208 protein-coding genes, 1 tRNA gene, 1 pseudogene and 1 riboswitch (1 of these 211 only partly in view) are annotated in these 225,439 nt (G+C 63.2%); of the genes and pseudogenes, 108 read left to right on the top strand and 102 right to left on the bottom strand.

Annotation, left to right across the window (positions count from 1 at the left end):
- The first annotated feature begins 4 nt into the window (after positions 1-4).
- From ACFOJ9_RS36235 to ACFOJ9_RS36225, 3 genes are all read left to right on the top strand, one after another.
- Positions 5-334 (top strand): L-rhamnose mutarotase, encoded by a 330-nt coding sequence (locus ACFOJ9_RS36235; RefSeq protein WP_378986570.1) that lies wholly within the window; start codon positions 5-7, stop codon positions 332-334.
- Positions 335-572: 238 nt separating this feature from the next.
- Complete coding sequence (locus tag ACFOJ9_RS36230; RefSeq protein ID WP_378986568.1) at positions 573-2,084, top strand: UxaA family hydrolase; 1,512 nt, start codon at positions 573-575, stop codon at positions 2,082-2,084.
- A gap of 65 nt (positions 2,085-2,149) precedes the next feature.
- On the top strand, positions 2,150-2,896 hold the full coding sequence (locus tag ACFOJ9_RS36225) for an SDR family NAD(P)-dependent oxidoreductase (RefSeq protein WP_023811528.1): 747 nt from the start codon (positions 2,150-2,152) through the stop codon (positions 2,894-2,896).
- A gap of 35 nt (positions 2,897-2,931) precedes the next feature.
- On the opposite strand, the gene ACFOJ9_RS36220 is transcribed toward ACFOJ9_RS36225, so the two are convergent.
- The 5 genes from ACFOJ9_RS36220 to ACFOJ9_RS36200 all read right to left on the bottom strand — a co-directional run bounded on the left by ACFOJ9_RS36220 (position 2,932) and on the right by ACFOJ9_RS36200 (position 12,513).
- Positions 2,932-4,593 (bottom strand): amino acid adenylation domain-containing protein, encoded by a 1,662-nt coding sequence (locus ACFOJ9_RS36220; RefSeq protein WP_378986566.1) that lies wholly within the window; start codon positions 4,591-4,593, stop codon positions 2,932-2,934.
- Entirely contained in the window at positions 4,586-10,861 is a 6,276-nt protein-coding gene (locus ACFOJ9_RS36215; RefSeq protein ID WP_378986564.1) for an amino acid adenylation domain-containing protein, read from the bottom strand. Before ACFOJ9_RS36215 ends, ACFOJ9_RS36220 begins: the two co-directional genes overlap by 8 nt.
- 99 nt (positions 10,862-10,960) lie before the next feature.
- Positions 10,961-11,674 (bottom strand): 4'-phosphopantetheinyl transferase family protein, encoded by a 714-nt coding sequence (locus tag ACFOJ9_RS36210; protein ID WP_378986562.1) that lies wholly within the window; start codon positions 11,672-11,674, stop codon positions 10,961-10,963.
- A gap of 201 nt (positions 11,675-11,875) precedes the next feature.
- Positions 11,876-11,951 (bottom strand) — tRNA-Ala (locus ACFOJ9_RS36205).
- Between the two features lie 172 nt (positions 11,952-12,123).
- Positions 12,124-12,513 carry a TIGR02300 family protein gene (locus tag ACFOJ9_RS36200; RefSeq protein ID WP_109665797.1) on the bottom strand — a complete coding sequence of 130 codons (390 nt, stop codon included), beginning with the start codon at positions 12,511-12,513 and terminating at the stop codon, positions 12,124-12,126.
- A 206-nt stretch (positions 12,514-12,719) separates the two neighbouring features.
- Between ACFOJ9_RS36200 and aroA the strand changes: the two genes are divergently transcribed.
- From aroA to rpsA, 3 genes are all read left to right on the top strand, one after another.
- Positions 12,720-14,078, top strand: a complete 1,359-nt coding sequence (aroA, locus tag ACFOJ9_RS36195; RefSeq protein WP_378986560.1) for a 3-phosphoshikimate 1-carboxyvinyltransferase — start codon at positions 12,720-12,722, stop codon at positions 14,076-14,078.
- 238 nt (positions 14,079-14,316) lie between these two features.
- Positions 14,317-14,961: a (d)CMP kinase gene (cmk, locus tag ACFOJ9_RS36190; RefSeq protein WP_378986558.1), complete on the top strand. Its 645-nt coding sequence runs from the start codon at positions 14,317-14,319 to the stop codon at positions 14,959-14,961.
- Between the two features lie 207 nt (positions 14,962-15,168).
- Positions 15,169-16,866 (top strand): 30S ribosomal protein S1, encoded by a 1,698-nt coding sequence (gene rpsA / locus ACFOJ9_RS36185; RefSeq protein WP_378986556.1) that lies wholly within the window; start codon positions 15,169-15,171, stop codon positions 16,864-16,866.
- 83 nt (positions 16,867-16,949) lie between these two features.
- Here rpsA and ACFOJ9_RS36180 read toward each other — a convergent pair whose 3' ends face one another.
- The 3 genes from ACFOJ9_RS36180 to ACFOJ9_RS36170 all read right to left on the bottom strand — a co-directional run bounded on the left by ACFOJ9_RS36180 (position 16,950) and on the right by ACFOJ9_RS36170 (position 20,296).
- Positions 16,950-17,657 carry an SDR family NAD(P)-dependent oxidoreductase gene (locus ACFOJ9_RS36180; protein ID WP_378986554.1) on the bottom strand — a complete coding sequence of 236 codons (708 nt, stop codon included), beginning with the start codon at positions 17,655-17,657 and terminating at the stop codon, positions 16,950-16,952.
- 180 nt (positions 17,658-17,837) lie between these two features.
- The gene (locus tag ACFOJ9_RS36175) at positions 17,838-19,451 is read right to left on the bottom strand and encodes a 5-guanidino-2-oxopentanoate decarboxylase (RefSeq protein ID WP_378986552.1); all 1,614 of its coding nucleotides are present in this window, start codon (positions 19,449-19,451) and stop codon (positions 17,838-17,840) included.
- On the bottom strand, positions 19,448-20,296 hold the full coding sequence (locus ACFOJ9_RS36170; protein ID WP_378988293.1) for a dimethylarginine dimethylaminohydrolase family protein: 849 nt from the start codon (positions 20,294-20,296) through the stop codon (positions 19,448-19,450). Before ACFOJ9_RS36170 ends, ACFOJ9_RS36175 begins: the two co-directional genes overlap by 4 nt.
- 244 nt (positions 20,297-20,540) lie before the next feature.
- Between ACFOJ9_RS36170 and ACFOJ9_RS36165 the strand changes: the two genes are divergently transcribed.
- The 9 genes from ACFOJ9_RS36165 (at position 20,541) to ACFOJ9_RS36125 (ending at position 28,539) form a co-directional block, all read left to right on the top strand.
- On the top strand, positions 20,541-21,353 hold the full coding sequence (locus tag ACFOJ9_RS36165) for an ABC transporter ATP-binding protein (protein WP_378988290.1): 813 nt from the start codon (positions 20,541-20,543) through the stop codon (positions 21,351-21,353).
- A 54-nt stretch (positions 21,354-21,407) separates the two neighbouring features.
- Complete coding sequence (locus tag ACFOJ9_RS36160; RefSeq protein WP_378986550.1) at positions 21,408-22,202, top strand: transporter substrate-binding domain-containing protein; 795 nt, start codon at positions 21,408-21,410, stop codon at positions 22,200-22,202.
- A 142-nt stretch (positions 22,203-22,344) separates the two neighbouring features.
- Complete coding sequence (locus tag ACFOJ9_RS36155) at positions 22,345-23,058, top strand: ABC transporter permease (RefSeq protein WP_378988287.1); 714 nt, start codon at positions 22,345-22,347, stop codon at positions 23,056-23,058.
- Positions 23,058-23,867 (top strand): ABC transporter permease, encoded by an 810-nt coding sequence (locus ACFOJ9_RS36150; RefSeq protein WP_378986548.1) that lies wholly within the window; start codon positions 23,058-23,060, stop codon positions 23,865-23,867. Before ACFOJ9_RS36155 ends, ACFOJ9_RS36150 begins: the two co-directional genes overlap by 1 nt.
- 101 nt (positions 23,868-23,968) lie before the next feature.
- Positions 23,969-24,970: an Ldh family oxidoreductase gene (locus ACFOJ9_RS36145; protein ID WP_378986546.1), complete on the top strand. Its 1,002-nt coding sequence runs from the start codon at positions 23,969-23,971 to the stop codon at positions 24,968-24,970.
- Between the two features lie 243 nt (positions 24,971-25,213).
- Positions 25,214-25,495, top strand: a complete 282-nt coding sequence (locus tag ACFOJ9_RS36140; RefSeq protein WP_378986544.1) for a hypothetical protein — start codon at positions 25,214-25,216, stop codon at positions 25,493-25,495.
- Between the two features lie 195 nt (positions 25,496-25,690).
- A complete protein-coding gene (locus ACFOJ9_RS36135; RefSeq protein WP_378986542.1) occupies positions 25,691-26,143 on the top strand; it encodes a DoxX family protein in 453 nt (150 codons plus the stop codon).
- A 162-nt stretch (positions 26,144-26,305) separates the two neighbouring features.
- Complete coding sequence (locus ACFOJ9_RS36130; RefSeq protein WP_378986540.1) at positions 26,306-27,283, top strand: complex I NDUFA9 subunit family protein; 978 nt, start codon at positions 26,306-26,308, stop codon at positions 27,281-27,283.
- Positions 27,284-27,590: 307 nt separating this feature from the next.
- Positions 27,591-28,539, top strand: a protein-coding gene (locus ACFOJ9_RS36125; RefSeq protein WP_378986538.1) for an IS630 family transposase whose coding sequence is annotated in 2 segments (ribosomal slippage) — positions 27,591-27,926 and positions 27,928-28,539 — 948 coding nt in all. Because the reading frame shifts where the segments join, the coding sequence is not laid out codon by codon here.
- A 6-nt stretch (positions 28,540-28,545) separates the two neighbouring features.
- On the opposite strand, the gene ACFOJ9_RS36120 is transcribed toward ACFOJ9_RS36125, so the two are convergent.
- Positions 28,546-29,913 carry a cytochrome P450 gene (locus tag ACFOJ9_RS36120; protein WP_378986533.1) on the bottom strand — a complete coding sequence of 456 codons (1,368 nt, stop codon included), beginning with the start codon at positions 29,911-29,913 and terminating at the stop codon, positions 28,546-28,548.
- A 212-nt stretch (positions 29,914-30,125) separates the two neighbouring features.
- Here ACFOJ9_RS36120 and ACFOJ9_RS36115 point away from each other — a divergent pair, with 212 nt between their 5' ends.
- The 5 genes from ACFOJ9_RS36115 (at position 30,126) to ACFOJ9_RS36095 (ending at position 37,176) form a co-directional block, all read left to right on the top strand.
- Entirely contained in the window at positions 30,126-30,695 is a 570-nt protein-coding gene (locus ACFOJ9_RS36115; protein ID WP_378986531.1) for an NADPH-dependent FMN reductase, read from the top strand.
- A 91-nt stretch (positions 30,696-30,786) separates the two neighbouring features.
- Complete coding sequence (locus ACFOJ9_RS36110) at positions 30,787-30,915, top strand: hypothetical protein (protein WP_378986529.1); 129 nt, start codon at positions 30,787-30,789, stop codon at positions 30,913-30,915.
- 10 nt (positions 30,916-30,925) lie between these two features.
- Positions 30,926-33,403: a caspase family protein gene (locus ACFOJ9_RS36105; protein ID WP_378986527.1), complete on the top strand. Its 2,478-nt coding sequence runs from the start codon at positions 30,926-30,928 to the stop codon at positions 33,401-33,403.
- Positions 33,404-33,564: 161 nt separating this feature from the next.
- Positions 33,565-36,036: a DNA topoisomerase (ATP-hydrolyzing) subunit B gene (gene gyrB / locus ACFOJ9_RS36100; protein ID WP_378986525.1), complete on the top strand. Its 2,472-nt coding sequence runs from the start codon at positions 33,565-33,567 to the stop codon at positions 36,034-36,036.
- A 222-nt stretch (positions 36,037-36,258) separates the two neighbouring features.
- Complete coding sequence (locus ACFOJ9_RS36095) at positions 36,259-37,176, top strand: hypothetical protein (protein ID WP_378986523.1); 918 nt, start codon at positions 36,259-36,261, stop codon at positions 37,174-37,176.
- A 103-nt stretch (positions 37,177-37,279) separates the two neighbouring features.
- Here the strand turns inward: ACFOJ9_RS36095 and ACFOJ9_RS36090 are convergent, their stop codons facing one another.
- The 11 genes from ACFOJ9_RS36090 to ACFOJ9_RS36040 all read right to left on the bottom strand — a co-directional run bounded on the left by ACFOJ9_RS36090 (position 37,280) and on the right by ACFOJ9_RS36040 (position 51,066).
- Positions 37,280-38,764, bottom strand: a complete 1,485-nt coding sequence (locus ACFOJ9_RS36090; protein WP_378986521.1) for a hypothetical protein — start codon at positions 38,762-38,764, stop codon at positions 37,280-37,282.
- 149 nt (positions 38,765-38,913) lie between these two features.
- A complete protein-coding gene (locus ACFOJ9_RS36085; protein WP_378986519.1) occupies positions 38,914-40,311 on the bottom strand; it encodes an NAD(P)(+) transhydrogenase (Re/Si-specific) subunit beta in 1,398 nt (465 codons plus the stop codon).
- 6 nt (positions 40,312-40,317) lie between these two features.
- Positions 40,318-40,743, bottom strand: coding sequence for a proton-translocating transhydrogenase family protein (locus ACFOJ9_RS36080; RefSeq protein ID WP_378986517.1), 426 nt, complete (start codon positions 40,741-40,743; stop codon positions 40,318-40,320).
- Positions 40,743-42,026 carry a Re/Si-specific NAD(P)(+) transhydrogenase subunit alpha gene (locus ACFOJ9_RS36075; protein ID WP_378986515.1) on the bottom strand — a complete coding sequence of 428 codons (1,284 nt, stop codon included), beginning with the start codon at positions 42,024-42,026 and terminating at the stop codon, positions 40,743-40,745. The genes ACFOJ9_RS36080 and ACFOJ9_RS36075 overlap by 1 nt, the downstream gene beginning before the upstream one ends.
- 85 nt (positions 42,027-42,111) lie before the next feature.
- Complete coding sequence (locus ACFOJ9_RS36070; RefSeq protein ID WP_378986513.1) at positions 42,112-42,336, bottom strand: aa3-type cytochrome c oxidase subunit IV; 225 nt, start codon at positions 42,334-42,336, stop codon at positions 42,112-42,114.
- Positions 42,337-42,554: 218 nt separating this feature from the next.
- Positions 42,555-42,704, bottom strand: a complete 150-nt coding sequence (locus ACFOJ9_RS36065; RefSeq protein WP_013528205.1) for a DUF3096 domain-containing protein — start codon at positions 42,702-42,704, stop codon at positions 42,555-42,557.
- A 120-nt stretch (positions 42,705-42,824) separates the two neighbouring features.
- Positions 42,825-43,604, bottom strand: a complete 780-nt coding sequence (locus tag ACFOJ9_RS36060) for an N-acyl amino acid synthase FeeM domain-containing protein (RefSeq protein ID WP_378986511.1) — start codon at positions 43,602-43,604, stop codon at positions 42,825-42,827.
- A gap of 149 nt (positions 43,605-43,753) precedes the next feature.
- Positions 43,754-46,066, bottom strand: a complete 2,313-nt coding sequence (locus ACFOJ9_RS36055; protein WP_378986509.1) for a putative bifunctional diguanylate cyclase/phosphodiesterase — start codon at positions 46,064-46,066, stop codon at positions 43,754-43,756.
- 144 nt (positions 46,067-46,210) lie between these two features.
- Positions 46,211-49,705 carry an indolepyruvate ferredoxin oxidoreductase family protein gene (locus ACFOJ9_RS36050; protein WP_378986507.1) on the bottom strand — a complete coding sequence of 1,165 codons (3,495 nt, stop codon included), beginning with the start codon at positions 49,703-49,705 and terminating at the stop codon, positions 46,211-46,213.
- Between the two features lie 220 nt (positions 49,706-49,925).
- Entirely contained in the window at positions 49,926-50,462 is a 537-nt protein-coding gene (locus tag ACFOJ9_RS36045; RefSeq protein ID WP_378986505.1) for a hypothetical protein, read from the bottom strand.
- Positions 50,455-51,066, bottom strand: a complete 612-nt coding sequence (locus ACFOJ9_RS36040) for a CGNR zinc finger domain-containing protein (RefSeq protein ID WP_378986503.1) — start codon at positions 51,064-51,066, stop codon at positions 50,455-50,457. Before ACFOJ9_RS36040 ends, ACFOJ9_RS36045 begins: the two co-directional genes overlap by 8 nt.
- Positions 51,067-51,217: 151 nt before the next feature.
- On the opposite strand from ACFOJ9_RS36040, the gene ACFOJ9_RS36035 reads away from it, so the two are divergent.
- The 4 genes from ACFOJ9_RS36035 to ACFOJ9_RS36020 all read left to right on the top strand — a co-directional run bounded on the left by ACFOJ9_RS36035 (position 51,218) and on the right by ACFOJ9_RS36020 (position 55,733).
- Positions 51,218-52,123 carry a branched-chain amino acid ABC transporter permease gene (locus tag ACFOJ9_RS36035; RefSeq protein ID WP_378986501.1) on the top strand — a complete coding sequence of 302 codons (906 nt, stop codon included), beginning with the start codon at positions 51,218-51,220 and terminating at the stop codon, positions 52,121-52,123.
- Positions 52,124-52,311: 188 nt separating this feature from the next.
- On the top strand, positions 52,312-52,896 hold the full coding sequence (locus tag ACFOJ9_RS36030; protein ID WP_256749208.1) for a TRAP transporter small permease subunit: 585 nt from the start codon (positions 52,312-52,314) through the stop codon (positions 52,894-52,896).
- The gene (locus tag ACFOJ9_RS36025) at positions 52,893-54,686 is read left to right on the top strand and encodes a TRAP transporter large permease (protein ID WP_378986499.1); all 1,794 of its coding nucleotides are present in this window, start codon (positions 52,893-52,895) and stop codon (positions 54,684-54,686) included. Before ACFOJ9_RS36030 ends, ACFOJ9_RS36025 begins: the two co-directional genes overlap by 4 nt.
- Positions 54,687-54,704: 18 nt before the next feature.
- Positions 54,705-55,733, top strand: coding sequence for a zinc-dependent alcohol dehydrogenase family protein (locus ACFOJ9_RS36020; RefSeq protein ID WP_378988284.1), 1,029 nt, complete (start codon positions 54,705-54,707; stop codon positions 55,731-55,733).
- A gap of 85 nt (positions 55,734-55,818) precedes the next feature.
- Here the strand turns inward: ACFOJ9_RS36020 and ACFOJ9_RS36015 are convergent, their stop codons facing one another.
- On the bottom strand, positions 55,819-56,928 hold the full coding sequence (locus tag ACFOJ9_RS36015; protein ID WP_378986497.1) for a TRAP transporter substrate-binding protein: 1,110 nt from the start codon (positions 56,926-56,928) through the stop codon (positions 55,819-55,821).
- Positions 56,929-57,197: 269 nt separating this feature from the next.
- Between ACFOJ9_RS36015 and ACFOJ9_RS36010 the strand changes: the two genes are divergently transcribed.
- Positions 57,198-57,971 (top strand): gamma-glutamyl-gamma-aminobutyrate hydrolase family protein, encoded by a 774-nt coding sequence (locus tag ACFOJ9_RS36010; protein ID WP_378986495.1) that lies wholly within the window; start codon positions 57,198-57,200, stop codon positions 57,969-57,971.
- Here the strand turns inward: ACFOJ9_RS36010 and ACFOJ9_RS36005 are convergent, their stop codons facing one another.
- From ACFOJ9_RS36005 to ACFOJ9_RS35985, 5 genes are all read right to left on the bottom strand, one after another.
- On the bottom strand, positions 57,972-58,376 hold the full coding sequence (locus ACFOJ9_RS36005; RefSeq protein WP_378986493.1) for a hypothetical protein: 405 nt from the start codon (positions 58,374-58,376) through the stop codon (positions 57,972-57,974). It abuts the gene before it with no gap.
- Positions 58,377-58,527: 151 nt separating this feature from the next.
- Entirely contained in the window at positions 58,528-59,526 is a 999-nt protein-coding gene (locus tag ACFOJ9_RS36000) for a 2-hydroxyacid dehydrogenase (protein ID WP_378986491.1), read from the bottom strand.
- Positions 59,523-60,545: a LacI family DNA-binding transcriptional regulator gene (locus tag ACFOJ9_RS35995; protein ID WP_292180338.1), complete on the bottom strand. Its 1,023-nt coding sequence runs from the start codon at positions 60,543-60,545 to the stop codon at positions 59,523-59,525. The genes ACFOJ9_RS36000 and ACFOJ9_RS35995 overlap by 4 nt, the downstream gene beginning before the upstream one ends.
- Positions 60,546-60,622: 77 nt before the next feature.
- Positions 60,623-61,507 carry a DMT family transporter gene (locus tag ACFOJ9_RS35990; protein WP_378986489.1) on the bottom strand — a complete coding sequence of 295 codons (885 nt, stop codon included), beginning with the start codon at positions 61,505-61,507 and terminating at the stop codon, positions 60,623-60,625.
- Positions 61,508-61,849: 342 nt separating this feature from the next.
- Positions 61,850-62,257: a DUF2000 family protein gene (locus tag ACFOJ9_RS35985; RefSeq protein ID WP_378986487.1), complete on the bottom strand. Its 408-nt coding sequence runs from the start codon at positions 62,255-62,257 to the stop codon at positions 61,850-61,852.
- Between the two features lie 50 nt (positions 62,258-62,307).
- On the opposite strand from ACFOJ9_RS35985, the gene ACFOJ9_RS35980 reads away from it, so the two are divergent.
- Entirely contained in the window at positions 62,308-63,180 is an 873-nt protein-coding gene (locus ACFOJ9_RS35980) for an AraC family transcriptional regulator (protein ID WP_378986486.1), read from the top strand.
- Positions 63,181-63,205: 25 nt separating this feature from the next.
- Here ACFOJ9_RS35980 and ACFOJ9_RS35975 read toward each other — a convergent pair whose 3' ends face one another.
- Positions 63,206-63,676 carry a MarR family winged helix-turn-helix transcriptional regulator gene (locus tag ACFOJ9_RS35975; RefSeq protein ID WP_183445899.1) on the bottom strand — a complete coding sequence of 157 codons (471 nt, stop codon included), beginning with the start codon at positions 63,674-63,676 and terminating at the stop codon, positions 63,206-63,208.
- Positions 63,677-63,890: 214 nt separating this feature from the next.
- Positions 63,891-64,637, bottom strand: coding sequence for an intradiol ring-cleavage dioxygenase (locus ACFOJ9_RS35970; protein ID WP_378986484.1), 747 nt, complete (start codon positions 64,635-64,637; stop codon positions 63,891-63,893).
- Positions 64,638-64,836: 199 nt separating this feature from the next.
- Between ACFOJ9_RS35970 and ACFOJ9_RS35965 the strand changes: the two genes are divergently transcribed.
- The 4 genes from ACFOJ9_RS35965 (at position 64,837) to ACFOJ9_RS35950 (ending at position 67,862) form a co-directional block, all read left to right on the top strand.
- Positions 64,837-65,889 (top strand): CobW family GTP-binding protein, encoded by a 1,053-nt coding sequence (locus tag ACFOJ9_RS35965; protein ID WP_378986482.1) that lies wholly within the window; start codon positions 64,837-64,839, stop codon positions 65,887-65,889.
- A 90-nt stretch (positions 65,890-65,979) separates the two neighbouring features.
- The gene (locus ACFOJ9_RS35960) at positions 65,980-66,258 is read left to right on the top strand and encodes a type II toxin-antitoxin system TacA family antitoxin (protein ID WP_378986480.1); all 279 of its coding nucleotides are present in this window, start codon (positions 65,980-65,982) and stop codon (positions 66,256-66,258) included.
- Positions 66,255-66,782 carry a GNAT family N-acetyltransferase gene (locus tag ACFOJ9_RS35955; protein WP_378986478.1) on the top strand — a complete coding sequence of 176 codons (528 nt, stop codon included), beginning with the start codon at positions 66,255-66,257 and terminating at the stop codon, positions 66,780-66,782. Before ACFOJ9_RS35960 ends, ACFOJ9_RS35955 begins: the two co-directional genes overlap by 4 nt.
- 105 nt (positions 66,783-66,887) lie before the next feature.
- On the top strand, positions 66,888-67,862 hold the full coding sequence (locus ACFOJ9_RS35950) for a WD40 repeat domain-containing protein (protein ID WP_378986476.1): 975 nt from the start codon (positions 66,888-66,890) through the stop codon (positions 67,860-67,862).
- A gap of 6 nt (positions 67,863-67,868) precedes the next feature.
- On the opposite strand, the gene ACFOJ9_RS35945 is transcribed toward ACFOJ9_RS35950, so the two are convergent.
- On the bottom strand, positions 67,869-68,318 hold the full coding sequence (locus ACFOJ9_RS35945; protein WP_378986474.1) for a hypothetical protein: 450 nt from the start codon (positions 68,316-68,318) through the stop codon (positions 67,869-67,871).
- A gap of 157 nt (positions 68,319-68,475) precedes the next feature.
- On the opposite strand from ACFOJ9_RS35945, the gene ACFOJ9_RS35940 reads away from it, so the two are divergent.
- Positions 68,476-69,855, top strand: coding sequence for an aspartate aminotransferase family protein (locus tag ACFOJ9_RS35940; protein ID WP_378986472.1), 1,380 nt, complete (start codon positions 68,476-68,478; stop codon positions 69,853-69,855).
- A gap of 32 nt (positions 69,856-69,887) precedes the next feature.
- Positions 69,888-71,273: a glutamine synthetase family protein gene (locus ACFOJ9_RS35935; protein WP_378986470.1), complete on the top strand. Its 1,386-nt coding sequence runs from the start codon at positions 69,888-69,890 to the stop codon at positions 71,271-71,273.
- A gap of 18 nt (positions 71,274-71,291) precedes the next feature.
- On the opposite strand, the gene ACFOJ9_RS35930 is transcribed toward ACFOJ9_RS35935, so the two are convergent.
- From ACFOJ9_RS35930 to ACFOJ9_RS35915, 4 genes are all read right to left on the bottom strand, one after another.
- Complete coding sequence (locus tag ACFOJ9_RS35930; RefSeq protein WP_378986468.1) at positions 71,292-72,557, bottom strand: glycerate kinase type-2 family protein; 1,266 nt, start codon at positions 72,555-72,557, stop codon at positions 71,292-71,294.
- Positions 72,554-73,057 (bottom strand): heme-degrading domain-containing protein, encoded by a 504-nt coding sequence (locus ACFOJ9_RS35925; protein ID WP_378986466.1) that lies wholly within the window; start codon positions 73,055-73,057, stop codon positions 72,554-72,556. Before ACFOJ9_RS35925 ends, ACFOJ9_RS35930 begins: the two co-directional genes overlap by 4 nt.
- Positions 73,058-73,348: 291 nt before the next feature.
- The gene (gene guaD, locus ACFOJ9_RS35920) at positions 73,349-74,665 is read right to left on the bottom strand and encodes a guanine deaminase (protein WP_378986464.1); all 1,317 of its coding nucleotides are present in this window, start codon (positions 74,663-74,665) and stop codon (positions 73,349-73,351) included.
- A 1-nt stretch (position 74,666) separates the two neighbouring features.
- On the bottom strand, positions 74,667-75,884 hold the full coding sequence (locus ACFOJ9_RS35915; RefSeq protein WP_378986462.1) for a urate hydroxylase PuuD: 1,218 nt from the start codon (positions 75,882-75,884) through the stop codon (positions 74,667-74,669).
- 162 nt (positions 75,885-76,046) lie between these two features.
- Between ACFOJ9_RS35915 and ACFOJ9_RS35910 the strand changes: the two genes are divergently transcribed.
- From ACFOJ9_RS35910 to ACFOJ9_RS35900, 3 genes are all read left to right on the top strand, one after another.
- Positions 76,047-76,967 carry a LysR family transcriptional regulator gene (locus tag ACFOJ9_RS35910; RefSeq protein ID WP_128302775.1) on the top strand — a complete coding sequence of 307 codons (921 nt, stop codon included), beginning with the start codon at positions 76,047-76,049 and terminating at the stop codon, positions 76,965-76,967.
- A 121-nt stretch (positions 76,968-77,088) separates the two neighbouring features.
- On the top strand, positions 77,089-78,102 hold the full coding sequence (locus ACFOJ9_RS35905) for an LLM class flavin-dependent oxidoreductase (RefSeq protein WP_378986460.1): 1,014 nt from the start codon (positions 77,089-77,091) through the stop codon (positions 78,100-78,102).
- Positions 78,099-79,358: an LLM class flavin-dependent oxidoreductase gene (locus ACFOJ9_RS35900; protein ID WP_378986458.1), complete on the top strand. Its 1,260-nt coding sequence runs from the start codon at positions 78,099-78,101 to the stop codon at positions 79,356-79,358. The genes ACFOJ9_RS35905 and ACFOJ9_RS35900 overlap by 4 nt, the downstream gene beginning before the upstream one ends.
- A gap of 13 nt (positions 79,359-79,371) precedes the next feature.
- Here ACFOJ9_RS35900 and xdhC read toward each other — a convergent pair whose 3' ends face one another.
- The 4 genes from xdhC to uraH all read right to left on the bottom strand — a co-directional run bounded on the left by xdhC (position 79,372) and on the right by uraH (position 84,697).
- Entirely contained in the window at positions 79,372-80,424 is a 1,053-nt protein-coding gene (xdhC, locus tag ACFOJ9_RS35895; RefSeq protein ID WP_378988281.1) for a xanthine dehydrogenase accessory protein XdhC, read from the bottom strand.
- Between the two features lie 62 nt (positions 80,425-80,486).
- A complete protein-coding gene (gene xdhB / locus ACFOJ9_RS35890; protein WP_378986456.1) occupies positions 80,487-82,838 on the bottom strand; it encodes a xanthine dehydrogenase molybdopterin binding subunit in 2,352 nt (783 codons plus the stop codon).
- Complete coding sequence (gene xdhA, locus ACFOJ9_RS35885; RefSeq protein WP_378986454.1) at positions 82,838-84,319, bottom strand: xanthine dehydrogenase small subunit; 1,482 nt, start codon at positions 84,317-84,319, stop codon at positions 82,838-82,840. Before xdhA ends, xdhB begins: the two co-directional genes overlap by 1 nt.
- Positions 84,320-84,322: 3 nt before the next feature.
- The gene (gene uraH / locus ACFOJ9_RS35880; protein ID WP_378986452.1) at positions 84,323-84,697 is read right to left on the bottom strand and encodes a hydroxyisourate hydrolase; all 375 of its coding nucleotides are present in this window, start codon (positions 84,695-84,697) and stop codon (positions 84,323-84,325) included.
- Positions 84,698-84,901: 204 nt separating this feature from the next.
- Between uraH and puuE the strand changes: the two genes are divergently transcribed.
- The 16 genes from puuE to ACFOJ9_RS35800 all read left to right on the top strand — a co-directional run bounded on the left by puuE (position 84,902) and on the right by ACFOJ9_RS35800 (position 102,123).
- Positions 84,902-86,320 carry an allantoinase PuuE gene (puuE, locus tag ACFOJ9_RS35875; RefSeq protein ID WP_378986450.1) on the top strand — a complete coding sequence of 473 codons (1,419 nt, stop codon included), beginning with the start codon at positions 84,902-84,904 and terminating at the stop codon, positions 86,318-86,320.
- A 10-nt stretch (positions 86,321-86,330) separates the two neighbouring features.
- Positions 86,331-87,194, top strand: a complete 864-nt coding sequence (locus ACFOJ9_RS35870) for a bifunctional allantoicase/(S)-ureidoglycine aminohydrolase (protein ID WP_378986448.1) — start codon at positions 86,331-86,333, stop codon at positions 87,192-87,194.
- Positions 87,191-87,682 carry an ureidoglycolate lyase gene (locus ACFOJ9_RS35865; protein WP_378986446.1) on the top strand — a complete coding sequence of 164 codons (492 nt, stop codon included), beginning with the start codon at positions 87,191-87,193 and terminating at the stop codon, positions 87,680-87,682. Before ACFOJ9_RS35870 ends, ACFOJ9_RS35865 begins: the two co-directional genes overlap by 4 nt.
- 68 nt (positions 87,683-87,750) lie before the next feature.
- On the top strand, positions 87,751-88,344 hold the full coding sequence (locus ACFOJ9_RS35860; RefSeq protein WP_378986444.1) for a nucleoside deaminase: 594 nt from the start codon (positions 87,751-87,753) through the stop codon (positions 88,342-88,344).
- 59 nt (positions 88,345-88,403) lie between these two features.
- Entirely contained in the window at positions 88,404-88,709 is a 306-nt protein-coding gene (locus ACFOJ9_RS35855) for a type II toxin-antitoxin system MqsR family toxin (protein WP_378986442.1), read from the top strand.
- A complete protein-coding gene (locus tag ACFOJ9_RS35850) occupies positions 88,706-89,125 on the top strand; it encodes a type II toxin-antitoxin system MqsA family antitoxin (protein WP_378986440.1) in 420 nt (139 codons plus the stop codon). The genes ACFOJ9_RS35855 and ACFOJ9_RS35850 overlap by 4 nt, the downstream gene beginning before the upstream one ends.
- 79 nt (positions 89,126-89,204) lie before the next feature.
- A complete protein-coding gene (locus tag ACFOJ9_RS35845; RefSeq protein WP_378986438.1) occupies positions 89,205-91,190 on the top strand; it encodes a CocE/NonD family hydrolase in 1,986 nt (661 codons plus the stop codon).
- 154 nt (positions 91,191-91,344) lie between these two features.
- Positions 91,345-92,931: an ABC transporter substrate-binding protein gene (locus tag ACFOJ9_RS35840; protein WP_378986436.1), complete on the top strand. Its 1,587-nt coding sequence runs from the start codon at positions 91,345-91,347 to the stop codon at positions 92,929-92,931.
- Between the two features lie 15 nt (positions 92,932-92,946).
- Positions 92,947-93,906 carry an ABC transporter permease gene (locus ACFOJ9_RS35835; protein ID WP_378986434.1) on the top strand — a complete coding sequence of 320 codons (960 nt, stop codon included), beginning with the start codon at positions 92,947-92,949 and terminating at the stop codon, positions 93,904-93,906.
- A gap of 9 nt (positions 93,907-93,915) precedes the next feature.
- The gene (locus ACFOJ9_RS35830; protein ID WP_378986432.1) at positions 93,916-94,740 is read left to right on the top strand and encodes an ABC transporter permease; all 825 of its coding nucleotides are present in this window, start codon (positions 93,916-93,918) and stop codon (positions 94,738-94,740) included.
- The gene (locus tag ACFOJ9_RS35825; RefSeq protein WP_378986430.1) at positions 94,740-96,410 is read left to right on the top strand and encodes an ABC transporter ATP-binding protein; all 1,671 of its coding nucleotides are present in this window, start codon (positions 94,740-94,742) and stop codon (positions 96,408-96,410) included. The genes ACFOJ9_RS35830 and ACFOJ9_RS35825 overlap by 1 nt, the downstream gene beginning before the upstream one ends.
- Before the next feature lie 219 nt (positions 96,411-96,629).
- On the top strand, positions 96,630-98,219 hold the full coding sequence (locus ACFOJ9_RS35820) for an ABC transporter substrate-binding protein (RefSeq protein WP_378986428.1): 1,590 nt from the start codon (positions 96,630-96,632) through the stop codon (positions 98,217-98,219).
- 99 nt (positions 98,220-98,318) lie between these two features.
- Positions 98,319-99,158 carry an alkaline phosphatase family protein gene (locus ACFOJ9_RS35815; RefSeq protein WP_378986426.1) on the top strand — a complete coding sequence of 280 codons (840 nt, stop codon included), beginning with the start codon at positions 98,319-98,321 and terminating at the stop codon, positions 99,156-99,158.
- A gap of 304 nt (positions 99,159-99,462) precedes the next feature.
- Positions 99,463-100,029 (top strand): sigma-70 family RNA polymerase sigma factor, encoded by a 567-nt coding sequence (locus ACFOJ9_RS35810; RefSeq protein WP_378986424.1) that lies wholly within the window; start codon positions 99,463-99,465, stop codon positions 100,027-100,029.
- Entirely contained in the window at positions 100,026-100,694 is a 669-nt protein-coding gene (locus ACFOJ9_RS35805; protein WP_378986422.1) for an anti-sigma factor, read from the top strand. Before ACFOJ9_RS35810 ends, ACFOJ9_RS35805 begins: the two co-directional genes overlap by 4 nt.
- Complete coding sequence (locus ACFOJ9_RS35800; protein ID WP_378986420.1) at positions 100,684-102,123, top strand: S8 family serine peptidase; 1,440 nt, start codon at positions 100,684-100,686, stop codon at positions 102,121-102,123. Before ACFOJ9_RS35805 ends, ACFOJ9_RS35800 begins: the two co-directional genes overlap by 11 nt.
- 102 nt (positions 102,124-102,225) lie before the next feature.
- Here ACFOJ9_RS35800 and ACFOJ9_RS35795 read toward each other — a convergent pair.
- The 3 genes and pseudogenes from ACFOJ9_RS35795 to ACFOJ9_RS35785 form a co-directional block, all read right to left on the bottom strand.
- A pseudogene (locus tag ACFOJ9_RS35795) lies at positions 102,226-102,863 on the bottom strand (class I SAM-dependent methyltransferase).
- Positions 102,864-102,966: 103 nt separating this feature from the next.
- Positions 102,967-104,313: an NAD(P)/FAD-dependent oxidoreductase gene (locus ACFOJ9_RS35790; RefSeq protein WP_378986418.1), complete on the bottom strand. Its 1,347-nt coding sequence runs from the start codon at positions 104,311-104,313 to the stop codon at positions 102,967-102,969.
- Positions 104,314-104,486: 173 nt separating this feature from the next.
- Positions 104,487-105,509 (bottom strand): LacI family DNA-binding transcriptional regulator, encoded by a 1,023-nt coding sequence (locus ACFOJ9_RS35785; RefSeq protein ID WP_378986416.1) that lies wholly within the window; start codon positions 105,507-105,509, stop codon positions 104,487-104,489.
- A 363-nt stretch (positions 105,510-105,872) separates the two neighbouring features.
- On the opposite strand from ACFOJ9_RS35785, the gene ACFOJ9_RS35780 reads away from it, so the two are divergent.
- The 5 genes from ACFOJ9_RS35780 to ACFOJ9_RS35760 all read left to right on the top strand — a co-directional run bounded on the left by ACFOJ9_RS35780 (position 105,873) and on the right by ACFOJ9_RS35760 (position 112,480).
- Positions 105,873-107,228, top strand: a complete 1,356-nt coding sequence (locus ACFOJ9_RS35780; RefSeq protein ID WP_378986414.1) for an ABC transporter substrate-binding protein — start codon at positions 105,873-105,875, stop codon at positions 107,226-107,228.
- Between the two features lie 259 nt (positions 107,229-107,487).
- A complete protein-coding gene (locus ACFOJ9_RS35775; protein ID WP_183445972.1) occupies positions 107,488-108,501 on the top strand; it encodes a carbohydrate ABC transporter permease in 1,014 nt (337 codons plus the stop codon).
- Between the two features lies 1 nt (position 108,502).
- On the top strand, positions 108,503-109,657 hold the full coding sequence (locus ACFOJ9_RS35770) for a carbohydrate ABC transporter permease (RefSeq protein WP_378986412.1): 1,155 nt from the start codon (positions 108,503-108,505) through the stop codon (positions 109,655-109,657).
- Between the two features lie 4 nt (positions 109,658-109,661).
- Positions 109,662-111,326 carry a beta-galactosidase BglA gene (gene bglA / locus ACFOJ9_RS35765; RefSeq protein WP_378986410.1) on the top strand — a complete coding sequence of 555 codons (1,665 nt, stop codon included), beginning with the start codon at positions 109,662-109,664 and terminating at the stop codon, positions 111,324-111,326.
- A 41-nt stretch (positions 111,327-111,367) separates the two neighbouring features.
- Positions 111,368-112,480 (top strand): ABC transporter ATP-binding protein, encoded by a 1,113-nt coding sequence (locus ACFOJ9_RS35760; RefSeq protein ID WP_378986408.1) that lies wholly within the window; start codon positions 111,368-111,370, stop codon positions 112,478-112,480.
- Between the two features lie 78 nt (positions 112,481-112,558).
- Here ACFOJ9_RS35760 and ACFOJ9_RS35755 read toward each other — a convergent pair whose 3' ends face one another.
- From ACFOJ9_RS35755 to ACFOJ9_RS35740, 4 genes are all read right to left on the bottom strand, one after another.
- Entirely contained in the window at positions 112,559-112,795 is a 237-nt protein-coding gene (locus ACFOJ9_RS35755) for a DUF680 domain-containing protein (RefSeq protein ID WP_378986406.1), read from the bottom strand.
- A gap of 69 nt (positions 112,796-112,864) precedes the next feature.
- Positions 112,865-113,065 (bottom strand): DUF680 domain-containing protein, encoded by a 201-nt coding sequence (locus ACFOJ9_RS35750; RefSeq protein ID WP_378986404.1) that lies wholly within the window; start codon positions 113,063-113,065, stop codon positions 112,865-112,867.
- Between the two features lie 69 nt (positions 113,066-113,134).
- Complete coding sequence (locus tag ACFOJ9_RS35745; RefSeq protein ID WP_378986402.1) at positions 113,135-113,347, bottom strand: DUF680 domain-containing protein; 213 nt, start codon at positions 113,345-113,347, stop codon at positions 113,135-113,137.
- 71 nt (positions 113,348-113,418) lie between these two features.
- A complete protein-coding gene (locus ACFOJ9_RS35740; protein ID WP_056589476.1) occupies positions 113,419-113,619 on the bottom strand; it encodes a DUF680 domain-containing protein in 201 nt (66 codons plus the stop codon).
- A gap of 504 nt (positions 113,620-114,123) precedes the next feature.
- Positions 114,124-114,325: riboswitch (cobalamin riboswitch) on the top strand.
- Between the two features lie 114 nt (positions 114,326-114,439).
- Here ACFOJ9_RS35740 and ACFOJ9_RS35735 point away from each other — a divergent pair.
- Positions 114,440-115,687 carry an aromatic ring-hydroxylating oxygenase subunit alpha gene (locus tag ACFOJ9_RS35735; protein WP_378986400.1) on the top strand — a complete coding sequence of 416 codons (1,248 nt, stop codon included), beginning with the start codon at positions 114,440-114,442 and terminating at the stop codon, positions 115,685-115,687.
- Between the two features lie 32 nt (positions 115,688-115,719).
- Entirely contained in the window at positions 115,720-116,820 is a 1,101-nt protein-coding gene (locus ACFOJ9_RS35730) for a 2Fe-2S iron-sulfur cluster-binding protein (RefSeq protein ID WP_378986398.1), read from the top strand.
- A gap of 65 nt (positions 116,821-116,885) precedes the next feature.
- Here ACFOJ9_RS35730 and ACFOJ9_RS35725 read toward each other — a convergent pair whose 3' ends face one another.
- From ACFOJ9_RS35725 to ACFOJ9_RS35700, 6 genes are all read right to left on the bottom strand, one after another.
- Entirely contained in the window at positions 116,886-117,632 is a 747-nt protein-coding gene (locus tag ACFOJ9_RS35725) for a ferredoxin reductase (RefSeq protein ID WP_378986396.1), read from the bottom strand.
- The gene (locus ACFOJ9_RS35720) at positions 117,629-118,240 is read right to left on the bottom strand and encodes a molybdopterin-dependent oxidoreductase (protein WP_378986394.1); all 612 of its coding nucleotides are present in this window, start codon (positions 118,238-118,240) and stop codon (positions 117,629-117,631) included. The genes ACFOJ9_RS35725 and ACFOJ9_RS35720 overlap by 4 nt, the downstream gene beginning before the upstream one ends.
- A 149-nt stretch (positions 118,241-118,389) precedes the next feature.
- Complete coding sequence (locus ACFOJ9_RS35715) at positions 118,390-119,907, bottom strand: DegQ family serine endoprotease (RefSeq protein WP_378986392.1); 1,518 nt, start codon at positions 119,905-119,907, stop codon at positions 118,390-118,392.
- Positions 119,908-120,158: 251 nt separating this feature from the next.
- Positions 120,159-120,878 carry an MBL fold metallo-hydrolase gene (locus ACFOJ9_RS35710; RefSeq protein WP_378988278.1) on the bottom strand — a complete coding sequence of 240 codons (720 nt, stop codon included), beginning with the start codon at positions 120,876-120,878 and terminating at the stop codon, positions 120,159-120,161.
- A 35-nt stretch (positions 120,879-120,913) separates the two neighbouring features.
- Complete coding sequence (locus tag ACFOJ9_RS35705) at positions 120,914-122,080, bottom strand: diphosphate--fructose-6-phosphate 1-phosphotransferase (RefSeq protein WP_378986390.1); 1,167 nt, start codon at positions 122,078-122,080, stop codon at positions 120,914-120,916.
- A gap of 155 nt (positions 122,081-122,235) precedes the next feature.
- Positions 122,236-123,003, bottom strand: a complete 768-nt coding sequence (locus ACFOJ9_RS35700) for a L,D-transpeptidase (protein WP_378986388.1) — start codon at positions 123,001-123,003, stop codon at positions 122,236-122,238.
- A 238-nt stretch (positions 123,004-123,241) separates the two neighbouring features.
- On the opposite strand from ACFOJ9_RS35700, the gene ACFOJ9_RS35695 reads away from it, so the two are divergent.
- Complete coding sequence (locus ACFOJ9_RS35695; protein ID WP_378986386.1) at positions 123,242-123,364, top strand: hypothetical protein; 123 nt, start codon at positions 123,242-123,244, stop codon at positions 123,362-123,364.
- A gap of 96 nt (positions 123,365-123,460) precedes the next feature.
- A complete protein-coding gene (locus ACFOJ9_RS35690) occupies positions 123,461-124,084 on the top strand; it encodes a LysE family translocator (protein ID WP_378986384.1) in 624 nt (207 codons plus the stop codon).
- A gap of 52 nt (positions 124,085-124,136) precedes the next feature.
- Here the strand turns inward: ACFOJ9_RS35690 and ACFOJ9_RS35685 are convergent, their stop codons facing one another.
- Positions 124,137-126,929: an autotransporter family protein gene (locus ACFOJ9_RS35685; RefSeq protein ID WP_378986382.1), complete on the bottom strand. Its 2,793-nt coding sequence runs from the start codon at positions 126,927-126,929 to the stop codon at positions 124,137-124,139.
- Between the two features lie 216 nt (positions 126,930-127,145).
- On the opposite strand from ACFOJ9_RS35685, the gene ACFOJ9_RS35680 reads away from it, so the two are divergent.
- Together ACFOJ9_RS35680 and xylB are read left to right on the top strand one after the other, a co-directional pair.
- Positions 127,146-128,468: a tetratricopeptide repeat protein gene (locus ACFOJ9_RS35680; RefSeq protein ID WP_378986380.1), complete on the top strand. Its 1,323-nt coding sequence runs from the start codon at positions 127,146-127,148 to the stop codon at positions 128,466-128,468.
- A gap of 81 nt (positions 128,469-128,549) precedes the next feature.
- Positions 128,550-130,004 (top strand): xylulokinase, encoded by a 1,455-nt coding sequence (xylB, locus tag ACFOJ9_RS35675; RefSeq protein WP_378986378.1) that lies wholly within the window; start codon positions 128,550-128,552, stop codon positions 130,002-130,004.
- 227 nt (positions 130,005-130,231) lie between these two features.
- On the opposite strand, the gene ACFOJ9_RS35670 is transcribed toward xylB, so the two are convergent.
- Positions 130,232-130,594: a nuclear transport factor 2 family protein gene (locus ACFOJ9_RS35670; RefSeq protein ID WP_378986376.1), complete on the bottom strand. Its 363-nt coding sequence runs from the start codon at positions 130,592-130,594 to the stop codon at positions 130,232-130,234.
- A gap of 112 nt (positions 130,595-130,706) precedes the next feature.
- Here ACFOJ9_RS35670 and xylA point away from each other — a divergent pair, with 112 nt between their 5' ends.
- From xylA to ACFOJ9_RS35650, 4 genes are all read left to right on the top strand, one after another.
- Positions 130,707-132,032: a xylose isomerase gene (gene xylA / locus ACFOJ9_RS35665; RefSeq protein ID WP_378986374.1), complete on the top strand. Its 1,326-nt coding sequence runs from the start codon at positions 130,707-130,709 to the stop codon at positions 132,030-132,032.
- Positions 132,033-132,209: 177 nt separating this feature from the next.
- Positions 132,210-132,686: a GNAT family N-acetyltransferase gene (locus ACFOJ9_RS35660; RefSeq protein ID WP_378986372.1), complete on the top strand. Its 477-nt coding sequence runs from the start codon at positions 132,210-132,212 to the stop codon at positions 132,684-132,686.
- Between the two features lie 178 nt (positions 132,687-132,864).
- Positions 132,865-133,068, top strand: coding sequence for a hypothetical protein (locus tag ACFOJ9_RS35655; RefSeq protein ID WP_095083103.1), 204 nt, complete (start codon positions 132,865-132,867; stop codon positions 133,066-133,068).
- Positions 133,069-133,128: 60 nt separating this feature from the next.
- A complete protein-coding gene (locus tag ACFOJ9_RS35650; protein WP_378986370.1) occupies positions 133,129-133,893 on the top strand; it encodes a TIGR01458 family HAD-type hydrolase in 765 nt (254 codons plus the stop codon).
- Here the strand turns inward: ACFOJ9_RS35650 and ACFOJ9_RS35645 are convergent.
- Positions 133,871-134,854 (bottom strand): GlxA family transcriptional regulator, encoded by a 984-nt coding sequence (locus tag ACFOJ9_RS35645; protein ID WP_378986368.1) that lies wholly within the window; start codon positions 134,852-134,854, stop codon positions 133,871-133,873. The two genes, ACFOJ9_RS35650 and ACFOJ9_RS35645, sit on opposite strands and share 23 nt — an antisense overlap.
- 77 nt (positions 134,855-134,931) lie before the next feature.
- On the opposite strand from ACFOJ9_RS35645, the gene ACFOJ9_RS35640 reads away from it, so the two are divergent.
- From ACFOJ9_RS35640 to ACFOJ9_RS35610, 7 genes are all read left to right on the top strand, one after another.
- Positions 134,932-135,849, top strand: coding sequence for a BKACE family enzyme (locus tag ACFOJ9_RS35640; RefSeq protein WP_378986366.1), 918 nt, complete (start codon positions 134,932-134,934; stop codon positions 135,847-135,849).
- A 22-nt stretch (positions 135,850-135,871) separates the two neighbouring features.
- On the top strand, positions 135,872-136,501 hold the full coding sequence (locus ACFOJ9_RS35635) for an HD domain-containing protein (protein WP_378986364.1): 630 nt from the start codon (positions 135,872-135,874) through the stop codon (positions 136,499-136,501).
- The gene (locus ACFOJ9_RS35630; protein ID WP_378986362.1) at positions 136,498-137,592 is read left to right on the top strand and encodes a carnitine 3-dehydrogenase; all 1,095 of its coding nucleotides are present in this window, start codon (positions 136,498-136,500) and stop codon (positions 137,590-137,592) included. The genes ACFOJ9_RS35635 and ACFOJ9_RS35630 overlap by 4 nt, the downstream gene beginning before the upstream one ends.
- 4 nt (positions 137,593-137,596) lie before the next feature.
- Positions 137,597-138,760: an acyl-CoA dehydrogenase family protein gene (locus tag ACFOJ9_RS35625; protein ID WP_378986360.1), complete on the top strand. Its 1,164-nt coding sequence runs from the start codon at positions 137,597-137,599 to the stop codon at positions 138,758-138,760.
- 3 nt (positions 138,761-138,763) lie between these two features.
- On the top strand, positions 138,764-140,842 hold the full coding sequence (locus ACFOJ9_RS35620) for an acetate--CoA ligase family protein (RefSeq protein ID WP_378986358.1): 2,079 nt from the start codon (positions 138,764-138,766) through the stop codon (positions 140,840-140,842).
- Positions 140,835-141,617 carry a carnitinyl-CoA dehydratase gene (locus ACFOJ9_RS35615; protein WP_378986356.1) on the top strand — a complete coding sequence of 261 codons (783 nt, stop codon included), beginning with the start codon at positions 140,835-140,837 and terminating at the stop codon, positions 141,615-141,617. Before ACFOJ9_RS35620 ends, ACFOJ9_RS35615 begins: the two co-directional genes overlap by 8 nt.
- Positions 141,618-141,831: 214 nt before the next feature.
- Positions 141,832-142,770 carry an alpha/beta hydrolase gene (locus ACFOJ9_RS35610; protein WP_378986354.1) on the top strand — a complete coding sequence of 313 codons (939 nt, stop codon included), beginning with the start codon at positions 141,832-141,834 and terminating at the stop codon, positions 142,768-142,770.
- Between the two features lie 59 nt (positions 142,771-142,829).
- Here ACFOJ9_RS35610 and ACFOJ9_RS35605 read toward each other — a convergent pair whose 3' ends face one another.
- From ACFOJ9_RS35605 to ACFOJ9_RS35575, 7 genes are all read right to left on the bottom strand, one after another.
- Entirely contained in the window at positions 142,830-144,488 is a 1,659-nt protein-coding gene (locus tag ACFOJ9_RS35605) for an FAD-binding dehydrogenase (RefSeq protein WP_378986352.1), read from the bottom strand.
- Between the two features lie 84 nt (positions 144,489-144,572).
- The gene (locus ACFOJ9_RS35600; protein WP_378986350.1) at positions 144,573-145,559 is read right to left on the bottom strand and encodes a Gfo/Idh/MocA family protein; all 987 of its coding nucleotides are present in this window, start codon (positions 145,557-145,559) and stop codon (positions 144,573-144,575) included.
- 68 nt (positions 145,560-145,627) lie between these two features.
- The gene (locus ACFOJ9_RS35595) at positions 145,628-146,203 is read right to left on the bottom strand and encodes a YceI family protein (RefSeq protein ID WP_378986348.1); all 576 of its coding nucleotides are present in this window, start codon (positions 146,201-146,203) and stop codon (positions 145,628-145,630) included.
- Positions 146,204-146,272: 69 nt separating this feature from the next.
- Positions 146,273-146,845, bottom strand: a complete 573-nt coding sequence (locus tag ACFOJ9_RS35590; RefSeq protein ID WP_378986346.1) for a cytochrome b — start codon at positions 146,843-146,845, stop codon at positions 146,273-146,275.
- Positions 146,846-147,342: 497 nt separating this feature from the next.
- Positions 147,343-148,286 (bottom strand): IS630 family transposase gene (locus tag ACFOJ9_RS35585; protein ID WP_378977816.1). Its coding sequence is split into 2 segments (ribosomal slippage): positions 147,343-147,951 and positions 147,954-148,286, totalling 942 coding nucleotides; the frame shifts between segments, so codons are not numbered across the junction.
- An 85-nt stretch (positions 148,287-148,371) separates the two neighbouring features.
- Entirely contained in the window at positions 148,372-149,664 is a 1,293-nt protein-coding gene (locus tag ACFOJ9_RS35580) for an IS4 family transposase (RefSeq protein ID WP_378986344.1), read from the bottom strand.
- Between the two features lie 287 nt (positions 149,665-149,951).
- Positions 149,952-150,842, bottom strand: a complete 891-nt coding sequence (locus ACFOJ9_RS35575; protein ID WP_378986342.1) for a LysR family transcriptional regulator — start codon at positions 150,840-150,842, stop codon at positions 149,952-149,954.
- Positions 150,843-150,938: 96 nt separating this feature from the next.
- On the opposite strand from ACFOJ9_RS35575, the gene ACFOJ9_RS35570 reads away from it, so the two are divergent.
- Positions 150,939-151,934, top strand: coding sequence for an aldo/keto reductase (locus tag ACFOJ9_RS35570; protein ID WP_378986340.1), 996 nt, complete (start codon positions 150,939-150,941; stop codon positions 151,932-151,934).
- Positions 151,935-152,195: 261 nt separating this feature from the next.
- On the opposite strand, the gene ACFOJ9_RS35565 is transcribed toward ACFOJ9_RS35570, so the two are convergent.
- The 8 genes from ACFOJ9_RS35565 to infC all read right to left on the bottom strand — a co-directional run bounded on the left by ACFOJ9_RS35565 (position 152,196) and on the right by infC (position 159,249).
- Positions 152,196-152,798 carry a nucleotidyltransferase family protein gene (locus tag ACFOJ9_RS35565; protein WP_378986338.1) on the bottom strand — a complete coding sequence of 201 codons (603 nt, stop codon included), beginning with the start codon at positions 152,796-152,798 and terminating at the stop codon, positions 152,196-152,198.
- A 38-nt stretch (positions 152,799-152,836) separates the two neighbouring features.
- Positions 152,837-155,245 carry a phenylalanine--tRNA ligase subunit beta gene (gene pheT, locus ACFOJ9_RS35560; protein ID WP_378986336.1) on the bottom strand — a complete coding sequence of 803 codons (2,409 nt, stop codon included), beginning with the start codon at positions 155,243-155,245 and terminating at the stop codon, positions 152,837-152,839.
- Complete coding sequence (locus ACFOJ9_RS35555) at positions 155,242-155,664, bottom strand: GFA family protein (RefSeq protein WP_378986334.1); 423 nt, start codon at positions 155,662-155,664, stop codon at positions 155,242-155,244. The genes pheT and ACFOJ9_RS35555 overlap by 4 nt, the downstream gene beginning before the upstream one ends.
- Positions 155,661-156,758 carry a phenylalanine--tRNA ligase subunit alpha gene (gene pheS / locus ACFOJ9_RS35550; protein ID WP_378986332.1) on the bottom strand — a complete coding sequence of 366 codons (1,098 nt, stop codon included), beginning with the start codon at positions 156,756-156,758 and terminating at the stop codon, positions 155,661-155,663. The genes ACFOJ9_RS35555 and pheS overlap by 4 nt, the downstream gene beginning before the upstream one ends.
- 147 nt (positions 156,759-156,905) lie before the next feature.
- Complete coding sequence (gene rplT, locus ACFOJ9_RS35545) at positions 156,906-157,307, bottom strand: 50S ribosomal protein L20 (RefSeq protein WP_023672281.1); 402 nt, start codon at positions 157,305-157,307, stop codon at positions 156,906-156,908.
- 37 nt (positions 157,308-157,344) lie between these two features.
- On the bottom strand, positions 157,345-157,548 hold the full coding sequence (rpmI, locus tag ACFOJ9_RS35540) for a 50S ribosomal protein L35 (RefSeq protein ID WP_006201248.1): 204 nt from the start codon (positions 157,546-157,548) through the stop codon (positions 157,345-157,347).
- Between the two features lie 194 nt (positions 157,549-157,742).
- The gene (locus ACFOJ9_RS35535; RefSeq protein ID WP_378986330.1) at positions 157,743-158,369 is read right to left on the bottom strand and encodes a methyltransferase family protein; all 627 of its coding nucleotides are present in this window, start codon (positions 158,367-158,369) and stop codon (positions 157,743-157,745) included.
- Between the two features lie 343 nt (positions 158,370-158,712).
- The gene (infC, locus tag ACFOJ9_RS35530; RefSeq protein WP_013528312.1) at positions 158,713-159,249 is read right to left on the bottom strand and encodes a translation initiation factor IF-3; all 537 of its coding nucleotides are present in this window, start codon (positions 159,247-159,249) and stop codon (positions 158,713-158,715) included.
- A gap of 205 nt (positions 159,250-159,454) precedes the next feature.
- Here infC and ACFOJ9_RS35525 point away from each other — a divergent pair, with 205 nt between their 5' ends.
- Together ACFOJ9_RS35525 and ACFOJ9_RS35520 are read left to right on the top strand one after the other, a co-directional pair.
- Entirely contained in the window at positions 159,455-160,225 is a 771-nt protein-coding gene (locus tag ACFOJ9_RS35525; protein ID WP_378986328.1) for an alpha/beta hydrolase, read from the top strand.
- Positions 160,225-161,409 (top strand): benzoate/H(+) symporter BenE family transporter, encoded by a 1,185-nt coding sequence (locus ACFOJ9_RS35520; RefSeq protein WP_378986326.1) that lies wholly within the window; start codon positions 160,225-160,227, stop codon positions 161,407-161,409. Before ACFOJ9_RS35525 ends, ACFOJ9_RS35520 begins: the two co-directional genes overlap by 1 nt.
- A gap of 105 nt (positions 161,410-161,514) precedes the next feature.
- Here the strand turns inward: ACFOJ9_RS35520 and ACFOJ9_RS35515 are convergent, their stop codons facing one another.
- The gene (locus ACFOJ9_RS35515; RefSeq protein WP_378986324.1) at positions 161,515-162,528 is read right to left on the bottom strand and encodes a 1-aminocyclopropane-1-carboxylate deaminase; all 1,014 of its coding nucleotides are present in this window, start codon (positions 162,526-162,528) and stop codon (positions 161,515-161,517) included.
- 162 nt (positions 162,529-162,690) lie between these two features.
- Between ACFOJ9_RS35515 and ACFOJ9_RS35510 the strand changes: the two genes are divergently transcribed.
- The 4 genes from ACFOJ9_RS35510 to ACFOJ9_RS35495 all read left to right on the top strand — a co-directional run bounded on the left by ACFOJ9_RS35510 (position 162,691) and on the right by ACFOJ9_RS35495 (position 166,033).
- Positions 162,691-163,155 carry an Lrp/AsnC family transcriptional regulator gene (locus ACFOJ9_RS35510; protein ID WP_378986322.1) on the top strand — a complete coding sequence of 155 codons (465 nt, stop codon included), beginning with the start codon at positions 162,691-162,693 and terminating at the stop codon, positions 163,153-163,155.
- Between the two features lie 224 nt (positions 163,156-163,379).
- Positions 163,380-163,862, top strand: coding sequence for a DUF2852 domain-containing protein (locus ACFOJ9_RS35505; protein ID WP_378986320.1), 483 nt, complete (start codon positions 163,380-163,382; stop codon positions 163,860-163,862).
- Positions 163,863-163,962: 100 nt separating this feature from the next.
- Positions 163,963-164,721: a M48 family metallopeptidase gene (locus ACFOJ9_RS35500; protein ID WP_378986318.1), complete on the top strand. Its 759-nt coding sequence runs from the start codon at positions 163,963-163,965 to the stop codon at positions 164,719-164,721.
- A 229-nt stretch (positions 164,722-164,950) separates the two neighbouring features.
- On the top strand, positions 164,951-166,033 hold the full coding sequence (locus ACFOJ9_RS35495) for a transposase (protein ID WP_056580349.1): 1,083 nt from the start codon (positions 164,951-164,953) through the stop codon (positions 166,031-166,033).
- A gap of 256 nt (positions 166,034-166,289) precedes the next feature.
- Here ACFOJ9_RS35495 and ACFOJ9_RS35490 read toward each other — a convergent pair whose 3' ends face one another.
- Complete coding sequence (locus ACFOJ9_RS35490; protein ID WP_378986316.1) at positions 166,290-166,508, bottom strand: hypothetical protein; 219 nt, start codon at positions 166,506-166,508, stop codon at positions 166,290-166,292.
- 112 nt (positions 166,509-166,620) lie between these two features.
- Here ACFOJ9_RS35490 and ACFOJ9_RS35485 point away from each other — a divergent pair, with 112 nt between their 5' ends.
- The 5 genes from ACFOJ9_RS35485 (at position 166,621) to ACFOJ9_RS35465 (ending at position 171,769) form a co-directional block, all read left to right on the top strand.
- A complete protein-coding gene (locus ACFOJ9_RS35485) occupies positions 166,621-167,280 on the top strand; it encodes a phosphoribosylanthranilate isomerase (RefSeq protein WP_378986314.1) in 660 nt (219 codons plus the stop codon).
- Between the two features lie 33 nt (positions 167,281-167,313).
- Positions 167,314-168,564, top strand: coding sequence for a tryptophan synthase subunit beta (trpB, locus tag ACFOJ9_RS35480; protein WP_378986312.1), 1,251 nt, complete (start codon positions 167,314-167,316; stop codon positions 168,562-168,564).
- A gap of 2 nt (positions 168,565-168,566) precedes the next feature.
- Positions 168,567-169,406, top strand: coding sequence for a tryptophan synthase subunit alpha (gene trpA / locus ACFOJ9_RS35475; RefSeq protein ID WP_378986310.1), 840 nt, complete (start codon positions 168,567-168,569; stop codon positions 169,404-169,406).
- 48 nt (positions 169,407-169,454) lie between these two features.
- Positions 169,455-170,381: an acetyl-CoA carboxylase, carboxyltransferase subunit beta gene (gene accD, locus ACFOJ9_RS35470; RefSeq protein WP_127263183.1), complete on the top strand. Its 927-nt coding sequence runs from the start codon at positions 169,455-169,457 to the stop codon at positions 170,379-170,381.
- A gap of 62 nt (positions 170,382-170,443) precedes the next feature.
- Complete coding sequence (locus ACFOJ9_RS35465) at positions 170,444-171,769, top strand: bifunctional folylpolyglutamate synthase/dihydrofolate synthase (RefSeq protein WP_378986307.1); 1,326 nt, start codon at positions 170,444-170,446, stop codon at positions 171,767-171,769.
- A gap of 76 nt (positions 171,770-171,845) precedes the next feature.
- On the opposite strand, the gene ACFOJ9_RS35460 is transcribed toward ACFOJ9_RS35465, so the two are convergent.
- The 15 genes from ACFOJ9_RS35460 to ACFOJ9_RS35390 all read right to left on the bottom strand — a co-directional run bounded on the left by ACFOJ9_RS35460 (position 171,846) and on the right by ACFOJ9_RS35390 (position 190,700).
- Positions 171,846-172,259 (bottom strand): type II toxin-antitoxin system VapC family toxin, encoded by a 414-nt coding sequence (locus ACFOJ9_RS35460; protein ID WP_378986305.1) that lies wholly within the window; start codon positions 172,257-172,259, stop codon positions 171,846-171,848.
- Complete coding sequence (locus ACFOJ9_RS35455; RefSeq protein ID WP_378986303.1) at positions 172,256-172,504, bottom strand: type II toxin-antitoxin system VapB family antitoxin; 249 nt, start codon at positions 172,502-172,504, stop codon at positions 172,256-172,258. The genes ACFOJ9_RS35460 and ACFOJ9_RS35455 overlap by 4 nt, the downstream gene beginning before the upstream one ends.
- A gap of 118 nt (positions 172,505-172,622) precedes the next feature.
- Complete coding sequence (locus ACFOJ9_RS35450; RefSeq protein WP_378986301.1) at positions 172,623-172,904, bottom strand: cupin domain-containing protein; 282 nt, start codon at positions 172,902-172,904, stop codon at positions 172,623-172,625.
- A 132-nt stretch (positions 172,905-173,036) separates the two neighbouring features.
- Complete coding sequence (gene trxA, locus ACFOJ9_RS35445; RefSeq protein ID WP_127380281.1) at positions 173,037-173,360, bottom strand: thioredoxin; 324 nt, start codon at positions 173,358-173,360, stop codon at positions 173,037-173,039.
- 76 nt (positions 173,361-173,436) lie between these two features.
- Complete coding sequence (gene addA / locus ACFOJ9_RS35440; protein WP_378986298.1) at positions 173,437-176,949, bottom strand: double-strand break repair helicase AddA; 3,513 nt, start codon at positions 176,947-176,949, stop codon at positions 173,437-173,439.
- Positions 176,946-180,080: a double-strand break repair protein AddB gene (addB, locus tag ACFOJ9_RS35435; RefSeq protein ID WP_378986296.1), complete on the bottom strand. Its 3,135-nt coding sequence runs from the start codon at positions 180,078-180,080 to the stop codon at positions 176,946-176,948. The genes addA and addB overlap by 4 nt, the downstream gene beginning before the upstream one ends.
- Positions 180,077-180,805: a nucleotidyltransferase family protein gene (locus tag ACFOJ9_RS35430; RefSeq protein ID WP_378986294.1), complete on the bottom strand. Its 729-nt coding sequence runs from the start codon at positions 180,803-180,805 to the stop codon at positions 180,077-180,079. Before ACFOJ9_RS35430 ends, addB begins: the two co-directional genes overlap by 4 nt.
- Positions 180,802-182,313 carry a tRNA (adenosine(37)-N6)-threonylcarbamoyltransferase complex ATPase subunit type 1 TsaE gene (gene tsaE, locus ACFOJ9_RS35425; RefSeq protein WP_378986292.1) on the bottom strand — a complete coding sequence of 504 codons (1,512 nt, stop codon included), beginning with the start codon at positions 182,311-182,313 and terminating at the stop codon, positions 180,802-180,804. The genes ACFOJ9_RS35430 and tsaE overlap by 4 nt, the downstream gene beginning before the upstream one ends.
- Positions 182,314-182,321: 8 nt before the next feature.
- A complete protein-coding gene (locus ACFOJ9_RS35420) occupies positions 182,322-184,877 on the bottom strand; it encodes an ATP-binding protein (protein ID WP_378986290.1) in 2,556 nt (851 codons plus the stop codon).
- Between the two features lie 201 nt (positions 184,878-185,078).
- Positions 185,079-186,479 carry an adenosylhomocysteinase gene (gene ahcY, locus ACFOJ9_RS35415; protein WP_378986288.1) on the bottom strand — a complete coding sequence of 467 codons (1,401 nt, stop codon included), beginning with the start codon at positions 186,477-186,479 and terminating at the stop codon, positions 185,079-185,081.
- Between the two features lie 180 nt (positions 186,480-186,659).
- Positions 186,660-186,971, bottom strand: a complete 312-nt coding sequence (locus ACFOJ9_RS35410) for an HPr family phosphocarrier protein (protein WP_056589312.1) — start codon at positions 186,969-186,971, stop codon at positions 186,660-186,662.
- Positions 186,968-187,369 carry a PTS sugar transporter subunit IIA gene (locus ACFOJ9_RS35405; protein WP_023761135.1) on the bottom strand — a complete coding sequence of 134 codons (402 nt, stop codon included), beginning with the start codon at positions 187,367-187,369 and terminating at the stop codon, positions 186,968-186,970. Before ACFOJ9_RS35405 ends, ACFOJ9_RS35410 begins: the two co-directional genes overlap by 4 nt.
- Positions 187,370-187,533: 164 nt before the next feature.
- Positions 187,534-187,995: an HPr kinase/phosphorylase gene (locus ACFOJ9_RS35400; RefSeq protein WP_136616485.1), complete on the bottom strand. Its 462-nt coding sequence runs from the start codon at positions 187,993-187,995 to the stop codon at positions 187,534-187,536.
- A gap of 182 nt (positions 187,996-188,177) precedes the next feature.
- On the bottom strand, positions 188,178-189,962 hold the full coding sequence (locus tag ACFOJ9_RS35395; RefSeq protein ID WP_352554645.1) for a sensor histidine kinase: 1,785 nt from the start codon (positions 189,960-189,962) through the stop codon (positions 188,178-188,180).
- A 36-nt stretch (positions 189,963-189,998) separates the two neighbouring features.
- Positions 189,999-190,700 carry a response regulator transcription factor gene (locus tag ACFOJ9_RS35390; protein WP_013528337.1) on the bottom strand — a complete coding sequence of 234 codons (702 nt, stop codon included), beginning with the start codon at positions 190,698-190,700 and terminating at the stop codon, positions 189,999-190,001.
- A gap of 343 nt (positions 190,701-191,043) precedes the next feature.
- On the opposite strand from ACFOJ9_RS35390, the gene ACFOJ9_RS35385 reads away from it, so the two are divergent.
- The 4 genes from ACFOJ9_RS35385 (at position 191,044) to ACFOJ9_RS35370 (ending at position 194,542) form a co-directional block, all read left to right on the top strand.
- Complete coding sequence (locus ACFOJ9_RS35385) at positions 191,044-192,654, top strand: phosphoenolpyruvate carboxykinase (RefSeq protein WP_378986284.1); 1,611 nt, start codon at positions 191,044-191,046, stop codon at positions 192,652-192,654.
- Between the two features lie 85 nt (positions 192,655-192,739).
- Positions 192,740-193,177, top strand: a complete 438-nt coding sequence (gene arfB, locus ACFOJ9_RS35380) for an alternative ribosome rescue aminoacyl-tRNA hydrolase ArfB (protein ID WP_378986282.1) — start codon at positions 192,740-192,742, stop codon at positions 193,175-193,177.
- A 175-nt stretch (positions 193,178-193,352) separates the two neighbouring features.
- Entirely contained in the window at positions 193,353-193,826 is a 474-nt protein-coding gene (lysM, locus tag ACFOJ9_RS35375; RefSeq protein ID WP_378986280.1) for a peptidoglycan-binding protein LysM, read from the top strand.
- A 104-nt stretch (positions 193,827-193,930) separates the two neighbouring features.
- A complete protein-coding gene (locus ACFOJ9_RS35370; RefSeq protein WP_378986278.1) occupies positions 193,931-194,542 on the top strand; it encodes an alpha-ketoglutarate-dependent dioxygenase AlkB family protein in 612 nt (203 codons plus the stop codon).
- A gap of 3 nt (positions 194,543-194,545) precedes the next feature.
- Here ACFOJ9_RS35370 and ACFOJ9_RS35365 read toward each other — a convergent pair whose 3' ends face one another.
- The 10 genes from ACFOJ9_RS35365 to hisB all read right to left on the bottom strand — a co-directional run bounded on the left by ACFOJ9_RS35365 (position 194,546) and on the right by hisB (position 202,011).
- The gene (locus ACFOJ9_RS35365; protein ID WP_378986276.1) at positions 194,546-196,093 is read right to left on the bottom strand and encodes a hypothetical protein; all 1,548 of its coding nucleotides are present in this window, start codon (positions 196,091-196,093) and stop codon (positions 194,546-194,548) included.
- A gap of 132 nt (positions 196,094-196,225) precedes the next feature.
- Positions 196,226-197,185 (bottom strand): type I pantothenate kinase, encoded by a 960-nt coding sequence (gene coaA / locus ACFOJ9_RS35360; RefSeq protein ID WP_378986274.1) that lies wholly within the window; start codon positions 197,183-197,185, stop codon positions 196,226-196,228.
- A 23-nt stretch (positions 197,186-197,208) separates the two neighbouring features.
- Entirely contained in the window at positions 197,209-197,532 is a 324-nt protein-coding gene (locus ACFOJ9_RS35355) for a phosphoribosyl-ATP diphosphatase (RefSeq protein WP_378986272.1), read from the bottom strand.
- Positions 197,533-197,604: 72 nt separating this feature from the next.
- On the bottom strand, positions 197,605-198,399 hold the full coding sequence (gene hisF / locus ACFOJ9_RS35350) for an imidazole glycerol phosphate synthase subunit HisF (RefSeq protein WP_378988275.1): 795 nt from the start codon (positions 198,397-198,399) through the stop codon (positions 197,605-197,607).
- Positions 198,396-199,232, bottom strand: a complete 837-nt coding sequence (locus ACFOJ9_RS35345; RefSeq protein WP_378986270.1) for an arginase family protein — start codon at positions 199,230-199,232, stop codon at positions 198,396-198,398. The genes hisF and ACFOJ9_RS35345 overlap by 4 nt, the downstream gene beginning before the upstream one ends.
- Positions 199,229-199,978 (bottom strand): 1-(5-phosphoribosyl)-5-[(5-phosphoribosylamino)methylideneamino]imidazole-4-carboxamide isomerase, encoded by a 750-nt coding sequence (gene hisA, locus ACFOJ9_RS35340; protein ID WP_378986268.1) that lies wholly within the window; start codon positions 199,976-199,978, stop codon positions 199,229-199,231. The genes ACFOJ9_RS35345 and hisA overlap by 4 nt, the downstream gene beginning before the upstream one ends.
- A 4-nt stretch (positions 199,979-199,982) precedes the next feature.
- Positions 199,983-200,273 carry a DUF1330 domain-containing protein gene (locus ACFOJ9_RS35335; RefSeq protein ID WP_127414701.1) on the bottom strand — a complete coding sequence of 97 codons (291 nt, stop codon included), beginning with the start codon at positions 200,271-200,273 and terminating at the stop codon, positions 199,983-199,985.
- 5 nt (positions 200,274-200,278) lie between these two features.
- A complete protein-coding gene (gene hisH / locus ACFOJ9_RS35330; protein WP_378986266.1) occupies positions 200,279-200,929 on the bottom strand; it encodes an imidazole glycerol phosphate synthase subunit HisH in 651 nt (216 codons plus the stop codon).
- A gap of 1 nt (position 200,930) precedes the next feature.
- On the bottom strand, positions 200,931-201,407 hold the full coding sequence (locus ACFOJ9_RS35325; protein WP_378986264.1) for a DUF2628 domain-containing protein: 477 nt from the start codon (positions 201,405-201,407) through the stop codon (positions 200,931-200,933).
- Positions 201,408-201,411: 4 nt separating this feature from the next.
- A complete protein-coding gene (gene hisB / locus ACFOJ9_RS35320) occupies positions 201,412-202,011 on the bottom strand; it encodes an imidazoleglycerol-phosphate dehydratase HisB (protein ID WP_378988272.1) in 600 nt (199 codons plus the stop codon).
- A 213-nt stretch (positions 202,012-202,224) separates the two neighbouring features.
- Between hisB and hslV the strand changes: the two genes are divergently transcribed.
- The 6 genes from hslV (at position 202,225) to ACFOJ9_RS35290 (ending at position 207,657) form a co-directional block, all read left to right on the top strand.
- Positions 202,225-202,776 carry an ATP-dependent protease subunit HslV gene (gene hslV / locus ACFOJ9_RS35315; protein ID WP_378986262.1) on the top strand — a complete coding sequence of 184 codons (552 nt, stop codon included), beginning with the start codon at positions 202,225-202,227 and terminating at the stop codon, positions 202,774-202,776.
- 50 nt (positions 202,777-202,826) lie between these two features.
- Positions 202,827-203,339 carry a GNAT family N-acetyltransferase gene (locus ACFOJ9_RS35310; protein ID WP_378986260.1) on the top strand — a complete coding sequence of 171 codons (513 nt, stop codon included), beginning with the start codon at positions 202,827-202,829 and terminating at the stop codon, positions 203,337-203,339.
- The gene (locus ACFOJ9_RS35305; protein WP_378986258.1) at positions 203,336-204,496 is read left to right on the top strand and encodes a hypothetical protein; all 1,161 of its coding nucleotides are present in this window, start codon (positions 203,336-203,338) and stop codon (positions 204,494-204,496) included. The genes ACFOJ9_RS35310 and ACFOJ9_RS35305 overlap by 4 nt, the downstream gene beginning before the upstream one ends.
- 50 nt (positions 204,497-204,546) lie before the next feature.
- Positions 204,547-205,146 carry a DUF2585 domain-containing protein gene (locus tag ACFOJ9_RS35300; RefSeq protein WP_378986256.1) on the top strand — a complete coding sequence of 200 codons (600 nt, stop codon included), beginning with the start codon at positions 204,547-204,549 and terminating at the stop codon, positions 205,144-205,146.
- Between the two features lie 4 nt (positions 205,147-205,150).
- The gene (hslU, locus tag ACFOJ9_RS35295) at positions 205,151-206,464 is read left to right on the top strand and encodes an ATP-dependent protease ATPase subunit HslU (protein ID WP_378986254.1); all 1,314 of its coding nucleotides are present in this window, start codon (positions 205,151-205,153) and stop codon (positions 206,462-206,464) included.
- A gap of 233 nt (positions 206,465-206,697) precedes the next feature.
- A complete protein-coding gene (locus ACFOJ9_RS35290) occupies positions 206,698-207,657 on the top strand; it encodes a DUF1402 family protein (RefSeq protein ID WP_378986252.1) in 960 nt (319 codons plus the stop codon).
- Between the two features lie 61 nt (positions 207,658-207,718).
- Here the strand turns inward: ACFOJ9_RS35290 and ACFOJ9_RS35285 are convergent, their stop codons facing one another.
- The 3 genes from ACFOJ9_RS35285 to ACFOJ9_RS35275 are packed head-to-tail and all read right to left on the bottom strand — an operon-like array spanning position 207,719 to position 210,392.
- On the bottom strand, positions 207,719-208,957 hold the full coding sequence (locus tag ACFOJ9_RS35285) for an NAD(P)/FAD-dependent oxidoreductase (protein ID WP_378986250.1): 1,239 nt from the start codon (positions 208,955-208,957) through the stop codon (positions 207,719-207,721).
- Positions 208,954-209,268, bottom strand: coding sequence for a MocE family 2Fe-2S type ferredoxin (locus tag ACFOJ9_RS35280; protein ID WP_378986248.1), 315 nt, complete (start codon positions 209,266-209,268; stop codon positions 208,954-208,956). The genes ACFOJ9_RS35285 and ACFOJ9_RS35280 overlap by 4 nt, the downstream gene beginning before the upstream one ends.
- A gap of 32 nt (positions 209,269-209,300) precedes the next feature.
- The gene (locus ACFOJ9_RS35275; RefSeq protein WP_378986246.1) at positions 209,301-210,392 is read right to left on the bottom strand and encodes a fatty acid desaturase family protein; all 1,092 of its coding nucleotides are present in this window, start codon (positions 210,390-210,392) and stop codon (positions 209,301-209,303) included.
- A 167-nt stretch (positions 210,393-210,559) separates the two neighbouring features.
- Here ACFOJ9_RS35275 and ACFOJ9_RS35270 point away from each other — a divergent pair, with 167 nt between their 5' ends.
- The 6 genes from ACFOJ9_RS35270 to ACFOJ9_RS35245 all read left to right on the top strand — a co-directional run bounded on the left by ACFOJ9_RS35270 (position 210,560) and on the right by ACFOJ9_RS35245 (position 216,941).
- On the top strand, positions 210,560-211,591 hold the full coding sequence (locus ACFOJ9_RS35270; protein WP_378986244.1) for a LacI family DNA-binding transcriptional regulator: 1,032 nt from the start codon (positions 210,560-210,562) through the stop codon (positions 211,589-211,591).
- Between the two features lie 540 nt (positions 211,592-212,131).
- Complete coding sequence (locus ACFOJ9_RS35265; protein ID WP_378986242.1) at positions 212,132-213,073, top strand: sugar ABC transporter substrate-binding protein; 942 nt, start codon at positions 212,132-212,134, stop codon at positions 213,071-213,073.
- 98 nt (positions 213,074-213,171) lie between these two features.
- Positions 213,172-214,248, top strand: coding sequence for an ABC transporter permease (locus tag ACFOJ9_RS35260; RefSeq protein ID WP_378986240.1), 1,077 nt, complete (start codon positions 213,172-213,174; stop codon positions 214,246-214,248).
- A 2-nt stretch (positions 214,249-214,250) separates the two neighbouring features.
- Positions 214,251-215,018, top strand: a complete 768-nt coding sequence (locus tag ACFOJ9_RS35255) for an ATP-binding cassette domain-containing protein (RefSeq protein WP_378986238.1) — start codon at positions 214,251-214,253, stop codon at positions 215,016-215,018.
- A 112-nt stretch (positions 215,019-215,130) separates the two neighbouring features.
- On the top strand, positions 215,131-216,126 hold the full coding sequence (gene iolG, locus ACFOJ9_RS35250; RefSeq protein ID WP_378986236.1) for an inositol 2-dehydrogenase: 996 nt from the start codon (positions 215,131-215,133) through the stop codon (positions 216,124-216,126).
- Between the two features lie 20 nt (positions 216,127-216,146).
- Positions 216,147-216,941 (top strand): SDR family oxidoreductase, encoded by a 795-nt coding sequence (locus ACFOJ9_RS35245; protein WP_378986234.1) that lies wholly within the window; start codon positions 216,147-216,149, stop codon positions 216,939-216,941.
- Between the two features lie 94 nt (positions 216,942-217,035).
- Here ACFOJ9_RS35245 and ACFOJ9_RS35240 read toward each other — a convergent pair whose 3' ends face one another.
- Positions 217,036-217,320 (bottom strand): hypothetical protein, encoded by a 285-nt coding sequence (locus ACFOJ9_RS35240; RefSeq protein WP_378986232.1) that lies wholly within the window; start codon positions 217,318-217,320, stop codon positions 217,036-217,038.
- A 244-nt stretch (positions 217,321-217,564) separates the two neighbouring features.
- Here ACFOJ9_RS35240 and ACFOJ9_RS35235 point away from each other — a divergent pair, with 244 nt between their 5' ends.
- From ACFOJ9_RS35235 to ACFOJ9_RS35225, 3 genes are all read left to right on the top strand, one after another.
- Positions 217,565-217,831, top strand: a complete 267-nt coding sequence (locus tag ACFOJ9_RS35235; protein ID WP_292454106.1) for a type II toxin-antitoxin system prevent-host-death family antitoxin — start codon at positions 217,565-217,567, stop codon at positions 217,829-217,831.
- The gene (locus tag ACFOJ9_RS35230) at positions 217,828-218,250 is read left to right on the top strand and encodes a type II toxin-antitoxin system VapC family toxin (RefSeq protein WP_378986230.1); all 423 of its coding nucleotides are present in this window, start codon (positions 217,828-217,830) and stop codon (positions 218,248-218,250) included. The genes ACFOJ9_RS35235 and ACFOJ9_RS35230 overlap by 4 nt, the downstream gene beginning before the upstream one ends.
- A gap of 217 nt (positions 218,251-218,467) precedes the next feature.
- Positions 218,468-219,559 (top strand): 3-deoxy-7-phosphoheptulonate synthase, encoded by a 1,092-nt coding sequence (locus ACFOJ9_RS35225; RefSeq protein ID WP_378986228.1) that lies wholly within the window; start codon positions 218,468-218,470, stop codon positions 219,557-219,559.
- Between the two features lie 38 nt (positions 219,560-219,597).
- On the opposite strand, the gene ACFOJ9_RS35220 is transcribed toward ACFOJ9_RS35225, so the two are convergent.
- On the bottom strand, positions 219,598-220,233 hold the full coding sequence (locus ACFOJ9_RS35220) for a LysE family translocator (protein WP_378986226.1): 636 nt from the start codon (positions 220,231-220,233) through the stop codon (positions 219,598-219,600).
- A gap of 128 nt (positions 220,234-220,361) precedes the next feature.
- Between ACFOJ9_RS35220 and ACFOJ9_RS35215 the strand changes: the two genes are divergently transcribed.
- Complete coding sequence (locus tag ACFOJ9_RS35215) at positions 220,362-221,063, top strand: helix-turn-helix transcriptional regulator (protein WP_378986224.1); 702 nt, start codon at positions 220,362-220,364, stop codon at positions 221,061-221,063.
- Positions 221,064-221,096: 33 nt separating this feature from the next.
- Here ACFOJ9_RS35215 and ACFOJ9_RS35210 read toward each other — a convergent pair whose 3' ends face one another.
- Positions 221,097-222,206: a Gfo/Idh/MocA family protein gene (locus ACFOJ9_RS35210; RefSeq protein WP_378986222.1), complete on the bottom strand. Its 1,110-nt coding sequence runs from the start codon at positions 222,204-222,206 to the stop codon at positions 221,097-221,099.
- A gap of 154 nt (positions 222,207-222,360) precedes the next feature.
- Here ACFOJ9_RS35210 and ACFOJ9_RS35205 point away from each other — a divergent pair, with 154 nt between their 5' ends.
- On the top strand, positions 222,361-223,206 hold the full coding sequence (locus ACFOJ9_RS35205) for a MurR/RpiR family transcriptional regulator (RefSeq protein ID WP_378988268.1): 846 nt from the start codon (positions 222,361-222,363) through the stop codon (positions 223,204-223,206).
- Here ACFOJ9_RS35205 and ACFOJ9_RS35200 read toward each other — a convergent pair.
- Entirely contained in the window at positions 223,203-224,111 is a 909-nt protein-coding gene (locus ACFOJ9_RS35200; protein ID WP_378986220.1) for an AraC family transcriptional regulator, read from the bottom strand. The two genes, ACFOJ9_RS35205 and ACFOJ9_RS35200, sit on opposite strands and share 4 nt — an antisense overlap.
- Before the next feature lie 121 nt (positions 224,112-224,232).
- Here ACFOJ9_RS35200 and ACFOJ9_RS35195 point away from each other — a divergent pair, with 121 nt between their 5' ends.
- Together ACFOJ9_RS35195 and ACFOJ9_RS35190 are read left to right on the top strand one after the other, a co-directional pair.
- Positions 224,233-224,961, top strand: a complete 729-nt coding sequence (locus ACFOJ9_RS35195) for an SDR family oxidoreductase (protein WP_378986218.1) — start codon at positions 224,233-224,235, stop codon at positions 224,959-224,961.
- Positions 224,962-225,135: 174 nt separating this feature from the next.
- On the top strand, positions 225,136-225,439 hold the 5' end (the start) of the coding sequence (locus tag ACFOJ9_RS35190; RefSeq protein ID WP_378986216.1) for a bifunctional 5-dehydro-2-deoxygluconokinase/5-dehydro-2-deoxyphosphogluconate aldolase. 1,631 nt of this gene lie beyond the right edge of the window; 304 of the gene's 1,935 nt are visible here — the first part of the coding sequence; its start codon is at positions 225,136-225,138; its stop codon lies beyond the right edge, outside the window.

Raw genomic sequence — 225,439 nt, 5'->3', positions numbered from 1 at the left:
CGGCATGCAAAGAATGGGACTTTGTATCGGCGTGAAAGCCGAGGCGATCGCGGACTACAGGCGCGTCCACGCCGCTGTCTGGCCCGACGTGCTCGAGGTCATCGGCGGCGCCAACATCCGCAACTATTCGATCTTCCTGCGCGAACCGGAGAACCTTCTGTTCGCCTGCTGGGAATATCACGGCAACGACTTTGCCAGGGATGCGGCGCTGATGGGTGAATCCCCTGCCATGCGCAAATGGTGGGCGCTGTGCGACCCCATGCAGACGCCGCTGCCGACGCGCGCCGACGGCGAATGGTGGGCCGCGATGGAACAGGTCTTCCATCTCGATTGACCGTGTCCCGGCCGTGCGGCGATCCGTTGTTTCATCCAGGCGTTTGCCGCCTCAGACTGCGCCGCAAGGCGACACTCATTGCACGCACCACTCACCTAACCCATCCGCCGCAGCGCCCTGCAATCCAGGCGTTCGCAACCGCACCTTGACCACTGACATTCTATTATATTAGTATTCCAAATCACCTTTTGCCTCTCGACGCTCCCTTGTCGAGGAGAGCTTTTTCAGAGTTTGGGTCATGGCACGGTTCATCAAGCTGTCGGATACCGACAACATTCTTCTGGCGGTCGATCCGTTGAAGATCGGCGACAAAGCCGGGGACGTGGCGGCGAGGGCGCGCATACCACGCGGGCACAAGATGGCCTTGCGCGACATCGCCTCGGACGACCCGATCGTGAAATACGGCCAGACCATTGGTTTTGCGCGGGAGCTCATCGTCGCCGGCGACTGGGTTCACGAGCACAATGTGTATCTGCGCAATTTCGAGCGCGACTACGTCTTCGGCACAAATGCCAGGCAAACCGAGATCGTTGCCGAGGCCGAGCGGGCCACCTTCATGGGCTACCGCAGGCCGAGCGGCAAGGTCGGCACGCGCAACTTCATCGCTGTCCTGACTTCGGTGAATTGCTCGGCCAGCGTCGCCCGGTTCATCGCCGACGAAGTCAACCGGTCCGGCATCCTGCGCGACTATCCCAATGTCGATGGTGTCATTGCGCTCGTCCACGGCACCGGCTGCGGCATCGACACCAAGGGTCCCGCCTACGACCTTTTGAAACGGACGCAATGGGGCTTTGCCACGAACCCCAATGTCGGCGGCGTGCTGATGGTCGGGCTCGGCTGCGAAGCGTTCCAGATCCCACGCTGGATGCAATCCTACAACATCGAGGAGAGCACGACCTTCCGCACGATGACCATCCAGGAAATCGGCGGCACGCGAAAGACGGTCGAGGCCGGCGTCAAGGCGATCGTCGACATGCTGCCTACGGTGAACGCCGCCGAAAGGACGCCGCAGCCAGCCTCCGAACTCGTGCTTGCGCTGCAATGCGGCGGATCGGACGGCTATTCCGGCATCAGTGCCAATCCGGCACTTGGTGCGGCGGTGGACCTGCTTGTCGCGCAAGGCGGCACGGCCGTGCTTTCGGAGACGCCGGAGATCTATGGCGCCGAGCATCTCCTCACCCTGCGCGCCGAGAGCCGCGCAGTGGGTGAAAAGCTGATCGAGCGCATCCGTTGGTGGGAGGATTATACCGCCAGGCACGACATGGAGATGAACAACAACCCGTCGCCCGGCAACAAGCTGGGCGGGCTGACCACCATCCTGGAGAAATCGCTCGGCGCATCCGCCAAGGGCGGCACGACCAATCTGCGGGCGGTGCTGGAATATGCCGAGCCGATAAACGAGCGCGGCCTCGTCTTCATGGACACACCGGGCTACGACCCGGTCTCGGCCACCGGGCAGGTCGCCGGCGGCGCCAACATATTGTGCTTCACCACCGGCCGCGGTTCGGCCTTCGGCTGCAAGCCGACGCCCTCGATCAAGCTCGCCTCCAACACCTTCATCTTCGAGCAGATGCGCGAGGACATGGACATCAATTGCGGGGATATATTGGACGGCGTCCCGTTGGCCGACAAGGGCCGGGAAATCTTCGCCGAGATCCTGCGCGTGGCATCCGGTGGGCGCACCAGGTCGGAAGCGCTCGGCTATGGCGACAACGAGTTCGTGCCGTGGAGCCTTGGCGCGACCATGTAGCGATATCGCCCGCCTGCACGGGCCGGCGGGCGCCCACGAAAAAAAAACGGAAAGAACCGCTCGACATGAACAGCATCGATCTTGACGGCCAGCACGCTGTCGTCACCGGCGGCGCCCAGGGCCTCGGCTTCGCGATGGCCAGACGCTTCGTTGCCTCCGGGGCGACGGTCAGCTTGTGGGACCTCGATGAGGCACGCCTTGAGACCGCACGAGAAGAACTCGGCAGCGCCGCTTCGACAGAATTGGTGGACGTCGCCGACTGGGCGTCGGTGGATGCCGCGCGCGCCAGGACCGAAGAGCGCGCCGGCAAGATTTCCATTCTGGTCAATTCCGCCGGGATCGCGGGCCCAGCCGCCCCGCTCGACGTCTACGACATCGAGACGTGGAAGAAGGTCATCGACGTCAATGTGAACGGCACGTTCTACGTCAACCGGGCGGTGGTTCCCGGAATGAAGGAGCGCAATTACGGGCGCATCGTCAATATCGCCTCGGTGGCAGGCAAGGAGGGCAACCCCAACGCCTCTGCCTATTCGGCCTCCAAAGCGGCGGTCATCGGCCTGACCAAGTCGCTCGGCAAGGAGCTGGCGCAGTACGACATCGCGGTGAACTGCATCTCGCCGGCCACGGCGCAGACACGCATTCTCGAACAGCTGACGCCGGAGCACATCGAATACATGCGCTCGCGCATTCCGCGCGGCCGCCTGCTGGAGGTCGACGAGGCCGCCGCCATGGTCGCCTGGCTCGTCTCCAAAGAGAACAGTTTTACAACCGCCTCTACATTCGATCTGTCGGGCGGGCGGACGACCTACTGATCGCGCAGCTGCCGTTTAGCCCGGTCGCTCGCCGTTCACCGTTTGCCCGCTCGGGTAAAAAGCCGCTTCCACGTCCTGGCCCGTTTTGCGGCCGGCACCGCCATTGTCTCGTCGGGCGATTGCGCGGCCTGACCGTCTTCGACGGAGCCGTCACGTGCCTGCAGGACTTGCTGGAGACGTGGCCTGTCGATCTTGCCGGTTGGCGTCAGCGGCAACGAGTCGATCGCATGGATTCGGCCTGGAATTTTCCACGGCGGCAGGATCGGCCTCAGGCCGGCTCGTAGCGCATCAGACCGGAACAAGGTTCCCGGCTTCATCACGACGAAGGCCGCGAGGGAGTGCGCATCCTGGCGGAGCTCGGTGATGACGGCGGCTTCATCCACCATTGGAAGCTGCAGCAAAGCTTGCTCGATTTCCCGTATTTCGACGCGATAGCCGCGAATCTTGACCTGGTCGTCGCGGCGCCCGAGGAATTCAAGGCTGCCATCGCTCGACAGACGGCCGATGTCGCCGGTGTGAAACAGGCGCTGGTCGGGGAAACCGGGAGCGTCACGAAAATATTTCGCCGTTTCGGAAGGCTGGCGCCAATAGCCGTCGGCCAGAAAGGTACTGCGCACGACGAGTTCGCCGACGCCGCATGGTTCGACCGGTTGCCGGTCCTCGTCGACGACCAGGAGAAATTTGTCGGCAACGGGACGAGGCGACGGCACCGTGCCTGATGCAGGTGTCTCGCCCGGAGCCACCGATGCCACGGCGATGTGGCCGGCCTCGGTGGAAGAGAAACGATGACGCAAGCCGCAGGACGGGGCGAAGTGACGGCGCCATTGCTCGATATCGGAGGCAATGACCGTCTGGCCTGCCAGCGCCACCAGGCGGACCGAGGGATGCAGGCCGTTGCCGTCGATCATCTCCAGATATTTGCGAAACAGCATCACGGGCGGATGCAGCAGTGTGATGCGACGCTCATCGATCCACGCGCCGAGACCGCCGAGGCCGCGCGATGCGGCATCGTAGAGTTCCAGCGTGGCTCCATTCAGCAGCGCTCCGAAGACATCAGCCTCCGATGAGGCGAAACTGCAATAGGTCAGAAGAGACTGCCGGTCGGTGGGGGCCAACCCGTCATCGCCTGCACAAAGCCAGGCCCTGTGCAGCACGGTGCGATGGCTTTTGACCACACCCTTCGGCCGCCCGGTGCTTCCCGACGTGTAGAAGATCGCGGCCGGGTCGCGCGGGTCGACCGGAACCTGCAGCGCATCGGAGGAGTACCGCACGTCGATGTCTTCGAGCAGCAGAAGCCGGCTGTCATCGCCGACAAGGTCACGCGCTGCTGCTGCGTGGACCGCGTCGGTCAGCAGCAGGTCCGGGGCGGCATCGCCGATGATGTCACGTTGCGCCTCGAGCGGCATTGCCGGATGAACGCACAGGAATGCCTTCCCTGCCTTGAGCACGGCCAGCGCGCATATCACCATCTCAGGCGAATGGTCGACAAGATAGGCGACGCATCCGTGCCCTGGCTGCGTGCGTTCGAGGATCGCCCGGGCCAGTTGATTGGTCCGTCGGTCGACCTCGCCATAGGTCCATGGCCGGTCGCTGCTGCCGATCGCCACGTGCGAGGCAAGGCTGCGCACCACTTTGTCGAAACGCGCCGGGATGCTCCCGTCCAGCTCGCTGCGATCGAGCGTCAACAGCTCAGCCATGGCTTTCGGCAAACCGGTTTTCCCCGACGATCTCCAGTCCGGCCTCGAACCCAGCCTTGCGTGCGTAGGCGAGAAGTACCTTGTAGGTCGAGGACCTCAGCCGCACGCCTTCGGACAGGCTCTGTCGGCGGGTGCGCAATTCCATTTCGCCGGGGATGAGGATTTCAGTGGCGTTTTCGGCGTGTTCGCCATTCCTGGTCTGCTCGATGAGACGATCGACGCGCTCGGTGAAGTCCGCCACGGGCATGAACCGCTCGGGATCGAGCGCCATGAAGAAATGGCCGTAATCCGGCGTGTGGGAGCCCTCACGTAACCTGTCCTGATGGTGGTCGCTGCCAAAGCCGGCGCCTGTGAGCACGCCGGCAAGCACTTCCATCACCATGGCCAGACCATAACCCTTGTGTCCGCCGATCGGTACGCCGAGCCCGGCCGCGAGATCGCCGAGGTCTGTCGAAGGCCGCCCAAACCGGTCCAGAATCCAGCCCGCCGGCAACGGACTGCCTTCGGCAACCGACAGGCCGATCTTGCCGCGCGGCGCAACGCTCATGGCGACGTCGAGAAGGATGGGAAAATGCCGCCCTGCCGGAATGCCGACGCCGAGCGGGTTGTTGCCAAATGTCGCCGTGACGCCGCCGGTCGGCGCCAGGATCAGCGGTCCGTTGGTCGTGCACAGACCGATCAGCCCCTTCCGCGTCGCCTGCCAGACATAGTGGCCGGCGGCGCCGAAATGGTTGGAGCGGCGGACACCGACAATGCCGATGCCGTGCCTGCCCGCCTTTTCAATGGCAAGGTCCATCGCCACCGTGCTGACCCACTGGCCGGGGCCGTTGTCGCCATCGATGCGGGCGATGGTGGCGCTGTCATGCTCGATGCGGATTTGCGGATGCGGATTGATCTTGCCCGAGGCAATCCGGATGGCGTAGCGCGGAATGCTGACAATGTCGTGCGTCGGCTGTCCGCGCAGGCTTGCCTCGAGCTGCACTTCGGTGACGATCGCCGCCCCCTGCGCGCTCAGTCCGGCCCGTGTCAGCGCTTGGCGGCCATAGGCACGGAGGCTTTCGATCGTCACCAGAACTTTCGCCGCGTCCGCACCCACCGGTGTGGTCGCAACGGGTTGCCCAAGGCCCGCCCGGGAGGCAGCACGCGCCAGATCGGCGATCGTCTGGTGCTGGTAGAGCTGACGCAGATCGATGGCCAGGCCGGCTTTGCCTGCTTCGACGACGATGTTGATGCTGAGGAGGGAATTGCCGCCGAGGTCGAAGAAATTGTCGTGCAGGCCAACCTCCTCCAGCCTCAGGACCTTCTTCCAGACCGCCGCCAGGATCGTCTCGGCCTCCGTTCGCGGCACGCCATGCAACTCGACCTGGCTTAGGGGCGGTATGCCGGCAACTGGCCGCGTCGCCGCTTGCGGCTGGCTGGCAAGCAGAGCCCGCCGGTCGATCTTGCCATTTGGCGTGCGCGGCAAGCGATCCAGGACAACGATGCGTTGAGGCAGCATGTGTCGCGGCAGTTGCCGCCCCAGAAAATCGCGCAGCCGCTGAGACAGGGTAGGCGTTTGCGCGTCATGCGGCGCATTGACCGCAACGAAGGCGACCAGGCGTTTGCGATCGCCGATATCGTCATCTTCGATAGCATCCTCGACAATTCCGACGAGACATTCGCGCACCTCCGGGTGCGCGTGGAGCGCAGCCTCGATCTCACCCGGTTCGATGCGGAAGCCATGCATCTTGATCTGTTCGTCGGCACGCCCGACAATTTCGATCGCCCCGTCAGGCAGGTAGCGCGCCAGATCGCCGGTTCGCTGCAGCCGCTCGCCCGCGCTGAACGGGTTCGGCACGAGGTTGCCGGCCCCGGAGCGATTGATGTAGCCGCGGCCGACCCCAGCGCCGCCGACATACAGTTCGCCGCTGATGCCAACCGGAACCGGACGGCGGGACGTGTCCAAAACATAGGCCTGCGTGTTGGCGATCGGCCGGCCGATCGGGATCATCCCCGCCGTGCCGGCCTCGACCGGAATGGGACGGACGGTTGCGATTCCCGTCGTCTCGGTCTGGCCAAACATGTTGATGAATTTTGTCGCCGGCTTGCAGAGGCGCCGCCATTTTTCGACCAGGGAGCCCGGCAGGGGCTCGCTGGCCGACAGCATCAGCCGCACCCGATTGTCGAGCAGTCTTTCGCGCGCGGATGGATCGAGCGACATCAGCACATGCAGGCAGCCGGCTGAAAAGGATGGGACGAGATCCACCACCGACACGCGCTGGTGGCGCACCATCTCGAACAACACATGTGGGTCGCTGATTTCCTCGGCCGAGGCGATCGAAACCGCCGCACCGCACGACAAGGGGACGGCAAACTGGCGTATCGACGAGGAAAACGAAAACGACGCCGTATGCAGATAGGTGTCGTCCGGTTCAAGCCCGACGGCGCGGACCATCGCTTGCGCATAGTGACCGACATTCGCCTGCGTTATCATCGCGCCCTTGGGCCGGCCGGTGGAGCCCGACGTGTAGATGACGTAGGCGAGCGCATCGGGTACAGCGACGACACCCGGATTGCCGGGATCCTGCTCCGCAACGGACGGACGGCAGGCGTCGATGCAAATGGCCTGCCTGGCGGCAGGTGGGCCTGATGCCTGCGGCTGAAACGCGGCGCCGAATTTCGGCAACAGCGATGTCTCGGTGATGAGCAGTGCTGCACCCCCATCGGCCAGCATGAAGGCAATGCGATCGGGCGGGTAGTCGGGATCGAGCGGCAGGAACGCGCCGCCCGCCTTCCACACGCCGAGCAGCACCGCCAGCGCCTCGGCCGACCTTGGCAGGCAGACCGCCGTCAATGTTTCGCGGGCGACGCCGCAACTGCTGAAATAGCGCGCGAAGCGGTTGGCCCGTTCATTCAGCTCGCGGTAGGTGAACCGCCGATCCTGGTCCAGTACGGCGACAGAATCGGGTGCCCGCTCGACCTGCGCCTCAAACAGCTGGACATAGTCCTGCCCCAGCAATTCGCCGGCTTGCGTGCGGTTCCAGTCGATCTCGATCTGGCGACGATCAACCTCGGGCAACAGCGGCAATTGCGAAAGCGTTTGCGCGGGATCGCTTGCTATCCCTTCGAGCAAGGTCTGGAACTGCCGGGCCAGCCGATCGATGGCGGCAGGCTCATAGAGATCGGCATTGAATTGCCAGGTCGCAGCCATCCCGTCCGGGGTTTCCGACAGGTACAAAGTGAGGTCGAATTTCGCCATGGCCTTGTCGATGGGCAGCTTCTGTGCCGCAAGACCCTGCGCGAAATCGAAAGACGGTCCCGCCAGATGATCCGGGACGTTCTGGAATGCGAACATGACCTGGAACAGGGGCGTGTGGCCGGGATCGCGCGCGATCTTCAGCTGGTCAACGATGCGTTCGACGGCGACATCCTGATGCGCGTAGGCATCGAGCGCCGTCGAGCGGATGCGGCCGAGCAATTCGACGAAGGACGGGTCGCCGCCCAGCGTCGTGCGCAAAACCAGCGTGTTGGCGAAGAACCCGATGAGCGGCTCCAGTTCCTTCCTCGCGCGATTGGCGATCGGCACGCCGACGACGCAATCATCCTGCCCGTTGTAGCGGAAGAGCAATGTCTTGAAGGCCGCCAGAAAGACCATGAACATTGTCGCGTCCTGGCTTCGGCCGAGGACCTTCAGGCGATCCGCCGTTTGACGATCGATCTCGACCTGCAGCGTGCCACCGCGATGGGACTGGACCGCCGGGCGGGGCCGGTCCATGGGCAGCGTGCAGGTCGGCGGCAGGCCCTTGAGTTGCCGGACCCAGTATGCGGTCTGGCGTTCGATCTCCTCGGTCTCGATGCCGCGTTGCTGCCAGGTGGCGAAGTCGCCGAACTGCAGCGGCAGTTGTGCCAGCGGTGACGCCCGGTTGTCATGAAAGGCCTGGTATAGCTGCTTCAGCTCGGCATGCAGCACACCGATCGACCAGCCATCGCAGATGATGTGGTGCATTGTCAGCAGCAGGGCATGGTCCTGCTCGGCCAGCCGAACCAGACTGGCGCGAAACAACGGACCTTGCGCCAGGTCGAACGGTGCAGCACTTTCCTGCGTGGCGATGCGCATGGTCTCGGCGGTTCGCGCGTCCGTCGCATGACCGGTCAGGTCGATCGTTTCCAGAGTGGTTTCCTGAAATCTGGAAACGACCTGGACCGGGTCACCGTCGCGCAGGTGAAACGTCGTACGCAAGATGTCGTGGCGTTGGCTAATCTCATCGAGCGCCAGCGCCAGTGCACGCACATCAAGCGCGCCTCTCAGCCACAGCGAGGCCGACATGGTGTAAGCGCTGCCGGCGCCCATCCGGTCAAGAAAAAAGACGCGCTGCTGGGCTGAGGAAAGCGGCGCGGGCTCACCCGCCTGTCGGCGAGGAATGTGTGTCGTTGCCTGCCCGGACGTCGATCCCCGCTCCAGCCGCGCCAGGCCATCCGCGACGAGGTTGGCCATCTCTTCGCCGATACGCTGGGAAAGCCTTGCCACGGTCGGGCACTCAAACATGCAATCGACCGGCAATGTGACCTCGAATATGGCATGCAGCCGGACGAGAACCTGCATTGCGGTCAGCGAATGACCGCCAAGGTCGAAGAAGTCGTCATCGATGCCGGGTGGCTCGGTTCCCAGAACCTCGGCAAAGACCGCCGCTACCCGGCGCTCGATCGCGGTTCGCGCAACCACCTTGCCGGGTTGCCGCAGAACAGGTTGACCGTCCTGTTCTTGCAGGTTCAGCGCCAGATGCTTGCGATTGATCTTTCCGCCGGCATCGACCGGGATCTCATCCACCAGCACGATCCGCTGCGGCACTTTGGAGCGCGCCAGCCGCTCGGCGACAAAGCCACGGATCTGCTGCGTCGACAGTGCTTTCCCCGGCTTGAGAACGACCGCCGCGGCGATAGTCTCGCCAAGCACCGAATGGGGGATGCCGAAGACGACCGCCTGTTCGATGTCGGGATGGTCGAGCAGGACCTGCTCCACCAGCGCCGGCGCGATCTTTTCGCCGCCGCGATTGATGATGTCCGTCAGGCGGCCGGACACGAACAGATAGCCGTCGGCGTCGAGATGGCCCCTGTCTCCTGTCCGCAGCCAGCCATCGACGAACGCGGCCTCATTGGCAGCCGGGTCGCCATCGTAGCTGGGCATGACATTGGCGCCGCGAATGACAATTTCTCCGCTCTCGTTCGGCATCAGGAGACGTCCGGCTTCATCCATGATGGCGATCCGCGGACCCGCGGACCTGCCGACGGAGCCGCGCTTGCATTCGAACGGCGGCAGGCCGTTGCTGGCAATTTGCGGCGCTGCCTCGGTCATCCCATAGGCCTCGACGAACGGGGTGCCGAACACACCTTCGATATCCGCGATCCATTGGGGTGGCATTGGCGCCGAAGCCGAACGGATGAAGCGCAGCCCGGCCCCGCGCGCGTCTCCCCGATAAAGACGTATCTGGTCGAGGATCGTGCGATGAATGGCCGGCGAGGCCGAATACCAGGTCGGTCTGAATTCTTCGAGGCCGCCGAAAAAGCGGTCGGCGGAAAAGCCCGCCAAGCTGACGTAGCAACTGCCTGAAACCAGGGACGCCAAAAGGCTGCTGATGCCATGGATATGGAACAGCGGCATCACGCCCAGGCAGCGGTCGGTGTGCCGGAGATCCAGGGCCGCGCAGATGTCCTGCGCCGAAACGCAGAGATTTCGATGGGTCAGCGGCACCAATTTGGGCCGCGCCGACGTGCCCGACGTGAACAGCAGCAGCGCGGTATCGTCCGGCGTTGCCGCATCCTGTTGTGAAGCCTTGCGCCGGCCATCGCGATGCGCCTCGCCGGCACCGGTCAGCGAAAAGCGCCCGGCTGCCGCACTCGGCTCGGCGAGCAATTGCAGGACGCGGATATTCAGCGTCGCAGCCACGGCAAGCAGCGGCGATTGCCAGTCATGCGGCACGATCAGCGTCGTGGCCCGCAGCGCGGCCAGCTGCAATTCAAGTTCGCGCACAGGCCACGCGGGGTTCAAGGGGGCGCATGCCGCATTGGCTGCCACGGCCACGATCGCTACCGCGGCTTCCGCACCCTCGGGCAACAGCAACGCGACACGGTCGGAAAGGCCGACACCCTCCTGCGCAAGTATTTCGCCGACATAGCGGATCTGGGCAGCCAACCCTTCAAAAGTAAGCGCCGGCCGTCCCGTGGCCAGAAGGGCCACCGTCTGCGAATTGTATCCGGCATGCCGGTCCACATGGTCACGTATCGTGCCCATCAGATCCCGATCCGGGATCGACGTCGATCAGGTATAGCCACCGTTCAATCCAAAAAAGCCTTTGCCGGGTTCAGTGAGTGCTTGCTGGCGGCGCGGCTGTCAACGCGCGGAAAGATCAAAACATGAAAACAGTGTTCCGTCGCTGCTGCCGAAGCGACCCTCAAAACAGTGGCTGTCGATCGCCGCCAGGCGCTTTGATGGAACGATCTGGGCCTTGGCGGCGTGTTTCTCAACATCCAGTTCGACACGAACATCGTGAAACGCCAAAAACCGGCCGGTAAGCGGGAAATGCATTTTGTAGAACGCTTCCTTGATCACAAACAGAAGCTTTGGCAGGTCATAGCCCAGACGCCTTTCGATCTCATCCCGCTTCCCCGTTTCCACAGCATGCGACACCAGTTTTGCCAGTTCGCATGAAAGCGGGGAATCCTCCTCGATGTCGATGCCGATGCCGAGGAATTCGGCAGATGATCCGGCGGCGACGACGCACAGGCTTCTTGTATGAGAGATGGAACCGACAATGCCTGCCGGCCATAGTGGCGCACGATTATCCCCGATCGGGATGACGCTGCCGCCTGCGCCAAAGCCCTGCAACGCCTGCCGTGCGTAAAAGCGTCCCGCGCGAAATTCACGGCGTCGCGCCGGCACCACATTGCCCAGCGAAAGCTCTTCCTCAAGCCGCAGGTCACGGTCGGCTGGCTTGAGATCGCCACCCTCGACGACGATGCCACGGCTAACCAACCGCCGGACAGCCGCCACCAGCTGGACTGACGAACGATCGTCGCGGAGTTCCGGCTCAACAGGCAATACCATTCCTTTGCCGGTGCATTGCTGCCCATTCGATGCTGTCTTGTGTTGTATCAGAGCGTCGGCGACCCGGCCAAGGCCTGGGGCTGAAATCCCCGGCGCGAGGCAAGCAGACTCTGTTGGGCATTGTAAAACGCGACGCTGGCAAGCCTTTGAAGAGACGTGGTTATTCCAGCAAGGAAATAGCCAGTTTTGCAGAAGACTGTTTGGTGGAGCCAATCGGGATCGAACCGACGACCTCTTGAATGCCATTCAAGCGCTCTCCCAACTGAGCTATGGCCCCACTTCCGGCAGTCAGCCGGCACCGTTTCCGGCGAAGAGATCCGGCGCGGGTTGGAGACCGCGCCGTTAGTGCAGGCGGCTTCTAACCCCGCCTTTCGTCAATATCAAGCCTTCGAGAGCCGCTTTTTCTTCACAGGCCATGAAAGCCTGCAAACACCCGCTTTCAAGGCCGATCAGACCTCGTCGTCGTCGTCGCCAACGCCGATCATGTCGGCGACGTCGTCATCTTCTTCCTCTTCGTCGGCAAGGAAAGTGTCATCCTCGTCGTCGCCGAGATCGACATCGTCCTCGTCGTCGCCGAGATCGGGAAGATCATCGGCCTTGACGTCCTCGTCCGCCTCTTCGAGCGAGACGACCTCAACGCCCTCTTCTTCCTCGGCGTCCACTTCCTTCTCGGCCACTTCCTCTTCCTCCTCGAGAGCGGCAATCTTGCCTTCCTCGAAATAGGAACGCGGATAGGTCTTGCCGGTGTATGGCGAGACGATCGGGTCCTTGTTCAGGTCATAGAATTTTCGGCCCGTCTCCGGGTCGATACGTTTTGTGCCAAGTTCGGTTTTTGCCACGGCAAGCCTCGTCAATAAAAGAGTGGTCCCCTTAACCACAGTTTGCAGCGCTGTCAAAGCGAAAAGCCGGCGTCACAAAACCATGCATTGAAAGGCCTCGCGTCAAGTGACGACCATGGGGATGACCATTTCGGCCCGCCGTGATACGAGACCGCCGCAACAAATGAAAAGCGCCGGCCCGCCGGCATTCCGTCCAGGGAAATTCCATGTCTCACGCCGCCGCCCCCAAGCCGGCCACCGCCCGCAAATGTCAAGCCCTTTCCGGCACCGCGCGCGTGCCGGGCGACAAGTCGATCTCGCACCGTTCCTTCATGTTCGGCGGCCTCGCCTCGGGCGAGACCCGCATCACCGGCCTGCTCGAAGGCGAGGACGTGATGCGCACCGGTGCGGCCATGAAGGCAATGGGCGCGCATATAGAAAAACGCGGCGCCGAGTGGGTAATCCGCGGCACCGGCAACGGCGCGCTGCTGCAGCCGGAAGGCCCGCTCGATTTCGGCAATGCCGGCACCGGCTCGCGGCTGACCATGGGCCTTGTCGGCACCTATGATATGGAAACCACCTTCATCGGCGACGCCTCGCTGTCCGGCCGGCCGATGGGTCGCGTGCTGGAACCCTTGCGCCAGATGGGCGTGCAGGTGCTGAAGGCGACGCCTGGCGACCGCATGCCGATCACGCTGCATGGGCCAAAGCATGCAGCGCCGATCGCCTATCGCGTGCCGATGGCCTCGGCGCAGGTGAAATCGGCGGTGCTGCTCGCCGGACTGAACACGCCGGGCATCACCACCGTCATCGAACCTGTGATGACGCGCGACCACACCGAAAAGATGCTGAAAGGATTCGGCGCCAATTTGTCGGTCGAGACCGACGAGCGCGGCGTGCGCCACATCTTCATCGAAGGCCAGGGCAAGCTGACCGGCCAGACCATCGCGGTGCCGGGCGACCCGTCCTCGGCCGGCTTCCCGCTGGTGGCCGCACTGATCGTGCCAGGTTCGGACATCACAATCGAAAACGTGCTGATGAACCCGACCCGCACCGGCCTGCTTTTGACGCTGCAGGAAATGGGCGGCAAGATCGACATCCTCAACCCGCGCAATGCCGGCGGCGAGGATGTCGCCGATCTGCGCGTGCGTTACTCCGAGCTGAAGGGCGTCACCGTGCCGCCCGAACGGGCGCCGTCGATGATCGACGAGTACCCGGTGCTCGCGGTCGCTGCCAGCTTCGCCGAGGGCGAAACGCTGATGCAGGGGCTGGAGGAGCTGCGGGTGAAGGAGTCCGACCGGCTGTCTGCCGTCGCCAATGGTCTGAAGCTCAACGGCGTCGATTGCACCGAGGGCGAAGCTTCGCTTGCCGTGCGCGGCAAACCGGGCGGCAAGGGGCTTGGCGGCCATCCCAACGGCCAGGACACGACGGTGCAGACCCATCTCGACCACCGCATTGCCATGAGCTTTCTGGTTATGGGGCTGGCGACCGAAAAGCCCGTCACCATCGACGATCAGGCGATGATCGCGACGAGTTTTCCGGAATTCATGGGACTGATGAAGGCGCTGGGCGCGGAGATCGGGTGATGGCGACCGCTAACCTTGGAGAGTCGGCGGGACAGCACCCCCCTCTGTCCTGCCGGACATCTCCCCCGCAAGGGGGGAGATTGGCGGCTTTGGTGCATCGCTCAATCCTGCAACGTAGACAATTGGCGAAAGCCGCGATGACGGCCGATCTCCCCCCTTGCGGGGGAGATGTCCGGCAGGACAGAGGGGGGTGTGAAGGATCGCGGCGCTTGCCCGGCTCCCTTATGGCGGCGTCCCAATGACCTTCACCATCGCCATCGACGGACCCGCCGGCGCCGGCAAGGGCACCCTTGCCCGCCGGCTGGCCGACCACTACCGGCTGAACCTGCTCGATACCGGTCTCACCTATCGCGCTGTTGCCCATGCCCTGCTGCGGCTCGGCCTGCCGCTCGACAATGTCTCGGCCGCCGAGACCGCGGCCCGCCAGGTCGACCTGGCAAAGCTCGACCGGGCGGTACTGTCGGCGCATGCCGTCGGCGAGGCGGCCTCGAAGGTCGCCGTCTTCCCGACCGTGCGACGCATCCTCGTTGAAAAGCAGCGCGACTTCGCCCAGACACCCCCCGGTGCCGTGCTCGACGGCCGCGATATCGGCACCGTCGTCTGCCCCGACGCCGACATAAAACTCTATGTGACGGCGAGCGCCGAGGTACGCGCACGACGCAGGCTGGCGGAGATCGAAAGCATCGGCGGCACCGCCGATTTCTCCGAGATCCTCGCCGATATCGTGCGCCGCGACGAGCGTGACATGGGCCGCGCCGACTCGCCGTTGAAGCCGGCCGCCGACGCGCACTTGCTTGATACCAGCGAAATGGCTATAGAAGCCGCGTTTCTCGCAGCCATGGCGATCATCGACAACGTCATGGCTAAAAGGAACAAGGCCTGATCCGGGTTTTCATGCTGTTTCCGTTGTCGGAGACGAAGAAAATACCCATATCGGGCACGAACCAGCCTGCCAGCATTCTTCATGCGCCGGAATTGCCGCTTAAAGAGCGGCCCAGGGGTTTTGTAGCCCGGAACGCCGGCAGGCCAACGCAACGCTAACCCACGGCGCCCGTCCCGCAACAGAATGCGGGGCACTCCAGGAGAAACAATGTCAGCTGCAAATCCCACTCGCGACGATTTCGCGAGCCTGCTCGAAGAATCATTTTCCGCCGGCCATTCCGGCGAAGGCCAGGTCGTCAAGGGCATCATCACCGCCATTGAAAAAGACATGGCTATCATCGACGTCGGCCTCAAGGTCGAAGGCCGCGTGCCGCTGAAGGAATTCGGCGTCAAGGGCAAGGACACCACCCTCAAGGTTGGCGACACCGTCGAAGTCTATGTCGAGCGCATCGAGAACGCGCTTGGCGAAGCGATGCTTTCACGTGAGAAGGCCCGCCGCGAAGAGAGCTGGGTCCGTCTCGAAGAGAAGTTCACCAAGGGCGAGCGCGTCGAAGGCGTCATCTTCAACCAGGTCAAGGGCGGCTTCACCGTCGACCTCGACGGCGCCGTGGCCTTCCTGCCGCGCAGCCAGGTCGATATCCGCCCGATCCGCGACGTCTCCCCGCTGATGCACAACCCGCAGCCCTTCGAGATCCTCAAGATGGATCGCCGCCGCGGCAACATCGTGGTGTCGCGCCGTACCGTGCTCGAGGAGAGCCGCGCCGAACAGCGTTCGGAAATCGTGCAGAACCTCGAAGAAGGCCAGGTTGTCGAAGGCGTCGTCAAGAACATCACCGATTACGGTGCGTTCGTCGACCTCGGCGGCATCGACGGCTTGCTGCATGTCACCGACATGGCATGGCGCCGCGTCAACCATCCGACCGAAATCCTCAACATCGGTCAGACGGTCAAGGTGCAGATCATCCGCATCAACCAGGAAACCCATCGTATCTCGCTCGGCATGAAGCAGCTCGAGAGCGATCCGTGGTCCGAGATCGGCACCAAGTTCCCGATCGGCAAGAAGATCAAGGGCACCGTCACCAACATCACCGACTACGGCGCGTTCGTCGAGCTGGAGCCGGGCATCGAGGGTCTCATCCACGTTTCGGAAATGTCGTGGACGAAGAAGAACGTGCATCCCGGCAAGATCCTGTCGACGACCCAGGAAGTCGACGTGGTGGTGCTCGAAGTCGATCCGGCCAAGCGCCGCATCTCGCTCGGCCTCAAGCAGACGCTTGAGAATCCGTGGCAGGCTTTCGCCAGCAGCCATCCGGTCGGCAGCCAGGTCGAGGGCGAGGTCAAGAACAAGACCGAGTTCGGCCTGTTCATCGGCCTCGAAGGCGACGTGGACGGCATGGTGCATCTTTCCGACCTCGACTGGACGCGTCCGGGCGAGCAGGTCATCGAAGAGTACAATCGCGGCGACATGGTCAAGGCGCAGGTGCTCGACGTCGACATCGACAAGGAGCGCATCTCGCTCGGCATCAAGCAGCTGGCCAAGGATACGGTCGGCGAAGCAGCGACTTCAGGCGAACTGCGCAAGAACGCGGTCGTCACCTGTGAAGTCATCGGCGTCAAGGATGGCGGTCTGGAAGTGCGGCTGGTCGACAGCGGCATCGAGACCTTCATCAAGCGCTCCGATCTGAGCCGTGACCGCGACGAGCAGCGCCCCGAGCGCTTCACCGTCGGTCAGAAGGTCGATGCCCGCGTCATCGCCTTCGACAAGAAGACCCGCAAGCTGCAGGTCTCGATCAAGGCGCTGGAAATCGCCGAAGAGAAGGAAGCCGTCGCTCAGTACGGTTCGACCGACTCCGGCGCTTCGCTGGGCGACATCCTGGGTGCCGCGCTGAAGAAGCAGGGCAGCTAAGCCCTTCGCACCGGCCCGAAAACAAAACCCCGCCGGAGCGATCCGGCGGGGTTTTTCTTTGACCGACGTGAAAGGTTGGAAGGTTATGCCCGGCCGTAAAGCGGCACCAACGTGCCGCTCATCGCCTGATTGGCCGGCGAGGCAAGGTAGGCGATGGCTTCGGCGGCGGCTTCGAGGCTGACCCATTTGGTGGCATCGGCATCCGGCATATCAGCGCGATTTGCCGGCGTATCAAGCTTCGACGGCGCCACGGCATTGACCAGGATGCCCTTGTGCTTCAGCTCCTCGGCCATCGCCACCGTCATTGCCGCCACCGCCGCCTTGCTAGCCGCGTAAGCGACCATGCCGGCGCCGCGCCGCGGATCGAGCCCGGCGCGCGCGGTGACGTTGACGATACGGCCCGCCGTGTCCGACGCCAGCATCGAGCGGACCGCGGCGCGGCAGCACAGGAAGGCAGTGCGTGCATTGGTGTCCATCATCTCGGCAAAGGACGCCGACTCGATCTTTTCCACCGGTGCCGCGGTGAAACCACCGGCCAGGTGGATCGAACCCCACAGGCCTGGAACCTGACTGTAGAACGCCTCGACCTTGGCGGGGTCCGAGAGATCGACATTGTGCACCAGTTCGACACGGTCATGCGTGGTGAAGGGGAAATGCGTGGGGGCGGCGGCATGGGCGTTGGGCACATGGCAGATCGCGCCGTCACTCAGCAGTTTGCCGACAACCGCACCGCCGAGCGCACCGGTTCCGCCGGTCACGACGATATGCTTGCCTTCAAGTGTTTCCGTCATCTTGGACGCTCCTGTCATTTTTTTATCGTTAGGTCGTTTCTATGCCACGCCGACGCGAAGCGTCGCGCCTTTCGCGCCGTCACTCAATTGAAATCTCGACATGGCAGTTGTCGCGTCTTTGCATGCGTCCGCCCACCGGGCAGCCGTGGGTCATGCCAGCCGGGACGGGAAGCACGCGCTTCAGTCAACCGTGATTTCGATGACGCTCGGCAGTCCGGTGGCCCGCGCGCGTTTCAGCGCGTCCGCCAAACTGTCGATATTGACAAGCCGTTCGGCGCCGATGCCATAGGCCTCAGCCAGCTTGCAGAAATCCGGCGGCGCCGGCGATACGCCAATCGGCTCGACGCCGACATCGAGCATCGAGGTTTCGATCTCGCGATAGCCTCTGTTATTCCAGACGACGAAGATGACCGGCGCCTGGGCATCGAGCGCGGCGCCCAGTTCCGGCAGCGTGAACTGGAAGCCGCCGTCCCCGGTCAGGCAGACGACCGGCGCATCGGGCACCGCAAGGGCGGCGCCAATCGCTGCCGGCGGGCCATAGCCGAGCGCGCCGAAGCCGGTGGCGGCATTGAACCAGCCGCCGGGGCGATCATGGTCGTAGTAGAGGTTGGCGGCATAGATCGGCTGTGTCGAATCGCCGACGATGAGTGCCCCCGGCAAAGCGCCGCGGATCATCTCGACGGCACGCACTTGCGCCTGCAGGGTCGGATTGAGCTCGGCAAAGGCCGCTTTTCGTGTAGCAGCGGCGCGCGACGAACCGCCCTCGCTTGCCGGGACATGGCCAGTTTCCAGAAGCAGCGCTTCGAGCGCCTCGGCGCAATCGGCCTGGATCGACACCGTCGCCGGGCGGCGGGCAAGCTGGTCGGCACCGATATCGATGCGGATCAGATTGGCGGGCAGGACGAAGCCGCCATCGCTGTACCCGTCATAGTCGGTCGGGCCGAATTCGGTGCCGGCGGCAATGACCAGGTCGGCGTCGGCCATCAGCGCCCGCACCGCCTTCAGGCTGGGACTGGCGGGCACGCAAAGCGGATGGGCATGCAGCAGGCCGCGCGCATTGGCAGTCTGGACGACCGGCGCTCCCAGCCGTTCGGCCAGACGCCGCAATGGCGCTTCGGCACGCTTGGCGCCGCCGCCAACCAGGATCAGCGGACGGCGCGCAGCCGCGATGAGTTTAGCAGCGCTGGCAATTGCAGCACCTTCCGGCGCGGGCGGCATCACATTGCTCAGCATGGCAGCGATGCCATCCGCCGGCTTGACCATGACATCGGTCGGGATCTCGATATGCACCGGGCCGGGCCGCGCCGATGAAAACAGGGCGAAGGCCTGCGCCAGAGCACCGGGCAATTCGCTGGCCTCGGTAACGCGCTGCGAAAACAGCGCCACCTTCTCCATCATGCCGCGCTGGTCCGGCAGTTCGTGCAGAAAACCCAGCCCCTTGCCCAGCGTCGGCATGGCGTTGACGCCGGAGATGACCAGCATCGGCACCGAATCGGCGCGTGCCTGTCCCATGGCGGTGATGGTGTTGGTCAGCCCCGGTCCGGTGATGACGAAGGCGACACCCGGCCTGCCGCTGGCGCGCGCATAGCCGTCGGCCATGAAGCCGGCGCCCTGTTCGTGGCGCGGCGTGACGTGGCGGATCTTCGAGCGCGCCAGCCCGCGATAGAGTTCAACCGTGTGCACGCCGGGGATGCCGAAGACCGTGTCGACGCCATGGGCTTCGAGCAGCGAAATAAGCGCTTCGCCGACAGTGATCCCAATGCTGGTCCCAGTGGTGGTCCCAGTGGCGGTCATTGGCGCAGCACCGGCCGCGTCAGACAGGTCGGGCCGCCTTCGCAGGCGATGCAGAGCGCATCCGCATCGAAGGTGGAAACCACGCAGCCAGCTGCCTGCATGGCAGCCGCCGTCCTGGGAAAGCCGGCGACGGCGATGACCTGGCGCGGCGCGGTCGGCAGCACGTTGAGGCTGAGCCCGTTGGAAGCGAAGAATTCGTCGGCATCGCCCTCGACCAGCTTGATACCACGCGCCCGCAGCAACTGGTAGAAGGCGGCCGGCAGCAAGGGAGCGTAGACCAGCGCCAGATCGTCGGCGAGCGGACTGATCACCGACATCAGATGCAGGCAGGCCTCCTCGCCGTGCCAGAGCGGCAGGTCGAAGCCAAAAACTGAAATGCCCTTGGGCGAGAGCAGGTTCGAAAGCTGCTGGATCCCATCCTGGTTGGTGCGCACGCCACGGCCGACGGCCAGCGTGTTTGCATCGACCCAGACGCAGTCGCCGCCTTCCACCTGGCCCGGATCGTCGATCCGGCCGAGAATGGGGACCCCCATGCGCTTGTAGGCCGTCTCATGCAGACCTGGCTCGGCCCTGCGGAGCGCCTTGCCCATCGAGAGAATAATCGCGCCATGATCGGTCATCAGCGACGGATCATGGGTGAAGACCGAATCGGCCAGCCTGTCATCGGCATCCGTCAGCCATTCGATCTCGGCGCCGGAAGCCGCGACCATGCTGGTCAACCGCTCATGCTGGGCTGCGGCCTTTTGCGGATCGAAACCCGGACCATAGTGCCATTCCTGTGCCCCGGCATGACGCATGGCGCTGGCGGCGGACCGCATCAGCACGCGTTTCAGGGGTCCGGCCATGGACTGCGACCCGTATGATTTGCCCACTCAATTCTCCCGAAACGTCCGTTGCCGCCACTAACCACTACAGCAAGCCGTGATCAATAGTCCAAAAACCATGGTTGACGGAGGCAAGCGGAACGGTCCATCCTGAGAATGGGAACTCTGTCCAGTGACGGGTAATGGGTAAAAGATACCAGCAGCGACGGGCTCGACCGCTCCGTGGAGCGTCGAAGGGATGACGGCTACAAGCGCCGCATCCGGGATGGCGCAAGGCGCCGCACCCGCACTGAAACAGACGGCGCAAGACGGCGCCGCCGAAGCCATCCATGTCGAGAACCTGCACAAGAGGTTCGGCGAGCTGCATGTGCTGAAGGGCGTCTCGCTGTCGGCGCGCGACGGCGAGGTCATCGCCATCATCGGCGGCTCAGGCTCGGGCAAATCGACGCTGCTGCGCTGCATCAATTGCCTGGAAAACCCGACCAGCGGCATCATTCGCGTCAATGGCGAGGAGATCAAGCTCAAGGCCGACAGCCACGGCCACACCATTCCGGCCGATCGCAAGCAGATCGAGCGCATCCGCTCCAAGCTCGGCATGGTGTTCCAGAACTTCAATCTGTGGAGCCACATGACGCTGATCGAAAACGTCATCGAGGTTCCCGTGCATGTGCTTGGCATCAAGCGCGATGTCGCGATCAGCGAGGCCGAAAAGCTGCTCGCTCGCGTTGGGCTGGCCGAAAAGCGCGACGTCTATCCGGCCTATCTGTCGGGCGGCCAGCAGCAGCGCGCCGCGATCGCCCGGGCGCTGGCCATCAATCCGCGCGTCATGCTGTTCGACGAACCTACCTCGGCGCTCGATCCCGAGCTGGTCGGCGAGGTGCTGAAGGTGATCGGCGACCTAGCACGCGAAGGCCGCACCATGGTGCTGGTCACCCACGAGATGAAGTTCGCCCGCGAGGTCGCGACGCATGTCGTCTATCTCTACAATGGATTGGTCGAGGAAGAAGGCCCGCCGGAGCAGATCTTCGGCGCGCCCAGATCCGAAAGGCTGAAGCAGTTCATCCGCAACATCGGCTAGGACAGGCCGGGACGGAAGAAAACCGGGAACCAACAACAAACTGGGAGTCGTGAAATGAAGACTGTTCTGAAGACATTCGCCGCAGCGCTGCTGCTGGGCGTCGCCGCCATGGGCGTGGCCAAGGCCGATCCGGTCAAGATCGGCGTCGCCGCCGAGCCCTATCCACCCTTCACCTCGCCCGATGCTTCCGGCAAGTGGGTCGGCTGGGAGATCGATTTCATCGACGCTGTCTGCGCCGAAGAGAAGCTTGATTGCGTCATCACCCCGGTTGCCTGGGACGGCATCATCCCGGCGCTGACGACCAAGAAGATCGATGTCATCGCCAGCTCGATGTCGATCACCGACGAGCGCAAGAAGACGATCGACTTCTCCGACAAGTACTACAACACCCCGACCGCCATCATCGGCCCCAAGGACCAGAAATTCGGCTCCGCACCCGCCGACCTCAAGGGCAAGATCGTTGGCGTGCAGGTTTCGACCATCCACGCCGTCTACGCCAAGAAGCACTTCACCGAGGCGGCCGAGATCAAGGAATACCAGACCCAGGACGAAGCCAACCAGGATCTTGCCGCCGGCCGTCTCGATGCGGTGCAGGCCGATTCGATCGCGCTCGATGCGTTCCTGAAATCCGACCAGGGCAAGGCCTGCTGCGACCTGAAGGGCATGGTTGCCCCGGATCTCGAGGTGCTCGGGCCCGGCGTCGGCGCCGGTGTACGCAAGGAAGACACCGAGCTGAGGGACAAGATCAACGCCGGCATCAAGGCCATCCGCGCCAACGGCAAATATGCCGAGATCACCAAGAAGTACTTCGATTTCGACGTCTATGGTGACAACCCGCAGTCGAACTGACACCGCCCACGCATGAGCAAAAACCGCACGGCATCCCGCCGTGCGGTTTCGCCGAAACCGCTGACGAGAATGGCCAGCGGCTGACGCCAGCAATCCGGGGGCGACGCTGATCGACGCACTTCTTTCGGCCTCCGCGGCCGGCATCATCGAACTTCTCTCGCCCTACCCGCCGGGCTGGGGCGGGGCTCTTTTGGTTGGGCTGCTCCATTCGATCGAGATCGCGCTGGGCGCCACATGCCTCGGCCTTCTGATCGGCACCGGCGGCGCCTATGGCAAGCTCTATGGCGGCCCGGTGGTGCGCGATCTGCTGGCGGTCTACACCACCATCGTTCGCGCCGTGCCCGAACTGGTGCTGATCCTGCTGCTCTATTATGCCGGAACCGACCTGATCAACCAGGCGCTGACGGCAATGGGTTATCAACGTGTCGACATCAGCGGCCTTGCCGCCGGCATCGCCGTGCTCGGCTTTGTCCAGGGCGCCTATTCGACCGAGGTGATACGCGGCGCGATCCTGGCCATTCCTCAGGGGCAAATTGAAGCCGCCCGCGCCTATGGAATGTCTCCCGGCCTGATGCTGCGGCGCATCACCTTGCCGGCAATGCTGCCCTTTGCCATACCGGGCCTCGCCAATCTCTGGCTGATCGCCACCAAGGACACCGCGTTGCTGGCGGTCGTCGGTTTCTACGAGCTGGCGCTGGCAACGCGGCAGGCCGCGGGTGTCACCAAAGCCTATTTCACCTTCTTTTTCGCCGCGGGCGTGCTCTATTTGCTGCTGTCGCTGTTCTCCAATCTCATCATCGGCCGGGTCGAGGCCTGGTCGCGGCGCGGCATGCCTTCGCTCAAGGAGGCGCGCTGATGGCCAACGAAGCGGCCATCATCAACGCCGTCGCGCGAACGTCGCTGTGGCTGCAGCCGCACCGCATCGTGCTGATCCTGATCGCACTGGGCCTGGTTCTGTCGGCGGCGTTTTTCATGCGCTGGGACTGGCTGCCGCAGTATTATGAAATGGGATTGATCGGCATCTGGCGCTCGCTGTGGATCCTGGCCGTCACCTGCGTGCTGGGCTTCCTGCTCGCCGTGCCGCTCGGGCTGGCGCAGGCCACCGGCTCGTTCTGGTTCGCCGCGCCCGCCAAGGTGTTCTGCACGGTGATCCGGGGCACGCCGCTGCTGATCCAGCTGTGGCTGCTCTATTACGGCCTGGGTTCACTGTTTCCGCAATATCCGTGGATCCGCGAATCCTGGATGTGGCCGTATCTGCGGCAAGCCTGGCCCTATGGGGTGCTGGCGCTGACCCTGTCTTTCGCCGGTTATGAGGGCGAGGTGATGCGTGGCGCCTTTGCGGGCGTGCCCAAAGGGCAACTCGAAGCCGCGCGTGCGTTCGGCATGAGCCGCTGGAAGACATTCCGGCGCATCTGGCTGCCGCAGGCCATCTACCGGGCGCTGCCGACGCTGACCGGCGAGACCGTGCTGCAACTGAAGTCGACGCCGCTGGTGGCGACGATCAGCGTCATCGACATCTTCGCCGTTTCGTCCAAGGTGCGGCAGGACACCTACCTCACCTACGAGCCCTTGCTGCTGCTGGCGCTGATCTACATGACGATCACCGGTATTCTGGTCTTCGCCCTCGGCAGGATCGAGGCCAGGATCCCGAACAAAATTGGTTAGAAGCGAATAGCGAATAGTAATCGGGGACGCGCGATAGCCAGTAGCTTGCCATTTCCCTATTCGCTATTCCCTATTCGCTACTCACTTAGGAACTCATTGCGATGCAACTCAGTCTCGACCAAGCAAAAGGACTGTGCCGGATGGCGGCACTTGGCGCCGGCGCCAATGAGGAAGCGGCACAATCGCTCACCGCTTCGATCATCGCCGCCGAGGCCGAAGGGCTTTCCTCCGTCGGACTGTCGCATTTCGTCGACTACCTCGAGGCGCTGGAAGCCGGACGTATCGACGGCAATGCCGATCCGGTGATCACCCGGCCGGCGCTGGCGGTCTATCTCTCCGATGCACGTGGTGGGCTGGCGCATACCGGCTTCGACCGCACCATCGACGACCTCGCCAAGGCGGCAAAACTGTTCGGCGTCGCCATCTTCTCGCAAAAGAACGCCTATACATGCGGCGCTCTCGGCTATTTCACCGGCAGGCTGGCAGCACAAGGACTGGTGTCGTTCGCTGCCACCAACGGCCCGGCCGTGCTTGCCGGCTCCGGCTCGGTCAAGCCGGTCTATTGCACCAACCCGATGTCGTTTGCCGCACCCGCGGCCGACGGCGCGCCGCTGGTCATCGACCAGTCGTCGAGCGCCACCGCTTTCGTCAACATCCGCAAGGCGGCCGAGGACGGCAAGACAATCCCCGAAGGCTGGGCGCTGGACGCCAGCGGCAACCCGACCACCGATCCGGCCGCCGCCATGAAGGGCGCCATGCTTGCCTTCGGCGGCCAGCGCGGCGCCAACATCGCGCTGATGGTCGAAGTGCTGGCAGCGGGCCTGTCGGGCGCCAACTGGTCGCTCGACGCGCCATGGTTCAGCGGCGGACCGAACAGCCCCGGCACGGGGCTGTTCGTGCTTGCCGTCGAGCCCAAGCTGCTCGATCCTGATTTCGAGCAGCGGATGAAGGACCAACTCGACCGGCTGCGGCGGCGCTTCGGCGTGCATGTGCCCGGCCGTGCCCGGGCAGAGGCCGCCGAGAAGGCGCAAGCGCGGGGCATCACCGCCTCCAAGGCCGTGGTGCAGCGCATTTCCGAATTCGCCGCCCGCTATTCTTCCTAAATAACCGGTTAGATATCAGATAGTTATCTCAGATCTGCCCGCCAGAGGCGCGGCGCGGGGCGATTTTTTTTGCGCGCCGCTGAACCTTTCTGCGCACCACAGCGACACAGCTTTGTCCAGGGCAAGGCGAGCTTGCCCGATCCACACCGAGGGAAGCAGCAAACCGAAAGCGAAAGCCTGTTTCACGCGGAGGATGGTCCTTTGCGCCTCGGAAAACTCAATCCAAATCAAAAGGAAATTACCTTGACCAACACCAAGATCACCATGCTGACCGCCGTCCTTCTTCTCGGCTCGTTCATGGGTGCCACACAGGCAGCCACTCTGAAGGCCGCGCCGGTCAAGCCGTCCAGCCCGGGCGTCATCACCGCCCCGAGCGGCGGCGCCATCGAGGATCATTACTGCAAGGACGGCCATGCAAAATTCGCCAACTGCAGCGCCGATTTCGTCACGGCCTGCAAGAAGGTCGGCGGCACCATGTCGGATGTTCAGGGCTGGGGTGGGCGTACTTGCTTCACGCCCTCCTGATACCGTCTCAGGTCAGGCCGCTCCGTCGGCCCCTGACTTCGCATGGATGTCACCCGGAAAACCCCGCTTCGGCGGGGTTTTCTGCGTTCTGACCGCACAACGGCAAAACATTCGTATTCTGGTCAACTTTTGTTTATTTGACTTCGCCCAACCCGATCGGCCGTTTGCGTTGATTGAGCAAACAGAGGAGCCACAATGTCGGCAAGCACGGACAATCCCCGCAACAGCCTCGTCATTCCAACCCTTGGCAGGCTTTACGCAGCCTTGCATGATGGTGCGGAGACCGTTCTTCGCGTCGTCGCCGGTGCGTTTCTCACCATCCATGGTTCGCAGAAAATCACCAATCCTTTCGGCGCCGCCGAAATGGTCGAGGGCCTCGGCTTCTATCCGGGCGCCTTATGGTCGTTGCTCCTAGCCTGCACCGAATTCTTCGGCGGCATCTTCATCGCCATCGGGCTTTTGACACGGCCAGCTGCCTTTGCCGGCCTGATCGTGCTGCTGGTCACGGTCTGGTTCCACTGGGTGACCATGGGCGAGGGCTTTTCAGGCGCGGAAAAGTCGCTGCTGTGGGCGGCAATCCTGCTCTTCTTCGTCGTTCGCGGCGGCAACCGCCATTCGGTCGACGCCCGCATCGGCAAGGCGTTCTGACCGCTCTTTGTCCTGAATCAATTCCGGACGGAAAACCGCTTCACACTTTTCCTGGAATTGCTCTGAAACAAGGTTGGCAGCGACCACGCGTCGCCCTTTGCCTTTGGTGCGAAACGGATTATGAAACGGCTTCAGCCAAGCTTGCGAGCGCCGGAGCCAGCCATGACCGAAATCCTGCAGACCCCAAAGCTCGTCGTCGTTTTTGGCGGGTCAGGCTTTGTCGGCCGCCATGTCGTGCGCGCGCTGGCCAGGCGCGGCTATCGCATCCGGGTCGCCTGTCGGCGGCCCGATCTCGCTGGCCATCTGCAGCCGCTCGGCAATGTCGGCCAGATCCAGCCGGTGCAGGCCAATGTGCGCGTACGCTGGTCGGTTGACCGCGCCGTGCAAGGGGCCGACCATGTCGTCAATCTGGTCGCCGTCCTGCATGAGAGCGGCCGACAGAAGTTCTCCGCCGTCCACGAGTTCGGCGCCCGCGCGGTGGCCGAGGCCGCCCGCTCGGTGGGCGCCGGCCTTACCCACATTTCGGCGCTGGGCGCCGACCTGGAGTCCGGATCGGACTACGCGCGCACCAAGGCGCTTGGCGAAAAGGCCGTCCTGGAGACGATCAAGGACGCCGTGATCTTCCGGCCGTCGATCAATTTCGGACCCGAGGACAGCTTCTTCAACCGCTTCGCCAACATGGCGCGCTATTCGCCGGTGCTGCCGCTGATCGGCGGCGGCCAGACCAAGTTCCAGCCGGTCTATGTCGGCGACGTCGCCGAAGCGGTGGCGCGCTCGGTCGACGGTAAGGTCGACGGTGGCCAGATCTATGAACTCGGCGGACCGAAGGTGCTCACCTTCAAGGAGTGCATGGAAGAGCTGCTCGCAGTGATCGAGCGCAAGCGCCTGCTCGTGCCGGTGCCGTGGTGGGTGGCCAACATCCAGGCATCGATCCTCGGCTTGCTGCCCAATCCGCTGCTGACCAAGGACCAGGTGATACAGCTGCGCGAACACAACATCGTTTCGGACGCGGCGGCCAAGGCCAACCGGACGCTCGCCGGGCTCGGCATCCAGCCGCAATCGATCGCGACGATCCTGCCCAGCTACCTCTGGCGCTACCGCGCCGCCGGCCAGTTCCAGCAGCGCAAGCCCGCGGCATAGTTCCCAGCTTGAAGGTGTGTTGAGGTTCAGGTCAGGCCGAGCCCGAGACCGGTGGATTCCGAGAACTGGAACGGAGCGTACTTTTGGTACGTGAGTACCGGCCTACGCCGGCCGTAGCCTTAACTGCCACAACTATGAGTGCTTCGGCCGGCGAAGGCCGGAAGCGCGGGAAGCCATCGTTCGCAGGCCGGCATCACCTGAATATCAGCACACCTAGAGCGGTTCACGGCTTGATGGAATCGAAGGGGATTCCCGATTTGTCGGTTTTGTGATTCAAGATGCTGGCTGGAGTGGAGGCCAGCATCTGATGACCCGACCTCTTTCCAATGATCTTCGCGAGCGGGTTGTGGCGGCGGTTTTGAGTGGTGAAAGCCGCCGGTCTGCCGCCAAACGGTTCGGCATTTCGATTTCGGCCGCGGTGAAGCTGTTGCAGCGCCATGGGACGACCGGCTCGGTGGCGCCGGGCAAGATGGGTGGACATCGCAAGAGGGTGCTTGAGCCGCACCGTGCCTTCATCGAGGCGCGTATACGTGAGATGCCGCATCTGACGCTGCATGGTCTGAAGGATGAGTTGGCTGGCCGTGGGGTGAAGGTTTCCCACAACGCGGTGTGGCTGTTCCTGCGCCGCGAGGGCCTGAGCTTCAAAAAAAACGCTGTTCGCCCTTGAGCAGGCCCGCGCTGATATTGCCCGAAGGCGCCAGCGATGGCGATCTTGGCAAACCGATCTCGATCCACAGTGCCTGGTCTTCATCGATGAGACCTGGATCAAGACCAACATGGCTCCGTTGCGAGGTTGGGGGCCGAAGGGCAAGCGGCTGCGCGGCTTGGCTCCGCACGGCCACTGGCGCACGTTGACCTTCCTTGGCGCGCTGCGCTGGGATCGGCTCGCGGCACCCTGCGTCTTCGACGGACCAATCAACGGCCAATGCTTCCGCGCTTATGTAGAACAGCAACTCGTCGCCGTGCTGAAGCCAGGCGACATCGTCGTCATGGATAATCTGGGAAGTCATAAGTCGGCGGCCATCAGGCAAATGATCAAGGCTGCCGGCGCCAGGCTTTGGTACCTGCCGCCCTACTCTCCAGACCTCAATCCGATCGAGCAGGCCTTCGCCAAGATCAAACACTGGATGCGCCAGGCTCAGAAACGCACCGTCGAGGACACTTGGCGCCATATCGGCCACCTCGTCGAAACCATCGAGGCAGCCGAATGCAAGAACTACTTCGCAAACGCAGGCTACGCTTCCGTCAAAACGTGAACTGCTCTAGCGGGGCGTCGCCCGCATCGGCAAACCGCCTTGCGGCTGTGTGGTCAGTTTCTGCACCGGCCAGGGCTTCGTTTCGGCGGTGGTGTCGAAACGGAAGCGCGACAGCATGATGGCGAGCGCGATGATCGCCTCCTGCATGGCGAAGCTGGCGCCGATGCAGACGCGCGGACCCGCGCCAAACGGCAGATACTGGAAGCGGTCGATCTTTTCGCGGTTTCCCGGGTGGAAGCGCTCCGGCAGGAAGGCATCGGGCCTGTCCCAAAGCTTCCTGTGGCGATGGACGACCCACGGCATCACCAGCACCGCGGCGTGCTTCGGGATATAAAGACCCTTCCACATTTCCGGCTCGATCGGCTCGCGGTTGATCGACGGCGCCGGCGGATAAAGCCTGAGCGCTTCGTCGAAAGCCGCACGCGTGAACGGCATGGCGTCGAGCCATTTCGTCGGATCGGGCTCGCGCGCCAGCACCCGGTCGATCTCCTGCTCGACCCGGTCGCGCTCCCAAGGTGATTCCGCAAGGCAATAGAGCGTCCAGCCGAGCGCGCGCGCTGTCGTCTCGTGGCCGGCGCCGATGAAGGTGATGATGTTGTCTTCGACCTCCCCCCGCGTCAGCCCGTCGGGCCCCTCGGCCTTGAGCAACAGCGTCAGGAAATCCTGTGGTACGGCATCGGGATCGCGCTTGAATTTCGCTTCGCGCATCTTGACGGTATCGGTGACGATCTTGCGGAAATAGGCCATGGTCTTGCGGCCGCGGATGCGGGTCAGCCGTGGCATCCAGTCGGGCGCCCGCAACAGGTCGAGCGGATCGACGCGGCCCATGGTCTCGAACAGGCGGTCGATCTCGTTGGCGAAACTGCCCGGCTCGCCAGCGATCTCGCCGGAGAACAGCGTTTCGGCCAGGATGTCGTAGGTAAGCAGCGTCATGTCATGGGCGATATCAGACGTGCCGCCATCTTCGTAACGGGTGACGAATTCCTGCGTGCGCCGGAGCATCGGCTCGGCAAAGCCGAAGATGTGACGCGGCGTGAACACCGGCGCCATCGCCTTGCGCGACCGCTTCCAGACCTCGCCCTCGGCGGTGAGCAGGCCGTCGCGCAGGATCGGCCGCAGGATCATCTGGCGCACCGTCGCCATCTTGTAGTTCTTGGCGTTGTCGACTAGCACATGGCGGATCAGGCCGGGGTCGTTGGCGACGACCAGATGTCCACCAATGCCATTCACCGAAATCCAGGGCTCGTTGTAGGTATGCTCCCCCCACAGCTCGAGCGGGTTGCGGTAGACGATGCGGATCATCTCCAGCGTCGAGGGCGGCGTCGTGCGCGGCTTCGGCGCCGGGGGGACGAAAGGGGCGGGCTGGATGTCCATGGGCTGCTCCGCTGATACCTCAATGTAGTGGCTGGCAGTCCGGGCGTCCATGTGACTGAACGGCAGGCACCAACCGTGCAACCCGGGACATCGCGGCAGACAGTCTGTTCAGCCGATTGTGAACGCCGCCCCGGCGGTGTCGCCTTGTCCGCAGCCGTGCCCTGCCGTAGGTCACAGTCACCAACAGATACCGCCAGACCTAGGAGCCCGCCTTGAAGCACCAGTTGAACATCATCATTGGCAGCACGCGGCCTGGCCGCGCCGGACCGGTTTTCGCCGAGTGGCTGGAGAGGTTCGCGCGCGAGCATGGAAAATTCGAGCCGGTACTGACCGACATCGATACGTTCAAGCTTCCGGTGCTGGACGAACCGCATCACCCGAAGCTTGGCAACTACCAGAACGACCATACCAAAGCCTGGTCCAAGGCCATCGATGCCGCCGACGCCTTTGTCTTCGTGGCGCCGGAATACAATTATTTCGTGGCGCCCGCGATCGTCAACGCGATCGACTATCTCTCGCGCGAATGGAAGTACAAAGCTGCCGCCATTTTTAGCTATGGCGGCGTCTCCGGCGGCCTGCGCGCGGCGCAAGCGCTTAAGCCGCTGCTGACCTCGGTGGGTGTAATGCCAATCTCGGAAGGCGTCGCGCTGCCGATGTATCAGAAACTGCTCGATGAGAACGGCGCTTTCAACGCCAGCGAACAGGTGCAGGGCGGAGCCAAAACCATGCTCAACGAGTTGTTGCGCTGGAGCGAGGCATTGAAGCCGATGCGAGCTGCCTGAAAGCGCCGGCTTTGCACCGAAAGCGCGGCTTGCTCATGCCATAAAGAGGTGGAATGTTCGCGCAAATGAACAAGCCGGGGGGCGGTTCGACTTGCGTCTGCTTTTTGCCTTGCTGCTGATGCTCATGACCACCGCCACCGCGGTAGCCGAGCGGCGCGTGGCCTTGATCATAGCCGACGACGATTACCGCCTGATCGCCGCTTGCCAATCCGGTCCATGACGGCGAGGCGATGGGAGCGGCGCTGAAGAAGCTCGGCTTCGAGGTCGTCCTCGAAACCAACCGCGACCTGCGGCGCATGCGCCGCGCGCTCGACGATTTTCGCGAGGATGCCAAAGGCGCCGACGTGGCGCTGGTCTATTTCTCCGGCCATGGCGTCGAAATCTCGGGCGACAACCGGCTGCTCCCGGTCGATGCCGACGCCTCCTCGCTCGATGCGCTGGAGAAAACCAGCCTCCCGCTGGAGGAGGTGCGTGACACCGTGACCGCCACCGCCAAGGTCGGCCTGATCATGCTTGACGCCTGCCGCAGCGATCCCTTTTCGGGAAGCAGCGGTGAAGGGCGCGGCGCGACATCGCTGGCAAAGGATGTCGCGGAGAAAGTCCGGCCGGGTCTCGGCCGAATCGGCCGCGCCGAAAACATCCTGTTCGCCTTCTCCGCCGCACCGGGCGAGACGGCTGCCGACGGCATCGGCCAGAACTCGCCCTTCACGACAGCGCTGACCAAATATCTCGGCACCGACGGGCTTGAGATCCGCTCGGTGCTGACGCTGGTACAGCAGGAGGTCTATGACCTGTCGCGCGGCAAGCAGCTGCCGTACGTCGAAAGCGGCCTGCCAAGACTGTTCTTTGCCGCAGCGGCCAAGGAACAGCTGGCGGAGCGCGAACGCCTGCTGCTTGCCATGGCCGATGTGACGCCGGAGATGCGCGGTGAGGTCGAGCAGATCGCCGGCGATGCCGACATGCCGCTGGCGCCGCTCTATGGCGCGCTGATCAGTTCCGATGCCAGCCATTTGTCGGCGGACAGCCTGAATGCCCGGCTGCGCGAGGCGGCCGACGCCTTCGTCAAGGTGCGCAGCGAAATGAGAACGCTCGCCTCCGATGATCCGCAGGTGACGGAACTGCGCCGGCAGGCCGAGGAGCAGCTTTCGCTCGGCGCCTTCGATGGCGCGCGTGCCATCCTCGCCAAGGCCGCCGATATCGACAATGTTTCGCGCAACGTCTTGAAGGCCAATTTCGTCAGCCGCACGCTATCCGAAGCGGCGACGCGTTTTCTGTCCGGCGGTGCGGCACGCGCCGATCTCGACTACGCCACCGCCATCAAGGACTATGAATCGGTGCTGGCCCTTTATGGCGAGGCCGGGCAGACATCGCTGACGCTGGACGACGCCGACCGCCATATCCGTACGCTGGACGAACTCGGCAAGCTCTACACCCTTGTCGGCAACACCGATGCGGCAGGCCGCGCCTTTGCAGCGCTGGTGTCCAATCTCGAGCTGCGTTCGGCCCAAGAAACCGACCCGAGCGTCAAGCGCGATTTCGCCGTCAGCCACATCAAGCTCGGCAACATCAGGCTGGCGCAGGGCGACCTGCCGCAAGCGCTGGAAAACTATCAGGCCGCCAGGACCATGCTCCGGGATCTCACCGCGGCCGAGCCCGATCATCTGCCGTGGTTCGGCGACTTCGCCATGGCCGACGACAAGATCGGCAACGTGCTGGTGACGCAAGGCGATCTGGCCGGTGCCGCACAGGTCTACCAGGAAAGCCTGTCGATCAAGAAGCAGCTTGCCGATAACGAACCGGAGCGCGCCGAGCTGCAGCGCGACCTGACCATCAGCTATGACGAGATCGGCGCGCTGGCGCGCACCGCCGGCCAGTTGGACAACGCCCAGGCGGCCTATGAGAAGAGCCTGAATATCCGATTGGCATTGGCCGAAAAGAAGCCGCAGGATGCCGAGCGGCAGCGTGATGTCTCGGTCAGCCATGAGACGATCGGCGACCTCAAGCGCGAGCGTGGCGATGCGGCAGGCGCACTCGCTTCCTATCGGGCGGGCCATGCGATCGTCGAGCAACTGATGGACCGCGACCCCGACAACAGCGAGTTGAAACGCGACCTGTCGGTCGGCAACGCCAAGATCGGCAATGCGCTGGGCGACCAGGAAAAATGGCCGGATGCACTCGCTGCCTATCAGAAAGCGCTCGCAATAGCCCGCATGCTGGCGGCCGGCGACCCGAACAATACGGACTGGCAGCGCGACCTTTCCGTTTCCCTCGAAAAGGTTGCCGGTGTTCTGGCCATGCAAGGCGACCGCGCCGGAGCGCTCAAGGCCTATACAGACAGTTTCACTATTGCCGACCGGCTTGCCAAGCTCGATCCGGCCAATGCCGACTGGCAGCGCGACCTGTCGATCACGCTGTCCGAAATCGGCATGCTCAAAGTCAAGCAGCGCGACGTCAAAGGTGCGCGGCAGGCTTTCCAGGACAGTCTCGACATCCGCCAGCAGCTTGCCCGGTCCGACCCGAACAACGCCACCTGGCAGCGCGACCTGGTGGTTGCCATGATCGATTACGCTCAGGTCGCCAAGAACCCCAAGGCTGTACTTTCCCAAGCGCTCGACATGACGCTGGAGCTCGACCGCAGCGGGCGGCTGGCGCCGCGATATAAGTTCATGATCAAGTTTCTCAGGGCCCGGCTGGCCAAAGCCAGATAGGGCCGGGCGAGAGCCCATCATGGACAGCCGGCTCATCCCTTGGGAAATGCCTGCAAACCTTGGAAAAACCGCCTTTAGCGCCTATATCTAGTCGATATCAGAGGCGCGATTCGGGGCCGATTTTTCGCGCCGTGCAAGCGGCATCCAGACAATAGGTTTTCATGAGCGATCAGATCGAGAACAACAACGGCGCTGAAGCCGAATACGGCGCCGATTCCATCAAGGTTTTGAAGGGGTTGGATGCTGTCCGCAAACGCCCCGGCATGTATATCGGCGATACCGATGACGGCTCGGGCCTGCATCACATGGTCTATGAGGTGGTCGACAACGCCATCGACGAGGCGCTGGCGGGTCACGCCGACCTCGTCACCGTCACGCTCAATCCCGATGGTTCGGTCACCGTGATCGACAATGGCCGCGGCATTCCGACCGATATCCACACCGGAGAAGGCATTTCTGCCGCCGAAGTGATCATGACGCAGCTGCATGCCGGCGGCAAATTCGACCAGAATTCCTACAAGGTTTCGGGCGGCCTGCATGGCGTCGGCGTCTCGGTGGTCAACGCGCTGTCGGCGTGGCTGAAGTTGAAAATTCGCCGCAACGGCCAGATCTTCGAGATGAGCTTCACGCATGGCAATGCCGACGCACCGCTGAAGGCGACGGGCAGCTATGAGCAGGACAGGCAGCCGGGCACCTATGAGGGACGCAGCGGCAGCCAGATCACCTTCTTCCCATCGTCCGAGACCTTCACCATGGTCGAGTTCGACTTCGGCACGCTGGAGCACCGGCTGCGCGAACTCGCCTTCCTCAATTCCGGCGTTCGCATCATTTTGACCGATGCCCGCCACGCCGACGTGGTGCGCCACGAACTGCACTATGACGGCGGGCTGGAAGAATTCGTCAAATATCTCGACCGGGTCAAGAAACCGCTGATCGACAAGCCGATCGCCATCAAGGCCGAGCGTGACGGCATCACCGTCGAAGTGGCGATGTGGTGGAACGACAGCTACCACGAGAACGTGCTGGCCTTCACCAACAACATCCCGCAGCGCGACGGCGGCACCCATCTGGCCGGTTTCCGCGGCGCGTTGACACGCCAGATCACCGGCTATGGCGAATCCTCGGGGCTGACCAAGAGGGAAAAAGTGGGGCTGATCGGCGACGATTGCCGCGAGGGCCTGACGGCGGTGCTGTCGGTCAAGGTTCCCGACCCGAAATTCTCCTCCCAGACCAAGGACAAGCTGGTCTCGTCGGAAGTCCGTCCTGTGGTGGAAGGGCTGGTCAACGAAGCGCTCGGCACCTGGCTGGAAGAACACCCGGCCGAGGGCAAGGTGGTGATCGACAAGGTGATCCAGGCTGCCGCGGCGCGCGAGGCGGCACGCAAGGCCCGCGACATCACCCGCAAGAGTTCGCTCGGCATCACCTCGTTGCCCGGCAAGCTGGCGGACTGCCAGGAACGCGACCCGGCGAAATCCGAGATCTTCATCGTCGAGGGTGACTCCGCCGGCGGCTCGGCCAAGGGCGGCCGTTCGCGCCAGAACCAGGCCATTCTTCCGCTGCGCGGCAAGATCCTCAATGTCGAGCGGGCCCGCTTCGACCGCATGCTCGGCTCCGAAATGATCGGCACGCTGATCACCGCGCTCGGCACCTCGATCGGCAAGGACGAGTTCAACGCCGACAAGCTGCGCTACCACAAGATCATCCTGATGACCGACGCCGATGTCGACGGCGCCCACATCCGCACCTTGCTGCTCACCTTCTTCTTCCGGCAGATGCCGGAGCTGATCGAACGCGGCCATCTCTACATCGCCCAACCGCCGCTCTACAAAGTGACGCGTGGCAAGAGTTCGCAATACATCAAGGACGAGAGCGCCTTCGAGGAATTCCTGATCGGGTCGGGTCTGGAGGAAGCATCGCTTACGCTTGGCTCGGGCGAGGTTCGCATCGGACAGGATTTGCGCGGCGCCATCGACGACGCGCTGGCGGTGCGCCAGCTCATCAACGGCCTGCACACGCGCTACAACAGGGGCGTGGTCGAACAGGCGGCGATCGCCGGCGGCCTCAACCCGGACGTCTTCACCGATCTCGCCCAAGCCAACGCCATGGCCGAGCGCGTCGCCAAGCGTCTCGACATCATCGCCGAGGACACCGAACGCGGCTGGACCGGCCGTATGTCGACCTCGAACGAGGGCATCGGCGGCTATGTGTTCGAGCGCACGGTGCGCAGCGTCAAGGAATATGCGCATCTTGATCTGGCGCTCATCAATTCGGCCGATGCACGCCAGCTTGATCGCTATGCACCGCGCCTTGCGGAGGTCTATGGCGAGCCGCCGGTGCTGCGCCGCAAGGATGTTGTGGAACCCATCTCGGGGCCGCTGGCGCTGCTCAACGCGGTCTTCGCGACCGGCCGCAAGGGCCTGACCATGCAGCGCTACAAGGGTCTCGGCGAGATGAACGCCGAACAACTCTGGGAAACCACGCTCGACCCGAACGTGCGCTCGCTGCTGCAGGTCAAGGTCAATGACGCCACCGACGCGGATAGTCTGTTCTCGCGGCTGATGGGCGACGAGGTCGAACCCAGGCGTGAGTTCATCCAGGACAACGCGTTGTCGGTCGCCAATCTGGATATCTGACGTTTGGCATTGGCGCGCTGCGGCGCGTCAATTGTTCCACCCGTGGCAAACAAAATCATTTTATAACCAGCCGGAACGGAAGTCCCCTCGGGACATTGTGACAACATCGATCACAATTTCTCACAGGAGGCCTTCATGGGACGTGGCATTTTGCTCTGGTTGCTCGGTATTCCGATTCCGATCATCATTCTGATCATGCTTTTCGTACGGTAGGGGGAATTCATGCAGTCCACCCTATCGGCTGTCGACGTTTCCACTTCAACAGAATCATCCGCCACGGCCGTCAGTTGGGGACCGATCATCGCCGGCGCCTTCGCGGCCTCGACGTTGACCTTCATCCTCATGCTGCTCGGTTCCGGGCTGGGGCTGAGCATGGTGTCGCCCTGGTCGGGCTCCGGCGCGTCAGTGACCACGTTCGCGGTCTCCACCGCGATCTGGCTGATCATCGTGCAATGGCTGTCCTCCGGTGTCGGAGGCTACCTTGCCGGACGCCTGCGCACCAAATGGGTCGGCATCCACACCGACGAGGTCTATTTCCGTGACACCGCCCACGGGTTCCTCGCTTGGGCGCTGGCCACCTTGCTCGTCGTCGGCGTTTTGGGCTCGGCGCTTTCCGCCGCGGTGGGCTCAAGCGTGCAGGCAGTCTCGACCGTGGCGTCGGGCGCCGCCATGGGTGCATCGGCCGGTGCATCCGCCAATGCCGGTGGCGCTGCTGCTGACAATGCGACGTCTTACCTGGTAGACTCGCTGTTCCGTCCAGCCGATGCGAGCAAGCTCGCGGCCGCCAATCCGGACAGCGATGCCGCCGCGGTCGGACAGGCCTCGCGCATCCTGATCGCCGGCGCCGCTGCAGGCGAGGTTTCGGCCGACGACAAGACCTATCTGTCGCAACTGGTCGCCGCTCGTACCGGTCTTTCGGAAGCAGATGCCAAGGCGCGGGTCGATGCGATCCTCGCCAAGGCTCAAGACGCCAAGATCAAGGCGCAGCAGGCCGCCGACACCGCCAGGAAGGCCAGCGCGACGTTTGCCTTGCTTGGTGCGCTGTCGCTGGTCATCGGCGCCTTCATCGCCAGTGCAGCAGCCGCTCTCGGCGGCAGGCAGCGCGATGACGAAGAAGCGGTGTTCCTGACCAGCCGCTGATCTGAACCTGAAGCAGATCGATCCACTCCGGGCCAAAGCCCCGGGGTGGATTTTTGTTTGAATTGCCAGGCGGCGCGTGGAGTCTCGATCCCGTTCGCCGTTCTCATTTTTCGGGAGGTATCGCCGGCGCTTCCGCTTGGCTCGGCTCCAGCTTGCGGCCGAGATCGACAGCGTCGCGCAGCACGGCAAGATGCGAGCGCGACGCAACGCCAGTCGGCACGGTGACCTCGACGCCGGTTGCGGCCAGCGACCAATAGAGCGTGTGCGTGAAGGCGCGGCCGAGGGAGCCGCGCAGTTCGACCTGAACATTCTCCACGCCGGGGCCGAAATTCTCCGTCATAGGTCCGGAGATCGGGTCGCCGGTCAGCCAGCCATTGCCCCTGTCGAAGATGTTGGTCCAGCGCGTCGCAGCAAACACCGCGCCATGATGCACAGCGCGCTGCGGTTTGCCTGAAGGACTGCGCCCTTCCTGATAAAGGACGGTGCCGCCGGCCGCCGCCCCTTCGGGAATCGGCGGGCATGCCGAGAACAGCCGCTCGGCAATGCCGCGCCTGAATTCGGCGAGATTATGCGTCACCAGAAATTCGCTGTGGGTCAGCGGGCTGCCGAGCGTGACGAAATCGCTGATCTTCCATGGCCGATGGTCGGCATCGCCACTGCGCAGCTGCCGGTAGAGCTCCCACTGATCGCGCCGGAAGCCGGCGAGATCATCCAGGCTGTCGGGCCATGCGGAGCCATCAGCAACAAGCGTCGCCTTGTCGATGGCGCGGATCGCCTTCAGTTTCGCCTTGTCGCGAATGGCCTCCAGTTTTCGGGGCCTGAAGTCGGCCCACAAGATCTGCAGCAGGTCATAGGCGATCATCGACCCAAGGCTGTGCGAGACCAGCACGATCCGGTCGTAGCCATCGTCCATCATCAGACGCTTCAGCAGCCTCAGGCCGCGGTCACGGATCAGCGCGCGCTTCTCGACCGTCGCCGCTTCAGCCCGAACATAGGCTGCCACGTCACCAAAATAGGGAAGGCCAAACCGGTCCACCGACCAGATGATGAACGAGGCCAGGATGGTGACGAGCAGGCCGGCGGCCAAGGAAATATACTGCTGCCAGACTGAGGTCGCGAGCGCGACCGTCGCGCCCAGAACGACGATGACGACAAAAAGAGTAGCGAGATAGAGCTTGCGGGCGTCGCGCGGAATGTCGCCGGGCTTGCGCCAAAGCAGATTTGTCACCCAGGCGGCAAGCCGGCCACGTGTCGTGCCCTGCGTGATGTCGGCCCAGTAAAGCTCGTAAAAATCGGTGCGACGGCCATCGACATCGTAAGGCGTGGTGATCCGCCGAAGCTCGTAGGAATTTGTCCGGCTATCGGGTGTGATCCAGCTCTGGTTGATCTTCGCGCCAGCGGGATCGACCGGATCGGCGACATGGGCATAGAACGGCGCGCGGGCGGGGTCATGGCTCCAGACCGCCTGGACAAAGCCCCGCAGCGTATCCATCGGCCGCTGTTCGCCCATGCCATGCACGATCACCACCGCCTGGCCAAGTTTGCGCGGCGCTTTTCCGGTGGGCGGCGATGCGATGGGGTCGGGCACCAACGTCTCCGTCGACGACAATCCCGCCGGCGAGGCGGGAATGTCGTCATCGTAGCGCTGAAACCGCCGTCAAGCCAAGAAAGCCCGGCCAAGAAAAAGCCCGGCGCGAAGCCGGGCGTTTCTTGGCGTGTCTCAGCGCTGATCGTCGATCAGCGATCCATGGCCTTGACGATCTCCTCGGTCATCTTCTTGGCATCGCCGAGCAGCATCATGGTGCCGTCCTTGTAGAACAGCGTGTTGTCGATGCCGGCATAGCCGGAGCCGAGCGAGCGCTTGACGAACAGGCAGGTGCGGGCCTTGTCGACGTCGAGGATCGGCATGCCGTAGATCGGCGACGACTTGTCGTCGCGGGCGGACGGGTTGGTGACGTCGTTGGCGCCGATGACATAGGCGACGTCGGCCTGCGCGAATTCGGAGTTGATGTCCTCGAGCTCGAACACTTCGTCATAAGGCACGTTGGCTTCGGCGAGCAGCACGTTCATGTGGCCGGGCATGCGGCCGGCGACCGGGTGAATGGCGTATTTGACGTCGACGCCATTGGCCTTGAGCTTGTCGGCCATTTCGCGCAGCGCATGCTGCGCCTGGGCGACCGCCATGCCGTAGCCGGGCACGATGATGACCTTCTGCGCGTTCATCATCAGATAGGCGGCGTCATCAGCCGAGCCTTGCTTGACCGTGCGCTCGATGCCGTCGTCGGCCACCGCCGCCGTCTCGCCGCCGAAGCCGCCGAGAATGACCGAGATGAAGCTTCGGTTCATGCCCTTGCACATGATGTAGGACAGGATCGCACCGGACGAGCCGACCAGTGCACCGGTGATGATCAGCGCCAGATTGCCGAGCGTGAAGCCGAGTGCAGCGGCCGCCCAGCCCGAATAGGAATTCAGCATCGAGACGACGACCGGCATGTCGGCGCCGCCGATCGGGATGATTAAGAGGATGCCGAGCACCAGCGAGGCCGCGACGATCAGCCAGAACACCAGCTTGGACTCGGTGGTGACCAGCAGCACGATCAAGACGATGAGCGCGATGGCAAGGGCTGCGTTGACGAAGTGGCGGCCGCCGATCATGATCGGCTTGCCCGACATGCGGCCGTCGAGCTTGAGGAAGGCGATGACCGAGCCGGTGAAGGTGATCGCGCCGATGGCGACGCCAAGGCTCATCTCGATCAGGGCCTGGGCATGGATGTCGCCATCCGTGCCGATGCCAAAGCTTTCCGGCGCATAGATGGCCGCGGCCGCCACCATGACGGCGGCGAGGCCGACCAGCGAGTGGAAGGCAGCGACCAGCTGCGGCATCGAGGTCATGGCGATGCGGCGCGCGGTGACGGCGCCGACACCGCCACCAATGGCGAGGCCGAGCACGATCAGGCCGAAGCGGCCGGCAGACGGGGTCGCCAGCGCCAGCGTGGTGGCGATGGCGATGCCCATGCCGATCATGCCGTAGAGATTGCCCTGGCGGCTGGTGGTCGGATGCGACAGGCCGCGCAGCGCCATGATGAACAGGACGCCGGAGACGAGGTAGAGGAAGGACGCGAAGTTGGCGTTCATGGCGCTCTACTTGTCCTTCTTCTTGTACATGGCCAGCATGCGCTGGGTGACGAGGAAGCCGCCGAAGATGTTGACCGAGACCAGCATCAGCGCGACGAAGCCGAAGCCGGCGGCAATGCCGGACGCGGCGATGCCGACGGCAAGCAGCGCGCCAACGACGATGACCGAGGAGATGGCGTTGGTGACGGCCATCAGCGGCGTGTGCAGTGCGGGGGTCACCGACCAGACGACGTAGTAACCGACGAAGATCGCCAGCACGAAGATGGCGAAGCGGAAGACGAAGGGATCGATGGCGCCGCCGGAGAGCGCGTGCGCGGCGTCACCCGCCGCATCGGCAGCGCCGGGAGCACTTGCCAGATTCTGGACCGCTAGCCGAACGGCGGCGGAGGCTTGGTCGAGCTGGTCGAGGGCTTTCTGCAGGGTCTGATCCATCACGCAATGCCTTTCGACTTCGACGAGGGCGACTTGGATGCGGCCGGTTTCTTGGGCGCGGCTTTCTTTGCAGCAGCGGGTTTGTCCGAGGCGTCGGCAACCATGGTCTTGGCCGGGATCGCGGCCGGCTCGACATGGGGCTGCTGATCGGCCTTCACGAAATTCGGGTGAACCACCCTGCCGCCGTCGGTCAGCATCGTCGCCTTGACCAGATCGTCGTCGCGGTTGACGGCAAGCGTCTTGGTCGTTTTGTCGACCAGCGTTTCGAGGAAGGCGAACAGGTTCCTGGCGTAAAGCAGCGATGCCGACGCGGCGATGCGGCCGGGCACATTGAGATGGCCAACGATCTTGACGTTGTTGGCCGTGGTCACCACTTTGCCGGCCTCGGCGCCCTCGACATTACCGCCGCGCTCGACCGCCAGATCGACGAGCACCGAGCCCGGCTTCATCGAGGCGACCATGGCCGCCGACACCAGCTTCGGCGCCGGCCGGCCGGGGATCAGCGCCGTGGTGATGACGATGTCCTGCTTGGCGATATGCTCTGATGTGAGTGCCGCCTGCTTGGCCTGGTATTCCTTCGACATTTCCTTAGCGTAGCCGCCGGCCGTTTCGGCGGCCTTGAACTCGTCGTCCTCTACGGCGAGGAACTTTGCGCCGAGCGAGGCGACCTGTTCCTTGGCGGCAGGGCGCACGTCTGTTGCGGTGACGACCGCACCAAGGCGACGCGCGGTGGCGATCGCCTGCAGACCGGCAACGCCGACGCCCATGATGAAGACCTTTGCCGCCGGCACCGTGCCGGCCGCCGTCATCATCATCGGCAATGCCCGGTCATATTCCGAAGCGCCGTCGATCACCGCCTGATAGCCGGCAAGATTGGCCTGCGAGGACAGCACGTCCATCGACTGCGCCCGGGTGATGCGCGGCATGAATTCCATCGAAAAGGCAGTGACGCCGGCCTTGGCCAGGGCTGCCACGGCGGCATCGTTGCCATACGGATCCATGATGGCGATGACCGCCGTACCGGGCTTGTAGCTCTTCAGCTCGGCATCACCAGGCCGACGCACCTTCAGCACCACATCGGCCTTGGCGACATCGGAAGCCTTGCCGATGGCGGCACCGGCGCTCGCATAGTCGGTATCGATGATGCGCGAATTGAGACCGGCACCGGCCTCGACAACGACGTCGAAGCCCAGCGCCGCCAGCCGTTTCACCGTGTCAGGCGAGGCCGCGACGCGCGGCTCGTTGGCATCGAGTTCACGAGGGATGAAAACCGTCTGTCCCACCGCATGATCCTTTCGGCCGGAAGCTGCTTCCCGCAAGACGCCGGCCGGCCTCGCGGCGGCGCCATGGACAAGGTGTCGGAAAAATCTATCGGAGGATAAAGGCGCCGACAGCCAGAATCAGCACGAACAGGATGGTCGCCGAGAAGAAGCCGCCTGCAAAGAAGCCGAAAGCCATCGCCAACAGGAGGGCGAGGCAAAACAGCGATCCGTATTTGGCCAGCGCGAGGAAGCCCGCATAGGTGCGGTCATGCTCGGCATAGTCCATCTTCGCGCCCAGTTCGACAGGACCGGTCGGCGAGTGATCAGCCATAGGAATACCCCTTCGAAGACATCTTTGAGGCACATAGCGAAAAGCCGGGCCGAGAGCAATGGCGCTATTGCCGCATTGCAGCCGACAACTGCCTCAAAGGAAAATTGAAACCGGCTGCCGGCGCGGCCCTGGAGGCCGCCCCCGGATCCGGGTGCCTGATCGGAAAGATGCTCCGAAAGCGATCGAGGCGGACGCTTGCGCTGCCTCAACCGGCGATGTCAGCCGGCAAGATGCGGGAAAAGCCCGAGCAGGCCGACGACGATCAGATAGAGCGCGACGATATAATTCAACAGCCTTGGCATCACGAGGATCAGCACGCCGGCGATCAGCGAGATGAGCGGGGTGAGCGCAAGCGTGGAAATGGTCATGTCGGATTCCTTTGGCATATCCGTGGATTCGGCGACCAAGAGCGAGGACGACAACGCGCCGAGCCATCAGAACGCGTATCCGGCCGAAAAGCTCCAGTGTTTTCGCGAAAACGCCTAATCTCAAGCAGCTTCGCGAAAATACTTGGCAGTCGGCAGGATGGTCAGCGGCGCCAATTCTCCAGCACCAGGTGTCTCGAACAGCATGCGCTGCTCCAGAGATGTGGAGCGGAAGAACGGGAAGCGCGAGAACGACCGCTCGCGAATGGCAGCGACATTGGCGCGATAGAGCACGACCTTGTAGTTCAGGCCCGGATAATCGCGCAGCTCGCCGATCTGCTCCGAACAGTAGATACGACGGTAGAAACCCGCATGTTCGGGCCGGATAGTCGAGAGACAGTAAGGTGCGTCGAAGTAGAAGCAGGCCATTCCGGCAAGGCGCAGCGTCAGGTAGGGGATCTGCGGATAGACCTTCGACCAGTCTGGGTCGGCGGCAAAGCGGCTCGGATCCGCAAAGTGCGCACCGGCAGCCAGCATCGGGCGCAGGATGTCGCCGTAGACAGTTGTAGACGGCGATTGCGGCGTGGCCCGGCAGGCATGATGAATGCGTACCGTGGAGACCAGGATGCCGTCAATATAGACGCCGAACTTGGAACAATTTTCAGCTTCGTCGAGCTCGTCATGCACAATATGTTCCGGGTTTTCCGGCACCATATCATTCAACCGATAGGACTTGTAGCGCAACCTGTAGATGTCTTCGAGGTCTTCGCCCTTGTCGCAGCGGCGATATTCCGTCCGCTCAAGCATCGCCGAAACATTGCGGGCGAAACTCGACATGCTGTCGGGCGAATTTTCTTCACCCCCGCCCGCCACATGGCGAAGCGCTTCCAACTGCGCATCCATAATTAACCCCTCGTAAGTTTCCGCCGCAGTTCAACCTACGACGGGACCCTGAGATGTAAAAGATGAAAATGGGATGCACGTCGTTTACCGGTCGTTAACGTTAACGATCCGTAAATTTTTATGAAAAAGCGACGCTCTCCCGGCACCGGTCAGCGGCGTGCGGCTTTCTTGGCTGTATTGATGTCCTTGGCGAAGGGCCATACCGTGTTCGACATGGTCTCGATGCCGGAGGCGCTGAGCGCCGAACCGAACAGGAACCCCTGGACGAGATCGGGCTTGACCTGCAGCGCCAGGATCTTGAGCTGTTCGAAGGTCTCGACACCTTCGACGGTCACCGAAAGCCCCAGCGGCCGCGACAGGTTGACGATGCCCTTGAGCAGCTCGAGCGAACGGGGATTCTGGGTGACGTCCATCAGGAACGAGCGGTCGATCTTGATCTTGTCGAGCGGCAGCTTGTGCAGGTAGCTCAGGCTCGAATAGCCGGTGCCGAAATCGTCGAGCGCGATGCGCACGCCGATCTGCTTCAGCTCCTCGATGTACTGGCGTGTCAGCGACTTGTCGTCGAGCAGCGCCGTTTCGGTGACCTCGATCTCGAGCCGGCCGGCCGCGAGGCCGGAGCCGGCCAACGCATCGCGAACCTTCTGGATGACGTCGCGGTTGCGGAAATCCTTGGCGGAGAGATTGACCGAGACGCTGGTCTGGTCCGGCCATTTGGCGCATTCGGCGCAGGCTGCCTGCAGCACGAAAGTGCTGATCTCGGAAATGATGCCCATTTCCTCGGCCAAAGGAATGAAGATGCTGGGCGAGACCGGCCCAAGATCGGGATGATCCCACCGGCACAGCGCCTCGCAGCTGGCGATACGCATGGTGCTCATCGCCACGATCGGCTGATAGACCACCCGCAAGCTCTTGCTTTCCACGGCGGTGCGCAGATCCGCCTTCATCAGCTGACGGTTGCGGAAGGCGGCATCCATCGAGGCTTCGAACAGCCGCCAGCCGTTCTTGCCGAGCTCCTTGGCCTTGTAGAGCGCCAGGTCCGCCTTGACGATCATGGCGTCGACATCGGTATCCCTGACCCGCGACAGCACCGCGCCGCCGCTGGCCTGGATGCGCAGCCCGTGACCGGCGACGTCGACTTCCCCTTGCAGGCCGGCGAAAATCTCGTCGAGCTGGCTGGTCAGATGGCTCTCATCCTCGACGCGGTCGAAAAAGATCATGAACTCGTCGCCGCCGAAACGACTGACCGTGATGCCCTGCCCGGCAATGGCGGCTAGCCGCTCGGCAACGGCGTAGATCAAACCGTCGCCGATCGGATGGCCAAGCGTGTCGTTGACGCTCTTGAAATCGTCGAGGTCGAGCACCGCCAGGCCGCAGAGACGGTCGCGGTCGCCGGACGCCATGGCCTCGCCGATAAGTTCGTGGAAATAGGCGCGGTTGGGCAGGCCGGTGAGGTTGTCGTAGCGTGCCATGAAGCGGATCTTGTCTTCCGCCTCGACACGGGCGGTGACGTCCTCGAAGGTGATGACGCCCAGCTCCTGGCTGCCTTCGCGAGCCGAGAATTCGTAGTGCTGGCCGTTGGCGAGGGAAACCAGCACCTTGCGGTCGCGGCCCTCGCGCAGGGCGCGGGTCAGCTGCGCCTCGATATAGCGGCAATCCTTGGGTGCCAGCATGCCGCCGGCGACACCGCGCATCAACAGACCATGGATCGATCGACCGAGCAGCGCATCCGGCGACTTCAGCGACATCAGATGCGCGGCCTCGGCATTGGCCACCGCGACACGACCGTCCGGGCCGAGCATGACAAGGCCATGCGACATGGTGTTGAGCGCCCGGTTGAAGCGTTGTGCGATGCGGTTGGCCTTCTTTTCCTCGGACAGGGCGGCGAAAAGCACCTCGCGGACCAGATCGGCGAAGCGCTTGATAGCAAAAAGAAATGGCGCCGAAAGCAGGCCGAGAATGAAATGATAAGGATCGCCACGCAGGATGAAGCCCAGCGAGATCGGCCAGGTCATGGTCATGATGAAGATCACGACCATCCTGGGCGAACCATAGTTGCGGCCAGCAATAGACGTGGCGGAGGCAAGCGTCACGCAGACGGCAGCTATCTCCGCGAATGAGTCATAGGCAAGGTAGATGCCGACAAAGCAAAAGGCACCAAGCATGAAGCCATGCATCGAGCCGTACAGTATGTAGTCGTTCTCGCGGCGACGCGCCTCTTCCCAATTTTGAGGCGACGGAGCGTGACGATATTTCCTGATGTTGCGAAGACGAAGGAAGGCGACGGTCAGCAATCCGAGGGTGACCGCGAGATAGGCCGGATCCCTGGTTTTCCAGTAAACCAGCACTACCAGCAGGGTTTGGGCAAAGAAGCCGATCGAAAGCGTCAACCCGTCGCGAAACAGAGTTTCCACGAACGGAATGTAGACGTCGACCGGGATCTCGTTCTTTTTTCTCAGATTCAACGCCTGAATCCCAACCCTGGGGACCCAAGCAGTGTCACATCCGCCTTAAGAAAGATTTAGAGAGCCCCTCGCGCCCCTGCCGTCAAGCCGGGTGACGTTACGGAAAGTGAGGAAACTGTCGTTCAGGTAAACAAGGCGTATCGATCATTCGGCGGCCTGAAGTTTCGGCCGTGCGGGCGTGCTCGACAGGCGTTCGAGCAGCCTTTGGCGTTCGCCGGCGGCCTTTTGCGCGCTGGCTTGGCGAACGTGGCCATAGCCGCGGATGAGGGTCGGCACCGAGACCAGCGCAACCGCCGCATCGACCGTGGCCGGTGCCAGCGATCCGGCGACAAGCTCCAGATCCGCCTCGTACTGCGCCAGCAGCTGCCGCTCCATGCGCCGCTCGCCGGTGTAGCCGAACAAGTCAAAGGCGGTGCCGCGCAGGCCCTTCATCGCCGCCAGCAGGCGAAAACCCTTCATCATCCAGGGGCCGAAGCTCGATTTCCTAGGGCTGCCGTCATTGCCGCGCCGGCCCATGATCGGCGGCGCGAGATGGAATTCGAGCTTGTCGTAGCTCTGGAACTGCTTGCTCAATTCGGTGGCGAAGGAGCCGTCGGTATAGAGCCGCGCCACCTCGTACTCGTCCTTGATCGCCATCAGCTTGAACAGGTTCTTGGCGGCAGCTTGCGACACCGCGCTAGAACCGGGCACGGCCTTCGCTTCGGCGGCGCGCAAAACGGCCAGTCTTTCGCGATAACGCCTGCCATAGGCGGCGTTCTGATAGGCGGTCAGGAAGGCGACGCGGCGGGCGATGATGTCGTCCAGCGTCTCGGCGACATCGGCAGCCTGGCCGGTCTTTCCAGCGACGGTTGGGCCCGGCTGGGCGACGAGGCCGCGTACGAAATCCGGCTGATGGGCGGCCCGACGGCCCCAGCGGAAGGCGGCGACGTTCATCGCCACGGCTTCGCCATTGAGCTCGATCGCCTTCTCGACCGCCTCGGCCGACAGCGGCAGGCCGCCGTGCTGGAAGGCAAAGCCGAGCATGAACATGTTGGCGCCGAGCGAATTGCCGAAAAGTGCCGTGGCGGTGCGGGTGGCGTCGAAGAAATGCGCCTTGTCGTCGCCCGCGGCCGCACGGATCGCCTTCTTCAGGCGCTCTATCGGCAAGGTGAAATCGGCCGAACGGGCGAATTCGCCGGGCATGATCTCGGCGGTGTTGGCGACGAAGATGGTGTGGCCCTCGCGCACCGCGGTCAGCACCTTCTTGGCGCCCGACACGACGAGATCGCAGCCAAGCACGAGATCGGCCTTGCCGGCCGAGACGCGGATGGCATGGATGTCGTCGGGGGTGCGGGCGATGCGGACATGGGTGAACACCGAACCGCCCTTCTGGGCGAGGCCGGCCATGTCGATCATGCCGCAGCCCTTGTCCTCGAGATGCGCCGCCATGCCGAGCACGGCACCGACGGTGACCACACCGGTGCCGCCGACGCCGTTGATGATCGCCGCCCAGCCCTGCTCGCCAAGCGGGAATTCGGCGGGCACGGGCACGCCTTCCAGCGGGTCGGTCTTGCCGGCCAGGCCCTCGGCCTTGCGGATCTTGGCGCCGTGCACGGTGACGAAGGACGGGCAGAAGCCGTTGACGCAGGAGAAATCCTTGTTGCAGCTCGACTGGTCGATCTTGCGCTTGCGGCCGAATTCGGTTTCGACCGGCTGGATCGAGACGCAGTTCGACTGCACGCCGCAATCGCCGCAGCCTTCGCAGACCAGCTCGTTGATAAAGACCCGCTTGTCGGGATCGGGGAATGTGCCGCGCTTGCGGCGGCGGCGTTTTTCGGCGGCGCAGGTCTGGTCGTAGAGCAGCACTGAAACGCCCTTGACGTCGCGCAGCTCGCGCTGGACGAGATCGAGATCGTCGCGATGATGAATGGTGGCGCCGGCCGGGAATTCGGCCTTGCCGGCATATTTGTCCGGCTCATCGGTGACGATGGCGATGCGGTCGACGCCCTCGGCCCGCACCTGCCTGGCGATCATGTCGACGGTCAGGCCGCCTTCATGCGGCTGGCCGCCGGTCATGGCGACGGCGTCGTTGTAGAGGATCTTGTAGGTGATGTTGGCGTCGGTCGACAGCGCGAAGCGGATCGCCAGCGTGCCGGAATGGTTGTAGGTGCCGTCGCCGAGATTCTGGAAGATGTGCTCGCGCTTCGAGAACGGCGCCTGACCGACCCATTGCGCGCCCTCGCCGCCCATGGCCGTGAAGCCGAGGGTGTTGCGGTCCATCCACAGCGCCATGAAATGGCAACCGATGCCGGCAGCGGCGATCGAACCGTCCGGCACTTTGGTCGAGGAGTTGTGCGGGCAACCGGAACAGAAGAACGGCGTGCGCGAGCCGATGTCGGTGGCGTCGGCGAGCATTGCCTGGAACTGGCGCAGCTTTGCCACCCGCGCCGAAATCTCTTCCGACGGACCGATGGTTTTGACGATCCTCTCGCCAAGCGCAATGGCGATCTCGTTGGCGTCGAGCGCGCCCTTGGCCGGGAACAGCCAGTCGCCGCGCTCGTCCTTCTTGCCGACAATGATCGGCTGCGTGGCGGTGCCGTAGAGGCTCTCGCGCAGCTGGACCTCGATCAGCGAGCGCTTCTCCTCGACGACAACGATGGTGTCGAGGCCGCGGGCGAAATCGGCGATGTGATGCAGGTCGAGCGGCCAGGGGCAGCCGACCTTGAACAGCCGCACGCCGATGCGGTTGGCGGCCGCCTCGTCGATGCCGATGTCCTCCAGCGCCTGGCGGACGTCGAGATAGCTTTTGCCCAGCGTGATGATGCCGATCTTCGGGTTGCGGCCGCCCGAATAGACGATGCGGTTCAACCCGTTGGCATGGATGAAGGCGGAAGCCGCGGCGCGCTTGTGCTCATGCAGCCGCTCCTCCTGTCCGAGCATGTCGATCTCGTGGCGGATGTTGAGACCGCCTGATGGCATGTCGAAATCCGGCACGACGATGCTCAGCCGCTCGAGCGAGGCATCCACCGAGGCCGTCGATTCGATGTTGTCCTTGACGCATTTGATCGCCGCCCAGGTGCCGGCAAAGCGCGACATGGCAAAACCGTAGAGCCCGTAGTCGATGATCTCCTGGACACCGGCCGGGTTGAGGATCGGCACCATCGTGTCGACGAACAGGAATTCGGTGGCATGCGCGTTGGTCGAGGATTCGGCCATATGGTCGTCGCCCATCAGGGCCAGCACGCCGCCATGTTTCGACGAGCCGGCGAGATTGGCATGGCGGAACACATCGCCGGAACGATCGACGCCTGGCCCCTTGCCGTACCAGACCGAAAAGACGCCGTCATGAGTGCCCTCATCAAGCAGTTCCGTCTGTTGCGACCCCCAGCAAGCGGTGGCGGCAAGCTCCTCGTTGAGGCCTGGCTGGAAGACGATGTCGGCCTGCGCGAGCTGTTTCTTCGCCTTCCACAGCTGCATGTCGAGGCCGCCGAGCGGCGAGCCGCGATAGCCGGAAACAAAGCCGGCCGTGTTCAAGCCCGCTCGGCGGTCACGCTCGCGCTGCATCAGAAGCATGCGGATGACCGCCTGCGCGCCGGACAGGAAGATTCGCTCCTTGCCAAGGTCGAACTTGTCGTCGAGCGCGACGTCATGCAGCGTCATCAGGAATTTCCTCTGCGGAGGCCACGCGGGAGCAGGCAGCCAACGTCGGGGTCGGATGACGCATCCTTTCTCCCCTTGCAAGGCAGGTCAAACAAAATCGCAGGTACCAGGCAACGCGCAACGAACAGTCCGTGACCATCTCCAATCGGGTACGAAACCGACCAGCGGACGGTGCCCGGCGCACGAAAATTTCAGCTGCACCAGGGCTGGCAGCGACGCGTCAGATGCCCTTCGAGCAATCCGGCTTCGGTTCGCCCGGCAGCTTGCCGTCGGGATGGCCGACGAGATCGGGATTGGCGGTGTAGAGCTGGTCGATGACCAGCGGCCGGTCGGGCAGGATCGACTGGTCTTCCGTCGACATCAGCGTGGTGTCGATCTTCTGCAGGACCACACCGTCGGCCCCCTTGATGCTGATGGCAATCGCATAGGGCTTCTTCTTGACGACGCATGTCAGCGCCGGGCTCTCCAGCGTCACCTTGTCGAGCTTCGGCCAGACCTTCTGCTCGACCACCAATGGCGCGCCGCCGGCGGGATCCTGGAAGCTGACGACCGCCGTTTGACCCTCTCCCATCGGCTTCAGCGGCCGCAGGGTCACCATATAGGTCGCCCTGGCGAGGCGGTAGTTGAAGACGAATATCTTGCCGGAAATCTCGAACAGCTTGCCTTCGTCATTGCTGGTATCGCGGCAGGCGCCGAGCGCAATGGCGGCAATCAGGGCAGCGCCGACAACGATCGAACGGGAAAACCTTCTAAGCATCCTTGACCTCATTGGCCGCCATGCGGCGGCGGCGATAGTGACGACTGGCCTTCTGCCTGTTGCCGCACACCGCCATGTCGCACCAAAGACGGCTGGAATTGCGGCTTCTGTCGACGAACAGCCAGGTGCAGTTGGGACAGATCCTGAGCCTTGCGACGGTGTCGTCGCGCAGCAGCGACAGGGCGGAAACCGCCAGCGCCGCCTCGAAGGCGATCGGCGTCACCGGGTCGCCGAACGGCCTTCCCGGCGCACCGATCTCGGCCCGACTGCCAGCCAGACCATCGGCGCAGGCTCTCAGGAATCCCGGCAGATCGGTGGTGACAACCGCGCCCTTTGACGCCGCGCCGCGAAACAGCCGGTCCGTCGCCTCCCGGATCGACAGCACGACGGGTGCGATTGTCTCCGGTGACGGTGCCGCCAGCGGCCTGTCGCCAAGTTCGGCGGCGCGAAAGCGGCTCGCCGCATCGGCGAAGCGGGCAATCTCGGCCGGATCATCGAAGCGGTCGAAGGTCCTCTCCGGGTCGCCGCGCAGCACGACGGTGTTCGCCGTGTCGAGCGCAAGCAGGCCGCCGGTGAAGCGGTGCGGGGTCCAGGATACCGTCATGCCTAGAATCTAACCGATAAATCGCATTTGACAAGTTAGATTCAGCGATGCAAACCTTCACATGGGTGCGGTCTCCGCAGCCTTTGTCTTGCGCATGTCGTTGTCCCAAAGCCGCCGCGCTGTTTTGATCGACATGCTCCGAGGGTCTTGCATGCTCTATTTCTTCCAGCAGGTCCTCAACGGGCTGCATTCGGGCGCGCTCTACGCGCTGCTTGCCTTCGGCTATGTGCTGACCAACGGCATCCTGCACCGCACCAACCTCGCCTATGGCGCGCTGTTCGCCTTTTGCGGCCAGACGATGATCCTCACGGCTGCCTTCGGCTATCAGGTGCTGTGGCTGACACTGCTTGCGGCGGTGGCGCTCGGCATCGTCGCGGCTTTCCTCTATGCCGCGCTGATCAGCCACGTTCTGTCGCGCAGCGTCTTCGAACCGTTGGCCGACCGTACACCCAACGCAATCGTGGTGACGACGCTCGGCATCCTGCTGCTGCTGTCGGAGGCAAGCCGCATCGCCGCCGACACGCATGATCTGTGGCTGCCGCCGATGCTGGCGCAGCCCATCGTTTTCGCGCAGGGCGCGACCTTCAAGGCGACGCTGACACTCATCCAGCTCATCGATTGCGCGGTGGCGCTGGCCGCAATCGCGCTGGCCAGCTGGGCGTTTGCCCGCTCGAGCTTCGGCCGGCGCTGGCGCGCCGTCTCCGACGACCCCAAAGCGGCGGCGATGTGCGGCGTCGACGTGCGCGCGGTGTTCCGGCACGCGGTGCTGTTCGGCGGCTTCTGCGCCGCGCTGGCCGGTGTCATGGCCGGCCTCTATTACGGCAATGTCAGCTTCGGTTCGGGCCTCGTCTACGGGTTGAAGATCCTGTTCGTGACGGCGGTCGGCGGCTATCTCTCGCCACCGCGGGCGGCGCTGGGGGCGGCGGCCTTCGGCATGGCCGAATCGCTGTGGGCCGGCTATTTCCCGATGGAATGGCGCGATGCCTGGATGTATCTGTTCCTGGTCGCGACATTGGTGCTGATCGGCGCCGGCCGCGACACCGGCAAGATCGCCTGAACCATCAGACTTTGGTTGCATGACGCGGCGGCAGAAGCCGGTATCCGGCACCACCCTGCCCCACGATGATATTTTGTCGCCTCCATCCTTGTTGACCCGTCAGTCCACGCGCGGCATACCGTTGGACCACGCGGCGTGACGGACAAAAAGGGGGAAGCCGGCACGCCTCCGGTACCAGGGAGGAATGCATGGCAGGGCTTCTCGCTCTATCCAGGACCATTGATCGCGCCAACGAATTCATCGGCAAATGGGTGTCGTGGCTGATCCTGCTGGCGATCCTGGTGAGCGCCGCCAACGCCATCATCCGCAAGGTGTTCGACATATCATCGAACGCCTGGCTCGAGCTGCAGTGGTATCTGTTCGGCGCCGCCTTCATGCTGGCCGCCGCCTATACGCTGAAGCAGAACGAACATATCCGCATCGACGTCGTCTACGGTCTGTTTTCACGCCGCGTGCAGCACTGGATCGACCTGCTTGGCCATATCCTCTTCCTGATGCCGTTCGTGACGCTGATGGTGATCTATTTCGTTCCCTATGTGTCGCTGTCGTTTCGCAGCGGCGAGATGTCCAACAATTCCGGCGGGCTGATCATCTGGCCGGCCAAGGCCATCCTGCTCGTCGGCTTTTTCCTGCTCGCACTTCAAGGCATCTCCGAGATCATCAAGAAGATCGCCATCATGCGCGGCGACATGGACGATCCCAATCCGTTCATCTCCGCGCATGAGCAGGCCGAACTCGAAGCCAAGGCGCTGGCCGATGAGGTGCGCTCGTGATGGAGTTCATCGCGCAGAACATGGCGCCGATCATGTTCGCCTCGCTGATCCTATTCATGCTGATCGGCTATCCCGTCGCCTTTTCGCTGGCCGCAAACGGCTTGATGTTCTTCTTCATCGGCGTGCTCCTCTCGCCCTATTCCGGAGGATCGATCAACCTCGCCTGGCCGCTTCTGCATGCACTGCCGGACAATTTCTACGGCAGCCGGGTGATGTCGAACGACACGCTGCTGGCCATTCCGTTCTTCACCTTCATGGGCATCGTGCTTGAACGATCGGGCATGGCCGAAGACCTGCTCGACACGATCGGCCAGCTGTTCGGGCCGATCCGCGGCGGCCTTGCCTATGCGGTGATCTTCGTCGGCGCACTGCTCGCGGCGACCACCGGCGTGGTGGCGGCATCCGTCATCGCCATGGGCCTGATCTCGCTGCCGATCATGCTCCGTTACGGCTATGACCGGCGCGTGGCGGCAGGCGTCATCGCCGCGTCGGGTACGCTCGCCCAGATCATCCCGCCATCGCTGGTGCTGATCGTGCTCGCCGACCAGCTCGGCCGTTCGGTCGGCGACATGTATGCGGGCGCGCTGATCCCGGGCCTCGTGCTCACCGGCCTCTACATGTCCTACATCCTGATCATGTCGATCATCCGGCCGCACTCGATGCCGGCGCTGCCGCTCGAGGCCCGCAAGCTCGGCCATGGCGTGCTGTCGCTGCTGGTGGCGTTGGCGGCCACGGTCGCGGTTTCCTACGCGGCGTATCGCTATCTCGCGCCGGCGCATGGCGACAATGCCGACATTCTCGGCGCCACTGCCGGGGTGCTCTTCATCTACATCGTGGCCATTGCCGACAAAGGCCTGAACTTCAACATGATGTCCAGGCTCGCGCAGCAGGTGGTCATTGTGCTGATCCCGCCGCTGGCGCTGATCTTCCTGGTGCTGGGCACCATCTTCCTTGGCATCGCCACCCCGACCGAGGGCGGCGCCATGGGCTCTGTCGGCGCCTTGATCATGGCGGCGGCAAAGGGTCGGCTGTCGCTGGACGTGGTCAAACAGGCACTGACCTCGACGACGCGGCTGTCGTCCTTCGTGCTGTTCATCCTGATCGGCGCGCGGGTGTTCTCGCTGACCTTCTACGGCGTCAACGGCCACATCTGGGTCGAACACCTGCTGACCTCGCTGCCGGGCGGCGAGGTCGGCTTCCTGATCGGCGTCAACATGCTCGTCTTCTTCCTTGCCTTCTTCCTCGACTTCTTCGAACTGGCGTTCATCATCGTGCCGCTGCTGGCGCCGGCCGCCGACAAGCTCGGCATCGACCTGATCTGGTTCGGCGTGCTTCTGGGCGTCAACATGCAGACCAGCTTCATGCACCCGCCCTTCGGCTTCGCGCTGTTCTACCTGCGTTCGGTCGCCGCGCGCGTGCCCTATCTCGACCGCCTCACCGGCAAGCAGATCGCGCCGGTGACCACCGGACAGATCTATTGGGGCGCCGTGCCCTTCGTCTGTATCCAGGTGATCATGATCGGGCTGACCATCGCCTTCCCGCAAATGGTGATGCACTACAAGGGAACGACCGTCGACCCGGGCACGATCGACTACAAGGTGCCGGAACTGCCCGGCCTGTCGCCGCTCGGCACGCCGCCGGCGGATGGCGCAGCGCCTGCCGGTGGCGGCACGGCGCCGGCCGCTCCCGCCGCCCCCGACCTGTCGCAACCGCCGAGCTTCGGCGATCCGGCACCGGCCCAACCGGCGGCACCACAGCCCGATCTGTCGCAACCGCCAAGCTTCAACTGAACCGGCATGGGCAACATCATGAAAGCGGTGCGGCTGGAAGCGCTGGGCAGCGTCGTGCTGCGCGAAGCCGACAAGCCTGACATCGGGCCGGATGAGCTTCTGGTGCGCGTCGAAGCCTGCGGCGTCTGCGGCACGGACCGGCATCTGTTTCACGGTGAATTTCCGTGCACGCCGCCGGTGACGCCCGGCCATGAGTTCTCCGGCATCGTGGAGGCGATCGGACAATCCGTATCGGGCTTTGCCGTCGGCGATCGCGTGACCGGCGACCCCAACATCGCCTGCGGGCGTTGCGCGCATTGTCATGCGGGGCGGGTCAACCTCTGCAGCAATTTGCGCGCCATCGGCATTCATCGCGACGGCGGCTTTGCCGAATATCTTGCCTTGCCGCAGAAGCAGGCTTTTGTCCTGCCTGCGGACCTCGATCCGATGCACGGTGCGTTCTGCGAGCCGCTCGGCTGTTGTTTGCATGGCGTGGACCTTGCCGAGATCAGACCAGGCAGCTCGGTGGTCGTGCTTGGCGGCGGCGTGATCGGCCTGCTCACTGTGCAACTGGCAAGACTGGCTGGGGCCACGACCATCATCCTGTCGACCAGGCAAGCCTCGCGGCGCGCGCTCGCTAGGGATTTCGGCGCGACAGTGACGGTCGATCCGACCGCCGCCGATGTCATCGATGCCATCGCCGGGCCAGCGGGTCTGGTGCCAGGCGGAGCCGACGTGGTGTTCGAATGCGCGGGCGTGCGAGAGACCGTCGAGCAGTCGATGCGACTGGCCCGCGCCGGTGGCACGGTCATCATCGTCGGCGTGACACCGCAAGGCATGAAAGCCGAATTCGAGCCCTTCGACCTGCTGTTTCGGGAACTGAAGGTGCTCGGCTCCTTTCTCAATCCCTACACCCATCGCCGCGCCGCCGAACTCATCGCTTCCGGTGCGATCGAAATCGACAGGCTGATCTCCAGGCAGGTGCCGCTCGAAGAGGCTGCAGCGGTGATCGCCAATCCACCGGCGCCGGGCGAGGTCAAGGTGCTGGTGGTGCCAGGTCGAAGCTGAATCCCCAGCTTCGCCTCCCGGGATATACAGAAAAGCTCCCTGAGCGGGTTCCGCCCAGAGAGCTTTTGAGCAGACGTCCGGACGACTACAGCTTGCCGTTGCGCTGCTGGACCATCATGAAGGTGTCGTAATTGTATTCGGCCACCTGCGCCCAGAGATAGTGCTCCTTGCGGAAGCCCTTGATCGATTCCCAGATCTTCTTGAACGGGGCGTTAGAGCCTTCCATCTCGGCATAGACCTCGTTGGCCTTTTCGAAGCAGGCGGCCATGATCTCCTGGCTGAACGGGCGCAGCTTCGCACCGCCGGCCACCAGCCGCTTCACCGCTGCGGGGTTCAAAAAATCGTATTTCTGCAGCATGTTGGCGTCGGCCGCCTGTGCCGCGGTGCGCAGCAGCGACTTGTAAGCCGGCGAAAGCTCATCGTATTTCGCCTTGTTGAACATCAGGTGAACGGTCGGGCCGCCTTCCCACCAGCCGGGATAGTAGTAATAGGGCGCGACCTTATAGAAGCCGAGCTTCTCGTCGTCATAGGGGCCTACCCATTCGGCGGCGTCGATGGTGCCTTTTTCCAGCGCCGGATAGATATCGCCGCCGGCGATCTGCTGCGGCACGACACCGAGCTTCTGCACCACCTTGCCGGCAAAGCCGCCGATGCGCATCTTGAGGCCGGAAAGATCGGCCACCGTGTTGATTTCCTTGCGGAACCAGCCGCCCATCTGCACACCGGTGTTGCCGCCAGGCAGGCCGAAAAGGCCCTGCGTGGCGAGAAACTCGTTGAACAGGTCGATGCCGCCGCCATGGTAGTGCCAGGCATTCATGCCGCGCGCGTTGAGCGAAAAGGGAACCGCCGCACCGAGCGCCCATGTCGGGTCCTTGCCCCAGTAATAATATGCCACCGTGTGGCAGGCCTCGACCGTGCCGGCCGTGGTGGCGTCGGCCGCCTGCAGGCCTGGCACGAGTTCACCTGCGGCGAAGACCTGGATCTGGAAGTTGCCGTCGGTGGCTTCCGACAGCATCTTAGAGAACACCTCGGCGCCGCCATAGATCGTATCAAGCGACTTCGGGAAGGACGACGCCAGCCGCCACGTCACCTTGGGATTGGACTGGGCTATTGCAGGCGCCGCCAGCGTGGCCGCCGCCGCTGCGGCACCGACGCCAGTAACACCGGCCTTGCGAATGAATGAACGACGATCCATGCAGTTCCTCCCTTTTGGATCAAACAGACCGAGATTCGGGAACATCCTCGATATCCCGGCTCAGTCTGGGGTAAAACAATACACAGGCAAGAAGTCGAGTCCAGCACGCCGGCCCGATTTGACGGCGAAGCCCAGCTGCCCTGCAACTATAGTCTAACAGGCCGTTTCGTGGCCCATGCGACACGCTGAAACTTGGCATGGAAAAATACCCAGGGATCGCCTATTTTAGAGGCAGGACATCCCTTGCCCAGATGGAACACAGAGCCAAAATGCATCAGCCGCTCGTCGCCATATCGACCGACGTCCGTCAGTTCGACAACTACACCTGGCATGCCGCCCCGCAGCAATATCTGGAAGCGGCGATCACCGGCGCCGGCGTGTTTCCGCTGCTTGTGCCGTCGTTCGGCGACCGGCTCGATTTCGATGAACTTCTGTCGTCGGTCGACGGCGTCATGGTCACCGGCTCGAAATCCAATGTGCATCCCTCGCTCTATGGCGGCGATGCCAGTGAAGCCAATGGCCCTTATGATCCGGCGCGCGACGCCACGACGCTGCCGCTGATCCGCCGGGCGATCGAGCGCGGCGTGCCGCTGCTCGCCATCTGCCGCGGCATCCAGGAGATGAACGTGGCGCTGGGCGGTACGCTGGGCACCGAGATTCAGGAGCGCGAGGGTTCGCTCGACCACCGCGCGCCGGTGAGCGACAAACAGGACGAACGCTTCGCCATCCACCAGACCATTTCGATCAAGCCGGACAGCTGTCTGGCCGGCGTGTTCGGTGCCGGCGACATCAAGGTCAATTCGTTGCACCGCCAGGCGATCGACCGGCTCGGCCCGAAGCTGCAGATCGAGGCAGTCGCCGGCGACGGCACGGTCGAGGCGGTTTCGGTGCGCGACGCCCGCGCCTTCGCCGTCGGCGTGCAATGGCATCCGGAATATTGGGTCAAGTCGGACAGCAACTCGGTGAAAATATTCCGTGCCTTCGGCGATGCGGTTCGCCTGCACGCCGCGGCGAAGGCTGGAGCGCGGGCCGCAGCGGAATAATCAGTCGCCGGATTTCGAATCACCGATAGCAGCCAGCGACAGCAGCGGCAGCGCCGGGGCATAGGATTCGTAGCCATTGCCGTCGGCAGCCGCGAATGTGACGATCGGATCGACACCGTTGGCGCTGAAGGCAACCGTGCCGTCGTTTTGCTCGCGCCAGAACTTCGCCTGCTCTATGCCCGGCAAGAGCCGGCGGCATTTGGGAGCAACGGTGAGCAGGGACAAACCGTCCGAAATTTCGGCCCCGCGGCTGACCGCACAGACCGCCTCATCGCCATTGGCGACCAGCCTGTAGCTGTTGGACGGGGCGGCCTCGTTGGCCACGCTTTCCCCGCTGCCGCCATGAAACAGCTGAATGCCACCAAACAGCGCTGCGGCAGCGATCAATGCGGAAAGTGCTTTCATCATTCTTCATCCACGTACACGGACAGGTTGAAGAATGATTCCAAAGGGTTAAGCTGACGTTAATAAATGTGGCGGCCACCGATCAGCCTCATTTGTCTGTTGACGCAATTCCCAAGGGAAAGCGCTATGCGCTTTTCCCGGGAAAACCGCTTCACACTTTTCCTGGAATTGCTTTAGCCCTCACATTCGCCGTCTCGGGCACCGGTGTCAGCGGCCGGCGCTCGGTGAACCAGGACACCAGATTGTCGACGCACAGATCCGCCATGGCGCGGCGCGTATGGTCCGAGGCCGAGCCGACATGTGGCAACAGCGAGGTGTTCGGCGCGTCGAGCAGCGCCTTGGGCACGTTCGGTTCGTCGGCAAAGACGTCGAGGCCGGCAGCGGCGATGGTGCCGTTGGCAAGGGCTGTCGCAAGCGCTGCCTCGTCGACAGTGCTGCCACGGCCGATGTTGACGAAGACGCCGTTGGCGCCGAGCGCCGACAGGATTTCGGCGTTGACCGCCTTCTCCGTCGAGGCACCGCCCGGCGCCACCGAAATCAGCGTATCGACGGCTTCGGCAAGGCCTTGCAGCGTCGGGTGGTACTGGTAGGAAAGACCTTCGACACGGCGCCGATTGTGGTACGCGACCGGCAGGCCAAAGGCTTCGAGACGCCGGGCGATGGCCTGCCCAATGCGACCCATGCCAAAGATACCGACCTTTCGCCCGCGCAAGGTCAGCCGGCTCAGCGGATAGTTGCCCTTGCGCAGCCAGCTGCCGTCGCGCAACCAGGTTTCAGCACGCGGCAGGTCGCGGACAGTGTTGATCAGCAGTCCGATCGCCGTGTCGGCGACTTCCTCGGTCAAAACGTCGGGTGTGTTGGTGACCATGATGTTCTTCGCGGCCGCATGGCCGACATCGACCGAATCATAGCCGACGCCAAAGGAAGCGATGAGTTCGAGATTGGGCAGCGCATCCATCATCGCCGCGTTGATGCCGGCGAACGAAGCGATGCCACGCACGTTGCTGCGCATCTCGTCGGTGACCAGCGCCGGATCGGCACGTTCGATCGTGACACGCCTGAACGTGTGGTTGATGCGGTCGACCGCGTGGTCGTTGAAATCGCCCGGCACCAGAATGGCGACGGTCTGCAGCTGTTCGGCCTTGGTCATGCACGCTCCACCGGCTTGCCGGTCGACTGACGCACATGCAGTTCCGGCTTGATCAATTCCTGCGAAGGCCGCACCGTCTGCCCGTTGAGCTTGTCCAGCAGCGCGCTGGCGGCGCGGCGGCCGACCTCGCGCTGGCCGTTCCAGACCGTGGTCAGCGCAGGCGTCGCGATCGCCGCTTCTTCGAGATCGTCATAGCCAGTGACGGAGATGTCGACACCCGGCACCAGGCCGGCACGAGCGATGCCGTTCATCAGGCCGATGGCGACGAGGTCGTTCCAGCAGCAGGCAGCGGTCGGTCTGTCCTTCAGCGCCAGGAACTGCCCGGCGGCCTCGAAGCCGGCCTGCTTGGTGCGCGGGCCGGCGATGCGCCAGGACGGCCTGACTTCCAGCCCGGCCGCGTCCATGGCGTTGACATAGCCCTGGTAGCGGTCGCGGCCGGTCGAGGTCTGGTCCGTGCCGCCGATCATGGCGATGCGTTTGTGGCCGAGCGAAATCAGATGATTGGTGGCGAGCCCTGTTCCATAAGAGTCGTCGCCGCGAAAGACCGGCACGTCGGCGCCCTCGACGGTGCGCGCGATCAGCACCGCCGGTAGGCCGTTCTCCTCGGCCATCACGATGTCGGAAGCCGGTGTGCCGATGGCCGGCGACATGATGACGCCGTCGGCGCCGAGCTGCAAAAGCGTGTCGATGAACGTGCGCTGCTTTTCGAGCTGATCATAATGGTTGGACAAGATGAAGGTCTGCCGGCTGCGGTCGAGCTCGCTTTCGATCGAGCGCAGGATCTCGGCGAAGAACGGGTTCATGATGTCGTGGACGACGACACCGACGATACCCGACCGCGAGGTGCGCAGGCTGGCGGCGCGGCGGTTGTAGATATAGCCGATGGCGCGGGCATGTTCCTTGATGCGGTCGCGGGTGGTGCCGGCAACCAGAGGGCTGTCGCGCAGCGCCAGCGAGACCGTGGCCGTGGACACGCCGAGCGCATCCGCGATCGTCGAAAGCTTGATTTTCTGTGCCAGCGACCTGTGCTCCCCAGACCTGAATTTCCAGACCTAAACTGTTTAAAGGCGGCGTTATGCCACCGATCGGGGGCAAATCAAAGTTTTTTTGCCAGCGCTTCCGCCTCGACATCCGAGGCCGCGCGGCTCTGCAGCCGAAGCCGATGCTCGCGATGGACGATGTAGAGGCCGCTGGCGACGATGATGGCGGCGCCGACCAGCGTCCAGCGGTCGGGAAACTGCTTGAAGACGATCCAGCCGGAAATGATCATCCACACCATCTGCGAATAGGGATAGGGCGCCAATGCCGTGGTTGTCGCCAGCCGGTAGGCCTGGACCAGCAACCAGTGACCGACGCCGCCGAACACGCCGAGCATCAGCAGCACGAACCAGTGCCAGCCGTCATGCGGCAGCGAAAACGAAAATGGCAGCAAGGGCAACAACAGCAGAGCCGGCGCCAGCGCCGAAAACAGGGTCAGGCTCTCCGACGTCTCGGTCGCCGACATGCGGCGCGTCATGATGACGTAGAAGCAGTTCGACAGCATCGAGCCGAGCGCAAACAGATGTCCGATGCCGAAAACACCGACGCCCGGCCGGGTGATGATGAGGACACCGGCAAAGGCCGCCAGGATCGCCAGCCAGCGCCGCCAGCCCGCCCACTCGCCAAGCAGCGGACCGGCCAGTGCCGTGATCACCATCGGCCCGAAGAAATAGATCGAGGTGGTCTCGGCCAGTTGCAGAGACCGAAGCGCCAGGACGTTGAAGATGGTCGACCCGAACAGGAACAGGCCGCGCAGCACATGCGCCGGCAGATTGACCGGGCGAAACCGCACCGGTTGGCGCCAGCCGCGCAGCAGCGTGCCGACCAGCACCACATGCACGGCAAAGCGCACCCAGGCGACGATCAGCACGGAAACTCCGGCAAGGACGAGATATTTGCTGCTGGTGTCGAGGAAGGTGAAGCAGACATAGGTGGAAAGCATGCACAGGATCGCCACCGGGGGCGTCGCGCTTTCTGGATGTCTTTGGGGAGCACTCACTTGCAGGCCGGGTGGGAAGCTGGGCTGGAGCCCACCTTTGCGGGAATTGCCGGCTCGCGGCAAGCCAATTGTCGGCCGCCGCCACGCCAAAGCCCGCTGGCACAACAACAGCCGTCGACAGGCTTAAGGTGTATTGATATTCAGGTGATGCCGGCCTGCGAATGGCAGTTTTCTGCGCTTCCGGTGCTCACATACTTAAGTACGCTCCGCTCCGGTTCTCGAAAACTGCCATTCTCGGCTCGGCCTGACCTGAATCTCAACACACTTAGTCCATGCTCCCGGAAACTAGGCGTGCATGCGGGCACCCTTGGTGATCTTGTCGACGACCTTCTTCTCGGCACGAAGCGCGACACCGACCACCTTGGCGTCATCAGGCGCCGATTCGGCGAAGACGGCGCGGTTGGCCGCATCAAAGCCGGTCGCGAACATCTCCTCGATATAGACCGAGGTCGTCACGCCGCGCTCCAGGGTGCGCCTGTGGATCGTGCCCAGCGTTGCCTGGTCGGCGGACAGCACGATGACCGGCTGGACCGACAGCGGGTTGTAGAGATTACCGGCGCGGTCGCGATAGGGTTCGCCGATGGTTTCAGGAAACTGCGCGACGATGCCGCTGGTCAGAAAAGCGGTGACGTTGAGTTTCTGCCAGACGGGCAGATCTTCCCGGAGCACGATTGCAAATTTCGTATCGAACATGAGAGATAGACCATTCGAAGTTGCGCCCCAAAGCGAGGCTGAAGGAGACGATGCCGCACGATCTAGACAGCCAGGCCTTCCAGGGTCTTGGACGTTTGTGCGTTGATGCGGCGGAAAACTGCATTATCTCCGCCTCCGACCCCGCCGGCATGGAGCGGATCGAGGCGCGCTTCCATGGCAGCGCCTTCGACCTGCATCGCCACGACACCTATGCGATCGGGGTGACGCTGCACGGGGTGCAGACGTTTCGCTATCTCGGCGCAACGCGCCACAGCCTGCCCGGCCAGATCATCGTGCTGCACCCCGACGAACTGCATGACGGCGGCGCCGGCACCGAGGACGGCCTGCGCTACCGGATGCTCTACCTGGAGCCGTCGCTGATGCTCGACTGCCTTGGCGGCGCGTCGCTGCCTTTTGTCAGGGATGGCGTGGTGACGGACGCGGCCTTCCGTGCAACGCTGCTTTCGGCGCTGGGGCCGCTGGAGCAGGAACTCGACGAGTTGTTCGTCGACGACTTCCTGACGCAACTGATGCAAAGCCTGACACGGCATGGCGGCCAACCGGCGAAGCCGATGGCCAGAACGGCGTGGCGGGCGGCCGCACTGGCGCGCGATTATCTCACGGAAAACCTGACACGGCCGGTGCGTTCCGGCGAACTGGAAGCGATAACCGGGCTCGACCGCTATGCCTTGTCACGGCATTTCCGCGCCGCTTTCTCGACCAGTCCGCATCGCTTCCTGGTGATGCGCCGGCTTCAGCGCGCGCGGCGGATGATCGCCGCCGGCGAGCCATTGGCGCAGATAGCGGTCGAAGCCGGCTTCAGCGACCAGAGCCATTTTATCAGGCAATTCAAGAAGGCGTTCGGCATGACGCCGGGGCGCTGGTCGTCGCTGGTCCATGGATCCGCCGCAACGGCGGCCTGATCGCCTGCCTGCGTAAATCGGCTGATCAGTCGTCCGACTCGGCGTCGTCGTCGATGAGCACCAGCTCCTCGTTCGAGAGGTTGGCCTCGATGCGGGCAAGCAGCTTGAACAGCGCCTTCTGGTCCTTCTTGTCGAGGCCCTTCAGTGCCTGTTTCTCGGTCTTCTTCACCGATTTCTCGATAGCATGAATGATGTCGCGACCAGTGTCGGTGAGGAAGATATGCGCCTGGCGAGCATCAGCCGACGAGGCGCGTTTTTCAAGAAAACCCTGGGCCTGCAGCCGGTTGATGGTCTTGGTGATGGTGGGCGGGCGCACGCCGAGGCGGCCGGCAAGATTGCCAGGCGTCTGGCCATCCTCACGGTCGAGCGACAGCATGATCTGGTCCTGGCCGGCATAGAAGCCGTGTGCCAGAAGCCGTGCCGCCAGCGCGGTTCTTGCCAGCCTTGCCGCCGAATGCAGCCGGCTCATTGTCGCAGTCTTGTCCGCCTTGGCCATGGTCATCCCTCTTCGGCCGTACCGGTGCGGGCAGCATAGAGGCAGCCGGCCGGTTGGCAATCGACGATCAAAAAGATTCCGGTGCTTCAAACAGCTTTGCCGGCAAGCATTGTGGTGTCCGCCGTGGCTAATGCCAGATGTTTATTTCAGTTAGATGACAAACGAATTCGCGGCCGGAGTTTTCGCCGCGAGCAGGGTGGTGAGCGAATGCCGCTCAGCCGGGCTTCACCGCGACGATCATCAGCGCCTGATAGGCATCCTTGACCTCGCGCAGTGCGGCCTGCGACTGCGGTCCAGCCCGCCTGGCGATGCCGTCCGCGGCATTCGAGGTGTCGCGCTTGCCGGGCCGGTCATTGTAGGGGGCGACCGTGGTGAAGATCTGCTCGCTCAGACTGTCGGGAAAGAACAACTGGCCGGTCATCACCGACCTGTCGTCGGGGAAGACCTTGAAATGGATATGGGTGGTGCGGCCGCGATACCAGCCGGGATAGATGGTGGCGAACGAAACGATGCCGCTCGCGTCGGTCTTCTGCCAGCCACGCAGGAAGGTCTGGCCCGACGTGTCGACGTCCCGGCCGTCACCTTGTCCCGGATAGCCGGAATAGGCACCTTGCGCGTCGCAATGCCAGATGTCGACGCGGGCGCCGGCAAGCGGGCTGCAGGCCGCGTCGACGACCTGCAGCCGAACGTCAAGGGCTATGCCCTTCTTGCCCTCGGTGACATCGGCACGTTCGAGTTTCGGATCGAAATAGAACGGTCCCTCGGTCACTTCAGGCGTAATGGCGCAGACGCCCGCACCGGTTTCGAACAGGGCCAGTCCGGCATAGGGCGAAGACTGTGTGGCTGAAGACTGGGCGGCCCTTGCGGCGGCCGGCAGGAAAGCACCGCCGCCGGCGGTGACCGCGATCAGGCCGAGCGCCTGGCGCCGGCTCAACGAGGAGGAGGATGGCTTGCCGGACATATCTTGCCTCTCGAATTGCCTCCCGCGTCCTGATCTAGGCGGTCACAGCGGCTCTCGCCAGTCAAAATTCGGTAATGTCGGCAAGCCTGTTTGGCCCATCGGTTTGCCCCGTGCAAAAGCCCCTCACACATCCTATATGGAACCGACGATCCCTTTTCTCAGGCCGAATTTTCGAGGCCCAGATAGTTCGAGGCAAGCCATGAGCGACGCACAGACGCAGATCCCCGTAACCGTTCTCACCGGCTATCTCGGCGCCGGCAAGACGACGCTGCTCAACCGCATCCTGTCGGAAAACCACGGCAAGCGCTACGCCGTCATCGTCAATGAGTTCGGCGAAATCGGCATCGACAACGACCTGATCGTGGAATCCGACGAGGAAATCTACGAGATGAACAATGGCTGCATCTGCTGCACGGTGCGCGGCGACCTGATCCGCGTCGTCGAGGGCCTGATGCGCAGGCCGGGCCGCTTCGACGCCATCGTCGTTGAGACCACCGGGCTCGCCGATCCCGTGCCGGTGGCACAGACCTTCTTCATGGACGACGACGTGCGCTCCAAGACCAGGCTAGACGCGGTGGTGGCGCTGGTCGACGCCAAGCATCTGCCGTTGCGGCTCAAGGATTCCAGGGAAGCCGAGGACCAGATCGCCTTCGCCGACGTCGTCGTGCTCAACAAGACCGACCTCGTCACCCCCGAAGAGCTCGCCAAGGTCGAGGCGACGATCCGCGCCATCAATCCGGCGGCGAAGATCCATCGCACGACGCGAGCCGGCGTCGCGCTGACCGAAGTGCTCGACCGCGGCGCCTTCGACCTGTCCAGGGCGCTGGAAAACGACCCGCATTTCCTCGAGGCGCATGACGATCACGATCATCATGACCACGATCATGACGGCCACGATTATCACCATCATGATCATGACGGGCACCACCATCACGCTCATGCTTCAGACATCCATGACGTGACGGTGCAGTCGGTGTCGCTGCGCGGCGGCGAGATGGACCCGAAGAAATTCTTCCCGTGGATCGAGAAGATCACCCAGATGGAAGGCCCCAACATCCTGCGGCTGAAAGGCATCATCGCGCTCAAGGGCGACGATGAACGCTATGTCATCCAGGGCGTGCACATGATCATCGAAGGCGACCACCAGCGCGCCTGGAAGGACGGCGAAAAGCATGAGAGCCGGCTGGTGTTTATCGGCAGGGAACTCGACGCCGAGCGGCTGAAGAAGAGTTTTGACGCCTGTCAGGCATAAGTCATTCTCGTAGCGCTGTTTAGGGTGGGTTGAATATTTCCTGGTGTACACATATCATGTGTACACCATATCAGCGGCGAGGAGTGACCTATGTCTAGATCAGCCGACAACAAGACCGAGCGCTACCAAATCCGCATTCCGCCTGAGCAGAAGGCGATGATCTCCCGCGCCGCAGCGCTATCGCACAAGGACATGGCCGACTTTATCCTCGATAAGGTCGTGCCAGAAGCGCAGGCTGTGATCGAAGCAGCCGAGGTGACGAAGGTGTCCGGTCGCGATTTCTCGCGCATCCTCGACCTGTTGGAGCACCCGCCAAAACCCAACGCCAAGCTCAAGGCCGCGATCGCTGCCTTGCCGGATACTCTGTGACGCTTCCGTCCTGGCACGAAGAGCCGATTGCGAAACGTCACGATCGGGCTTCCTTCGATTGCGGCGACGCGCAGATGAACGACTTTCTGCGGCGGTTCGCGCGACAGAGCCACGATCAGAATGCAGCCAAGACCTTCTGTGCGATCGATGACGCGGCTTCGGAGCGTATCCTCGGTTTCTATACGATCGCACCGTCTGCAGTCGCCCATGAAACCGTGCCCGAAGCCATGACGAGAGGCTTGGCCCGACACGAGGTTTCCGGTTTCAAGCTTGCCCGGCTCGCGACCGACCGCACCATTGCAGGGCAAGGGCTCGGCGGTCAGCTGCTTGCTGCCGCGGCGTTGCGCTGCCTACGGCTTGCTGGCGAGGGCGGCGGCATCCTGCTCATCATCGATGCCAAGAGCGAGCGGGCGGCAAGGTGGTATGTCAGCTATGGCGCCGAGCACCTCCAGGGATCGGAGTTGACCCTGGTGATGCCCCTGGCGACGTTTGCAACCGATCTGCGGGACAAGGGACTGCTTTGACTATCGTCTCCCGCGCCTCGCCAATCCTCATATTGCCGGAACCGCAAACGTCGAGTAAGCCGCCGGGTTCTCCCTGCAATCTCGTCCAGGTGAATAAAGATAACCATGCCAACCATCGCCCCACTCGATCTCGAAGGCCACTGCATCGCCGCCGTCTTCCTTGGCGACGTGCCGCATTTCGCGTTGGCCGACGGCGCCATCCACCGGCTCGACCATGGCCACAAGACAATTCAGGCCAATGACGGGCTGCTCGCCGCCTTTCATGATGCGGCCAATGACCGGCTGATCACCGGTGGCGAGGACGGCAAGGTGTTTGCCGTGAAAGCCGGCGGCGAGGCCACGGAATTGGCAAGCGCCGCCAAGAAGTGGATCACCAGCGTCGCCGCCGGACCGCAAGGTGCCATCGCCTATGCGACAGGCAAGACCGCCTTCGTGCGCTTTGCCGATAGCAAGACCAGGGAATTCACCCATCCGCGTTCGGTCGAGGGGCTGGCCTTCTCGCCCAAGGGCATGCGCTTCGGCGTCGCCCGCTACAATGGCGCGACGCTGCATTTCCCGGCCGCCGAGGGCAAGCCGGTGGAGCTCGAATGGGCCGGCGCCCACACCGGCATCACCTTCTCGCCGGATGGCGCCTTCCTCGTCACCACCATGCAGGAAAACGCATTGCACGGCTGGAAGCTCGCCGACGGCAAGCACATGCGCATGACCGGCTATCCCGGCAAGGTCAAAAGCCTGTCGTGGAGCGTGAAGGGCAAGTGGCTGGCGAGCTCGGGCGCGCCGGCGGCGATCGTCTGGCCGTTCTCAGGCAAGGACGGCCCGATGGGCAAGGCACCGCTGGAACTCGGCACCCGCGGCAACGCCATGGTGACGGCTGTCGCCTGCCACCCGAGCCAGGATGTCGTCGCCGTCGGCTACGATGATGGCATGGTGATGGCGGTGCGTTTTGCCGACGCCAAGGAAGTGCTGTTGCGGCGACCAGGCAAGGGCGCGATCACCTCGATGATGTGGGACAAGGAAGAGCGCCGCGTCGCCTTCGGCAGTGCCGCCGGCGACTGCGGCGTCATCGACATCACTGCCTGACCCCGCTCACTCTGCTCCGCACGATACTTTGCCGCTGACTTCAACCGGTTTGCCGTCCTGGTCCGTATCCGCGGCGTCGTAGATGGAGAGCGTATAGCTCCCGTCGTAGACGCCTTCGTCGCTGGTCTTGGTCAGGATCGTCAGTTCGACCGAATTGAACTTTTGCGCGACCTCGTGCTCACGATAGATGTTCAGCCGCAATTCCTTGCCGTCGAGCCAGTACTGCGTCAGGTTGGAATCCTCGAACACGGTCTTGCGCAGGCTGTCGCCGGCAGGCCGGCTCAGAATTTCGAGGTTGCCGCGAAAGTTGAAGGTCGGCCCGCCCATGCCTCTGGTGACGCCGGCCTCGACCTCGAATATCACCGCCGCGTCGTCGGTGGAGCACCAGATGCCACCCGACGCGAAGGCGGCGCCAGCCGACGACAGAAGCATTGCCACACACATGATCGTTCGCATTTTGCCCCTCCACCTCAATTCCCGCTCATATTGGCGCTGACTTCGGCAGCACGGTCAAGCGCCGCTGCCAAAGGCTGAGCCAACGCAGGATGGATGCGCGGCCAATTGCGGATGCGGACACGGATTGGCTAAGAGGGATCGACCAGAGGGGTTTTTCATGCATAGCGACACGTCCAAGACGTCCATCGGCGGCATCGGCCGCGACCGCATTGCCGAATTGCGCGAGACCGAAGGAGCAGCCTTCCGCAAGGCGCGACCGCAATCGCAAGCTAGGGCCGGCAACGGCCTGCCCGGCTTCTTCGGCGGCGTGCCGATGCACTGGATGAACGACTGGCCGACGCCGTTTCCGATCCTGGTCGACAGCGCCAAAGGCGCGACCATCACCGACATCGACGGTATCAGGCTCGACGATTTCTGCCTTGGTGACACCGGCTCGATGTTCGGCCATTCGCCGCCGCCGGTGGCGCGCGCCATCCGCCGCCAGGCCGGGCGCGGCCTGACCTACATGCTGCCTTCGGAAGATGCGCTCGCCATCGGGCCGCTGCTGCAGCAGCGCTTCGGCCTGCCGTTCTGGCAGATCGCGACGACGGCGACCGACGCCAACCGCTTTGTATTGCGCGTTGCCCGCGCCATCACCGGCCGGGAGAAGATCCTGGTCTTCAATGGCTGCTACCACGGCTCGGTCGACGAGACGATGGTGCGGCTGATCGACGGCAAGCCCGTCAACCGGCCGGGATTGGCCGGCGAGTTCCGTGACCTGACCCGTACGGCCAAGGTCATCGAGTTCAACGATGTTTCAGCACTCGAAGCCGCGCTTAGGGATAAGGATGTCGCCTGCGTCATCGCCGAACCGGTGCTAACCAATTCCTGCATGGTGCTGGCCGATCCAGGCTTCCACGATGCCCTGCGCAAACTAACGCGCCAAGCCGGCACACTGCTTCTGATCGACGAGACGCATACGATCTCGACCGGCCCTGGCGGCTACACCAGGAAGTATGGGCTGGAGCCGGACTTCTTCGTCCTGGGCAAGCCGATCGCCGGCGGCGTGCCGGCCAGTGTCTGGGGCATGAGCGACGACGTTGCCTCACGCTACGCGGATTACAACAGGACCAAGGAGCCGGGCTATTCCGGTATGGGCACGACACTCTCGGCCAACCCGCTGCAGTTCGCGGCGATGCGCGCCACGCTCGAAGAGGTGATGACCGAGGGAAATTATGACCGGATGGATCATCTGGCGCGGCGGCTCGACGCCGGATTGACCGGCGTGATCGACCGCTATCGCTTGCCCTGGCATGTTTCCCGCGTCGGCGCTCGTGTCGAGTTCATCTGCGCGCCCGGCCCGCTGCGCAATGGCGCCGAGGCGGAACTGGCGCATGCACCGGAACTGGAGGCAGCCATCCATGTCGCGTTGGTCAATCGCGGCGTGCTGATCGCGCCCTTCCACAACATGATGCTGATCTCGCCGGCGACATCAGGTGCCCAGGTCAACCGGCTGATCACCGCCTTCGGCGCGGTTGCGGCAAAGCTTGCGGCATGAGACAAGCGGCGATGGACCATCCCAATGCTATAATGACCTCACCTTCGGGCTCGACACCCGCCGAGGCGCAAGCCTTTCTCGATGCCCATCCCGAGATCGAAGCCTTCGATATCGTGCTGACCGATGCCAATGGCGTCGGCCGTGGCAAGATCGTGCGCCGGCATGAGCTGAAGAGCATCTTCGAGGGCGGCCGCCATATGCCGATCTCGATCCTTGGCCTCGATATCACCGGCGAGGATGTGCACGAAACAGGGCTGATCTGGACCACCGGCGACGGCGACCTCAGGGCATGGCCGATCCCCGGCACGCTGGTGCCGCTCTATGGCACGAGCCCGCCGCGTGGCCAGTTGCTGATGGCGATGTACATGCTCGACGGCCGGCCGATGTCGTCGGATCCGCGCCTGGCGCTGGCGCGGCAGGTGGAGATCCTGGCGGCCAAGGGTCTCTATCCTGCCGCCGCGTTCGAGCTTGAATTCTTCCTGCTGGCCAATGAGCGCGATGCCGACGGCAAGGTGCAGCCGGCGCGCGCCGTGCTCGATGGCCGCGTCTCGGGCAAGACCGAGGTCTATTCCGTCGATCACCTGCACGGCATGGAGCCGCTGTTCTCCGACATCTATGCGGCGGCCAAGGCGCAGGGCATTCCGGCCGAGACAGTGATTTCCGAATATGCGCCCGGCCAGTACGAATTGACGCTGAACTACCGCAAGGACGTGATGCGGGCGGCCGACGATCTGGTCATGTTGAAGCGGCTGGTGCGGGCGCAGGCGCGCCGCCACGGCGTCACCGCCTGTTTCATGGCCAAGCCGATCGAGAAATATGCCGGCTCGGGCATGCATTTCCACGTTTCGCTGCAGGACAAGGCCGGCCGAAACGTCTTTGCCGAAGCCGGCGGCGAGAGCTGGTCGCTGCCGCTGCTCCAGGGGCTCGGCGGCCTGATCCAGACGATGGCGGAATCGATGCTGGTGTTTGCGCCGCATGCCAATTCGTGGCGGCGCTTCGTCTCGCAATCCTATGCACCGGTGGCGCCGACCTGGGGCGTCAACAACCGCTCGGTAGCGCTGCGCGTGCCGGCTAGCGACGCCAAAAACCGGCGCATCGAGCACCGCCCGTCCGGCGTCGATGCAAACCCCTATCTGATCGCCGCAACCGTGCTCGCCGGCATCATCAAGGGTCTCGACGAAGGTCTCGATCCCGGTCCCGAAACGACTGGGAATGGCTACGAGGCGGCAGTCACGCGCACGACGATGCCGGTCGACTGGCGCGCCGCGATCGAAGCCGCGCGAGCATCCAGCTTCTTGAAGAGCGCGCTCGGCGAAGACCTGCACCGGACCTTCGTGGCGATCAAGCAGTCCGAGTACCTGCGCGTCGCGCGCACGGTCAGCGAACTGGACTACCACCTCTATCTGCACGAGGTGTGAGCCAAATCGCCGACCAGCTCAGCGGACGAGGATCGCCCTGAGATCGTTGACATTCGTGCCTGTCGGGCCAGGCACGAAGAGATCGCCAACCGCATTGAAGGCCGTCCAGGCATTGTTGCCGGCCAGCATTGCCTTGGCATCGACGCCGGCTGCGCGCATGCGCGATACGGTCGAGCCATCGGCGAAGGCTCCGGCATTGTCTTCGGAACCGTCGATGCCATCGGTGTCAGCGGCCAGTGCGTGGATACCGTCGACGCCATTGATACCGATGGCGAAAGCCAGCAGGAATTCCGAGTTGCGGCCGCCCTTGCCCTTGGAGCGGAGCGTTACGGTTGTTTCGCCGCCCGACAGGATGAGCACCGGCTTCTGGAAAGGCCGGTTGCGCGTCACCACTTCGCGCGCGATCGCGGCATGGACGCCGCCAACCTCGCGCGCTTCGCCTTCGATTGCATCGGAGAGGACAACCGCTTCGACGCCTTGCCTTTTCGCTTCCGCCGCCGCCGCATCCAATGACACGCCGGCCGAGGCGATCAGGTGGACCTCGTTGCGCGAAAAGCGTTCATCATCCGGGCTTGGCGCATCGGCGGCCGGCGAATTGATGTGAGCCATCACCGCGGCCGGCAGTTTCATGCCGTAAGCAGCGATCGACGCCAGCGCATCCTGCCGGCTGCCGGTATCCGGTACGGTCGGGCCGGAAGCGACCAGCGCCGGATTATCGCCGGGAATGTCGGAGACAACCAGTGATACCACCTTGGCCGGCCAGGCGGCGGCAGCCAGCCGGCCGCCCTTGATGGCGGAAAGGTGCTTGCGGATGGTGTTCATCGCCGCGATCGGCGCGCCGGAGGCGAGCAGCGCTTCGTTGACGGCGATCTCGTCGGCCAGCGTCAGGCTGCCGGCAGGCGACGGCAGCAGCGCCGAACCTCCGCCGGAAATCAGCGCCACGACCAGATCGTCCGCCGTCAGCCCTTGCACCTTCGCCAACAGCCGGCGCGAGGCTTCAAGCCCGGCAGCGTCCGGCACCGGATGCGCCGCCTCGATGATCTCGATGCGCTCGCAGGTTGCGCCGTAACCGTAGCGGGTCACGACCAGCCCTTCGATCGGGCCGTCCCAGACCTTCTCGAACGCCGCCGCCATCTGCGCCGAGCCCTTGCCCGCGCCAATGACGATGGTGCGGCCCTTGGGCTTCGCCGGCAGATGATCCCTGATGGTTCGTTCCGGATCGGCGGCGGCGACGGCCGCGTTGAAGATGGAGGTGAGGAACGATTTAGGGTCGAGCACGGTCATTCGGCTTCCAGAGGCAATGCCAGCCCGCGTCTCTCGACGCCCAAATGATCGCACAGTGCATCGACCACGACGCCGTGATCCTGGCGCTCCGGCAGGCCTGAAACGGCGATGACGCCGATGACGCCAGCGCCCTTGACCGTCACTGGAAACCCACCGCCGGCCAGCACGTAGTCTGATATATCCAGCCCTTCGCCAACTTTGAAGGTGCGGTCCGGACGCTGCTGTTCCAGCACCATGCGGTAGGTGCTCCTGAGGAACCGCTTGACGACATTGATCTTGCGCCGCGCCCAGTCGGGATTGGAAGCGTTCGAACCAGGCATCGCGGCGTAGAACAGAGGCCGATCGAAGGTCCTGATTTCGACGATAACAGGCAGGTTTTCGGCGAGTGCCCGGTCGCGGATGGCTGAACCGATCTTGAAAGCAACGGCCTCGTCAAAGGCGGCGAAGACCAGGACTTCTTCCTGTCTCTTGATCAGAGCGATGTCGTCAGCAACGGCCATTTTCTCTCTCCGAAAATCGTCACAAATCGTTTGTACGACAAGCTCCGCCCGGTCAAGCTTCCGTGGCGGCGGCCCCCTCATCCGGCCGCTTCGCGGCCACACCGCCCTCCGGGCGTTCGTTGTTCGAAAAGCCAAGCAATTGGCTTTTCGTCCGCTGCGCGGACCACGCCTCACCCCCGCTGGGGAGAAGAGACGAGCATGGGCCTCGGCTTCCTCCTCTCCCCTCGGGGAGAGGTCGGATTGCCCCGAATTGCCCTTTGCAATTCGGTTGGCAATCCGGGTGAGGGGGTCTTACCCCGCGATCATGTCGCTCTTGGCCGACCGCCCAGCCACATAGACCTCACGCACGGCGCGGTCGTCACCCAGCGTCTGCAGCAGGAACAATTCCTGCGCCAGCGTCTCGACCGTTTCCATCCTGAGCCGCATCGCCGATGTCGCCCTGGCATCGAGCACGACGATGTCGGCATCGCTGCCTGCGTCCAGCGTGCCGATCTTTTCCGCCACCGACAGCGCCTCGGCATTGCCGCGCGTTATCTGCCAGAAGGACTGGAACGGGTTCAGCTTCTCGCCGTTCAGCGCGATCACCTTGTAGCCCTCATCCATGGTGCGCAGCATCGAGTAGTTGGTGCCGCCGCCGACATCGGTGGCGGCTGCGATGCGGATCGGCTTTTCGCGGCGGCGAAAACGCTGATAGTCAAACAGGCCGGAGCCGAGGAACAGGTTCGAGGTCGGGCAGAACACCGCCACCGAGCCCGAATCCGACAGCGCATCCGCTTCGCGCTCCGACAAATGGATGCAATGGCCGAACAGGCTTTTTTTGCCCAACAGCCCATAGTGCTCGTAGACGTCGGTGTAGTCGCGCGACCACGGATAGAGTTCCTGCGTGAAGGCGATCTCGGCGTGGTTTTCCGAGAGATGCGTCTGCATGTGCAGGTCGGGATATTCCCGACAGAGCGCGCCGGCCATCTCCAACTGCTGCGGCGAAGAGGTGATGGCGAAGCGTGGCGTGATGGCATAAAGCTGCCGTCCCTTGCCGTGCCATTCCTTGATCAGCGCCTTCGTGTCGTCGTAGCCGGATTGCGGTGTGTCGAGCACGCCATCGGGCGCATTGCGGTCCATCATCACCTTGCCGGCGATGTTGAGCATGTTGCGGTCATGCGACTCGGCAAAGAAGGCTTCGGCCGACGCTTTGTGCACCGAGCAGTAGGCGGCGACCGTCGTGGTGCCGTGGCGCACCATCTCGTCGAGGAACAGCCGCGCGATACGGCGGCCATGCTGCGCGTTGGCGAACTTCGTCTCTTCCGGAAAGGTGTAGGTGTTCAGCCAGTCGAGCAGCTCAGCGCCATAGGAGGCGATGATCTGCATCTGCGGAAAATGCGCATGCGCGTCGATGAAGCCGGGCAGCAGCAGATGTGGCCGGTGGTCGATTCTTTTCGCTGCCTCGCCGGCTTGCTTTTCAACATCGGCATAGGCGCCAGCGGCGACGATCCTGCCGTCGCGGATCAGCAGGCCACCATCCTCCTCGTAGCGCCAGGCGGCATGATCATCGATGGTTTCGGGCCAGCGCACAAAGGACAGCGTGCGGCCGCGCAGAAGTGTCGAGGTCATGCTATTTCCCCGCGCCTTCGAACCAGGCCACCAGCAGCGCTCGTTCCTTGTCGGTAATCTGCGAGACGTTTGCGGGCGGCATGGCGTGGCTGCGGCCGGCCTGCAGATAGATCTCGCGGGCGTGGTTGGCGATATCCGCATCGGTGTCGAGCATCACGCCCTGCGGCGCATGATAGATGCCCTCATAGACCGGCTCCGCCGCGTGGCACATCGAACAGCGGCCGAGCACGGTGTCGCGCACCGCCGGGAAATGCGCTGAAGCGACATAGACCTGCGCTGCCGCCGATTCCCTGGGTTCGCCGGTCAGCACCTTCGGCGCGGTCGACAGCCAGATGATGATGATGAACAGGACGAGTGCCGCCAGCCAGGTCCAGGTCGGGTTGCCCTTGCGCGCATGGACGGAGTTGAAATAGTGCCGGATCAGCACGCCGATGATGAACACCAGCGAGGCGATGACCCAGTTGAACTCAGTGCCGAACGCCAGGGGATAGTGGTTCGACAGCATCAGGAACAGCACCGGCAGCGTCAGATAATTGTTGTGCAGGGAGCGCTGCTTGGCGATCTTGCCGTATTTCGGGTCAGGCTTGCGGCCAGCAATGAGGTCGGCGACGACAATCTTCTGGTTGGGGATGATGACCATGAAGACATTGGCCGACATGATCGTGGCGGTGATGGCGCCCAGATGCAGGAAGGCGGCGCGGCCGGTGAACAGATGCGTCAGCCCCCAGGCGATGAACACCAGCACGCAGTAGAGCACCAGCATCAGGCCGGTGTCACTTTTTCCCAGCGGCGAGCGGCACAGCAGATCATAGACCACCCAGCCAACGCCGATTGTTGCCAGCGACAGCAGGATACCGACCGGCACCGACATCGGCAGCACGTTCGGATCGATCAGGAACAGATCGGCCCCGGCATAATAGACGACGCACAGCATGGCGAAGCCGGACAGCCAGGTGGCGTAGGATTCCCATTTGAACCAGGTCAGGTGTTCCGGCATCTCGGCCGGCGCCACCAGATATTTCTGGATGTGGTAGAAACCGCCGCCATGCACCTGCCATTCCTCGCCGAAGGCGCCGACAGGCATGCCCGGGCGCTGGCGCAGGCCGAGATCGAGCGCGACGAAGTAGAAGGACGAGCCGATCCAGGCTATGCCGGTGACGACATGCAGCCAGCGCACGGCAAAGCTCAGCCAGTCCCAGAAAATCGCGAAATCCATCATTGACGTCGTCCCTGCCGATCCGGTGACTTTACGGGCTGGAGCGCAAACGGAAAGAGGCGAGGTGCACGAGGACTTTCAAAAAAAAATGGAAAATACTAGGGTCGTTGCATGCAGCAGGATGAGAGCTGCCCGAAGGCGGCCTCAGGAAAGCCACGAAACCTCATGGCCTATCTCGACAACATCGCCGTCTTCGTTCGCGTCGTCGAACTCGGCAATCTGTCGGCTGCGGGCCGCGACATGCGCATTTCACCGGCGGTCGCTTCCAACCGCATCAAGGAGCTGGAGAAGCACCTTGGGGTGCGGCTGTTCAACCGCACGACACGGCAATTGATGCCGACCGAGCACGGCACGGTTTTTTACGGCGGCGCCAAGCAGGTGCTGGAGGCGATTACCGAGGCGGAAGCCGCGGTTTCGGCGCTTTCCGGCCAGCCGCGCGGCACCATCCGCGTTACGGCACCCTTGGGCCTCGGCCGCCGGCTGGTGGCTTCGGGCATTCCGGATTTTCACGACAAATATCCCGATATCGAGGTGCGGCTCAGGCTCTCGGACCACAATGTCGATATCATGAAGGAAGGCATCGATGTCGCTTTCCGGCTCGGCATCATCGAGGATTCCAGCCTCAGGATGCGCGGCATCATGGAATGCGAGCGCGTGCTGGTGGCGGCACCGAAATATCTCGAGGCACGCGGCGAACCGCTCGAGCCGCAAGAGCTGATCGGCAAGAAGCACGACTGCCTGATGCTACGCTATTCCGGCGCGCGCGAATATGTGTGGACGCTGCAGACCCCCACAGGCCCGCAGAAATTCGAAGTGCACGGGCCCTACGACACCGACGATGGCGACGTGCTGACCGGCTGGGCGCTGTCGGGGCGCGGCATCATCAACAAGCCGCGCTTCGAGGTCGAGCCGTTCATCCGCGACCGGCGGCTGAAGGTGATCCTGAGCAGCACGCCGCCGACACCGGTGCAGTTCGCCGCCGTCTATCCGCACAAGAAGCTGCAGGATCCAAAAGTGCGGCTGCTGCTCGACTTCATGGCCGAACGCTGCCAGCGGCTGATCAACGATCTTCTTGCTGGGAAGTAGGGCTGGCCGACAAATAAAGGCTGGCCGGCACGTGACCGACGGTTGGCCCAGCGCCAGCGGTTGCCATCCGAGGACGTGACGAACATAGTTCCGGTGGTATTTCGTCTCGCAGGGATCATCGATGGACAGCGGCGCCACAATGCATCTTGCCGTTTCGCTGTTTCCGGGGATCGCCGATCCATCACCGGAGCCGGAATTCAGCCGCCTGGCTGGTTTCGTGCAAAAGGCTGAAGCAGCCGGGCTGGACATGGTGTTGCTTGCCGATTCCGCACCACTTGCCGGTGGTGATGCCGCGAACCGTCCGACGCCCTTCGAGGCGACGACTTTGCTGGCCGCTCTGGCGACGGTCACAAGCAGGATCGGCCTGGTCGCAGCTGCCTCGACAGTTGCACACCAACCCTACAATCTGGCGCGCCGTTTTGCTTCGCTCGACATCATCAGCCATGGCCGCGCCGGCTGGAACGCGACGATGGCGCAGAGCCCACGCGAGGCGGCCAATTTCAGCCGGCCGGAAGGGTTTTCACCAGGCGATTTTCGCCGCCGCGCCGAGGAATATATCGGCATTGTTCAAGGCTTGTGGCAGGGCTGGGATGCCGACGCATTGTTGTTCGACAGGAGCGGCGGTCGCTTCCACGACCCCGGAAAGATGCATCTGCTCGACCACAAGGGCGAGTTCTTTTCAGTGCGCGGACCGCTCAACGTCGCACGGTCGCCGCAGGACACGCCGGTGTTTGTCTTGTCGGGCCTGTCGGTATCAGACTTCGATATTGCCGCCCGCACCGCGGATGTCATTCTGCTGGACGACGGACTGATGGAGGGCGCGAAAGCACGCTATGACGAACTGAAGCGCCGCGTCGCAGCCTGCGGACGCGATCCGGATGCCGTGAAGGTGCTGACGAACGTCACGCCTATCGCCGACAGTAAGCCGGCTGCCGTCGCCGACAGGCTGGAAGAAGAATTCCGGGCGAAAAGCTGCGACGGGTTCAGCATCCAGATGCCGGCACAACTCTCGGCACTCGACGATTTCGTCGATCTGGTTTTGCCGGCGCTGAGGCGGCGCGGCCTGTTTCGGGAGAGCTATCGCGGCGCAGCCTTGCGCTCGCATCTCGGGCTTGCCGGCGGAGGTGACCAATGACCGCTCGCCAGATGAAGCTCGGTGCCTTTCTGTGGGCGACAGGCCACCATATCGCCGCCTGGCGCCACCCCAAGGCGCACGTGACCGCCGGCATCGACATCGACCATTACATCCAGCTGGCACGCACGGCGGAAGCGGCGAAATTCGACATGGTGTTCTGCGAAGACGCCGCCGGCCTGCGTGAAGCCAATGTCGGCATCGCCAGCCAGACCTCGCGCTCGATCGGCTTCGAACCGATCAGCCTGCTTTCAGCGCTTGCCGTCCAGACCAGCCGCATCGGTCTCGTCTCGACAGCCTCGACAAGCTACAACGAGCCCTATGGGCTGGCACGAACCTTCCTGTCGCTCGACCAACTGAGCGGCGGCCGGGCCGGCTGGAACCTGGTGACATCAGCCAGCCCCATCGAGGCCGCCAATTTCGGCTCGACAGGCCTCAAGCCCCATGCCGACCGCTACGAACGGGCGCGCGAGTTCGCCGAAGTGGTCGCCGGGCTTTGGCGCGGCAAGCTCGATGCGGCTTCCGGTCATGATGGCCAGAGCTTTTCGGTGCGGGACCCGCTCGACCTGCCGCGTTCGCCGCAGGGCGCTCCGGTCATGGTTCAGGCCGGCGCCTCGGATGTCGGCCGCGCCCTTGCCGCCCGCACCGCCGATGTGGTGTTCACCGCAGCGCAGACCTTCGAGGAAGCCAAGGCTTTCTATGACGATCTCAAGGGGCGCATGGCTGCCTATGGGCGCGAGCCCGACGACATCAAGATCATGCCCGGCGTCGCACCGGTGGTGGCGGAAACCGAGGCGGAGGCCCGCGAAAAATATGAGGAATTGCAGGAGCTGATCCCCGACGATGTCGGCGTTGCGCTGCTGTCCAGCTATCTCAGCATCTCCGATCTGTGGCGCCATCCGATCGACGGGCCGCTGCCGGAACTGCCGGAGAGCGAGGGGATGAAGAGCCGGCAAGCGCTGGTCATCGAGCAGTCACGCCGCGACAACCTTTCCATTCGCCAGCTTGCGCGCCATTTCGCCGGCGCGCGTGGCCATTGGCGCATCGTCGGCACAGCGAGCCAAATCGCCGACGAGCTGCAGGCGCGGTTCGAGGGCGGTGCGGCCGACGGCTTCAACGTCATGCCCTCTTATTTCCCCGGCGAACTCGATGCCTTTGCTACACTTGTCGTGCCGGAACTGCAGCGGCGCGGCCTGTTCCGCAAGGAATATGGGGGCCGCACATTGCGCGACCATCTGGGTTTGAAACGGCCGGTTTAGCTGCGACGCAAGCTTAGCCCGCCAGCACCTTGTCATGCGGAATTTGATGGTCGGCACTTAAGGCTGCGTTGTGAATGACCAGCGCCGTCATGATCTCGGCGGCCGCCAGCGCCGCAATGACTTGCGGGCGCTTGTCCTTGACGGCATCGCCGCCGATTGGCGAGACGAGGCGGGCAAACTCGGCTTCGCTGCCGTCCGCCGATTTCAGGAACCAATTCCTGAATGTCGCTTTCTTGGTCTTCGAACCGATCATGCCAACATAGGCAATGTCGCCGCGTTTCAGCGCTTCAGCGACGATCAGGAAATCCAGCGCATGGTCATGGGTGAGGATGGCGAAGGCGGTGCCGGCCGGAGCATCGCGCACCATCGCTTCCGGCATTGCTGTCAGCCGGGTCTCGACGGTTTCGGGCATGCCTTCCAGTGCTTCGGCCCGTGTCTCGATGACGACACCATGCACGGGAAGGAGCGCGATCGTCGACGCCAGCGCCTGGCCGACATGGCCGCCTCCGAAGATGTAGACATGCGGCAGATGCGCTTCCTCGGCTTCCGCAGCCGCGATCAGTTCGGCGGCGAGCGCTGCATCGACGAGCCGGATCAGCACTTCGACGCGCCCGCCGCAGCATTGGCCGATCTCCGGGCCTAGCGGGACGTCAAGGGTGGCGCGGCTATCCCTCCCCCTTGAGGGGAGGGTGGCGGCGAAGCCGCCGGGTGGGGTCGCAGCGGCGCGGGGTCTCTCCCCCCTTGAGGGGGAGATGGCCGCGAAGCGGCCAGAGGGGGTCCTCTCAGAAGGCACCGCAAGGACGTCGAGCACTGCCGCAGTGACCCCCTCTGTCGGCTTCGCCGACATCTCCCCCTCAAGGGGGGAGAGAAGCATCTGCCTGGCCTTGTCGATCGCCATATACTCAAGCTGACCACCGCCGATCGTGCCTGATATCGCCGATTGCGAGACGAGCATGAAGGCGCCCTTCTCGCGTGGCGTCGAGCCTTTGGTGCCGGCGACCTCGACCAAAGCGATGCGGCCTTGACCCGCAAGGAAGTCTCTCAGGCTTTGCACTTTCGAATTCATCATTCGCATTCCCGTACGGGAAACATAGGGTTTTTCGGTCCGAATTGCACGTTTTGCGGGATTCAGGCGCCAGCCTCGGCCTCTTTCTTCAACCGCTCAATCGCCATCAGCACGCATTCGGGCGTTGCAGGAGCATCGAGGCGCGGACAGATCTTGTGATCGGCGACGCTGGCCACCGCATCCGACAGCGCGTGCAGCACCGACATGCCGAGCGGGAACGGCGGCTCGCCGACCGCCTTGGAGCGGTGGATCGTCGGCTCGCTGGCTTCCGGCCAGTCGGCCAAGGTGACGTTGAAGATCTTCGGCCGGTCGGAGGCTAGCGGGATCTTGTAGGTCGACGGTGCATGGGTGCGCAGCCGGCCCTTGGCGTCCCACCACAGTTCCTCTGTCGTCAGCCAGCCCATGCCCTGGATGAAGCCACCCTCGATCTGGCCGATGTCGATGGCGCGGTTCAGCGAGCGGCCGCAGTCATGGAGAATATCGGTGCGCTCGACCATGTATTCACCCGTCAGCGTGTCGACCGAGACTTCCGAGCACGAGGCGCCATAGGCGAAATAGTAGAAGGGGCGGCCCTCGCCCTTGTCGCGGTTCCAGTGGATTTTCGGCGTCTTGTAGAAACCGGCCGCCGACAGCTGGATGCGGGCCATATAGGCCTGCTTGACGAGGTCGGCGAAGGCGATCTCCTGGTTACCGACGCGCACCCGGTTGGGCAGGAACAGCACCTGATCGCGCGGCACCTGATATTTTTCGGCGGCGAAATCGGTCAGCCGATCCTTGATCTGACGAGCCCCATTCTGCGCCGCCATGCCGTTGAGGTCGGAGCCGGACGACGCTGCCGTGGCCGAGGTGTTCGGCACCTTGCCGGTCGTGGTCGCGGTGATCTTCACCTGGTCGAGGTCGATCTGGAATTCTTCCGCCACCACTTGCGCCACCTTGACGTATAGGCCCTGCCCCATCTCGGTGCCGCCATGGTTCAGATGCACCGAGCCATCGGTATAGACATGCACCAGCGCGCCGGCCTGGTTGTAATGCGTGGCGGTGAACGAGATGCCGAACTTGACCGGCGTCAGCGCCAGGCCGCGCTTGATGAAACGGCTGTTGGCATTGAAGGCCGCTATTTCGCGCCGCCGCCGCGCATAGCTGGCGCTTTGCTCCAGCTCGGCAACGATGCGCTGGATGATGTTGTCCTCGACCGTCTGGTGGTAGGGCGTGATATTGCGGTCTGATGTGCCGTAGAAGTTCTTCTTGCGGATTTCGAGCGGATCCTTGCCGACCGCAAAGGCCACCTCGTCGATGACGCGCTCGGCGCCGACCATGCCTTGCGGGCCGCCGAAACCACGGAAGGCGGTGTTCGACACGGTGTTGGTGTAGAGCGGCGCCGATTGAGCGTGCACAGCTGGCCAGAAATAAGTGTTGTCGCAGTGGAACAGCGCGCGATCGGTCACCGGGCCGGAAAGGTCCGAGGAAAAACCGCAGCGCGCCGCGAACATGAAATCGACGCCGAGGACATTGCCCTCGTCATCGAAGCCGACCTCGTAGTCGACGAGGAAATCGTGACGCTTGCCGGTGGCGATCATGTCGTCATCACGGTCGGGCCGGATCTTCACGGCGCGATGGTGTTTCTTCGCGGCGATCGCGGCCAATGCGGCAAACTGGTTGCCCTGCGTTTCCTTGCCGCCGAAGCCACCGCCCATGCGGCGGATTTCCACCGTGATGGCGTTGCTCGGCACGCCCAGTGCATGGCTCACCATGTGCTGGACTTCGCTCGGATGCTGGGTCGAGGAATAGATGGTGACGTCCTGATCCTCGCCCGGAATGGCCATGGCGATATGGCCTTCGAGATAGAAATGCTCCTGGCCGCCTATGCGCATTTTTCCTTTCAGCCGGCGCGGCGCCTGACGGATCGCTGTGGCGGCATCGCCGCGCTTCAGCGTGAGAGGCGGCGTGACGAGCTTGTCCCTCTTCGGATCGAGCGCACCAATGTCGGTGACGAAAGGCAATTCCTTGTATTCGACCTTGGCCAGCCGCGTGGCGCGGCGCGCCTGCTCGCGCGTCTCGGCGATGACGCAGAAGATCGGCTGGCCGTAGAATTGCACCTTGCCGTCAGCAAGCACCGGCTCGTCGTGGCGGCCGGTTGGCGAAATGTCGTTCTCGCCGGGCACGTCATTGGCCGTCAGCACGTCGACAACGCCTAGCGCTGTACGCACCGCCGAGAGATCCATGCTGGTGATCGTGGCATGCGTGGCGGCAGAAAGCCCGAGGCAGCCATGCAGCGTGCCGGCCGGTTCCGGCATGTCGTCGATATAGACGGCCGTGCCGCTGACATGCTTGTGGGCGGAGTCATGGCGCTGATCGGTGGCAACACCGCCGGCGATCTTTTCAGCCTTGAGGTTGGGGGCAGCATGCTTGTTCATCATGCCGCCTCGTGCCTCGAAACCTGGATCGGCTCCCTGGTGCCGCTGGTCTCGGCCAAGAAGCGCAGCAAGAGGTTGCGCGCCGCCAGTGCCCGGTATTCGGCCGAGGCCCGCATGTCGGTGAGCGGTGTGAAATCCCTGGCATATTCGGCCATCGCCGTTTCAACCGTCTGTTCGGTCCATGGCTTGCCGAGCAGCGCTTTTTCGACAGAAGACGCCCGCTTCGGCGTCGCCGCCATGCCACCATAGGCGATGCGCACCTCCTCGACCGTACCATCCTTGGCCAGCGTCAGGAAGAAGGCGCCAAGGGCCGCCGTGATGTCCTCGTCGCGGCGCTTGGTGATCTTGTGGACGGCGAATTTTGTATCCTTGGCCGGAACAGGAACGTGCACGGCCTCGACGAATTCACCTGATAGCCGGTCCTGTTTGCCATAGGCGATGAAGAAGGTTTCCAGCGGGATCGTCCGCCGCTTCTTGCCCTTGCGCAGGGTGAGGCGCGCGCCGAGCGCTATCAAGGGCGGTGGCGTGTCGCCGATCGGCGAGCCGTTGGCGATGTTGCCGCCGATGGTGCCCATGTTGCGCACCTGTTCGCCGCCGATGCGGTCGAACAACGGCCCCAGCGCCGGGATGCGTTCGGCCAGCGTCGAGAACGCCTCGGTGTAGGTGACGCCGGCACCGATCGAAATGACGCCCTTGTCTTCCGAGATGGTGCACAGTCCGTCGAGATTGCCGATGAAAATGGCAGGCGAAATATCGCGCATGTGCTTGGTCACCCACAGGCCGACATCGGTCGAGCCGGCGACGATGGTGGCGCCGGGTTCCTTGTCCAGCACGGCGGCGAAATCGTCGACATTGGCCGGCACGACCAGCCGCGTCTTGCCGGTGCCTATCTCGACCCGGGCGCCGTCATGCATGGCTTCGAGCCTTGCGGTGATTGCCTTGCGCTCCGCGGCCAGCGGGTCCTTCGCCGCCTTGCCGTAGCTGGAGATGGTGTGAGCTGCGCGCATGATCGCCTCGTAACCGGTGCAGCGGCAGAGATTGCCTTGCAGAGCTTTTTCGATGGCCGCGTTCGAAGGGTCTGATGATTGCATCCACAGGCCATAGAGCGACATGACGAAACCCGGCGTGCAGAAGCCGCATTGCGAGCCGTGGAAATCGACCATCGCCTGCTGCACCGGGTGCAACTGGCCTGATGCACCGCGCAAATGCTCGACGGTCACGACATGGGTGCCATCGAGCGAGCCGAGGAAGCGGATGCAGGCATTGACGCTTTCGTAGACCAAACCGCCAGCGGAGAGCTTCCCGACCAGCACCGTGCAGGCGCCGCAATCGCCCTCGGCGCAACCTTCCTTGGTGCCGCGCAGCGAACGGTCGAGCCGCAGCCAGTCGAGCAGGGTCGCGTCGGGCGCCACCGATGAAAGCACGACATCCCTGCCATTGAGAATGAAACGCATCTCGTTGCGGATACTAATTTTGGCCATGCCTCAGCTCCCCCTGTACGTCGAGTAGCCGTAGGGCGAGACGAGCAGCGGCACGTGGTAATGCACCGGTTCGGCCATGCCGAAGCGGATCGGTATCACATCGAGAAAGGCGGGTTTCGGCAGGCTCAACCCCTGCTGGCGCAAATAGTCGCCCGCGGCGAAGAGCAGTTCGTATTCGCCGGGGCGGAACTCCGCGCCGGCGAGCAGCGGCTTGTCGCAGCGGCCATCGGCATTGGTGACAACGGTCTTCAAGTGTGTCCGCTCCTTGCCGTCGAGATGATAGAGCGCGATCGCCAATCCCGCCGCCGGCTTGCCGGTCGCCGTGTCGAGGACATGGGTCGTCAGACGCCCGCCATCGGCTTTCGACGTTTCTGCCATTGGCCGCCTCCCATTTCCGGTACGAGCGAATTTGGCCCGGTACGATCAAATATCAACAGTGAATTGTGCGCCAATTAAAGGCGATGCATAAGTCCCGGTCGAGCGGAGTGCGACAAAAACACTTTCAAAAATTTTCGGGGGAATGCGCAGGCAGCCCTTTCGATATCCTCATCATACTTCGGGCCATGCCCGGCAGGAGGGACGATGCGTTACAGCAGAGACATGCGCGGCTACGGAGCCAATCCGCCGGACCCGAAATGGCCTGGCGGTGCGCATGTCGCCGTGCAGTTCGTCGTCAATTACGAGGAAGGCGGCGAGAACTGCGTGCTGCACGGCGACAAGGCTTCTGAAGCCTTTCTGTCGGAAATCGTCGGCGCGGCACCCTGGGTGGGCCAACGCCACTGGAACATGGAATCCATCTACGAATATGGCGCGCGGGCGGGCTTCTGGCGGCTGCTTCGGCTGTTCACCGAGGCCGAGGTGCCGATCACCTGCTACGGCGTCGCCACAGCGCTCGCCCGTTCGCCGGATCAAGTCACGGCCATGCAGGAAGCCGGCTGGGAGATCGCCTCGCACGGGCTGAGATGGATCGACTACCGCGACCACAGCGCCGAGGACGAGCGCCGCGACCTCGAAGCGGCCATCAAACTGCATTACGAAGTAACCGGCGAGCGCCCGACCGGCTGGTATACGGGCCGCACTTCGGTCAACACAGTGCGGATTGTCGCGGAAGAAGGCGGCTTCGACTATGTGTCGGACACTTACGATGACGAACTGCCCTACTGGTTCGAGCACAGTGGCGGCACGCAGCTCATCATCCCCTATACGCTCGACGCCAACGACATGCGCTTCGCCACGCCTCAGGGCTTCAACTCGGGCGACCAGTTCTTTGCCTATCTGAAGGACAGCTTCGACACGCTCTATGCCGAGGGCCAGGCGGGGCGGCCGCGCATGATGAACATCGGTCTGCATTGCCGCCTCGTCGGGCGGCCCGGCCGGGTGGCGGCGCTGAAGCGCTTCGTCGACTATGTGAAGTCGCACGACAAGGTCTGGCTGGCGCGGCGCATCGACATCGCCAAGCACTGGCAAGAGGTCAATCCTTATCAACCGGCGGCACTCCGCCCGTCGAAGATGGAATTCGAGACCTTCGTCCACACCTTCGGCGGTGTGTTCGAGCATTCGCCCTGGATCGCCGAACGCGCCTACGAGCTGGAACTGGGTCCGGCGCACGACACATCGGGCGGCTTGCACAATGCGCTCTGCCGCGTCTTCCGGTCCGCCAGCGAAACCGAGCGGCTTTCGGTGCTGAACGCCCATCCCGATCTTGCCGGCAAATTGGCCAAGGCCAAACGGCTGACAGCGGAATCGACCAGGGAGCAGGCCTCGGCCGGCCTCGACGCGCTGACCGACAAGGAGCGCGAACTGTTTTCCAAGCTCAACGCCGCCTACGTCACCACCTTTGGCTTCCCCTTCATCATCGCGGTGAAGGGCAAGACCAGGCAAGAGATCCTGGCGGAATTCGAGGCGCGCATCGGCAACAGCCGCGGCGTCGAATTCGAGACCGCCTGCAAACAGGTCGAGCGCATCGCGCTGCTCCGCCTCAAGGACATGCTTCCGCAATAGGTTTGAACCCATGGATACGATCAGGATGCCCGACCGAACCTATTACGCGCCGCATGGCGGCCAACCCGGCCAGAGCGAGCTTCTGACCGGCCGCGCCGTCTTCACCGAGGCCTATGCCGTCATCCCCCGCGGCGTGATGCAGGATATCGTCACCAGCGCTCTGCCGTTCTGGGACAAGACGCGCGTCTGGATCTTGTCGCGACCGCTGTCCGGTTTTGCCGAGACGTTCTCGCAATACATTGTCGAGGTTGCGCCCGGCGGCGGCAGCGAGCGGCCGGAGCCCGATGCTGGTGCGGAAGGCGCCCTGTTCGTGGTCGAGGGCGAGCTGACGGTTCTGCTTGCCGGCAAGAAGCATGTCTTGCGGCCGGGTGGCTTTGCGTTCCTGCCGCCGGCCAGCGGCTGGACGGTCCGCAACGAAAGCAAGGCGGCCGTGCGCTTCCACTGGATTCGCAAGGCTTACGAGGCGGTCGACGGTCTCGATGTGCCGGAAGCTTTATTCACCAACGAGCAGAAGATCGCGCCAACGCCGATGCCCGGCACCGAGGGCCGCTGGGCGACGACGCGTTTCGTCGATCCGGCCGATTTGCGCCACGACATGCACATGACCATTGTGACGCTGGAACCGGGTGCCGTCATTCCCTTCGCCGAGACCCATGTCATGGAGCACGGTCTCTATGTGCTGGAAGGCAAGGCAGTCTACCGCCTCAACCAGGACTGGGTCGAGGTCGAGGCCGGCGACTATATGTGGCTGCGCGCCTTCTGCCCGCAGGCCTGCTATGCCGGCGGCCCGGGCAAATTCCGCTATCTGCTCTACAAGGACGTCAACCGGCACGCCAAGCTCGGCGGCGCAGGCATCGCAAGGCGCGCGCCATGACACGTATCGTCGCGCGGCCGCTGACCCGCGAGAGCTTTGCCCCATTCGGTGACGTCATCGACATGGGTGGCGACAACCACTACCCGATCAATGGCGGCAAGGCCGAGCGCTACCACGATCTCGCAACCGCCGAGGCGACCGGGCCGAACGCCCGCGTGCTGATCTCGATGGCGCGCGGTTCGCCTTACGAACTGCCGCTGAAGCTGAGCATGGTCGAGCGCCACCCTTTCGGCAGCCAGGCTTTCATTCCGCTATCGCCACGCCCGTTCCTGGTCGTTGTCTGCCATGACGGCGATCAGGGGCCGGGCGAGCCGCATGCCTTCATCACCGCACCCAGACAAGGCATCAACTATTACCGCAATCTCTGGCATGGCGTGCTGACGCCGCTCGGCGAACCTCAGGACTTCCTGATCGTCGACCGTGGCGGTGACGGCTCCAACCTCGAAGAATTCCATTTCTCGCACGCCTACGAGATCCATCTCGCTTAATTTTTTTGTGCATGTCGTTACCCCAAAACCGGGGCACTTTTGGGCGACATGCAGCAGGAGACCCCGTAATGACCGACATTTCGCTGATCGACCGCCTGCTCGATGTGATCGAGCACGACATCGTGCCGAAGACGGCCGATGGCGTTGTCCACGGCAACAAGCTGTTTGGCGCGGCGATCCTGAGGAAGGATGATCGTTCGCTGGTGCTGGCCGAGACCAACAACGAGATCGAAAACCCGCTCTGGCATGGCGAGGTGCATTGCCTGAAGCGTTTCTACGAAATGCCGAAGGCCGAGCGCGTCGACACCAAGGACGCTATCTTCCTCGCCACGCATGAGCCCTGCTCGCTGTGCCTGTCGGCGATCACCTGGACCGGCTTCGACAATTTCTATTATCTGTTCAGCCACGAGGATTCGCGCGACAGTTTTGCCATCCCGCACGACCTGAAGATCCTGAAAGAGGTCTTCACCCTCGATCCCGGCGGCTACAACACTGAGAATGCCTACTGGAAGAGCTTTTCGATCCGCAGGCTGGTGGGGGCGTTGCCCGAGGCAGAGCGCCAGCGCCTGGAAACACGTATTGGCGCGATTTCGGGGCGTTACGACGAATTGTCGGGTGCCTACCAATCCAGCAAGGCCGAGAACGATATACCGCTGAATTAGGCTCTCAGGCCTGCCGGGGGCACTCTTGAATTGCCACCTTTATGGTGGCATATTGTGTCATGGAGAAACGCAGGCCCACCTACGATCTTGATGCCATCAAGACGACGTTCGGGTCTGTCAATACGCTGGCGATCACGACGTCCGCTCTGCGGGACGCCACCGGCCTTGGCTTCGACCGTGCCGGTGTGGTCGAGGTGATCGGCGGCATGACGCGAAAAATGTTCGTGAAGTCCATGACGACCTTTGCGGATCATCGGGTCTGGCAGGATGTCTATCACGTGCCGGTGCGCGACCTGATCCTCTACGTGAAATTCCAAGCGGATGTCGTGACTGAGTTCACGGTCATGTCGTTCAAGGAGAAATGACCATGGCGACAAGAGAAGAAAATCGGACCATGATTTCCCCCGAAACCGGGGAAACGCTCACGCGTGAAGTGCGTCCGTTCACCGTGGCGTACAAGGGCGAGAGCATAATTGTCGACCTTCCGGGTTACTATCCAGCATCCGGTGACGAGGGTGTGCATGTCGGAGATGACATGGTTGCCGTCGATGCCGCGCTCCGCGTCCTCAAGGAAAAGATCGATGGTGTGCCGGCCCCGGCAACCATCCGCCGCATGCGCACAAAGCTCAATCTGTCGCAGCGCGAGGCAGGATCTCTGTTCAAGGTCGGCGAGAATGCTTTCGACAAGTATGAAAGGGGCCTGATCGAGCCGAGTGGCCCGACCATTCAATTGATGACGCTGCTGGAAAAACATCCCGAACTGCTGGATGAATTGCGGTAGCGGCACCAGGTCGCATTTTTCGCTGCTCCAGTCGCGAATGGCGATTGAAAGTCGCCGCGTCGCGGGGCGTTATGCAGCCATGAAAACCGTCACCGAATTTCCCCGCAAGGTCGTCGAACTCCCGGATATGGGCATCGTCATGCCGGATGGCTGCCGGCTGTCGGCGCGGGTCTGGATGCCGGAAGATGCCGGCGACGATCCGGTGCCGGCGATCCTCGAGCATCTGCCCTACCGCAAGCGCGACGGCACCATCTTTCGCGATCAGCTAACGCATCCCTATTTCGCCGGCCATGGCTATGCCTCGATCCGCGTCGACATGCGCGGCAATGGCGATTCCGAAGGGCTGATGGACGACGAGTATTCCGAGCAGGAATTGCAGGATGCCTGCGACGTCATCGCCTGGGCGGCAAGCCAGCCCTGGTGCAACGGCAATGTCGGCATGATGGGCATTTCCTGGGGCGGCTTCAACTGCCTGCAGGTCGCGGCCAAGCAGCCGCCGGCGCTGAAAGCGGTGATCAGCCTGTGCTCGACCGTCGACCGCTATGCCGACGACATCCACTACAAGGGCGGCTGCCTGCTGATCGAGAATTTCGGCTGGGCCTCGACCATGCTCTCCTACTCGTCGCGGCCGCCGGACCCGCTGCTGGCCGGCGACAACAGATGGCGCGATCTGTGGCTGACCCGGCTGGAAAACCAGTCCTTCCTGGCGCCGCTGTGGCTGAAGCACCAGCACCGCGACGCCTACTGGAAGCGCGGGTCGATCTGCGAGGATTTCTCCACCGTCAAAGCCGCGGTGCTGTCGATCGGCGGCTGGCATGACGGCTACCGCAACACCGTCTCGCATCTGGCCAGCAACATCGGAGCGCCAGTCAAGGGCATCATTGGCCCGTGGATCCACAAATACCCGCATTACGCGGGACCCAAGCCCGCCATCGGCTTCCTGCAGGAGGCGTTGCGCTGGTGGGACCGCTGGCTGAAGGACATCGACACCGGCGTCGAGACCGATCCGGCCTACCGCGCCTATGTGATGGACAGCGTGCGCCCGGCACGCTGGCATCCCGAGCGGCCGGGCCGCTGGGTGGCGGAGCAGGAATGGCCCTCGCCAGCCATCAAGACGCAAACGGTCGATCTGATCCCCGCAGGCGAAAAACCCACCATCGTCGCCTCGCCGCAAAGCTGCGGCCTGGCCGGCGGCGAGTATTTTCCCTTCACTTTCGGCCCCGAACTGCCCGGCGACCAACGCCCCGACGATGCCTTGTCGGTGTGTTTCGACCAGCCGGAACTCAACGAGGCGATCGACATCGTCGGCGCGCCCGAAGTCGAGGTGCGGCTATCCTCCGATCGTCCGCAGGCCAATATCGCTATCCGGCTGTGCGACGTTCACCCGGACGGTGCATCGGAACTGATTTCCTACGGCGTGCTCAACCTGACGCATCGTAATTCGCATGAATTTCCCGAGGCGCTGGTGCCGGGCGAAACCGTGTCTGCGCGCGTCGTGCTCGATCAATGCGCCTATCGCGTGCCGGCCGGCCACCGGCTGCGTGTTGCCGTTTCGAACACCTACTGGCCGATGATCTGGCCATCGCCGGAGCCGGTCCAGCTCGCCTTGTCGGCGGCGACGCTCAACTTGCCGCTGCGGCCGCTGGCGACAGGCGACGAAATAGCGTTCGCCGAGCCGGAAGGTGCCACTCCCTGGGCAACGGAGACGATCCGCGCCGCCAATTCCGAGCGCCATGTCGATCGTGACGAAAAGACGGGAATCGTGACGCTTTCCATTGTTGATGATTTCGGCGAGGTGCGCGATCTCGCTCATGGCCTGGCCAATGGCAGCATCGCCCGCGAGACCTGGACGATCCACCCCGATGATCCGCTGTCAGCCTCGGGGAAGACGCACTGGACACAGACCCTGTCGCGAAATGGATGGTCGGTGCGCACCGAGACATCGGCAGAGATGCGATCGGACGCGCAAAACTTCATCGTCAGCGCCAGAATCGAGGCCTATGAGGGTGAAAACCTCGTTTTCGAGCGCAATTTCGAGGAAAAGGTCCAGCGCGCGCTTCTTTGAGCACGGATTCCATTGGTCCAATTGCGACGTACGATTTACGCCACAGCATGTCGCATTCGGTCTTGCTTACCGCTTTCCCTTGCGGTCATTATTCTCCTCACAAGAAACAAGAAAAACGACCGCAGAGTCGAACCAACAGAGTGAGGAACTCAATATGTCAGACGAACTCGAATTTCTTAGCCGGCGTGTCGCGTCGGGCAAACTCAGCCGTCGTGATTTTCTCGGCCGGGCGGCAGCGCTCGGTATTTCCGCACCCTTCGCCAACTCGCTGCTTTCAAGTGCGGCGCGCGCGGCCGGCCCGATCAAGGGCGGCACGCTGAAGGCCGGCCTGGTCGGCGGTGAATCCACCAACAGCCTCGACCCGGCGCTGATGATGACGCAGGTGCCGTTCGCCTTCGGCAAGTGCTGGGGCGAAATGATCGTCGAGCTGTCCCCGGAGGGCAAGCTCGAGAACCGCATCGCCGAGGAGATCGGCTCGTCGGACGACGCCAAGGTGTGGACGCTGAAGATCCGTGATGGCGTCGAATTCCACAACGGCAAGACGGTGACCGCCGAAGACGTCGCCGCCACGCTGGAGCGCCATTCGGACGAGAAGTCGAAGTCCGGCGCGCTCGGCTACATGAAGGGCATCGAGACGATCAAGGCCAGCGGCAAGGAAGTGGTGCTGACGCTGAAGGAAGCCAATGCCGACCTTCCCTATCTGCTCAGCGACTATCACCTGATCGTCCAGCCGAATGGCGGCAAGGACGGAGCCGATGCCGGCATCTCGGCCGGCCCCTACAAGGTCAAGACCAACGAGCCCGGCGTGCGCCATGGCGGCGAGCGTTTCGCCAACTACTGGCAAGGCGACAAGATGGGCCATGCCGACCAGATCGAGATCATCGTCATCAACGATGCGACGGCGCGCACGGCAGCCCTGCAGGGCGGCCAGGTCAACATGATCAATCGCGTCGAGCCGAAGATCGTCGACCTGATCAAGCGCCTGCCGGGCGTCACCATCCGCAACCATGCCGGTCCCGGCCACTACGTCTTCATCATGCATTGCAACACGGCGCCGTTCGACAACAACGACCTCAGGATGGCACTCAAGCTGGCGATCGACCGCGAGGAGATGCTGGACAAGATCCTGCGCGGCTACGGCTCGCTCGGCAACGACTTCCCGATCAACGCTTCCTATCCGCTGTTCACCGATATCGAGCAGCGCAAATACGATCCCGACAAGGCCAAGTTCCACTTCAAGAAGTCGGGGCATGACGGCGCCGTGCTGCTGCGGACTTCGGACGTCGCCTTCCCCGGTGCCGTCGATGCCGCACAGCTCTTCCAGCAGAGCGCCGCAAAGGCCGGCATCACGCTGGAGATCAAGCGCGAACCGGGCGACGGCTACTGGCACGAAGTCTGGAACAAGCAGCCCTTCTCCGCTTCCTACTGGGGCGGGCGCTCGACGCAGGACCAGATGTATTCGACCGCCTATCTGTCGACGGCCGACTGGAACGACACGCGTTTCAAGCGTCCGGATTTCGACAAGTTGGTACTGGCGGCGCGCGCCGAGCTCGACGAGACCAAGCGCAAGGCGATGTACCACGACATGGCTGTCATGGTCCGCGACGAAGGCGGCCTGATCCTGCCGATGTTCAACCAGTTCATCGACGCGACCGGCGCCAAGGTCGACGGTTGGGTCGACGATCCGCATCAGGAGCTGATGAACGGTTACGCCCTGGCGAAGTGCTGGCTGCAGGCCTGAGCCGGCTTTGCGGATATGTCTTCACCCATCTTGAAACTAATTGCCCAGCGCATTGCGCTGGGCATCGTCCTGTTGTTGGCCGTTTCGGTCCTGATCTTCGCCGGCACCCAGATCCTGCCCGGCGACGTCGCGCAAGCCATTCTCGGGCAATCGGCGACACCGGAGTCGCTCGCCAATCTGCGCGAGCAGCTCGGCCTCAACGATCCGGCCTATATCAGGTATTTCCGCTGGCTCGGCGGGGTGGTGACAGGCGACCTGGGTACCGCCATGTCGAGCGGCCAAGACATAGCGACATCGATCAAGGGCCGGTTGTGGAACACGCTGTTCCTCGCCTTCTGGGCGGCGGTCGTCGCGGTGCCGCTGGCGATTATCCTCGGCCTGATCGCGGTGCGCTACCGCAATGGTTGGGTCGACAAGCTAATCTCCGGACTGGCGCTCGCCTCGACCTCCTTCCCCGAATTCTTCATCGGCTATGTGCTCGTCTATTTCTTCGCCGTGAAGTGGCAGATCTTCCCCGGCATCTCGACCGTCTATGACGGCATGCCTTTCGGCGAGCGCATGCAGGCGATTGCCTTGCCGGCGACGGCGCTGACGCTGGTCGTGCTCGCCCACATGATGCGCATGACACGTGCGGCGATCCTCAATGTCATGCAGTCGGCCTATGTCGAGACGGCGGAATTGAAAGGCCTGTCGGCCTTCAACGTCATCCGCAGGCACGCCTTCCCCAATGCCATCGCGCCGATCATCAATGTCGTCATGCTCAACCTCGCGTATCTGATCGTCGGCGTCGTCGTGGTCGAGGTGATCTTCGTCTATCCGGGCATGGGACAATATCTCGTCGACCACGTCACCAAACGCGACGTGCCGGTGGTGCAGGCGGTCGGCCTGATCTTCGCCGCCGTCTACATCAGCCTGAACATCATCGCGGACATCGGGGCGATCGTCGCCAATCCGCGTCTCAGACATCCGAAATAAGGGGCGGATATGCTCGATATCAAACGTATCCCCATCCCCGCGCTGATCGGCATCGTGCTGACGACGCTGTTCGTGCTGGCGGCAATCTTCGCGCCGCTGATCGCGCCGTACGGCAATGGCGAAATCGTCGGCGACGTCTGGGATTCGATGTCGGCGACCCATTTGCTGGGAACCGACAATCTCGGCCGCGATCTGCTTTCCCGCATGATCTACGGCGCCCGCATCACCCTGTTCATCGCGGTGCTGGCCACCGCGCTGTCGTTCTCGCTCGGCGCCATCCTCGGCTTCTCGGCGGCGGTGTTCGGCGGCTGGTTCGACACGCTGCTGTCGCGCCTTGTCGACCTTTTGATGTCGATCCCGACGCTGATCATGGGCCTCGTCGTGCTGTCCGTGCTGCCGACCAACCTGGTGACGCTGATCCTGGTGATGGGCATTCTCGATTCAACCCGCGTCTATCGCCTGTCGCGCGCGGTCGCCGTCGACATCAACGTCATGGACTATGTCGAGGCGGCGAAACTGCGCGGCGAGGGCAGCGCCTGGATCATCTTCCGCGAGATCCTGCCCAACGCATTGTCGCCGCTGGTTTCGGAACTCGGCCTGCGCTTCATCTATGCCGTGCTGTTCCTGTCGACGCTGTCCTTCCTGGGCCTTGGCGTACAGCCGCCTGACGCCGACTGGGGCGGCATGGTCAAGGAAAACAAGGACGGCATCGTCTTCGGCATCGGGGCCGCACTCATCCCGGCAGCGGCGATCGCCCTGCTGGCGATTTCCGTCAACCTGGTTGCCGACTGGGTGCTCAACCGGACGACAAGCCTGAAGGGAGGACGCGGGTGATGGCCGACAGCAAAGCGAAGCCCGGGCAACCGAAGTCAGGCCTTCTGCTCGACATTCGCAATCTGCGCATCGAGGCCACCGTCTTCCCGCCCGGCGAACCGCCGAAGAACATCGTGCTGGTGCACGATGTCTCGCTGACGCTCGAGAAGGGCAAGGTGCTCGGCCTGATTGGCGAATCTGGGGCCGGCAAATCGACCATCGGCCTGTCGTCGATGGGCTATGGCCGCGGCGGCGTGCGCATCACCGGCGGCGAGGTCATCCTCAACGGCCGCGACATCCTCAAGGGCGGCAAGGACGGCTTCCGCAAATTACGCGGCCGCGAGGTCTGCTATGTCGCACAGTCAGCGGCAGCCGCCTTTAACCCGGCGCACCGACTGATGGACCAGGTGGTGGAAGCCACGCTGCTGCACGGCACCGCGACACGAGCCGAGGCAGAGAAGCGCGCGGTTGCGCTGTTCAAGAAACTCAGCCTGCCCAACCCCGAAACCATCGGCGAGCGCTTTCCGCACCAGGTCTCGGGCGGCCAGCTGCAACGCGTGATGACGGCGATGGCGCTGTGCTCCGAGCCGGACCTGATCGTCTTCGACGAGCCGACCACGGCGCTCGACGTGACGACGCAGATCGACGTGCTGGCGGCGATCAAGGACGCCATCCGCGATACGCATGTGGCGGCGCTCTACATCACGCACGACCTTGCCGTCGTCGCCCAGGTCTCGGACGAGATCATGGTGCTGCGCCATGGCCGGTTGGTCGAATGGGGCGGCACGCGGCAGATCATCAAGGAGCCGCGCCAGGAATACACCAACGCGCTGGTGTCGGTGCATGAGATCGAACACCAAGAGCAGAAGCCCGGCACGGCGCCGTTTTTGTCGGTGAAGAACATCACCGCTGCCTATGGCCGCAGCGACATCAAGGTGCTGAAGAAGGTCTCCGTCGACATCTATCCGGGCCAGACGCTTGCCGTCGTCGGCGAGTCCGGCTCCGGCAAGTCGACGCTGGCGCGCGCCATCACCGGCTTGCTGCCGCCCGAACAGGGCACCGTCACCTTCGACGGGCGCCCGCTGGCAAACCGTCTGGCCGATCGGCCGAAGGAGGATCTGCGGCAGTTGCAGATGATCTACCAGATGGCCGACGTGGCGATGAACCCGCGTCAGACCGTCGGCACCATCATCGGCCGGCCGCTGGAGTTCTATTTCGGCATGCGCGGCCGCGATCGCGACAAACGCGTTGCCGAGCTGCTCGACAAGATCGAGATGGGCAAAGGCTTTTCCGACCGCTATCCGGCCGAGCTTTCCGGCGGCCAGAAGCAACGCGTCTGCATTGCCCGTTCGCTTGCCGCCAAGCCGAAGCTGATCATCTGCGACGAGGTGACCTCGGCGCTCGATCCGCTGGTCGCCAACGGCATCCTCAAGCTGCTGCTCGATCTGCAGAAGGAGGAGAACGTCGCCTATCTCTTCATCACGCACGACCTCGCAACGGTGAAGTCGATCGCCGATTCGATCGCGGTGATGTATCGCGGCGAGGTGGTGCGCTACGGCCCCAAGAGCCAGGTGCTGGCGCCGCCCTTCGACGCCTATACCGACCTTCTCTTGTCATCGGTCCCCGAGATGGAGATCGGCTGGCTGGAAAAGGCGATCAAGGGACGGCGCATGGCCAGCGCGGGGAACTAGAGCGGTTCGCCGTTTCACGGAAAGGGCGAACCGCTCTATCTCCTTGTTTTGACGCAATTCCGGACGGAAAACCGTTTCACACTTTTCCTGGAATTGCTCTAGCAAGCCAACGGTCCGCCAGGTCAGGGGAGCCGGCGGCCGTCATCCGGATGCAATATTAGAGCGCCACACGTCCTTCGGGACGAGCGCCGCTCGCACGATTTTTTAAAGGGGTAGGACATGAAGACTGAACTCGATCATCTCGCTGAACTCGCCGGTCAAGGGCGCATATCGCGCCGCGCGTTTCTCGGCCGCGCCGCCGCGCTCGGCGTGTCGGCAGCCCTGATACCGGCGTTGGCCGGCAAGGCTTTCGCCCAGACGCCGGTCAAGGGCGGCACCATCAAGGCCGGCCTGCAGGGCGGCGAATCGACCAACAGCCTCGATCCGGCACTGAACCTCAGCCAGGTCACCTTCAGCTTCGGCAAGCTTTGGGGCGAGTATCTTGTGCGCCTCACCCCCGACAACAAGCTGGTCAACCTGATCGCCGAAGAGATCGGCGCCTCGGCCGACGCCAAGACGTGGACGATCAAAATCCGCGACGGCATCGAGTTCCACAATGGCAAGACGGTCGGTGCTGAGGACGTTGCCGCCACAATCGAGCGCCATGCCGACGAGAAGTCGAAGTCGGGAGCACTCGGCATCCTCAAGAACATCAAGGGCGTCAAGACGAGCGGCAAGGAAGTCATCGTCACGCTCGGCGACGCCGATGCCGACTTCCCCTATCTGATGGCCGACTACCATCTCACTATCCAGCCGAATGGCGGCAAGGACGATCCGAACGCCGGCATCAGCGCCGGTCCCTATAAAGTTAGCGTCAACCAGCCCGGCGTGCGCCATGGCGGCGAGCGCTTCGCCAATTACTGGCTGGGCGACAAGGCCGGCCATGCCGACCAGGTCGAGATCATCGTCATCAATGATGCGACCGCACGGCTTGCAGCCCTGCAGGGTGGCCAGGTGCACATGATCAACCGCGTCGAGCCGAAGGTCGTCGATCTGGTCAAGCGCATCGCGGGCGTCAGTATCGAGAACGTCTCGGGCAAGGGCTACTACCCGTACAACATGTTCTGCGACACCGCACCCTTCGAAAGCAACGATCTGCGGATGGCGCTGAAGCTTGCCATGGATCGCGACGAGATGCTTGAGAAGATCCTGCGCGGTTATGGCTCGGTCGGCAACGACTTCCCGATCAACGAAGCCTACCCGCTGTTTTCCACCGACATCGACCAGCGCAAGTTCGATCCGGAAAAGGCGGCGGCAGCCTACAAGAAATCCGGCCATAGCGGCTCGATCGTGCTGCGCACCTCGGACGTCGCCTTCCCCGGCGCCGTCGACGCCGCCCAGCTCTATCAGCAGTCCTGCGCCAAGGCCGGCATCAAGATCGAGATCAAGCGCGAGCCCGGCGACGGCTACTGGTCGGAGGTCTGGAACAAGCAGCCCTTCTCGCTCTCCTACTGGGGCGGACGCGCGACGCAGGACCAGATGTATTCCACCGGCTACGTCTCGACCGCCGACTGGAATGACACCCGTTTCAAGCGGCCGGAATTCGACAAGATGCTGTTTACGGCGCGCGGCGAACTCGACCAGGCCAAGCGCAAGGCGATCTACCACGACATGGCAGTGATGATGCGTGACGAAGGCGGCCTGATCGTGCCCTTCTTCAACCAGTTCATCGACGCCGCCGCCACCAACAAGATCGGCGGCTTTGCCAAGAGCCCTATCGGCGAGATGATGGACGGCTACGCGCTTGCCGAATGCTGGCTCAACGCTTAGCCGAATTCTGATCGTCCGATTTCATCTATCAAGAACGCCGTGTGCCCAAGACGGCACACGGCGTTCCCGTTTCAACTGCCAAGCCGCAAGGAGCCGCCCATGGCGCTCAAATCCAAGCTTTTGCTGATCATCCTCGACGGCGTGCCCTACCGCAACTGGCGCCGGCTGATGGGCAATCTCGAAGGCTGGGTGCAATCGGGCGAGGCGAGGGTCTGGAAGATGCGCTCCGTGCTGCCGTCGACGTCAGCCTGCTGCTATGCTTCGATCCATACCGGGGTGTCGCCGCAGGTGCACGGCATCCTGTCCAACGAGAACCGGTTCCGCGTCGCGCAGCCCGACATCTTCTCCGAAGTCAGCAAGGCCGGCGGCAAGACGGGCGCGGTGACACATTCCTACTGGTCGGAGTTCTTCCGCGCCTATCCGTTCGACCTGGTCGAGGACATGGAGTTCGACGAGCCAAGCGGGCCGATCACGCATGGCCGCTTCCACACCATGACCGGCTACAATGCCCGCAATCAGATGACGCCGAGCGATGTCGACCTGTTCGCGACGCTGACCATGCTGACCAAACGCCATGGCATCGACTACGGCATCCTGCACACCTGCACGCTGGATTCGATGGGGCACCGCTTCGGCCACGACTGCCATGAGATGGACCACGCCGTCTATGCAATGGACGGCATGCTGGCGGCCTTCCTGCCGCGCTGGATCGAAGCCGGCTATGAGGTGATGGTCACCGCCGACCATGGCCAGACCGATCGTGGCCATCATGGCGGCCATGACGACGAGATGCAGGATTTCGCGCTGTATTATTTCGGTGCCGGCAAAGGACCGCAGGCCGACACGCTGCTCGACCAGCTGCAGCTGGCGCCGACGGTACTGAGCCGGCTGGGTGTTCCCGTGCCCGCGACGATGAAGGCGAAGTCTTTCTTGGGGTGAGAAGCGGTCCGCGTAGCGGACGAGAAGCCAATTGCTTGGCTTTTCGAGCTTCGAACGCCCTGAGCCTGCGAAGGGCCGGGCGTGGTTAGTCGATCCACCCTGCCGGCCCTACGCTATGGCTTCGGGCGTTCGTCACTTCAATCGACAAATCGTTGTCGATTGACCCGCCTCCGGCGGGACGCTCCTCACCCTCTGGCAACCGCCCCGGTCTTCGGTTAGCCTCCGCAAAATTCCTTGGCGGAGGATGAACCTTTTTGGGCCGATCAGCGACAGAGCAGACAGGAGCCAGGCGGCTCGACCGGCCATGACGGCAGCGACGGAGACCGATCGCGCGCTTGTCGACCGGGTCGCGCAGGGCGACCGTGCCGCCGTGCGGCTCCTGTTCATGCGTCACCACGCGCGGGTCTACCGCTTCGTGGCGCGCCAGACGGGATCGGAAATGATGGCTGACGATATCGCCAACGAAGTGTTCCTCGAGCTGTGGCGCCAGGCGCCAGGCTTCGAGGGACGCTCCGAAGTGTCGACATGGCTGCTCGGCATCGCCCGTTTCAAGGCGCTGTCCTTGCTGCGCAAGAAGAAGGAAGACTGGATCGACGACGAGGCCGCCGCCGCGGTGCCCGACGGCGCCGACACGCCGGAAGTCGTCACTATGAAGGAAGACAAGGCTGCCGCCTTGCGGCGCTTCGTCGACGCCTTGCCGGAAGAGCATCGCGTCGTCATCGATCTTGCCTATTATCACGGACAGTCGGTGAGCGAGATCGGCGCGGTGCTCGACATTCCAGTCGCGACCGTCAAGACCCGAATGTTTTACGCTCGCAAGAAACTCGGCGAGGCCCTCAAGGCCGCCGGTTACGACAGGGGGTGGCCATGAGCGCCGCTGAAAAGATGTCGCGCCGCGACGAAATGGAAACGCTGCTGCCATTCTATCTGAACGGCTCGCTGGAAGGTTCGGATCTGGAGGCCGTCGAGGAATGGCTGGCCAACGATCCGGCCGCACTTGCCGCCCTTGGCGAGGCGGAAGCCGAATTCTCCGGCACGACGGCCGCCAACGAAGCGATCCGGCCGCCGGCCGATGCGCTGAGCCGCTTCGCCAAGGCGTTGGACGCCGAGGCCGGGCCTGCGCGCAAACCGGCAGGGTCGTCCTGGCTGGCGCAGGCCTGGGGTCGCTTCATGGCGGTGCCGGTCGGTGTCGCCTGGGCCGCGGCCGCGGTTCTGCTGGCCCTGGTCATGGTGCAGTCGTTCGTCGAGCCTGGCGGCAAGGGCAATGATTTCGAGATTGCCGGCGCGCAGGACGATCTGGCGAAAATGCCGTTCGCCCTGGTCAAGTTCACGCCGGATGCCAAGATGTCGGACATATCCGCCTTCCTCGGCAGCAACGGGCTGAAGATCGTCGGCGGACCGACCGCCGACGGCGTGTTCCGGCTTGGCATCCCGACCGCCAACGCTGGCGACTATACGAAGCAAATCGGCCTTATTGCCGCCCAGCCCTTCACGGAGACTGTGATCGAGGGAAGGAAACCGGTTGATGGCGGCTGAGGCGGTCATTCGATTTGCGGCAATGCTTGCGGCGGCGATGACAATCGCCGCCGTGCCTGCGTCGGCGCAGACCAGCAGCGCCAATCCCGACCGGACGAAAATCGACTGCCGCGACGGGACCAATGCGGCGGGAGCCGACTGCGCCAAGGATGGCAGTGACACAAAGGGCGGATCGGACGCAGGACAATCCGGCGCCGTGTTCCTGCCGGCCCTGATCGTCGACCTGTTCCCCAATCCGGCGGCCCCTCCGGCACCGCTGCCGACGCCACGGCCAGACCCGGCGACGCCACCTGCCGACACGCAGGCAGGCCCCCCGCCTGGCGGCCCGATCGTCTCGCCGACCGATCTCATTGCCGTTCAGCCGCAGCGCGCGGTGGTTGGCGATTTCGTGCCCGACGAGGTGCTGGTGACCGTCGACGGCGATGCCGGCGCTGTCCAGCAGATCGCCGCTTCCTTCGGCCTGCAGGTGCGCTCGCAGCGCCAGTCGCTGCTGCTTGGCACCACGCTGGTGCGCTTCGGCATTCCCGACGGCCGGCCCGTCGGCGTCGTGCTGGCGCAACTGGCCGCGGACGGCCGCACCCAGCGGCGCGAGCCCAACCATGTCTATTCGCTGCAGCAGGCCGCCAGCATCGTCAATTATGCTTTCGAGCGCATCGCGCTCGATTCCAAGCAGGCGAGCGGCGAAAACGTCCGCATCGCGGTGATCGACACCGGCATCGACGACACCAACCCGGCGCTGTCAGGCGTCATTGCCGGGCAGTTCGACGCCATGCCCGACGTGCCGATCGAAAAGCGCGATCACGGCACGTCGATCGATGGCCTGATCGCCGGCGTCGGCGCGCTGGAAGGCATGGCGCCCGGCGCCAGGATCTACCACGCCCGTGCCTTCGAAGGCGGCAAGTCGACCATGGACGTCATCCTGGCGGCGCTCGACTGGGCGGCGGAACAGGACGTGCGCATCATCAACATGAGCTTTGTCGGGCCGAAGAACGACCTGCTCGGCGTCGCCTGCCGTAATGCCCGTGCGCTCGGAATGGTGCTGGTCGCCGCCGCCGGCAACAACGGGCCGAAGGCGCCCTATGGCTATCCGGCCGCCTTCGACGGCGTCATCGCGGTGACCGCCACCGATGCCAGGGATGGGCTGATGCCGCAGGCCAATCGCGGCGCCTATGTCTTCATCTCGGCGCCCGGCGTCGAGATGGTGGCGCCGAGCGGCGCCGGCTCGGATGTCGTCACCGGCACTTCGTTCGCGGCGGCGATCGTGAGCGGCGCCATCGCCAATCTCATCCATGCCGCGCCCGACCGCACGGCCGACAACATCGAGAAGGCGCTCGCGGCAACGGCCAGGGATCTCGGCCCCAAGGGCCGCGACAATGATTTCGGCTATGGGCTGCTCGACATCAAGGCGGCAGGGGCGGCGAAGGATTAAATTCCGCGCTTAGACGTCTCCTGGAGTTCTTTGGGCATGCGAGCTGCGCTTGACCATGTGTGTCGAAGAGAGCAAAATAGGACTGCCTCGGACGCAGAAAACTCATCTTCTGCGCGCCACGATATAGGGACAAGCCTCGTTGCCCTTGGCTGTGTGGGCTTCAGTGGCAAGAATGTCGAAGCCCGTGGCAGATACAAGCTGGCTCAGCTCGGCCTCCCGGAAGACGTTCGTGTAGGGTGCCTTGCCGATCGCGCGCATCGCGGGCAACAGAGCATGGCGGATGAGCGGGTTCATATCCCCGATGCAGGGTGTCTTGCAGATGAACAGGCCTTCGCTGTAAGCAAGGCGTGAATGCAGCGCAGCGTCCCCGGCAGGTCGCGCACCAGATGGAGATAGTTGAACCCCAGAACTGCATCAAACCGACCGGCCTCGGGCGCAAGCGCCTCCGCGGTCGCGGTACGGAAGGAAAGCGCCGGGTTGGGGTCGGCGGCGCGTTTTTCCTCGGCGATCGCGATCATTTCAGCGGAGATATCCGTCGCAAGATAGCTTTTCACATCACCTGCAAGCCGGAGCGCCGTTGTTCCTGTTCCGCAGCCTAACTCCAACACCTTGGTATCCGGTCCCAACAAGGCTCGGGTCCGGTCCAGCGTGCGCTCATATCCGACCCGATCCGCAACCGCAGCGGTGGCATATCTCCGTGAAGCCCGGTTCCAGAAATCGGTGTCGCTCGCTGTGCTCACAGGTGGGTCCTTTGCGTGCAATGCGGCGAGGAATTCGCGCGGAAAGGCGTCGCCCATGGTTCCAACACCGGGCATTGGTCCATATGGGGTGACCCGGTTCAACCTAAAGGGCCGGACCTAACCGAACGGCGCTTCCATCATAGAAGCGCGACAGCCGAAAGCGGCTGAGATCATGCCCGCTCTCGTTCCCCTGAATCAGGTCGGAAACGACGCGACCGATTCCGGGTCCGATACCGAACCCGTGACCACTCATTCCCGTCGCGACGAAAAGACCACCGACTGCCCGCGCGTGATCCACGACGGGGACGACGTCGGGCATGGCGTCAATCATGCCTCCCCAGCCTGCCTTTAAACGAACTGTTTCGAACTGTGGAAAAAGGCGTCTGAAATTGCGTTCTATCGAACGGAGACCGGAGCGTTCAGCGGCGGGGTTGAGGACCCGCATTCTTTCGAAAGGACTCTGGGAATCCGGCGCCCAATCGCGCGGAGTCGACCAGCTATCAGGGTAACCCGATGGAGCGAACGGGAAGTAGCGGGTTCCGAGCGGATTGGCCTTTAGGGCGGGAAGATACTTGGTGGCGTGCCGGAATGCGTCCGGCCCCAGGTAGAGCAAATTACTGCCTCCCGGAGCGAGCGTGTATCCGCCATCCTGTCGGCGCCTGAAAGCGATGTGTTCCTCCGCTGCCGCACCTGCATAGATTTCAGGCATGGGCTCCGTTGCGGCTACGGTTACCCTGACGCTGAGTTGGGGGATGGACACGCCGTGTCTTCTCAGGAACAGGGATGACCAGGCGCCGCCCGCGACCAGTACGCTGGACGTCTCGATGTATCCCGCCTCGGTCCACACTCCCCTGATCCTGCCAGCTGAGATTTCGAGGGTTCGCGCTGCGCAATTCTCTATGATCTTGGCGCCCTTTCGGACGGCAAGCCGGGCAAGTGCAGGCACCGCCAACCAGGGCTCCGCACGCATGTCGGAAGGCGTCGTCATGGCGCCCTTGAATTTGCGCGACATGCCTTTGATGAGTTTCGCGGTTTCGTCTCCGTCCAGGAGGCGAGTGTCGAGCGCATGCATCGCGGCGATCTTCATGAACTCTTCGAAGCCGGCCATGTCCTTGTCGGAGTTCGCCAGGTAGGTCACACCTGCCTGGTTCAGCCCAATGTCTTCGCCGCATTCCTCAGCCAGCTGTCGCCACAGGCGAGACGCCTCGATGACAATCGGCAGTTCGTCCGCGTCTCGCCCCTGCTTTCGAATCCAGCCCCAATTTCGGGAGGACTGTTCGGCCGCAACGCGTCCTTTTTCCAGCAGCGTCACCGGAATATTCCGCTTCGCAAGAAAAAGAGCGGTGGTTACGCCGATGATACCACCACCGACAATTACCACCTCCGAAGTCTTCGGCGGTGGGCCAGGATGTTGGATTGGATCCGTCTCGGAGAACGGGAACGTGGGCAAGTGGGGGCATCCTGGAGGAATGGTCGATGGCTCTGGTTAACTGGTTGCCACCCTCCAAGAGCCAAATCAAGAGCAGGTGCAGGCAGACCGTTATCCCACGACACTGCAATCGATCTTCGGGCAACGTCCGCAAGGGGTCGAACTCGGCCCCTCGCAGCGATTGGGGTTGACCCTCAAGCCGGCGCGCCGGCGACCGACCCCCTGACCACCAGGTCGACCGGCCATACCTCGCCGCGGGCGCCCTCCTCCAACCCCGAAATCCGGGCCGCCAGCCGCTCGGCGACGCGGGCGCCGGCGAGACGGATGGATGAGCGCGTCGTCGACAGCGGCACCGAAAAATTCTCCGGCCGCAGCCAGGGGAAGACATCGTCATGGGCGATCAGCGACACGTCGCCTGGAATGCTCAGGCCGAGGTCGCGCACCGCACGCACGACGCCCAGCGCCATGATCAGGCTGGAGCAGGCGATCGCCGTCGGCGCGTCGCCCTCTTCCAGCAAACGCCTGGTGGCGCGATAGCCGTTCTCCTCGGTCATCACCATCGAGAAGACATGGCGCTCGCCCAATGTCAGCCCGCTCGCGGCGAGCGCCCGGCGCACGCCGCGTTCGCGATGGATGGCGAAGGTCTCGCGATCGTCGCCGTTGATCAGCGCCAGCCGCCGGTGACCGAGCTGGATCAGCAGCCTGGCCGCCTCGTGGAAGGCGCCCTCATTGTCGATGTCGGTGAAGGCATAGTCGAAATCGAAACCTTCGCTGCGGCCATGGACAATGAAGGGAATGCCGAGCGTATTGACCAGCGCCACGCGCCGGTCAGCGGGCCTTGGCGAGGAGATGTAGACGGCGTCGACCTGCCGGTTGGCGACGATGCGCCGGTAGGTCGTCTCCTGATCGTCGGCGTCGGCCGGCGACAGCACGAGGTCGAGTTCGTGCGAGCGGGCATAGTCGCCGAGGCCAGACAGGAACTCGACGAAATGCGGATCGATGTCGACGGCGGCCCCGGTCGGCAAGACATAGCCGATCATGCCGGTCTTGCCGGTCGCCAGACGGCGCGCGCTCGGATTGGGGCGATAGCCGTGACGCTTGGCGGCGTCCATGACACGCCTTCGCGTTTCCTCGTTGACCTCAGGATAGCCGTTCAGCGCACGGCTTACCGTGGTCTGCGAAAGTGCCAGCATATGGGCGAGCTGCTTGAGGTTCACGAAAGTCTCCATTCCCCTCAAAGCGCTTTTAAATTGAATCGACCCAAGTGCCGTAGGGCCGGGTCATTCGATGACGAACCATAAGCGCGGTTAGGGCGTGTTTGAAACAAAAATTGCTGCTGCACTGCCATAAATACATGTTGCAACGCACTTTTGACGCCGCAGATGCGCAGGATTAAATCGATTAGCTCGGCGACCTCTTGACTTCCAGACGATTCAATGGCGAGATCAAGAAAGCCAAAGCGCTTTGGAACACTCTTCGAAAGGTTGCGGTTCCTTTCTGACTGAGTCACAGTCCTGCGGCGTCGGCGGGCGGAATGGAGGTTCCGCCCGGTGTGTGTGACCCCACTGGGAGGAATACCGATGAAGAAAATGCTTTTGCTGGGTGCTGCGTTTGCCACGCTCGCCCTGAACGCGCCCGCGCATGCCGAACTGAAGTTCAAGCCGGGTGAGGACAAGCGCTTCAACTGGGCGAACTACGAAGAGCTCAAAAAAGTCGATCTCAAGGGTGAGACGCTATCGATCTTCGGACCGTGGCGCGGTGAGGACGAAGGCCTGGTGCGCGGTGTTCTCGACTATTTCTCGGAAGCCACCGGCGTCGAGATCAAATACTCCTCCTCGGAAAATTACGAACAGCAGATCGTCATCGACACACAGGCCGGCAGCCCACCCAACATCGCCGTGCTGCCGCAGCCGGGCCTGATCCAGGACCTGGCATCGAAGGGCCTTTTGACGCCACTCGGCGACGAGACCGCTAAATGGGTCAAGGACAACTACGGCGCCGGCCAGTCATGGGTCGATCTCGGCACCTTCAAGGACAAGGACGGTAAGCCGGGCTTCTTCGCCTTCCCCTACAAGGCCGACGTGAAGTCGCTGGTCTGGTACTCGCCGGATAATTTCGAGGAAGCCGGCTACAAGGTGCCGAAGACGCAGGAAGAACTCGCCGATCTCGAAAAGAAGATCATCGCCGATGGCGGCAAGCCGTGGTGCATCGGCCTCGGCTCCGGCGGCGCTACCGGTTGGCCGGCGACCGACTGGGTCGAAGACCTGATGCTGCGCACCCAGTCTCCGGAAGTCTATGACAAATGGGTGAAGAACGAGATCCCGTTCAACGATCCGGCGGTGGTCAACGCCATCGACATCTTCGGCAAGATCGCGACCGACGACAAGATGGTCGATGGCGGCGCCAAGGCGGTTGCGGCGACCGATTTCCGCGACAGCCCGAAGGGCCTCTTCGCGGTGCCGCCAAAATGCTACCTGCACCACCAGGCATCGTTCATCCCGACCTTCTTCCCGGAAGGCACCAAGGTCGGCCAGGACGCGGACTTCTTCTACTTCCCGCCCTACGCCTCCAAGCCTGAACTGGGCACGCCCGTGCTCGGCGCCGGTACGCTGGCGATGATCACCAAGGATAGCAAGAGTGCCCGCGCGTTCATCGAATTCCTGAAGATGCCGCTCGCCCATGAGATCTGGATGGCCGAGGGTGGTTTCGTGACGCCGCTCAAGTCGGTCAACAAGGATGCCTACGCCAGCGACGCGCTGAAGAAGCAGGGCGAAATCCTCGCCAATGCTTCGACCTTCCGCTTCGACGGTTCCGACCTGATGCCGGGCAAGATCGGCGCCGGCGCCTTCTGGACCGGCATGATCGACCTGGTCGGCGGCAAGTCCGCGCAGGATGTCGCCACCGACATCCAGAAGAGCTGGGACGCGATCAAGTAGGCGGCTGACAGATAAGCAGCCGATCGTTCGGCTGGACGTTTGGACTATCCGATCCTGACCGGATCCGGGCCCTGGCCCGGATCCGACCGGCGGCCCGTGCCGCGGCGATTATCATGAGCACACAGACATCCGGCATGAAGCGCGATCAGCAAAGGGAAAACCCGTCTTGCTTGGCGATCGCGCTCTGAACAACTGAATCGGCGCATCTCACCGCCCGGACCGTTCGGCTTTGGCTGATGATGCGCAGGGGGAGGGACCCATGGCGGCTCAGATTTTCTCGGCCATATTCGTCATCATCGTCGGCGTCGGCGGTTGCGTCGCCTATTTCTGGGGCGCCAACAAGCTGGTCGACCTGATATTCCCGTCGCGCGGCGTCGCCGGCGCCGCGGCCATCGACAATCTGCGCCGGCAGGGGCTGGTCCGTCCCTGGCTGTTTGTTGGCCCAGCGATGATCATCCTGACCATCTACCTGATCTATCCGGTGGTCGAGACGCTGCGGCTGTCCTTCCTCGATCGAGGCGGCATCAATTTCGTCGGCTTGGCCAACTACGAATGGGCCTTCGGCGACCGTGAGTTCCGCAACTCGATCCTCAACAACATCATCTGGCTGGCGGTCGTGCCCGCCGCCTGCACCTTCCTCGGGCTGATCATCGCCGTGCTCACCGACAAGATATGGTGGGGCACGATCGCCAAGAGCCTGATCTTCCTGCCGCTGGCGATCTCCTTCGTCGGCGCCAGCGTGATCTGGAAATTCATCTACGAGTATCGTGGCGAGGGCCAGACGCAGATCGGCATCCTCAACGCCATCATCCAGCATTTCGGCGGCCAGCCGCAGGTCTGGATATCGCTGCCGTTCTGGAACAATTTCTTCCTGATGGTGATTCTGATCTGGATCCAGACCGGGTTCGCCATGGTCATCCTGTCCTCCGCCTTGCGCGGCATTCCCGAGGAAACGCTGGAAGCCGCCGTCATCGACGGCGCCAATCCGTTCCAGATCTTCTGGAAGATCATGGTGCCGCAGATCTGGGGCACCATCGCCGTCGTCTGGACCACGATCACCATCCTGGTGCTCAAGGTGTTCGACATCGTGCTGACCATGACCAACGGCCAGTGGAACAGCCAGGTGCTGGCCAATCTGATGTTCGACTGGATGTTCCGTGGCGGCGGCGATTTCGGCCGTGGTGCCACCATCGCCATCATCATCATGATCGCGGTCATTCCGATCATGGTCTGGAACATCCGCCAAGCGAACAAAGAGACGGGAGGACATTGAGATGGCCGTCGCGACCGGAAAATCCTTCGCCAGCCGCTTTGGCGTCCACATCGCAGTGCTCGTCTTCGTCGCCATCTGGACCATACCGACGCTCGGCATCCTGGTCTCGTCGCTGCGCGACAAGAACCAGATCATCGCCTCGGGCTGGTGGAACTCGTTCGCCAGCTCCACCCAGACCGAAGCTGGCCGGCTGCCGGCCGCCTCGACGCAGGTCGAGAAGGACGGCAAGTTCGTTCTCGAGGGCAACATCTTCGGCGACGGCGCCAAGCGCGACATCAGCGCCTTCGGCGTCAAATCGGCGGCACCGACGCAACATCCCGCCGGCACGACAGCCGATCTCGGTGACGGCGTAACCCTGCAGCTCAACGCCGACGGCAGCTTCGTCATGGCCTCGCCCAAGGCGTTCGAAGGCGATCGCGGCCAGCGCATCTACTATGCCTCGTCGGCGCCGCCGAAATTCACCACCGACAATTACAAGACGGTTTTGTTTTCTGAAGGTATCGGACGGTCGTTCATGAATTCGCTGACCGTCACCATCCCGGCGACAATCATCCCGATCCTGATCGCGGCGTTTGCCGCCTATGCATTGGCCTGGATGCGGTTTCCCGGCCGGGCGCTGCTGATCGCGGTCATCATCGGCCTGCTGGTGGTGCCGCTGCAGATGTCGCTGATTCCGCTGTTAAAACTCTACAACGGCGTCGGCTCTTTCTTCGGCATGCCGTCGAAAACCTATCTCGGCATCTGGCTGGCGCATACCGGCTTCGGCCTGCCCTTCGCCATCTACCTGCTGCGCAGCTATATTGCCGGCCTGCCGCGCGAAATCATGGAATCGGCGCGCATCGACGGCGCCAGCGATTTCGAGATCTTCGTCAAGATCGTCTTGCCGCTGTCATTCCCGGTGCTGGCTTCGTTTGCCATCTTCCAATTCCTGTGGGTATGGAACGATCTGCTGGTGGCGATGGTTTTCCTCGGTACAGAGGCAGACCAGATCGTGCTGACCGCCAAGCTCAACGCCCTGTTGGGCTCACGCGGCGGCGACTGGGAGATCCTGACGACATCGGCTTTCGTGACCATCATCGTGCCGCTGATCGTCTTCTTCTCGCTGCAGCGCTATTTTGTCCGCGGGCTGCTTGCCGGCTCGGTGAAAGGAGGCTGAGACGATGCAATCCGCTTTGAAGGCCAGCTCGAAGCCTGATCTCGCCATCGATCGTGACTGGTGGCGAGGTGCTGTGATCTACCAGATCTATCCGCGCAGCTACCAGGACTCGAACGGCGACGGCATCGGCGACCTCAAGGGCATCATTGGGCGGCTTCCCTACATCGCGGCGCTCGGGGCGGACGCGATCTGGATTTCACCGTTCTTCAAGTCGCCGATGAAGGATTTCGGCTACGACGTGTCAGATTACTGCGACGTCGATCCGATGTTCGGCACGCTGGCCGACTTCGACGCGCTGACCGCCGAGGCACACAGGCTGGGCTTGAAGGTGATGATCGACGAGGTGCTGTCGCACACCGCCGACAACCACCCATGGTTCAAGGAAAGCCGGTCGAGCCGCACCAACCCGAAGGCCGACTGGTACGTCTGGGCGGACGCCAGGCCGGACGGCACGCCGCCCAACAACTGGTTGTCGATCTTCGGCGGCTCGGCCTGGCAATGGGACACCAGCCGCCAGCAATATTACCTGCACAATTTCCTGTCCGAGCAGCCCGACCTCAACTTTCACAATCGCCAAGTCCAGGACGCGTTGCTCGACGTCACCCGCTTCTGGCTGGAGCGCGGCGTCGACGGCTTCCGGCTCGACACCATCAATTTCTACTTTCACAGCCAGGGCCTGGAGAACAATCCGCCGCTTCCGCCGGAGGAGCGCAACGACCAGACCGCACCCGCGGTCAACCCCTACAACTACCAGGACCATCTCTACGACAAGAGCCGGCCCGAGAACCTCGGCTTCCTCGAACGCTTTCGCGCCCTGCTCGATGAATATCCGGCAACCGCCGCGGTCGGAGAGGTTGGCGATTCGCAGCGCGGGCTGGACGTGGTGGCGGCCTACACCGCCGGCGGCAAGCGCGTGCACATGTGCTACTCCTTCGATTTCCTGGCGCCGGAAAAGATCAGCGCCGCCAAGGTCCGCTCGGTGCTGGAATCCTTCGGCAAGGTCGCCAGCGACGGCTGGTCGTGCTGGGCCTTTTCCAACCACGACGTGATGCGCCCAGCCTCGCGCTGGGCGGCCACTGAGGCCGATCCGACCGCCTATCTCAAGGTCATCTCGGCGCTGCTGATGTCCTTGCGCGGTTCGGTCTGCATCTATCAGGGAGAGGAGCTCGGGCTCGGCGAAGCCGACCTTCGGTTCGAAGATCTGCAGGACCCCTACGGCATCCGCTTCTGGCCGGAATTCAAGGGCCGCGACGGCTGCCGCACGCCGATGGTGTGGGACGGCAGCGCCAAGAATGGCGGCTTCTCCTCGGCAAAACCCTGGCTGCCGGTGCCGGCCAAGCATCTGGCGCAGGCGGTCAATGTCCAGCAGGGCGACGAGAATTCGCTGCTTGAGCACTACCGGCGCTTTCTCAGCTTCCGCCGCGCCCATCCGGCGCTGGCCAAGGGCGACATCACCTTCCTAGAAAGTGAGGGCGACACCGTCGCCTTCACGCGCCGCGCCGGCAACGAGCAGATCGTCTGCGTCTTCAATCTGGGCGCCAAGCCGACCGAGGTTGACCTTGGCAACCGATCGCTGCAACCTTTGCCGGGACACGGATTTTCGGGGCAGACGAGCAGCGGCGCCATAAAGCTCGGCGGCTACGGCGCCTGGTTCGGGCGTATCGACTGAATTTCAAATCACTTGAATTCAAAATTACTGGGAGGAAACCAATGGCCGATGTCACGCTAAGACAAGTGAAGAAGTCCTACGGCAATCTGCACATTCTCCATGGCATCGACCTCGATATAAAGTCGGGCGAGTTCATCGTCTTCGTCGGCCCGTCGGGCTGCGGCAAGTCGACATTGCTGAGATCGATCGCCGGGCTCGAGGAAATCACCTCCGGCGAGCTCAAGATCGCTGGCGAGGTCGTGAACGACGTGCCGCCGTCGAAACGGGGCATCGCCATGGTGTTCCAGTCCTACGCGCTCTACCCGCACATGACCGTCTACGACAACATGGCGTTCTCGATGAAGATCGGCAAGGAGAACAAGGCCGAGATCGACCGCCGCGTACGCCAGGCCGCCGAAATCCTGCAGCTGACCAAATACCTCGATCGCCTGCCCAAGGCGATGTCGGGCGGCCAGCGCCAGCGCGTCGCCATTGGCCGCGCCATCGTGCGCAATCCGAAAGTGTTCCTGTTCGACGAGCCGCTGTCGAACCTTGATGCAGCACTGCGCGTCGCCACCCGCATCGAGATCGCCAAGCTCAAGGAATCGATGCCCAACACGACCATGATCTACGTCACCCACGACCAGGTCGAGGCGATGACGCTGGCCGACCGCATCGTGGTGCTCAAGGACGGCCATATCGAACAGGTCGGCACGCCGATGGACCTCTACAAGAAACCCGGCAATCTGTTCGTAGCCCAGTTCATCGGCTCGCCGGCCATGAACATTCTGCCGGCGACCATCGACAAGACCGGCAACCCGACCGTCGTCAGCCATGTCGGCGGGCGCAAAGCAACCGTGCCGATCACGACGCCGGCTTCGGCGAAGGGTACCGCGGTGAGCTTCGGCGTGCGGCCGGAAGATCTGATCATCTCCAGCGGCGCTGACTATCTGTTCGAGGGAACGGTCGACTATGTCGAGCAGCTCGGCGAAGTCCAGCTGGTTTATATCGACATCGGCCGCGCCGATCTGCCGCTGGTGACCAAGCTGCCCGGCAATGTCGAGGTCAAGCGCGGTTCGACATTGCGGCTGAGCGCCAATGGCGAGGACCTGCATATCTTCGATGCGGACGGACATTCCTTTGCGCTGCAAAAGCCGGAAGCAAAGGCGGCCTGAGGCAGGACCACGTCTCGGACGTAAAAAAGAGCGGCGGGCTTGGCCCGCCGCTCTTCTTCTGAAGATCAGCTTCGGCTGTTAGCGGCCGAAGAGGTTCCGGTCGCTGCCCTGAGGGGCGGACTTCTGTACGTCGCCCGACGAATTGAGCAGCTTCTCGACGACGCCACCGCTGTTGCGGATCGAGTTCGTGTGCGCGGTGTCAACCGAAGTGACGGCAGGCTGATTGGCGCCGTTGGAGCCAAAGTTGTCGCTGCCAGCGAAGGCACTGCCGGTGATGGCCAGAACGGCGGCGGCAGCAATAAGGATCTTGTTCATTTTAGTCTCCTGAATTCTAGATTTCGCCAGGACGGCAGGCGCAGCCGCCGTCAACTGGGAAATTGGTTGTTAGCGACCGAAGAGGTTACGGTCGCTGCCCTGAGCGGGCGTCTGGGCAACCGGCTCCGAGGTCTTGGTGGAAGCCGTGTACGACTGGTCCACTGCGGCAGCAGGCTGGTTGGCACCGTTGGAGCCGAAGTTGTCGCTGCCGGCGAAGGCGCTGCCGGTGATGGCCAGAACGGCGGCGGCAGTGAGAATGATCTTGTTCATTTTAGTCTCCTGAATTTCTGGATTTCGCCAGGACGGCGGGCAGACCCACCGTCAATTGCGAATCCGCTGTTAGTTGTTGCCGAAGAGGTTGCGGTCGCTGCCCTGAACGACGGGCTGCTTTTCAGCCGGAGCCGACTTCTGCTGGATCGAAGCCGTATACGAGCTGTCAACCGAGGTGACGGCAGGCTGGTTGGCGCCATTGGAGCCAAAGTTGTCGCTGCCGGCGAAAGCGCTGCCCGAGATGGCCAGAACGGCGGCGGTAGCAAGAATGATCTTCTTCATTTCAAGTCTCCTGAATTTTTGGATTTCGCCAGGGCGGCGGGCGAACCCGCCGTCAACTGGTGATTCGGCTGTTAGTGGTTGCCGAAGAGGTTGCGGTCGCTGCCCTGAGCAGGCGTCTGGGCAGCCGGTTCCGACTTCTTGACCGAAGCGGTGTACGAGCTGTCGACGGCAGTGGCTGCCGGGGCGTTCGAACCATAGTGGTCGCTACCATTAGCGAAGGCGCTGCCGGAAATGGCCAGAAGGGCGGCGGCAGTGAGAATGATCTTTTTCATTTTATGTACTCCAGTATTTTTCCCGTCCGTCTAGCGGCGTGTCTTGGGAGGAAATCGCGTCGTTCGGACAGCCCCGATGTGGTAGGGCTGGTCTGCCTTTTCCAATCACGAAGTTGTTCCATGTGGACCATGAACCCGCCACTTGAAATTGCAAAAAGGGCTTCTACACCCTACCTTTTCCTTATATTAATCAATATGTTAGATAAAAACGCCAGCCATATCACCAACTATTTCGCAGGCCCAGCGTTCACACCGTCCTGTACGCACTGTCAACAGAAACGAACCGTTCGGTTCGATTTTAGAACAAGCTAATAGTCACTTTTCGAAACTGTTAACCTTTTTTGGCCCCCGCCGGAGCCGGATTCGAGAAGATCGCAGCCGGCAAATGGCCGCCCGAGAGAAGGGATTTCAGCCAGCAACAGTCAGTCGCAACGTTTCGCATGCCGTGTCGCGCCGCATGGATACGATGTCGTTTTCATGCCGATGACGCGCCCGCGATCGTGGTTAGATCATACCATCTCAGGTGCCGCTTCGTGACGACGAGGCGGAGAATTGGGAAGCCGGTCAGAATCCGGCGCTGCCCCCGCAACGGTGGTGGAGTTCAAGTCGCAACGGGAGACCACTGGGCAACTGCCTGGGAAGGTGTCGCGATGGTCCGCAAGGACAACTCCAGAGCCCGGAAACCAGCCCGAGATTTCTAGACTCGACTGATCGCGGTGGGCGATCAAGAGGTGGATCGTGCATGTCCGGCGCATTGCCGGCCTGCGTCCAATCCTTCCTCCGTCACCACCAGTTCAGTCCTTAAAAATGAGGACAGGACATGGATATTCGCAACGACATGCTGAGGCTCTTGAACAGCCGCAGGCAAGGCTTTTCGCTAGAGCAGCCCTTCTACACCGATCCAGACTACTTCAAGCTCGACATGGAGCTGATCTGGTATCGCGACTGGCTGTTCATCGGCCATGATTGCGAGCTGCCGAAGCCGGGCAGCTACATCACAGTACAGATCGGCGACTATCCGGTCGTTCTCGTCCGCGACCAGCAAGGCAAGATCAACGCCTTCCACAATTCCTGCCGGCATCGCGGCAGCCGTGTCTGCAACACAGAGAAGGGTACCGCGGCAAAGCTCGTCTGCCCCTATCACCAGTGGACCTACGAGCTCGACGGCCGCCTGCTGTTCGCCCGCCAGATGGCCGATGGTTTCGACAAGAGTGAGTTCAGCCTGAAGCCGGTCGCCTGCGAGAGCGTCGGCGGCTACATCTTCATCTGCCTGGCCAAGGAGCCGGCGGATTTCGCGCCGATGCGGGCGATGATCGAACCTTATCTTTTGCCGCACCGGTTGCGCGAAGCAAAGATCGCCTTCGAAAGCACGATCATCGAGAAGGGCAATTGGAAGCTGGTCTGGGAAAACAATCGCGAGTGCTACCACTGTGTCGCCAATCATCCCGAGCTGTGCAAGACCTTCCCCGAGGCGCCTACCGTGACCGGCGTCAACGGCGCCGACAGCGACCCTGAGATGGTCGCGCATTGGGCCAAATGCGAGGCCGCCGGCCTGCCGAGCAAATTCCGCATCGATCCGGCCGGGCAATACCGCGCCACCCGCGCGCCGCTGCTGCGCGATGCCGTCAGCTACACGATGACGGGAAAGCGGGCGGTGAAGAAGAACCTGTCCGACGGCGTTTCAACCGACCGCATCGGCTCCTTGCTGCTCTACCACTATCCGACGACCTGGAACCATATCCTCGGCGACCACGCCGTGACCTTCCGGGTGCTGCCGATCAGCGCCACGGAAACGGCGGTGACGACCAAATGGCTGGTGCACAAGGATGCGATCGAGGGCATCGATTATACCATCGAAGACCTCACCCATGTCTGGACCGAGACCAACGACCAGGACCGCCGCATCGTCGAGGAAAACGCCTTCGGCATCCTGTCGCCCGCCTATGAACCCGGCCCCTATTCGGAGCTGCATGAGGGCGGCGTCATCCAGTTCGTCGAGTGGTACGCGTCGTTCATCGGGCCGCGCCTTGCCGAGGGCGGCCGGCCGGCGCTGCGCAGCGTCGCCTAGCCCAAAACAAAAGGGACAAGAGGATGAATGCGATGACGGATCTTGGCCTCTATCGCCATCTCGACCAGATGACGCCCTGGAACGACAGGCTGCAGGTGCTGGAAGTGATCGGCGTCAGCGACGAAGCGCCTGACGTAAAGACCTTCACCTTCCGCTCCGACAACCAGACCTGGTTCCGCTACAAGCCGGGCCAGTTCTTGACGCTGGAACTGCCGACCGCCGACGGGCCGCTGATGCGCACCTACACGCTGTCGTCCTCGCCATCGCGGCCGTTCTCGATCGCGGTGACGGTAAAGGCGCAGGCGGGCAGCACCGGCACACGCTGGATGTTCGACCATCTGACGCCCGGTTCGCACGTCAAGGCCTATGGGCCGACCGGCGACTTTTCGCTGCACAGCCACCCGGCGGCCAAGTATCTGTTCATTTCGGCCGGCTCGGGCGTGACGCCGATGATGTCGATGCTGCGCTGGCTGAACGACTGCGCGCCATGGACCGATGTCGGCTTCGTCAACTGCGCGCGCCGTCCGGAAGAGATCATTTTCCGCAAGGAACTCGAACTGCTCGGCAGCCGCATGCCCGGCCTGTCGCTCGGCTTCATGATCGAGGAGCGGTCGAGCCGCGAGGGCTGGTTCGGCCATATGGGCCGCATCGACGCGATCCGGCTGCCATTGCTGGCGCCCGATTTCCGCGAGCGCGAAATCTTCTGCTGCGGCCCCGATCCTTTCATGCGCGCTGTGCGCGGGATGCTGGAGGCGGCCGGCTTCGACATGACGAAATACCATCAGGAGAGCTTTGCGGCGCCTGTTGTGGAGGAGATCCCGGCGCCGTTCGCGTCACCGGCGGAAGATGGCGCTGCTGTTCCCATCGAAGCCGTGACACCTATCCGATTCTCGCTTTCGGATGTCGACGCCGAATGCGTCGCCGGCCAGACGGTGCTGCAGACCGCGCGGGCCTCGGGCGTGCGGATACCCGCCGCGTGCGAGTTCGGCCTGTGCGGCACCTGCAAGGTGAAGAAGGTCGCGGGCGACGTCGAGATGAGCCACAATGGCGGCATCCTCGATCACGAAATCGACGATGGTTTTATCCTCGCCTGTTGCTCAAAACCGCTTTCGGCGCTCGAAATCGAGGCGTGACCGGCAGGTGGTGCCGAGGCTCGGAACGGCTGCTTCGAGAAACCTCTTGGAAGCGCAACGTCCGTTCAAACTCCATACCGTTCGGTGCGAATGTTTTCCGCTGCAACGCCGGCATCGATCAGCGCCTGGGCGGCGGCAGAAACGAAGGCGTTAGAGCCGCAGACGAAGGCGATGCCAAGCGGCTCGGGCAGCCGCGCCATGGCTTGCACCATCATCGCGACGTCCACCCGACGCGAATAGTCCGCCGGCCGGTGTGCGGCTTCGCGCGTCAGCGTCAGCACCAGATCGAAGCCGTCCTGGCGATCATCGAGGGTGATCAGTTCGTCGCGGAAGATCACTTCGTCCCAGACCCGGGCTGAAAAGACCAGGACGACGGGCATCGTCGAATTGCGTGCGGCGCGATGACGGACCATCGACATCAAGGGCACAACGCCCGAACCGCCGCCGACCAGCAACAACGGCCCGTTCCCATCTTCCGGCCAGATGAAATGCCCGCCGAGCGGCCCGCGCAGTTCGATTTCATCGCCAATTGCCGCGACCTCGTGGAAGAAGGGCGATACCTCGCCATCGTCGAGTTTTTCGATCGCCAGTTCGATCACCCCCTTCGTTTCGGGCGCGGAGGCGATGGAATAGGCGCGGCGTGCCTGATAGCCGTCCGGCGCCGTCAGCCTGACATCGACATGCTGCCCGGCACGATAAATGAACGGCCGCGACGGCTGAAAAAAGAAACTGGTGACACGCGGCGTGCGCTTTTCGATGCGGACAATCCTGGCCGTCTGCCAAGGCGACTGCACTGCCGCCGCATCGCTCATGGATCGTCCGTGTAGCGCTGCTCGCGCCATGGATCGCCATAGATATGGTAGCCGCGCAATTCCCAAAAACCGGGTTCGTCGCGCGTGGTGAATTGCAGGCCGTTCAGCCATTTGGCCGACTTCCAGAAATAGAGATGCGGAACGAGCAGCCTTGCCGGACCGCCATGGTCTGATGTGATCGGCTTGCCTTCGTAAAGCAGCGCCACCATCGCCTTGCCGGCGGTGAGATCCGTTACCGGCACGTTGGTGGTGTAGCCGTCGAACGCGTGCGCCAGCGTGAAGCCGGTCGGCGGCTCCAAACCCGCGTCGGCAAGGATATCGTCGACCAGCACGCCCTGCCACGGCGTGTCGAACTTGGTCCATGCGGTCACGCAATGGATGTCGCGCGTCATCTTGGTCAGCGGCAGCGCGTTGAACTCGGCCCAGTTCCATTTCTTGATCGGGCGTGGCCCATGTTTCAGCGTGAAAGACCAATCCTCGGTGCGCACACGCGGCGTCGGGCCGGCCGACAGCACTGGAAAACCCTGTTCAAGATATTGGCCGGGCGGTATGCGCGCATCGCCATCGGTTGGCGGGCGCCGCCCTGAAGAGAAACCTCGGGTGACCATCGCGGCAATCCCCTGCATCAGACCACTATCGGCCTGATGCAATGTTCTCGAAGATGTCGTGGCGGGCAACCGGAATCTTGATGGCAGAGGCCGGCGGGGATCGTCACCGACGAGCCCCGCCTCTCCTGCATTCACGTCAAGACTACGTGTCAGCCCTGGGCAAACGGCACCGCGACATACATCTGGCCGCCGTCGCGCTCGACCAGCAGAAGCACAGATTTGCGGCCGGACTTGCCGGCCTGGGCGATCGCCTGCGTCACTTGCCTGGCGCTCTTCACCGGCACCTGATTGACGGCGACGATGATGTCGCCGGCCTGGATTCCGGAAGCCGCGGCCGCCTTGTCGGGATTGACGCTGGCAACCACGGCGCCGTGCTGATTGTCGGCGAGATTCATCTGCTGGCGGATGTCAGGGGTAATGTCCATCAGGCCGAGCCCTATCGCCGGGGCGCGGCCGGCGCTCGGCGCATCGGACCCGTCGTCCGCCGACGCGGTCTTCACATCGTCGGTGTTGCGGCCGACATCGACGGAAATCTGTACCGCCTTGCCCTTGCGCCAGACCTCAAGCGATTCGCGGGCGCCGGGCGCGACGTCGGCGACGGCCCGCGACAGGTCCTTGGGATCCTTCACGTCCTGTCCGGCAAAGCTGGTGATGACGTCGCCTGTCTCGACGCCGGCGCTGGCCGCCGGCGAGCCGTCATTGACCTGCGAAACGAGCGCGCCGCCAGGATGGTCGAGTCCGACGGCGCTTGCCACATCCGGCGTCACCGGCTGTATCTCGACACCGAGATAGCCGTACTGGATGGAACCGTCCTTCATCAGCTTGGCGACCACTTTCTGGGCTTGGTTCGATGGGATGGCGAAGCCGACGCCGACGCTGCCGCCATTGGGCGAATAGATCGCTGCGTTGATGCCGATGACATTGCCGTTCACATCGACCAGTGGACCGCCGGAATTGCCATGATTGATCGGCGCATCGATCTGGATGAAGTCGTCGAACGGCCCGCTGTGAAGGTCGCGGCCGCGCGCCGAAACAATGCCCGCGGTGACCGTGGTGCCGATGCCGAACGGATTGCCGATCGCCAGCACCTGGTCGCCGGTCATCAGCCTGTCGGAATCGCCCCATTTGACCGTCGGCAAGGACTTGTCGGACTTGATTTTTAGCACGGCGAGATCGTTCTTGGCGTCGCGGCCTACCAGCGTCGCGGGAAGTTCGGTGCCGTCGTCCAGCGTCACTTTGATCGAAGAGGCGCCATCGATGACGTGATTGTTGGTGACGATGGTGCCATCGGAGGCGACGATGAAGCCGGAGCCGAGTGCCTCGGCCCGCTGTGCCGGCTCCTGCGGCGGCGTGCGCGGAGCGGGCATGCCCTGGTCGCCGAAGAACTGGCGGAAATAGTCGTCGAATGGCGAATTGCCGAGAGGCACGCCGTCATCCGTGCTTTCCGGCTGTGCCTTCATGACGGTGGTAACCGTCACCACCGCCGGCTTGTCGGCGGCCACGATGGGGGCGAACGAGCCGTTGGGCGCAGTGATGCCGGCGACAGGTGTCTGGGTTGTCGGAACGGTGTTGCCCGCGCTTTGGGCGAAAGACATGACGAAGGGGGATATGATCAGCGCAGCGCCCAGCAAGGCCGCGACGCGATGTCTGCGAAGGATATCTGACATGGTCGTTTGTCCGGGCGAGAGTTGATCCGTCGCCGTGGACTCTTCCCATGCGGGGACAATCGGTCATACGGCGTGTCGAGGTCGCGATTGCCCGTCTCGCCTAACATGGCAGCCAACCGGATCGACGGCTCTGATCTAGGGCACGGATTGGCCCGATTTAGGGTTTTCGGGCGACCTTACGAAGATTTAATTTCCGAACGATGGCAGGTCACAATGTCGTCAGGCCGGCATTCCTGCCCCGGAGGGTGGCATCAGATCCCGCCGGTTCGCCCGAGATAGGCCGCTGCAATCTCGCGCATGCGCTTGCCGTCGAAACTTGGTCCGTGGCCGCCGTGACCGATGCGGACCGGCAGGTCGAGCAGGCGCCGCATCGAGCTGATATAGGAGGCTCTGTCCGAATCCGGCAGGTCGTCGATCAGCGTGTCGTCGTAGATGGCGTCGCCGCTGAAGAACAGGCCGTCAGCCTCATCGAACAGCGCGATCGAATCCGGGGAATGGCCCGGCAGATGCAGCACACGGAATTGCCGGTCGCCGAGGTCGACAATGTCGCCCTCGTCCAGGGTTCGCGTCAACGGCGCGGACGGGATCTTGTAGTCGGCCGCCTTCCAGCCCGGCGCCGGCAGTTTCGAGACGGCGCCTTCGAGATCGTGGAACATGTAAGCGTAGGTCGCCGCCTCATCCATGCTCACGAATTGTTCAGCGCTCATCCTTGGCCCTGCGCGCCACGGGAATTCGTGCAGCGAGCCGACATGGTCGAGATGGATGTGGGTGGCGACGACCAGCAGCGGCTTGCCCTGCGGCGTCTCGATCTCGGGTGCCAGCGGACAGATGCCCATGCCGGTGTCGACCAAAAGGTCGGCATCGCGGCCGCGCAGATGCCAGATGTTGGCACGCACATAGGCATGCACGAACGGTTCGGTCAGCATCGTCGTCTTGTCGTCGACGATGCTCCTGCTGAACCAGTCCGGCATCAGGTGTGAGCCCGGCATCAGGTGTGAGCCTGGCATCAAACGAAGGGCTTCCCGACCTTGTACTTTTCCGGCACCAGCCGCTTGAGATAGGCCATGCCGGTATCGGACAGCTGATTGACATCGGGCTTCATGAAATCGTCCGGCATGTGGCGGGTCTTGCCGGCGACGTTCTTCAGTGGCACCTTCTTCAGCACCGTTTTGGTGCCGTCATATTGCAGCGCCACCGAGCCGCCGCCCTGTTCGGCGACACTGACGGCGAAGGCGCCGGCGTCAAACGCCTCCTGTGCGTCGACCGCGCTGATGGCGCCGATATAGCCGCGCGGCATGTAGCCAAGCGCATCGACGCGGGCTCGCTTGCCCGGCAGGCCTTCGGCCAGCGCGCGCTCCAGTGCTGCCGGCAGGTCGCTGCCCGACAGCTTGACGTTGCCATGCGCGTCGCGCTCGAGCTTGTCCGGCGGCACCAGGCTTTCGACCAGCGCCTTGCCGTCGGCGGTGCTGACACCCTCCGACACGGCGACGATGCAGCGCTTGTGACGATCGAGCGTGGCGCGCACGTCGTCGATGAAGCCGGCGGCCGAGAATGGGCGCTCGGGCACATAGACAAGGTGCGGGCCGCTGTCGGGGTCGAGCTGCCAGGCAGCCGCTGCCGCGGTCAGGAAGCCGGCATGCCGGCCCATGACGATGCCGACATAGATGCCGGGCAGCGCGCGGAAATCGAGGTCGACGGAGAGGAAGGCGCCGGCGACGAACTCGGCCGCCGAAATAAAGCCCGGCGTGTGGTCGTTTTCCTCGAGATCATTGTCGATGGTCTTCGGCGCGTGGACGAAGGCTATTGAGCCGCCGGCGGCATCGGTCAGGATCTGCTGGGTGCCCGACGTATCGTTGCCGCCGATATAGATGAAGGCGTCGGCGCCGGCCTTCTTCAACCCGTTGAGGATGACGTCGCAATAGGCGGCATCCGGCTTGTCGCGGGTCGAGCCAAGGGCCGCACTTGGCGTGCCGGCAATCAGCCGCAGCCGGTCTTCCGGGATGGCGGAGAGGTCGACATAATTGCCGTCACGAATGCCGCGCACGCCGTGAATGGAGCCGAGGACCCTGGCGCCGGGATGCCGCTTGCGGATCTCCAGCGTCGCCCCGACCACCGTCTGGTTGATGACGGCGGTTGGGCCGCCGCCCTGCGCGATGACAAAAGTTCCGGCCATTCCTGACGTCTCCCGAGCGATGAATTCGCAGGCACATTCGCCTGTCTTTCGCTATCGCGCAACGGAAGAACCAGAGCATGGTGCCGAAAAGTGGGAACCGGTTTTCGGAAAAGATCATGCTCAAAAAATACGGTGGCCGCAAACTGCGGCCACGATCAGACGACGACGACCGGATTTTTCTTGGAGACGCGGCTGTAGAGGTCGATGATGTCCTGGTTGATGAGGCGCACGCAGCCCGACGACATCGCCTGGCCGATGCTCGCCCATTCGGGCGAACCGTGGATGCGGTAGCCGGTGTCCTTGCCGTCCTGATAGATGTAGAGGGCGCGGGCGCCGAGCGGGTTGGTCAGGCCGCCGGGCTGGCCGGCCTGCCATTTCACCAGTTCCGGCTTGCGGGCGATCATTTCCGGCGGCGGCGTCCAGGTCGGCCATTCCCGGCCGTACTGGATGTTGGCGCGGCCGGACCAGCGGAAGCCGTCCTTGCCGATGCCGACGCCGTAGCGGATGGCGTCGCCACCCGGCTGGACGAGATAGAGCATGCGCTCCTGCAGATGGACGACGATGGTGCCGGGCGCCTCGCCTGTCGTGTCGACGACGATCTGGCGGCGGAATTCCGGCTTGACCTTCAGATACGGCACTTCCGGCACGTTGAAGCCGCCATCCGTCATCGCTGCATACATCACGCCGGGGCTGGTGATGTTCTTGTCGACGCTGATGCTTGGCCGGATCGGCCGCACGGAACCGGTAACCGTATCGTCGAGCTCGAGCACCGGCAGCCCACCGCCCGAGGTCGAGCAACCGGCGGCGCTGAGCAGTGTGAGCGCCCCTACCCCTGACAGGATGGCACGGCGGGAAAGATGATGATCGGCTTCGATTGCGTCGCCGTTTCGCGGCGGCGTCAGACCCTGCGGCAACTCACGCATATACCCAAACCCTACGCTGTCGGCGGGAAGCACGGTCCGGCCTGATATCACGCATTTTCATCATTCATGGTTGATAAAGCGTGAAGACCTTGCACAGCCTGCGTTTGCGCATTGCCTGGTGGCGCTCGACCTTCCTGCCTGAGCGTTGACTGGGAGCTGCCGCACAAAAAGACCTCGGCCGGGTCATAATCCCGGCGCCGGCGTTCCCTACCCCTCAAGCGATCAGCGAGGGGCCTCCATGTGCAAGACCTTAAAAACCGACATCACACTTTTTGCCGCTGCCATTGTCGCGGCAGCAACCGTTCTCGGTGCCAATGTCAGCCTGGCCGATATCGTGAGCACGCTGAGCGGCGCGAACTGACGCCGATCTGCCGTTGGCGCAGTTAGGGAAATCGCCTCTTTACATTCTCCCGGGCCTAAGGATTTATCCTTTTCTTTGAGCTCAAGGGAGACGAGCATGTCCTTCGAAAACTGGGCCGCCTTCGCTGCCGCCTCGGCGATCCTTCTCATCATTCCGGGTCCGACCATCCTTCTGGTCGTATCCTATGCGCTGGGCCAGGGCTGGCGCACCTCCCTGCCTATGGCCGTCGGCGTGGCGCTGGGCGACTTCACCGCGATGACATTGTCGATGCTGGGCATCGGCGCGCTGCTGGCGGCTTCGGCGACCGTCTTCACCATCCTGAAGCTGATCGGGGCCGGCTATCTGATCTATCTCGGCGTGAAACTGTTTCGCGCCGGCGGCGCACTGAAAGCCGAACCGCGCACCGATGCGGTGTCGTCGGCCAAGATGATGGCGCATGCCTGGCTGGTCACCGCGCTCAACCCGAAAAGCATTACCTTCTTCGTCGCCTTCCTGCCGCAGTTCCTCGACCGGCACGCCGATTTCTGGACGCAGATGCTGGTCTTCGAGACGACCTTCCTGGCGCTCGCCTTCGCCAATACCTTCGGCTATGCGCTGATCGCCTCACGCGCACGCAACGTCGTGCGCAATCCCAAGGCAATCCGCATCTTCAACCGCACCGGCGGCACGCTGCTGGTCGGCGCCGGCATCGCCACGGTGGCGATGCGTTCGGGGAATTAGGCTCGCTGTCTGACCATGATCCCGAAACCAGTTTCCGGGATCATGGCCGGCCTCACCATTTGACGCTGAATCCCAGATTGCCTTCAAGGATACGACGTTTGTCGCCGCCGAGATTGGTGGTGTAGTCGCCGGCGGCGAAGATGCTGACCTTGTCGGTCACCTTGGCAATCACGCCGCCGCCGAACTCGAACGAGGTCGATCTGCCCTCGGTCGAGATGTCGGTGGTGTCGAAATTGACATGGCTGGTACCGCCGAAATCGTGCCAGATGTTGGCCTTGAGGTAGGGCAGCAGTGCCTTGCCGTTGATCGTTGTCTCGCCTTGCAGCCGTGCGCCCAGCCGGCCGGTGACGCTGCCGTCGGAATCGAAGGAAACCGAAGCAAAACGGTCCGATGTATCGTCGAGCGACAGATGCTGCCAGACCAGTTGCGCCTGCGGCTCGAGCGTCCAGCCTTGTCCCAGCGCTATGGGATAACCGCCTTCCAGCGAAGCGGTGATGCCGGTTCCGCCGATGTCGATGCCGACATCGCGCGACGATGTCGCGTTTCCACCGAAGAAGGTGGCCATCAAGACGCCGTCCAGATACCAGCCACCCTGGCCGATGCGGGTCCAGTAGCCGCCGACACTGGTGCCATCGAGATCGATACCGCCGACGGACAGATTGTCCTGCCCCAGCGCCTGGCCGCGCACATCACCATTCATGCTGGCATAGGCGATGAACAGGCCGGCGCGATCGACCGAACCGGAGCTGGTTTCTCGGCCGAACACGTCGAAGCCGCCCTGGAAGCCGAACAGCGTGCCGTCGAAGGACGGCGACACCGTTCCCGACCAGGCCATCTTGGTGTCCTGGCCGAAGATACGGCCCCAGACCGGTGACAGTTCCGTGTTCGACAACAGGCTCTGCTCGCCGCGCCGTTCGTGGAAAGTGCCGAGCGTCGTCATCGCCAGATGCTCGGCGACCGGCGGCAAGGCCGAATAGACCGGAACCTCGATGCGATAGAGCAGGATTTCCTCTCCCGCCGCCGGCGTCGGCAGGTCGGGCACATCCGTAGGCACCACTGGTGGCGGCGGGGGCGGATCCGCCACTGGCGCCGGTGGTGGCGCCGGTGGTGGCTCGGGCTCCGGATCGCTTGCCTGCACCGGTGGTGTCGGGTCGACAGGCGGGTTGTTGATGTCGCCCTCGGTCGGCGGCGGCGTTGGCGGCAGCTCGGAAGGCGGCGGGGGCGGTGGCTCGACCGCCGGCGGCTCAGGTTCCGGCGGCGGGGTAGGTTCTAGCGCCGGCGGAGCCGCGGCCGGCGGGGCCGGCGTGTTCAGCGTCGAGCGCAGGTACCAGTTCTCCTCGCTGCCGGCGCTGACGCCGCCCTTGAACAGATAATATTCGAAGGCACCGGCGGCGACCGGTGCATCCAGCGCAAAGGTGGAGGCGCCAGAGGTGGCGCCGTTGACAGCCTGGACGACCATGATGCCGTCCTGCGTGGTCGCCGCACCCGCGCCGCCGAGATTGATCACGGAGATGCCGGTCGAACCCGAAGCCGTGCCGCCCGACAGGACAAGCTTGTCGGATGCGGAACTGTCGTCACCAAGCTCGGTCTGGATCAGCAGCAGGCCACCCAGGCCGGTATAATTGCCTGATATCGTCAGGCTGTCAGTGGCGCCGGTGCTGCCGTTGGTCAGGTCGATGCGCCCGGCATTGGTGACCTGCGCCAGTTGGCCTGCCGTAAACGCCTGGATCGCCGCGTTGAAGCCGCCGCCACCATAGAGCGTGCTCGAGGCGTCGACGCTGAGCGAACCCGTGCCCGTGCCGCTGTCGCCCAGCACCAGATTGCCGTCGAGCGTTAACTCGGTATCGTTGGTGGCGCCGATGCTTTCCCAGTTCTGGAGCCGGCTGATCCCATCAAGTTTGACGTTGTCCAGGGTCAGCGCGTCGGTACCGAGACCACCCGATATGGCATTCGTGGCACCGAGATTGGCGTTGGTGAGGCTGCTGAGCTCGGCGGTGTCGTTGTCGCCGCCGAGGTCGACGGCGCCATAGATGATGCCGCCGCCATTCCAGACAAAATTGTCGGCGCCAACGCTCATCAGGATATCGCCACCGACCGTGCCGCCGGTGACCGTCACGCTGTCGTTGCCGCCGCTGACGCTTATGTTGCCGCCGATGGTGCCGCCCGACAGGATGATCGTGTCCTTGTCGAAGCCGGTGACGAGATTGCGGTCGATGGTGCCGCCCGACATGTTGAAATAGTTCTGGTCGAGCTTCATGTTGACGCGGCCGATGCGGCCACCGGTCATCACGGCGCGGTCGCCGTCGTCGAAGAAATCGACGATGCGGCCGCCGGTCATGGTGAACGTGTCCAGGCCATCGCCCTGGTTGAGCGAACCGATCTGGCCGCCGCTCATATTGAAGTCGTCGATGCCGGAGCCCTGCTGGACATTGCCGGCGACAGTGCCGGTGCCAATGGTGAAGAAATCAGTGCCGCCGCCCTGATCGACGGTGCCGGTGATGGTGCCGGACTGCATGTCGATGCGGTCCGTGCCGACGCCAAAGCTGACATTGCCTGATATCTGCCCGGTGCCGCCGGCGGGAAAATTCAGCGTGTTGTCGCCGTCAGCATCGGTGAGGCTGCCGCCCGAGTCGCCGCTATCGCAGGTGTAAACGGTGTTCCCGGCGGATGGACCCAGCACGCATGCGGCAAACGCAGCGGAATTGGGCAGCAACGCAAACGCCGTAGTTGAGAAGACGCTAATAAGCCATGGATGTAGCCGGGGCGGTCTTCGCCGCAGCAAAGCAACTGCGTTCTCCGCATCCTCCGAACGACTGTTCGGAAGCCTGTTTTTCAGATGCCGCATCGCGTCCCTCTCGATTCGCGATTTTCAAGCCCCCGCCCGGCGCCGCAATGAAGACACAATTCGTTCGCTTTTACAAAGCCTAATCTGCCCCGCATGGTTGCTAAACTGCAAAGACTACTGAAACAGCCCCAGCGCGGCACGCGGCTGGCAGGTTTGTGGCCCATGCCTTAAGATTGTCCTGGCCCGAAGGATCAAAGGCCTACCAGAGGACATTGCATGGCGATCAGGGATGCGTTTGACCTGACATTTTCGGGTGCAACGGAGGTGGGGTTCACGTCCTACAACCAGGCAGTGCGTGAACTACAGTGCTTCATCGGCGATCCCGTCGCCTCCATCGACCGCGCCATCGCGGAAGATCCCGGCTTCGTCATGGCGCATGTCTTCAAGGGCTATCTCTTTGGCCTCGCCACCGAGCGGGAGGCGACGGCCGTGGCCAAGGCTTGCCATGAGGCGGCGCTGCCGCTTGCCGCGACCACGCGCGAGCAGGCGCATGTCGCAGCCCTTGGTCACCTCGCCGACGGGCGCTGGCATCAAGCCAGCCGCATTCTTGAGGATATCACCATCGAGGCCCCGCGCGACGGGCTGGCGCTGCAGGTCGGACACCAGATCGATTTCTTCACAGGCAATGCGCGCATGCTGCGCGACCGCATCGCCCGCGCCCTGCCGTCCTGGCAAAGCGGCATGCCGGGCTACCACGCCATGCTTGGCATGCAGGCGTTCGGACTGGAGGAGATGGGTGACTATATCAGGGCCGAACAGCTTGGCCGCTCGGCAATCGACATCGAGCCGCGCGACGGCTGGGCGCAGCATGCCGTCGCCCATGTCATGGAAATGCAAAGCCGGCAAAGGGACGGCATCGCCTGGATGCGCGCCAACCCGGAAGCGTGGACAAGGGAGAGCTTCCTGCAGGTGCACAATTGGTGGCATCTGGCGCTATTCCACTACGATCTCGGCGAGACCAACGAGGTGCTGGCCCTCTATGACGGTCCGATCTACGGCGTGCATTCGACGATGGCGCTCAATATGGTCGATGCGTCGGCAATCCTGTGGCGGCTCTATCTTGGCGGCATCGATGTCGGCAACCGCTGGGCAGCAATCGCCGCCAACTGGCGCAAAGCCGGCGCCGGCAATTATGCCTTCAACGATGCCCACGCGATGATGGCGTTTGTCGGCGCCGGCCTCGACGCGCCGGCTCAGACCTTGCTCGAGACGCAGCGTGAGGCCATGCGTGGCAGCGACGACAACGCTGATTTCACAAGGGATGTCGGCCACCCCCTCACGCTGGCGATCAAGGCGTTCGGTGAGGGCAACTATACCGAGACCGTGCGCCATATCCGCCCGATCCGGGCAATCGCCCATCGCTTCGGCGGCAGCCACGCCCAGCGTGACGTCATCGACCTGACGCTGATCGAGGCGGCCCTGCGCGCCGGTGACGGCGCCCTTGCCAGGGCGCTTGCGGCGGAGCGTTCGATGGCGCGACCCGACAGTCCGCTGTCGGCGCTGCTTTCATCACGTGCGGCCAATTTGTCAGAGAATTGACCCGCGACGAAACTTGTCTTAAAAACTGACCAAACCAGATTTTTTCGAGACTCGAAAAAATTACTGGCAAGGGAGGAAATCATGTATCTCGGCCTCGATCTCGGGACATCGGGCGTCAAGGCGCTGCTGATCGATGCCGGGCAAACCGTCATCGGTTCCGGCCATGCGTCGATCGACGTGTCACGGCCGCATCCCGGTTGGTCCGAACAAGATCCCGACGACTGGATCCGTGCCTGCGAAGAGGCGATTGCCGACCTCAAGGCCAGGCATCCCGGGGAATTCGCCGCGGTCAAGGGTATCGGCCTGTCCGGCCACATGCACGGCGCCACACTGCTCGATGCCGCCGACAAGGTGCTGCGCCCCTGCATTCTGTGGAACGACACGCGCAGCCATGCCGAGGCCGCCGTTCTCGACGCCGACCCACACTTCCGTGCGCTGACCGGCAACATCGTCTTTCCCGGGTTCACCGCGCCCAAACTTGCCTGGGTGAAGAACAACGAGCCCGCTGTCTTCGCCAAGGTCGCAAAAGTGCTGCTGCCCAAGGATTTCCTGCGGCTCTGGCTTTCGGGCGAACACATTTCGGAAATGTCGGATTCGGCCGGCACGTCCTGGCTCGATGTCGGCAAGCGGCGCTGGAGCGCGGATTTGCTCGCAGCGACATCGCTCGATGAAAAGCAGATGCCGTCGCTGGTCGAGGGTACGCAGAAGGCAGGCGCGCTGCGTGCCGAACTGGCCTCAAAATGGGGCATGCAGGCCGGCATCCCGATCGCCGGCGGCGCTGGCGACAACGCCGCCTCAGCCTGCGGCATGGGCACGGTCGGCGCCGGCAACGCTTTCGTCTCGCTCGGCACGTCGGGCGTGCTGTTTGCCGCCAATGCTTCCTACCTGCCCAACCCGGCAAGTGCGGTCCACACCTTCTGCCACGCGCTTCCGAACACATGGCACCAGATGGGCGTCATCCTGTCGGCAACCGATTCGCTCAACTGGCTGTCCGAAATCACCGGGAAGAGCGCGGGCGAATTGACCGCCGAACTCGGCGATACATTGAAGGCGCCCAGCGGCGTGTCCTTCCTGCCTTATCTCTCGGGTGAGCGTACACCCTACAATGATTCCGCCATTCGCGGCGCATTCACCGGGCTGGCGCATGAATCGAGCCGTGCCGTGCTGACGCAGGCCGTGCTGGAGGGCGTCGCCTTTGCCTTCCGCGACAGCTTCGAAGCCCTGGCCACAGCCGGTACGACCTTGACGCGGGTGACGGCGATCGGCGGCGGTTCGCGCTCGCGCTACTGGCTGAAGGCGATTGCCACCGCGCTTCAACTGCCTGTCGACATTCCCGCCGATGGCGATTTCGGCGCCGCCTTCGGTGCCGCGCGGCTCGGCCTGATCGCAGCGACGGGTGCTGATCCGCTTGAAATCTGTACGGCACCGAGAACGGATGCGACGATCGAACCGGACGCGGCGCTCGGCGGGGTCTATGCAGATGCTTATCGGCGCTATGGGGCGCTCTATCCGGCGATCAAGGGCGTGACCGCGTGAGTAGGCGCGAGGCACCCTGCAGTCGCATGGGTGGGCGCGAGGCACCCCCCTCTGCCCTGCCGGGCATCTCCCCCGCAAGGGGGGAGATCAGCAGCGTCAGCGGATATGTCAGTCCTGCAAGGTGGGTGATTGGCGATGGCCCGGGTACCAGCCAATCTCCCCCCTTGCGGGGGAGATGGCCGGCAGGCCAGAGGGGGGTGCCTCGCGCCCCCCTTCACCAAGTAAGCTCACTGCGCCGGCACCTTGTCGAGGAAGCCGGTGACGCTCTTCAGGCGGCCGTTCTCGATGACGCCTATGTCGGTGCCTTCGATCACCGAAGGCGTCCCCTCAGGTCCGAGATTCCACGAGAAGCGGATCTTGTCGGCAAAACCGTCCGGCGTGCCCTTCAGCGAGAACCGGAAGCCGGCAAAGCGCTGCTGCACGCCGTCGATGAGTGCCGCGACACCCGCATGGCCATCGCCCTGTATGAGCGGATCGCGATAGCTGACGTCTTCGGTGAAGGTCGCCTTGAGCAAGTCGGCCCGGCGGTCGGCATCGCTTTCGTTCCAGGCGGTGATGTAGCCTTGGGCGATCTTGTTGAGGTCGGTCATGGTCTGTCTCCTTCATTGAGTGGCTTTGACATGACCCTTTTCGACCAGCGCCGGCCTGAAACCAATTACGCCTGAGGTAATGGCGGCAGAACTTTGTGAGAGGACAGAAATCATGAGCAGCGGATTTTTCGGCGACATCAAGAAGATCAAATACGAAGGGCCGGATTCGACCAATCCGCTGGCTTACCGGTTCTACAATCCCGATGAGGTTGTCGCCGGCAAGCGGCTGGAAGATCATCTGCGCTTCGCCGTCGCCTACTGGCATTCCTTTGCCTGGCCGGGCGGCGATCCGTTCGGCGGCCAGACCTTCGACCGGCCGTGGTTCCCCAAGGCCGGCGGCACAGACACGATGGAACTGGCCAAGCTCAAGGCGGATGTCGCCTTCGAAATGTTCTCGCTGCTCGGCGCACCCTATTTCTGCTTCCACGACGCCGATGTGCGGCCGGAGGGCAAGGACTTTTCCGAGAGCGCGGCGCGCCTCGACGAGATCGCCGACTACTTCGCCGGAAAGATGAAGCAGACGGGCGTCAGGCTTTTGTGGGGAACGGCGAACCTGTTCTCCAATCGTCGCTTCATGTCGGGTGCGGCCACCAATCCCGATCCGGATGTCTTTGCCTACGCGGCAGCGACGGTGAAAAGCTGTATCGACGTCACCAAGCGGCTGAAGGGTGAGAACTACGTGCTGTGGGGCGGGCGCGAGGGCTATGAGACGCTGCTCAACACCGATCTTGCGCGCGAGCAGGAGCAGGCCGGCCGCTTCCTCAGCATGGTCGTCGACTACAAGCACAAGATCGGTTTCAAGGGCACGATCCTGATCGAGCCGAAGCCGCAGGAGCCGACCAAGCACCAGTATGATTACGATGTCGCCACCGTCTACGGCTTCCTCAAGCGCTTCGGGCTGGAGAAGGAAGTCAAACTCAACATCGAGCAGGGCCACGCCATCCTGGCCGGCCATTCCTTCGAGCACGAGCTGGCGCTGGCCAATGCGCTCGGCGTCTTCGGCTCGATCGACATGAACCGCAACGACTACCAGTCCGGCTGGGACACCGACCAGTTCCCCAACAACGTGCCGGAAATGGCGCTGGCCTATTATCAGGTCCTGCAGGCCGGCGGCTTCAAGACCGGCGGCACCAATTTCGACGCCAAGCTGCGCCGCCAGTCGCTCGATCCGCAGGATCTGCTGATCGGCCATATCGGCGGCATGGATTCCTGCGCACGCGGCTTGAAGGCCGCGGCCCGCATGGTCGAGGACAAGGCGTTGTCCGCACCGCTGGCCGAACGTTATGCCGGCTGGAACACGGCCGAGGGCAAGGCGATGCTTGCCGGCAAGCGCACGCTGGAGGACATCGCCGAGCGCGTCGTCAAGAAGAAGATCGAGCCGCAGCCAAGATCCGGCCGTCAGGAGCTGCTGGAAAACATCGTCAACCGGTACGTGTGAAGCCCGATCTCTGGACCGGCATCCAGCACCACTGGCTGAAAGCCGCCGCCATCGCCTTCTGCTAATCAGCTCATTTCGCGCGGGCTCCTGAAGATCGCACAGATCTTTGGCGACCCGCGCGAGATCAAGGTGCCGCGCAGCCGAAAAGGTCCGCGCGGCAGCTGTCAGGAGACGGAAATGGCAGAGGATCGAATCATCGTGCGCCCGGCGCAGGCAAGCGATATCCCGGCGTTGAAGCGGGTGCTGCAGGAAACGTTCGAAGGCACCTGGCTGCCGAACATCACCGAGGCAGCGGCGCAGCGCTATATCGAGGCGGATGTTGGCGGGCGCTATGTCAACCAGAGCTGGCCTGAATTTGCCGTTGCCGTGATCGATGGCAATGTCGCCGGCCTGATCCATTGGCGCGCGGACTTCATCGAAGCCCTGCATGTCATCGCGTCCCGTCAAGGACAAGGTGTCGGCCGCAAGCTGCTTTCCCATGCCGAACAGGCGATCGGCGCGGCCGGATTGGCGCAGGCGCGGCTAGAAACCGACACGTTCAACCTGCCCGCACAAGCACTCTACAAGGCGGTCGGCTATGTCGAGAAAAACCGCTATCCAGACGACGAATGGGACAGCGGCTTCACCACGGTGCTGTTCGAAAAGCGGCTGTAGATTTCTCCTTGACCCGACCTGCCCGGACGCAGGAACAAACGTTACGTAAGGGTGCGAACGACGACACGGTTTTGCCCTTTGCCGCCCTTCAATGACCTCGCTCTTGCCTTCAAACAGCCGTCACGTATCTCGTATAAGACTGGCTCGTGGCGGGAGAGGAAGAAGGAGGCGAACCGATATGCAGAACGAACGTGAAATCGACGCCCTGCTCTCACCGGGCGAGGCCGGATCGATCATCGACCGGCTGATGGCGATGCCGCATCCGAAGGACGGCACGCAGCGCACAAACGAATGGGATCGCGCGGTTGCAGCGCGACTTGAGACGGTGCTGGCCAAAAGCATGCGCTCGCGCATTGTCCACGAAAGCCGCGATGTCGCTTGACGGTCCCTGTGGTTTGACGAACGGAGGCTGTTTCGTCATCCTTCATCGATGGTACGCGCGGTGCTTCTGGACCTTTTGGGTGTCGTCTACAATGGCGACACCCCGATAGCGGGCGCTGTCTCGGCAATCGAGCGCCTGCGCTATGCGGGCTTGCCGCTCCGCTTTGTCAGCAACACAACTCGCTCGCCACACAAGGCAATCATCGCGCAACTTGCCGCCTTCGGCGTCGAGGTTGGAGAAGAGGAATTGTTGACGCCGGCGCGTGCCGCCGTCGAATGGCTGCGCAGGCATGGCCGCGCACCGCATTTGCTCGTCCATCCCAATCTGGAGCCTGAGTTTTCCGGACTGGACGGCGCAAATGGGCGGGCCGTCATCGTCGGAGATGCCGGCGAAGCCTTCGATCATGCCAGGCTCAACCGGGCGTTCCGCGAGTTGGTGGCCGGCGCCGATTTTGTGGCGCTCGCCACCAATCGCACCTTCAAGGATGCAGACGGTCTGCTCAGCCTCGACACGGGCGCCTTCGTTGCCGCCCTCGAATTCGCCAGTGGCCGAAGCCCTGTCGTGCTCGGCAAGCCGTCACCGGATTTCTTTCTTTCGGCGCTTGCCAATATGAACTGCTCGGCAGCCGATGCGGTCATGGTCGGCGACGATGCCGAGAGCGATGTCGCCGGCGCACTGCGCGCCGGGCTTGGTGCGGCGCTGCTTGTGCGGACAGGCAAGTATCGCCCAGACGACGAAACACGTTTCAATCCGGCCCCCACGGCACTGGTAGATGACCTCGCCGCTGCGACCGACTGGATACTCACCAACCGCGCCGTAGTTTGACTGGCGCCTCGCCAAAAGCTCTCGAAAACGCTCTCGAAAACGCCGCGGCGGACGAAAATCCGGTCCGCCCGGCAATGTCGGCCATCGCCACTCGCGTGTCGACCACCAGCCGGCGCGCGGCACCGAGGCGCAGCCTGAGATAGTAGGCGCCCGGCGTCTCGCCGATCGACTTGCGAAAGATGCTCTCCAGTGTCCGCGCCGTCACCCCGGCACGCTTTGCCACCGCTTCTATGGTCAGCGGCTGGTCGACATGCGCTTCCATCAGCCGGATGGCTTGCGCAAGGCGCGGGTCGTAGCCGTCGAGCCGGCCGAGCGAGACCAGCGGCTGGGCATCGGTCGCGGCGCGCGCCTGATCGTAGATGAAGACGCTGGCGACATCGAGCGCGACGGCCATGCCGAGGCGCGTGCGAATGAGATGCAGCATCAGGTCGAAGGTCGGCGACGCGCCGCCCGAGGTGAACACCGGCCCGTCGATGACATAGCGATCCGGGCGGACATCGACGCCAGGGAAGGCCGAGGAAAAGTCCTCCATGTCCTCCCAGTGGGTGGTGGCGCTGCGCCCTTCCAGCAGGCCGGCGCGCGCCACCAGCCAGGTGCCGGCCTCGACACCGCCGCACGCGCGTGCTGTCCGTGCCGCCCGGCGCAGGCCCGACAACAGAGCCGAGGTTGCATAATTCTGGGTGCCGAAGCCGGCGACGACGACAAGAACGTCGGTTGGCTCAGCCGCATCGAAGCGGCCACTGACCGCCACCGGCAGGCCGCATGTGGTGACCGGAGCCTCGCCGGTCACCGAGACCAGCCGAAAATCGAACAGGGTCTCGCCGGCGATGCGGTTGGCGGCGCGCAGCGGATCGACGGCCGAGGCCACGCACATGATCGACGAGCCGGAAAACACCAGCAGCGTCACCTTGAGCGGCAGGCGCTCGGCACGAAAGATCGTCGGTTTTTCGCTTTTTGTCATGGACGCTTCGTAAAATGCAAAACAGTTTCCAGCAAGTCGGGCATTGTTGTGGTGTGTATCTAAGGGAGGAGAATTCCATGCCGCTAGCGATGAACCGCGAGGTTTTCATTACCTGTGCCGTGACCGGGTCCGGCGGCTCGCAGGATCGCAGCCCGCATGTGCCGCGCTCGCCCAAGCAGATCGCCGATTCGGCCATCGATGCGGCCAAGGCGGGTGCGGCCATCGTGCATTGCCATGTGCGCGATCCCGAAACCGGCAAGCCAAGGCGCGACGTGCATCTCTATCGCGAGGTGACCGAGCGCATTCGTGAGGCCAATGTCGATGTGGTGTTGAACCTGACCGCCGGCATGGGCGGCGACATGGTGTTCGGATCGCCGGAAGCGCCGCTGCCGCTCAACGAAAAAAGCACCGACATGGGCGGCGCCACCAACCGCATGGAACATGTGCGCCAGTGCCTGCCGGAAATCTGCACGCTCGACTGCGGCACCATGAACTTCGCCGAAGCCGACTATGTCATGACCAACACGCCGGGCATGCTGCGCGCCATGGGCGGCATGATGACGGCGCTCGGCGTCAAGCCGGAGATCGAGGCCTTCGACACCGGCCATCTGTGGTTCGCCAAGCAGCTGGTCGAGGAAAAGGTGCTGAACCCGGATGCGCTGGTGCAGCTCTGCATGGGCGTGCCGTGGGGTGCGCCTGACGACCTCAACACCTTCATGGCCATGGTCAACAATGTGCCGTCGACCTGGAACTGGTCGGCCTTCGCCATCGGCCGCAACCAGATGGCCTATGCCGCGGCAGCCGTGCTGGCCGGCGGCAATGTCCGCGTCGGGCTGGAAGACAATCTGTGGCTCGACAAGGGCGTGCTGGCCACCAATGCACAGCTTGTCGAGCGTGCCGCCAGCATCGTCACCAATCTGGGCGCCAGGATCATCGGCCCGGAGGAAGTGCGCAGGAAGCTTAACCTGACCAAGCGGGCGCCGATGGCGGCATAAATTATTCGCTGGGAGGGTCGATATGACTACCGTCAAATTCACCGCGATGAAGGATGGCGACCGGGACGACTACGAGTTCCTGACCGCGCATGAAGTCGACTATGCGGCCAGGACCGGCGAGCGGCTGCTCGATGCGCTGGTGCAACTCGACGAGGGCCTGTCCGGTTACAAGATCACCCGGCTCGGCCATTCGCTGCAGGCGGCGACACGCGCCTGGCGTGACGGCGCCGACACCGACTGGATCACCTGTGCGCTGCTGCACGATATCGGCGACATCTACGCGCCCTACAATCACGACGAATATGCCGCGTCGATCCTGAAGCCTTTCGTGCGCGAGCAATGCACCTGGGTGGTGGAGAAGCACGGCGATTTCCAGCGCCTCTACTATGCCCATCATCTGGGCGGCAACCGCCATGCCCGCGACCGCTTCGCCGGCCACGCCTATTTCGACGATTGCGATGAGTTTTGCGAGCGCTGGGACCAGTCGAGCTTCGACCCCGACTACGACACGCTGCCGATCGAATTCTTCCGGCCCTTCGTGCTCGAAGTCTTTGCCCGCAAGGCCTACGACGCCTCCGTGATCCGCGCCGGCGAGCGCGTTCCTCTCATCGATCCCGCAACAGCCACGACAAGAACCGGAGCCTCGGCATGAGCATCATCAACAAGGCAGCCGCCATCGGTGGCGGCGTCATCGGCGCCGGCTGGGTGGCGCGGCTGCTGCTCAACGGCATCGACGTGTCGATCTTCGACCCCGATCCCGAGGCATCGCGCAAGGTCGGCGAAGTGATGAAGGGCGCGCGCCGCGCCTACAAGCAGATGGTGCCCAGCGGCCTGCCTAGGGAAGGCAAGCTGACCTTCGCCAAGACCATCGCCGAGGCGGTTGCCGATGCCGATTTCATCCAGGAGAGCGTGCCGGAACGGCTCGACCTGAAGCACCGCGTGCTGGCCGAGATCGATGCCCATGCGCCGGCCAATGCGATTGTCGGCTCCTCGACCTCCGGCATCAAGCCGACCGACATGCAGGTGGCGATGAAGAAGCATCCGGAGCGGCTGGTTGTCGGCCATCCGTTCAACCCGGTCTATCTCCTGCCGCTGGTCGAGATCGTCGGCGGCGAACAGACCTTTCCCGAGGCGATCGAGGTCGCCAAGGAGATGTATGCCTCGATCGGCATGAAGCCTGTCGTGATCCGCAAGGAGATCGAAGCCTTCGTCGGCGACCGCCTGCTCGAAGCGGCATGGCGCGAGGCGCTGTGGCTGATCAAGGACGGCATCTGCACGGTCGAGGAACTCGACGACATCATGCGCTACGGCTTCGGCCTGCGCTGGGCGCAGATGGGCATGTTCCAGGTCTATCGCGTCGCCGGCGGCGAGGCCGGCATGCGCCACTTCATGGCGCAGTTCGGCCCGTGCCTGAAATGGCCATGGACCAAGCTGATGGACGTGCCGGAGTTCAACGACGAATTGGTCGACCTGATCGCCACGCAGTCGGACGACCAGGCGCATGGGCTGTCGATCCGCGAGCTGGAAAAGATCCGCGACGACAATCTGGTCGCGATCATGGACGCGCTGTCGAAGCAGAACAAAGGCAAGGGCTGGGGCGCCGGCGCCCTGCACAAGGACTATACCAAGCAGCTGGCCAAGCTGGCGGCGAAGAAGCCGACAGCCTCCAAGGCGGCCGAGAAGGCCAAGGCGGGCAAGCCAGTGAAGAAAGCTGAAAAGCCGAAGAAAAAGAAGAAAGGCTGAGACCATGGATTTCGGGCTGTCGGAGGAACAGAAGCTCATTGTCGAGACGACGCGCGCGTTCGTCGAGAACGAGCTTTACCCGCATGAGCGCGAGGTCGAGCGCACCGGCGTGCTGCGCCGCGACCTGATCGAGGAGATCAAGGCCAAGGCGATCGAGGCCGGGCTCTATGCCGCCAACATGCCGGCCGATGTCGGCGGTGCCGGCCTGGATACGGTGACCTGGCTGCTCTACGAGAAGGAACTCGGCCGCGCCAACTATGCGCTGCACTGGACCTGTGTGGCGCGGCCGTCCAACATCCTTTTGGCCGGTACGCCCGAGCAGCGCGAAAAGTATCTGTTCCCCTGCATCCGTGGCGAGAAGTGGGATTGCCTGGCGATGACCGAGCCGGGCGCCGGCTCCGATCTGCGCGGCATGAAGGCGACCGCCGTGCAGGACGGCGACGACTGGGTGCTGAACGGCACCAAGCATTTCATCAGCCACGCCGATCTCGCCGACTTCGCCATCGTTTTCATGGCGTCAGGCGAGGAAGAGTCCGCGCGCGGCAAGCGCAAGAAGATCACCGCCTTCTTCGTCGACAAGGGCACCAAGGGTTTTACGGTGCGCGATGGCTACCGCAACGTCTCGCATCGCGGCTACACCAACGCCATCCTCGAATTCGACGATTGCCGCTTGCCCGGAGCCCAAGTGCTCGGCGAAGTTCACAAAGGGTTCGACGTCGCCAATTCCTGGCTCGGCGCCACCCGGCTGCAGGTCGGCGCCACCTGCCTCGGCCGCGCCGAGCGGGCACTTGGCCATGCGGTGGAATACGCAGCGCAGCGCCAGCAGTTCGGCCAGCAGATCGGCAAGTTCCAGGGCGTGTCGTTCAAGCTCGCCGACATGGCGACCGAACTGAAGGCCTCCGACCTGATGGTGTTCGAAGCCGGCTGGAAGTACGATCAGGGCACAGTCACCGACCAGGACATGGCCATGGCCAAGCTGAAGGCCACCGAGATGCTCGCTTTCGTCGCCGATGAGGCGATCCAGATCCATGGCGGCATGGGGCTGATGGACGATTTGCCGCTGGAGCGCATCTGGCGCGACGCGCGCGTCGAGCGCATCTGGGAAGGCACGTCCGAGATCCAGCGCCACATCATTTCGCGGGCGCTGCTGCGTCCGTTCGGGGCATAACATATGCATAAACTTGAGCGTCTCCTGCGGCCGAAATCGATTGCCGTCTTCGGCGGTGCGCAGGCTGCAGCCGTTGTCGCGCAATCGATCAAGATGGGGTTTGCCGGCGAGATCTGGCCGGTGCATCCGACCAAGGATGAGGTCGCCGGCCGCAAAGCCTATCGTTCGGTCGCCGATCTGCCGGGCGCGCCGGATGCCGCCTTTGTCGGCGTCAACCGGCATTTGACCATCGAGGTGGTCAAGGCGCTGGCCGAACGCGGCGCCGGCGGCGCCGTCTGCTTTGCCGCCGGCTTCCTCGAAACCGAGGCCTATGACGACGACGGCGAGCGGTTACAGGCCGAGTTGGTCGCAGCTGCCGGCTCGATGCCGATCATCGGGCCGAATTGCTATGGCCTGATCAATTATGCCGACGGCGCGCTGCTGTGGCCCGACCAGCATGGCGGCATCCGATTGGCCGAGGGCGGCAAGGGCGTCGCCATCATCACCCAGTCATCCAACATCGCCATCAACATGACGATGCAGAAGCGCGGCCTGCCGATCGCCTTTCTGATGACCGCCGGCAACCAGGCGCAGACCGGCCTGTCCGAAATGGCGCTCGGCCTGATCGAGGACGAGCGGGTCACGTCGCTCGGCCTGCACATCGAGGCCTTCGATTCGGTAGCCGGCTTCGAACGGCTGGCGGCACGGGCACGCGAGCTGAAGAAGCCGATCATCGCCATGAAGGTCGGCCGTTCCGAACAGGCCAGACAGGCGACCGTCTCGCACACCGCCTCACTCGCCGGCTCGGACGCCGCCTCGGGCGCCTTCCTGAGGCGGCTCGGCATAGCGCGTGTCGATTCCATCCCCGCCTTCATCGAGGCGCTGAAGCTGCTGCACATCACAGGTCCTCTGCCCGGCTATAGGCTCTCGTCGATGAGCTGCTCGGGCGGTGAGGCCTCTGTCATGGCCGACAGCGCCGAAGGCCGTTGGGTCAATTTCCCTGACCTGACCGACACCCATCGGGCTCATGTCAAATCGACGCTTGGGCCGCTGGTCGCGGTCGCCAATCCGCTCGACTACCACACCTTCATCTGGAACAACGAGCCGGCGATGACCGCCACCTTCACCGCCATGGTGTCGGGCGGCTTCGACCTCAACATGCTGGTGCTCGACTTTCCGCGCCCCGACCGCTGTTCGGTCACCGATTGGTGGGCGACGCTGCGCGCCTTCGAATCGGCGCTGAAGACCAACAAGGCGCATGGCGCGATCGTCTCCTCACTGCCGGAGAACCTGCCTGAGGAGTATACCGCCGAGCTGATGGCGCGCGGCATGGTGCCGTTGTTCGGCATTTCCGAAGCCATGGATGCCGCGGGGGCAGCGGCCTTCATCGGCTGGGCTTGGGCTGAACCGCAGGCGCAGCCGATCGACACGTCCGCCGCCGGCGCGCCTGGTGGTGACCACATCACCCCTGATGAGGCCGAGGCGAAATCCCGCCTCATTGAGGCCGGCCTGCCGGTGCCCAAAGGCGAACGCGCCGCCAATGCGGTCGAAGCGGTGATCTCGTCGATGGCGCTCGGCTTCCCGGTGGCGCTGAAGGCGCTCGGCGTCACCCACAAATCCGAGGTCGGTGCTGTCAGGCTCAACCTCAAAGACGCGGAGTCCGTCAGCACGGCGGCGCATGACCTCTTGCCGCTCGGCACCGGCCTCTATGTCGAGCGCATGGTGCGCGACGGTGTCGCCGAGCTGATCGTCGGCTTCACCCGCGACCCGATGTTCGGCGCGGTGATGACCTTGGGCACTGGCGGCGTGCTGGTCGAGCTGTTGCGCGACAGCGTCACGCTGATGCTGCCGGCAACCCGCGACGACATCGAGGCGGCCTTGCGCGGCCTGAAACTGTACCCGCTGCTCGAGGGCTATCGCGGCCGGCCGAAAGCCGATGTCGCCGCTGCCATCGATGCCATCTCGGGCATCGCCGGCTTCGTGCAGAAGAATGCCGGCGAGATCGAGGAACTCGACATCAACCCGCTGATCGTCTGCAGCGAAGGCAAGGGCGCCTGGATCGCCGACGCACTGCTGGTGCTGGGAGACAAGAAGAATGTCTGACGTCATTTCGACCCGCCGCGAAGGCACCATCCTGGAGGTGACGCTCGACCGGCCAAAGGCCAACGCTATCGACCTGAAGACGTCGCGGCTGATGGGTGAAACCTTCAGGGCATTCCGCGACGACCCGGAGTTGCGCGTTGCCATCGTCAAGACCGCGGGCGACAAGTTCTTCTGCGCCGGCTGGGATTTGAAGGCCGCTGCAGGCGGCGATGCGGTCGACGGCGACTATGGCGTCGGCGGCTTTGCCGGCCTGCAGGAACTGCGCGACCTCAACAAGCCGGTCATTGCCTGCGTCAACGGCATGGCGGTCGGCGGCGGCTTCGAACTGGCGCTGTCCTGCGACCTTATCTACGCCTCCGACCATTCCTCGTTCGCGCTGCCCGAAATCCGCGCCGGCACGCTGGCCGATGCGGCGACGATCAAGCTGCCGAAGCGCATCCCCTACCATGTCGCCATGGATCTGCTGCTCACCGGCCGCTGGATGGATGTCGCCGAGGCGCATCGCTGGGGGCTGGTCAACGAAGTGCTGCCCAAGGAGAAGCTCGAGGAGCGCGTCTGGGAAATCGCCCGGCTGCTCGCCGGTGGTCCGCCACTGGTCTTCGCCGCGATCAAGGAAACGGCGCGCGTGGCCGAGGCGCTGACTTTCCAGGACGCGATGAACAAGGTGACGCGCCGGCAGTTGCCGACCGTCGATGCCCTCTACGGCTCCGAGGACGGCATGGAGGGTTTTCGCGCTTTTGCCGAAAAGCGTGAGCCGGTTTGGAAGGGGAAGTAGTGGGAACGATGGCGTTCCGTCACACCCCCCTCTGCCCTGCCGGGCATCTCCCCCGCAAGGGGGGAGATCGGATGTCGTTTCTGCTTTCGCCAATTGTCAACGCTGCAAGAAGGGTGCCACAGGTAAGACTGCCAATCTCCCCCCTTGCGGGGGAGATGGCCGGCAGGCCAGAGGGGGGTGCCCAGGCTCAGCCTTGGCAGCCCTTCAAGCACCCATGACCGACTACAAAACCCTCATCGACGCCGAAACCTGGGCCTTCATCGAGCGGACCAATTCCTATTATCCGCCCGACACGATCGACGACACGATCGCGCAGCAGCGCGAGATCTACGACCGCATGTGCCGCGAATTCTTTGCCGGCTACCCCGAGGGCGTCACGGTCGAAACCTCAGCCATTGCAACGCCCACGCACGACATCCCGATCCGCACCTACCGAAGCGCGCCGCAAGCAGCCGTGACGGTGCTCTATTTCCACGGCGGCGGCTTCATCCTCGGCGGTCTGGACAGCCATGATGACGTCTGCGCCGAGCTGTGCGCCCGCACCGGCTATGAGGTGATCTCGGTCGATTATCGGCTGGCGCCGGAACATTTGCATCCAGCCGCCTTCGACGATGTGATGAGCGCCTTCGAATGGACTGCCAGCACCCGCGCGCATCCCATCCTCCTTTGTGGCGACAGCGCCGGCGGCAATCTGGCCGCTGCCGTCAGCCACGCGACACGCGGCCATCCGCGAAGGCCCGTTGGCCAGGTATTGATCTATCCCGGCCTCGGCGGCGATCGGTCGAAGGGATCCTACGTGACTCATGCCGAAGCGCCGATGCTGACCACGCGCGATCTCGAATTCTACAAGCATATCCGAACCGGCGGCGTGGATGGGACCGGAGATATCACGCTGTCGCCGCTCGCCGACGCCGACTTCGCCAATCTGCCGCCAACCGTGCTGATCACCGCCGAATGCGACCCGCTGTCGTCCGACGGTGAAGCCTACCGTGACCGTATCATCGCGGCAGGCGGACGGGCATATTGGTTCGAGGAACCGGGGCTGGTGCATGGTTATCTCAGAGCCCGGCACACGGTCGGCCGCGCCCGCGCGAGCTTCACCCGGATCGTCGATGCGGTGACCGCCCTTGGGAAGGGCGCCTGGTACTGGTGAGCGAGCTTCCCGTCTCGTGAAGTAGTAGCTAAGTTCGGAATCAGGGCACGATAGCGCTTTCACGCCACCGAGGCGGCCGCCGCCCGGCCGGCGCCGCGGCCTGAAAAGATGCAGCCGCCGAGGAAGGTGCCCTCAAGCGCCGCATAGCCATGCACGCCGCCGCCGCCGAAACCGGCGGCCTCGCCAACGGCGTAGAGCCCCGCGACCGGCTGGCCATCGGCGCCCAGCACGCGGCTGTCGAGATCGGTCTGCAGGCCACCCAGCGTCTTGCGGGTCAGGATGTTGAGACGCACCGCGATCAGCGGGCCATTTGCCGGGTCGAGCATCTTGTGCGGCTTGGCCGTGCGGATCAGCCGGTCGCCGAGATAGGCCCGCGCGCCGCGCAAAGCGGTGATCTGCATGTCCTTGGAGAACGGGTTGTCGAGCTGCCGGTCGCGCGCACGGATCTCGCGCTCTACCTCAGCCAGTTCGAGCAGCGGCTCGCCGCCGGCCAGCGCGTTCATGCGCGCGACAAGCGTCGGCAGGTCGGCCTCGACGATGAAATCCTCGCCCTTCTCCATGAACGCCTTGACCGGGCCGGGAATGCCCGACGTGGCGCGGCCGAGCACCTGACGCCAGCTCTTACCGGTCAAATCGGGGTTCTGCTCGGAGCCCGACAGCGCGAACTCCTTCTGGATGATCTTTTTGGTCAGGATGAACCAGGAATAGTCGAAGCCGGTGCTCATGATGTGGCTGAGCGTGCCCAGCGTGTCGAAGCCGGGATAGAGCGGCACCGGCAGGCGCTTGCCGCGCGCATCGAGCCACAGCGATGACGGACCGGGCAGGATGCGGATGGCATGATCGGTCCAGATCGGCGCCCAGTTCCTGATGCCCTCGACATAGTGCCACATGCGGTCGCGATTGATGATCGAGCCGCCGGCCCGTTCCGTGATCGCCAGCATGCGGCCGTCGACATGGTCGGGCACACCGGTGATCATGCGCTTTGGTGCCGTGCCAAGCCGCTTGGGCCAGTTTTCCCTGACAAGCTGATGATTGCCGCCGATGCCGCCGGAGGCGACGATCACCGCTTGCGCATGAAGTTCGAAATCGCCGGCAACATCGCGCGAACTCTTGTGGCCGCGCTCGACAGTGCTCGGCTGCAGGATGTCGCCGCGCACACCGTCGACGGCCGCACCCGTGCGGGTCAATTCGTTGACGCGGTGACGGAATCTGAAGCTGATCAGGCCACGCTTTTGCGCCTCGCGTACGCGCTGGACGAACGGTTCGAGCACGCCGGGGCCGGTGCCCCAGGTGATGTGAAAGCGCGGCACCGAATTGCCATGGCCGATGGCATTGCCGCCGCCGCGCTCGGCCCAGCCGACGACGGGAAAGAATTTCAGGCCGCGCTGCAGGAGCCAGGAGCGTTTCTCGCCGGCGGCGAAGCCGACATAGGATTCCGCCCATTTGCGCGGCCAGAAATCCTCCGGCCGATCGAAAGCGGCCGTGCCCATCCAGTCCTCGAGCGCCAGATCGTGCGAATCGCGGATGCGCATGCGCCGCTGCTCGGGTGAATCGACGAGGAAAAGCCCGCCGAACGACCAGAACGCCTGGCCGCCGAGCGACGGCTCCGGCTCCTGGTCGACGATGATGATTTTCTTGCCGGCCTCGGCAAGCTCGGCGGCGGCAACCAGCCCGGCAAGGCCGGCGCCAACAATGATCACGTCCGCATCGTCAGACATTTTCCCCTCCCAGAATTAGCCGACTAACGCAATTCCAGGAAAAGTGTGAAGCGGTTTTCCGTCCGGAATTGCGTCAAATAAGAGTCAGACCGTCTCCCAGTCGTCCGTGCCGCCGGCGCGGAAGATGGCGTCGATGACTTTCTGATTGAGGACGGATTCCTCCAGCGTGAAGACACGCTCCTTGCCGCCCTGTGCCGCACGGGCGAAGGTCTCGACCTCCAGCCGGTACTGCTGTGTGCCGGGAAAGCGGAACACTTGCGCCTCGGTGTGGTTCTGGTTGTGCAGTTCGACGCGGTGGTGGTCGTAGAGCCCGGCGTTGAAGGGCGAGAACACCTCGATGAAACCCTTCTCGCCGTGGAACACCATGACCTGGCGCGCCGCCATCTGCGTCGACAGATAGAAGGACAGCTCGAAGTCGCCGAAATCGGCGCGGATCGAGGAATAGATGTCGGTGCCGAATTTCTTGTCGCGCTCGATCGTCGCCTGCACGCGCAGCGGCTCCTTGCCGGTGGAAAAGCGCGTCGACACGGTCGGGTAGACGCCAATGTCGGGCAGAGCGCCGCCGCCAAGGTCGAGTTGGTTGCGCATGTTGCTGGGGTCGACATTGTAATAGGAGAAAGCGCCCTGCACATGGCGCAGCCGGCCGATGGCGCCGCTGGCGATGAGGTCGCGCACCTTGATCCATTGCGGGTGGTAGATGACCATGAAAGCTTCGCAGACCAGCACCTTCTTGGCATCGCGCAGCTTGATCAGCGGAAGGATGTCCTTGGCATCGAGTGCCAACGGCTTTTCGACCAGCACATGCTTGCCGGCTTCGATGGCCTTGGCCGTCCATTCGACATGCTGCGAAGTCGGCAGCGGGATGTAGACGCCATCGACCTCGTTGGAGGCGAGCAGATCCTCATAGGAGCCGAAGGCATAGCGCGCGCCGAAGCGCTCGGCCAGCGCCTTGGCCTTCGACAGGTCGCGGCTGGCGATCGCCGACAGCACGCCGTTCTCCGCCTCGACCATCGCCGGCAACAAATGCTCGCGGCCGATCTTAGCCGTCGACAACACACCCCATCGGAACATCAGGCTTCTCCATCGCGATTACAGGCAACGAGGTTTGCCCGAAATCAGGAGAAAAGCCAATGACAAGGTCAGCCCCGCTTGCCGGTCAGCGTCATGTCGAAGTCGACGATGTTCGAATAGATTGGCGTGCCGACATCCATGCCGTAGCGCGATCTCAGCACCTTGCCGGTGACATGGAATTTTATGGTGCCAGCCTTGAGGTCACCAAGCTCGGCTGTGAACTTTTCCGGAAAGCTCTTGCCGCGCGCCGTCAGCCGGCCGGTGACGAGGGCCGTGGTGTCGCCGGTGCGGGTCACGCTGGTCGAGCGGAACTGGATTTCGGGGCTGTTGGCGGCATCGAACACCGCGTCGGAGCGCAGGAAGGCATCGATGCGACCCTGGCCGGTGCCGACGCTTTCGGGAAAGATGGTGAAATTGACCTGCGAGCGCCCGACATCGCTGTTGTCGATGCGGATCGAGCCTTTGAAGCGGGCGAAGGCGCCATTGAGGCCGCCGCCGCCGACCTTGCCTATGGAAAAGCGGATGCTGGAGCTGGCCGGGCTGATCGAATAGCTGCCGGCGGCGTCACCAAGCGCGACGGCCGCTGAAACAGGCATGGCAAGGCAAACGGCGACCGCCGCAAATCCGAGGATGCGCGTGTGCATGGAGGTGTTCCTTTTTGGAGGCAGCGCATTTCCTGCGCCCTCTTCCCATGAACGAATGGACCGCCCGCTCTATTCCGGATCTGACGAAGGCGTGATCATGCGCGTGAGCACACCATCCCTGAGCTGGAAATGATGACGCAGTGCCGCAGCGACATGGAGAGCGACCAGCGCCATGCCGGCATAGGCGAGATACCAATGCGTTGCCGCCCAGAAGCTTTCGGCAGCATCCGATTCGGCCAGCGGCAGGTTCGGCATGATGAACAGATTGAACGGCAGGCTGGGGATCTCCAGCATCGATACCGATACCAGCGCCCAGCCGGACAAGGGCAAGGCAAGCTGAAACCCGTAGAGCGCGAAATGCGCCAGCGGTGCGGCCCGACGCTCCAGGGCTCCGACCGAGCGCGGCAGCGCCGGCGTTGCATTGCCGAGGCGCCAGGCAATGCGCAGGATGATCAGGCCGAGCAGCAGAAAGCCGAAGGATTTGTGCAGCTGAATCAGTTCGAAGGCGGTGCGCTGGCTGGTCAGCCGCACCATGACGAAGCCGAGAGCGAACTGGCTGATGAAGATCAGAGCAATCAGCCAGTGGAGAATGATGGTTGCCCAGCCGTAGCGAGTTGGAGTGTTGGTGATCGATATCTGCATGGGAGGGGAACGAAAGCGATGGCAGCTTTCTTCCAGCGCGCGCTTCACCCTCCCCCTTGTGGGGAGGGTCGCGCAGCAAATGCCGCAAGGCGGCTTTTGCGAAGCGGGGTGGGGGTCTCGTAGGGCGCACCCCCACCGCGTCTCTCAGCCTCCGCTTCGCTCCGACTGCGAGCCGACCTACCGGGGCGAGCCACGGGTCTCGCCCGTCCTTCGGACTCCCACAAAGGCCCCCGGAGGGAGAGGAAAGGCGCGAGTTCGCCGACCCTGGCTCCCTTCCTCTCCCTCCGGAGGGGGGAGAGGTGGCGCTGCGAAGCAGCGACGGAGTGGGGGAAGCCATTCGTCAAATGCGCCGCCGCAGGGCAGCCACAACCCGGCGAGCAAGAAAACTTAGGCAAGCGGTAATCAAGTGGAAGCCTTGCTTCGATGCAAGATCGACCCCCACTCCGTCGAGCTTCGCTCGCCACCTCTCCCCCGATCGACGCTAGAGCGGGATGAGATTAGTTTCGGTCATAGCCGGAGTTTTCGAAGTAGTGTGAGCACTCTGCCGGTGTGACGCGATTGAGGGTTTGGCCGATCGCGTCGCAGACGGCTTCGACGGTTCGGCTTGCGGCCTTTCTCAGCCAGTGCTTGAGCTTTGAAAAGAGCTGCTCGATCGGATTGAGGTCGGGCGAGTATTTCGGCAGGAAGAAGAGCCTTGCGCCGGCGGCGCGTATGGCGCGGCGCACCGCCTTGCCTTTGTGCGAGCCGAGATTGTCCATGATGACTATATCCCCCGGCTGGAGGGTCGGCGCGAGAACCTTCTCGACATAGAGGAGGAACCTCTCGCCGTTGATCGGCCCATCGATCAGCCAAGGCGCATCGACGCGATCGTGGCGCAGCGCGGCCAGGAAGGTCATGGTCTTCCAGTGGCCGTGCGGCACTTTGGCCTTGATGCGCTGGCCCACCGGCGCCCAGCCCCTGAGCGGCGACATGTTGGTCTTGGTCCAGGTCTCGTCAATGAAGACCAGTCGCGTGGGATCGATCCGGCCCCGATACTTCGTCCACTGCAGCCGCCGTCGCGCGACATCGGGACGATCCTGTTCGGCGGCGATCAGCGTCTTTTTTTGTGAGTGAGCTTCTCGGCATGCACGAACTCCCATACCGAACGGTAGTCGACCTTCAGACCACGCTCACCAAGCTCGGCCACAAGGCCGCGCAAGGTGAAGTCCCCGTCGTGACAGCGCTCGATCAGCCAGTCGCGCCACGCTCCCGAGAGTTTCTTCGGTTTGTAGCCGCCCACCTGGCGAGGCGCGGCACTGCCAGTCTCTTCAACACGCTTAAGCCACGCAATGGCCGCGCTATAGCTGACGCCAAATCGAGCCGCCGCGGCGCGCCGCGAGAGCCCTTCCGTCTTAACCGCGGCGACAACCCGCTCGCGAAGGTCCATCGAATATCCTGCCATCCATACTGGCCTCCTCCAGTATGAAGGTTGAATCAGAACAAAGGTGATTTGGGAATCCCACGACTCTTACAAATCCCATCCCGCTCTAGGGCATATACACATCTCGCAAGGCCCAACCATCGGCACAGGCACGGAAGTAGGCCAAGCCGTTGTAGAAGGTGATAGGGCCTGGTGGCCTTGAGGAGGCATAACCGTTCCAGCCGCCGAGCCTTGCGATGATCCAGGCCGCCCATGCGAGTGAGTTTTTGGGGTAGGGATTGGATTGCAGCCGCGTCTTGCCCTTGAAGCGTGTCTCGATCGCCGAGAGCGTATCGATCTCGTTGGACGTGAAGGCGAGGCTCGCCTGTTGATCGCCTTGGCCATTGCGGGCCTGCACGAGCTGCATGACGATGATGGCGGCCTTGGCGGCGATGGCGACGAGCTTTTCCAAGCGCGCGGCCGATTGCAGCTGGCTGTCTTCGATCTTCAAGCCTTGGCTCTTCATCACCCGGAAGAACTGCTCGATGACCCAGCGCTGCTTGTACCAGTCGACGATCTGCCAGGCCTGGGAGGGTGTGGCCACCGCATGGGTGGTCAGCAGCAGCCAGTGAAGCGGCTCCACGTCGGCGGGCGCAGCCGTCTCGATGACTTCGACCCAGCGCAGCGTCACGCCTTTGGGCAGGTCGGCCTCGCGCAGGTTGCCCGGCCGCCGGATCGTGGCTTCGCCAAAGCGCAAGCAAAGCTCGGCTCGACGCGCCGGGCGGTCGGCCCGTTCGCGCAGCTCGATCACCTGGGTGTCACTGAACGCCACCTCCTGCACGGCACGGCGCAGCGTTGTGCCCGAAAGCAGTGCGCGGTCATGCATGACGCGTGTCAGCACGTGGAAAGAGCCATCCGGCACACGCGCCCACATCATATAAAAGTCACTCTCACGATCGGCGATGAAAGTGACCATACGGGCCCGGGCCAGCACTGGCTTGGCCGCTTGCGCGGTTTCGACCCAGCGGCACGATTCCTTCTCGCTCAACGAGCGATCAGCGTGCGGTGGCAGCTCTTCATCGCCCCGTGTCCAAACCCGCCCGCCCACAAGACCAAGGCAAGAACCGCGCTCGGCATCAAGGGCGAGCATCGGATGCAGCAGCATGCCCCAGCAATTGCCCTTCTTGATCCTGCCAAGATCGCGCCGGTTGTCCTGCGTCGTTGGGAATCTGATCTCGCTGGTGTCTTGCAGCGCCAAAACATGCCGGCCGTCCACTGCAACCCGCGTCGGTTGGCTCCAGCCTTCAATCACCCGCTCGACCGTCACCGCATCATTGCCGAGAAAGCGCCCATAGCGGATCTCCTCGGAATGGTTGCCGCCAGAAAGCTGGCGCAAGCACACCGTTTCGCGCAGCACCATGCCTTGGAGCAGCGACGCCCCCCTTTATCGAGGCGGCGATCTCCAAACAAACCTAATGACCACGACGGGCACGACATCGGCGACAATCCTTGCAAATCAGACCGTCGCAGAAAAAATCATACCTCAGGCATTCGCGGAATCCGACCCAGCCAAGGCGAGTCAATCCGCCGCACCGAGATATGTATATGCCCTAGCCGATCGACGGGGGAGAGGAAGGCGCGAGCTTATCACAGCCGGTGCCCTTCCTCTCCCTCCGGAGGGCCACAAGGGGGAGGGTGAAGCGCGCGCTACCCGCTCACCTTGAAGAAATCGACGAAGGCCCGAAGCGCCGGCCGCATCTGGCGGCGGCTGGGGTAGTAGACGAAGAAGCCGTCGAAGGACGGACACCAGTCCTCCAGCACGCGGATCAGCCTGCCGTCGGCGAGCGGGGCGCGGACATAGTCCTCAAAGACGAAGGCAAGTCCGGCGCCGTCGACCGCCGCCTGGGCGATCAGATGATCCTCGTCGAGGATCAGCGGTCCCTCCACCGCCATCTCGATCGTCTCGCGGCCTTTCTCGAATTCCCAGCGGTAGAGGATGCCGCTGGAGAAGCGGAAGCGGATGCAGCGGTGGTCGGCCAGGTCGCGCGGGTGGCGCGGCTTGGGGCTCGCCTCGAAATAGACCGGGGCGCCGACCACCGCGCCGCGAAGGTCCGGCCCGATGCGCACCGCGATCATGTCGCCCTGCAGGCTCTCGCCTAGCCTGACGCCAGCATCGAAGCCGCCTTCCACCACGTCGGTGAAGCGGTCCTCGATGACGATCTCCAGCACGATGTCGGGATAGGCCGCCGCAAAGGCGCCCAGCCGCGGCGTCAGCACCAGATGCGCCGCCGTGCGCGGCACGCTGAGCCGCAGATTCCCGGCAGGCCGGTCGCGCGCCTCGACCGCCGTCTCCAGCGCCAGGTCGATCTCCGACAGCGCCGGCCGCAATCGCTCGAGCAGTTGCGCGCCCTCCTCGGTCGGGGCAACGCTGCGCGTGCTGCGGGCCAACAGGCGCACGCCAAGCCGTGCTTCCAGGCTGGAGACCGCGTGGCTGACCGCCGAAGGCGCGATGGCCAATTCCCTGGCGGCTCCGCGAAAGCTGCCGCATTGGGCGACGGTTGCCAGCACGGCCAATTGGGAAAGATGCGCGCGATTCATTGATCTATCTTTTAGAACAGCCCGTGCAAATGAGAGCCGATTATCGAACACAAGGCAAGGCGTTATCTCTCCTCCATCGCAACAAGGAGACGCGTGATGCAAACCCGCAAGCTAGGAACTGAATTGAACGTCTACCCCGTCGGCCTCGGCTGTATGGGCATGAGCTTCGCCTATGGTGGCCAGGCGGAAGCCGATGCGATCGCCACCTTGCACCGCGCCGTCGAGATCGGCGTCAATTTCTTCGACACGGCGGAAGTCTATGGCCCCTACGAGAATGAGATCCTGCTCGGCAAGGCGCTGAAGCCGGTGCGTGACAAGGTCACCATCGCCACCAAATTCGGCTTCAAGATCCTGGAGGAAGGTGCCGGCATCGACCGCATGGCCGGTGTCGACAGCCGTCCCGAGCACGTCAAGGCGGTGGCTGAGGCCTCGCTGAAGCGGCTCGGCACCGACGTAATCGACCTCTACTACCAGCACCGCGTCGACCCCAGCGTGCCGATCGAGGACACGGTCGGCGCCATGGCCGAGTTGGTGCGCGAGGGCAAGGTGCGGGCGCTGGGTCTTTCGGAAGCGAGTGCCGCGACCATCCGTCGGGCGCATGCCGTGCATCCGATATCAGCCGTGCAAAGCGAATATTCGCTGTGGAGCCGCGACCCGGAAGACGAGGTGTTCGCTGTCTGCCGTGAACTCGGCATCGGCTTTGTTCCCTACAGCCCGCTCGGTCGTGGCCTGCTGACCGGCACAATCGCCAAGCCCGAGGCATTGAGCGACGACGACTGGCGCCGCGGCCTGCCGCGCTTCCAGGCAGATGCGATGGCCGCCAATGCCGCTGTCATCGCCACGCTGGAAAAGATGGCGGCTGAAAAGGGCGTGACCTCGGCGCAGCTGGCGCTGGCCTGGGTGCTGCACCAGGGCGATTTCATCGTGCCGATCCCCGGCGCGCGAAAGATCCGCCATTTGGAGCAGAACACCGCGGCGGCCGGAATCGCGCTGAGCGCGGCGGAGGTGCAGGCCATTGGTGACGCGCTGTCGCCCGACAAGGTCGTGGGCAAGCGCTATACGGAGGAGTTGCTGGCGCTGGTGAATGGGTGAGTGAGCTTGCCGAGAGGGGCGCTTCGGCGGCGCCCCTCTTTCATGCGCCGGGCGATGCAGAAAGTTACGAAAAGTCGGCGCGAAGCACCCCCCTCTGTCCTGCCGGACATCTCCCCCTCAAGGGGGGAGATTGGCAGCTTCGGTGTCTCGCCTACTTTACGCCGTTGGCAATTGGCGAAGGCGGAGGAGCGCCAATCTCCCCCCGTGAGGGGGAGATGCCCGGCAGGGCAGAGGGGGGTGCTTCGCGCTAACATTCCCAACCTACCAAGGCACCACCGAAATCTCCGGCCAATTCTCCCTCGCCCTCGCCCCCTTCACCTCATGCGTGCGCTGGTTATCCATCACCCGGTTCGGTGTGATGCGGAACGAAAAAACATCATCCAGCCCGAACGGCGCCACCAACACCAGCTGCCCATCCGCATCATACCGCACACCCACCGCATGGGTCTTCGACGCGAAACAGCTGACGGATTCGCTGGAACTCGTATAGCGCGGACAGGGTTGCCCGAACTTCTGTGGATACCACAGATGCACCCGCGCCTGGTTGCGCACCTCGACCGGCAGCGGCAGCCCTTCGAAATGCGTCGCCGCCCGGCGGATCACCGCGTCCTCGGCCTCGTAGGAGAGGTCGCTATCATCGAAATAGAACAGGTCGACATCCCTGATACCGTAGCCCGGAGGCTTGCCGGTCAGATGGTTCCAGACGCTGTTATAGAGCGCGCCGGAAACTACGAGCCAGTCTAGCAGCGCCAGCGCACGCACGCGCGCCAGCGTTTCGGCAAGCAGCGGGTCAGCCGCGACGATCCTCAGGAACGCCGCGCGCTGTTCTTCGAAAGGAAGGCCGGAATAGCGCAGATGGTCCATCGCCCTTTGGAGGGCGATTCGCCATCTGATCGCAAGTCTTAGCCGCGCAGAACGCCACCGGTCTGCTTGCCGACATTCTCGACGATGCGCTTGGCCAGCGCCTCGAAATCCTCGTCGGTCAGTGTCTTTTCAACCGGCTGGATCGACACTTCGATGGCGATCGATTTCTTGCCCGCGCCGAGCGACGCACCTTCGAAAATATCGAAGACCGAAACGCCTGATATCAGCTTCTTGTCGCCGGCAAGGGCGGCGCGGACCAGCGTGCCGGCTTCGACCGACTTGTCGACGACGAAAGCGAAGTCGCGCTTGACCGCCTGGAAGGCGGAGAGTTCCAGCCTGGGCTTGGTTTTCGTCGGCTTGGCCTTCGGCTCGGGCACGGCATCGACGAAGACTTCGAAGCCGCACAGCGGCCCGGAAACATCGAGCCCCTCCAGCGTCTTTGGATGGAATTCGCCGAAGGTGCCGAGCACGGTTTTCGGGCCGAGCTTGATCGTGCCCGAACGGCCAGGATGATACCAGGCCGGACCGCCGGCCTCGATCTGCAGTCGCTCGACCGGCGCACCGCAGGCTTCCAATGCGGCGATCGCATCGGCCTTGGCGTCGAACACGCCGACCGGGCCTGAATTGCCGGCCCAGTTGCGGCCGGAGCCGTCGAGCTTGGCGGTGCCGCGGCGCACGCCGGCGGCCACGCGCCGCTGCTGGTCGGCGCCGTCGCCCTCATAGGTGCCCGACACTTCGAACAGCGCCACGTCGCCGATACCCTTGTCGGCGTTGCGCTGGGCAGCAGCGATCAGCCCCGGCAGCAGCGACGGCCGCATGTCGGACATGTCGGCGGCGATCGGGTTGGCGAGCTTCAGTGCCGTCTGGCCACCGCCGAACAGCTCGGCATGTTTGGCCGGAATGAACGACCAGGTGACGGCCTCCATCATGCCGCGCACGGCAAGCGCGCGCTTGGCGGTGCGGGTGCGGACCTGCAGTGTGGTGAGTATTTTTGCGTTGACCGCGTCATGCGCGCCGAGCGGCTGCGGCGCGATGTTGTCGACGCCGTGGATGCGCATGACCTCCTCGACCAGGTCGGCCTTGCCGTCGACATCGGGCCGCCAGGACGGCACGGCGACGTTGACGACATCGCCCGACCCCTCGGGCTTGAAGCCGAGGCGCGACAGGATATCGAGGCTTTCCGCCTTCGGCACCTCGATGCCGGTCAGCCGCTTCACTTCCGAAAGCGGGAAGGAAACGATCTTCGGCTTGTGTTCGGTATAGCCGGCCACTTCGATCTCGGTCGGCGTGCCGCCGCAGAAATCAAGCACCAGTTTCGTTGCCAGCTCGACGCCGGGCACCATGAATTCAGGATCCACGCCACGCTCGAAGCGGTAGCGCGCGTCGGTGATGATGCCGAGCGTGCGGCCGGTGCGGGCGGTGGTGATCGGATCCCAAAGGGCCGATTCGATCAGCACGTCCGATGTGTTCTCGTCGCAGCCCGAATGCTCGCCGCCCATGATGCCGGCGATCGACTCGACGCCATTGTCGTCCGCTATGACGCACATTTCCGGCGTCAGCGTGTATTCGCGGCCATCGAGCGCCTGCACCTTTTCGCCATCGCGCGCGCGCCGCACGGTCAGATTGCCGGCGACCTTGCTGGCGTCGAAGACGTGCAGCGGCCGGCCGCGATCGAAGGTGACGTAATTGGTGATGTCGACCAGTGCGCTGATCGGCCTGAGACCAATGGCGATCAACCGCTGCTGCAGCCATTTCGGCGACGGGCCGTTCTTGACCCCCTTGACCAGCCTGAGCGCAAAGCCGGGGCAGAGTTCCGGCGCCACGATCGTCACCTTGACCGGACACATGCCGTTGCCGACATGGGGCATGATGGCGCCACCGAAGAGGCGGCCAAGCCCGCTCGCCGCCAGATCCCTGGCGATGCCGTAGACGCTGGTGGCATCCGGCCGGTTCGGCGTCAGGTTGATCTCGATGACCGGATCGTCGAGGTGGGCGTAAGCCGCGAAGCTGGTGCCGACAGGCGCATCCTCAGGCAGGTCGATGATGCCGTTGTGTTCGTCGGAAAGCTCCAGCTCGCGCTCGGAACACATCATGCCATGGCTTTCGACGCCCCTGATCTTGCCGACCGTCAGCGTCACGTCAATGCCGGGCACATAGGTTCCGGGCGCGGCAAAGGCGCCGATCAGGCCGGCCCGTGCATTGGGCGCGCCGCAGACGACCTGCACGGGTGGCTTGCCGTCGCCCGTATCGACGGTCAGCACGCGCAGCCGGTCGGCATCGGGGTGCTGAACCGCCGTCAGCACCCTGGCGATTACGAAGGGTTTCAGGCTCGACTTGTCGTCGACATGCTCGACTTCGAGGCCGATCGAGGTCAGCCGCTCGACGATCTCGTCAAGCGTGGCGTCGGTCTCGAGATGATCCTTGAGCCAGGAGAGGGTGAATTTCATGGGACTGTTCCGTCTGGTCTTTTGACGCTTGTTTTCAGATGTCTCGGCAGGTCGTCGGACATATGCAGGAAGGCAAGCTGCTCGCCGACATAGGCATGCTGCGTGGGCTCAAAATCGGCCGGCATGTCCATGGCGCCGAGCATGAAATAGATGTCGTCCTCCAGCCGCTCGTCGACATAGGCGATGGGTGAGCCGCAAATGCCGCAGAAGGAGCGCGTCACCGGACCGTTCTCGAACATCTTCAGCGCCTTGCCGGTGAACGCGACCTGATCGACCAGGAAGCCGACAAAGGCCGAGACCGGCGCGCCGCTGGCCCGCCGGCAATCGCCGCAATGGCAATAGCTGACGTGGTGCGGTTCGGCCAAGGCCTCGAACCGCACGGCGCCGCAGCGGCAGCCGCCGGTGTGCGGCGCTGTCATGCGCTTAGGCCCCCGAACAAAGTCGGCATGTCGAGCGGCCGGAAGCCGTAGTGCGACAGCCAGCGCACGTCAGCGTCGAAGAAGGCGCGCAGGTCCGGCATGCCGTATTTCAGCATGGCGATGCGGTCGATGCCCATGCCCCAGGCAAAGCCCTGATACTCGTCCGGATCGAGCCCGCCATGGCGCAGCACATTGGGATGCACCATGCCGCAGCCGAGAATCTCCATCCAGTCGGAGCCTTCGCCGAAGCGCACTTCGCCCGGCCTGGAGCGGTCGCACTGGATGTCAACCTCTAGGCTCGGCTCGGTGAACGGGAAGAAGGACGGGCGGAAGCGCATCTTGACCTGCGGCACCTCGAAGAAGGCCTTGCAGAACTCCTCCAGAACCCACTTCATGTTGGCAACGTTCGCCGTCTTGTCGATCACCAGCCCCTCGACCTGATGGAACATCGGCGAGTGGGTAGCGTCCGAATCCTGGCGGTAGGTCTTGCCGGGGATGACGATGCGGATCGGCGGCTTCTTCGTCTCCATGGTGCGGATCTGCACAGGCGAGGTGTGCGTGCGCAAAAGCTTGCGCTCGCCCTTCTCATCCGGCTGGAAGAAGAAGGTGTCGTGCATCTCGCGCGCCGGATGGCCTTCGGGGAAATTCAGCGCGGTGAAATTGTAGTAATCGGTTTCGATATCCGGCCCTTCGGCGATGGAGAAACCGAGATCGCCGAAGATCGCCGCGATCTCGTCGATGACCTGGCTGATCGGATGGATGCGGCCGCGCTCGGCCGGCGACTGCCGCACCGGCAGCGTCACGTCGACCTTCTCGGCGGCGAGGCGGGCGGTGATCGCCACGTCTTTCAATTCAGCCTTGCGGGCCGTCAGCGCGTCGGCGACACGGTTCTTGAGGCCGTTGATAACAGGACCCTTGACCTGCCGCTCCTCGGCGGTCATGGCGCCAAGTGTTTTCAGCATCTCGGACACGGTGCCCTTCTTGCCGAAAGCAGCGATGCGCACCGCCTCGATGGCCGGCTCATCGGCGGCCGACGCGATGTCGGCCAGAAGGGAATCTTCCAGGGCTTCAAGATTTCCAGCAGTGGCGTTCACGGCGAAGCTCTCTCGATCGGGCGACCGACACCATTTTGGTTCGTCGTCACCATTTTGGTTACATCAGGGTCAAAAAAAGAACCCACGCCAGCCGTGCCAGCGCGGGTTCCCCAAATCAGAATTGCAAATGCTTGGGAAGCGCTGGTCTTAGGCGACAGCGCTTTCAAAAGCGTTCGGTGTGGTGTTCTTCAGATATTCGAGCGCCACCTTGGCCTTGGCGACCAGGGCTGCGAAAGCCTGCGGCTCGTGGATGGCCATGTCCGACAGGATCTTGCGGTCAATCTCGATGCCCGACTTGTTGAGGCCGTCGATGAAGCGGCCATAGGTCAGGCCATGCTCGTGCGTCGCGGCGTTGATGCGCTGGATCCACAGCGCGCGGAACGAGCGCTTGCGGTTCTTGCGGTCGCGATACGCGTACTGCATCGACTTTTCCACCGCCTGCTTGGCGATGCGGATGGTGTTCTTGCGGCGGCCGTAGAAGCCTTTGGCGGCTTTCAGGACCTTCTTGTGCTTGGCGTGCGAGGTGACGCCTCTTTTTACGCGTGCCATGTCATGATCTCCTTAAAACGTGTCCGGACCGAATGCCTTAGAGGCCGTTCGGCAGAAAATTCTTGATGACCTTCTTGCCATCCGGTTCAGCCAGAACCATCGTGCCGCGGGCATTTCGAATGAACTTGTTGGAACGCTTGATCATGCCGTGACGCTTGCCGGCCGCAGCCGACAGTACTTTACCCGTACCTGTGATCTTGAACCGCTTTTTGGCGGCGGACTTGGTCTTCATCTTGGGCATTTTGCTACTCCGTCTAGTTGGCGCACTATCGCGCTTCTTGTTCGCTTCGGGCCGACCAAAGCCCGAAAAGCAAATGAAACCGCCACGGCATGCCCTGCCGGGCGGTTTTCTTGAACGGCGGTCCTATACGTCAAAGACGGCCCGCGCGCAACACCTGTAGAGACACCTGTAGAGATGCGGCGCTGCGTCCTTGGTCAGGGGAGCGTGAACAGCACCGGCAATATGCCCGACTGCTGGGCGCCGTCGATCAGTTCGAAGGCCGGCAGCGCGACGAGGAACACCAGGCCGTCGAGCAGCGTGGTCAACAGCAGGCGCGGCTTGAAGCTGCCCGTATCGCCCTCCTGGTAGAGCGACAATTTCGGGAAGAAGCGCGGCACCCGCGCCAGATAGGCCTGATACGGCGCGCCGAGCGCCTCCTTGAGGAATTTCTCCTCGCGCAGGATGACGATGTGGAAGGCGCCCGCGCACAAAAGCCCGAAGAGAATGATGCCGGAGAACGAGCCGATCTGCGCGCCGACGCCGGCCGCAGCCACGGTCGAGAACACATAGAGTGGGTTGCGGGTGATCGAGTAAGGCCCGCCGGTCACCACCTCGGACGATTTGCGCCCGCCTATGTAGAGCGTCGCCCAAAGGCGCCCGACGATGCCGAGGAAAATCAAGAGCACGCCGAACATCTCGATCGACTCATGCACCCAGGTTTCAGGCGGGAAGGTCGATTGGCCAAATAGCAGCGCTGCGAACAGCACGGCCACGAGCCCGGCAAGCACCACCCTGCGCGTATGCTGGTAGTTACCCAGCCCGTATTTGAGTTCTTTGTCCAAGGTTGGAATCCGATCGTCGAAGAGCTTTGCCGGCGGTCGCAGCTTTGGCCCAAGGAAAAGGCGTCCCGCCGATCGCCGGGACGCCTTGGGATGTGATTCAGGCGGATTTAAGCGCGGTAGCCAAGCCTGACGTCATCGTGATCTCAGAGACTGTTTGGAAATTCTACTCCGGCGGCCATCTGGAGGCGTTTTCTGCGCTTCCCCGTTCTACTGCGTCGACGCAGTAGAACTGAGCTCGCGGACCCAAATGTCCGCTGCGCTCCGGTTCTCGAAACCACCACCACCTGGCTCGCCAGAGCGAATTTCGAAACAGTCTCTCAGGTGCGTTGATATTCAGCACACCTTAGCGCGGCGACAGCACCATCATCATCTGGCGGCCTTCGAGCTTCGGTTCCGCTTCGACCTTGGCGATGGTCGCCACTTCCTCGCGGACCTTATTCAGAAGCTGCATGCCGAGTTCCATATGCGCCATTTCGCGGCCACGGAACCGCAGCGTCAGCTTGACCTTGTCGCCTTCCTCGAAGAAGCGGCGAACCGCCTTCATCTTGGTCTCGTAGTCATGGCTGTCGATGTTCGGGCGCATCTTGATCTCCTTGATCTCGATGACCTTCTGGTTCTTGCGCGCCTCGGCCGCCTTCTTCTGGTTGGCGTATTTCAACTTGCCGAGATCGAGGATCTTGACGACGGGGGGCACCGCGTTGGGTGATATCTCGACGAGATCGAGCCCAGCCTCTTCGGCGAGCAGCAATGCGTCGTTGATGGAAACATCGCCGCGGTTCTGGCCTTCGGCGTCGATAAGCTGGACCCGGGGAACCCGGATGTCACGGTTGGAGCGCGGGCCATCCTTGGTCGGCGCCGCTGCTTTGAAAGGTCTGCGAATGGTCGTGGTCTCCTTGGCCGTTTCGTTCGGGGTTTGTCAGTGTTGATGCGTGGACGCGCCAATGTGGTGAGCGCGCGGGCGGAGTCAATAGCACAGCATTGACAGAAAATCACCCTGATCACTGCCCTGCACCAAACAAAGAACATAGTGAGCACTTTTCGCCACGCCACCGGCTGTGTCACAAGACCTGCTTGAGGAAAAAGCCATGACTGCCACGCCCCCAATCTTTCTGGATGTAGATGGATCGCGCATCGCGGTGCGCCATACGGCAGGTGATACGCCGGGCATCGTCTGGCTCGGCGGCTACAAGTCCGACATGCTGGGCACGAAGGCTCAGACGCTGTCGGACTGGACGGCAAGAGAAGGTCGCGCCTTCCTGCGCCACGACTATTCCGGCCATGGCGAATCCGGCGGCGCCTTTGCCGGCGGCACGATTTCGACATGGCTTGCGCAGAGCCTTGCCGTGTTCCGGCATTTCACCAAGGGCAAGCAGATCCTGGTCGGCTCCTCGATGGGCGCCTGGATCGCGCTGCGCATGGTGCAAGACTTGCGCAAGGCAGGCGATAGCAACGTCGCTGGCCTGGTGCTGCTGGCGCCGGCGCCGGATTTTACCACTGAGCTGGTCGAACCGGTGCTGACCAGGGCGCAAAAGCGCGACCTCACGGAGAAAGGCTTCTTCGAGGAACCCTCGGACTATTCCGCCGAGCCTTACATCTACACACGTGCGCTGATCGAGGACGGGCGCAACAACAGGGTAATGACCGGCCCGATCGACACCCATTGCCCTGTGCACGTCTTGCAAGGGCTGGCCGATGCGGACGTGCCGGCAGCCCACGCTTTGAAGCTGGTCAGTCTGCTACCTGCCGACGACGTGACACTGTCGCTGATCCCCGACGGCGACCACCGCCTGTCGCGGCCGCAGGATCTCGACATGCTGGTGCGGGCCGTCGATGCGATGGCGCAGAGGGGAAACTGATGCGCCTTTCCATTCCGATATCCGCCTTCGTCGCGGCAATCGTCGGCTTCGGCGGCACGCTGGCCATTGTCATCGCCGCGGCCAACGCAGTCGGCGCGACGCAGATCGAGACGGCGAGCGGCGTGACTGCGATCTGCCTGGCCATGGCGATCGAGTGCCTGTGGCTGTCCTGGCGCACGAAGATGCCTGTCATCACCGCGTGGTCGACGCCAGGCCTGGCGCTGGTCGCCGCATCCAGCGGCTTTTCGATCGGCGAGGCCGTCGCCGCCTTCATCGTCACCGGCATCCTTCTGATCGCCACCGGCTTGTTCCGGCCCCTGACGAAATTGATCTCCAGGATACCGCCCTCCGTCGCCTCGGGCATGCTGGCCGGCATCGTCGTCACCTTCGCCATCAATGCGGTGAAGGCCATTCCCGCCGATCCCTGGCTGATCTTGCCGCTGATCGCGACCTTTTTCGTCATCCGCCTGTTCAATCCGGCGCTGTCAGTGCTGGCGGTTCTGGTCGGCGGTGGCCTTGCCGCCTTCCTGACCGGCCGCGTCGGCGGCCTGCCGACACCGGAGCTGTCGACGCTGACGCTGATTGCGCCTGATTTCACCATCAAGGCGATGATCGGGCTGGCGCTGCCGCTCTACCTCGTCACCATGGCTTCGCAAAACCTGTCGGGCCTCGCGGTGCTGCGCGCTGCCGGCTATCACCCGGAGCCCGGCCCGCTGATCAGCGTCACCGGCCTGTTTTCGCTGCTGTCGGCGCCTTTCGGCGCCGGGACCACCAATCTGGCGGCGATTTCGGCGGCGATCTGCACCGGGCCGGACGTCCATCCCGACCCCGCCGAACGCTGGAAGACCGGGCCGTTCTATGCGCTCGCCTATCTCATCTTCGCGATTTTCGGCGCTTCGCTGGTGGCGATCTTCGCAGTGCTGCCGCAGAGCCTGATCGTGCTGGTGGCGGGTCTCGCGCTGATGGCGCCGCTTGCCAACGCCCTGTCGATCGCGCTCAAGGACGAAGGTCACCGCATGGCCGCCACGGTCACCTTCGCCGTCACCGCTTCGGGTTTGACGCTTTTCGGCGTCGGCGCGGCGTTCTGGGGCCTGGTCGCAGGGGTGGTCGTGCTTTTCCTCGAAGAACTCAAAATGCGACAATCATTTCAGCCGCTTGTCCGGATTTTGCGGGCATTGTCCTGAATCGCCGTCTTCCCCCTTCCCCATCTCGCTTCCACATGGCCCACCGCAACGTGCTGCGGCAGGCGGGATAGTCGTCAGAAGTCACCTGCGACGCCCTGCAGGCGTTCAGCCATTACGAAACGTATAAGCATAGCCGTTGATGGCCGGAGCGCCGCCAAGGTGGGCGTAGAGCACCTTCGAGCCTTCGGGGAAATAGCCCTTCCTCACGAGGTCGATCATGCCCTGCATGGATTTTCCTTCGTAGACAGGATCGGTAATCATGCCTTCAAGGCGCGCGCACAGGCGGATCGCTTCCTTCGTCTCCTGCGAGGGCACGCCGTAGACCGGGTAGGCATAATCCTCGATGAGGATCACATCGTCTTCATTGAGTTCCTTGCCGAGTTCGACCAGCGTCGCCGTGGTCCGCACGATATCCAGCACTTGCGCCTTGGTCTGCGCCGGGGTGCAGGATGCGTCGATGCCGATCACATTGCGCTCGCGACCGTCCTTGGCGAAGCCGACCACCATGCCGGCATGGGTAGAGCCGGTGACGGTACAGACGACGATGTAGTCGAAGGCAAGGCCGAGTTCCTTCTCCTGCGCGCGCACCTCTTCGGCGAAGCCGACATAGCCCAGGCCGCCATATTTATGCACCGAAGCCCCGGCCGGAATCGGATAAGGTTTGCCGCCTTTGGCTTTCACGTCCGCGATCGCCTGTTCCCAGCTTTCCCTGATTCCGATGTCGAAGCCCTCATCGACCATCTGGACATCGGCGCCCATGATCCGGCTCAGAAGGATATTGCCGACGCGATCATAGACGGCGTCCTCGTGGGGCACCCAGCTTTCCTGCACGAGGCGGCATTTCATACCGATTTTCGCTGCGACGGCTGCCACCATGCGCGTGTGGTTGGATTGAACGCCGCCGATCGAAACCAGCGTGTCGGCGTTTGAGGCGATCGCGTCCGGGATGATGTATTCGAGCTTGCGCAGCTTGTTGCCGCCGAAGGCGAGGCCGGAATTGCAATCTTCCCGCTTGGCGTAGAGATCGACCTTCCCGCCGAGATGAGCGCTGAGCCGATCCAGTTTCTCGATATAGGTCGGTCCAAATGTGAGCGGATAGCGTTCGAACTTCTCCAACATGAGAAATCCTCCTCTGATTGTGATTTTGATGCTGGAAACACTATCATTTTTCTCTTGAAAGGTGCTCTCTAAGATCGAGCGGAAAATGCCCTAAATCTAACCTCCTGACGACAGAATGTTATATTTCTTCGATAAAATTCCTCAACAATGGAAGAATCTTCCATGAAAGTGACGCTCGATCGGATCGACCTCAAAATGTTGCGCCTGCTCCAGGACAATGGGCGGTTGACCAATGCGGAGCTGGCGCAGTCGGTTGTTGTCAGCCCGGCGACGTGCCACCGCCGCACGCAACGCTTGTTCGATGAAGGCTACATCAGCCACGTCAGGGCAGTGGTGACGCCGCGGAAGGTCGATAGAGGCGCGCTGGTGATGGTTGGCGTCGTCCTCGACCGCTCGACCCCGGAAAGTTTCGCGGAATTCGAGAAGGCAGTCGCGAAGCTGAAATTCATTCTTGATTGCCATCTGGTGGCAGGTGACTTCGACTATTTTCTGAAGATCAGGGTCGGTGACATGGCGGATTTCAACCGGATCCACGGGGATCAGTTGATCGCATTGCCCGGCGTTCGCCAGACGAGGACGTTCTTCGTCATGAAGGAGGTCGTCGACAACGCGCCGCTGGATTTTTGAAAGGGATGGGTCCCGGCCGATGCATCAAACCATTGTACCGCCGGCGGCATTGCCACTGTTCTTCATGCTTGGTCGTGCCTTTCCTCGAAGTGCTCAAAAAGCGATAATCATTTCAGCCGCTTGTCCGGTTTTGGCGGACATTGTCTTGAATCGCCGTTTTCTCCTTCCCATTTCGATTCCACGCAGCCGGGTTTGGCTGTCTCCAACCGAAGGAATGGGAGAAAATGAACACATCTGCATTGATCCGTCCGGCCTGGACGCCGGCGACCATCGCGTTGATGGTTGTGGGTTTCATGGTGTTCTGGCCACTCGGCTTCGCCATGCTTGCCTACATCATCTGGGGCGATCGTCTCGACGGCTTCAAGCGTGACGTCAACCGCGCGACCGACGGCATCTTCGCCGGCTGCCGTCGCGGTTCCGACAAGGCCGCGCGCTGGGGCAATGGCTCCGCCCGCACCGGCAACGTCGCTTTCGACGACTGGCGCGAAAAGGAACTTGAGCGCCTGAACGAAGAGCGCCGCAAGCTCGACGAGATGCTGACCCAGTTCGACGAGTATGCCCGCGAATTGCGCCGCGCCAAGGACCAGGACGAGTTCGACCGCTTCATGGCCAACCGCAACAAGCCGACGGCGCCGACGAAGACCGAGCCGAGCACCGGAACGACGACCACCAAGCGTGGCAAGGGCTCGAACCTGCTTGACGACTGAGCCTAAGCGACAGGCCCGATCGTGAAAAAACGGCGTCGCGCGAGCGGCGCCGTTTCTTTTTTGTTCTATTCGTTTTCCTCGAATCACGTATCGTTGAGCCATGTCTTTCGGCTTCTTCCGCAATCTGACAAAGCCCAAGCCCGCGCCTGTCGAAGAGCGCGAGCACGTCGTTGCCGGCCGCTCATTGCCGCTCAAGATCGTCGAGAACGACCGCGCAAGGCGGCTGACGCTGCGCATCGATTCCGGTGGCCGGGGCCTGCGCATAACCGTGCCGCCCGGCCTGCGCCGGGGCGAGGTGGAAAAATTCCTCGACCGTCATCAGGACTGGCTGGAACAGCGGCTGGCCAAGGTTCCGGCGCGGCCACAGGTGCGTCCGGGTATCAAGATTCCGGTGCGCGGCGTGGCGCACCGCATCGTCCATGAGCCTTCAAAGCGAGGCACCGTCACCGTGTCTAGCGACGAGCGCGGCCCGCTGCTGATCGTGCATGGCGACCGCATACATCTGCCGCGCCGCATCGCCGATTTCCTCAAACGCGAGGCGAAGAAGGAGATCGAGAAGCTGGTGCTGAAGCACACCCAGGCGCTGGGCAAGCGCGCCAAGGCCGTCCGCTTCAAGGACACGTCAAGCCGCTGGGGTTCTTGCACCTCCGACGGCAATCTGTCGTTTTCCTGGCGCATCATGATGGCGCCGTCGCCGGTGATCAATTACCTCGTCGCGCATGAAGTGGCGCATCTCAAGGAGATGAACCACGGCCCGAAATTCTGGAAGCTGTGCGAACAGCTCTGCCCGGACACGGAGCGCTGCAAGGCATGGCTGAAGCGCAATGGCGGCGCGCTGCAGGCGATCGCGTTCGAGTAGGCGGCGGTGTGGGCGGAGAAAAAAGCCGTCTGTCGCGATCCTTCACACCCCCCTCTGGCCTGCCGGCCATCTCCCCCGCAAGGGGGGAGATCGGCAGTTTCGGCGCTGCGTTCGTTCTTCCAATGTTGAAGATTGGCGAAAGCGGTTGAGCGCTCAATCTCCCCCCCTTGCGGGCATATGCGCTAAGATAGGTGTTGCAGTGGGGAATCGGTTGTGATTCTACGCTGCGATGACTCACGAATCGCTTGTAGATGACGGCTGGGCCGAGACGATTGAGCTCCTCGGCGGTGAAGAGTTGATTGCAGGGAGTGCCCGCGAGACGAAGGCGTTTCTGCGGCCGCGGGGCGTCAGGTCGGCTACTGATCTGTTGCGCCTGACACTGGCTTACTGCCTTGGCAAGGTGGGCATGCGGGGCGTCGTGGCCTGGGCGGCGGCAAGCGGGATCGCCGACATCTCGGACGTGGCGTTGCTCGGCCGGCTGCGCAATGCAGGGCCGTGGCTGCAGCAGTTGATCGGGCACCTTTTGAAGCGCGAGGAGGAAGGCTTGCCTAAGGGCCGGCTGATCCGCATCCTCGATGCGACATCGGTTGCCAAGGCGGGTGTGCATGAGAAGAAGAACAATGGCCTTTGGCGTATGCACTGCGCCTTCGATCTTGAGCGCGAGCAGTTCGATTTCCTCGAGATCACCGACCAGAGCGAGGCCGAGCTGATCGACCGCGTGCCGGTGGTGCCGGGCGAGATCCGCATCGGCGACCGCGCCTATCTGCAGGCCGAGCGGATCGCAAAGGTCATGGCGCAAGACGGCGACGTTGTCGTGCGCGCGCCGTGGAAGAATGTGCGATGGCTCGACGCCAACGGCAAGGCGTTCGATCTCATCGGCCACCTGAAGAGCTGCCGGGAGGAGGTCATCGAAACGCCTGTCTGGCTGGGCCTCAAGAAGGGCGAGCCCCTGAAGATGCGCCTGATCGCCTTGCGCAAATCCGAGGCTGCGACACAAGAAGCGCGGCGCAAAATCAACAAGGAAGCCAAGGCCAAGGGCAAGCAGGTTCAACCGGAGACGCTGATTGCCGCCGGCTTTGTCATCCTTGTGACCTCGCTTGACCAGGAGGAGTTTCCCTCCGGCACAGTTCTCAAGCTCTATCGCATGCGCTGGCGCATCGAGCTCGCCTTCAAGCGTCTGAAGAGCCTGATCGGACTGCGCGCGCCTCCAGCCAAAGACCCAAGGATCGCAAAGCCTTGGATTCTTGCCCACTTCCTCATCGCGCTTGTGACCGAACCCCTTTCGCAGGAGTTGGGTGTCTCTCCCCCTTGAGCGACGGGCGCCCGCTGCTGTGGCGCGCCACCCGCCAGATCGTCGCCTCTCTGATCGCAGCGATCTTTGCTCAACCTCCCTTGGCAGCCCTGCGCCAAAATCTCCATGCCTTGCGACATCGATGGCGTGAGCCACCACGAAAGCGCAAATTTCAGTCCATGCCGAAGCTATCTTAGCGCATATGCCCTTGCGGGGGAGATGGCCGGCAGGCCAGAGGGGGGTTGCTGTCCCGCCAGCGTCACATATTCAAAGCAGATCAATCATCATTCGCCGCATTCAGCTCCTCCGGCCTTAACCCCTCGTCTCCATGATGCGGCCACGGCAAAAAGTTGCCGTCGAAGGCATCGCTGGCGAAATAGTCGAGCGCGCGGTGTGCCTCGGCGCCATTGAAGGCGGCCTTGTCCATCAGGTGGGCGATGACCTCGCGCGCCTGCGCGATCTTCTGCCTGAGTTCGGCAACGGTTCTGTCGGCCATGATCGTGCTCCCGCCTTGCATCCTGTCCATCCATAGGTAGCGCCTTTGGTCGTGCCGGCAAACAGCATGCTTTTTCTCGACTCTTTTCGCTTTTCATGCCAATTCCCGCGCCATGGCACTCGACATCAAGATCTGCGGCTTGAAGACCGATGCGGCAATGGCCGCGGCGCTGGCCGGCGGCGCCAGCCATGTCGGGTTTATTTTCTTCGCCAAAAGCCCACGCTATGTCGAACCGGCCGAGGCTGGTCGTCTGCGCCAGGCAGCGCGCGGCGAAGCGATGGCGGTTGCTGTCACCGTCGATGCCGGCGACGCCTTCCTGGATGAAATCGTTGCGAAAATGCAGCCAGACATGCTGCAGCTGCACGGCGCGGAAACGCCAGAGCGGGTGGCCGAGGTCAAAACCCGCTATGGCCTGCCGGTGGTGAAGGCGCTGCCGCTCAGCGAGGCTGCCGATCTCGAACGGATAAAGCCATTCATCGGCATATCAGACCGGTTCCTGTTCGACGCCAAGCCGCCGAAAGGCTCAGAACTGCCTGGCGGCAATGGTGTTGCCTTCGACTGGCGCATTCTCGTCGGCCTTGACGGCGGCGTCGATTACATGCTTTCCGGTGGGCTCAACGCCGCCAATATCGGCGATGCCCTTCGGCTTGCCAACCCGCCCGGAATAGACATTTCCTCAGGCGTGGAAAGCGCGCCGGGCGTCAAGGATCCGGCGCTGATCGAACAGTTTTTCCGGGCCGTCAGGGCCGCGCGGAACACCCGCGCAGCCTGAGCGTGCTGTAAACGACAAGCCAGGAGATCGGCGATGGACAAGCCGGCGACACCCAATTCCTTCCGCACCGGACCCGACGAACAGGGCATGTTCGGCATTTTCGGCGGTCGTTTCGTTGCCGAAACGCTTATGCCGCTGATCCTTGATCTCGAACGGAACTGGAACGAGGTCAAGAACGATCCGGATTTCAGGGCTGAACTGACCGACCTTTCGACCCATTATGCCGGACGGCCGTCGAAACTTTACTTCGCCGAGGGGCTGACCAAACATCTTCGTGGGGTTTCCTCGGCGAAGGGCCTCGGGGGCGGCGCAAAGGTCTATTTCAAGCGCGAGGATCTGAACCACACCGGTTCGCACAAGATCAACAATTGCCTCGGCCAGATCCTGCTGGCCAAGCGCATGGGCAAGAAGCGCATCATCGCCGAGACCGGTGCCGGCCAGCACGGCGTGGCCTCGGCCACGGTCGCGGCCCGCTTCGGCTTTCCCTGCGTCGTCTATATGGGCGCCACCGACGTTGCCCGGCAAAGCCCCAACGTCTTCCGCATGAAGCTGCTCGGCGCCGAAGTGCGGCCGGTGACCGCCGGTCACGGCACGCTGAAGGACGCCATGAACGAGGCGTTGCGCGACTGGGTGACCAATGTCGAGGACACCTATTATTTGATCGGCACCGCCGCCGGCCCGCATCCCTATCCGGAGCTGGTGCGCGACTTCCAGTCGGTGATCGGCATCGAGGCGCGCGCGCAGATCCTCGAACAGGAAGGCCGGCTGCCGGACACCATCATCGCCGCTGTCGGCGGCGGCTCCAACGCCATCGGCCTGTTCCATCCGTTCCTCGACGACAAGGAGGTGCGCATCATCGGCATCGAAGCCGGCGGACGCGGCCTCGACGGCATCGAGCATTGCGCCTCGATGAATGCAGGAAAACCCGGCGTGCTGCACGGCAACCGCACCTATCTCCTGCAGAATGCCGACGGCCAGATCATGGACGGGCATTCGATCTCGGCTGGCCTCGATTATCCCGGCGTCGGCCCGGAGCATTCCTGGCTGCGTGATTCAGGCCGTGTCGAATATGTGCCGGTCCTCGACGACGAGGCGCTGGAAGCGTTCAAGCTGACGACGCGCGTCGAAGGCATCATCCCTGCGCTGGAATCGGCGCACGCCATCGCGCATGCGGTGAAGATCGTGCCTGCCATGGACAAGGACCAGATCGTCATCGTCAACCTGTCCGGCCGTGGCGACAAGGACGTGCATACCGTAGCCTCGATGCTGGGCATGGAGATCTGATCATGGTGACCCGCATCGACCGCCGCATGGCGAAGCTGAAGACCGAGGGCCGCCCGGCGCTCGTCACCTATTTCATGGGCGGCGACCCTGACTACGACACCTCTTTGTCGATCATGAAGGCACTGCCTGGCGCTGGCGCCGACGTCATCGAGCTCGGCATGCCGTTCTCCGATCCGATGGCCGACGGCCCGGCGATCCAGGCGGCGGGCCTCAGGGCGCTGAAAGGCGGCCAGACGCTGGTCAAGACGCTGAAGATGGCGGCGGACTTCCGCGTTGGCGACAATGAGACGCCGATCGTGCTGATGGGCTACTACAATCCGATCTACATCTATGGCGTCGACCGCTTCCTCAAGGATGCGATTGCCAGCGGCATCGACGGGCTGATCGTCGTCGACCTGCCGCCGGAGATGGACGAGGAACTGTGTATTCCGGCGCTCAAGGCCGGTATCAATTTCATCCGGCTGGCGACACCGACCACCGACGACAAGCGCCTGCCCAAAGTGCTGCAGAACACGTCCGGCTTCGTCTACTATGTGTCGATGACCGGCATCACCGGCTCGGCGCTGGCCGACACCGGCAAGGTGGCGGCGGCGGTCAAGCGCATCAAGGGCCATACCGACCTGCCGGTCTGCGTCGGCTTCGGCGTCAAGACCGCCGAGCAGGCGCGGGTGATCGGCGCCAATGCCGACGGTGTCGTCGTCGGCACCGCGATCGTCAATGCGGTGGCCAATGTGCTGGGACCGAAGGGCGAGAAAACCGCCGACCCGGCCGAAGCCGTCGCCACGCTGGTCAGCGGCCTTGCGCAAGGTGTGCGCTCGGCCCGCCTTGCTGCTGCCGAATAGTTTCCCTACGTCTTTAGCCAACTCTTCGTCAGGACAGGAGCCGAAGCGATGAACTGGATCACCAATTACGTTCGCCCGAAGATCAATTCGATGCTCGGCCGGCGCACCGACATGCCCGAGAACCTCTGGATCAAGGATCCGGAGACCGGCGAAATGGTGTTCCACAAGGATCTGGAATCCAACCAGTTCGTCATTCCCTCGTCCGGCCATCATATGAAGATCTCGGCCAAGGAGCGGCTGAGATTCTTCTTCGACGACGGCAAATACGAGACCCTGGACAACCCCAAGGTCATGCAGGATCCGCTGAAATTCCGCGACGAGAAGCGCTATGTCGACCGGCTGAAGGACGCCAAGGCCAAGACCGGCCTCGAAGACGCGATCATCAATGCGCTGGGGACCGTCGAGGGCCTGCCGGTTGTGGTCACGGTGCAGGATTTTGCGTTCATGGGCGGCTCGCTCGGCATGGCCGCCGGCGACGCCATCGTGCATGGCTTTGAGGCGGCTCTGCAGCGCAAGCGGCCGCTTATCCTGTTTGCCGCCTCCGGCGGCGCCCGCATGCAGGAAGGTATTTTGTCCCTCATGCAGTTGCCGAGGACAACGGTCGGCGTCGACCGGCTGAAGGAAGCCGGCCTTCCCTACATCGTCGTTTTGACCAACCCGACCACCGGCGGCGTCACCGCTTCCTATGCGATGCTGGGCGACGTGCACATCGCCGAGCCCGGCGCGCTGATCGGCTTTGCCGGACCGCGCGTCATCGAGCAGACCATCCGCGAGAAATTGCCCGACGGCTTCCAGCGCTCCGAATATCTGATGGAGCACGGCATGGTCGACATGGTGGTGTCGCGGCTGGAACTGCGCGAAACCATCGCGCGCCTGTTGAAGATGCTGCTCAAGCTGCCGGAGGAGCAAAAACCGCTGGAGCCGGAAATCCTGCCGCCGGCCACCATTCCGACGGAAGCCCGACCGCAAGCCTGACGCGACATCGTGCGCCGCGAACCGCGATTGCGCGCGCTTTGCGACCCGCATAGGATTCTTCCATGATGACGCTTGCCGCCGACCGCGAAATCGAAGCCCTGATGGCGCTTCACCCGAAGGGCTTCGACCTTTCGCTCGACCGCATTTCGCGGCTTCTGGAGCGGCTTGATAATCCGCAGGACCGGTTGCCGCCGGTGATCCACATCGCCGGCACCAATGGCAAGGGTTCGTGCGCTGCCTTTTCGCGCGCCCTGCTCGAAGCTGCGGACTACCGCGTCCATGTCCACACCTCGCCGCATCTGGTCAATTGGCACGAGCGCTACCGGTTGGCCGCCGATGGCGGCGGCAGGCTGGTCGAGGACAGGGTTTTCGCCGACGCCATCGCCCGCGTCGCCAGGGCCAATGAAGGCGAGACGATCACCGTCTTCGAGATCCTCACCGCCGTCACCTTCCTGCTGTTTTCCGAACACCAGGCCGACGCAGCGATCATCGAGGTCGGGCTCGGCGGCCGTTTCGACGCGACCAATGTCGTCAAGGAACCGGCCGTGTCGGTGATCATGCCGGTGTCGCTCGATCACGAGGCCTATCTCGGCGACCGTGTCGAACTGATCGCCGCCGAAAAGGCCGGCATCATCAAGCGCGGCTGCCCGGTGGTCATCGGCGCACAGGAAAGCGAGACGGCGCTGCAGGTGCTGATCGAAACCGCCGAGCGGTTGGAGTGCCCGACCTTCGTCTACGGCCAGGATTTCCTCGCCTTCGAGGAAAACGGCCGCATGGTCTACCAGGACGAAGACGGCTTGATGGACCTGCCGCCGCCCAGGCTGCCCGGCCGCCACCAGTTCGCCAATGCTGCGGCGGCGATCGCCGCGGTCAAGGCAGCCGGTTTCGAGATCAGCCATCGCGCCGCCGAAAAGGCGATGATCAATGTCGCCTGGCCCGGCCGCATGCAGAAGCTGGCGCAGGGCCGGCTGGCCGAACTGGCGCCGAAGGGCGCCGACATCTGGCTCGACGGCGGCCACAATCCGGGCGCCGGCGTGGTGGTTGCCGAAGCGCTGGCCGAGCAGGAAGAAAAGAACCCGCGTCCGCTCTTCCTCATCTCCGGCATGATCAACACCAAGGACCAGAGCGGCTATTTCCGTGCCTTCAAGGACCTTGCCCGGCATGTCTACACGGTGCCGGTGAGCCTGAGCGACGCCGGCGTGCCGAACGACGAACTGGCGGTCCGCGCGACGGAAGCGGGACTGACGGCCGAGCCGGTGAGTTCCGTTGCCAATGCACTGATGCTGCTGCGCGACACCTGGGACGGCCCGGCGCCGCGCATCCTGATCGGCGGTTCATTGTACCTGGCCGGCGCGGTGCTGGCCGAGAACGGCACGCCGCCGACCTGAGGCGCCGACTATCTATGCCTTGCGCGGCTAGCGGCGGCTGCAGCCGAAAGGGTCCTACCTTGGCTTTCCACCTGCTTCAAAAATCCCACGGTGAGATCAGGTCAAGGCTGGTGGTGTCAAAGTCGCTGAGATTGCGCGTTGCCAGCCGGCCTCCATTCACGCGCGCTATCGCCGCAATCATGCCATCGGGAGCTGACATACCGCGACCTTGGCGCGTCGCGGCCCCCATGATCTCGCCGTAAGCCAAGGCAGCCTCTTCCGTCAGCCCAAAAATCCGGTCGGCAAATCGATGGCGCCATCGGGAAAGTCCCTGTTCCAGCCGATCGGCACGCTCATCAGGTCGTATTTTTTGAATACCGAAGGCGATTTCAGCAATCGTCACTGTAGGAAGGGCCAGTTCAGCGTCATTACGGACAAGCCACGCCAGGACAGCTGGGGCCGGCGTCTTCTTCAGAGTCTCCGAAATCACGTTGGTATCGACGAAAATCAAAGCTCAAGTCCCGAATGAACCTGGCGGCCCTCGCGAATAATTTTCTCCAGATCGATGTCAACGCCATTGCTTGCAGTCAGGCTGGTATAGAAAGTGGAAGCGGGTTCACGGCCCGCTTCACGAATCTCGTATGATTCAAGCGCACGTTCGACCACATCGGCTATCGAACGATTTTCACGACGTGCAAGCCTATGAGCCAAATCGCGTGCTTTTGCGCTACGGACTGAGAGCTGTGGTTCGGCCATTTCAAACTCCCTTTTGGAAGGGATATAGACCGATCCGCCCCTGCCATCAAGATGGCAGCTGATGGCACGCCATCACAGTGATGGATTTCCAGCGCACCGATCAGCGGTCAAAGGCGTGTCACTTCAGTTCGATCTCGATAAAGGCATATTCGCCTTCATTGGCGTTGATGACGTCGTGCTCGACGCCCTCCTTGCGGAAATAGGGCGCGCCCTTCTTCATTTCGGCGAAGGATTCGCCGTCCTTGGTCAACAGCTTCACCTTGCCGTCCATCAGCGGCACGACGACATAGTCGTGGCCATGGCGGTGCCAGCCGGTGTTCTCGCCCGGCGCGAAGCGGTATTCGGTGACGATGACACGCTGATTGTCGATGAAGACGGTGGCCTTGGCGGATCCAGTCATATCGCTTCTCCCTGCTCTGCTGCCAACAGAAGACATGGAGTGGCCGTACGTCAGGGCCAGAGCGGCCCAGCGATGACGCCAACAAAAAGCCCGGCACGAGGCCGGGCTTGATGGTCATGAATTTCAGATGGATCAGGCGAGGTTGCCGTTGATCCAGTGCGACAGCGCGGTCTTGGGCGCCGCACCCACCTTCATGTCGGCCATTTCGCCGCCCTTGAAAATCATCAGCGTCGGGATCGAGCGCACGCCGAACTGGGCGGCAAGCTCTGGATTCTCGTCGATGTTGAGTTTGGCGATCTTGACCTTGGCGCCAAGTTCGGTGGCGATGTCTTCGAGAGCCGGCGCGATCATCTTGCAGGGACCGCACCATTCCGCCCAGAAATCGACGACGACCGGTACGTTGGCGTCAAGCACATCGGTCTGGAAGTTGCTCTTGTCGACCTTGACGGTTGCCATATGGAAAAATCCTTTCGAAAGTTTTTGTCCCACCAAATGTGGTGGTGATCGCGCCCTTCTTCAAGCAGGTGTTGTGTCACGCTCCCGTGAGTCGAGCAAGGGCGTCGTCCATGGCGCTGGCCGGCAGTTCGATCAGCCGCGGCGCCTCGGTGAACAGCAAAGCCGCCTTGACCGTGCGGCCGGGATAGAGCGGTTGCAGCAAGGCGCGATAGAGAGCGAGTTGGAGCAGGTAGGCCGGCGGAACCTCGGCCAGAGAGCCGGGTGCCGGCCGATTGGTCTTGTAGTCGACGATCGAGACCGCGTCCGATGTCACCGCCAACCGGTCGATCTTGCCGGAAATCAAGCGCTTTTTGCCCTTGACCTCCAGGCTGCCCATGATCGCGACCTCGGCACGCGACGATGGTGCAAACAGCTGACCAAAGCTGACGTCGGCAAGGATTGATGTGACCGAAGCCAGGGCCTTTTCACGCTCTGACGAAGGCCAGTCCGCACCCGTTCGTGCGAGATAACGTTCCGCCGCGCCCTGGCGTTCGGGCTCGGCAATGCCGGGCAACATCTGCAGCAGTTTGTGCAGGGCAAGCCCACGCAGCACGGCAAAGCCAGGCTCGGCATCGGCGTCGAGCACCGGCGACGCCTTGTCGACCACCGCTTCCTTGCCTTCGTCGATCAGCGCCGAGGCGCCGGATGGCGACAGCGGGCGCGGCAGGTCCTCGAAAGGCGGCAGGGGGCGGAACAAGGCCGCCGGCAAGGGACCGAAAGCATCGGCCCGCCGTGCCTGCTCGCTGGAAACCATTGCGACGGGCGGCAGCTTCGTCACATGGAAACGATGCACCGGCTCGCCGCCGGCGGGATGCGCACGCTGCTCGCTCTCGGGAGCGTCGAGCAGGGCGCGGCTGACGATCGAGTGCCAGGTGCCGGCGTTCGGCGCCCGCTTGCCGTGATAGCCGCAGACGATCAGCCGGTCCTCGGCGCGGGTCATGCCGACATAGAGCAGCCGGCGGTATTCGTCGTTGGCGAGTTCTCGAGCCCGCGCCGCCGCTGCTTTGGAAAAGCCATTGGCGACGTCGCTGGCGGAGCGCCAGAGATAGCCCTTGCCATCCCAGTTCGTGCCGGAGCCGTCGAAGGGCATCAGGCGTGGCAGATGCTGGTCGCTGAACGGGGCGGAACCGCCATCGACCAGGAACACGACCGGCGCTTCCAGGCCCTTGGCGGCGTGCACGGTCATGACCCGGACCTCGTCGCGGGTCTGGTCCATCTCGCGCTTGATCTCGGGACCGGCGTTCTCCAGCGTCGACAGGAAGGCTTCCAGCCCCGGCAGGCCGGTTCGCTCCTCGGCAAGGCAGAAACTGAGGAACTCGTCGAGAATATCGCCGGCTTCGGGGCCGAGCCGCGCGATCATCTTGCGGCGCACGCCATCGCGCGCCAGCAGGCCAGCGTAAAACTCGAACACCGGTTTGAAGGCGGCCTCGTTCGTCCAGATGTCGACCTGGGCGACGATCTTCGCCAGTCTCTCGCTTTCGCCGGCGTGCTGTCGCAGCGACGCGATCAGCGACAGGCCGGACGGCCTCTCCGCGGCGAGCGTAAAAAGCGTCTCTTCGGGCAGATCGAAGATCGGGCTGCGTAGCACGGCGGCGAGTGACAGGTCGTCCTGCGGCTGGATGAGGAGATGGCCGAGCGCGATCAGGTCCTTGACCGCGATGTGTCCGGGCAGGCTTAGCCGGTCGGCGCCGGCGACCGGAATGTCGCGACGTTTCAAGGCACGGGTGAGCGCGTGGACGAAGCGATCGCGCTTGCGCACCAGCACTAGCACGTCGCCCGGCCGCAGCCGCTTGCCGCGGCCTTCGATGATCTCACCAGTGCCGATCCAGCCGGCAATGGTGGCGGCGACATTCTCGGCAACGCGCACCGCCGGCGCATGCGCATGGTCGATGGCCTGCGTCCAGTCGTCGGGCTCATCGACGACGTCGGCACCGACCGACGGCCACACCTCGACATAGCCCGGTGCGTCTGTGCGGATCGCCTGGTGGCGCAGCGGATCAGGATCATGGCTAATGCCGCGCCGCACGCTTGCGTCGGCGAAGACGCGGTCGACTGCGGTAAGAACGTCGTCGGTCGAGCGGAACGACCAGGTCAGCTTGAGATCGGCGAAGGACGCCTCGGCGTCGCGCACCCGTCCCGCAAACAACAGCCGGCTGTCGGCGAAAGAGTCCGGGGCGGCGCCTTGGAACGAATAGATCGACTGCTTCTCGTCACCGACGGCAAAGACCGTGCGGTGAACCCTGTCGCGGGCGCCAAGGCCGGCAAAGAATTCTTCCGCCAGCCGCTTCACCACTTCCCATTGATCCGGGCTGGTGTCCTGCGCCTCGTCGAGCAGGATGTGGTCGATGCCCTGGTCGAGCTTGTATTGCACCCAGGGGCCGGCGTCAGGCCGCGCCAGCAGGTTCACCGTGCGGGTGATCAGGTCGTTGAAATCGAGAAAGCCGCGGCTGCGCTTCAGCACTTCGTAACGGGCGATCAGCCAGTCGGCGATGGTCAGTGCGGCGCGCGTGCCTTCCAGCATCCGGAACAGGGCCAGCCGGTCGACTGTTTCGATGATGGCTTTGGTCGCCGAGAGATAACGCTCCGCCAGATCCGGCAGCCGGTCGACCAGAGCCTTCTTGAAGGCCTTTGCCGGGTCGTAGGCGTCGCCATCGGTCTTGAGGAAGGCTCGCGCGAGCAGTTGCAGGCGGCGAATGGGATCGCCCTCGGCGAAAGCCTGGCGCGCATAAGGCAGGATGTTGTTCAGCACCGATCTGGCGTCGGCGGCTTCTGCGGCCCGGGCAAAGCCGGCAAAATAGTCCGGTAGGAAGCCCGGCAACGGCCACACCGAAGCCGCTATGCCTTCGGCGGTCTGGCCGGGGTGGAAATGGAATTCATCGAACAGGGCCTGGAAGCGCGTGCCGTCGCGGCCGACGGCGTCGATGAAATTACGCAAGCCGTCGCGCTTGCGCACGATCTCGCCCAACAAGGCGTCGAGCCCCGCTTCGCCGCCACGGTCGAGAATGGTGGCAAAGGCCTCGGCCAGATCCCTGTCGCCGGCGGCGGAGATCATCTCGCGGCGCGCCGCGGCAAACAGCGACGCTTCCATCTGGCCATCGAGCATCTCGAAATGGGCCGGGATGTTGGCCTCCAGCGGGAACTGGTGCAGCACCGATTCGCAGAAGGCATGGATGGTCTGAATCTTCAGCCCACCGGGTGTTTCCAGCGCCTCGGCGAACAGGCGTCGCGCCCGGCGCATGGTCTCGAGATCCGGCCGCCGGCCTTCCAGCACCTCGACCTTTGCCGCCAGATCCACGTCACCGAGCGTCGTCCATTCCGACAGTGTCGAGAACACCCTATTGGACATGTTTGCGGCAGCGGCGCGCGTATAGGTCAGGCACAGGATCTTCGACGGGTCAGTGCCGCGCAGCAGCAGCCGGATGACACGCTGGGCCAGCACATGGGTCTTGCCGGAGCCGGCATTCGCCGACACCCATGCGGAATTGCCGGGATCGGCGGCGCAGGTCTGGCTGGTCGCGGTGTCGCTCGGGATGGGATAGGCTTTCTTCATGCCTCCCCTCCCTCGTCACCGGCATCGCCGCCTGCCGACCATTCGAGCACGCGGGCAAGATGGTCGTAGTCGCCATCGGTTTCGCCTTCGCGAAACGGCAGCGCGCGCGACAGGTATCCAGTCGTCGGATCGGCATAGTGGATCAGGAGCTTTTCCAGCCGCGCCCAGGCCTCTTCGGCGAGGTCGGTGGCGGTTCGCGGCTGGCGGTTGTGTTCGAGGATCGATTCCTCGAACACCTCGCCATTCGGCTTCAACCGCACGAACGCCAATTGCGAGGGTTCGCGTGCGCCCAAATCCTTGAAAGCGCCGCGCCTGAGCAGCGCACCCTCCAACGCCAATTGCGGCGCCAGCAGCGTGTGCGCCTGCGCCTTGGATGGCGAGGAGCCCGTCTTGTAATCCAGTATGTCGGCCATGCCGCCGGCCAGCAGGTCGACGCGGTCCGCGTAGCCGGACAGTGTGGCGCCGGACTGGCCGACGACGGTCTTTCCGGCGCGCTCCTCGGCATGCCGCTGGATCACCGCGTCGGCGCGCGTGCGCTCCCACTCGATGATGTTGGTGGCAAGTTTTTCGAAACGCGGCCACCATACCGCCTCGACATCGGCCGGGAGTGCGGCTTCGGCAAAACAGGCGCGGCCGGCGGCGATAAGGCCGGCAAGCGCATCGGGCGCGCGCGGATCGGCCACGCGCGCCGAGAACAAATGCAGGATGGCGTGAAACAGCGTGCCGCGTTCGGCCGCACCGGGATCGCGAATGACCGGATCGAGCGGCATCAGGCCGAGGATCCGTCTTGCATAGACGGCGTAGGGATCACGGCGCAGGGTCTCGATCTCGGTGACCGAGAAATGGCCTGGGCGTACTGACAGTGGCGGCTTCGGCTGCGGCCGTGGCGCGAAATCCTGCCTTGGGCCGGTATCGAGCGAGCGCGCCCAGGCGAGCAATTCGTCGCCACGCCGGCGCAGCTCCGCCGCCTGGTCCTTGCCGATGAAGGTGAGCAGGCGCTGCAGCCAGCGCGACGGCACGGCGGGTGCGTCGCCGGCGCGTGCCGAGCGGGCCAGCACCACCTTCCTGGCGCCCATCGCCATCTGAAAATCATGCGCGGCAAGGCCAATGCGCCGTTCGGGCGGTTCGAGGTCGATGCCGGTCTTCATCAGCCGCGACATGAAGCGGTCGCTCTCCGGCTTGCGCGGCCACACGCCCTCATTGAGCCCGCCGATGACCAGCGTGTCGACAGTCTGCAACCGCGCTTCCAGCGCGCCCCAGATGGCGATGTTCCTGTCGGTGCCTTGCCCCGGTTTGACCGTTTCGGCCGCGATCAGCGCCGCCATCACGTCGGGCCACTCGTTGCCCGCGAACGACAATGGCGCCGAAGCCGCGACCAGCCCGCGCAGCAGTTCGGCAAGCTTCTCACCGGCGTCACCGGCATAGAGTTCGCCAAGGCCGCCATCGGCGGTGCGGCCGAGATTTTCGAGTGCGACAACGCTGGCCCTGACCAGTGCGGCAAGGTCGGCATCATCCTGGCCGCGAAACGCCGCAAGTGGCGCGAGCGCTTGCTTGAGACGTTCGAGCAAATTCCGCGCGCTTTCGATGGAGCGCACGGTCAGCCGGGAAAACCAGAAGGGCGGGCGGCTGCCGCTGCCGAGGCCGGTGAGGCGGGCCCCGAACAGTTCCGGTAGCGAAACGATATCGGGCCGGCCGGTGCCACCGCGCAGCGCCACCAGTTCGACCAGTTCAGCCGCGTGGCGTACATCAGCCCGTTCGAGGCCGAGACCAAGCAGCGGATGCTTGAGTAGCGACAACAGGCCAACCGGGTCGCCTGGCCGGAACAGCGCCTCGAGCGCCAGCCTGAGCAGGCTGGCCGCCGGGGTGTTGGCGAGCGGCGTGCCACCGGAATCGTCGGCAACGACGCCGAAGCGCTGGAGCTCGATCGAGACGCGCCGCGCCAGTGCACGGTCGCCGGTCACGAGAGCCGCCCTTTGGCCGGGTTGTTCGACCGCGCGCTTGAGCGCGACGGCGATGGCAACGGCTTCATCGCGTTCGCTGGCGGCTTCGAGCAAGGTCACCTCGGCGAAGGCGCCGGCAATGTCGGACGCCGGGAAACCGGCACGTGTTTCCGCCCAGAGTTCGGTGGTCTCGGCCGGCCGCAATGCTTCGCCGACAAGGGCGGCGCGAAGCGCAAGTTGCGGTTCGCCCGCGCCGATCTCCTCGACATCGCCGCGCAGCACGCCGATCTTGCCGATAAACCTGGCGAGGCCATATTGCGGGTGGCCAAGCACGGCCGGACGTGCGCCGGGCGCCGCAATTGCCTGGAAGGAGGCTTCGTCCAGCGTCCGGTCGAGACCGGGCAGCACGATCGCACCGCCGGGCAAGCGCGCGATCGCGGCAAGCAGTTCGGCCGTGGCCGGTATTGAGCCGGTCGAGCCCGCGGCGATGACCGGCCCGGCTGGCGGATTGCGCTGCAGCCGCACGGCCTCGGCGCGGATTAGCGCGCTGCGATGCGCGGCCGGATTGGAGCGGTCGCTCTCTTCAAGGAATCTCGGCCAGGCGTCGGTGACGATGCCGAGGAATTCGAGCGTCACCTGCCACCATCCGGCAAGGTTGCCGGTCACCAGATCGGTCAGCTTGGCCCAGTCCGTGCCTTCCGTCTCGATCTCGTCCATCAGCCGGGCGAGATCGCGCGCCAGCCAGATCGCGTCGGCGGTGGAGGCCGGGATGACGATCTCCTCGGCAAAAAGGGCGGCGACATGCGCCGGCAGCCGGCGTTTCCAAGCCCGCACCAGCGGCGTCAGCAGTAACAGGCGTTCGGTTGCCCCGATCGGCGGCGCGAGATCGATGGCCGCCGATGCCTCGGTCTCGAATGCGGCCTCATCCTCGTCGAACTCGCCCAGTGGCCGGATGACCGGCAGGATCGCCGAACCGCCGCCGCCTCGTGCCACCAGACTATCGACGAAGACACCCCGCAGAGCACGCGCGGCACGGCGCGTCGGCACATAGATGGTGACATCGGCCAAAGCGAGCGGGTCGCCGTCGAACCGAAAGCCCGGAACGAGGCGGCCGGCAAGCAGCGCCTCGGCAAGCGTCGGCAGAAACGGCGCTCCGGGAGGAATTGAGAAAACGCGGCTTGAGCCGCTCATTGCGACTCGGTCAGTGCGCCGGCGACCGCCGCTTCCGCGAGCGCCATGGCATCGGGCGTGCCGACGGTGATCCAGTGGCCATGCATCGACATGCCGAACAGCCGCCCTGCGGCAATGGTCGAATCGAAATAGGCGTTGAGCGAGTGCGGCCCGGCCGGTGCGCCCTCGAACAGGCGCGGATGGACGATCGCCGCCCCGGCATAGATCAGGCCCGCCGGATCCCCCCTTGAGCGCCGCAAGCCGCCATCCGGCGCCACCAGGAAATCGGTGTTGCCACAGTGTCCGGTCGCCTGATGGAGATCCGCCAGCATCAGCAGAATATCCATTTTCGCCGCGTCCCATGCAAGGGCGAGGCGCTGGAGATTGAGCGGACCGTCGTCGATCCAGAAGGTGTCGGCGTTGAGGATGTAGAAGGGCTGCTCGCCCAGTTCCGGCAACGCCTTGACGATGCCGCCGGCAGAATCGAGCAGTTTTTCGCTCTCGTCGGAAATGACGATCCGTGGCGCGCGGCGCGCGGTGACATGGGCGACGATCTGTTCGGGAAAATAGTGGACGTTGACCACGGCCTTGGCGACACCGGCGGCGGCCAGGCTGTCCAGGCTCCAGTCGAGCAACGTCTTGCCGGCGATCCTGACCAGCGGCTTGGGAATGGTGTCGGTGATCGGCCGCATGCGCTTGCCGAGCCCGGCGGCAAGTACGATTGCGGTGTCCGGTCTTGCAGTCACAGCGTGCGCTCCTCGAGCAACCCATGCGCATTGTAGAAATCCCGCAGGCCGGCGAGCGCTGGATGGGACAGTGCCCGCCGCAGATAATCGCGAATGCGCGGCAGGTGCTTCAGATAGTAGGGCTTGCCGTCGCGCTTTTCGAGGCGGACGAAGATGCCGAGGATCTTGGAGTTCCGCTGCGCCGCCATGATGGCGTAGGATTCGAGGAAACTTGCCTCGTCGAAAGCACCGGCTGCATGGCGCGCCGCGAGATAGGCATCCAGCGTCTTTCTCTCGATCTCGGGCGACATCGTAACACGAGCGTCCATGGCGAGCGAGGCGACGTCATAGGCGGACGGGCCGATCAGCGCATCCTGGAAATCGACGATGCCCAGCCGATCATGCCCGGAACGGTCGCCGCGCCAGATGATGTTGGGCGAATGGAAGTCGCGCAGCATCAGCGTGACTTCGCGGCCGTGCAGCCGGTCGAGGAGCGCGTTCCATTCCTTGTGGTAACCGGCGCGCAAGCTGTCGCTTGCCGGGCTGCCCGATATCGCCGGCACGTACCAGTCGACCAGCAGATCGGCTTCGATCATCATGGCATCGCGGTCGAACGGCGGCACGTCGTGGAAGCCGCCGTGTCCTGTTTCCAGGCGCTGCGGCCAGGTCCTGCCATGCATCATGGCCAGCAGCTCGGCCGCTGCCATGTAGCGCTCGGCCACCGTCTGGCCATCGCCGCCAAGGAAACCTTCGGAACCAAGATGTTCGAGCAGCAGGAACCCCTGATCCTGGTCCTCGGCATGGATTTCCGGAACGCTTACGCCGCCGGCCTTCAGGGCTCGGTCGATGGCGACGAAGGCGGAGACCGACTGCGCGGTATGAGCGATCTCGGCATAGGGCTTGCCGTCGCGAACCGGCGGGCCGAGCACCAGCCGCGGCGAGTTCATCAGCACTTGCGGCTTCTGGTTCGGCAGCGAAACGATCTCATAGGAGCGGGCCGAGGCATCGCCAATGAAATGGCGGCGCCACGCTTCCCCCCAGCCTGCGCTTTCGAGAAAGTCGCGCATGGCCAGCGACCGTGCCACCCGATCGAAGGCAGCGCCCTGCCCCGACAATCGCGCCAGCCGGCCCTCGCCATGCTGGACGAGTTCGATCAGAACCGTGGTTTTCGGCAGATAGGCATCCGCTCGTTCCGGCCATTCGACCAAAGCGGCTCCTTGCGTCAGGGCTTCGTCGAACCCAAGCTCATCGATCTCGGCCGCCGAAGACAGGCGGTAGAGATCGAAATGATGGACGGGAATGCGGGTGTCGTAGCTCTGCACCAGCGTGAAAGTCGGGCTCGGCACATCGAGGCCGGCATCGTCGGCCAGGGCCCTGATCAAGGCCCGCGCGAGCGTCGACTTTCCGGCGCCGAGATCGCCCTTGAGGGCAAGCACATCACCCGGACGCAGCGACAGCGCAAGATCCTCGCCCAGCCGCGCTGTCTGTGTCTCGTCGGCGAGCAAACGCTCCAGCACCAATCCCGTCATCGAACGCGCTACTCGGCCGCGGCGCGGATGCCCGGCATGTCGGGAAAGGTGCAGATGACGGTCGTGCCCTTGTCCTTGCCGGTTTCGATGCGAACGCTGCCGCCATGCAGCTCGACAAAGCTCTTGACGATCGACAGGCCGAGACCGGCGCCGCGCCGGCGGCCGCCATTGGCGCGCGGCTCGAAACGGCGGAACACCGAATCGAGCAGGTCCGGCGGCATGCCGGGGCCGTCGTCATGAACCGAGAATTCCACTCCGTCCGCCAGATGGCGGCAAGTGAGCCGGATGGTGCTGGCTTCCGGCGCGTAGTTGGCGGCGTTGCTGAGCAGATTGTAGAGGATCTGGCGGACGCGGATCTCATCGCCGTGAAAGGTCTTCGGTGCCGAGGCTGCATCGACCTCAAGCCTGATCGAATGCTCTTCCAGCCGGTCGGCCACCAGTTCGGCCGCAGCCGCGATGGTGCGATCGACCTGCACCTCGGAAATGTCGAGCTGCATGATGCCGGCGTCCACCGTCGCCAGGTCGAGGATGTCGTTGACGATGGTGAGCAGGACCGAGGAGGACGAGCTGACATGCTCGACATATTCACGCTGCTTCTGCGTCAGCGGACCGGTCGCCGGCAGCGACAGCAATTCGGTGAAGCCGATGATGTTGGTCAGCGGCGAGCGCAGTTCATAGGAGACGTGCTGGACGAATTCGTTCTTGAGCTGATCGGATTTTTGCAGCGCCTCGTTCTTGTCCTTCAGCGCCCGTTCGACATGGACGCTGTCGGTGACATCGACGAAGGTCATCATCACTTGCCCGTTGGGCAACGGTATCATGGCGTAGCTCAGCACATTGCCGTTGTTGAGTTCGGTCTGGCCGTGGCGGTCGCGGCGCTCGTCGTCGAAGCCGGTGATGGCGGCAACGAAGCCTGGCCAGGGACTGTCCGCCGCCTGCCGGTCGCAAAGGTCGCGGATGGTGGACACATGGACATTTGGCTTGGCCGCTTCGCCGCTCAAACCCCAGAGTGTGGCAAAGGCGGGATTCGACAGCCGAAGCCTGCCGTCGGGGCCGAACACCGCCACGCCTTCGGCAAGATTGTCGAGCGTCTCGCCCTGGACCCGCACCGCTGTCTGGTAGCGGCTTTCGAGGTCCATCTTCTCGGTCAGGTTCTCGAACACCCAGGTCACGCCGCCCTTGGGCTGCGGGTTGGCGACGACGCGGATGGTCTTGCCGTCCGGCAGATGCCACCAATGTTCCTGGGATTCGACGGCGCGATAGGCGCCGAGCAGGCCTTCCTTCCAGCGGCGCCATTCGGGTTGCTCGGCGATCTTGCCTTCGCTGCGCAGCCGGTCGAGCAGCAAGGCATTGTCGGGAGCGCTGTGCAGGAAGCCGCTGTCGAGCCCCCACAGCTTCTGGAAGGCCTGGTTGAAGAAGCGCAGCTTCTCGTCGGTGTCGAAAATGGCGACCGCCGTATTGAGCTGGTCGAGCGTATCGGCGTGGCTCCTGACGGTCCGTTCGTATTCGCCGCGAACCGCCTCGATGGCGCTGGTGTCGCAGGCAACGCCGGCCGAGCCGTCGCTGCCGGCGAAATCGGTGACCGCAAACACACGGCGGTCGCCTTCGATCACGGTGGAAAGCGACTGCTCGAAGACCGGATGCGTCTTGTGTTGGGCGGAAATCGCGTCGCGTGCCTGGCCGCCGAGGAACTCTTTTGCCTCCCGAACCGCGGCTTCGGCATTTTCGGCTTCCACCGCATCGGCATAGGCCCGGTTGACCCATTTCAGCCGACCATCCTCGCTGCGAAGCCATGCCGGCATGTTCAGCGCGTCGAGCAGGCCGATCATCGTGTCATGGTCGGCGGCCAGTCGCTGGTTCTCGATCTTCAGCCTGGCCTGGCTGCGCTGCGTCTCCGAAAGCGAGACGAAACGCACGAGCACATGCGCCGCGCTCTTGCGGCCATGCACTTCGAGCGGCGCGCCGGCCTGCGATTCGATGACGAGGTCGAAGGGTTTGGCCTTTTCGCGCAATCCCGCAACGGCATGTTCGAGCGCCGCCGCAGAGCGGGGCATCAGCCAGCGGCCGAAAGCGAGGAAAGCCGCCCGATCCTCGGGCGCGCCGCTTTCGACGGGCAATGTGCCGATGAGTTCGGGCTTCTTGTTTTCCGCGGTCCAGACGACCACGCGCTGGTCGCGCAGATTGATGAGCGCCTCGGAGCGGCGGAGCGCGGCGTTGATGTCGGCGAGACGGCTCCTGAGTTCGGCATTTTCCGCCGAGGTGCGGGCTCTTTCGCGGATGAGAACGATGGCCGACAGAAATGCGGTGCCGGTCACGCCGACAAACACGGCAAGCTGCATCACCTCGACGGCGCTCATCGACAATCCGGCTACGACGGCGCCAGCGGTTTCGGCATGCGCGACAGCACCAGCCAAGGGGCCGGCAAACGCGGAGGTGGCAAGGAACAGTCCCGCACGGGCGCGCCAGGAAAGGCCCCCGCCTTCCAGGACGGAGCCAATGGTTCCCGAATCGTCATGGCCGCCGGAAACGGCCCGTCCCGCTCTGTGCGGGTGTTGCCCCGGCATGTCTTGGTCCTCTCCGCCGCCTGAATGCAAGACCGCCCTGATGCGCGCCTCTTTAGAACCCCTCTCGGGCTGGAAGCATCGCCGAATCACCTGACAATAACCCCTCGCCGAATCGCCGTGAAGGCTGATGGCGCGCAAAAATAAAGCCGGGCGAAAAGTCAATCGCCCGGCGTCAATATCTGGTAGTAATTTTAGCTTTGGTTAATAGCGGTAGTGTTCCGGCTTGAACGGACCCTGCTGCGTCACGCCGATATAAGCGGCCTGCTCACCGGACAATTCGGTCAGACGGGCGCCGAGCTTGTCGAGATGCAGCCGCGCGACCTTTTCGTCGAGATGCTTGGGCAGGACATAGACCTGATTCTCGTACTGGCCGGGCTTGGTGTACAGCTCGATCTGGGCCAGTACCTGATTGGTGAAGGAGGCCGACATGACGAAGCTCGGGTGGCCGGTGGCGTTGCCGAGGTTGAGCAGCCGGCCTTCCGACAGAAGGATCATCCGCTTGCCGTCCGGGAAGGTGATCATGTCGACCTGCGGCTTGACGTTGGTCCACTTCAGGTTGCGCAGCGCGGCCACCTGGATCTCGTTGTCGAAGTGACCGATGTTGCCAACGATCACCATGTCCTTCATCGAGCGCATATGGTCGAGAGTGACGACATCCTTGTTGCCGGTGGTGGTGATGACGATGTCGGCGGTGGGGGCCGCATCTTCCAGCGTGACGACTTCAAAACCGTCCATCGCCGCCTGCAGGGCGCAGATCGGATCGACCTCGGTGACCTTGACGCGGGCACCGGCGCCCTTGAGCGAGGCCGACGAGCCCTTGCCGACGTCGCCATAGCCGCAGACGACCGCGACCTTGCCGGCCATCATCGTGTCGGTGCCACGGCGGATGCCGTCGACCAGCGATTCCTTGCAGCCATATTTGTTGTCGAACTTCGACTTGGTGACCGAGTCGTTGACGTTGATGGCGGGGAAGGGCAGCAGGCCCTTCTTCTGCAGCTGGTAGAGCCGGTTGACGCCAGTGGTCGTCTCTTCGGTGACGCCGCGGATCGCCGCCTTCTGCTTGGTGAAGAAGCCGGGCGAAGCCTTCAGGCGCTTCTTGATCTGGGCGTAGAAATATTCCTCTTCCTCGCTCTGCGGGTTGGACAGCACATCCTCGCCGGCCTCGGCGCGGGCGCCGATCAGGATGTACATGGTAGCGTCGCCGCCATCATCGAGGATCATGTTGGAGAGACCGCCGTCGGCCCACTGGAAGATCTTGTCGGTGTAATCCCAGTACTCCTCCAGCGACTCGCCCTTGACGGCAAACACCGGGATGCCGGCTTCGGCGATGGCGGCGGCCGCATGGTCCTGGGTCGAGAAGATGTTGCAGGAGGCCCAGCGGATATCGGCGCCGAGCGCCTTCAGCGTCTCGATCAGCACCGCCGTCTGGATGGTCATGTGCAGCGAGCCGGTGATGCGCGCGCCCTTCAGCGGCTTCTTGTCGCCGAATTCCTCGCGGCTGGCCATCAGGCCCGGCATTTCGGTTTCGGCGATCTCGATTTCCTTGCGGCCCCAGCCGGCAAGCGAGATGTCGGCGACCACATAGTCCTTGCTACCCGTCATGGCAGTGCTCCGATGCAGATGTTGTGCTGCGAATTGGTTGCGGATGCGCCCGCGCCGGTCGGCGCGTCGAAGGGCGCGAATTGCCGGCCTGACTAGCAGATCGGGGCGAAGACGACAATGGGATATAAAGAAATCTTTATCCCTGCATGTCTCGCGGACATGCATTGGCGGTGTAACTGATCAGCTTTCCTCGCCGAAGCGGGACGCCACCAGCTGCTCCAGAGCATCGATGACCTGCCGGGCCTCCGGCCCGCTGGCGGTGACGCGGATCGAGTAGCCGGGGCTTGCCGCCAGCATCATCAGGCCCATGATCGAGGTGCCGCCGACCTTGACGCCGTCCTTCTCGACATGCACCGAGGCGTCGAAGCCGCTGGCCAGCTGGACGAATTTCGCCGAGGCGCGCGCGTGCAGGCCGCGCTGGTTGATGATGGGAAAGTCCCTAGTAATCGGATCTTTGGCGATATGATCTTTTTCCGGGGACAGCGCGTTCATTTGCTGCTCAAGAGCTGGCTGGCGACGTTGATGTATTTGCGGCCGGCCGCCTGAGCCTCGTCGAGGGCCGCCGCCATATTGTCGCCCTTGCGGATCGACGAGAGCTTGATCAGCATCGGCAGGTTCATGCCGGCGATCACCTCGGTGCGGCCGGACTCCATCACCGAAATGGCAAGATTGGAGGGTGTGCCGCCGAACATGTCGGTCAGCACGATAACGCCCGCCCCGGTATCGACACGGGCAACCGCGTCGACGATGTCGCGGCGACGCTGCTCCATATCGTCGTCGGCGCCGATCGCCACGGTTTCGAAATTGTCTTGTGGCCCGACGACGTGTTCCACGGCATGTCGAAACTCGGCGGCCAGTTGACCGTGCGTTACAAGCACGAGTCCGATCATTCTTTGGTGGCTCCCGTCATCGCCGCTTCACAGGCGCATTTTATGCTCGCCAGCCATTCCAGGCGGCGGGAGCGCTATCTTGTCGACGCACGGCCCGTTGACAAGCCCAAAATTGCGCAGGCCCATGCCATTTTGACGCATTGCAGCAAAAAAGCCGGGGCGGATCATAGAAAAGGCGCGATCGACAGCCGCGCCATCACGGCGGGCAAGGCCGTGGCGGCGTTGCGCTCGGCAAGGTCGATACGCGGCACTGGGCAGCCTGCGACCGGCTCGCTGATATCCTCCTGGAAGCGGGCCATCTCTGCCTTTGGCACCAGCCGCACATGCAGGTCGATCACTCCGCCCGGCTCGAACGGCAGCGGGCGCGGCATGAACCCAGGCACTTCGGCGAGACCGGCGATGGTCGCCGGCACGCGACAGACCAGCCGCCCGGCGCGGGCCGCGGCAAGCAGCCTGTCGTCACCGATCAGCCGCGAGAACAGCCCGCGCGCGCGGCAATGGTCCAGGAGTGTCAGCGCCAGCGTCGTCTTGCCGGCGCCGGACGGCCCGGTGATAAGGACGCCGCGCTCGCCGATCAGGATCGCGGTTCCGTGAATGTTTTCAGGCTGCGCAACTGGATCATGCACGATCTTGCCCGATCATGTTTTTGGATGAAGCATGATCTTGTCCGAAAACCGGTTCCCACTTTTCGGGATCATGCCTGTTGGATGAAGCATGATCTTGTCCGAAAACCGGTTCCCACTTTTCGGGATCATGCCTGTTGGATGAAGCATGATCTTGTCCGAAAACCGGTTCCCACTTTTCGGGATCATGCTTCGGCCGGCAGCGTCACGACAAAGCGCGCGCCCTTGATCTCGCCAGGCTTGGTGCCAGGGATGTTCTCGGCAGTCAGCGTGCCGCCATGGGCCTCGACGATCTGCCTGGATATCGACAGGCCAAGGCCCGAATTCTGGCCGAACGCCTCGCCGGCCGGCCGGTCGGTGTAGAAGCGTTCGAAGATGCGGTCGATGTTGTCGGCGCGGATACCGGGACCATTGTCGTCGACGGTGACGATGTTGAACTTGCCGGCGCGTGCCAGCGACAGGCTGATGTGGCCATGGTCCTCGGGAACGAAGGAACGGGCGTTCTCGATCAAATTGGTGATGACCTGGCCGATGCGCAGATCATGCCCGACGACGACATAGCCTTTGACGCCCTGCGGCAGCTTGGCGACCTTGAACTCGATCTCGACCGCCTTCTTGTTGCGCGTGGCTTCACGCGAAACGGCGACGAGATCGGTGATGAATTTCTTCAGGTCGACCGTTCCGGCATCTTCACGCGCCAGCTCGGCGTCGAGGCGGGAGGCGTCGGAAATATCGGTGATGAGCCTATCCAGCCGCCTGACATCGTGCTGGATGATGTCCATCAGCCGGCCGCGCGAATTGTCGTTCTTGGCCAGCGGCAAGGTTTCCACCGCGCTGCGCAGCGATGTCAGCGGGTTCTTCAGCTCGTGCGACACGTCGGCCGCAAAGCTTTCGATCGCCTCGATGCGGGCGTAGAGCGCGTTCGTCATGTCGCGTATGGCGATCGACAGATTGCCGATCTCGTCCTGGCGGTCGGAAAAGTCCGGGATTTCCTCACGGCTTTTGACGCCGCGCCGCACCCGCACCGCTGCCGCCGACAGCCGGCGCAGCGGATTGGCGATGGTGGAGGCGAGCAGCATCGACAGGATGGCGGTGACCAAGGCCGCGATGCCGAAGACGCGCAGGATCGCCTTGCGCTCAGCGGCGACGATCTTGTCGATGTCGCCGCCTTCGGTCGACAGCATCAGCACGCCGAGAACGGCGCGGAAGCGCTGGATCGGCACCGCCACCGAAACGATCTGCTCGCCCTGTTCCGAGACGCGCACGATGGTCGACGGGCTGCCGGTCAGCGCCTTGACCACTTCCGGGAAAGCAGCGCCATTGCCGCCCGGCTGCTCGTGATAGACCGGCAGCTCGGTGTTGCGGAAGAAGTCGAAGACGAATTTCTGGATGCGCTCGACAAGATCGGGCTCTTCCTCTTCAACCGGCGGCAGATCGTAGCGCAGGATCTGGCCGCGCGAATAGAGGTGGCGCGAATCGAGCAGCAGATTGGCGTCGCGATCATAGATGCGGGCGCGGGTCCGGGTCGGCGAGATCAGCCTTCTCAGCACCGGCGCGACGCGCTCCGGATTGATCGGGAAGTCGAGATTGTCGAGCTGGTCGGAGCCGGGTCCCAGGCTCTCGCCGGCCTGCAGCTCAAGCAGCTTTTCCGGGTCGATGCTGATTGAATCCGTCTCGACCGTCGCCGACGCGGCGATCGCGCCGGCGATGATCTCGCCCTGGGTCATCAGGCTTTCGACGCGGGCGTCGATCAGCCCGTCGCGGAAGGTGTTGAGATAGAGGATACCGGTCACCAGGACGGCAAGGCCGGCGAGGTTGAGAAAGAGGATACGCCGCGTCAGGCTGGAAAAGATATGATGGCCGAGGAAGCGGCGCATCGGCACCGTGATCTTCGACACGAAGGACGGCATGATCCGCGACGGCCGCCTGCTGGCGCCCGCCGGTCTTGTTCTCTGTGCCTCGACTGCCATCGAATAGCAGCTCCCGCTTGATCTTTGGCGTGATGCCTACGCTTCGCGGAACCGGTATCCGACTCCGTAAAGGGTTTCGATCATCTCGAAGTCGTCGTCGACGGCCTTGAACTTCTTGCGCAGCCGCTTGATGTGGCTGTCGATGGTTCGGTCGTCGACATAGACCTGTTCATCATAGGCCGAATCCATCAGCGCATCACGGCTTTTTACGACACCGGGACGCTGCGCCAGCGAATGCAGGATCAGGAACTCGGTGACGGTGAGCGTCACCGGCTCACCCTTCCAGGTGCAGGTGTGGCGCTCCTGGTCCATGACAAGCTGACCGCGCTCGAGCGAGCGGGCCTGCTGGCTGGGCGTCTTTGCCGCGGCTTCGCGGGCACTGGCGCGGCGCAACACGGCGCGCACCCGCTCGACCAGCAGACGCTGCGAGAACGGTTTGCGGATGAAATCGTCGGCGCCCATCTTGAGGCCGAACAATTCGTCGATCTCGTCATCCTTGGAGGTCAGGAAGATCACCGGCAGGTCGGACTTCTGGCGCATCCGGCGCAGCAGTTCCATACCGTCCATGCGCGGCATCTTGATGTCGAGGATGGCAAGATTCGGCGGGCGTGCCGCCAGCCCTTCCAGCGCAGACGCACCATCCGTGTAGGTCTCGACCCGATACCCCTCGGATTCGAGAGCGATCGACACCGATGTCAGAATGTTGCGGTCGTCATCGACAAGCGCGATTGTTGCCATTTCAAGCGGCTCCCTCATGAGCTGTCCCTTCTTTCGTAGAGAAGGGGCTTTTGCAGGACAAATTAGGTACAAAATGTGGCATAGGCCTTGTCCGCTGTCACGCGCGGCTTGCCGGCGGCCACAATCCTACCTCGATATGGGTTGGACGAACGAACATCGCCAATCCTTTGGGCAACCGCGAAACTTTTTGCACATATAAACGATTTAAACAACTTTCAAAATATTTAAATCGATTAATGATTTGATATCATTTGGCTTTTCTGGTTCTGACCATCTCAGCCTGCGGTGCGGGCATGCCGGAAACCTGCCGGCAAAGATGCGGCAAATCCAAGAGGGACACCTGATGTCGGAAGTCGGTAAACGCAATTCTGCCTGCGCGATCGATCATATCGGCCTGAAAACCACCGGCGTGGTGCGCTATAATTTCGGTGCGGCTGCTCTTTATGAGGACTCGATCCGGCGCGGCGAGGCCCGGTTGACCGCGCATGGCGCGCTGGTCGCCGAGACCGGCCAGCACACCGGCCGCTCGCCCAAGGACAAGTTTGTCGTCCGCGACGATGCCACCGAGCCGCATATCTGGTGGGACAAAAACAAGGCGATCTCGCCGGCCCAGTTCGACACGCTGCTTGGCGATTTCCGGGCGCACGCCGCGGACAAGGATCTCTACGTCCAGGACCTGATCGGCGGCGCCGATGAGGAGCTGAAGCTGCCCACCAGGGTGATCACCGAGTATGCCTGGCACTCGCTGTTCATCCGCAATCTGCTCATTCGTCCCGATGCCGCCGAACTCAAGCAGTTCGTGCCCGAGATGACGATCATCGACCTGCCGTCCTTCCGCGCCGACCCCGCCCGCCACGGCAGCCGCACCGAAACGGTGATCGCCGTCGACCTGACGCGCAAGATCGTGCTGATCGGCGGCACGTCCTATGCCGGCGAGATGAAGAAGTCGGTGTTCACAATGCTCAACTATCTGTTGCCGGCGAAAGGCGTGATGCCGATGCATTGCTCGGCCAATGAGGGTGCGGCCGACGACGCCGCCATCTTCTTCGGCCTGTCGGGCACCGGCAAGACGACACTCTCGGCCGATCCGTCGCGCACGCTGATCGGCGATGACGAGCACGGCTGGGGGCCGCACGGCATCTTCAATTTCGAAGGCGGCTGCTACGCCAAGACGATCAAGCTGTCGGCGGAAGCCGAGCCGGAAATCTTTGCCACCACGCAGCGCTTCGGCACCGTGCTGGAAAATGTCGTACTCGACGCCGATGGCGTGCCGGATTTCAACGACGGAAGGCTCACCGAAAACACGCGATGCGCCTACCCGCTGGATTTCATCCCCAACGCCAGCAAGACCGGACGCGCCAATCATCCAAACAACATCATCATGCTGACCGCCGACGCCTTCGGCGTGATGCCGCCGATCGCGCGGCTGACGCCGGCGCAGGCGATGTATCATTTCCTCTCCGGCTACACCGCCAAGGTGGCGGGAACCGAAAAGGGCGTGACCGAGCCGGAAGCGACGTTTTCGACCTGTTTCGGCGCGCCGTTCATGCCGCGCCATCCATCGGAATACGGCAATCTGCTGCGCGAGCTGATCGCCCACCATGGCGCCGATTGCTGGCTGGTCAACACCGGCTGGACCGGCGGTGCCTATGGCACCGGCAAGCGCATGCCGATCAAGGCGACGCGGGCCTTGCTCGCCGCCGCACTCGACGGCTCGCTGAAGACGGCCGAGTTCCGCACCGACCCTCATTTCGGTTTCGAGGTGCCGGTGGCGGTTCGGGGCGTCGACAGCGCTATTCTCGACCCGCGCTCGACCTGGGCCGACAAGGCCGCCTATGACCTGCAGGCGGCAAGACTGGTCGGCATGTTCGCCGTCAACTTCGAGAAATTCGAAAGCCATGTCGACGCCGTGGTGCTGGGTGCCGCGCCGCGCATGCAGGAGGCGGCGGAGTAATCGCGCCATCGGACTGAACTGTCGTTGAAAGGCCCGGCTTCGATCGGGCCTTTTCTTTTTTGATCCGCCGCGCCATGACTGCGGCATGGCGAGCGACGACAACATCATCATATCGGGCGATGCGGTGATCTACCCAGGCGACCTGCACGAGGACTTCGTCCGCTCGTCGGGTCCCGGCGGCCAGAACGTCAACAAGGTGGCGACGGCGGTGCAGCTGCGCTTCGACGCGGCCAACGCAACGGGTCTGTCGGAGCGCGTGCGCGAGCGGACGATCAAGCTTGCCGGCCAGCGTGCCACCAAGGACGGTGTCATCGTCATCGAAGCAGGCCGTTTCCGCACCCAGGAACAGAACCGGGCGGACGCACGGGCACGGCTTACGGCGCTGGTCGCCAAGGCCGCCGAACCGCCGCCGCCGCCGCGCAAGAAGACGCGGCCGTCGAAAGGCGCCGTGGAGCGGCGGCTGAAGAGCAAGGCCGGACGCGGCACGATCAAGAAGCTGCGCGGCCGGGTGGAGAACGATTAAGCACCACACCAGAGCATGATGCCGAAAAGTGTGAAGCGGTTTTCTCGGGCAAACGGGCACCGTTTGTCCGGGCATCATGCTCTATCTCTTGGATCTAGGCGCGCGCACAAAACGACTTCCCATTTTGAACCGCAGATGCAAGGTTCCACCATTGCCACAGCAAGGGAGACCAAAGATGGGCATGTTCGATTTCGTCAAGAGCGTCGGCAAGAAACTTGGCATCGGCGGCGACGAAGAAGCCGCACCCACGGCCGACACACTCAAGAAGGAGCTCGATTCGCACAAGCTCGGCACCGATGGCGTCGAGGTCGTCGTCAAGGGTGACACGGCGGTGCTGAAGGGCGTGGTCAAGGATCAGTCGATCTTCGAAAAGGCGGTCATCGCCGTCGGCAACACGCTCGGCGTCTCCAAGGTGCAGGCGGACGAATTGCAGGTCGCACCAGAGGCCGGCAAAACCGCAGCCCCAGCCAAGGAACCCACCTTCTACACCGTTCAGAAGGGCGACAATCTCTGGAAGATCGCCGAGAAGAGCTACGGCAAGGGCAAGGGCACCAAGAACACGGTCATCTTCGAGGCCAACAAGCCGATGCTGACCCATCCCGACAAGATCTATCCGGGCCAGGTGTTGCGCATACCAGACCTCGCCTGATCGGGGCGATTGCCAATTTGACAAGAGCGGCGGCTTTCGGGTCGCCGTTTTCATTTGATCGTGACATTTTACGGTTCCGAACCATCCGCAAGGTGACCGAATCCGTGCTCGTTCTGCCCAAAGGCGTCCGCCACATGCCGGCTTACCTGTCACGCACCGTGCAGGAAGCGCTGGTCGAAGAGGTGAGAAGCATCGTGCAGCAGGCGCCGCTGTTCGTGCCGGCCATGCCGCGCACCGGCAAGGAGATGAGCGTGCGCATGACCAATTGCGGCCCGCTCGGCTGGGTCACCGACAAGGAACGGGGTTACCGCTACCAGCCGACGCACCCGGTGACCGGAGCGCCATGGCCGCCAATCCCGGATGGGCTGCTCGACCTGTGGCGGCAGGTATCGGGCTATCCGCAGCCGCCGGAAGCGTGCCTGGTCAATTTCTATACGCCGGATGCAAAAATGGGCCTGCATCAGGATCGCGACGAGGCCGATTTTTCGGCGCCGGTCGTCTCCGTCTCGCTGGGCGACGATTGCCTGTTCAGGGTCGGCCAGACGACGCGTGACGGCGGCACCAAGTCGTTCAGGCTGAAAAGCGGCGACGTCGTGGTGCTCGGCGGCGAAGGACGGCTGTGCTTTCACGGCGTCGACCGGATCTACCCGTCGACCTCGGCGCTGTTGAAAAATGGCGGGCGGATCAATCTGACGCTGCGGCGGGTCAACCCGTGACTCTCAGTTGATCGAGGTGACTTTTCCTGAACCCTTGCGAAGGTAGACGCGAATATTCTCATCTTCGCTCAGAACTCGATAGTCATTCATGAAGCTCGAAAAATCGTCACGCTGCATGACGCGTGAAATCCAGAAAGGATCCGTTCTCTGGACGATCATCAGGTCGGGCTTCGCGGCCTTCAGCTCGCGTATCTTGGCGTCGAGAAAATTGCCCACGATCGCGTCCAAACGTGCCGCTTCGACCGTGTTGCCCTGCGCACGTGCAGTTCTCGCAAAAAGGACAGCGAGGCCGCCAAGCCAATCGCTGCAATAGGCAGATATCCATCGGCCTCCGATCGTCCGAGTGAGCGGATGGCCGCTGTCCAGGCCCGAACCGATCAAGCCGATGGTGGGATGATCGACGGCGGCGCGCAGGCTCGCAACAAAGTCTGCCTCGAGCTTCCCGCTATATTTGAAAGGCAACCAATTGACTGCAACGATGGCGGCCAGCAGCATTTTCTGGACAATGCCCAACCGCGCCGCGCCGCGTGCCGATGACCGCTCGACAGCACAGCAGGTGATCGCCGCCAGCATCAGCACCAGCGCCGGATAGGCATGATAGGCCCAACCCTTGCCCTGGTAGACCAAGGGAACAAAGCCGGCAACAGAACCGATCGCCAGCACCATGACCAGTGGCGACAGCGCCCGGCCGTTGCGCAAAAACAGAAGGAAGCAGATCGAAACAAGGTATGCTCCACCGTAGGTGGCGAGCACCGGCCCGTACTGTTTGTAGCGCAAGTAGGTGTCGGCCAGATCCGGGTAGACGTCACGCATGAACTCGGGATAAAGCCAGAGCACTGCGGCCAGATAGCTCAGGCAGACAAAGCCGACGATCCAGTATTCGATTGCAAACAGAGACCCGATGCTGCGCTGGCGCCACGCCACATAAAATGCCGGCGCTATGATCATGATCGCATAGTAGGGCTTCACCAGCACCATGGCACTGCCGGACAGACCGGCCAATGCGGCTACCCACCATTCCGGCGGCGATGATGGGTCATTCGCCGCACGCCAGGCCATGAGCACCAGCAACGGCAAGAGCAGGGCGACCCCCAGATTCTCGCGCTCGCTGAAACTGTTGCCGGGAAACAGCACGAGCAAAGCCAGAAACGCCGGTAGCAGCGTGTAGAGCCCGGAATTTTCGGGGAATCGGGCGCGATGCGCAACGAAACTGGCACACCACAGGCCGAAAATGCACAATGCATAGCTGTAGGCATAGACCAGATATTCCGGCGCCACTCCGAGCAGTTTCGCGAGATACACCGCCGGCAGGTATAGCCATACGGTGAAGGGCGGATTGGTCTCGATCACATCGATATAGAGGCGATCGCCGGCCAGCAGCCGCTCGCTGATCGTGATGTTCCAGCTCGTATCGCCATTTACGCCCCAGTGCATCTGCCAAGGGACGGCAACGGCCAGAACGGCCATCGAGAGAACAAGCGGCCAAAACCGCTCGGTCCAGCCGCTGGCGGCGCGAGCATCAGAGCCGGGACGGACCTCGATCGCGCTCATCCCGGCCAACCAATGTGAAGGAATGGCGCGTTCATTGCCTGTCGGAGCCCGCGAAGTGTCCTCGGTTCGACAGTAGGAAAGCGGGGTTAAGATGGCTTTAAGGACCCGGAAATCAAGGAACCTCCCGGGAATTCAGAGTTTCCTCAGCGCCACTTCCTCGATCAGGTGGTCGGCGCCCTTGCGCAGGATGAGGTCGGCGCGGGCCCGCGTCGGCAGGATGTTCTCGCGCAGGTTCTTCAGATTGATGTTGCTCCACAGGCCTTCGGCGATGGCGCGGGCAGAATCCTCCGAGAGCTGCGAGTAGCGGTGAAAGAAGGAGTCCGGATTGCGGAAAGCGGTCTCGCGCAGCCGCATGAAGCGGGAAATGTACCACTGATGGATCAGCTTCTCGTCGGCATCGATATAGATGGCGAAGTCGAAGAAATCCGACAGGAAGGGAACGATCTTGCCGTCCTGCGGCAGCTTGCCGGGCTGCAGGACATTGATGCCTTCGAAGATCAATATGTCGGGCCGGTCGATGGTGACGAACTCGCCGGGAATGACGTCATAGGTCAGATGCGAATAGACCGGCGCGCGGACATCGGGCAGCGCCGACTTGATGCCCGACAGGAAGCGCAGCAGCGCGCCGACGTCGTAGCTGTCTGGAAACCCCTTGCGCTCCATCAGGTTCTCGCGGCGCAGGACCTCGTTGGGCAGCAGGAAGCCGTCGGTGGTGATGAGATCGACCTTGGGGCTGGAAGGCCAGCGCGCCAGCAGCTCCTTCAGCACGCGCGCCGTCGTCGATTTGCCGACGGCGACGGAACCGGCAATGCCGATGATGAACGGGGTCTTGACCACGTCCACCGCGTTGAAGAAGGCCTGACGCTGCCGAAACAGCAGCTGGCTCGCTTCGACATGCGCGGACAAAAGCCGCGACAGCGACAGATAGATGCGCTTGACCTCTTCGAGGTCGACCGGATCGTTGAGCGAACGCAGACGGCGGAATTCGTCCGCGCTCAGCGTCAACGGCGTGTCGGCGCGGAATTGCGACCATTGCTCGGCGGAAAAGAAACGAAAGGGGGAATATTTCTCGGTTGGCGCGAGCTGATCCATCGAGATACCTGCCCTCCTCGCGGTCAGCCCTTGGGCCGTGACGCCTTCTCGGCGATGCCCGAACGCCTGGTGCGGCCTTCGAGTTCCCTGAGCACGTCGTTCAGCGAAACCCCGGAGAGGCCGAGAACGACGAGCCAATGATACATAAGATCGGCACTTTCCGAAACGAGGGCCTGTTTGTCGCCCTTGACGGCGGCAATGACCGTCTCGACCGCCTCTTCACCGAGTTTCTGCGCCGCCTTGTCGATGCCACGCGCAAACAGCTTTGCGGTCCACGAGTCCGCGTCGCCGGAATGGGCGCGTTCCCAGACGATTTTTTCCAGATCGGAGAGCGAAAACTCGGTCATGGCCGTCATCTATCTGCTTGTTTAAGCATGATCTTTTCCCGAAAACCGGTTCCCACTTTTCGGGATCATGCTTTAAGACCGATTGCCGAGGGAGTCCAGTCGCATCGGCAGCCCGGCTTGGGCCATATGCGCCTTGGCCTGCGCTATCGTGTAGGTGCCGAAATGAAAGATGGAGGCCGCCAGCACGGCGCCGGCATGACCGTCGCGAATGCCTTCGACCATGTGGTCGAGCGTGCCGACGCCGCCGGAAGCGATAACCGGCGCGCGCACCGCGTCGGCAACCGCGCGCGTCAGCGCGATGTCGTAGCCGGCCTTGGTGCCGTCACGGTCCATCGACGTCAGCAGGATCTCGCCGGCGCCGCGATCGACCATCAGCTGAGCAAATTCGACCGCGTCGATGCCGGTCTTTTCGCGTCCGCCGTGGGTGAAGATCTCCCAGCGGTCGGCTTCACCGGTGCCGGACACTTTCTTGGCATCGATGGCGACGACGATGCACTGGTTGCCGAACTTGTCGGCTGCCTCGGCGACGAAATCCGGGTTCTTCACCGCCGCCGTGTTGATCGACACCTTGTCGGCACCGGCCAGCAGCAGCTTCCTGATGTCGGCGACCTGGCGCACGCCGCCGCCGACGGTCAGCGGCATGAAGCACTGTTCGGCGGTGCGGGCAATAACGTCGAAGATGGTTTCGCGGTTGTCGGACGAAGCGGTGATGTCGAGAAAGCAGAGCTCGTCGGCACCGGCCGCGTCATAGGCCTTGGCCGCCTCGACCGGATCGCCGGCGTCGATGAGATCGACGAAGTTGACGCCCTTGACGACGCGACCGTTCTTGACGTCGAGGCAGGGGATGACACGGGCTTTCAGCATCAGCGGCCTTCTATCGTCGCGATGAGATCGTTCAGCAACTGGCCGACCAGCGGCGGAACATCGGCCTGCCCGTCGAAAGCCGGATCGTAGGCGGAGACGGTGATGCCGACGACCGGCACCGCAAGCGCCATGGCGCAAACCGCGTCGCGCAGCTGTTCCGGGCTCGGCCCGCCTGATGTGACGTAGCGGTTGGCCTGCAACTCCCGGGGATCGTGCACGTCGAGATCGAGATGCATGTGCACGCGTTTAGCGCCGGCGACCATCAGTCTTTCGGTCGCCTGGGCCACCCCGGAGCATTCCGTCCTGACGATCGGCAATGTCTCGAGAAGCTGTTTTTCCGCCGGATCGAGATCGCGCGCGTTGACGAGCACGCAGCGCGACGGATCGAGCGGCTTGAAGCCGGGAATGGCTGATGCCATCGGCCGCCAGCACAGGCCCAGCACCGTCGCCAGCGCCATGCCGTCGAGAAAGCCATATGTGGATGTCTCGGGCGTATTGAGGTCGCCATGCTGATCGGCCCAGATGATCGCATCGGCGCCCTCACCGGCGATCGCACCGGCGCTGGTCAGGCAATTTCCGGCAAGGACGATGGGAAAGCGGCCATTATCGCGAGCAAGGCGAACCTCGGCCGCAACCGCGTTGCAGACGGCAAAACCGGTGGCGATCTCGCGCTCCTGGATGTCTCCGACCTTGCCTATGTCCTCGACCGCGACGTCATGGCCGGCCATCGTCAGGGCGTCGACGAGACCGCCTGATATCAGCGCGTCCGGGCCCTGGCCCATGCCGCCATGATAGTGGCCGCTGTCGTAGGAGGCGAGGATGATGGAGATGTTCACGGTCGCGTCTCCACCGACGGCCTGCCTTGCAGGATCGCCAGAGCCTCCGCCGGATCGATACGGCCGTCATAGAGCGCGCGGCCGGAGATCGCGCCTTCGAGCTTTTGTGCGTCGGGCATGGTCATGCGCACGATGTCGGCGATCGAAGCGAGGCCGCCCGACGCGATGACCGGGATCGACACGGCGTCGGCAAGGTCGATGGTGGCGTCCCAGTTGATGCCGGTCAGCACCCCGTCGCGGTCGATGTCGGTGTAGATGATGGCGGCGACGCCCGCGCCCTCGAATTTCTTCGCCAGTTCGATGACGCCGAGGCTCGACGCCTCGGCCCAGCCCTCGACGGCCACCTTGCCGCCCTTGGCATCTATGCCGACGGCCACCTTGCCCGGGAAGGCCTTGCAGGCCTGCTTGACCAGGTCGGGATCGCGCACCGCCACCGTGCCGAGGATGACGCGGGCCAGCCCGCGATCAAGCCAGTCCTCGATCTGCGCCAGCGTGCGGATGCCGCCGCCGAGCTGCACCGGGTTTTTCGTCGCCTTGAGGATGGCGCCGACCGCCGCACTGTTGACGCTCTGGCCCTGGAAGGCGCCGTTGAGGTCGACGACATGCAGCCATTCGAAGCCCTGTTGCTCGAAGGCTTTGGCCTGGGCCGCCGGGTCGTCATTGTAGATGGTGGCGGTGGCCATGTCGCCGTGCTTGAGGCGCACGCATTGGCCGTCCTTGAGGTCGATGGCGGGGAAAAGGATCATCCGTTCAGGCGCCTTCAACGATGACGAAATGGCCTGATGAGGCGGCAAGCCGGAATTTCGAGGCATGCTGATATTCCGGCGAATAATAGCATTCCACCGCCTTGTCGTAGGATTCGAACTCCACCAGGACATGGCGATTGCCGGTTGGTCCTTCGGGATTCTCATAGCGACCGGCGCGCACGGGGAATTTCGCACCGAATTTCGCAAAGGCCACGGCATTCGCCTCGATGTACTGCTTGTAAACCTCCGGATCGCGGACATCGATCATCGCCATCCAGTAGCCCTTCTTGCTCATGGTTTTCAGGGCCTCCAGCGCAGGAAATTGGTGATCAGGGCAAGGCCCAGCGCCTGGCTCTTTTCAGGGTGGAATTGCGTGCCGACGAGATTGTCGCGGGCGACGGTGGCCGTCACCGGGCCGCCATAGTCGGCAAACGCCAGCACCTCGTCGGGCTTGCTCGCATCGAGATGGTAAGAATGGACGAAATAGGCGTGCAGCCCGCCCGCGCCAGTCGGTATGCCGGCAAACAGCGGATGCTGGCGTTTGAGCTCGATCGTGTTCCAGCCGATCTGCGGGATTTTCAGCGCCGGATCGGCGGGCGTGATCTCCTTGACGTCGCCTGATATCCAGCCGAAGCCGTTGGTAATTGTCTTTTCCAGGCCGCGCTCGGACATCAGCTGCATGCCGACGCAGATGCCGAGGAAGGGCCGGCCTTTACGAACAGCGACTTCCTCGACCGCTTCCCACATGCCTTCGACGGCATGCAAGCCGGCCGCGCAGTCGGCATAGGCGCCGACGCCGGGCAGGACGATGCGGTCGGCGGTGTGGACCCGGTCGGCATCTGATGTCAGGTCGATTTCCGCCGATATGCCGGCTTCACGCGCGGCGCGCTCGAAGGCCTTGGTGGCCGAGCGCAGATTGCCCGAGCCGTAGTCGATGATCGCAACCCGCATGTCAGCTTCTTCCCGGGATGTGGGTCAGCCCCAGCGCAATGCCCGGCTGCGCGGGCCGCGCCAGGGCAGGGTCCGGAACCATGCGTTGCACCGGTGCGGCCTCATCGGCAAGCGCTTCCGCCTCCAGCGCATAGTGTATATCGGCCTCATCAAGCCTGCCGGCCTGAACCACGCCCCATTCGTGCCAGCCGCGTCGGCGAAGTGCCGCGATGCGCAGGCCCTGCCCTTCCAGTCCGACATAGAGCGAAACCAGCAGCGACAGCAGCGAGCCGGCCAGCCCAAGGCCGAGCTTTTGGCCAAGCATCGAAAGCAGGCCCATGATGACGAAGGTGAGTGCTGCTTCGATCCACAGCCGATGCCAGGCGAACCATAGTGGCGGCACCAGAAAACCCAGCCAGGCGAAGCCATCGCGGACAAAGGCCGTTGCATCGACCTTCTCACTGCGGCCGGGCGGTTCCATCACGACATAGATGGCCATAACCTTACCCCTTCAACGACCCCTTGGTGGAAGGAACCGCGTCCGGCTGGCGCGGATCGCGTTCGAGAGCAGCGCGCAGCGCACGCGCCACTGCCTTGAAGCAGGTTTCGGCGATATGGTGGTTGTTGGCGCCATAATGATTGGTGACATGCAGAGTGATGCCGGCATTCTGTGCCAGCGCCTGGAAGAACTCGCGCACCAGTTCGGTGTCGAACGTGCCGATCTTCGGCGACGAGAAGGAAACGTTCCAAACCAGGAACGGACGGCCGGAAACGTCGATCGCCGCGCGCGTCAGCGTCTCGTCCATGGCAAGGTCGATCGAGGCATAGCGCATGATGCCGCGCCGCTCGCCGAGCGCCTTGGCCAGCGCCTGGCCGAGCGCGATGCCGGTGTCCTCGACCGTGTGGTGATCGTCGATGTGCAGATCGCCCGTGGCCCTGACCGTCATGTCGATCAGCGAATGGCGCGACAGCTGGTCCAGCATATGGTCGAAGAAACCGACCCCTGTCGCGATGTCTGACGTGCCTGAGCCGTCGACATGGACCGATACCGCGATATCGGTTTCCTTGGTCTTGCGGCTGACTTCGGCGGAACGGGGCGACATGACCTTGTCCTTGTCCCAGGGTTTCATGCGATCCAAGCCTGCACCGGCTTGAAAACGAGAGCCTTCTAGCAGCATGATCCGGCGATTGCCAGTTGCCATCCCGGTCGCTATCGAGCGGTTTGCAATCACCGGGCCCATGCATACATATGGCCGATCAAATCACTCGTACCGCGCCAATCGCCTTTTTGGGATAGCGCTGCTCGGAGCCAGGAAATGTCCAATGAACTGACCATGCACGCCACGACCATCGTGACGGTGCGCAAGGGCAACAAGGTGGTGATCGCCGGCGACGGCCAGGTCAGCCTTGGCCAGACCATCATGAAGGGCAACGCCAAAAAGGTCCGCCGCATCGGCAAGGGCGGCAATGTGATCGCCGGTTTCGCCGGCGCGACGGCCGACGCCTTCACGCTTCTGGAGCGGCTCGAAGCCAAGCTCGAACAATATCCCGACCAGCTGACGCGCGCCTGCGTCGAGCTCGCCAAGGACTGGCGAACCGACCGCTATCTGCGCCGGCTGGAAGCGATGATGTTGGTGGCCGACAAGTCGGTTTCGCTGGCGCTGACCGGCACCGGCGACGTGCTCGAACCCGAATTTGGCGTCATGGCCATCGGTTCGGGCGGCAATTTTGCGCTGGCGGCGGCACGCGCGCTGATGGACAGCGACAAGGATGCCGAGGAGATTGCCCGCAAGGCGATGCAGATCGCGTCCGACATCTGCGTCTACACCAACAACAGCTTCGTCGTCGAAACGCTCGATGTCGCCTGAGCAGGCCGACCATGATCCCGAAAAGTGGAAACCGGTTTTCGGGAAAGATCATGGTCCAACAAGAAGATAGCTATGATTTTCGGCCGGTGACCGAGAAAGACCTGCCGATGATCGCCGGCTGGCTCGCCGAGCCGCATGTCGCCGAGTGGTGGGACGATCCCGAGATCGAGATCGCGCAGATCCGCGAGCACGTCGACTCGATTTCCGTCGAGCCGCTGATTATCGAACTCGACGGCAAGCCGATCGGTTATCTGCAGACTTATGATCCGCATCTGGAAGACGACCATCCCTATGCCGACCAGCCGTTCGGCACGCTCGGCATCGATCTGTCGATCGGCGTGCCGGAGCTTGTCGGGCTCGGCCATGGCTCGGCAATCGTGCGTCAGTTCGTCGAACAGCTTTTCGAGGAAGGCGTGCCGCGCGTCATCATCGACCCGGATCCGAACAATGCACCAGCGATCCGCGCTTATGAGAAAGCCGGCTTTGCCGCCTTTGACACCAGAACAACGGAATACGGGCCGACCTTGATGATGGCGCGCGACGCGCCACAGGAGCCCAATTGATCAGCGCCGAAACACTCGACAAGGCAGTCGCGAAAGGTTTGATCTCGCAGACCCTGAGGGATCAGCTGGAGGTCATGGAACGCGCGGTCGCTCTCGTCCCCGAGGCCAGGCGCGCCGATGATGAGGGCGACGAGGAAAACCTGCGGCTGGTCGGCGGCGGCAACGATCTGTTCGTCACCGTGGGAACCGTTCTGCTCAGCGCCGGCTTCTTCTTTGTCCTCACCACCTTGCTTCCAGGCCAAACATTCTGGATCGCTGGCATCCTCGCGGTTTTCACCTGGGGGCTCGCCGAAATTGTCACGCGTCAGCACCGGATGAAATTATCGTCGTCCGTGCTTGCCCTGATTTTCATGGCCGCCATTCTGGTCGCTCTGGCGCTACAAGTGGAGGCCAGCTTCGGCATACGCAAGCCGGAGACTATCTGGCAGCTATTGGCGTTGCGCCAGACGGCGTCCCGGGCCGGATATCTGTTCCTGGGCGGAGGAATAATTGCGGCGGCGATCTATTTCTGGCGCTTTCGCGTCCCCATCATTGCCGGGGCTATCGCCATCGCCTTCACACTGCTTGCCTTCCTGCAAACGGCGATAATCCTGTATGACAGTGTGACAACGGGCGCGATTGCGCCGCCACGCCTCGAGGATGTTCCCGAATTGCTCCGCGCCGCACTCTACATGCCGCTGATCTGCGGCCTGATCGTGTTCGCAACGGGTGTAGCTTTTGACATTTACGACAGGGACCGACGCAAGATCTGGTCCGATTGCGCTTTCTGGCTGCATGTCGTTTCGGCGCCCATGCTGGTGCATCCGCTCTTTATCATGGCAACCGGCCAGAACGTCGTATTCGGACATATCGAGCCGGATGCCAATGCAACCATCATGCTGACGATTCTGATCCTTGGCTTCCTCTATGTTGCGCTTGCCATAGACCGCCGTTCGCTTCTGGTTCCTACATTGGCTTACTTCGGGTCGCTGGGTATCTATTATCTGGTGAATTCCGCCTCCGATTCGACGGGTATCCCGCCTTTTGCCTTGATCCTGGTCGTTGTCGGCGCGCTGATTATTCTGTTCGGGGCTGGCTGGCAGCGTATCCGGCGGATTGTCGTCAAACCCACTTTGCCGGCGGCCGTGATCCGCCGGCTACCGCCGCTGAAGGCGTGACGGGCTTTGTGATGGTCGAGACGGCGACGGGGAAGAGGGGGAATGACGTGATGACAACACCGGTCAAGGCCAACAGCTATTCAGCCTATGAAGACAGCTGGCGGATGGGGCTTCTGCTCGTCCTCGCTCTGATCATCTTCCAAGCGGGGGCGCTCTACGGCATGGGCCGGACGCCGATCTGCACCTGCGGCTACGTCAAGCTCTGGCACGGCGTCGTGCAAAGTTCGGAGAATTCCCAGCATATTTCGGACTGGTATACGTTCTCGCACCTCATCCACGGCTTCCTGTTTTACGCCTTGGCAAGGTTCCTGTTCCCGCGCTCGCCGGTCGGCTTGAGGCTGGCCTTCGCGGTTCTGATCGAAGGCGGTTGGGAGCTGCTCGAAAACAGCCCGTTCATCATCGAGCGCTATCGCGCCGGCACCATCTCGCTCGACTATTACGGCGACAGCATCATCAATTCGGTGTCGGACACACTGGCCATGGTGCTGGGATTTGTGATGGCGCGAAAGCTACCTATATGGGTGATCGTCAGCCTCGCCATCCTCTTCGAACTCGGTACCGGCTATCTCATCCGGGACAATCTGACACTCAACGTGATCATGCTGCTGCATCCGTTCGAGGCCATCAAGCAGTGGCAAAGTGGAATTTAGTGACATGACGACATTTTCTCCCCGCGAAATCGTTTCGGAGCTCGACCGCTTCATCATTGGCCAGAAGGACGCCAAGCGCGCCGTGGCCATTGCCTTGCGCAACCGCTGGCGCCGCCAGCAGCTGGAAGGCCAGATGCGCGAAGAGGTGATGCCGAAGAACATCCTGATGATCGGGCCGACCGGCGTCGGCAAGACCGAGATCTCGCGCCGCCTGGCGCGTCTGGCCGGTGCGCCTTTCGTCAAGGTCGAGGCGACCAAGTTCACCGAAGTCGGCTATGTCGGCCGCGACGTCGAGCAGATCATCCGCGACCTGGTCGAGATCGCCATCGGCCTGGTGCGCGAGAAGATGCGCGAGGACGTCAAGGCACGCGCCCACATCAACGCCGAGGAACGCGTGCTGGAAGCGCTGGTCGGCAAGACGGCGAGCCCGGCCACCCGCGATAGTTTCCGCAAGAAGCTGCGCGACGGCGAGCTCGACGACAAGGAGATCGAGGTCGAGGTTGCCGACACCGGCAATGGCGGCATGCCAGGCTTCGAGATCCCCGGCATGCCGGGCGCCAATATCGGTGTGCTCAACATCAACGACATGCTGTCGAAGGCGATGGGCGGCAAGAAGACCAAGACGCGCAAGACGACGGTGAAGGAGTCCTACGACCTGTTGGTCAACGACGAATCCGACAAGCTGCTCGACCAGGACGAGGTGGTGCGCCGGGCGCTCGATGCGACGGAGAATGACGGCATCGTCTTCCTCGACGAGATCGACAAGATCGCGTCGCGTGAAGGCGGCATGGGCGCAGGCGTTTCCCGCGAAGGCGTGCAGCGCGATCTGCTGCCGCTGATCGAAGGCACCACGGTGGCGACCAAATACGGGCCGTTGAAGACCGACCACATATTGTTCATCGCCTCCGGCGCCTTCCACGTTTCCAAGCCGTCAGACCTGTTGCCGGAATTGCAGGGCCGCCTGCCGATCCGTGTCGAGCTGCGGGCGCTGGAGAAGGACGATTTCGTCCGCATCCTGACCGAGACCGAAGCCAGCCTGATCAAGCAGTATATCGCGCTGATGAAGACCGAGGGCGTCGACCTGACCTTCACCGACGATGCCATCGATTCGCTGGCCGGCATCGCCGTCGACCTCAACGCCAGCGTCGAGAATATCGGCGCAAGGCGGCTGCAGACGGTGATGGAACGGGTGCTGGACGAAATCTCCTACGACGCGCCTGACCGCAACGGAACGAGCGTCACCATCGATGCCGCCTATGTGGAAAAGCATGTCGGCGACCTGTCCAGGAATACCGACCTGTCGCGGTTCATCCTTTAAAGCGCGGCGCCGGTCGTTCCGGCGCCGGTCCAGGCAACACCATCCGGCAAACAGTTTGATGTGTGGCCGGATGGTATCATCCGGCCACCTTTCGTCTCGCTGTGCGAAGGGGCGCTCTCGACTCAACCAAGAGCTTTACCTAGTTTGCGCGGCAATTCTCGATCTCTTGGTTGACGCAATTCCGGACGGAAAACCGTTTCACACTTTTCCTGGAATTGCTTGGGCGGCGGCGCATGAAAAAACTGATCTTGATCATTCTCGGCTTGACGCTGGTGGCGACGCTGTTCGCTGCCGACGCGGCGACATTGGTGCCGCCGGGAAACCGCAATGCGGAGCAGCCCGACATACCCGGTGCCTCCAGCCGGCGCACGCAGGCGACCAACACCACCTTCCAGGCGAAGTACCGCAAGGTTTATGCCTTGCTGCAGAACGACGCCGATCTGCGCGGCAAGATCAAGAAGGCAGCAGCCACCTACGGCATCGATCCCTTGCACATTGTCGGCGCCATCGTCGGCGAGCACACCTACAATGTCGACGCCTATGACCGGCTGCAGACCTACTACGTCAAGGCGATCTCCTATCTCTCCAGCAAGCTCTCCTTCGCCTATGACGGCGAGGACATCACCGATTTCGTGCAGCGGCCGGAATTCAAAAAATGCGCCGGGATGTCCGATAGCTACGATCTGTGGGAATGCCGCGAGCAGGTTTGGAACCATTCGTTTCGCGGCAAGAGCGTCGGCGGGACAAGCTTTCCCGACGACCGCTTCGGCGCCACCTTCTTCCAGCCCTATTATGCCGGGCAGACCTTCGGCCTCGGCCAGCTCAATCCTCTGACCGCATTGCAGATGAGCGATCTCGTGCACAAGGTTTCCGGCCTGCCGAAGCTCGACGTCGGCGATCCCAACTCGGTCTACAAGACCATCATGGATCCCGACCTGACGCTGCCTTACGTCGCCGCGACGATCAAGAAATCGATCGATGCCTACAAAAGCATTGCCGGCTTCGACATTTCGGGCAATCCGGGGCTGACCGCCACGCTCTACAATGTCGGCAATCCGGAGCAGCGCGCCGATGCGCTGAAGGCGGAGAACGACAGGCGCAGCGCCGCCGGCGAGCCGGTAAAGTTGCCGGAAGAAAATTATTACGGCTGGCTGGTCAACGACAAACTGCCGGAGCTGAAGGCGCTGTTCTAGAGGGGCATGGCCCTCTACCTCCCCCTTGTGGGGAGGGTAGGCCAACTCCTTCTCCCTTCACTCAGGCTGCCAGCAACGACTTCAGCTTGACGGCTTGCGATCCCAGCGCTTCCGGCGCCGGCTTGGCCCGCTTGCCGATCAGCATTTCGGCCAGCCTGATGTCGCGGGCGACCGCGTTGCCGGGGCCGATGCCGCTGGCCGCCACCAGCCTGCCGTCTTGCGCCAAATGGAAGAGGATGAAGGCACCGTCGCCGAGATCGCGCCGCACAATGCTGCGGCCTTCGTCGGAAAGCCCCGCTATCTGCAGGGACAAGCCATATTGATCCGACCAGAACCACGGCACCGCGGCATGCGCCTCGCCGGCGCCCAGCATGTTCCTCGCCGCCAGCGCGCCCTGCTCCTGGGCGTTGCGCCAGGCTTCCAGCCGCACGCGGCGGCCGCCATAGACGGCGAGCGGAAACGAGCAGCAGTCGCCGGCGGCAAAGATGTTGGGATCGGTGGTGCGAAGCTCGGCATCGACCGCGATGCCATTGTCGATCGTCAGCCCTGCCTCCACCGCCAGCGCGGTCACCGGCACCGCGCCGATGCCGATGATGGCGAGATCGGCTGATATTTCTTGCCCACCGGCAAGTGTGACGCGCACCTGCTTGCCGTCATCGGCGATGGCGGCGATGCCGCCGCCGCACAGAATGTCGACACCCTCGGCGACATGCGCATCATGAATAATCCCTGCGATCTCGGCCGGAACGCCGCGCATTAGGATGCGCGGCTGCGCCTCGATGACGGTGACCGCGGCGCCGAGCTTGCGTGCCGCGGCGGCGAGTTCGAGACCGATGAAGCCTCCACCGATGATTGCGATGCGGTTGCCGGCGGTGAGATGGGCGCGAATGGCGAGCGCGTCAGTGAAGGTTCTGAGATAGACGCAGCGCGGACCCAGCCCCGGCATCGGCAGCTTGCGCGGCGTCGAACCGGTTGCCAGCAGGAGCTTGCCGTAGGGCAGGACCGAACCGTCCGACAGACGCACCGCATGCGCTTCGCGATCGATCGCGACGACTCGTACGGAATGGATATGCCGGATCGACTTTTCGGCCAGCGCCTCGTCGCTGGTGATCGCCTTGATCTCGGGTGCTTCGCTGGCCATCGCTTCCTTGGACAGCGGCGGGCGCTCGTAGGGCAGATGCGGTTCGTCGCCGACCAGCGTCACCGGGCCGTCGTATCCCAGCTCACGTAGCGCAAGTGCCGCGCGCCCACCGCATTCGCCGGCGCCGATGATGACCATTCCCCGCGCCATATCAGTCATCCGATCTGGATCAGAACTTTGCCGGCATCTACCTTGACCGTATAGGTTTTCAGGTTGACGCAGACCGGCGCGCCGCGAGCGTCACCCGTCTTGTAGTTGAAGCGGCCATTGTGCTTGGGGCACTCGATGATGTCGTCCATCACCAGCCCGTCGGCCAGATGCACCTTTTCGTGGCTGCAAAGGCCGTCGGTGGCGAAGAACTCGTCGTCGGGGCTGCGATAGATGGCGAAGGTGCGGCCGCCATGATCGAAGCGCATCACATCCTCCTCGTCGATGTCGCCGGTGGCACAGGCCTCGACCCAGTCACTCATTCAGTCCTCCCTGGAAACGGATGATCGCACGTTCATTCCGCCGCGGCGGCGACGGCGTTGTCGTGGAATTCCTCTCGATAAGGCCTGGCGGTCGGCGGCAGCTCGCGCTTGAGGAAATAGTCCTCGTTGCGCAACTGGCGCAGGAAGGCCGGGATCATCTCGCGATACCCGGCCAGGATCGACGGTGTCGGCGCCGGCAGGTCGTGCTTGATCAGTTCGTGCAGCTTCGGCAGCGCATGATAGGGCACCATCGGGAACATGTGATGCTCGACATGATAATTCATGTTCCAGTAGATGAAGCGGCTGATCGGGTTCATGTAGACCGTGCGGCTGTTCAGCCGATGATCGGTGACATTGTCGGCCAGGCCGCCATGCTGCAGCAGCCCGACCATGACGTGATGCCAGGCGCCATAGAGCCTGGGCAGGCCTACCAGCATCAAGGGCAGGAGCGAACCGGCATACAGTGCCAGCGCGATGGTGACGGCATAGATCGCCGTCCAGATGCGGGCGATGCGGATCGCCTTTGGCTGTTCCTGTTCGGGAATGAAGGTCTTTTCCGCCGCGCTGATGTTGCCGGCGGCGTTGCGCAGCATGTCGCTCATCGCATGCCAGGCGTCGAGCACGCCGACGAAGCCGAGGACGGCGCGCAGCAGATCCGGCGGCCGCATGACCGAGATTTCCGGGTCGCGGCCAACGATGATGGTGTCGGTGTGGTGGCGCGTGTGGCTCCAGCGCCAGGTCACCGGATTGCGCATGATCATGAAGCAGGCGATCTGATAGACCGCATCATTCATCCATTGCGTGCGGAAAGCGGTGCCGTGACCGCATTCATGCCACCGTGAATCGGTGGATGAGCCGTAGAGGATGCCATAAACGAAGAAGAACGGCACGCACCACCATGTGCCCCAGAACCAGGCACCGCCGGCGCCGCTGACGATCAGGGCGGCGAACCAGATGATGGTATCGCGGATCGCCGGCCCGTCGGAGCGCTGCATCAGCTCCTTCATCTGCTTGCGGGACACGTCCGTGTGATACCACTCAGCCGCCGACAGGCCAGTCTCGACGGCGAGCTTGGCGTCGCGGCCGATCAGGCTGTAGTCACGCCGGGACGGCGCAGTGGACATGATTGCCTCCCTCGGCAAAGGCATTCGCCAGAGCGACTGCCGGACATTCCTTCACTTCGAGCCTCAAAATAACGCCGACCGATGATAGACTCAACATCACAAAGATAGTTTCTATCATTTCCTATCAGAATGATGTAGGAAACCTCAGGCAATCCAATGAGGCAAGCATGGCGAAACGGCCGACCATAACCGACCTGGCGCGCATCTCCGGTGTCAGTGTTGCCACGGTGGACCGCGTGCTCAACAGTCGCCTGCCGGTGCGCGAGGAAACGGCGCGCCGCGTCTACGAGGCGGCGACCGAGATTGGCTATCACGCCGCCGGCCTGATCAAGCAGCGGATGCGCCATGAATTGCCCGAGTACCGGCTCGGCTTCCTGCTGCTCAAGGGCAATTATGTCTTCTACAGCGAGTTCGCACGCGAGCTTGAGCTTGCCGTGTCGCGCTCGCCTCGTTTCCGCGGCGTCGCTACAATCGACTTTGCGGATTCGCTCGCCCCCGACGAAATCGTCGAGCGCGCACGCAGGCTGGCGGCCAAATGCAGGGCCGTCGCTTTGGTCGGGCCGGATCATCCGACGCTGACGGTTGCCGTCGAGGAGATGAAGGCGAAAGGGCTGCCGGTGTTTTCCCTGTTGTCCGACTTCGCCGCCGGCATCCGCGAAGGCTATGTCGGCCTCGATAACCGCAAGGTCGGCCGCAGCGCGGCCTGGATGATCTCGAAGGCGGCAAGGCGGCCGGGCAAGGTTGCCCTTTTCGTCGGCAGCCACCGCTTCCATGGCCACGAACTGCGCGAGATCGGCTTTCGCTCGTTCTTTCGCGAGCAGGCGCCGGAATTCACCTTGCTCGAGACGCTGGTCAATCTCGAGGCCAACGAGATTACCCAGGACACGCTGCTCGATCTCCTCAGCCGCCACCCTGACCTGGTGGGCTGCTATGTCGCCGGCGGCGGCATGGAGGGCGCGGTCGCGGCACTCAGGCAGGCAAAGCCGGCCGAGATGCCCGCGGTCATCTGCAACGAGATCAACGCGACGTCGCGCTCCGCCCTGGCCGACGGCGTCCTGACGATGGTGATCTCGACGCCATTGGCGGCGCTGTGCCGCGAACTGCTCGACCTGATGGCGCACGCCATCGAGACGGGTGCCGCGAATGCGCCAGGCCAGACCTTCCTGCCGTTCGATATTTATTTGCCGGAGAATATTTAGGGCTCTGACGTTCAAAGATCGGCTGAGACGCCTAAACTTCGTCATCCACGGGCGGAGCAAGGAGCGCAGCGACGCGGCGCAGACCCGAGGATCCATGCCGTTGCATTCATGACAAACGAAGGCGGATCAGAATGAGCGCTTTTCGAACCGGCGGACAACTAGCAAGCATCTCGTCAGACGGCTTTCCTCGCCGCCCCGTCCTTCGGCGACGGTCGCGGCATGGATCCTAGGGTCTGCGCCGCGTCGCTCCGCTCCTTGCTCCGCCCTAGGATGACGAAGTGATGGGTGCCATCCTCCGAAATTCCTCCACCCGGTTTTGGAATCTCCCTTGACGCCTCAAGGCAAAATGGAATAAATATTTCACCAACTGTGTATTTTGGTTCTTTCGTTCCGGAACATCTGTTTCAGACAGAGGGTTTGGCGTCCAAAGGCAAAGACGCCACCCGGAACAGAAACGATATCAGGGAGAGATTCCCCGGGGAGATCGGGGATTCCGGATAGATCGGTGAAACCGGACACCAAGAGTGGAGGAGAGATAAAATGAAGAAACTGCTTTTGGGCGTCGCTTTCGCGGCGCTGATGAGTTCATCCGCCATGGCCGCCAAGATCGGCGTCTCGATGGCCAAATTCGACGACAACTTCCTGACCGTGCTGCGCAACGGCATGATCGAGCAGGCCAAGGGCATGAGCGGCGTTGAGCTGCAAGTCGAGGACGCGCAGAACGACGTCGCCAAGCAACTCGACCAGATCAAGAACTTCGCCGCTTCGGGCGTCGACGCCATCATCGTCAATCCGGTCGACACTTCGGCCACGCAGGCGATGTCGGATGCCGCGGCGGCCGCCAAGATTCCGCTGGTCTATGTCAACCGCGAGCCGGTCAATGTCGACACGCTGCCGGACAATCAGGCCTTCGTTGCCTCGAACGAGGCCGATTCCGGCACGCTCGAGACCAAGGAAGTCTGCCGCCTGTTCAAGGAAGCCGGCAAGAAGGAAGCCAATGTCTATGTGATCATGGGCGAGCTTTCCAACCAGGCCGCCGTGCAGCGCACCAAGGACATCGACGACGTCATCGCCACGCCGGATTGCAGCTTCATCAAGATCATCGACAAGCAGACGTCGAACTGGAACCGCGACGAGGCCCAGAACCTGATGACCAACTGGCTGTCGACCGGCAAGCCGTTCGATGGCGTGATCGCCAACAATGACGAAAGCGCCATCGGCGCCATCCAGGCGATGAAGGCCGCCAACATCGACATGAAGACGGTTGTCGTCGGCGGCGTCGATGCCACCCAGGACGCGCTTGCCGCCATGCAGGCAGGCGACCTTGACGTCACCGTGTTCCAGGACGCGGCCGGCCAGGGTGCAGGCGCACTTGATGCGGCGCTCAAGCTGGCCAAGGGCGAGAAGGTCGAACACAAGGTCTACGTCCCCTTCCAGCTGGTGACGCCGGCCAACATCGACAAGTTCCTGAAGAAGAACTGAGCATCGGACATACGGAGCGGCGCTCACAGCGCCGCTCCTCTTTCCCTCAGCGCCAGCAAGGCAGCGAGGGCGACCGCGGCTGACGGAGGACAGAAGATTTGGCACAGACATCTCATGGCGTCGGCGGAGTAGGCTATGATGCGAAGAAGCGCTCATGGCCGGCCGAACTCAATGTCTTCCTGGCGCTTGTCATCCTCGTCATCGCCTTCGAACTGATCGGCCGGGTCTTTCTCGGCGACAGTTTCCTGTTCAACACCCGCAGCGACGTCAGCGCGATCTTCAACGAGGCACGGCTGCAGATCATCATCCTGCAGGTCTCGATCGTCGGCATCATCGCCATCGGCGTGACGCAAGTGATCATCACCGGCGGCATCGACCTGTCCTCGGGCTCGATCGTCGGCGCCACCGCAATGATCGCCATGAGTTTTGCCCAGGTGGCGTTGGTCAACGGCAACCCCAACCCGAAGGCGATGTTCCTGGCGCAGGGCTGGACCGACCTGCCTGTCATCGTGCCGGTGCTGGTGGCAATCGGCTGCGGCCTGTTTGCCGGCCTGGTCAACGGCGCCTTGATTGCCTACACGCGCATTCCGCCTTTCATCGCCACGCTTGGCATGATGGTCACCGCGCGCGGCATCGCCAAATGGTGGTCCAAGGGCCAACCGATCTCGTTTCCCACCGAGGGTTTCGCGGCCATCGGCAAAGGCCTGATGCCCGTCATCATCTTCCTGTCGCTGGCGGTGCTGTTCCATCTGATCATGACCTACACACGCTACGGCAAGCATTGTTACGCGATCGGCTCCAACGAGGACGCCGCGCGCATGTCCGGCATCAAGATCGCCAACCACAAGATCCTGGTCTACGTCATCGCCGGCGTGCTTGCCGCGCTCGCCGCCGTGGTGCTGAGCTCCAAGAACCTGACCGCGCAGTCCGGCATGGGCGTGATGTACGAACTCGACGCCATCGCCATGGCGGTCATCGGCGGCGTCTCGCTGTCGGGCGGCCGCGGCTCGATCGTCGGCACGGTGATCGGCGCGCTGATCTTCGGCGTCATCATCTCCGGCTTCACCTTCCTGCGCCTCGACGCCTACTACCAGGAGATGGTCAAGGGCGTGATCATCGTCGGTGCGGTCGTTCTCGACCAGTGGCGCCAACGCCTGCGGGCAATGAGGGCTTGACCATGTCAGACATCGTCCTGAAGACCGAAAACCTGACCAAGCGCTATGGCGGCGTGCATGCGCTGGAGGGCGCGAACTTCGAGCTGCGCAAGGGCGAACATGTCGCCATCATGGGCGACAACGGCGCCGGCAAGTCGACCTTCGTGCGCCAGATCACCGCCGTCGAGCAACGCACCAGCGGCCAGATCTGGTTCGACGGCAAGGAAGTGAATTTCACCGGGCCGATCGAGGCCCGCACGGCCGGCATCGAGACGGTGTTCCAGAATCTGGCGCTGGCCGACGATCTCGACGTGCCGTCGAACCTGTTCCTCGGCCGCGAAAAGGTGCTGTTCAACCTCGGCCCGTTCTCGATCCTGGACCGCAAGTATATGCGCAAGGCGACCGAGGCGGCGCTGATCCGCACGGCGGTGAAGATCCCCAATCTGTCCAACACCATCCGCCACATGTCCGGTGGCCAGCGCCAGTGCGTGGCGATCGCCCGGACCGCGACCTTCGCCTCCAAGCTGATCATCATGGACGAACCGACGGCGGCACTCGGCGTGCAGGAGACCGCGCAGGTCGAGAACATCATCCGCACGCTGAAGGACAATGGCGAGCCGCTGATCCTGATCAGCCACAACATGCGCCAGGTGTTCGACCTTTGCGACCGCATCGTCGTGTTCCGGCGCGGCCGCATCGTCGCCAATCTGCGCAAGCAGGACACCGACGGAAACGATATCGTCTCCTACATCACCGGCGCAAAGACCGGCGAGGCCGAACTCGCGGCTTGAGGCCGGGCGCGGAGGCGGTGGTCACCGCCTCCCTGTCGATCTTGTCTTGACCAAAAATCACCCGCGCCCCTTAACCGGCGCGCCGCTTCGAACCACCCTCAAAGGACATTCCATGACTCTCCGCTTCGCCCTCCTCGGTGCCGGCCGCATCGGCAAGGTCCACGCCCGGGCCGTCGGCTCCAACCCTCAGGCCAAACTGGTTGCTGTGGCCGATGCGTTCGAGAAGGCGGCAAAGGAACTGGCATCGGCCTATGGCGCTGAAGTGCGTACGATCGACGCCATCGAAAAATCGGCGGATATCGACGCCGTCGTCATCTGCACGCCGACCGACACACATGCCGACTTGATCGAGCGTTTCGCCAAGGCCGGCAAGGCGATCTTCTGCGAGAAGCCGATCGACCTCAACGTCAAGCGCGTCGAGAAGTGCCTGGCCGTGGTCGAGAAAACCAAGGCGACGCTGATGGTCGGTTTTAACCGCCGCTTCGATCCGCACTTCGCCGCCGTGCGCAAGGCGATCGACGACGGCGCCATCGGCACCGTCGAGATGGTCACCATCACCTCGCGCGATCCGGGCGCGCCGCCGATCGACTACATCAAGCGTTCGGGCGGCATTTTTCGCGACATGACCATCCATGATTTCGACATGGCGCGCTTCCTGCTCGGCGAGGAGCCGGTGGCGGTCAGCGCCCATGCCTCGGTGCTGGTCGACAAGAAGATCGGTGCTGCCGGCGATTTCGACAGCGTCAGCGTCATCCTCGAAACCGCTTCCGGCAAGCAGGCCGTCATCTCCAACTCGCGCCGCGCCACCTATGGCTACGACCAGCGCATCGAGGTGCATGGCTCGAAAGGGATGGTCGCGGCCGAGAACCAGCGCCCGGTGTCGATCGAGCTGGCCAACGAGAAGGGCTATACGCGCCCGCCTCTGCACGACTTCTTCATGACCCGCTATCTCGACGCCTATGCCAATGAGATCGCTGCCTTCATCGCCGCGGCGACATCCGGCAAGAAGGCTGCACCGAGCGGGGCGGATGGGCTCGTGGCGCTGAAGCTGGCGGATGCGGCGCTGAAGTCGGCAACGACCGGCAAGACCGTCCGTCTCGACAAGTAAGAACCCACAGGAGCAGAGCGATGAGCGGGACAGCCGATCGCAATTCAAAAACGCGCGCCATCGTCACCGGCGGCGCGCAAGGCATCGGCTTTGCCGTGGCCGAAGCGCTGGCCGACGAAGGCTGCCGGGCGCTGGCGCTCATCGGCCGCTCGCAGGAGAAGGGCGACAAGGCTGTCGCCCATTTCAAGAAATCGGGCGTCGACGCGATCTTCATCAGCGCCGACGTCTCTGATGTGGCCGACTGCAAGCGTGCGGTGGCGACCGCGATCTCGCATTTCGGCACCATCAACGCCTTGGTCAATGCCGCCGCGACATCGGCGCGCGGTTCACTGGTCGAAACCAGCGAAGAGCTGTTCGACATGATCTTCGACACCAATGTGCGCGGGCCGTTTTTCCTGATGCAGGGCGTGGTGGCGCACCTGCTGGAGAAGAAGGCACCCGGCTCGATCGTCAATGTGCTGTCGATGTCGGCGCATACCGGCCAGTCGTTCCTGACGCCCTATTCGACCAGCAAGGGCGCGCTGATGACGCTGACCAAGAACGTCGCCAATGCCTATCGCTACAACCGCATCCGTTGCAACGCGGTGCTGCCCGGCTGGATGGACACCGAGGGCGAAGACATCGTGCAGAAGAAGTGGCACGATGCGTCGGACGACTGGCTGGCAAAGGCCGAAGCCGCGCAGCCGATGGGCCAGTTGGTCAAGCCGGATCAGCTTGCACGGCTGATCAGCTACATGGTCAGCCCGCAGTCGGGCGTCATGACCGGATCGCTGGTCGACTACGACCAGAGCATTGCAGGGGCGTCGCCCGAGTAGCAGCAACCGAGCAGCCTCGCGTCCAGAACAAGCTCGGCCGTGCGTCGGTGCGACCAAACCATCACGCATCCGGGCTCTGAGCGCCGGTAGTGTCTCAGTTGGAAATAAGCGCACTGATCAGCACGAAGCCGACCTCGATGACGGGGATTACAGCGTAGATGGCGAGAAAACCAGCAATCCACATCCCAATTTTGACCAACCAGGACGGATGAGGAGTCGCCTTCCAAGCGAAAAATACGCTCGCGACGCCCAAACACAATGCGACAATGCCAATGATCGGAGACCGCGTCATTGGCATCATTAGGTCATCAAAAACAAGAAAGACCGCGCTAATGACGATTAGCTGGACCGCGAGGCCAAATAGAAACGCGCGCTTCACGCCGCCCTCCCCGTGCTATCTTTATCGGCATCAGGCGACGGCTTTCGTTTTGTAGGGCCGCGCTTTCCCGGTTTCGGAGCAACAACACCCATCATCTTGCAAAGATCGTCCATTGGCCAGAGGGGCTTGAAAAACGCCTGTCACCATTGCAGGCGACATTTTCGGCGTCTTGTGCACTTCCCTGTTCCCACCGCATCGCCATTCCCATATAGTCAAGATAGTCAGACTAGTCATGGAGGTCGCAATGCTGTCTGCGCCCAAAGAGAATACCAACTGGACGGTCGCCGGGGCAAAAGCCCGACTCTCGGAGGTTATCGAGCGCGCGCAGTCTTCGCCGCAGACGATCACCAGAAACGGCAAACCAAGCGTGGTTGTCGTCTCGGCCGAGGAATGGCAGCGTAAGACCGCGCGCAAGGGTACGCTTGCGGAGTTCCTGCTGGAGTCGCCGCTGCGCGGCGCCGATCTCGACCTGGAGCGTCAGCGCGACGAACCGCGTGATCTGCCGCTGTGAGGCTGCTGCTCGACACGAATGTCCTGTCCGAGGTGACAAGGCCGGCGCCGGACGCACGCGTTCTGGACTGGCTGAGCGGGCTTGATGAGGACCGCTCATTCATCAGCGTCGTCTCGATCGCAGAGATCCGGCGCGGCGTCGCCCTCATGGATGAGGGCCGGAAACGTGAGGCCCTGGCCGAATGGCTCGCTCGCGACCTGCCGCAGCGCTTCGAGCAGAGGGTTCTTCCGGTGGATGAACAAGTCGCCTTGGCCTGGGGTGACCTGATGGGGCTTGCGAAGCGCCGCGGTCGCGGTCTGTCGTCGATGGACGGCCTGATCGCAGCCACGGCGATTGCGCAGGAGTTCACCTTGGCGACGCGCAATATGAAGGATTTCGAGGGCTTTGGAATTGAACTCTTCGATCCCTGGACTGCATGACCTCAGTCGCCTCATCAGACAGGTGACAAACGCTTCGGCTTCGACTATATGAACCGCATGATCAACCTGACCGCCACGTATTGGTACTTTAGGAGCTCGCTGGCGGCGGGAGGATTGCGCTCGATCTGAAGATTGCAGCAACAAGATCCGAACAGCCGCCATACCTGGCGGCTTTTTTGTTTTCAGCCGGCAGGTTCCCAAACAGGAGCAGAAAGCCGTGTTGACCACCACAGACGACCTTCGGGTCAAGGAAATCAGGGAATTGAGTACGCCGGACCAGGTGATGCGGGAGATACCGCGCACGCTGACGGCGACGCGCACCATTACCGCGTCGCGCAACGCGATCCACGCTATTTTGAACGGTACCGACGATCGGCTGCTTGTCATCGTCGGCCCGTGCTCGATCCACGATCCGGTCGCCGCCGTGGACTATGCCAGCCGTCTGGCGGCGCTGCGCGAGAGCCTGTCGGACCGGCTGGAGATCGTGATGCGGGTCTATTTCGAGAAACCGCGCACGACGGTCGGCTGGAAAGGCCTGATCAACGATCCCGACCTCGATGGAAGCTTCAACATCGACAAGGGACTGAGGATGGCGCGCAACGTGCTCTCCGCCGTCAACAATCTCGGCCTGCCGGCAGCGACCGAATTCCTCGACATGACCACGCCGCAGTACATTGCCGACCTCGTCGCCTGGGGCGCCATCGGCGCGCGCACCACAGAGAGCCAGATTCACCGCGAGCTTGCCTCCGGCCTGTCCTGCCCGGTCGGCTTCAAAAACGGCACCGACGGCAATCTGCGGATCGCCGCCGAGGCGGTGAAATCCGCCGCCCAGCCGCATCATTTCATGGCGGTGACCAAGGGCGGACGCAGTGGCATCGCGACGACAACGGGCAATGAGGACTGCCACATCATCCTGCGCGGCGGCGTTCAACCGAATTATGACACGGCGAGTGTCGAGGCGGCCTCGACGGAGCTTGCCCGCATCGGTGTCGCGCCCCGTCTGATGATCGACGTCAGCCACGCCAACTCGGCCAAGAAGCCCGAGAACCAGCCCAAGGTCGCGGCCGATGTCGCCGGCCAGGTCGCGGCAGGCGACGAACGCATCATCGGCCTGATGATCGAGAGCAATCTCGTCGCCGGCCGGCAGGATGTGGTGCCAGGCAAGCCGCTCGTCTATGGCCAGAGCATCACCGATGGCTGCATCGACTGGGCGACCACCGAGACGGTGCTGCATGGCCTAGCCGGCGCCGTCGAGTGGCGCCGCTCCGAGCGCCGCGCCATGATCGACAGCCGGCAGGGAGCGGCCTGATACGGATGGCGGCATGGGAAGGGCGGCGCGTGCAAGAATCACGCCGCCCTCAACCCTTCCCAAGCGGTGAGTACGGAAACCGCAACCAGAAGCAGCCCCGCCGCCCGGCCGGCAAAGGCGGTCGCGCGGGGATTGGCGACCAGCAGATTTCGGCTGCGACCGGCTGATATGGCAAGTCCGCCATAGACGGCGAACTGCATGGCAATCGTCATCAATCCCATGATGGTCGCCTGCATCCAGATCGGACCGTAGTCCGGCTTCAGAAATTGCGGATAGACCGCGAAGACGAAGAGATAGGCCTTCGGATTGATCAGGCAGATCACCACCCCCTGGCGAAACGCCTTCCATGCGGAGCGGCTGCCGGCAGGTCCATTATGGCCAACCTTGATCGAACTGCGCATCAGCGAAAGCCCGATAAAGGCCATGTAGGCGGCGCCGGCAATCAGCAGCGGATTGTAGAGGATCGGCACGAAATGCATCAGCAGGCCGACGCCGAGCGTGCCGTTCAGCGTATGCACCATGCCGCCCAGCATGATGCCGCCGGTCGCGGCAAGTCCTCTGTTGCCGCCACCGGTTAGCGCATTGGCAAGCACGAAAAGCATATCCATGCCGGGCACGATGATGATGCCGAACAGGAGGAGACCGAAGAGCCAGAGGTTTTCCGCGTAGTCCATGTCAGTTGCCTGTCGCTTCGCCCGGCCAGGCCGCGGCGGAATGTGTTGATTCTCAACTCGATAGGCGCTCCTATAGGTCTACCCAACTGACGATGGTGTGTCAGTTGCGATCGGAACCCGGGTGAAAAATGCGCAAGGCGTCACGGCTGTTCGAGATCATCCAGATCGTGCGGCTAGCGCGGCAGCCGGTGACGGCGGCAACGATTGCCGAGCGGCTGGAAGTGACGGTGCGCTCGATCTATCGCGATATCGCAGCACTGCAGGCGATGCGCGTGCCGATCGAGGGCGGGCGTGGCATCGGCTACATACTGCGCCCCGGCTTCGATCTGCCGCCGCTGATGTTTTCGATCGAGGAGATGGAGGCGATCGTCCTGTCGCTCGCGCTGCTGGAGCGCACCGGGGACAGCGAGCTCAAGCAGGCGGCCAAGCGCGTCAGTGCCAAGATCGCCGGTGCGGTGCCGCCGCCCTTGCGCCAGGCGTTCGACGCCAATGCACTGCATGCGTGGGGGTTCGCCGCGCCCTCGACCGGTGCGATCGATCTGGCGCTGGTGCGCCGCGCCATCCGCGACGAGGAGAAGCTCGACCTGTCCTATCGCGACGAAATGGGCCGCGCCTCCGAGCGCCTCGTCCGCCCGATCGCCCTGATCTACTACGCCGAAACCGCCAACATCGTCGCCTGGTGCGAACTGCGCCAGGCGATCCGAAATTTCCGCAGCGACCGGATCGAGGATTGCCAGGCGACGGGGTTGCGGTTCAAGGGCGAAGGCGACCGGTTGCGGCAGGTCTGGGTCAACGGCTGGGAGACGAACACCGCCGCCGCCGCCGTCTGAAGCGACCTTCGCGAAGCGAAAACCGGTGCGGGGCTACCGCACATCGACCCAGCGCTTTTCCTCGAAGGAGCGCGCCATTGCGTGTACCGTGCGCTCGATCTCCAGCCCTTCGGCAAATTCGATGAGCCGCGCCGGCTTGCCGGCAAGCCGCGTCAGCAATTCGTGGCACTCGATGATCTTGAGGTCGTTGAAGCCGAGGCCATGGCCTGGCGCCGGCACAAAGAGGTCATAGGGCTTGTGGTGCGGCGCCACCAGGATGGTGCGGTAGCCCTGTTCGGTCGGACGATCTGATGTGAGGTAGAGCTGGAATTCGTTCGATCGTTCCTGGTCGAACAGGATCGATCCCTTCGAGCCGAAGATCTGGATGGCGATGCGGCCCTTGCGGCCCCAGGCCGACCTGTTGACCAGCAGCGTGCCGGCAATGCCGTTCTCCAGATGCATCAGCACGCTGGCGATGTCGTAGGTCTCCACCGCGCGGCGGCCGCCGCTGGCCAGCTTACGATCGGCATAAGGTTTGGCCATGTCGCAGATGACGCTGGCGACGCGGCCGAACAGGGCGGAAACCAGCGACAGCGGATGCACGGCGAAATCGTCGAGCGCGCCATAGCCGGAAGCGGCTTCGTGCTTCCAGAAGAACAGCGCCTCCGGGTCAGCCATGAAGTCCTCGTCCATCTCGATGCGCAGATGGTTGACCTCGCCGATGATCTTCTCGTCGAGCAGCGCGCTGATATGGCGGATGGCTGGGCTCTGGATGTAGTTGTAGCCGAGTGCCGCGACCTTGCCGGATTTTTTCGCCGTTGCCGCCATGGCCTCGGCCTCGGCAAAACTCGGCGCCATCGGCTTTTCGCACCACAGATGCTTGCCGGCTTCCAGGATGGCGATGGCCATTTCCGGATGGAACTGGTTGGGCGTGGTCAGCGAGACGATATCGACTTCGGGATCGTTGACGACGGCGCGCCAGTCGCCGGACGCCCTGGCGAAACCGAACTCGCCTGCCTTGCGCCTGGCGAGATCCTCATTGACCTCGCCGAGATGGACCAGCCGTGGCTTGGCGACATCGGGAAAGACGGCGCCGACGGCACTCCATGCGATGGCGTGACACTTGCCCATGAAACCCGTGCCGATGAGACCGACGCCGACCATTTTCCGTTTCTCCACTGCCTGAAGTATCAGGTGGATGAATTAGTCCATTTTCTCCCGGAATGGAATGTCTGCCTCATTTATTATGGCGTTCTTGCGCGGGCTCGCTATGATGGGGCAGAGAGGGATCCCATACATGAGCCTGGACAGAGCGACGATGGACGAACGGGTACCTCGCGACTTCGAAACGCTGCGCGCAACGATCCTCGATCGGCGCGAAAGCCTGCCGAAGCGCATTGCCCAGATCGCCGCCTATGCGCTCGACAATCCAGACGATATCGCCTTCGGCACCGCCGCCAGCATCGCCGCTTCGGCCGGCGTGCAGCCTTCGACCCTGATCCGCTTTGCCCAGCAGCTTGGCTTCGACGGGTTCACCAGCCTGCAGCAGGTGTTTCGCGAGCGGCTGCGCGAGCGCAACTCATCCTATGACGAAAGGCTGCAGGCGCTGCGCGCCAAGGCCGAGGGCGGCGCCGGCCACCGGGCGATCTTCGACGGTTTCGTTGCCGCCGCCAGCACGTCGCTCAACGACATTTCGCGCACGCTGGACGAAACACATCTGGAAGACGCGATCTCCCTGCTGGCCAAGGCAGAGACCATTTATGTGCTGGCCAAGCGCCGCTCCTATCCGGTGGCGAGCTATATCGCCTATGCGCTGGGCAAGCTGAAGATCCGCAACCAGCTGATCGAATCGGCGGCCAGCCTGAATGCCGAGATGATCGGCTTCGCCACACCGGCGGATGCCGTCATCGCCATCTCCTTCTCGCCCTATGCGCCTGCCACCATTGAGGAGGCCCGCAGCATTTCGGAACAGGGCGTGCCGATCGTTGCCATCACCGACAGCTCGTTTTCGCCGCTCGCCCAGTTCGCCAAGGTCTGGTTCGAAGTCGCCGAGGCGGATTTCGCCGGCTTCCGTTCGCTGTCAGCGACGATGGCGCTGGCCATGGCGCTGACCGTCGGCGTCGGCGAGAAGCGACGCGATACGGGTCGCAAGCGCAAGGTCTAAATGACCTCCACGGCCACCTCGCCTGCCGCCAAGAGCCGCGCTGCGTCGCGTGCGGGCGGCGACCCGAACTGGCGGGCATACTCCCGGCTGAACTGGGAAGCGCTCTCGTAGCCGACGGCGAAGGCGATGCTTGCAACATTGCCTGGCTGGGCAGCCAGCAACTGGCGTGCCTCCAACAGCCGGATTTGTTTCTGATACTGGATCGGGCTCATGGCCGTCGCCGCCTTGAAGTGGCGGTAGAATGCAGCGTTGCTCATATGGGCGATTTCAGCCAGATCGCTGACCCGGACTGGCTGATGGCAATGTGTGCGGATCCAGGCGATCGCCTGGCCAATCCGGGACAGATGGCCGTCGGCACGCGCAAGCTGGCGAAGCTTTGCGCCCTGGGGGCCTTGCAGCAGCCGAAACAGCATCTCGCGTTCGAGCGCGGCGGCCAGCACGGGAATCTCCGCTGGCCGGTCGAGCAGCCGCATTATCCGGCGCAATGCGTCGAGCAAGTCCTCATTGACGGGCGAAGTGGAGAAACTGTCGCCGCCGAGCGCAGGCTCGTGCTCGACGAGAAGGGCGGCGACTGCCTGCAGGTCGAGGGTGAAGCCGATTGCCAGGTAGGGATGCTTTGCGGTCGCTGCGACCAACTGGCTGATGGTGGGTGTGTCGACAGTGTAGATGAAATAGCTGGCGGGATTGTAGCGAAGGGTCCGGTCTCCGATCAGAACCGTCTTGGCGCCCTGAAGCACAAACAGGATGCCCGCCCCCCATACCTCCGCCATTGGTGGCGTGGCGACTTCGCTGCGGCCGATCGAAACGCGAGGGATCGCCGTTGTCGTGCGTCGCCCGCGCGCATGACGGCCGGCGATATCGATCAACTCCCGCAATGCCTCGCTCATGATGTCAGCTTCGCGCATCCAAATGGGCCGCGCAACCCATATGAGAGGATTAGGCAAGAGCGGGAGAGTTTTCGGCGCGCGGCGTTTCCCATAGGGCGCCATCTCTGGGGTCTTCGACATGGAGAGATGGAGAACCCAAATGACGAAATCGAAAACCGCTGTGGTGACGGGCGCCAACAAGGGCATCGGCCACGAAATCGCCCGGCGGCTGGCGACGATGGGCTTCAAGGTGTGGCTCGGCGCTAGGAATGCCGAGCGTGGCATGGCGGCGGCGCAAGAATTGCGCGCCGAAGGTCTGGACGTTCAATGGCTTGAGCTGGATGTCACGCAGGATGAAAGCGTGGCGGCTGCGGCCAGGACCGTCGGGGCGGAGAGCCCTTGTCTCGACGTGCTGGTGAACAATGCCGGCATCGCCATCAATTACGAGCTGCCGCCAAGCCAGCAGCATCTTGCTGATATCAGGGCCACCTATGACGTCAATGTCTTCGGACCGATCCGCGTGACCCAGGCCTTCCTGCCGCTGCTGCTTGCAGCGCCCGCCGCCCGCATCGTGATGGTGAGCAGTTCCACGGGATCCATCGGGCGCGCGCTCGATTCCGGCACGCCGAACCAGTCGGTCAATTTGATGGGTTACGGCAGCTCCAAGACGGCCCTGAATGCCATCACCGTCGCGTTTGCCCGCGAGCTTGCACCGCAAGGCATCAAGATCAATGCAGCGGCGCCAGGCTATACCGCCACCGACCTGAATGAATTTAGGGGCCACCGCACCGTGCATCAGGCGGCCGAGATCGTCATACACCTGGCGACCCTGGATGCCGATGGTCCGAACGCAGGGTACTTCAACGACGATGGCCCGCTTCCGTGGTGAACGGAGCCAGACCCGACAAAAGTCTCTTCCCGCACGCGTCATCAGGTGGCACTTTTCACCGAAGGAATGCTCATTCCATATTGACTATGGATTGGAATTATTATTTCATATTCCCGGCGCCACGCTGCCGCTCGCGCGTGTACCCCAAGACAACAAGGCCGACGGGAGGTTCCAATGAGCGAAGCCGTGGACGCTGAATACGCGCCGCTCGACGTCATCACCATCGGTCGTGCTTCTGTCGACCTTTATGGCCAGCAGATCGGCTCGCGGCTGGAGGATATCACCTCCTTCGCCAAGTCGGTCGGCGGCTGCCCGGCCAACATTTCGGTCGGTACGGCCAGGCTCGGCCTGCGCTCGGCGCTACTCACCCGCGTCGGCGACGAGCAGATGGGCCGCTTCATCCGCGAGCAGCTGGCGCGTGAAGGCGTCAACGTCGACGGGCTGAAGACCGACAAGGAGCGGCTGACCGCTCTGGTGC

It is taken from the genome of Mesorhizobium cantuariense (genome assembly GCF_042647205.1).
Lineage (GTDB): Bacteria > Pseudomonadota > Alphaproteobacteria > Rhizobiales > Rhizobiaceae > Mesorhizobium > Mesorhizobium cantuariense.
This window is presented reverse-complemented; position numbering and strand designations above follow the sequence as displayed.

What these genes read in the sequence shown, in the direction of transcription:
- ACFOJ9_RS36235 (WP_378986570.1), top strand. Translation starts at nt 5, where the DNA reads ATGCAAAGAATGGGACTTTGTATCGGCGTGAAAGCCGAGGCGATCGCG.
- ACFOJ9_RS36230 (WP_378986568.1), top strand. Translation starts at nt 573, where the DNA reads ATGGCACGGTTCATCAAGCTGTCGGATACCGACAACATTCTTCTGGCG.
- ACFOJ9_RS36225 (WP_023811528.1), top strand. Translation starts at nt 2,150, where the DNA reads ATGAACAGCATCGATCTTGACGGCCAGCACGCTGTCGTCACCGGCGGC.
- ACFOJ9_RS36220 (WP_378986566.1), bottom strand. Translation starts at nt 4,593, where the DNA reads ATGGCTGAGCTGTTGACGCTCGATCGCAGCGAGCTGGACGGGAGCATC.
- ACFOJ9_RS36215 (WP_378986564.1), bottom strand. Translation starts at nt 10,861, where the DNA reads ATGGGCACGATACGTGACCATGTGGACCGGCATGCCGGATACAATTCG.
- ACFOJ9_RS36210 (WP_378986562.1), bottom strand. Translation starts at nt 11,674, where the DNA reads ATGGTATTGCCTGTTGAGCCGGAACTCCGCGACGATCGTTCGTCAGTC.
- aroA (WP_378986560.1), top strand. Translation starts at nt 12,720, where the DNA reads ATGTCTCACGCCGCCGCCCCCAAGCCGGCCACCGCCCGCAAATGTCAA.
- cmk (WP_378986558.1), top strand. Translation starts at nt 14,317, where the DNA reads ATGACCTTCACCATCGCCATCGACGGACCCGCCGGCGCCGGCAAGGGC.
- rpsA (WP_378986556.1), top strand. Translation starts at nt 15,169, where the DNA reads ATGTCAGCTGCAAATCCCACTCGCGACGATTTCGCGAGCCTGCTCGAA.
- ACFOJ9_RS36180 (WP_378986554.1), bottom strand. Translation starts at nt 17,657, where the DNA reads ATGACGGAAACACTTGAAGGCAAGCATATCGTCGTGACCGGCGGAACC.
- ACFOJ9_RS36175 (WP_378986552.1), bottom strand. Translation starts at nt 19,451, where the DNA reads ATGACCGCCACTGGGACCACCACTGGGACCAGCATTGGGATCACTGTC.
- ACFOJ9_RS36170 (WP_378988293.1), bottom strand. Translation starts at nt 20,296, where the DNA reads ATGGCCGGACCCCTGAAACGCGTGCTGATGCGGTCCGCCGCCAGCGCC.
- ACFOJ9_RS36165 (WP_378988290.1), top strand. Translation starts at nt 20,541, where the DNA reads ATGGCGCAAGGCGCCGCACCCGCACTGAAACAGACGGCGCAAGACGGC.
- ACFOJ9_RS36160 (WP_378986550.1), top strand. Translation starts at nt 21,408, where the DNA reads ATGAAGACTGTTCTGAAGACATTCGCCGCAGCGCTGCTGCTGGGCGTC.
- ACFOJ9_RS36150 (WP_378986548.1), top strand. Translation starts at nt 23,058, where the DNA reads ATGGCCAACGAAGCGGCCATCATCAACGCCGTCGCGCGAACGTCGCTG.
- ACFOJ9_RS36145 (WP_378986546.1), top strand. Translation starts at nt 23,969, where the DNA reads ATGCAACTCAGTCTCGACCAAGCAAAAGGACTGTGCCGGATGGCGGCA.
- ACFOJ9_RS36135 (WP_378986542.1), top strand. Translation starts at nt 25,691, where the DNA reads ATGTCGGCAAGCACGGACAATCCCCGCAACAGCCTCGTCATTCCAACC.
- ACFOJ9_RS36130 (WP_378986540.1), top strand. Translation starts at nt 26,306, where the DNA reads ATGACCGAAATCCTGCAGACCCCAAAGCTCGTCGTCGTTTTTGGCGGG.
- ACFOJ9_RS36120 (WP_378986533.1), bottom strand. Translation starts at nt 29,913, where the DNA reads ATGGACATCCAGCCCGCCCCTTTCGTCCCCCCGGCGCCGAAGCCGCGC.
- ACFOJ9_RS36105 (WP_378986527.1), top strand. Translation starts at nt 30,926, where the DNA reads ATGGGAGCGGCGCTGAAGAAGCTCGGCTTCGAGGTCGTCCTCGAAACC.
- gyrB (WP_378986525.1), top strand. Translation starts at nt 33,565, where the DNA reads ATGAGCGATCAGATCGAGAACAACAACGGCGCTGAAGCCGAATACGGC.
- ACFOJ9_RS36095 (WP_378986523.1), top strand. Translation starts at nt 36,259, where the DNA reads ATGCAGTCCACCCTATCGGCTGTCGACGTTTCCACTTCAACAGAATCA.
- ACFOJ9_RS36085 (WP_378986519.1), bottom strand. Translation starts at nt 40,311, where the DNA reads ATGAACGCCAACTTCGCGTCCTTCCTCTACCTCGTCTCCGGCGTCCTG.
- ACFOJ9_RS36080 (WP_378986517.1), bottom strand. Translation starts at nt 40,743, where the DNA reads ATGGATCAGACCCTGCAGAAAGCCCTCGACCAGCTCGACCAAGCCTCC.
- ACFOJ9_RS36070 (WP_378986513.1), bottom strand. Translation starts at nt 42,336, where the DNA reads ATGGCTGATCACTCGCCGACCGGTCCTGTCGAACTGGGCGCGAAGATG.
- ACFOJ9_RS36065 (WP_013528205.1), bottom strand. Translation starts at nt 42,704, where the DNA reads ATGACCATTTCCACGCTTGCGCTCACCCCGCTCATCTCGCTGATCGCC.
- ACFOJ9_RS36060 (WP_378986511.1), bottom strand. Translation starts at nt 43,604, where the DNA reads ATGGATGCGCAGTTGGAAGCGCTTCGCCATGTGGCGGGCGGGGGTGAA.
- ACFOJ9_RS36050 (WP_378986507.1), bottom strand. Translation starts at nt 49,705, where the DNA reads ATGACGCTGCATGACGTCGCGCTCGACGACAAGTTCGACCTTGGCAAG.
- ACFOJ9_RS36045 (WP_378986505.1), bottom strand. Translation starts at nt 50,462, where the DNA reads ATGCTTAGAAGGTTTTCCCGTTCGATCGTTGTCGGCGCTGCCCTGATT.
- ACFOJ9_RS36040 (WP_378986503.1), bottom strand. Translation starts at nt 51,066, where the DNA reads ATGACGGTATCCTGGACCCCGCACCGCTTCACCGGCGGCCTGCTTGCG.
- ACFOJ9_RS36035 (WP_378986501.1), top strand. Translation starts at nt 51,218, where the DNA reads ATGCTCTATTTCTTCCAGCAGGTCCTCAACGGGCTGCATTCGGGCGCG.
- ACFOJ9_RS36030 (WP_256749208.1), top strand. Translation starts at nt 52,312, where the DNA reads ATGGCAGGGCTTCTCGCTCTATCCAGGACCATTGATCGCGCCAACGAA.
- ACFOJ9_RS36020 (WP_378988284.1), top strand. Translation starts at nt 54,705, where the DNA reads ATGAAAGCGGTGCGGCTGGAAGCGCTGGGCAGCGTCGTGCTGCGCGAA.
- ACFOJ9_RS36015 (WP_378986497.1), bottom strand. Translation starts at nt 56,928, where the DNA reads ATGGATCGTCGTTCATTCATTCGCAAGGCCGGTGTTACTGGCGTCGGT.
- ACFOJ9_RS36010 (WP_378986495.1), top strand. Translation starts at nt 57,198, where the DNA reads ATGCATCAGCCGCTCGTCGCCATATCGACCGACGTCCGTCAGTTCGAC.
- ACFOJ9_RS36005 (WP_378986493.1), bottom strand. Translation starts at nt 58,376, where the DNA reads ATGAAAGCACTTTCCGCATTGATCGCTGCCGCAGCGCTGTTTGGTGGC.
- ACFOJ9_RS36000 (WP_378986491.1), bottom strand. Translation starts at nt 59,526, where the DNA reads ATGACCAAGGCCGAACAGCTGCAGACCGTCGCCATTCTGGTGCCGGGC.
- ACFOJ9_RS35990 (WP_378986489.1), bottom strand. Translation starts at nt 61,507, where the DNA reads ATGCTTTCCACCTATGTCTGCTTCACCTTCCTCGACACCAGCAGCAAA.
- ACFOJ9_RS35985 (WP_378986487.1), bottom strand. Translation starts at nt 62,257, where the DNA reads ATGTTCGATACGAAATTTGCAATCGTGCTCCGGGAAGATCTGCCCGTC.
- ACFOJ9_RS35980 (WP_378986486.1), top strand. Translation starts at nt 62,308, where the DNA reads ATGCCGCACGATCTAGACAGCCAGGCCTTCCAGGGTCTTGGACGTTTG.
- ACFOJ9_RS35975 (WP_183445899.1), bottom strand. Translation starts at nt 63,676, where the DNA reads ATGGCCAAGGCGGACAAGACTGCGACAATGAGCCGGCTGCATTCGGCG.
- ACFOJ9_RS35970 (WP_378986484.1), bottom strand. Translation starts at nt 64,637, where the DNA reads ATGTCCGGCAAGCCATCCTCCTCCTCGTTGAGCCGGCGCCAGGCGCTC.
- ACFOJ9_RS35965 (WP_378986482.1), top strand. Translation starts at nt 64,837, where the DNA reads ATGAGCGACGCACAGACGCAGATCCCCGTAACCGTTCTCACCGGCTAT.
- ACFOJ9_RS35960 (WP_378986480.1), top strand. Translation starts at nt 65,980, where the DNA reads ATGTCTAGATCAGCCGACAACAAGACCGAGCGCTACCAAATCCGCATT.
- ACFOJ9_RS35950 (WP_378986476.1), top strand. Translation starts at nt 66,888, where the DNA reads ATGCCAACCATCGCCCCACTCGATCTCGAAGGCCACTGCATCGCCGCC.
- ACFOJ9_RS35945 (WP_378986474.1), bottom strand. Translation starts at nt 68,318, where the DNA reads ATGCGAACGATCATGTGTGTGGCAATGCTTCTGTCGTCGGCTGGCGCC.
- ACFOJ9_RS35940 (WP_378986472.1), top strand. Translation starts at nt 68,476, where the DNA reads ATGCATAGCGACACGTCCAAGACGTCCATCGGCGGCATCGGCCGCGAC.
- ACFOJ9_RS35935 (WP_378986470.1), top strand. Translation starts at nt 69,888, where the DNA reads ATGACCTCACCTTCGGGCTCGACACCCGCCGAGGCGCAAGCCTTTCTC.
- ACFOJ9_RS35930 (WP_378986468.1), bottom strand. Translation starts at nt 72,557, where the DNA reads ATGACCGTGCTCGACCCTAAATCGTTCCTCACCTCCATCTTCAACGCG.
- ACFOJ9_RS35925 (WP_378986466.1), bottom strand. Translation starts at nt 73,057, where the DNA reads ATGGCCGTTGCTGACGACATCGCTCTGATCAAGAGACAGGAAGAAGTC.
- guaD (WP_378986464.1), bottom strand. Translation starts at nt 74,665, where the DNA reads ATGACCTCGACACTTCTGCGCGGCCGCACGCTGTCCTTTGTGCGCTGG.
- ACFOJ9_RS35915 (WP_378986462.1), bottom strand. Translation starts at nt 75,884, where the DNA reads ATGATGGATTTCGCGATTTTCTGGGACTGGCTGAGCTTTGCCGTGCGC.
- ACFOJ9_RS35910 (WP_128302775.1), top strand. Translation starts at nt 76,047, where the DNA reads ATGGCCTATCTCGACAACATCGCCGTCTTCGTTCGCGTCGTCGAACTC.
- ACFOJ9_RS35905 (WP_378986460.1), top strand. Translation starts at nt 77,089, where the DNA reads ATGGACAGCGGCGCCACAATGCATCTTGCCGTTTCGCTGTTTCCGGGG.
- ACFOJ9_RS35900 (WP_378986458.1), top strand. Translation starts at nt 78,099, where the DNA reads ATGACCGCTCGCCAGATGAAGCTCGGTGCCTTTCTGTGGGCGACAGGC.
- xdhC (WP_378988281.1), bottom strand. Translation starts at nt 80,424, where the DNA reads ATGAATTCGAAAGTGCAAAGCCTGAGAGACTTCCTTGCGGGTCAAGGC.
- xdhB (WP_378986456.1), bottom strand. Translation starts at nt 82,838, where the DNA reads ATGAACAAGCATGCTGCCCCCAACCTCAAGGCTGAAAAGATCGCCGGC.
- xdhA (WP_378986454.1), bottom strand. Translation starts at nt 84,319, where the DNA reads ATGGCCAAAATTAGTATCCGCAACGAGATGCGTTTCATTCTCAATGGC.
- uraH (WP_378986452.1), bottom strand. Translation starts at nt 84,697, where the DNA reads ATGGCAGAAACGTCGAAAGCCGATGGCGGGCGTCTGACGACCCATGTC.
- puuE (WP_378986450.1), top strand. Translation starts at nt 84,902, where the DNA reads ATGCGTTACAGCAGAGACATGCGCGGCTACGGAGCCAATCCGCCGGAC.
- ACFOJ9_RS35870 (WP_378986448.1), top strand. Translation starts at nt 86,331, where the DNA reads ATGGATACGATCAGGATGCCCGACCGAACCTATTACGCGCCGCATGGC.
- ACFOJ9_RS35865 (WP_378986446.1), top strand. Translation starts at nt 87,191, where the DNA reads ATGACACGTATCGTCGCGCGGCCGCTGACCCGCGAGAGCTTTGCCCCA.
- ACFOJ9_RS35860 (WP_378986444.1), top strand. Translation starts at nt 87,751, where the DNA reads ATGACCGACATTTCGCTGATCGACCGCCTGCTCGATGTGATCGAGCAC.
- ACFOJ9_RS35855 (WP_378986442.1), top strand. Translation starts at nt 88,404, where the DNA reads ATGGAGAAACGCAGGCCCACCTACGATCTTGATGCCATCAAGACGACG.
- ACFOJ9_RS35850 (WP_378986440.1), top strand. Translation starts at nt 88,706, where the DNA reads ATGACCATGGCGACAAGAGAAGAAAATCGGACCATGATTTCCCCCGAA.
- ACFOJ9_RS35845 (WP_378986438.1), top strand. Translation starts at nt 89,205, where the DNA reads ATGAAAACCGTCACCGAATTTCCCCGCAAGGTCGTCGAACTCCCGGAT.
- ACFOJ9_RS35840 (WP_378986436.1), top strand. Translation starts at nt 91,345, where the DNA reads ATGTCAGACGAACTCGAATTTCTTAGCCGGCGTGTCGCGTCGGGCAAA.
- ACFOJ9_RS35835 (WP_378986434.1), top strand. Translation starts at nt 92,947, where the DNA reads ATGTCTTCACCCATCTTGAAACTAATTGCCCAGCGCATTGCGCTGGGC.
- ACFOJ9_RS35830 (WP_378986432.1), top strand. Translation starts at nt 93,916, where the DNA reads ATGCTCGATATCAAACGTATCCCCATCCCCGCGCTGATCGGCATCGTG.
- ACFOJ9_RS35825 (WP_378986430.1), top strand. Translation starts at nt 94,740, where the DNA reads ATGGCCGACAGCAAAGCGAAGCCCGGGCAACCGAAGTCAGGCCTTCTG.
- ACFOJ9_RS35820 (WP_378986428.1), top strand. Translation starts at nt 96,630, where the DNA reads ATGAAGACTGAACTCGATCATCTCGCTGAACTCGCCGGTCAAGGGCGC.
- ACFOJ9_RS35815 (WP_378986426.1), top strand. Translation starts at nt 98,319, where the DNA reads ATGGCGCTCAAATCCAAGCTTTTGCTGATCATCCTCGACGGCGTGCCC.
- ACFOJ9_RS35810 (WP_378986424.1), top strand. Translation starts at nt 99,463, where the DNA reads ATGACGGCAGCGACGGAGACCGATCGCGCGCTTGTCGACCGGGTCGCG.
- ACFOJ9_RS35805 (WP_378986422.1), top strand. Translation starts at nt 100,026, where the DNA reads ATGAGCGCCGCTGAAAAGATGTCGCGCCGCGACGAAATGGAAACGCTG.
- ACFOJ9_RS35800 (WP_378986420.1), top strand. Translation starts at nt 100,684, where the DNA reads ATGGCGGCTGAGGCGGTCATTCGATTTGCGGCAATGCTTGCGGCGGCG.
- ACFOJ9_RS35780 (WP_378986414.1), top strand. Translation starts at nt 105,873, where the DNA reads ATGAAGAAAATGCTTTTGCTGGGTGCTGCGTTTGCCACGCTCGCCCTG.
- ACFOJ9_RS35775 (WP_183445972.1), top strand. Translation starts at nt 107,488, where the DNA reads ATGGCGGCTCAGATTTTCTCGGCCATATTCGTCATCATCGTCGGCGTC.
- ACFOJ9_RS35770 (WP_378986412.1), top strand. Translation starts at nt 108,503, where the DNA reads ATGGCCGTCGCGACCGGAAAATCCTTCGCCAGCCGCTTTGGCGTCCAC.
- bglA (WP_378986410.1), top strand. Translation starts at nt 109,662, where the DNA reads ATGCAATCCGCTTTGAAGGCCAGCTCGAAGCCTGATCTCGCCATCGAT.
- ACFOJ9_RS35760 (WP_378986408.1), top strand. Translation starts at nt 111,368, where the DNA reads ATGGCCGATGTCACGCTAAGACAAGTGAAGAAGTCCTACGGCAATCTG.
- ACFOJ9_RS35755 (WP_378986406.1), bottom strand. Translation starts at nt 112,795, where the DNA reads ATGAACAAGATCCTTATTGCTGCCGCCGCCGTTCTGGCCATCACCGGC.
- ACFOJ9_RS35750 (WP_378986404.1), bottom strand. Translation starts at nt 113,065, where the DNA reads ATGAACAAGATCATTCTCACTGCCGCCGCCGTTCTGGCCATCACCGGC.
- ACFOJ9_RS35745 (WP_378986402.1), bottom strand. Translation starts at nt 113,347, where the DNA reads ATGAAGAAGATCATTCTTGCTACCGCCGCCGTTCTGGCCATCTCGGGC.
- ACFOJ9_RS35740 (WP_056589476.1), bottom strand. Translation starts at nt 113,619, where the DNA reads ATGAAAAAGATCATTCTCACTGCCGCCGCCCTTCTGGCCATTTCCGGC.
- ACFOJ9_RS35735 (WP_378986400.1), top strand. Translation starts at nt 114,440, where the DNA reads ATGGATATTCGCAACGACATGCTGAGGCTCTTGAACAGCCGCAGGCAA.
- ACFOJ9_RS35730 (WP_378986398.1), top strand. Translation starts at nt 115,720, where the DNA reads ATGACGGATCTTGGCCTCTATCGCCATCTCGACCAGATGACGCCCTGG.
- ACFOJ9_RS35725 (WP_378986396.1), bottom strand. Translation starts at nt 117,632, where the DNA reads ATGAGCGATGCGGCGGCAGTGCAGTCGCCTTGGCAGACGGCCAGGATT.
- ACFOJ9_RS35720 (WP_378986394.1), bottom strand. Translation starts at nt 118,240, where the DNA reads ATGGTCACCCGAGGTTTCTCTTCAGGGCGGCGCCCGCCAACCGATGGC.
- ACFOJ9_RS35715 (WP_378986392.1), bottom strand. Translation starts at nt 119,907, where the DNA reads ATGTCAGATATCCTTCGCAGACATCGCGTCGCGGCCTTGCTGGGCGCT.
- ACFOJ9_RS35710 (WP_378988278.1), bottom strand. Translation starts at nt 120,878, where the DNA reads ATGCCGGACTGGTTCAGCAGGAGCATCGTCGACGACAAGACGACGATG.
- ACFOJ9_RS35705 (WP_378986390.1), bottom strand. Translation starts at nt 122,080, where the DNA reads ATGGCCGGAACTTTTGTCATCGCGCAGGGCGGCGGCCCAACCGCCGTC.
- ACFOJ9_RS35700 (WP_378986388.1), bottom strand. Translation starts at nt 123,003, where the DNA reads ATGCGTGAGTTGCCGCAGGGTCTGACGCCGCCGCGAAACGGCGACGCA.
- ACFOJ9_RS35695 (WP_378986386.1), top strand. Translation starts at nt 123,242, where the DNA reads ATGTGCAAGACCTTAAAAACCGACATCACACTTTTTGCCGCTGCCATT.
- ACFOJ9_RS35690 (WP_378986384.1), top strand. Translation starts at nt 123,461, where the DNA reads ATGTCCTTCGAAAACTGGGCCGCCTTCGCTGCCGCCTCGGCGATCCTT.
- ACFOJ9_RS35685 (WP_378986382.1), bottom strand. Translation starts at nt 126,929, where the DNA reads ATGCGGCATCTGAAAAACAGGCTTCCGAACAGTCGTTCGGAGGATGCG.
- ACFOJ9_RS35680 (WP_378986380.1), top strand. Translation starts at nt 127,146, where the DNA reads ATGGCGATCAGGGATGCGTTTGACCTGACATTTTCGGGTGCAACGGAG.
- xylB (WP_378986378.1), top strand. Translation starts at nt 128,550, where the DNA reads ATGTATCTCGGCCTCGATCTCGGGACATCGGGCGTCAAGGCGCTGCTG.
- ACFOJ9_RS35670 (WP_378986376.1), bottom strand. Translation starts at nt 130,594, where the DNA reads ATGACCGACCTCAACAAGATCGCCCAAGGCTACATCACCGCCTGGAAC.
- xylA (WP_378986374.1), top strand. Translation starts at nt 130,707, where the DNA reads ATGAGCAGCGGATTTTTCGGCGACATCAAGAAGATCAAATACGAAGGG.
- ACFOJ9_RS35660 (WP_378986372.1), top strand. Translation starts at nt 132,210, where the DNA reads ATGGCAGAGGATCGAATCATCGTGCGCCCGGCGCAGGCAAGCGATATC.
- ACFOJ9_RS35655 (WP_095083103.1), top strand. Translation starts at nt 132,865, where the DNA reads ATGCAGAACGAACGTGAAATCGACGCCCTGCTCTCACCGGGCGAGGCC.
- ACFOJ9_RS35645 (WP_378986368.1), bottom strand. Translation starts at nt 134,854, where the DNA reads ATGACAAAAAGCGAAAAACCGACGATCTTTCGTGCCGAGCGCCTGCCG.
- ACFOJ9_RS35640 (WP_378986366.1), top strand. Translation starts at nt 134,932, where the DNA reads ATGCCGCTAGCGATGAACCGCGAGGTTTTCATTACCTGTGCCGTGACC.
- ACFOJ9_RS35635 (WP_378986364.1), top strand. Translation starts at nt 135,872, where the DNA reads ATGACTACCGTCAAATTCACCGCGATGAAGGATGGCGACCGGGACGAC.
- ACFOJ9_RS35630 (WP_378986362.1), top strand. Translation starts at nt 136,498, where the DNA reads ATGAGCATCATCAACAAGGCAGCCGCCATCGGTGGCGGCGTCATCGGC.
- ACFOJ9_RS35625 (WP_378986360.1), top strand. Translation starts at nt 137,597, where the DNA reads ATGGATTTCGGGCTGTCGGAGGAACAGAAGCTCATTGTCGAGACGACG.
- ACFOJ9_RS35620 (WP_378986358.1), top strand. Translation starts at nt 138,764, where the DNA reads ATGCATAAACTTGAGCGTCTCCTGCGGCCGAAATCGATTGCCGTCTTC.
- ACFOJ9_RS35615 (WP_378986356.1), top strand. Translation starts at nt 140,835, where the DNA reads ATGTCTGACGTCATTTCGACCCGCCGCGAAGGCACCATCCTGGAGGTG.
- ACFOJ9_RS35610 (WP_378986354.1), top strand. Translation starts at nt 141,832, where the DNA reads ATGACCGACTACAAAACCCTCATCGACGCCGAAACCTGGGCCTTCATC.
- ACFOJ9_RS35605 (WP_378986352.1), bottom strand. Translation starts at nt 144,488, where the DNA reads ATGTCTGACGATGCGGACGTGATCATTGTTGGCGCCGGCCTTGCCGGG.
- ACFOJ9_RS35600 (WP_378986350.1), bottom strand. Translation starts at nt 145,559, where the DNA reads ATGTTCCGATGGGGTGTGTTGTCGACGGCTAAGATCGGCCGCGAGCAT.
- ACFOJ9_RS35595 (WP_378986348.1), bottom strand. Translation starts at nt 146,203, where the DNA reads ATGCACACGCGCATCCTCGGATTTGCGGCGGTCGCCGTTTGCCTTGCC.
- ACFOJ9_RS35590 (WP_378986346.1), bottom strand. Translation starts at nt 146,845, where the DNA reads ATGCAGATATCGATCACCAACACTCCAACTCGCTACGGCTGGGCAACC.
- ACFOJ9_RS35580 (WP_378986344.1), bottom strand. Translation starts at nt 149,664, where the DNA reads ATGGTGCTGCGCGAAACGGTGTGCTTGCGCCAGCTTTCTGGCGGCAAC.
- ACFOJ9_RS35575 (WP_378986342.1), bottom strand. Translation starts at nt 150,842, where the DNA reads ATGAATCGCGCGCATCTTTCCCAATTGGCCGTGCTGGCAACCGTCGCC.
- ACFOJ9_RS35570 (WP_378986340.1), top strand. Translation starts at nt 150,939, where the DNA reads ATGCAAACCCGCAAGCTAGGAACTGAATTGAACGTCTACCCCGTCGGC.
- ACFOJ9_RS35565 (WP_378986338.1), bottom strand. Translation starts at nt 152,798, where the DNA reads ATGGACCATCTGCGCTATTCCGGCCTTCCTTTCGAAGAACAGCGCGCG.
- pheT (WP_378986336.1), bottom strand. Translation starts at nt 155,245, where the DNA reads ATGAAATTCACCCTCTCCTGGCTCAAGGATCATCTCGAGACCGACGCC.
- ACFOJ9_RS35555 (WP_378986334.1), bottom strand. Translation starts at nt 155,664, where the DNA reads ATGACAGCGCCGCACACCGGCGGCTGCCGCTGCGGCGCCGTGCGGTTC.
- rplT (WP_023672281.1), bottom strand. Translation starts at nt 157,307, where the DNA reads ATGGCACGCGTAAAAAGAGGCGTCACCTCGCACGCCAAGCACAAGAAG.
- rpmI (WP_006201248.1), bottom strand. Translation starts at nt 157,548, where the DNA reads ATGCCCAAGATGAAGACCAAGTCCGCCGCCAAAAAGCGGTTCAAGATC.
- ACFOJ9_RS35525 (WP_378986328.1), top strand. Translation starts at nt 159,455, where the DNA reads ATGACTGCCACGCCCCCAATCTTTCTGGATGTAGATGGATCGCGCATC.
- ACFOJ9_RS35520 (WP_378986326.1), top strand. Translation starts at nt 160,225, where the DNA reads ATGCGCCTTTCCATTCCGATATCCGCCTTCGTCGCGGCAATCGTCGGC.
- ACFOJ9_RS35515 (WP_378986324.1), bottom strand. Translation starts at nt 162,528, where the DNA reads ATGTTGGAGAAGTTCGAACGCTATCCGCTCACATTTGGACCGACCTAT.
- ACFOJ9_RS35510 (WP_378986322.1), top strand. Translation starts at nt 162,691, where the DNA reads ATGAAAGTGACGCTCGATCGGATCGACCTCAAAATGTTGCGCCTGCTC.
- ACFOJ9_RS35505 (WP_378986320.1), top strand. Translation starts at nt 163,380, where the DNA reads ATGAACACATCTGCATTGATCCGTCCGGCCTGGACGCCGGCGACCATC.
- ACFOJ9_RS35500 (WP_378986318.1), top strand. Translation starts at nt 163,963, where the DNA reads ATGTCTTTCGGCTTCTTCCGCAATCTGACAAAGCCCAAGCCCGCGCCT.
- ACFOJ9_RS35495 (WP_056580349.1), top strand. Translation starts at nt 164,951, where the DNA reads ATGACTCACGAATCGCTTGTAGATGACGGCTGGGCCGAGACGATTGAG.
- ACFOJ9_RS35490 (WP_378986316.1), bottom strand. Translation starts at nt 166,508, where the DNA reads ATGGCCGACAGAACCGTTGCCGAACTCAGGCAGAAGATCGCGCAGGCG.
- ACFOJ9_RS35485 (WP_378986314.1), top strand. Translation starts at nt 166,621, where the DNA reads ATGGCACTCGACATCAAGATCTGCGGCTTGAAGACCGATGCGGCAATG.
- trpB (WP_378986312.1), top strand. Translation starts at nt 167,314, where the DNA reads ATGGACAAGCCGGCGACACCCAATTCCTTCCGCACCGGACCCGACGAA.
- trpA (WP_378986310.1), top strand. Translation starts at nt 168,567, where the DNA reads ATGGTGACCCGCATCGACCGCCGCATGGCGAAGCTGAAGACCGAGGGC.
- accD (WP_127263183.1), top strand. Translation starts at nt 169,455, where the DNA reads ATGAACTGGATCACCAATTACGTTCGCCCGAAGATCAATTCGATGCTC.
- ACFOJ9_RS35465 (WP_378986307.1), top strand. Translation starts at nt 170,444, where the DNA reads ATGATGACGCTTGCCGCCGACCGCGAAATCGAAGCCCTGATGGCGCTT.
- ACFOJ9_RS35455 (WP_378986303.1), bottom strand. Translation starts at nt 172,504, where the DNA reads ATGGCCGAACCACAGCTCTCAGTCCGTAGCGCAAAAGCACGCGATTTG.
- ACFOJ9_RS35450 (WP_378986301.1), bottom strand. Translation starts at nt 172,904, where the DNA reads ATGACTGGATCCGCCAAGGCCACCGTCTTCATCGACAATCAGCGTGTC.
- trxA (WP_127380281.1), bottom strand. Translation starts at nt 173,360, where the DNA reads ATGGCAACCGTCAAGGTCGACAAGAGCAACTTCCAGACCGATGTGCTT.
- addA (WP_378986298.1), bottom strand. Translation starts at nt 176,949, where the DNA reads ATGAAGAAAGCCTATCCCATCCCGAGCGACACCGCGACCAGCCAGACC.
- addB (WP_378986296.1), bottom strand. Translation starts at nt 180,080, where the DNA reads ATGAGCGGCTCAAGCCGCGTTTTCTCAATTCCTCCCGGAGCGCCGTTT.
- tsaE (WP_378986292.1), bottom strand. Translation starts at nt 182,313, where the DNA reads ATGACGGGATTGGTGCTGGAGCGTTTGCTCGCCGACGAGACACAGACA.
- ACFOJ9_RS35420 (WP_378986290.1), bottom strand. Translation starts at nt 184,877, where the DNA reads ATGCCGGGGCAACACCCGCACAGAGCGGGACGGGCCGTTTCCGGCGGC.
- ahcY (WP_378986288.1), bottom strand. Translation starts at nt 186,479, where the DNA reads ATGACGGGTAGCAAGGACTATGTGGTCGCCGACATCTCGCTTGCCGGC.
- ACFOJ9_RS35410 (WP_056589312.1), bottom strand. Translation starts at nt 186,971, where the DNA reads ATGAACGCGCTGTCCCCGGAAAAAGATCATATCGCCAAAGATCCGATT.
- ACFOJ9_RS35405 (WP_023761135.1), bottom strand. Translation starts at nt 187,369, where the DNA reads ATGATCGGACTCGTGCTTGTAACGCACGGTCAACTGGCCGCCGAGTTT.
- ACFOJ9_RS35395 (WP_352554645.1), bottom strand. Translation starts at nt 189,962, where the DNA reads ATGGCAGTCGAGGCACAGAGAACAAGACCGGCGGGCGCCAGCAGGCGG.
- ACFOJ9_RS35390 (WP_013528337.1), bottom strand. Translation starts at nt 190,700, where the DNA reads ATGGCAACAATCGCGCTTGTCGATGACGACCGCAACATTCTGACATCG.
- ACFOJ9_RS35385 (WP_378986284.1), top strand. Translation starts at nt 191,044, where the DNA reads ATGTCGGAAGTCGGTAAACGCAATTCTGCCTGCGCGATCGATCATATC.
- arfB (WP_378986282.1), top strand. Translation starts at nt 192,740, where the DNA reads ATGGCGAGCGACGACAACATCATCATATCGGGCGATGCGGTGATCTAC.
- lysM (WP_378986280.1), top strand. Translation starts at nt 193,353, where the DNA reads ATGGGCATGTTCGATTTCGTCAAGAGCGTCGGCAAGAAACTTGGCATC.
- ACFOJ9_RS35365 (WP_378986276.1), bottom strand. Translation starts at nt 196,093, where the DNA reads ATGAGCGCGATCGAGGTCCGTCCCGGCTCTGATGCTCGCGCCGCCAGC.
- coaA (WP_378986274.1), bottom strand. Translation starts at nt 197,185, where the DNA reads ATGGATCAGCTCGCGCCAACCGAGAAATATTCCCCCTTTCGTTTCTTT.
- ACFOJ9_RS35355 (WP_378986272.1), bottom strand. Translation starts at nt 197,532, where the DNA reads ATGACCGAGTTTTCGCTCTCCGATCTGGAAAAAATCGTCTGGGAACGC.
- hisA (WP_378986268.1), bottom strand. Translation starts at nt 199,978, where the DNA reads ATGATCCTTTTCCCCGCCATCGACCTCAAGGACGGCCAATGCGTGCGC.
- ACFOJ9_RS35335 (WP_127414701.1), bottom strand. Translation starts at nt 200,273, where the DNA reads ATGAGCAAGAAGGGCTACTGGATGGCGATGATCGATGTCCGCGATCCG.
- hisH (WP_378986266.1), bottom strand. Translation starts at nt 200,929, where the DNA reads ATGCGGGTTGCGATCATCGACTACGGCTCGGGCAATCTGCGCTCGGCC.
- ACFOJ9_RS35325 (WP_378986264.1), bottom strand. Translation starts at nt 201,407, where the DNA reads ATGGCCATCTATGTCGTGATGGAACCGCCCGGCCGCAGTGAGAAGGTC.
- hisB (WP_378988272.1), bottom strand. Translation starts at nt 202,011, where the DNA reads ATGTCGCCCCGTTCCGCCGAAGTCAGCCGCAAGACCAAGGAAACCGAT.
- hslV (WP_378986262.1), top strand. Translation starts at nt 202,225, where the DNA reads ATGTCCAATGAACTGACCATGCACGCCACGACCATCGTGACGGTGCGC.
- ACFOJ9_RS35310 (WP_378986260.1), top strand. Translation starts at nt 202,827, where the DNA reads ATGGTCCAACAAGAAGATAGCTATGATTTTCGGCCGGTGACCGAGAAA.
- ACFOJ9_RS35300 (WP_378986256.1), top strand. Translation starts at nt 204,547, where the DNA reads ATGACAACACCGGTCAAGGCCAACAGCTATTCAGCCTATGAAGACAGC.
- hslU (WP_378986254.1), top strand. Translation starts at nt 205,151, where the DNA reads ATGACGACATTTTCTCCCCGCGAAATCGTTTCGGAGCTCGACCGCTTC.
- ACFOJ9_RS35290 (WP_378986252.1), top strand. Translation starts at nt 206,698, where the DNA reads ATGAAAAAACTGATCTTGATCATTCTCGGCTTGACGCTGGTGGCGACG.
- ACFOJ9_RS35285 (WP_378986250.1), bottom strand. Translation starts at nt 208,957, where the DNA reads ATGACTGATATGGCGCGGGGAATGGTCATCATCGGCGCCGGCGAATGC.
- ACFOJ9_RS35280 (WP_378986248.1), bottom strand. Translation starts at nt 209,268, where the DNA reads ATGAGTGACTGGGTCGAGGCCTGTGCCACCGGCGACATCGACGAGGAG.
- ACFOJ9_RS35275 (WP_378986246.1), bottom strand. Translation starts at nt 210,392, where the DNA reads ATGTCCACTGCGCCGTCCCGGCGTGACTACAGCCTGATCGGCCGCGAC.
- ACFOJ9_RS35270 (WP_378986244.1), top strand. Translation starts at nt 210,560, where the DNA reads ATGGCGAAACGGCCGACCATAACCGACCTGGCGCGCATCTCCGGTGTC.
- ACFOJ9_RS35265 (WP_378986242.1), top strand. Translation starts at nt 212,132, where the DNA reads ATGAAGAAACTGCTTTTGGGCGTCGCTTTCGCGGCGCTGATGAGTTCA.
- ACFOJ9_RS35255 (WP_378986238.1), top strand. Translation starts at nt 214,251, where the DNA reads ATGTCAGACATCGTCCTGAAGACCGAAAACCTGACCAAGCGCTATGGC.
- iolG (WP_378986236.1), top strand. Translation starts at nt 215,131, where the DNA reads ATGACTCTCCGCTTCGCCCTCCTCGGTGCCGGCCGCATCGGCAAGGTC.
- ACFOJ9_RS35245 (WP_378986234.1), top strand. Translation starts at nt 216,147, where the DNA reads ATGAGCGGGACAGCCGATCGCAATTCAAAAACGCGCGCCATCGTCACC.
- ACFOJ9_RS35235 (WP_292454106.1), top strand. Translation starts at nt 217,565, where the DNA reads ATGCTGTCTGCGCCCAAAGAGAATACCAACTGGACGGTCGCCGGGGCA.
- ACFOJ9_RS35220 (WP_378986226.1), bottom strand. Translation starts at nt 220,233, where the DNA reads ATGGACTACGCGGAAAACCTCTGGCTCTTCGGTCTCCTCCTGTTCGGC.
- ACFOJ9_RS35215 (WP_378986224.1), top strand. Translation starts at nt 220,362, where the DNA reads ATGCGCAAGGCGTCACGGCTGTTCGAGATCATCCAGATCGTGCGGCTA.
- ACFOJ9_RS35210 (WP_378986222.1), bottom strand. Translation starts at nt 222,206, where the DNA reads ATGGTCGGCGTCGGTCTCATCGGCACGGGTTTCATGGGCAAGTGTCAC.
- ACFOJ9_RS35205 (WP_378988268.1), top strand. Translation starts at nt 222,361, where the DNA reads ATGGACGAACGGGTACCTCGCGACTTCGAAACGCTGCGCGCAACGATC.
- ACFOJ9_RS35200 (WP_378986220.1), bottom strand. Translation starts at nt 224,111, where the DNA reads ATGCGCGAAGCTGACATCATGAGCGAGGCATTGCGGGAGTTGATCGAT.
- ACFOJ9_RS35195 (WP_378986218.1), top strand. Translation starts at nt 224,233, where the DNA reads ATGACGAAATCGAAAACCGCTGTGGTGACGGGCGCCAACAAGGGCATC.